This window comes from Segatella copri DSM 18205 (assembly GCF_025151535.1).
In the GTDB taxonomy this organism is placed as follows: domain Bacteria; phylum Bacteroidota; class Bacteroidia; order Bacteroidales; family Bacteroidaceae; genus Prevotella; species Prevotella copri.
The window spans coordinates 1,913,872-2,112,500 of the sequence record NZ_CP102288.1; the positions used below are offsets into that span (position 1 = coordinate 1,913,872).

Sequence of the window (198,629 nt, forward strand, 5' to 3'; positions counted from 1 at the left end):
TGGAGTGGTAAAACAAATGTTCTGATACGGCTTCTATGTGCTTATTTACAATATTTCTGCTTATGCTATGAGATTTACTCTCGTTTACACCAATCGTCTCTGAATTACTTTCTCCATGGGTATTGGTGATGGTGGTAGAGTCTGATACACCAGAAGTTTTAGTTGGCGTGATATTTGTGATAATATTTCCAATAGAAGACAATCCTATCATACTCAAAGCACCTGGCAAGATTGCTCCTGCTGCATTTGCCACACCATCGACAACGGCTCCTGCTGCAGGGAAAACACTTGCAGCAAGTCCAAGTCCTGTTGCACACAATGCGGTTTTTCCTAAACGGGAAAAATCTTTCTTCGAGACTGATTCAGAAATAGTATGGCTCACCCCTTCACTCACAGAAGAAGAAGTTCCATGAGTAAGTGATGATGATGTTCCCTGTGAAATTCCTTCTGTGATGTTAATTGACTTCAATGACTCTGCCTGCCCATTCATATCTCGGCACTGGTAAATCATAGCTTCGACATCACAAGTTTCCACAGGATCGGCTACTACAAAATAAGCATACCGCTTGCTTCGATTCATTCCAGCAATGAGATTATCCAAAGTTGCAGGATATACAGACTTGTACTGGCTTTCCATTGATGGAATTCCTGTCAATGCATAGATGTAATTGATATTTTCTGCGGCAATATCTTTTTTTATTCCCGCCAATCCGTCATCCGATTCATCCACCAATTCTGTTTGTAAGCCAGGCCACGCTCCTTTGATAAATTCGTTTAGCCCCTTGACATAACTTCTTGCCTTGACAGATTCGGAAACAGAACGAAGTCCAACATACATTCTACTTTCTTTACCATCACCCTCCACCAAAAAAAGTAGTTGAATGGTGTTTGGCAAGAAGCATGAATAAAGTATCTTCTGAATAGCTGTAAAACAGTCCTCTGCAGAATCACGTAACGGCTTTCCTACCTGTTTGATACGTAGCCAATACGCCTCATCTTTGAGTGTACTATCTATAGCTTCCAAATGAAAAGGATTAGCAGACGAAGACAAACTTATTCCTTCAAGATACTTTCTCTCCATGCAGAACGAAAGAGTCTGCGATAAAGCCGTTGCAGCCAAAGCTTTGGCTGCAGGCTCTATGGGATTACTAAAATTACTCATAGTATTCAAAAATTAGTCAATTAGGATTCTAGCATCTTCCAAACTCTTCTTGTATTCACCCAACAATTGTGATGTCATACTCTGAATTTTCGATTTCAACTTGTTGTCTCTTAGAGATTTGTCCACAGCATCATGGATAACTTGAGTAATTTCATCACCTTTTTCTACAATCGAATTGTATACGTTTACTCTTTCTTCATGACTAAGAGGCTTTTGCATCGCAGCAGCTTGTTTTTCCTCATCACTACGTTTATCCCCACCAAGCCATTTACCAAGAGCAAATCCTACACTAGCACCAATGAGGCCGAAAATTAATCCGGCTCCTGCTAATCCATACTGAAGCCAGTTTGTTGATGACACATCTATAGTACTTGAGATTTCTTTTATAACACCATCCAAGTTTATCCCTTTAATATCTATATTTTGGAAGTTTATAGTCGGAAGGGTTATTTTTGTTCCCTTATTAGTATAATTTACTACTATAGTATTAATTTTCTTACGTATGTCTACCGTTGCTTTTTCAAAGGCTTCCTTGAAATATTTATCACTTTCATCCTTGATTTCATCAACTCCAGCCTCAACAACTTGTTTTATTGTATCTTTCAGATTTTCCAAAGAAAAGTCTTCTTCTACATAGCCGTCGTAGCTAACCTCACCAATAAACCAATTTAGGCTAAAATTAATAGAATCAACTACATCCCCTTTCAATACATCTCCAAAACCTTCTGCAAAGTATTTATACACGATATTTTGCTTGATAACATTGTCTATTTCCTCAGCAAGACCAGTGTCCATTCCTTCGGTACGCAAGTCAATACGTGCAACCTCTGCAACTCCTTGTGAAATAGTCAATGATGGGTCTTGATCTCTATAGATGCTATCCTCAGACACTTTCCACACTTTGGCTATAAGTGGCTTGATGATATCCATACGAGAAGCACCTCCTGTGAGGAACACACCATAAATAGGAGCACCATTAATATAATTATTTTTGAAATCAATCATGGCATCCTCTACCTCCTTGATATATCCTGCACTCTCTAATATATTGTTCAACTCTCCTGGAACAAAAGCCAATTTGAAGCGCTCATCTTCAAAATCATCATCATCATCAATAAGCTCTTCGAAATTGACAAATTTCTTCACCTTTGCAGTAGGATCGAAATAAACCTGTTCCTTTACAGTTCTCGCCTCAAATTGCAAGCGATCTTTGAGTTTTGGGTATTTTTTCTCAAAAGCTCTTACCACCTCGGAAGTTTCCTCCAGATTGTGCAAAATGATTTTCTCTATAGCAGAAGCACCACAGTTGTAACCGTTATCAATCAGCTCGGAACCTTGAGACTGGTTAAGATATGTAAAATCAAGCGTACTTGAGCCCATATCAAAAACGATAGCACCCTTGCTGATATTGCGTCCTAAACCAGATGTTACATCAGCCTGTGCTCTTACAAAAGCCGCTCTTGACTCTTTTGTTACACCAGCAATTGGCAATCCGGCTTTAGATGCCATTTGTAAATATAGTTCTTGCTCCTTCGTATCCCAACCTGAAGGTGTGGCGATATACACCTTATGATTGCCATCATGCAATGTTGCAGAGTTATTCTCAATGATGGTACGATAGACCTCTTTCATGAATCGTATCATCAATTTTTCCTTTTCTCCATTAATATCTTTTGGAGCTTGTTTAAAGCATACATTAACAGATGCTTTTTTCAGAATATCAGAACGGAATGCACGGTCCCCAATGTAAGCATCGCCATTTTCAAGAATGGTAATGGCCGAAGGAAGAACTTTCTTGTTACCTCCCATATCAAGGTCTTTTGCCGGTGTAAGTTGCTCTATAGGCTTATCCCATTCTGTAGGACACAATGCTGCGGATGTCTCACCATGTCCTAGGTCTATTCCTATTATATATTCTATATTTTTATTATGTTCCATAGCTCATTTTTATCTTTCTAAAATTATCTTCTATTAGCAATTATGTTTTTAATCCTTCATCAAGTTTCTGGGACAAAAACTTTTCCTTTCAAAACAGCATTTTCTCCTTTAACAACAGCAGGAACTACCATTTGGGGGTGTTGTACATTAGGGGATATGTTTTCTTCAAACAAATTCATATTATCACCATTGTATTCTATAATTTCAAGGTCATAATTATCCAACAGTTCTGTCAAATCTTCTATGCGTTGTTGAAGTTTTATAACATATTTTTCCTCCGTAGCTTCATGAGTGCGTTTATAGCCAATAAGAGACTGAATTCCCTCCAATAATGACTTAAAGTTTGTCTCCAACGTCGCTTTCGGTTGCTGTTCATATTTTGAAACCACACGGTTAACCTGTGCTCTAAACGTTTCTATCAGATTGTCTATGCTATCACATACCCCAGCAACTATTCGTATAAATTTTTCCACATCAAGATTTTGACTTGGCTGAGATGCAGACTGCTGAACTGCCTGTATTTTCGATTTGGAAGTATACTTCTCTTTACTTGCAACATAGTAAAGAGCGATAGCTGTTCCAGCTATGGAACCAAATACAGCCCCCCAAGTTCCAATAACAACTCCGCCGATGACACCGCCTGCAGCACTTGCACCGATAGAATAAGGTATTGCCTCCTTGCTTATCCCTTCAGATTGTATAGCATTTTTCTTGTCTTTTATTTTAGGCTGCATTGACTGCTCTTTAGCTTTGGAAAGTTCTACAAGAATTGCTTGCTGCGCATTCAACAACGACATAGCTGACTGAAGAATATAGTCTTCAGATTGAGTCAGTTGCATTCTGAATTCCCCATTCTCATCAAATAAGTTGTTAAGATATTCGCTAACTATACGCTCAATCTTTGGAGCATCTTTAGGTAACTCAAGATTCCTCAGACAATCACGCAGGTTGTCTTGTTTACTCTCAAAAAGATTTTTCAATGATTCTTTTGCCATTTTTCAAGTGTATTTAAATTTGATTTAACTCATTTCTTTAAAATCTTGGTTAAAAACTTAAGCCCTGATGCCACATCATTCATTACATGTGTATAACAAATATTTGTAGTACCACAACTTGGACACACAGAAACTTACGACATCGTACTATAAATACGATGGCATTTTTTACATGTTGTCATTTTAGGCGTTCTCATCTATTTATATTTTTAGTCCAACTTTTTAAATTCAAAATCATTCGGATTGCAGCATGCTTTCTTATAATCGAAAGCATAGATGCGCATGTAGGCTTCTTGCACCTCCTTGGCTCCATTGTAAAAAGGGGTGGCGGTGTGCTGCATGGTTGTTACTGTCACTACCATATCGGGAGTGAGAACTGTACCGTTAGAGCGTTTAAGGCGCTTAGGCTTTACTTGAAATACCTTGCTCATAAGCATTCTGTTTTTAAGTTCATTATATATAACTGCTCCTGCTTTTCTGCCGAAACAGCTAGTTGTTTACTTTCAAGGGGCAAAGATTATGCAAACGAGCGCAATGAAAGCTTTCTTTCAAATTGCCGAGTGCAGCTAATCTTCTGCAAAGATTATGCAAACCGAAAGCAGAATCATCAAGCTTGCTTGAATGTTATGCTGAGGTGCAGCTAATCTTCTGCAAAGTTAAGAAAAATCTGCGAACTAAACAAGTCCATAATGGTTCATAAGTGAAAAAAGATGGTGCGAACCCTACTTTCCCTCGTTCTTTCTACGTTTCAATTTACCAGATTTCAACCTACAGAACTGAATAGTTTGCTCGTGTCCACAAGATTATCTTGTTTCTCTGCATCATAGCGACTTCAAGCAAGGACTTTCACCTGCCCTGTCACTAATACAATGGCAAATTTAGTAAAAATCTGATGAACCACCAAACTTTTAACAAGAAATCTTATGGATTCCTCTTATATTTTATTTTCAGGGACTCCTAACCCCTCTTCTTTCTGCATTCATACCTTATTATATAGAGTTATTGTCAATTCTGCTGCAAAACTACAATCCGGTGGCGATAAAAAAACTGACATAGGGAGAAGAAAAATGAAGAGGGAAGATTAAATTGCAGATGAAATACAATATGCATACTGCCCGGAAAGGTTACCGTTGCATTCCAATTCAATTGCGCACACAGTGTATTCGCATTTTGAGCCACCAAAAATCCTTAATGACCGAAAATGACCGTGACCTTAATGACCGGAATTCTCGGTAGAACGAAAAAGACCGCTCTCCTCGTATTGAGGTGAGCGGTCGATTTATTTATGGATGAGTCTGCTTATTATAATAAGGTAGACTCCATGTTCTTTATCCCATGCAGCTCGTTACTCCGAGCGTAGTAGCGATAGCGGTCAGTATGCTGATGGCTATCTGCAGAATTGTTTTCCAAGTGTTCGCTTTCATTTTCTTTGAATGTTGAATGTTGAGTGTTGAATGTTGAATTTTTTGTGGGGCGGATAGGCTTGGCTAGGGGCTAGCACCCTAGCCAGTCTATCCTTGGGCTATTCAAGGCCGTCGCCAGTATCGTCCTTGCCGGTAGTACCGCCGCTTGATTCAGAGCCTTGGCCGTCGCTGCCGGTCTGACCGGTGTTTGAACCGCCTGGGGTAGAACCGCCAGGCGTATTATCCGGAGTAGTTGGGGCGTTGAGGTCAACGTTGGTCTTACCCTCCTTAATCGCCTTGATAACGGCTGCCTGAGCGCTGCGGCTGGCTACGAGGTTGAACTCGGCGTCATCGCGAAGGTTCTTAAACTCCTGACCAGGCTCCCACTGAACCTTCACACCGGTGATGTTCTGAGCGGTGAACTTGTCTGCATCCTCGGCCCCCTTCGAGGTGAGAAGGAGAGAGAAATCACCGAGATCGCCCAGACGGATTTTCTTGCCCTCAAGCAACATCTCACGCATGCAGTCTACGGCGATGTAGAGGATGGCGCTGATGTCAGCTCTCGAATAAACACTGCCATGAGAGGTAATGTGCTTGGCAAACTTCTCGATGGTCATGATGTCGGTGTACTGCGAGATGGCGAAAGCATTCTGCTTCTCGGTCTTCACAAGTTCCAGGTCCTTTGGGTCAGGGGTCTTGCCCTCCTTCTTAGCCTGGTTGATGCGTGACTTCGCCTGGTTGATTTCCAGAAGATTTGCGTTCACGCTACGCATTACGATGCTGTAATTAATCATACTATGTTATGCTTTAAAGAGTTTATTAAATCACAATTTCCCAGATGCTTTTTCTTGTCCTTTTCAGAGTCTTCATTGATGACCGGCGCCTGTCATCTTTTGCTCCCTGTCTCGGTCTTCATAGATGACCGCCTTTAGGTACAAAATAGCTTTCTTTCGATTGCTGGTGCAAAGGTACGAAAAAGCGCTGTAGGAAGCAATACTTTTCCGGCAACTTGAATTCAGTTTTCCGGAATCTTGTGAAATGGAGCCTTTCGAGAGTAGGTGAAGAGATTCATGGCAACGGGCTGCATCCGGTCATTAGTGACCGGTCATTATCGGTCATTAAGAAAAATCACTTCCGGTCATTTAGCCCCTATAATATATATTAAATATTTTAATATTATATTATAGCTCTTTTTTCGCCCCCCGAAAACCTTAATGACCGAAAATGACCGGGCATTAATGACCGGATTCTGAGGCTTTAATTAATACTCTTTTATGCTAGTATTGTACTTGTAATTTGTTTTGTATTAATGATTTATAATAAGACATTTATTTTTTTTGTCTGTATATAAATGTATGGGAATAAACTACATATGTCAGCGTCCTTTCCTACAATATCGTTGCTTCTTTGCCCCACTTTTTCGCCTTCCCTTCGCTCTCATTTCAGCCATAAATGCCCTTTCTTTGGAGCATGAATTGATGTGAGGAAGAGCATTTTTGCGTTTTTCCCTTTGGAAATCTATAAAACCACTTTGATATCAGTTCTTTTGCTTCTTTATATAGAAGAGTAAAAATATCGAACACAGCTATCCTAAGTATGTTTTATATCATTATCCTTTGCATAGTTTCTTCCTTTAATATTGCTCTGTTTGGGGCGGTAAGCATTATTTACATAATCAGCTTTTATACTCATTTCCTTGTATAAAAGGTAAAATCCCTAGGTAAGTCTTTTTCTACATTTTTGTGTTAATATTTATAATAAAATGTAGATGTTTCGCAATTATTTTGTACCTTTGAAGGCAATTCTGCTATAAAAAGCAGGCTATAAATATAAAATTTAATATATAAGGAAATGACAGAACAGCAAAAACAAGCAATTATAGAAAGTGGAAAGCAATATTTCCGTTCTATTATCATTCCTAATCATTTGAAGAATCTGAATAAGCTTCATCTGAGTAGCTTTGATATAAATCCGTTTCTAATCAACTATCTTGCAGCATTCTTATGTGGCAATACTCAACCAACTAGTTTGGCAAAGGCTCTAGTTTATCCACATATATTTGATAAGGTTATTGATGCAAGTAGCGAACAAGATGTTCAGTCATTAGTTTCCCTGCTTCAGGAAGTTACCGGAGGAGCATCCAATTTTGATGGTATTGATTTCGAATTTGTTGATGCTGTTGACGGTCGCCGTAAATTCTGTCAGTTCAAGGCTGGAGTCAAAACGATAAACAAGGATGATATTGCCTCTGTTCTCTGTCATTTCAAACCTCTTATAAGCCAGCCAAGTTCAGACTTACAGTTTGAGGATCTCGTAGTTGGAGTTTTATATGGTGAGAAAGATAATCTTTCTGATTATTATAAGGCGATAGCTACACATTATCCAGTGTTGTGCGGTTCAGATTTTTGGCAGCATTTTACGGGAGACAAGAACTTTTATGCTCGTCTGCTCAAGGCAATGGGAGAAGTTCTTGATGAAGGAGATTTTGATGGGAGCGAACTCATACAGAAATCAGTAGAGGAGATAGCAGAAGAAATCAGGCAGATATGTGCAAGGGGAATCTGATCATTCCGTTGAATAATGTGATAAAATTACCCACTTTCTCTTTTTTTGTGTTAACATATATAATAAAATGTAGTTATTTCGTTTTTATTTTGTAACTTTGGGACAATTTTGCATTTAATGTGCAAATAAAATAATAAAAATATGATAGAACAGATTAAAAATAATCAAAAATATGCTTCAAAAGCATCGTGTGGTTTTGAAGAAATGAAATGTGTAGATCCTGATAGTCTCAGATTTGCGCAAAAGGAATCTGATGGAGTTTGGCAATTCTGTCAGATTACCAATATTTTGATAAATAGCATATTTGAGGGGAATCCTGAAGGGTTGATAGCTGCTTGTAAGCATAATAAAATAGTTAATGGTGTTGATGTTTTAGTAGAACTGAATAAGTCTTATTCGATGATTTCGTCTACAGTAAATCTTGCGGATGAAGACAAAAGCACCTTAGAAGAATATAAAAAGGAATTTGGAAGTGCATCAAAAGAAGACTTGGAATATCTATGTTGTGAGCATATTTTTTTAGAGGATTCTGAAGAAAGTTTTGCTGAGAATTTATTTGAGCAGAATTTTATGTAATAACTTAAGAATAAATAATTATGGATACAATTATAATAGGACAAGGATATAATCTTGAAGATAATTCATCTGTTGGAGAAGAACTGATAGGATTGTTTAAGTCTCGTAGATTTTCTACGTTTACATGTCTTGTTGCATTTGCAAGTTATAGAGGTGTTAGTGCTTTGAGTGGAGAAATTCTCAAAGCTAAAGCTAGTGGTGTCAATATTAAAGTAATTCTTGGTGTTGATCAAAAAGGTACGTCTAAGGAGGCTTTAGAAGAGGTTCTTTCTTGGGGGGTAGATTCAAAAATCTATCACACTAATGATTCTAATATTTTTCATCCTAAAGTATATTTGTTCGAAAATGAAGATATTTTTGCACTGATAGTTGGATCAAATAATCTTACGATACCAGGATTAGTGCAGAATGTAGAATGTTCATTAATGATAAAGGACATTAAAAGTAATCCGGTTTTGGCTAAATTTTATGACTACTGGGGTGGAATCTTAAATGGGACAGAAGTTAATCTTTATCCTATTTCACAAGAATTGATAGATGCTCTTTATAATGATAAAATAATCACTCTTGAGTCCGAACGTGAAGCACGATATGATAAAGGAGAAGATGAGTCTCCTAACGATGGAGTTGAAAAGAAAATCACGTTTCTAAAAAAGGGTGTTCAGCAGTTACCGAAGGGATTAACTCCTAAACGTAAACAAAGAAAAATCAAAGTAAAGGTTAGGCATGAAACATCAAGTTCTTATAAGCAAACACAGGAGGAACGCAATATCGGAGAACAGGTACTTATTGCTGAGATTGGAGGTGGTCCCCGTTGGAAACAGGTGAATTTTCCTATAAAAATATTTGAGGAATTCTTCGGGGCAGAACGTGGTAATAATAGTTACAAAATTGAACTTATGAATATAGAACAAGACGGTACCTTGGGTAGTGTTGAAATAAGGCAGGCCGTAACTGTAAGGAGTAATAATTTCCGGTTTGAGATAAAATGCAAAGAAACTGATAGGAAATATCCAAAAAATGGCAAACGTCCTATAGGCTTGTTTATAAAGCTTGGCGATGCTGAATTTTTGTACCAGGTTCTGATGCCAGATTATCCTGCTTATGTCAAAATTAGGAATTATCTGACGCTTGAAGCGAAATCTAAGCGCGCAAATGAATTAAAACGTGTTATTGTTGATGTAGAGGCTATACATGCACTCTACCCTGAACTTATTATATAAATATGGAATACAATTTTAGAACGTTAAATTATTTAGGTAGTAAGTTCCGCCTTCTTGATTTCATTGAGGAAAATATTCTCAATGTGACAAAGGAAGGCGAGGGAGTCTGTGATTTATTTGCAGGCTCTGGCTGTGTTTCATATAAGCTATCAAATCATTTTTCTGTATTATCTTGTGATATTCAGAAGTATTCTCAAATCATAAGCAATGCTATATTAAAGAAATATTCGATAACGGAAGAAGAAATTGATATTTTTATTTCTCTTGTATGTAATGATAGTAAACTGCTCGATAGTTTTTCTCCACTTATTAAGATTGAAGAGCAAGCAATTGAGTTGAAAAATCTGGAAATGCTTACAGAGATTTTGGAAAATGGCTCTGTTGAAGTTTATCATATAGAGGAGAGAAGAACTTCATTGTGTATTCCTCTTCAAGAGGTTTATTCTAATCTTGAGAGAAATGGATTGTTGAATGAGAAGTCTTTGATAAGTCGTTATTATGGAGGGGTCTATTTTTCATATCGTCAAGCAGTGTGGATTGATATGATACTTGAAGTTATAAATGAACATGTTGCCCAAGATAAACGTGACTTGTATCTAGCAGCGTTACTAAGTACTGCAAGTGATATAGTAGATACTGTAGGTAAGCATTTTGCCCAACCAATAAAAGCTAGGGATTCAAAAGGTAATATCAAAAAGACAGTGTACAATAAAGCTGTAAAAGACAAGACCATAGGTGTGTTGGATTTATATAAAGAATGGTTTTTTCGTTATTTGACCTTACCTAGATCCGAACATGATTATTGTGCGATGCAAGGAGATTATCTTGAATGTTTACGAAGATTGCCCAATACTGTAAAAACTGTATATGCAGATCCTCCTTATACGCGAGATCATTATAGCAGATTCTATCATGTGTTGGAAACTATCACGCTTAGAGATTCGCCAGAGTTATCTACTACAAATATTCATGGTGAGACGCATATTAGTAATGGTATTTATCGAAAGGATAGACATCAATCACCGTTTTGTATAAAGAGTAAGGCTCCAGAAGCATTCCGTAGTATGTTTGAGATAATATCAAAAGGAGAAAGAAATCTCTTACTTTCGTATTCACCATATGATGAAACGAAAAAAACACACCCACGGGTGGTTACAATGCAGGAACTTATAACATGGGCTAAGGAATATTTCTTACATGTTCATGTGGTTTCTGCTGGTGTGTTTAAGCATAACAAGTTAAATTCGTCAGAGCATTTTCTAGATGCTTCTGATGAGGCTGAAGTTCTCATAGTTTGTACAAATAAATAAAATGAAGCCAAATATCAAATTTATATATGAAGCAAATTCCTCAATGGGTACATCCGATAGTAAAAATATACTCATTAAGGGAAATAATAAGGATATCTTGCCAGAACTCGTAGGAGAGTTTGGCGGAAAGGTGAAGTGTGTCTATATAGACCCTCCTTATAACAATGGAGATTCGTATCATTACTATAATGATAATATCTCTGAGACAAGCTGGCTCAAAGATATTAGTTATGTTTTAATGTATCTTAAGATGCTGCTTACAAAAGATGGCAGTATATGGATTTCGATTGACGATAGCGAAATGGCATACTTGAAGGTTGCGGCAGATAAGGTATTGGGGCGAGAAAATTTTGCTGGAACTATTGTATGGCAGCAGCGCAAGACAAGAGAAAATAGAGCCGTTTTTTCTTGTAATCATGAGTATATATTGGTGTATGCAAAAGATATAAAGAAATTTAAGAAATCTAGAAACTTACTACCCGTTGGAGAAGACTTTATTAATAGCAAATATAAAAACCCCGATAATGACCCCCGCGGACCATGGCAATCTATAAGTGCTAGCGTCCAAGCGGGACATGCTGTTCCTAGTCAGTTCTATACAATAGTTTCGCCTGCAGGAATTGAGTTTAATCCTCCTAAAGGGAGATGTTGGGCATATAACGAAGAACGTATGAAAAAAGAAATTGCTAATGGAAACATCTGGTTCGGGTTAGAGGGATTGAATGCTCCACGAATAAAAAAATTTCTTTCTACAGCTAAAATAGGTTTAACTCCGCAAACATTATGGGCTGGTGATGATTTTGGGACAACTGATAGTGCCAAAAAGCATTTATTGTCATTGTTTCCACATCAGGAAAAAGTTTTTGATACTCCTAAACCTGAGGAGTTGATTAGGCAAATTCTCGAAATAGCAACCAATGAAGGTGATTTGGTATTAGATAGTTATCTTGGCTCAGGAACGACACTGGCAGTAGCTCACAAACTCAAAAGAAACTATATCGGTATAGAGATTGGCGAACAAATGACGGAATTGGTTGTTAATCGTTTAAAAAGTGTAATAATGGGAGAAAAGGGTGGAATATCAGATATCTCTAATTGGCAAGGTGGAGGTGATTTTGCATACTTTATCTTTGATAAGACGCAGGAAAAGAAGTTGACACAAGTTCCTGTTAGATTAAAAAAGAAGGTTGAGTATCATCAATTAGATTTTTTCTCATTGTTTGAAAAATACGGTGATGAACCTATTACTGACAATAGTATGGTGCACGATGATATTAATTGGGAGAAATATGGTGGAAAGCCGCAGCAGGCAGCTATGGTGGATGAAACCAAGAATGTACTCATTTCGCTGGTAAAGAAAGACAACGAGAAGATGTTTCTTGACGGCTCTGCCACCATCTACTACACAGGCAAGAAGTTCCCTACATCGGTGGCTCTCAACAAGCTTTTCTACTTTATGCCTTATATAAAAGGTAAGGGTGTACGTGACCTCTTCCTTATCAGAATAGCACGACTCGGCTATCGCAAGGAGGGAACACCGGAAGAAGATAAAAACGATCTCCGACTGGTATTTGAGGTGCAGTTCGTAAATCAGCTCTTTGATGACTACAAGCCTGTGGAATTGAAGATCTGGCGAACTTTTACGGATACTACCATAGGTAAACTTATCAAGCAGGCTTATGCTTAGCGCAGTTTTACTTCTATATATAATAATGGATTATACTCTAAAAGCGGATTAGGCTTATAAAGAGTTTGGCACAAGAAAGAGTCAAGAGAATTATAATTTTAGTTTAGTAAAAGTTATATTCTCTTGACTATTTAATACTTATTGAAGCAATCTTATAATGATTACTTCAAAACTCAGACTAAAATAAGAAAAATATGGATGATTATGAACTGCTATTATGTCAAAACGAAAACAAGAGGTTGCGTGGCATAATAGAAAGACTTGAAGATAAAGTGCGTGACTCTTCAATAAGATTTGCAACATATTGTGCTGATTATGAAGCTAAAATAGCTCAACTGAAGGGCAGGTATATTATTAAAGAGTTAGATAACTATAAAAGTGCTTACCACTATATAAATGATCAGTATAGAACTTTGATTAAAACACAAGAAGAACTGACAAAATATATAGAATCATCTCTTAGATTGTTAGAAATAGAACAGTCTAAATATAAGGATTATATTGCCGCATCTAAAAGAGGATTGTTACAGCCTGTATTTCTTATCGAAGCATCTAAAGCAATAGACTTTTTGAACCTATTAAATGCTAAATTAAATGCATTTAAAGAATATCCTATAGCAGAAGAACTTGATAAGATGTTGAAAAAAAATGCAGAAGAAAAAGATGCAGGAGTTACGGGCTTCCGTAGCCTAATAAATCCACGATACAAGGCAGAGGAATTTCTAAAAGAACTACACAAGCTTATTGATGGACATAAGTGTAAGGAACATGTTCCTTATATTCTTATCTTATTGGAAGAAAAAGCTCTTAGTAGAAAACCAACATGGAAGGAGATGCGGGAAGAATTTAAAGATATAGGAGCATCATCTAATTCCAATTACTGTAAGTTTATGAAATTCAAACTCACACCTGTAAAAACAGGCGAATGCTTTGATGAAGAAGAGGTTTTGAGCAAGCGTTCTATCATAGAAGATATTCTTGAAAAGTATAATACTCATTTCATATCTGATTTCCCGTTTTAACGGACTCTAGCGGACAACTTTTCTGTCCGTCCGTTTTCTTTGGTATTCCCAATACCTTATTGTATTTTTGCACTCGACAAAAGATGTCGGGTGCTTTTTTTTTGCACTTAAGTTAATAACCTGAGCGGAGGCGAGGAACCTCACAATGTGATTGAAGATGGCCATCGGTGATCCACGACTTCTCTCGCAAACCGATCAGGAATCATGGCAGATAATAAGAAGCATGAGAAAACGGCGCTGGGCATTGCTTATGCGACCGTAGTGGAACTGGGCTATACGCATAGCCAGCTGGTAAAGCTCAATGAGGGCGTAAACTTTCCTACTCTGAGAAGTATCAGAGACGGGAAGGAACTGAAGAAAGCAACGGAACGATTCTATCTGAAACTTTTCTTTGATTTGATGAATGAGGAATATGAGCAACGAATGGCCTGTGGTGGAGTAGGAGCCTGCAGCCTGCTCATCGTGATGAAAAACATTCTTGAAGCTGAGTTGAAATAGGCTGGAATGAAAGGCTGAAAACAATCAGAAAACAGTCAGGAAATAGGCTCGAAAAGAAAAGTGGTGAAAAGATGAGGGGGCATTCTTTCACCAAGTATTCCGGTGCATGGAAAGACTTGCTATCTTTGCACCAGCTTTCAGCAAGATCGGAGTTGGAACTAATGAGCCTTGAAAGGAAGGCGAGGTCTTGCAGTTAATAGATTATGAACATACTAACGAGAGTGGTGCAGCAGGGTGAGGCATTCGCTGTACAGAGTCAGAAAAGTGAGAACGGACAGATGATGAAATGCAACATCGTTCTCCAAGAGATGGGCGGCAAGTATGAGAACCAGTATGCTGCTGCAATGCTGGGCAACATTGCCCAGTGTAAGTTTGCTCCGGGAACATTGGTAGCGGTTACGCTCCGCTTCACGACCCGTGAGTATAATGGTCAGGTTTATCAGGATATCCTGGTTACGGACATTGAGAAACTTGGCAAGTAATTAATCTTGAATTGAAATAGGTGGCGTGAGAATTGTCCCGGGATAATTTGCGCAAACTGAAACTTACGACACTTCTTTCGTTCATCTTCAATTTTAATTTAAGATTTATGAAAACAGCAAATAAGAAGCAGGTTAATAACCAGCAGGTGAATAATAACGGCTGCCAGCATGTGCAGCTCGGTGGTGTGGCTTACTATGATGATAAGCAGTATTTCCTCTTCAGTCCTGATTCTGTAAATCAGGGGGTTGTAGAAGCTTTTCGCCGTCATGGTGTGGCTCAGCAAATGCAAGACGGAACATTTGATTTCGTAGCAGTTTCTAAGCCGAAAAGCCAGTCGGAACTGATTAAGAAACTGGCGCATGGTCGGTTGAGCAAGACCAAGGACGGGGCTATTCAGCTCACGCTGAAGGTGTTCTGCCATGAAGGACTCAACATCGCCCAAACGCTGACTGTTGAGTCAGCAGAAGGGGCTGATGCTTTAGTGGATTATCAATTAAAACGATAAGTAATAAGATAGATGAGTTGTTATTTAATTAAGGTGGAGAATGGGCACAAGGTTGCCCGCTCCATCACTTCGGAAGAGGAGTATAAGCAGCTGCGTGGAAGCAATGAGCAGAAGGCGAATCTTCGCCTGGCTCGTGCCGGAAACGATGCTGCGAAACGGAGACTGGTGCAGTTTAATTATTCCGGCCATTATCCGCAAGGGGTAGTGAAGGGAATGAAACTGCCAAGCGGTGCTTTCGGATTTGATATGGATGAGCCGGAGGCTTTCGCCAAGGCTGCCAAGCTGCTGCTGAAAGAACCGGACAAGTATGGATTGCTGATGCTGGAACGTAGTGCAAGACAAGGCGGTCATGCGGTGTTTGAACGCGAAAAGGGCAAGACGGTTCTGGAGAATCAGGTGAGGATTGCTACGATGCTCAAGTGCGAAATGGATACTTCGGCTCACGACATTAACAGGGTTTATTTCACTACTACATCGGATGACGAAGATTTGCTCTTCCTTTCGCCACGGCTCTTCAAGGATGAATACGATGAGGCTGCCGTGGCAGCTGAAGGGAAAGTCCTGGAAGAGCGTGAAAGATACGGAAACGAGGAACTGCCGGAAGGAGCGCACAAGGCAAACAAGCATTATGAGCCCTGGAAGGAAGAATTCAAGAAGGATTCTCAAGGGGGTTTTAAGGGTCAGGAATTTAAGAATTCGAGAATTTCTACTTCTGCTACTTCAGCCTCTGCTGCGTCAACTTCTGCTGCTGCGTCAACTTCTGCTACTTCAACTACTTCTGCTGCTCAGGACAATTATCTCGGGATTCCTTATGGGGAAATCATTAAGAAGTGGTGGCAGATGTATAATGATGGGCAGGAGCCGATGCGCTCCAACCGCAATACGTTGACCTTTGAACTGGCTGTGAACCTGCGCCACATCTGTGGTTTTGACCGCAATCTGCTGGCTCAGATTATTCCCTGCTACGATGGGTTTCCCGAGCAGGAAAAAATGGCTTGCATCAACTCGGCATTGAACGAGAAAATCACGCAAATGCCTAAGCGACTGAAGGATGTGCTGGCTGCGCTGAGGCAGGAGAAACTGAAACTGGGGGCTTCAAACGGGAATGCAGATGAAGACAGCGAGGCGCTGGTGAATGCCTTGGACGAAGCTAACGCCAAGGATGATCTGTTCTATTACGATGCTTTACCCAAGATGCCACAAGGCGTGCGTGATTCCATCAGTGCTGTTGGGCCGGCTCTGGCAATGCCAGTGATTACAGCCATCTGTCCTGCAATCGGAATGCTTGCTACTGGCGTGAAGGTTTCCGTTCACGGCAAGATGAACTCGCTGAACCTTATCTCCTACATCGCCGGTGATTTCGCCTCGGGTAAAGGAAGTATTGACCCCGTGGTTGATACCTGGACTTCGGAAGTGAAACAGATGGACAAAATGTATCAGCAGCAGGAGGATGAATGGAGAGCCAAGAAGCGTGCGGCTAAGAATAAGAAGGAGCAGCCGGAAGAACCAAAGCTGCCTGTAAGATGTCTTACTTTAAATAATACGGTGGCGAATCTTGCAGAACGACTGGCTAATACTGAAGGCAAGCACGCCTTCTCGTTCACTCCGGAAGCTGACACTGTAGCACAGAAGTGGAAATCGGCGATGAGCGACTTTTCAGTTATGTTGAGACAGGCTTACGACGGAACAAGCTATGAGCGCGAGGCAAGAAGTGCAGATGCGGTGAATGTTCATATCGAACATCTTTTGTGGAACGTTGTGATGTGCGGAACGCCTGATGCACTCTATCGAGTAGTGAACAATTATACGGATGGTTTCCAAAGCCGTATTGTCGTGGCGCGAACGCCGGACAACACGTTCACTCCGCTTACAGACAATCTCTTTGTGCTGACCGAAACTCAACGTGAGCACATACGGCAGATAGCTCATCTCTTGCCCCTGATGGAGGGCGAGGTGGTTCTGCCTAAGTTGGAGAATAAGGGCAGGGAGTGGCTGGAACAGATACGATTGGAGACCATGAAAAATGACGACAAGGTGAAAGCCCGCCAGCGTTTCCGTATCTGTCCTACCACGATGAGAATGATGACCTGCATCATGCTCTGTAAGGTGGCCGAGACGCTGATTCAGAAACATGGTTTCCAGGGTGCCGAGAAGCAGCTGAAACAGAATCCGCTGTTATGGAAGGAAATGATCGTAAAGACGCAGACACCAACCATGCTCGAAGCCTTCAATATCCTGGCAGATTATCAGTTGGACAATGCACTCTACTTCTTCCGTAGTCGCATAGAGGATGCATTCTCATCCAAGAGTTATTGCGGTCAGACAACTTATGATCGTTCCCGACGCGGCAAAAATGATTCCATCTTCGAGCGGCTTGACGTTACTTTCTCCTTCGAGCAGGCATTGCAGCAAAGTATTGCAGTAAAGGGGGCAAACGTAACTCGTGAGGTTGTTAGACAGATGTTGAAAAACTGGAAGCGGCAGGGATTGATAGGTGTGCTGCCCGATATGCGTTATCAGAAGGTTCAACCTACTGTATAATAGAGGTTCAAAATAAGTGACTATTAATACATCCGGTCATTAACGGTCACGGTCATTTTCGGTCATTAAGGATTTTCAGTAACGAAATCCTTGATGACCCTATCAATAAATCAATTTTATTTTTCAATATTTATGGAAATAATCATTTATCGCCGTCGCTTTACCCGATGGGGAGTAGATGGCACATTAGTAATAAAGGGTACGAAAGTTTGTAATACCATAGAACATCCTGAGCGTTATTTGCCTGCAGGAGACTATGAGATAGCTTTTGTTTCTATAGCTAAAAAGAGTAGGAAAATGCCTGTTATCCTGAGGAAGGGACAGGCTGTTTGGGAAGTGGGCATCAATTCTCCTTGTCTCAAACCCGGAAATGGTCCGATGACGCTGAAATATGGATGCATCATTCTGGGTAAGGCTGTAGCCTCTGGGCTGGTGATTCATTCTCAGGAATACTTCGACCGACTTTGTGAACGATTAAGGAAGGCTTCTAAAAAGATGGAGTGTATCAAGTTGCGTATCATAGATTGGGGTAGTGATGATATCTCGATAGCATTTTAGGATTTCCACCCTAACATTCATTAATTTAAAATAGCAATATCATGCGTAAGATAAAGGAAATCATCATTCATTGCAGTGCGACCAAGGAAGGTCGCAACTTCACCGTAGCGGATATTGACCGCTGGCACCGCGAGCGCGGAATGCGCTGCATAGGTTATCATTTCGTGATTTATCGTGACGGCAGCATTCATGTAGGCCGTGCGATAGAGGAGGTTGGCGCCCATTGCAAGGGCCATAATTCCATCAGTATAGGCGTCTGCTACATCGGCGGCTTATCGAAGAAAGGCAAGCCGAAGGATACAAGAACCCGAAACCAGAAAGCGGCAATGCGCTCGCTCATCGAGCAGCTGAAGGAGGAATATCCATTAGCCACGATTCATGGTCATAATGAATTTGCCAACAAAGCCTGCCCCTGCTTTGATGTGAAGAAGGAGTGGGGCTAACAGATAGGGAACGCGCTGCGTTCCCTATTTATACTTATTTGCCTGATGCGCCATACGTAGAACATTACATCAGGTCACACTTCTCCCCAGTGTTCTTCTCAACCTTCTCGCCATCTTTCAGGATGCGAGCCTTATAGCCATCACGCTGCTGAAGGTTACCGATACCATTCAAGTCATTGTTGTCTTTAGAACCTGCCACATTGAGACGGAACAAGAAGCACGCAAACAAATAAAAAAACTTAAATTAGCAAACAAACAGGCTGATATTCAGGCATTTTTATTACCTTTGCATTCGAAACCGCCATTTCCGAAACAGCGGTTTCGAAAAATAACATCAAAAAGAAACTGTAAAATTATAGAAGAAACTATTGTCTTACAAAGACATAAAATAAGAGAGAAACTATTTTATAAGGATAATATTGACTCATCAAAACAAATGAAAAAAGGACTATTTGCACTCGCGCTGGGTACCTTTACCTTGGGCATCGCTGAATTCATCATCGAGGGCATCATCACAGACATCGCCAACAACATGAACGTTTCCATCCCGGAAGCAGGACATCTCATCTCCATCTATGCACTCGGCGTCTGCGCCGGAGCCTTCTCACTGATACTCATGCATAAATACAGACCCAAGAATATCCTGATGTTCCTGACTTCGCTCATCACCTTCGGAGCTGTCATCGCCTCAGTAGCACCTAACTACTGGCTCTTGCTCTGCGCCCGCTTTATAGAAGGTCTGCCTCATGGCGCCTACTTCGGAACGGGTACCATCGTAGCGGTGAAGATTGCCAAAGAGGGTAAGGGAACCAATGCCGTGGCGATGATGTGCGCAGGTATGCCGGTGGCCAATCTGCTGGGTGTGCCGGTGGGAACCTTCCTAAGTCACATGTTCAGCTGGCGAGTACCTTTTGTCAGCTGTATCGTGCTCGGACTCATCACCTTATATATGATTCACAGATGGGTTCCGGATGTAGAAGCACTGCCAAACAACGGTATGAAGGCACAGTTCCATTTCCTCCGCAACAAGGCTCCGTGGCTCATCATCGCCGCCACCTTTCTGGGCAATGGCGGCATCCTCTGCTGGTTCAGTTATATCTCGCCGCTGCTTCAGATGGAAGGCGGATTCAGCGCAGCCAGCATCTCTCTGCTGATGATTCTTGCAGGCGGCGGAATGGTAGTAGGCAATCAGGTGAGTGCCTTGCTTGCCGACCGCATCAAGCCGGGCCGCTTTACCTGTTATCTCCAGTTTCTGGCGGCAGCGGCACTTCTGCTCACCTTCTTCCTCGCCCCTTTCGGCTGGGTATCTGTAGTACTGATGTTCATCTGCTGCGCCTGTCTTTTCGGAATCGGATCGCCTGAGCAATTCCTCATCGTGAAGCATGCCAAGGGTGGCGAAATGCTGGGCGGCTGCTGCATTCAGGGCGCCTTCAATCTGGGTAACGCCATGGGAGCCTTCCTCGGTGGAATTCCTGTTGCGATGGGATTGGGATACAACTTCCCTGCCCTTATCGGTGTGCCGATGGCATTGGCAGGAGCCATCTGTCTGCTGATTTTCCATAAGAAATATGAATAAAAATGCGATAATCCGAAATAAATGATTATCTTTGCAGAAGAATTTCAAATAAACAAAGAAACATAATGAAACTTAACAAGACTTTCCTTACCCTGGGCTTGGCCGCAACACTCCTGCAGATGCCAGCCTCATCGTTCGCACAGACTGCGGGCGGTAACCGTCAGAATCCTCTTTTAACAAAGAGCAGTCTTCCATTCGGTGCTCCTGACTTCAGCAAGATTCAGGAAAGCGACTACCTGCCAGCCATCGAAGCGGCTATCAGGGAGCAGCGTGCCAACATCCAGAAGATTGTAAACAACAAGAAGAAGCCTAACTTCCAGAACACCATCCTCGCCTATGAGGAGAGCGGTACGCTGCTCGAAAAGGTGACTAACATCTTCTTCGGTCTCACCAGCGCCCACAAAACTCCGGGCATCGCCGAAACCGAAAAGAAGGCTACCCCATTGCTGACCGAACTCGATAATGAGATTTCGTTCAACAAGAAACTCTTCGAGCGCATCAAGTATGTTTACGATAATGAATATAAGAAACTCAAGGGCGAAGACAAGCGCCTTACTGAGGTTATCTATAAGAGTTTTGTACGTTCAGGCGCCCTCCTTTCTGCCGAGAAGATGGAGCGCATGAAGCAGATCAACTCCCGCATCTCTGAGTTGCAGCAGGAATGGGGCAACCTTCTTCCTGCCGCTACCAACAACGCCGTGGTTTGGGTGAACAGCAAGGAAGAACTCGCCGGATTGAGCGATGCAGACATTGCACAATGCAAGAAAGATGCTGAGAGCCGCGGAGGCAAGGCACCTTACTGCATCGTCATCATCAACACCACCCAGCAGCCTATCCTCACCAATCTCCAGAACCGCGAACTGCGCAAGAAGGTGTATATGGCAAGCATCCACCGTGCCGACGGAACCAATCCTGATTTCAACACCTTCCCTATCGTAACCGAGATTGCCAAGTTGCGTGCCGAGAAGGGCAAGCTGATGGGATATGACAACTATGCCGACTATTCGCTCGAAAAGACGATGGCTAAGAACAGCAAGAATGTGGATGTTTTTCTGAAGCAGCTCATCAAGGAATATGCTCCTAAGGCTGATGCTGAAACCAAGGCGATAGAAGCGTATGCCCAGAAGACGGAGGGCAAGGACTTCAAGCTGCAGCCATACGACCGATTCTATTATTCTGCGAAGATGAAGAAGGAGATGCTCAACATTACCGATGATGAGATCAAGCCATACTTCAACATCGACAGCGTACAGGTGAACGGTGTGTTCTATGCCGCCCATCGTGTATACGGACTGAACTTCAAGCAGCGCAAGGATATTCCAACCTATCACCCAGACATGAAGGTATTCGAGGTAAGCGACAAGAACGGCAAGCCAATCGCCCTCTTCTACAGCGATTACTTCCGCCGTCCTACCAAGCGTGGCGGTGCATGGATGAGCGCCTTTGCCAAGCAGAGTAAGCAGCGCGGCCAGTTGCCTATCATATATAATGTATGCAACAACGCCAAGGCACCGGAGGGTCAGCCATCTCTCATCACATGGGATGAGGTTACTACCCTGTTCCATGAGTTCGGTCATGCACTTCACGGAATCCTTTCCGACTGCAAGTACAATACCCTGTCAGGAACAGCTGTTGCCCGCGATTTCGTAGAGATGCCATCCCAGTTTAACGAATCGTTTGCTTCTATTCCGGAGATATTCGACCATTACGCCCGTCATACCGAGAACGGTGCTGCGATGCCAGCCGATCTGAAAGAGCGCATGCTGAAGAGCATCAGCTTCCAGACCGCTTATTCACTGGGCGAGAATCTGGCTGCAACCTGTCTTGACCTTGCCTGGCACAAGATTAGCGAAGAAGAGGTGCCTTCACCTTATATGGCAGGCGCCTTCGAGAAGGAAGAGCTTCACAACATCGGTTTGCTCAACACCCAGATTCCTCCTCGCTACAGCACATCATACTTCAACCACGTATGGGGCGGCGGTTATGCTGCAGGCTATTACAGCTATCTCTGGACAGAGGTGCTGGCTGTGAACATCGCCGACTACTTTGCAAAGCATGGTGCCTTAGATCCAGCCGTTGGTCAGGCATTCCGCGATAAGATTCTGAGCCGTGGCAACACCAAGGACCAGATGGAAATGTTTACCGACTTTACAGGTATGGAGAAGCCAGATGCTTCCGGATTCCTGAAAGCAAGAGGTTTGTAACGCATAAAATTACGATATGAAACAGGTAGAGGGTGTGTCATAAGTTAATGACACACCCTCTTTCTTTATCCTTTAATAGCCTGAGGTGTCCAGCTCTTCAGGAATCTGAGCACCTTTTCTTCGTTATATCCCTTACCTTCTTCCAGGAAACTGGAATCCTGGATATGGAGAACCTTTCCGGCTTCATCGAGCACCACAAAGACCGGGAATCCGAAACGCTGAGGATTGCTCAGTCGCTTCATCAGCTGCTCAGCCTTCTTCACCGCCGCATCACCGGCAGTTTTTCTGCGATTGTAGTTCACATGAATATATTCGAAATGATCATTCACCATCTTGTTGACCGCAGCATTCTTCTCTACAAAATCGGCAAACTTCAAGCACCATGGGCACCAGTTACCACCTACCTGACAGATAACAAACTTGCCATTCTTCTTGGCTTTAGCCAAAGCCTCATCAATCTGAGCTATCGGATCGATGCTTTCATTATACACCTTCTTGAGAGCAGTCTGCATCTGAGCAGGTTTCAATGCTCCTATCTGGTCGAGCGAATCCAGTTTCTTCATCATCTCCTCCGCCTTCACGGTAGAGAATGCAACCTTACCTTCCGGATTGATCAGATAAGAGGTTGGAATCCATGAGATGTGATAATCCTTGGAAATCTTTGTTTCCTTCCATTTCTTAAACTCACAGTATTGCAACCAGCTATACTGATTATCGCCCAGATATTTCTTCATCTTCGCCTCATCGGTATCAAAAGAAACACCCACTACCTGGATCTTGGTATTGTATTTGTCATAGATAGCCTTCACCATCGGCATGTCTCTTCTGCAGTCAGGACACCAGGAAGCCCAGAAATCGAGCACGGTCCAGACACCCGGAACCGTCTTTCCGTCTTTATCCTTCTGAGTCTTCTTATCTGAAAGCTGGAAGATTTTCTTACCCGTCTTACTGTCAGTAATCGTGAAGTCGGGAGCCTCGGTGCCTACAGGCAGCAAGTCAAGCGATGTCTGTGCTCTACCGACGACAGCCGTCATCAGGAGCAAAAAGAATAATAGTTTCTTCATACAATTTTACTGTTTATGTCTGTTACTTCAAATATATATATTAATATTAACCATCGAAACTAGAACTGATAATAAATGAACGGCTGTACACTCTCCTGGGAAACCTCCACCACCATCTGCAGACAGATGATGAAGAGCAGCAGTTTAGCCACCCAAGGCAGAAGGATGAACCGCGCCTGAAGACGGTGATACTGGCGCTCGGTAAAGAGATAGCTCAGCATGACACCGATGATGCAAAGCGTCCAGGCAGGACGGGCATGGAAGAAAGGCACCAGATAATCGATACTGAAATCATTTGCCACCTTATCATACATCTTCCCCAACACACCCAAATCCTTGGCACGGAAAAACGACCACGCAAAGCATATATATAAATAGGTGATGAGCCAGCTGAGGGAATTGCCAGCCAGCGTACGGGGAATGCTTATGCCCAACTGACGGCTGAAGAACTTATGCACCACAAGTCCGAAACCATGAAGAGCACCCCAGATGACGAACATCCAGGAAGAGCCATGCCACAAACCTGCCACCAGCATGGTGAGGAAGTTGTTGAAATACATGCGCACCTTTCCCTTCCGGTTTCCACCCAGCGGAATATACACATAATCGCGGAACCAGAAGGAAAGCGAGATGTGCCAGCGACGCCAGAACTCGGTAACCGAGAGTGAGCGGTAAGGGAAATAGAAGTTGTCGGGCAGATAGAAACCCAGGATGGCTGCCACACCGATACTCATATCGCTGTATCCCGAGAAATCGAGGAAAATCTGGACAGGGTAGCCGAAGAGCGCTGCCAGATTCTCGAAACCCGAGAAGGTTTGCGGCGCATCAAACACCCAGTTGTTGAACTGTGCGATATAATCGCTCAGCATATTCTTCTTGACCAGTCCCAGCATGATGAGAAAGAGTCCCGTCCAAAGCATTCTGCTGGAAGCCTGTTCGTTTCGTTTCAGTCTGGGTATCAGATTGGCGGCACGGGTGATAGGACCCGCCATCAGCAGCGGAAAGAAGGTGAGATAGAAGCAATACTCCAGGAGCGTTACCTCCATATCAAACTTGCGCTTATAGGTATCTACCGCATAGCTGATAGCCTGGAAGGTATAGAACGAGATACCTACAGGCAGAGCGATAGACTGCAGCGAGAAGTTGGTACTGAACATCTCGTTGACTACATCGCCAATGATGAAATTGGTATATTTGAAATAGCACAGCAGAGCCAGGTCTACAAGCACCACGAAGGTGAGCAGCGCCTTGCGCGCCTTCCCCTCATGCAGTCTCATTTCCTGGGTTACGGCATAATTGATGCAAGCCGTAAGCGGCAGCATCCACATCACCATTCCGTTCACCTTATAGGCAAAGAAAAGGCTGAAGCAGATGACATACATCATCATGGCTGTGCGCGAATAGCTCTTGAGCAGGGTATAAATGGCAAGGAAGAAGATGAAGAGCAGCGCAAACGGAATGCTGCCCATCATCAGCGGAGAATCTGCCTGATAAACAAACAGCCGCTCTATCCAATGCCACAAGGCACTTATTTCGAATGTTGAATAATTCATTTGTCTGTTCTGAAGATATTATTTATTGAACTCTTTCTTATATGGAGTCTTTATGGTTTACATGCTTTACCGCTGGAACCGTCTTGTCAGCAGCAGCCGGAGCCGTTTTTCCTGCAGTTTCAGGTACCTTGGTTGCAGCAGGACTTTCTGTGGTTTCAGGCACAGTTCCCTCAACAGGCATAGAAAGAGAATCCTTCTTCATAGCCGTGTTGTCTGCCCTATGTTTGGTTCCAGGAGGCAAGATGGTAATCTGTCTGTATCTGCGGTCACGCTTATCCGGCTTTTCCAATCGGAACGGATGCACACAATGACCGCTATTCATCCACTCTACAATCTTATCCATCCACATGGCAGATGAAGCCATAGTCGGATGCCGGCCGTCTTTCTGGCGTTCGAAGGCAAGTTTGTAGCTAGGATAATAGCCTCGTGGTCCCATCACCTCACGGAGGAGTTTGTTATATCCATTATCCTCACACCAGTTTGGCGGACCGATCCATATCGTCGGAATATTACCAATCTTGCTCAGGATGGCACGGATGCGTTTTTCACATCCCTTCATATCAGACGTATACAGTTCGTTGCTGCCCAGACATACAAAGACATGGGTAGGTTTTATACGTTGGATATAATGCTGCAGGGTATCGGTAGCAGCCCAGTTTCTGGTGCCCGAACTCACCCAGGTAATACAGGTGAGTTTATGACCGTTCTTGTTGGCATAATCAGCCAGTCGCAGACCTAGATATTCCGACATCGAGTCGCCGAAGATCAGTACTCGCTGCGCCGCCGTATCCACGGGTTCCTTTATCATGCTGTCAGCCTTTTCCTCTTCAGTAAGCTCTGCCTCGCTTTTACCGGTGAGCGCATCCATTCCAATCTGTTTCAGCGGAATGTTTTCAGCCACTTGCTCTGGAAGAAAGGCATAAGCCAGCAGTCCTCCAATGGCTATTGCCAGCAGGGCTATCATTTTCCAGGTTTCTTTCATTTTATATCTTTAATGAGTTTTGGTTATTCTTTTTCTTATACATTCATCTGGCATTACAGCTGAAAGGGAGTGAGCACATTGAGCAACTTTCCGAAATCGGCCTTCGAGATGCGCCTTCCTCTCAAGCTGCGCACCTGCGGATAGTCTTCGAAATAGTTCTCCATCGTTGTATACCACTGATGAGAAACCACTTCCCTGACCGTCTTCAGCTGATTTTCGATGCGACGGGCAAAACTCGGATTCACTCTCGAGAGATAATGTCTTCCATCATTCATTTCGATGGCAAGCATCAGATAGATTTGCGGTCCCTTCTTCTCTTTCCTGCTTCTTACGGTTTCGCTTACCTTCCAGCCCTTGGTGGATGTCGATACTCTGATATCCCAGCCATACTGGCTGTTGAGCTTATCCATCAGCCCCTTGAACACAACCCCGTGAGCCGAGGTATCTTTCAGTCCCGTATAACCGATGATGTAATGTATCATCTCGTGGAGCAAGACACTCTTTGCCTGCTTGTCGGTCATATCATAATAAGTAGACATGGAGAGTTTGAAATCGTAGAGTTTGGTGCGTCCCCATCTGGAGGCCCGCTTATAGGCAAGTTGCCCCAAGCGAGTCTTGGCATGAGTAAGTCCGAGTTCAGGAACAGGCAGCTTTCCCCCGAAATATTCCTGGTCGAAACGCCTGAACCACTCCTCCATCCATTCTATTGTAACAATCATGTATGTATATTTATTCAATAATTATTCAGTTCTGTATATCAGATACTACAAAACGTTTGCAAAGATACAACTTTTTCTTTGTTTCTTTCAATATTTATCGAAAAATGCGTAACTTAGCACGCAAATTTCAACAAAAATGAACAAGACAGCACAACATATGCTACTCTACTCCTCTATCTTCATCATTATCATCGGTATCTCGCTCTTCCTGCTAGCCGTAGTCCTTGCCCTCACGGTATTCGTTGCCATCAAGAAATATGAGCATTACAAGCACAGAAGGCTGTCGAGGAAACACCGCAGAAGACATGTGGTAAAGGTAAAAAGGTAAAAAAGTAAAAGGGGGAAGAGAGGGGAAAAACCTATTTTATAGGGGAAAATGAACATTTTTTGAAGGAAAAGAGAAAAAAATACCGAAAAAATTTGGTAATATCAAATAAAAGCATTACCTTTGCACTCGCTTTTGAGATATAAAGCTTTTGGGTAGTTACCAGAGTGGCCAAATGGGGCAGACTGTAAATCTGCTGGCTATGCCTTCGGTGGTTCGAATCCATCACTACCCACTTTTCCCAAAAAATAACTCAAAAATTTAAGAGTCCGACTTTCGAAAGAGAGGCGGACTTTTTTTATACAATCGATTAGGAGGTAAACACTAATCGTAGGCGTTTATCTCCTATTTTCGCATTTACCGACCTCTCACACCACCGTACATGCGGTTCCGCATACGGCGGTGCCTATTGGGTGCTTGAAGAACTAAAAAGCTAAAACAGGAGGCAAAGACTCTCACTTTATCATTGCCTCCTGATTCTCTATTTATTATACCTTATAAACAATTTGTTCAAATCATCTTGGCTCATCAAATGCTTAATATCATTACGAACCGAGGAAGAAGCTGCATTGAGCGATTGCACTTTCTTACCTGTCGCTATATCCACAATGCGCATCATCTCATTACGCTTAATAGCAGAACAACGCTCTGAATATGCTGCCATTCCCTTCAATTTGGGAACAGAGTCTGCATAGCCAGTATAATGAGGTTCAAGCAATACAAACTCAAACTGCTCATCCACACGACGCACAACGATAAAATCAGGGAAATGCGGTCTTAATTCGTCGCCATTAAGATATTGAATACATAGAAAACCATTCTTATTAGGAACATTTCTCACCCAGCAAACGAAACCTTCTTTTTTCTGTTCCACATCAAGTACAGCTTGCTCCCACTCATTCAACTTAAATACAGCCTTCCCCTCTCCATCCACATATAAATGATCAGTAAATGCTGTTCCTTCAGGATGCTTGCTCGTAACCATCAAGTCTGGCAAGGTTAAATCGAATGGCAAAGTAGATACGTGAGCCTTTACAATCTTCTCATATTCACGCTTCACTTCCTCCCCAAAATCCTCTAACTTTTGACGATACTTATCGTAATATTCATAGAATGCCTCTTTGCAATACTTATCCAGACGTTCCATACACGACTGATTATTGGCGTAGAGGATAAATTGCAAACGCAGTTCAGTATTGTCATACTCATCCAGGCGAGCCTTGCGATAAGCATTCAGCACGCCGTCTTTTCCAAAACGTGTTTCCACATTCTCGCTCCAAGTATCTATATCCGACTCTGAAAGAATGAGTTTGCCATCCTCGCCCTCTTTTGCGCTTTTGCCCAAGGCATCAAAAGCTAACACCACATCGTTCATGGTGCGGATTTTCTCCATCGTCTGCTGGTAAGTCCCAGCATCCTGCAAATCCTTGACGAAATCAGTTATCTGACCGACGATATCATTCTTCAGCTTATTGACGGCATCTCTGCACAATCGAGTGCGAACCAGCAAATGGCAAAGTTTGAAAAGAGCTTTTCGATAATCCGTAACGCTTTTTTGCGGTATCGCATAATTATCTATCTGAGCGGCATTGATAGCCTCGAACACTTCCTGTCGTGAAAGTCCACAAGGCAAGTTGCCCCTAAGTTTCAATTCCTGCTTAGGCGAAGGATTGGTTTCCACATGAGTAGGAATCGTACCTTCCAATTCTCGCTTCACCCGTTCTACGGTAACCGCATCAAAATTAGGAAGGAAAAGCTGTACTTCATTCAAAGTATCATCAGTCTCTATTCGTTTCTGCAAAGGAGTGCGCACCATTCTTCCTAGCAGTTGGGCGATGTTGGTGTAACCTGATGCCACCTTGAACGACATCATCGTCTCAGCCCTTGGACAATCCCAACCTGTGGAAAGATTATCCTTGAAGAAGATGACTTTTACGTCCTTGGACTCCGATATTCGTGAAGGGTCGAGATAAGGCACTTCAAGCCCACTGACAGTTATGGATTCCTTGATGTCGAAAGTATGTACCACTTCACCACTTCTCAATGAAATCCCGGCATGAGCCTCAATGATGCGCAAGCACTCGTCGAGGTTGGTCTCAGACAACTTATCATCCTTTTTGTTCTTTACCTGAACCACCAAGGCTGGTCTCACTTCTACATCCTCATGTTGACGATACGCCTCCCAATGCTGGCATTTACTTTTCCAGTCCTTTGCGGCTTCCGCCAGATAGGTCATCTCGGCGAAAGCCTCTCCTGTCTGAGGATGGTGTATTTTGATCTCATCCTTCAACAAGCCTGACGCACGCACCTCATCGGGAGTAACCTCCACCTTAGGCAACAGCGTAGAATCAGCAGATTTCACCAATTCATTGAATCGTTCCAAGGTGGCACTCATGCCGATTATCAATGGCATGGACGGCATATTGTCTGTCTCCGAACCGAGAACAAACTTCTGCATGATACTCATCTGCGTACCAATCTCATTGGGCTTGGCACCACGATGAGCCTCATCAATGATAACCACAAGTTTGTCACCATACTCCTCTATCGTGTTGCGCATGAAGTCCCAACCTGTATAGTTACGGCTATCGCTATACTTCACAAGATTGCTGTTTACCCCAAATTTCTGGGTATTCACATAATAAATGGTACCCAACTGAAGTTTGTCGGCCTTGAAGTTCTGCTCATCAATAGTCACAACTTGGCGATTTCTCAACTTGTCTGCCACTTTGTAGAGTTTGTCCTTACTCTGCTCGTTCAGTTCAGGTGCATCGCTTATCCATAGCACGATGGCATCATTCTGAGTCCCTTGATAGGTGTCGCCAGTATAGAGAGCCTCGATGAATGCAGACATGATGATGGTCTTGCCAGCACCCGTAGGGGCTGTAAAAGGTATGATGCTCTTCTCACCATCTTGCTTATAGCGACGCTGTGCCTTCACCTGTCGCTCTCGCAGACTGCCAAGTGCTTTATTCTGAAATTCAAATAAATCTACTAACATACGTGCCTTATTGTTTTCTTTCTATATTAATCTTAAAGTTGTCGAGATAGTCACGGTAAAGCTGATAAGTCTGCTTAACATTCAGACTTGCAGCCAACGTGCGATAATTCTCCTCACTATCTTCAATGATGTAAACGGTCTCCACCTCTGGCTTGTCCCGCAATGCCTCTTTCAGCTCGTCTATGGCAAACTCATCGTTCAAGACAGCCATCTTGTTCTCGGGAAATACCATAAACTCACCATCCACATGAGTAGGACACACACCATGGGCACCTGCTTTCATCCACAAGATAGGCAGCAGTTCGTTCAACTGGGCGCCAAGCGAAACCTTATCTTTATCAAGGAAAGTCAACTTATAGTAAGCCGCATTTGCGACAAAGCCTTCAGCCATCGGAATCGTAACAGGTACAGTCTTGGTCTTTTCGGGCAATTCATCCAGTTCCTTTTTGGTTACGGTGAATGCCTTATTATTAGAAGTAACCACGTAGATGGTATCAATACTCTCATGAATATCCTCCATAAACCCGTCTATCTTGGTAACATCGAAGAGGATTGCATTATTAGCATCCTCTGGCACAAGATATGGGCATTCAGCCTTAACCGCATTTTGTGGCATCTTCTTGTCGCCAATCAAGCCAACGATTTGTTTCTTCAATTTTGTTCCCAAGGAATCATCACGAAGGTCAAGGCTAATTTGCTTGATACTTCTTTTTACCACCTTCTCTTCCGTATTGGAAGTAATGTAATCTCCCTGAATTGGGTTTCCATTCACATCCACACCAAGAATGGAGCATTTTGTACGTGGCCAGTTCACATAGCGAGCGATGCCAAACTTCTCCCATTCCTCATCACCCTTGTGCAAACCATTGGCTCGGAATGCCTTTTCCTCCTCGGCACTCACCTCATTGTTGGTCACCATGATGCAACGGCGATGTCCGCCATCCTCCTTATTCAAGAGATTAACAGCATGAAGGGTTGTACCACTGCCCGAGAAGAAATCGAGGATGAGAGCGTTTGGGTTGTTGGCTACGAAGAAACGGATGGCATCGTGGACGGCGTAAAGGGACTTGGGGAAATCAAAACGCTTTTCTCCAAGAAACTTCTTTATCAACAATGTTCCATAAGAACTGGCATTATGTAATTTATCTACCCAAACTCTTCTTGGACGTAAAGTATCATCATCAGTATTGAGATAATGCCCCGATATCACAGCGCCATATTCATCCCTACTATCGACTACTATTACCCCATTATCAATGTCTTTCACCATACCTTCTGCCAAATACTTTACAGACCCTGTTTTGGTATCTTTATTCCAATTTATAACTTTCAAATATCCTTTAGAAAGCAAAGCTTCAGCCGATTCTGGAACAAGACTCCAAATTCTTTCAGAACCACTAGGGTCTAACGGCCACAACGCAGAACATCCTTGTGGTATAACAACGTCCCCTCGATTAATATCTGGAGTAAGAGCCTCTCCTATCTTTACAATATGTCCATCCTCATTATCCACAATAACTGGATAAAATTGATGAGGTCTCGAAGTTCTAAAATTACCTTTATTTCTTCTTCTAAAACCGAGAAAATCAATAGCATTCTTTTTGGTAGGACTTTCTTCTTGAAGAACACTTAGCATATTCTTATCCAATTGAAGAACTGGCATATTTCCAAGACTTACAAAAAAAACGTATTCTTCTACTCTCGAAAATTGCCCATCTCTGGAAACACCCTTTCCACTAATAACAGAAGTCACCATCTGAATATTTGCCTCTGGAAACATTTCCTCCAACAAACATCCAAGATGCAAATACTCTTTCTCATCAATAGTGACAATCATCACCGAGTTCTTCGGATTCAGCAACTTCTTAGCAAGCAACAAGCGACTTTCCATCATAGCCAACCATTTACTATGACGGTAACTATCATTTCCATCCACATAATTATTGTTGTATTTCCAATCGGTAGCACCACTATTGTAAGGAGGGTCTATATAGATACAATCCACCTGTTGCGGATAAAGATAAGCCAAGAGCTGGAGAGCATGAAAATTGTCCGCCTCTATCAACGTGTGCCAAAGGTCGCTATCGGGAGCATTCTTTACAGAGTCCACATATTTGAGGCAAGGGTAAATAGGCTCACCATTCTTTGCCACACAAATGAGGTCTTGGCAAGAAACTTGCAGTTCCTCACCTGATATAGAATGGTGGCAAGTAGCCATCCCACGGCACACACTCATCACCTCCCAAAGAATATCCTCTGTGAGCCTTTTGTCATCATCCACCTTGCGAATCACCTTGCATCCACGGCTGATAGGATAGTCATAGAGCAAAGTCATCTCTGGCACATGATTCTCAAACACAAGTCCAAACTTTTTATGCTTGGTCAGCTCTTTCACCTCCTTTGCCACATGAAGGCGAAGTTCCGGATCTTGTATTCGAGCAATTAAATCATTAATCGCTGCCATCTTATAATTATTTTAAGTCGCATCCAACTATCAAGACGGCTTGCTGCAAGGAGAGAGCATCATGGATGGAAAAAAGGAAAAGGTGCGGACCCCTTTCCTTTCGCGTTCACGGGAAGCCTGAGAATGAAAACCCGACGTTCACATAGGATAGGACGTCCACACCATATAGGTATGAACATCAACTTATCAATGTGAACGTACGAGCAAACCTCCTCTTATCATACATTACACTGGGTAATGCACAAAGAGGCCTCCACTGCAAACAGCATTCCGATTACTCTTTCTGCGGAAAGATAGCACCAACCGAAAGCAATAAAGCTTGCTTTAATTGCTGAGGCGCAGCCTATCTTATGCAAAGAAATCAGTTTCTCAGGCTTTTTCTTTGTGAACGCGAAATAATAGTCAATGCTTTGTTTTTACTAAAATGTCTTGGAAATGGCCAAAACCAAATCCAAGTGCAAAGATACAAATATTATTTGAAAATCAACAATATTTTATGAAAAAGAATTTATAAAGAGACAAATAATGCATTTTTCCCGTAATCTTATCAAAGGAGTTCATTCGCCCAAATCCACCAAACAACAAACTTGGCACTATAACTATAACAAAAACGACCCGCCGATTTAAGCTTCATCGAGAGGCTTGGCGGGTTCTTGTTTCTGGCTGCAAATTTACAACATAAAATCTGAATCTCCAAACATTTTGGAGAAATAATTGCATTAATTCTGAAAATAATTTTTCCAAAACAAAAGTGCAATAATCTACAAGTCAACAACTTAACTTTATTTAACTATAAAAAAGTTTACCATTTCTTGCTACATTTGTATTATTTTCGTAACTTTGTACTTGTCAAGGAGTAATAAGCCCCGAACACCCCTATATGTGCGAGATTGTTACTGCCGAGAGAAGTTGAATATTTAAAAAGTAATTACATGCAGTATACAACCGTACTCGATGCCTCTGACAAAAGTTTTGAGAGCATCATTCAAAATGCAATGGCCTTTGAAGACAGCAAAATACTTGCTGCCATTCAAAGTCGTGACTACGAGGAAAACGATGTCTATCTTTTCTGTACCGACCTCAAAATTAGCACCGCAAGATTGGAGAAAGAATACTTGGCGCTCAAAGAATTTGCCAAGGTTTTCAATAAACTCTACGCCACAAACTACAACCAGTGTTTCAATACAGCCCTTACTTTGAGTCGTAAACTGAGAAGCACTATTTCTAGCACCAAGAAAATATTCAGAAAAATGTGCCCTGTAGTCAGAAAAAACACAGCCTATACCAAGGAACAAAACATCAAACTATCTGTATTCGACCATTCATTTTTGACAGGACTTCCCTATAGCGAGGATATGTTTGGGTTAGAAAATTACCCTGAATGTGTAAAAGATCTTTGCTTGTCAGCAAGAAACTTTTTCCTCAAATTGACGGGCATCATGTTGCTTTGTCGTGAAATCATCCAAAAAGAAAGATATATTAGAACTCATCCTGACTTATGCAACAAGATTTACCAAGAAAACTATCAAGAAGTCGCAAAAAAATCGCACGACACGATTAACGCCTTCAAAAGTTTAGGAACAACGCTCCCCATAGATGCTATGTCTAAAAGAATACATGGCCCTAAATCTCTACAACAGGCTATCTGCGATTGCTTCCATGTATTCAATCCGAGCCAATTCCAGTTATTTGTCATTTTCGACACGATTGAGAAAGGGAAGAAAGCTGGACTCACTTGTGAAGAGTCTATCCTATGGCCTAACAACCATGACCTTGCAAAACAAGTAAGACTAGTAATAGAACACTTCGATGAACTCGACATAGAAGGGAGATATAATAAGAAACTAAATAAACATCACATCAAGGCGAAAGTTATTGTCATGGTGATGGAATGGGCTGGTATCATCGGAAGCGGCAAAGAAGCTAAATTTATCAAGTATTTCCAAAACACATATCATGGTAAATACCTGGTTCCAGCAGGCAACTCAGGTTCCAATGGCAGCAAAAATAAGTTTACAGAAGAAGAATACGCTCAGTTTGTAGAAAAAATCAAACCCATTATCAATAGTAAAAAAGAGAAGGCTGTTGCGATTCCGATTCATGTCACTGCATAAAATTATCTAGATATTTTGTCTTTATCGCTTCAAGATATGGATTGTTCGAGTAACGAGCAATCCATTATTTTTTTTACACATTACCACTACCTTCATCCCAATCTCTCATTATCTGTATCCAAATTACTATTTATCTGTATAATTCACCTACTTCACCATACACATCTCCAGAACCTATCCATTTATCGGACTTTCTAAAATACAGATATTTCCTTATCTCTTAGACAGATAGCCTAACTTACGAGACATAACGTAATTTGAGCAAATACAGTCGCGTATTTTTATTTTGAATACTTTTGCATTACTTTTGCACCCAGAAACCTTTATGGGATGCATACCATATTCTTTATGAGCACTGCGGAACAGAAGTCTCACGCCGTGTTGGTTTCATGCAGATGATGCCTAGGGTGACTTCGGGAAAAACACATCTGCCAAAACATTATGGAGAAGAAATATCTCTCGATGCAGCCTTTGCAAAGTTTGCAAGGTTTGCAAAACGTGCAAAGTGTGCAGTCTACACAAGCCGTGCAAGCTCCTACCCTCACCCCACTCGACCAGTGGCACGACAACTATGAGGTGATGGAGATGTTTCACATCAGTCAGCGTACCTTGCAAACGCTCCGTTCCAACGGCAAGCTGCCCTTCGCCAAGATGGGCGGAAGATGCTACTACAAGGAAAGCGACCTGCAACAACTCATGGAGGAATCCTACAGAGACAGCAGAGTGAAGCCTATGCCAAAAGACAAGGTTATGCCAAAGGTCGAGCAACCAGCAAAGGAAGGAGGCACACCATGCCAATGACCATTGACCAACTCCACGAGCATCGGATGCAATATTACCGACATCCCATCTCTAACGTGTTGAGCCACAACCGTGTGAGCATCTACCATCTTTGGACTTACATCACCAATCCTCTGCTCTACAAGCAAGCCACGGACACGCTCCGTGGCATTGCCGACGAGAAAGAGCGCAAGGCTTTCAAGGCAAAGGAATTTGACTACATCCTGGCAAGCGGCACCTTCAGCAGTCGCAACGACCAAGGTCTCATCCAGCACTCCAGTCTGCTCTGCATCGACATCGACCACATCGGTTACGAACAGGTGGAAGACCTCAAGCAGCAATTCATACACGATGAGGTGATGAAGGAAAACTTCGAACTGGAACTGGCCTTCCGCAGTCCTTCGGGTGATGGACTGAAGCTCATCGTAGCAATAGACTTGCAAGAGGCTGACCATGCCACTTGGTTTCTTGCTCTGCAAAACTACATTCGATTGAATTATGGAGTGGACATTGACCCTGCTTGCAAAAACGTGAGCCGAGCCTGTTTCCTACCCTACGACCGACATTGTTACGTGAACCCACTCGTATGCCCTTTTTAAGTGAAGAACGAAGAGTGAAGAAACAGCGTTCGGCGGCCGAAGGGAAAGCCAATTCAAATGCCTTTCAAATGGCATCATAACGTTATTAAAAACATCAAAAGTATAAGGAGATAACAATTATGACAACTAAGAAATCATTCAGCCCAAAGCAATGGGCTAACATCAATACTGCGGAACAAATCCGCACAGTGACCAGTCGTATCGTGGAGATGGGTATCGACATCACCGCAGGCTATAACCGTTGGCGCAACATCGCCTTTGGCATCTCGCTCGAAATGGGCGAGGAAGGCAGAAGCTTCTTCCACGACATCAGTCGATTCAATGCCGATTACAACCACAAGGAATGCGACAAACTCTATGACGACTGTATCAAGCGACTCAATTCCAACAGCAACCATTCTGGCATCAGCATTGCTTCTTTCTTCGGTTATGCCAAGGAAGCAGGGGTTAACATTACTATGGGAGTTGCTAACAGCACAAAAAACGCAATCTCTACAAACATTGCAAATGATGCAAACCTTGCAAACTCTGCAAATGATGCAAACACAGAAGAACCCATCCCTCTGCCAACCTTCAGCGACAAAGTAGCCACCAACTTGCCCCCAATCTTCAAGGACATCACAACCTTGGGCAAGACACCTACCGAGAAAGACATGCTCTTGCTTGCCTCCATCACCATTCTGAGCGGAGCCTTCCCAGAGGTCTTCGCCATCTATGATGACATGCGAGTATATCCTAACCTCTTCACCTTCATCGTGGCAAACGCTGCCAGCGGCAAAGGACGTACCTCTGCTTGCCTCAAGCTGGTGAGTCCTATAGAGCAAGAAATACGTGAGGCCAATAAACAGGAGGTGGACGATTACCAACAGCAACTCGCCGACCTGCATGCCTTGGGCAACAAGAAGTCCGCTGCCATGCCTATGCCCAAGGAACCGCCTTATCGCTCAATGTTGATACCAGCCAACTGTTCCTCTACTGCTATCTACCAAGCCCTCCACGACAACCACGACCAAGGCATCACCTTCGAGACTGAGGCTGATTCGCTCGCCAACACCCTCAAGAGCGACTATGGCAATTTCTCCGATGGTCTGCGCAAGGGGTTCCACCATGAGGACATCACCTATCGACGTCGCAAGGAGAACGAGCACGTGGAGATTCACAACCCTAAATGGACGGTCTATCTCACAGGTACACCAGGACAGGTGAACAACCTCATCCCTTCACCTGAGAACGGACTTTTCTCCCGCTTTCTTTTCATGAAGGTGGATATTCCTGCCAAATGGCACAACGTGTTCAGCAAGGCTAAGCGCACCATCGATGAGGAAATGGAAGCCATCGGCAAGCGTGTCTTCCGCATCCATCAGCATTTGGTTGCTAGCAAAAGCATGAAGCCAAAGACTGGTCAGTCCTACTCGAATGACATTCTGTTTGAACTGACTGATGCACAAGGTGAGCAATTCAACAAATACTTCGACAGCCTAGTGGAGGAATACAAGAACATGTTGGGCAGAGACTTTGTGGCAAGCATCTACCGACTGGGACTGAGCACCTTCCGCATCGCCATGGTTTTGAGTATCGCAAGATTGGAGGAAACGCTTTCCGAAAGTCCCACAACCTCCATCTCTGAGAATGCAACAACCTCCATTATTTGCCGAGACGAAGACTTGGACAATGCCATAACCATCGCTGACACACTGATGCAGCACGCCGCAAAAATCTTTGCCACGCTTATGCCAAACAAGGAGGAAGACGGAACATTGGGAATCAAACTAAGCCCTAAGAGCGAAAGACTCTTCGAGAACCTTCCCGACAAGTTCAATCGCCAAACGGTTCTTTCTATCGGAAAAAAGCTTGGCATTCCTCAGCGCACAGCCGAGAAATATGTAGGCGAATATGTCAACAAGCACGGTCTATGCAAACGAACAGGAAACGGCGAATATGAGAAGGTTAAGCAACAAAACGCAGACGAGCGCAGCCTCCTACCGATGCTTGGAAAGTGCTGAAAAAAGTAGTATCTTTGCAATGTGGTTAGGAAACGAGGGCTACGGACCATGATTTAGCTCAACGGCGACAAGACTTGCTCCGTACCCTCTCCGTACCTGCTCCGTACCAAGTCTATACATGCTCCGAGAAACTTAGTTTTGAGGGGATAAAGATAGAATTCATTTAGTGTTTAACAATTTAATATTAAAGAAAGGAACAAGATTATGGGAAAAATTAAACAAGGTATCCTTGGTGGATTCAATGGAACCGTAGGAACAGTAGTTGGTGGTAGTTGGAAGGGCATGGCTTACATGCGTGGCAAGGCCCAGAGTATCAAGAACCCTCGTACCGAGAAACAGATGTCACAGCGCATCAAGTTTGGTATGGCACAGAAGTTTGTCAAGGTGATGACAGCCTATTTGAAAGTGGGTTTCCGCAACTACACCCAGCATCAGACAGCCACCAACGCGGCCATGAGCCACACCGTGCGCAACTGCATGGCAGGCAAGTATCCCGCCTTTGGTATCGACCCTAGCAAGGTATTGGTGAGTAGCGGTTCCTTGATGCCTGGCCGTTTCTGCACGGTGAAAGTGGCAAGCAACGTGGCGACCTTTTCCTGGGAGGACAACTCTGACGAGAGCCACGCCAGCATCGACGATTTCGCCATGCCTCTCGTCTACAATTTCACAAAGGGCGAGGCAGTATTCACCACCGAAGATGCGAGTCGTATAGATTGCAAAACTGTGTTGAAACTCCCTGCCGATTGGTCTGACGACCTTCTCTCCTGCTACATCGCCTTTGCCTCTGTGCAAAACTCAAGCGTGAGCAACTCTGTGTATGTAGGCGACGTGAAGAGCGATGGCAGTGTGGAGCAAGGTGCCAACGGCATCCTCTACAACGACGGTGTCATCGACAAGAACAAGCCAAACGAGGGTTCTAACAAGGGTGACAATGGCGACAGCAGCACTACCACCCCAACAAATCCTAGCGAAGGAAGCGGTGGCGAAGGTCTAGAGTAACCTCATTTCTAAACAAAAGGCAGACTAAAAAGTCTGCCTTTTTTGTTATCTTCATCCTTCTATCTGCGTATTTGGCCAATTCACCAGATATAGCATCTCTGTGGCTCGTGTAAATGCAGTATAGAGCCAGTGGATATAATCGGGAGTAAGCATTTCATCCGTCATATAGCCCTGGTCTACATAGACATGCGACCACTGTCCACCCTGCGCTTTATGACAGGTAACGGCATAGGCAAACTTCACTTGCAGAGCATTGAAATACGGGTCTTGCCGGATTGCCTTCATACGGTCTGCCTTCAGGGGTATGTCCTGATAATCCTCCTCTATCTTATGGAAAAGCTGCTCTTGCTGATCATGGGTCAAAGCAGGAGCCTCACTCGTCAAGGTATCCAGCAATACCGTAGCCTCCAGTTCATAATTATCATAATCGGGAAATTTCAACAGAAGGGTGGCAAAATGAAAGCCGTAGAGGTCGATGCGACGGCTCACCTTCATCACCTTCGCTCTATCACCATTCGCAAGAAAAGCAGGAATCTCATGACTTGGAACTTCGTTACTTTGAACTGTAGGATTAGCTAAAGTATTAAATTTTTCACTCTTCACTTTTCGTTCTTCACTTAATTGCCTTTCCTTTATCTTCTTCCTCTCCTCCTCCATCCAATAATAATTGTTCTTCACAATCATCAGCATGTCGCCACTCTCCAGTTCCTCTTCCCTATCAAGCACCATGTTGCGAATGCCCTGGTTGAAGATGTTGGCGCGCTTGTTGCTACGAGTCACCACAATGGTATCGTCAAGTCCTACATGATGATAACTGTCGCCAAGCGCCTCGATGAGTTCTGCGCCCGGCATTTCCCTGATATCCGAGAAACCGGAGAAACGGATTTTAGGCAGCTGGGTAATGTCATCGTGGGTAATCATCTGACGGATGCGGGTAGCATTAAAGAGAATACCCGACTGCTGACTCTGACGGACTACTTCGTTCAAATCGCACTCATAAACCGACAGTCCATATCCCTGGAGCATCGCAGCAGAAAGGGCTGGTGATTCTTCCTCACCAACAGGAGGCAACTGTGCCTTATCGCCAATCAGCAAAAGTCGGTCATTACGTCCCTGATACACAAAATGAATCAGATCATCTAGCAGACAACCGCTGCCAAAGGTGGTTCCGCCCAATCCCAGATTGGCAATCATCGAAGCCTCATCCACCATGAAAAGCGTATCAGTATAGAGATTATCATTGAGATTGAACTGTCCATCCACTCCGGCAAACGCCTTTTCGCGATAGATGCGGCGATGAATGGTATAGGCAGGCATCCCGCTGTTCAGAGAGAAAACCTTAGCCGCCCTACCCGTAGGAGCAAGGAGCATCACCTTCTGGCGAACAGCACGGAGCGTACGGACGATAGCACCCGAAAGCGATGTCTTACCGGTACCCGCACTACCCCGGAGAATCATCACAGCATGAGGATTACTATCCGTCATAAACTGCACGAAAACATCGAGTGCTTGAGCCTGTTCTGGGGTTGGCGGAAAGCCAAATTGCTGTAATATCTGATATTTTAACTCTTCAATGTTCATATTTCGAAAACTTTTAGTATCTTTGCAGAAAATTTACTGCACCAATTTGCTGTGCAAAAGTAATAATACTTTTTGAAATGAGAAAAAGAATAAAGAATAATTATATTTTGGGAGCATGCGTCATCATCATGATGCTACTCTGTATTCTGAGTGTAAGCCAGCCCCTCCGCTTCCAGAAAGCCATGGCTAGCAGAGAAGCAGAGGTGAAGGAGAAACTGATGCTGATACGTCAGGCTGAAGAGAAATACAAGGCGAAACATGGCGTATATACAGGCGATTTTCCGACACTGGTAAAAGGCAAGTTCTTACAGGAAGATGCCCAATACATTCCCTATGCAGACGGTAAGAAGTTTACACTTGCTGCCACGGTTATCGTAGGGAAAAGCGGTAAGCAGATTCCAGTGATGGAATGTGGGGCCGGTTATGAGACCTTCCTCGACGGACTCGATGAAGGTTCCATCCAGCAGAAGATAGAGGAGGCCAACTATGCCGGCAACTATCCCGGACTCAAGATAGGCGATTTAACGACAGATAATAACAACGCAGGTAATTGGTAACAGATATGCAAATAAAAGGTAACAACATTCAGCAAGCACGACTCACCATCCGCGTGAGCAGAAACACCCTCAGTTTTTCGGTAGTTGACCGTGAAGCTGAGCATCAGCTCATCTATGAACCTTACACAGTAAAGAGTGGTGTTTCGATGGCAGCCAACTTGCGTCAGGCTTTCAAGGAGAGTACTCTCCTGCAGCGGGGATACCAGAAGGTACGCGTATATCTCGATTCGCCTATCCTGCTGGTTCCTATCGAAGAATTTCATGAAGAGGATATCGATGTGCTCTATCAGCATGCCTTCAACAGTCATAACAGCGATGCCATTCTCTACAGAGTGCAGCCGGAACTGAATGCGGTAGCGGTATTCCCTATCAACAAGGATTTGAAGATGGTGGTAGAAGACAACTTCAAGGATGTCCGCTTCACACCTATCATGCAACCCATGTGGCACTATCTGCATCATCGCAGTTTCACCGGCATTCACCGCAAGCTCTATGTTTATTTCCACGACAAGAAGCTGGACGTTTTCGGTTTCGAGAAGAACCGTTTCAAATTCTTCAACTCGTTCAATGCCGAGCATGCCAAGGATGCCCTCTATTTCATTCTCTATGTATGGAAGCAGTTAGGATTCAACCAGATGCAGGATGAGTTGCATGTATCAGGCAATGTTCCTGATAAGGATTGGTTCCTCTACAACACGAAACTCTATATCAAGAAGACCTTCATTCTGAATCCTGCCGCCGAATTCAACCGTGCGCCCATCACAGAGATTAAAGGTCTGCCATTCGATTTGATGGCGCTGTACCTAAGTAAGTAAGACAAGAGTTGATAGTTAAAAGTTGACAGTTAAGAATTCAACAGAATAGCTTATCATAAAGTGCAATGTTCAACATTCAAAGTTCAAAGTAAATATGAGAATCATAACAGGACAATATAAGGGACGCCATTTCGACATTCCACGTTCGTTTAAGGCGCGTCCGACAACAGATTTTGCAAAGGAGAACATCTTTAATGTTCTGCAGGGATATATTGATTTCGAAGATACCTCTGCCCTCGACCTTTTTGCCGGTACGGGCAGCATTTCGCTCGAACTGGTATCACGAGGCTGCAGCCGGGTAATCAGCGTAGAGGCCGACCGCGATCATGCCAACTTCATACGCCAATGTTTTCAGAAGTTGGGCGAAGACAAAGATATTCTGATTCGTGGTGATGTATTCCGTTTTCTGAAGACCTGCAAGCAGAAGTTTGACTTTATCTTTGCCGATCCTCCATACGCCCTGAAGGAGTTGCCGCAGATTCCTGACCTCGTTCTGAATGGAGACTATCTCAACGAAGGAGGCATCTTCGTCTTTGAACATGGCAAAGACTATGATTTTTCCGAGCATCCACGATTTCTGGAGCACAGAAGTTACGGAAGCGTAAACTTCTCAATATTCAGATAAAAAAAGGGAGTGAGAGGGAAGTTAAGGGAAGTGAGAGGGAAGTTAAGGGACAAATGCTCTACGTTTTACACCAGAAAACTGTTGTCCTTTAACTTCCCCTTCACTTCCCTTCACTTCTCTTCACTCCCCCTCCTTTACAGCAGCGGCGAGAGTAATCTTACCGTACTCTCGAAAAGACGTTGCCGGAACGGACGTTTTACGAAATAAGATACATCATCTACCAGGATACTCTTCGCCTCATCCCGCAGATAGACAGCCTTCACGCGCTGCGCCATCCCCTCATCAAAGAAGAACGCATTCGCTTCGAAATTATTCTCAAAACTTCGGAAGTCAATATTCGTACTGCCTATCGTACAGAGATTATCATCACTCACCAGCAATTTACTATGATTAAAGCCTGCCGTATAGAGATAAACCTTTACGCCAGCCTCTATCACCTCCATCACATACGAACGCGATGCCCACTCTACCAGTTTGGCATCAGCATGATGGGGCAACATCAGACGGATATCCACACCCGCCAAAGCTGCTGTTCTCATGGCAAACAATACAGGTTCGGTTGGCAAGAAATAAGGCGTTTCCATATACACATACTTCTGGGCCTGAAGCAGGATGCGGACATAGCCCTGCATGATATCAGGCCAAGGACTGATAGGACTGCTCGTAACTATCTGTACGAGACAATTGTTGTGGATATGCGTACTGACCGGCGGATAATACTGGCGACTGGTAACCAACGTACGGTCTACGAAATACCAGTCTACCAGAAAGGCTCTCTGAATGGCGTAAACGCCACCGCCCTCTATACGGAGATGCGTATCGCGCCAAGCCTGTTTCTTATCACCCTTCACATAGCGTAGAGCTATATTCATGCCGCCGATAAAGCCCACCTTACCATCTATGACACAGAGTTTGCGGTGGTTACGATAGTTTACCTTACTCGTAAAAGCCGGAAAGCGGACTGGCATGAACGAATGTACATCAATGCCTGCATCACGCATACGTTCAAAGAATTCATCCTTCACCTTCCAGCAGCCTACATCATCATAAATCAGTCGCACCTCTACTCCCTGCTCCGCCTTATCAATCAAGGCATCAGCTATCAGATATCCCAAGGCATCGGCTTCGAAGATATAGGTATCGAGATGAATATGATGCTTTGCCTGTCCTATATTATATAATAAGGTAAGGAAGAAATCATAGCCATCAGTATAAATATCCACCTGATTATCTTTAAAAGGCAGCGCCCAACTCTGGTTGGCAAAGAGATTCATCAGCGGTTTATTGCTGTCTGGCAGGTGAAGATTCTCCTGCTCTACGAACTCGAGCATGGAGCGCTTGGTGAGCTGGTCCATGCTGCGGTCGCTGATAAGCCGTTCCTTGCGGGTATTCTGTCCGAAGAAAAAATAGAAGATGATACCCACAAAGGGGATGAAGAAGAAGACCAATATCCATGCCATCGTCTTGGCGGGCTGACGATTGTCCATCAAGACGGTAATGATAGCCGGAACGGTTATCACGACATAAAGCAACAGATATATCCAGTGAAAATAAATCATATAGCATTTCTCCTTTTAAATCTCTAATACTTCATTACAGAGTTCCTCCCCACAGGACAGGAGTTCCGGTTAATTGAAGATATTGTTTGCCTGACTCGCCAGAAGCGTGTTCATCTGCTTGAGTTTCATAAACTCCTGCAGCAGTTCACGATTGGTCGGATTCCTGGCAAACTCCTGCTGTACCTCAATAATACGCTGAGCAATATAATGAGTACGGAAGCTCAAGATGTCTTTAAAGACAAACTGACGGAGCTTATCGGCACTCATCTTCATCTGCAGACTAGCCGTAGATACCTCCTGGTCACCTGTAGGCAAACCTGCCAACCTGCTGATTTCCGGATTCGGATGATTGGCAAAATAAGTTTCGGCGACAAAATCATCTTCTTTTTCGAGATGCTCCACAGCCTCCTGCATAATCTGATTATATAAATCATTATGAAACTTAAAGCCATCTCCACCCAAATCAAGACTGATATACTGGGCCACAGCTACCTCCACATCATTTCCGTCTACATCCTGTACCGTGATGAGCTGGTCGCCATGATGAATAATCAACTGTACCAGAAGTCCTTCTACTTCCAGAAGTTTATCCAGTGGGGTAACCGCTCTCATCACCGATTGCGCCTGCTGCGCTGCCGCTACAGTCGAATCTTTCAATCCCGCAGCACGTCGCTCGGCCTTTACCTGCTCACTCATACCGTTGCGCACAAAATTATTCAAGGCATTCACGATAATTGCCTCGTTCACGCCCAAACGGTGAGAACAGTCGGTGATATAAGAAGCGCGCGTTATCTGATTCTTGATTTTCGAGATGCTCTCTACAATCGAATTGATAGCCTGGCTTCGCTTTACAGGGTCTGTCACGCCGCGTAGCAGAATATCGGTCTTAAACTGTATGAAGTCGGTCTGATTCTCCTGAATATATCTTCTGAATTCCTCTGCCGAATGACTGCGGGCGAAACTGTCAGGGTCATTACCATCAGGGAGGAAGAGCACCTTTACGTTCATCTCTTCTTCGAGCAACATATCGGTACCTCGCAGCGCAGCATGAATACCCGCATTATCGCCGTCATAGAGAAGAACGATATTACTGGTAAAACGGTGCAGCAATCTAATCTGATGCACGCTCAGCGCTGTACCCGAGTTAGCCACCACATTTTCGATGCCACACTGATGCATCGAGATAACATCGGTATATCCTTCCACCATGAAGACACAATCCTCCTTGGCTATCGCCTTCTTGGCCTGATAGAGTCCATAGAGTTCGCGCTCCTTATGATAAATAACACTATCAGGCGAGTTGACATATTTCTGGCTGACGCCCTTGGTTCTGCTGTCGAGAACTCGTCCGCCAAAAGCTACCACCTTGCCGCTCACGCTGAACCAGGGGAAGATGGCTCTGCCCGAGAAACGGTCAAGAATCTTATCCTCACCCGACTTATTGCCGGCTTCGTCCTTATCCACCTTGAAGCAGAGTCCCGTATCAACCAGATATTTCGGATTATAGCCAGCCGCCTTAGCCGCTTCAGCAAGAGCAGTACGCTTAGGGAGCGCAAAACCCAACTGAAATTTTCTGATGATATCATCCCTGAAACCTCTTCCTCGGAAATAAGCCATACCGATAGCGATACCATCCACATCATGCAAGAGAATATCCTGAAAATATTTCGCCGCCCAATCGTTGACGATAAACATGGATTCTCTTTCGCTCTCGCGCTGTTTTTCTTCATTGGTCAGTTCCCGTTCCTGAATCTCTATTTTATATTTCTTGGCGAGCCAGCGAAGAGCATCGGGATAGGTCATCTGTTCCAGTTCCATCAGAAAGTTGATTGCATTACCTCCCTTTCCGCAGGTAAAACAATGACAGATACCTCTTGTTGGAGATACAGAGAAAGATGGATTGGAATCGTTATGAAAAGGACACAAGCCGACATAATTGATGCCACGCTTCTTGAGCGTAACAAATTCAGATACCACCTCTTCTATCTTGGTGGCATCCATAATTTTTGCTATCGTCGGTCTGTCTATCATTATATATATTCTTTTTTCTGTTTTTACTATGCAAAATTACTATTTTTCTTTGAAAACACAAAGAGAAACGGACAGAAAAGTAAAAATGAAACATATTAAAAACTAAAGATTACATAAAATAAAGTATATCCGGATAGTTTTGGCTACCTTTGCAACCGGCAAAAACACATTGCTGACAATCAGATAAAATAACAACAAGATAAATAAACATGAAACTAAACAACATCAAGCAAACATTCCTGGCTGGCGCTGCCCTGCTCTCAACAATCAGCATGAGCGCCGCCGACAGATTTGTAGATTTCAAGCAAGGAGACTTGCTGCTGAATGCCAATAACCGGGTAGAAATCTACATGGACACCAACGACTGCAAAGGAGTGAGCTATGCTGCTCATGCCCTGCTGCAAGATATCAAAAGTGTGAGTGGAGCAACAGCCACCCTCACCTCGGATGCCGGTTTTCTGAAAAAAGCCGACACAGCCCGACCAGCTATCCTCGTAGGCACCATCGGCCATTCAGCAGCCATCGACCAACTGGTGAAACAGAAGCGCATCAACGGAAACCTACTGAAGGGCAAACGTGAAAAGTTTATCATCACGCTCATAGATGGTCAGCTCGTCATTGCTGGCAGCGACCGCCGAGGCACCATCTACGGCATCTACGAACTCTCGCAGCAGATGGGCGTATCGCCTTGGTATGACTGGGCAGACGTGCCTGTAGAGCACCACGATTCTATTTTCGTAAACAAGGGTATCTATACAGATGGCGAACCAGCCGTACGTTATCGCGGCATCTTCCTCAACGATGAGGCACCTTGCCTAACGTCATGGGTAAAGAACACCTACGGCACCGGATATGGCGACCACCGTTTCTATCAGCGCGTCTTCGAACTGGTATTGCGACTGAGAGGTAACATGATGTGGCCTGCCATGTGGGGTTGGGCTTTCTACGCCGATGACCCGGAGAACGAGAAGACGGCAGATGAAATGGGCGTAGTGATGAGTACTTCCCATCATGAGCCGATGGCCCGCAACCACCAGGAATACGCCCGCAACCGAAAGGGATGGGGACCATGGAACTATCAGAAGAACAAGACAAACCTGCAGAAGTTCTTCCGTGAAGGCATTGAGCGAATGAAGGGAACTGAACAGATTGTAACCATCGGAATGCGCGGCGACGGCGATGAAGCGATGAGCGAAGAGGCAGATACGAAACTGATGACCAACATCATCAACGACCAGCGTAAGATTATCGCTGACGTAACCGGCAGAAAGGCTAGCGAAACCCCACAGGTTTGGGCACTATATAAAGAGGTATTGGATTACTACGACAAGGGCATGAAGGTGCCTGATGACGTAACCCTCCTGCTCTGCGATGACAACTGGGGTAACGTGCGCCGTGTGCCGAATGCCAAGGAACGCAAGCACAAAGGCGGTTGGGGCTTATACTATCACGTAGATTACGTAGGTGCTCCAAGAAACTCAAAGATGCTCAACGTTACTCCTGTGCAGAATCCTTGGGAGCAGTTGACGCTTGCTTACGAGAATGGCATCGACCGTCTCTGGATTCTCAATGTGGGCGACCTCAAGCCGATGGAATATCCTATCAGCCAGTTTATGGACATGGCTTGGAATCCACGTAAATACGATGTAAACAACATCACCCGCCATACCCGCGACTGGTGCGCACAGCAGTTTGGTGAATCGCAGGCCGATGAAGCTGCCCGCATTCTGAACCTCATCTGCAAGTACAACGGCCGCTGCACCCCAGAGATGCTCAACAAGAACACCTACAGTCTGGAAAACGGTGAATGGCAGGAGGTGGTAAACCAGTATCTCCAGCTCGAAGCCGATGCGCTGCGCCAGTACAACAGTCTGCCGGCATCCTATCAAGACGCCTATCGTCAGATCATCCTCTTCCCTATCGAGCTGATGAGCAATCTGCATCAGATGTACTTTGCCCAGGCACAGAACCACGCCCTCTACAAGCAGGGCAATCCGAAGGCGAATGTATGGGCAGATGAATGCGAGCGCCTCTTCAAGCGCGATTCACTCATCTGCGACTATTACAACCATAAGATGGCTGGCGGCAAGTGGAACGGAATGATGACCCAGAAGCATATCGGCTATAAGAGTTGGAATGATGATTTCGAGAAAGATACCTGTCCGGAGCTTCTCCGTATTCCATCTTCCGAAGCTCCAGTCATTGCCGAACACAACGGCGTGGTAGAAATCGAAGCTCCTTACTATAGCAGCAAAACGGATGCTGCCGAGGCTAAATGGACAGAGATTCCATTCATGGGCAAAAGCGTATCGGGAATGACTCTGATGCCGTATACCAAGAGTGTAAAGGGAGCTAGCATCACTTACAAGTTTAAGATGCAAGTTAGCAAAACTTCGGATGGCAAGGCATTTAACGGCAAGCAGAAGGTTCGCATTCATGTGATTACCAAATCAACCTTGGATTATCTCAACAAGGGCGGCTTAACCTATGGTATAAGTTTAGATGGCGCTTCTCCTGTAGAGGTTAACTTCAACAAAGATTTGAACGAGAAGCCGGAGAACATCTACAATATCTATTATCCAACGATAGCCACTCGCATCGTGGACAAGGTGATAGAGCTAGAGCTGTCAGCCTCATCCGATGGCATCCACAGCCTCACCCTCACTCCTAACGACCCAGCCATCGTCTTCGAGAAAATCGTGATTGATGGAAGAGAAGGAAAAAAGAGAGTCAAGGTGATTTAGGCTGGCTGCATACAAACCTGCCAGCTTACATACGTTGAATAACTATTTATCCGGAATTTACAGTGATGTAAGATCAGAAATCCCCAGCCTTTTTTCTCAAGCAGGCTGGGGATTAGACTCTCCTGTCAGATGAACATTTTTATACATAACTTTCGCATGTGGGAAAGTTAAGGGAAGTAAGAGAAATGATATTCTTGTATGACTTATGCTTAGACATTATTATATTTGAATTTGTCAGACGCTGTCTAGAATATTTAATTAGTCTTTATTCATCTTGTACTCTTTTATTAAACATTTCTTCGCACCAATCAATATGTTTATCGTAGATTTTTTCTTGTTGATATTCTCAAACAGCGAACTTCTGTTATAGTCTCTCACGTCTGTATGAACAAAAGAAGCACATGCCTTAACGACATCAGCAGGATTGCCAACATTTATGACTCCGAAATAAGAAGAATTGCCCATACGAGAACTTCTTTGTATCAGTAGTATCAATGTCATCTATCACAAGAATCTCATTCTTGATATAAAAGTCCATTTCTCTTAAAAGGAAGCCTTTCAAATCCTTATGAATGAAATAGTCACAACGATTTTTCTCCGTATAAGTTGTAAGATGGCGCAGCAGCAATGTAGTGTGATTTTTCTCATCCACCTCCTTGGTCAACTCTTTGTATTCCACAGGGAGTTGTTCCAAAATATATGTATTTATATTGATTTTTCACTCCATCACATCCTCATTCTTAAGAAATTGGAACAGCCCCATAAAGACATAACCATTAGCATCCATATATGTGGCAATGTCATCGCCCACAATGATTATCTTGCGGAAAGAATCATCTATCTTCTTCAGCGAGGCAAGCTCTTGCTCACGCTTCTCTTCCGTTGGCAAAGAATATGCCGACTGGATGTAGTACTTGTTGAGACCATTCGTGGCAATGAAGTCTATCTCATACTGTTGGTAGGTACTCTTGCCATCACGCATCACCCGACTCTCCACCACACCGACATCCACCACATAGCCACGGATACGCAACTCATTGTAGATGACATTCTCCATGATGTGGGTAACCTCCTGTTGCCGGAAATTCAGTCGGGCATTACGCAAGCCGACATCCACCACATAATATTTCTTGATACTCTCATAATACTTCCTGCCTTTTACATTATAGCGGCGAGCACCCTCGAAGAGGAAAGCATTCTCCAAGCATTGCATATAGGAAGACACAGTATCCGCATCAAGCTTTACATGCTGCACACTCTCCAAAGTATTACGTATCTTGCTCGGATTGGTCAGCGATCCAATGGAAGAACATAAGGAATCCACCAAGCACTCCAAAGCCACACGATTCTTGATACCATTTCGCTCTACCACATCATCAAAGTATGTCTTTTGCCATAACCTTTGAAGATAACTCACCTTCTGCTCAGGAGTAGGATGATTACGAAGAGCAGGCATTCCTCCGTATGTATAATATTCCTTCCAAAGTTCGTTAATAGAATCAGACCTATCTGTGCAGAACTCCTTAAAGGAGAAAGGATAAACTCTCACCTCATCACCACGACCTCGAAAAATCGTATTGATGTCACTTGAAAGAAACTTGGAGTTACTGCCTGTGATATAGACATCAACATTGTCATGAGCATTCAAGCCATTCACAATACGCTCAAATCCCTCTACCATTTGTATCTCATCAAGAAATACATAATAGCTGGCATCTTCATCTATTATTTTGGAATAGAGATAGCGTTTCAGAACCATCGGATTGGTCAAATCCTCCCCAGTAATATCCTCATCCACATCAAAAGACACCATGATTATGTTTTTCTTAGGTACACCTTGACTAACCAAATAGTCATGATAAACCTTTTTCAGAAGCCACGACTTACCACATCGACGAGTCCCCGTTATGATTTTCACCTCACCATTGTCTCGCCGATGAATCAGCTTTTGCAGATAAATCTGTCTATTTACATACGTTGCCATAATCATTTATTCCGATTTTACTGCAAATTTACAATAAATTCCGAATAGGACAATCTTTTTGATAAGACAAAGTTATTTTTATAATATTTATTAACTAAACAAGCACTGAAAATCAGATAAATAAGGTATCTTTCCATCTTTTACCATAAAAGAAAGATCTACCCATAAGAGCTTATTCCATTCCGAATTTACTGTAAATTTGCAGTAAATTCGGAATGGGCAACCAACAAGTCATGCTTCCTTTATATAAAAGGATCGAGCAATGCCATCAAGTCAGCCTTCGACATCGCACCACTCTCCCGATACAGCACCTCGCCATTGCGGAAGAGCATCAAGGTTGGCACTGAGCGAATGCCATACTGTGCCGCCACATCATTGTGAGCATCTACATCTACCTTGATGATGCGAAGCTTGTCGCCCACCGTCTTCTTCAAGTCTTCCAACACAGGGTGCATCATCTTGCAAGGTTGGCACCATGTAGCAAAGAAATCAACCAATACCAGTTGATTGCCAGATATTACATCATTGAATGTTTCCATAAATTACCTTTTTTATAATATTTCACTTCTCTCTCAACATCCATTCCCACGTAGGAAGAACATGAACCTGCTTGCCATCTATCTCAAGTTCTTCCTTCTCCTCCATCGTAAGAATATATCCCTCAGCCAAGCCATAAGCATTCATGGCTTCCATCAGCCCCTCGATTTCTGGCTTGCGAGTTTTCTCATCATTCATGGCTATCGTTACCTGATAAGCCTTCATGATTCTCATGCCCTCCCTCACCACAAAGTCGCACTCCTTCTTATCTGCATGATAAAAAACATCATATCCGCGGCGTTTCAACTCGATGAACACGATGTTTTCCAACTTCACTCCCATATTGTCGGTGGCATTCAATCATTTATTTGCTTGCAAAAATACGATTTTTTAAGTAAACAACCAAACAAATCTTCATTTTTGTTCATTCAGAATGAGTAATTTCTATCATTTTTACTCATTCAGAATGAGTAATTCTGAGCAAAAATAGATAGTCTCATCCTCATCACATACCTCCCACTGCGAATTGCCAAGGGTGAGATGGATGATAACAATGTTGTGACTTATATGATGCAAGGAAGCAATTATGACGATACAAGGAAGCAATTATGACGATGCAAGGAAGCAATTATGACGATGCAAGGAAGCAATTATGACGATGCAAGAAAGCTATTATAAAGATTGCGTGACATTTGTCATGTGATTATACGACACTTATCATACGGTCGGATGACAAATGCCGTATACTCACATGACATATACCAATGTTTAAATAAACCTAATAGTTTACACCAAAAGATACAAGTTATCACATTATTATATATATTTGCATCATCTTTCATAGAAGACAAAGAATATAGAAAACAACGAACCATCAAACAACAAGAAATATGGAACTGAAATACGATATTTACACTCTCAACAATGCCCAGGGCACAGGAGAAAAGCGCCAATACGTTCGTATCGTGCAGCATGAACCTATGACCGAGAAGCAACTGCAAGAGAAAATCCAGAACCGCTGCTCACTCACCAAGGGAGATGTGGCTGCGGTGTTGGCAGAGCTTCACGACCTTATGGTGGAAGAATTCTCCATGGGACGCCGCTTTTATATCCCAGAGATAGGCTACTTCTCCATGTCGGCTAGCCTAGAGATGCCAGAGGAGAATCCAGACAAGAAGATTACGGGCAAGGAAGTACGCATCACCGGCATCAACTTCCGACCAGAAGGTAAGCTAATGGAGGAAGTACAGCGCAACGTCCATTTCGTCCGCTCCCGCTATTCCAACCAATCTACAAAATACTCTGAGGAAAAGCTATTGGCGAAAATCAAGGAGTATCTCCAAGAGAACCGCTATATCACCACTCGCATCCTGCGCATCCTCTTTGGCTTGACTCCTTACATGGCTCAGAAGTGGCTCAACCATTTCTGCGAGAAAGGCATCATGGAGAAGGAAGGCACCCAGCATGCTCCTATCTATTTCTTGAAGTGAAGGGCGGAAGAAATTCTATATTTCAATTTAATCATCATTATCATGACAAAGGAAGAGCTGATAGACAGAATCAACGACATCGAATGGGAGGACTTCGAGGCTAAGGAGGCCAAGAGCGAACTCCCTAAGAATATATGGGAAACCGTAAGTGCATTCGCCAACACTTCCGGCGGATGGATAGTGCTTGGAGTGAAGCAGAATGGCAAGAAGTTTGAAATATCAGGAGTTGACAATGCAGAGAAGTTGGAACAAGAGTTCTTGGGCACCTTGCGTTCCCAAAAGTTCAATGAGCCAGTCGATGCCAAGAGCATGCTCTATCATATAGATGGACATAAGGTTTTGGCATTTCATATCGCCTCATCACCCCACAAGCCTATCTACTATAACAATCCACAGAATACATTCATCCGATTTGGCAGTGGAGACCAGCGAGCAACCAATGGTGAGATAACCGCCATGTTTCATAACCAATCATTCGGCATCAAGTCTGAGCAGATACTCTTAGACTCCAATCTCTCCATGCTCAACGAGGATACCATTCGCGACTATCGCAATTACTTCAAGCTATACAGTCCTCGACCTAATCTGATAGGCAATGACATCGCCGACTTCTGCAAGCGCATCGGCATCGCCGATGATGAGGGACATCTGAATTATGGCGGCTTGATATGCTTTGGCAAAGAAGAATGGGTTCGCCGCTATGTCCCTACGTTTTGGATGGACTTGGTGGAGATTCCTGGCAGAAGCGTGAGAGAAGCACGAACTCGCTATACCTATCGCATCCCAGAGCAAGAGAACCTTTGGGAGTATTTTCAGATTATGATTAGGAGACTGCGCCTCATCGTGGATACTCCATTCATGATGAACGACGAGGGATTCAATGTGGAAGACCGCTCGCAATTCAAGATTCTGAGAGAGGCATTGGTCAATATGCTCTCCCACTTCGACCCTTTCAGCACCATTCACTCCTGCATCCATATCTACACCGACAGAGTCGAGTTCTTCAATGCAGGTGGCTATCCTGTGCCTATATCCCAACTGGGCAACCATCTCTATTCTAATCCTCGCAACCCGATTATCGCCAAGATATTCAGACTGGTTAATCTATCAGAGACTATCGGCTATGGTTTCGATATGATGAACGAGTGGAAAGAAATCACAGGCAATAACGTAACTTTCGAGAGTGATATTTGTACCAGCACTGTCACTTTTTGGCTGGATAGTGACAAAGCTAGTGACAGAGCTACTAACAGAGCTACTAACAGAGCTACTAACAGAGCTACTAACAGAGCTACTAACAGAGCTGAAGGTGATAATACATATACAGATGCAACAGACAAAGTTGTATCCATTCTTAAGTTCTGCAAAGAACCAAAATACAGAAAGGAAATATACGATTTAATTGGTGTTACGTATCAACAATGGAACTTCAAGGCATTCATCGAACCTTTGCTACTTCATGATTATCTGGAACTTACGGTACCAGACAAGCCGACAAGTCCTAAGCAACAATACAGAACAACCAAAAAGGGACTTTTGTTCTTGGAGACTGTATAAACAGTAACAGATCTAGTAACAGAGCTAGTAACAAAGCTAGTAACAGAGCTAGTAACAGAGCAATAGTAACTATGTCGGTAACCATGTTGGTAACTATGTCACAAAAAATATAATATACAATGAGCAACTTAACATTATCAATAACAACCATCGGTGATTTACTTCTTCGCCAGAAGATAACGAATGGTGATAAGCCCATAGAAGATGTTAGCCTCAACATCCCTATCTATCAGCGACCATATAAATGGACAGCACGCAATGCCATCCAATTGCTTGATGACATCATCGAAGCGATGAATAGCAACAAAGAAAAGTATAGAGTAGGCACTCTCATCTTGCACCAGCAAAAAGGAGACCGTTATGACATTGTAGATGGGCAGCAACGTACCATCACATTCTCTCTGTTATTAACTGCATTAGGCGAAAAGAATATCAGTTTCTTACAGCAGTCAGTTTACAACAATGAGCATAACTGTCGTAATATTCCAAACAATTATCAGGCTTTGTGTCGCCGCATAGGTAAGAAGTCTGAAGATAAAAATGATGAGCACGAGAAGGAAAAAGAAAGATTGAAAGGGTATATTGAAAATAATTGCGAACTGATTGTTGTAATTACAAAAGATATATCAGAAGCTTTCCAATTCTTCGATTCTCAAAATGCTCGTGGCAAGGCTCTCTATCCTCACGACTTGTTGAAGGCATATCATCTACGAGAGATGGCAGGTGTAAGCGAAGAAGAAACAGAAAAAATTGTCAAAGGATGGGAACAAGTCTCCCAAAGCAACTTGGCTAATCTTTTTGGCAACTATCTCTATCGCATCAAGGAATGGGTAAATGGTAACAAAGCTAATGTACTCAATGAACATAACATTCAAATGTTCAAGGGCATTACTCGTTATGCCAAAACTCCTTATGCCCAGTTCTTCAAGGCAGCATATTGCTATGCCGACATGGTAAATTCATCTGCAATGCCATTTGTATCAGGCATACGTAACATCAACGCTTTCCAATTGAATACACCAATCATTGCAGGTAAGCCTTTTTTCGAATATACCAAACATTACTATAACATCTTGAAAGATATTCAAGACAATAGTAAGTACGAAGGTTTTTACATCAACGACAATGAGATTGTAAAGACTCTCGATAAATATTTCAAGCGAGGAACGGGGAATGGCATAGCACGTTTGCTGTTTGACACATCAGTCTTGCTTTACGTAGATCGGTTCTGCCCTAAAACTTACCCATCCAAGGAAGATTTGGCACAATTTGAGCAATTCGTAGTCTATGCCTTCATTTGGGCTTACTCTCTGAGAGCACAGTATAGAAATTTGGGCTGGTTGTCTGCGCAGAATTACATTATGGGCGAAAGCAACAAATTTGGTATCATCAATGGCTTTAACATGTACCAATTAATTGCTCGACAAGATTCCCCAACATCCCTTCTCAGTGCCCTTGCCGACAAATTATGTTCTCTATCAATCGGAGACATATATGACGGTAGAGTACTTGAAAGCAGCAGTACTAGCAAAAATATAGATGCCAAAGATGAGAATGAAATTTCTTGCAATTACCTCTATTTCTTCAAGGAAAATGGATTTTATAAATAATGACAAGCATGAAAGATTTATCACATATTCTGAAAGAATGTTCTGTAAAAGACATCTATTATGTCAATAGTGGAACAGTTACCTACTACAAAATTCCCATCTATCAGCGTAATTACGCCTGGGAACGAGATGAGATTTCTGCATTAATAAAGGATATCTATGACTCCATGGTCATAGACAAGCCTATATACTATATCGGAACACTTGTAACCTTTAAACGTGACGAGAATGTATTCGAGGTTATAGACGGACAACAACGTCTTACTACAATATACATTATCCTCACTGCTATGGGAGAGAAGGTTACCAACAAACTTGCATATTCCTCACGCAAAGCTTCTACTCAAACCATAGAAGTCATGTCTAAGTTTGAGAAAAATAAGGAAGTAAAAGATTCTGATTTTGGGGAGGAATATGACCTTGGCATAAAGAATGGCTATAACTTTGCCAAAGAAGCACTAAAGGAAATAGTAGGTGAAAATCAAGTTGATATGGACAAATTCAAGGAGTATTTTTTGAACCATGTGCATATCATACATTATCGTGTGCCTAAGGATGTTGAGTTGAATCATTATTTTGAAGTAATGAACTCTCGTGGCGAGCAACTTGAAAAGCATGAAATTGTAAAAGCCAAATTGAGTGATCAACTGAAGAATGACAATAAAGCGATGGAAAAGTTCTGCAAAATTTGGGAGGCTTGTAGCGATATGAGTTTCTATATCCAACAAAAGTTACCTAACATGACTGAGATATTCGGTAAAGATATGAGCAACTTCAAGTTGGAGAGATTTGACGATTTTCCTATTGCGCCACAACAATTAGACAACTCCTTTGGGATGAAGACAATAGAAAAACTACTCGATATTCCTGTAAAAAAGGAAAAGGAGGTGAGCGAAATTGACTATAACGATTCGTTCCAACCAATCATTGATTTTCCAAATTTTCTGTTGATTGTTCTCAAAATTACAAGAATGCAAGAGAAAGATTTTAATCCATCAGACTTCACACTCGATGACAAGGAACTTATCAATGAGTTTGACAAAGTCAAGCTCACTCCAGAATTTGTCAAGCAGTTTGCCTATAACCTGCTATTGGCAAAATATTATCTCGACAACTACATGGTGCACCACATAAATGGTGAAGATAAAGCCATTGAGAATCCTTGGAAACTACAATATTACTGCAAGAAGGGCAAGTCTGCCTACATGGCAGATTTGATTGACAATGACAAGTCTAAACAAAGAGAGTTGGTTCATCTTTTATCTATGTTTGAGGTGGCATTTACAGCCAAGCAACGCAAGAACTATCTCTTCTACTGCTTGTTGCACCTATTCCAGGACTGGAATGAAGATAACTATTTGAAGTTCGTGAGAAATTTAGCAGACAAGTACTTCTTCGATGTATATTTGGATGCAAACAAACTGAATGAAAGAAACCAGCCAAAGCCAAATAGTTTCGATGAAACCATCATTCGAAATGGCAAACAGAGTGTTGAATTGGAAAATGTGGATCGTCCCTTCGATGATGTCTATCCCAAAGGTTCAAGCAATATACCTCTCTTTGTATTCAACTATACCGACTATAGATTGTGGAAGAAATACGCAGAAGAATTGCGAGGAAACAGAGCCAAGAAAGGTTCAAAAGCTAGAATTGAATTCTTTACCGCCTTGGGATGCAGCGACTTTGGCCTTGATACATTTGACAATTTCTATTTCTCTCGAACTCGCAAAAGCCTTGAGCATTACTATCCTCAGGCAAAAGCTGGAGAAGATAAGCCTATCACATCAGAAGAGATAAACTGCTTTGGCAATTTTGCCATGATTGGTTCCGATGCCAATAGTTCTGGCTCCAACTGGAATCCTATAGATAAGAAGAATCGTTATCTTGATTCCAAATCAAATCAAGTAAGCGTGGCTTCCTTGAAATTTAGAATCATGCTACAGATGTGTCAAGACAATTATGATGAAGGCATAAAAAATGGTATCAAGCGTGAATTTGGATACGAGTGGAATGCTGAAGATATGCAAAAGCATCAGGAAAAGATGCTATGCATCATCATGCAACCAACGCACTAGAATTACGCAATTTAAATAGGAAGGAAATATGAAACATTCATTAAATAGAGAAGAACTTATTGAGCAGCTAAAGGAATTGGCTGCTCAAGAACTGCCAACGTATCTTGCAAATAATGGAATCATGAAATAAAAGGGGAAAGTGCCAAATCACTTTCCCTCTTTCTCCTCCATCCATTCTTCCAACACCTTGCAATATTCATCGTTTTGCTCGACAAATGGCATGTGGCGGGCTCCTACGAAGAGATGCCACTTGGAATCGGAGATACCATCATAGAGGGTCTTTGCCACCAAAGGAGTGCAGAGGTCGTTGGTGCCACTCATCACCAAGCATGGCACTTGTATCTCGCCAAGGCGGTCGGTGTAATCATAATCACGGAGCGTACCAGTAGGAGTGTATTCATTTGGTCCCCAACCATGGAGATAAGCCTCAGCACCAGCACGCTTCTTCCGGCGAAGACACTCAGGACTATCCTCCGTCACCTCACCGGCACAATGCAGGAGCATGAAGTGTTCATTCGCCTTGGCATACGCCTCGCTCGAAAAGTCATCCTTCGCCTCAGCCTCAGCGATGGCACGCTGGTCTTCCTCCGACATAAACTTAATCATGCGATGTTGCTCACTTGCCCAAAGCTTGCTGCTCGAAAGAGTGCTGCTGAGGATGGCTGACTTCACGCCCTTTGCTTGCTTCTCTATCAGATAGATGATGGCGAGCATGCCACCCCACGACTGTCCCAAGAGATGAAAATGGTCGATGTGGAGATAGTCGATGAGCGCACAGAGTTCGTTGAGCCAAATCTCAGGAGTCCAGAGTTCGGGATGTCCCTCCACAAATGAGTTGCCACAGCCCAACTGGTCGTACATGATGACAGCTCTACCTGATTCCGCTACCCTATCCAATAGCTCGAAATAGTTGTGGGTACTGCCTGGTCCACCATGCAAGAGGATGATAGGGCTCTTGCCCTCCTCTGTTTTACCTACGATACGATAATATGTTTGATAGCCCATGAAGGGCATATATCCTTCCTTGATTTCCATTGTCTTCAAATGTTTTTATTGTTACCTAAACTGTGTTATCTAATTTTGCTGCTCCTATACCTTTTATATAGTCTTCATTATTCTTCATATTCGGTGGAGTTTTGAAAAGACATGTATATCACATTTATCATGTGCATATATTATGATGTGCAAAAATATAAAAAATATGGCAATTAAACAAATATATCTTGCTTATTTTATCAAAAGAACTTAAATAATTTGGCTGTTTCTAGCTAATGCAATATCTTTGCATTCTAAATAATAATGAAATCAAATAAAAATAGAATATATGTTTAGTGGAATCGTAGAAGAAATGGCTACCGTCGTAGCTATCAGACATGATAAGGAGAACATCGACTTCACATTGAGATGCTCTTTTGTTGATGAACTCGGCATCGACCAGAGCGTGGCCCATAATGGTGTGTGCCTCACCGTAGTGGAAATAAAAGATGGCACGTATACCGTTACCGCCATGAAGGAAACCCTGGACCGCAGTAATCTGGGACTGCTCAAGGTAGGCGACAAGGTGAACGTAGAGCGTTCTATGGTGATGAACGGCCGTCTGGATGGTCATATCGTACAGGGACACGTGGACGAGACTGCCAAATGTATCGCAATGAAAGACGCTGATGGCTCTACTTATTTTACTTTCGAATATGAGCTCAATAAGGAAATGGCAAGAAAAGGCTATTTCACGGTGGACAAGGGCAGCGTTACCGTTAACGGCGTTTCGCTCACCGTCTGTGATCCTACAGACAACACATTTACCGTCGCTATCATCCCTTATACCAGAGAGAATACCAACTTCTGCGACATCGAATTGGGAACGGTAGTGAATATAGAATTCGACATTCTGGGCAAATATATCGCTCGACTAAAGAGCTTTGAATAAGCCAGCAAAGTGAAGTACGGACGTTCTAAAAAACTTGCACATTTCTTGCGTTTTGCGCACAAAGCAAGACTAAATGGGCATTTTTTTTATAAAATATTTGCGTAAGCCATAAAAAAGTGTTACTTTTGCCCCGTGTTTTGTCCCAAATTGAACATTGGACAGTAACTTATTGGACGATAGCAAGTCTGACAATCGCACTAGACGACGTACAACTTGAGTACTGAGCACTAACAAACTTAGGAATTATAACAATAACCATTTTTAAAAATATGAGTTTAAAAATCGTAGTACTTGCCAAGCAAGTACCTGACACAAGAAATGTGGGTAAGGATGCGATGACCGCCGAAGGCACCGTAAATCGTGCTGCCCTTCCTGCAATCTTCAATCCTGAAGATTTGAACGCATTGGAGCAGGCTCTCCGATTGAAAGAGCAGAATCCAGGTTCTACAGTTGGAATTTTGACCATGGGTCCTCCACGTGCTGGAGAAATCATCCGCCAGGGTCTTTATCGTGGTGCTGATACGGGTTGGTTGCTTACCGACCGTCTCTTTGCCGGTGCTGACACATTGGCTACTTCCTATGCCCTTGCTACTGGTATCCAGAAGATTGGTGACGTTGACATCGTGATCGGTGGTCGCCAGGCTATCGATGGTGATACAGCCCAGGTAGGCCCGCAGGTGGCTCAGAAGTTGGGATTGAACCAGGTAACCTACGCAGAGGAAATCCTCAAGGTAGAGGATGGCAAGGCTACTATACGCCGCCTCATTGATGGTGGTGTGGAGACTGTTGAGGCTCCATTGCCATTGGTTATCACCGTAAACGGAAGTGCTGCTCCATGTCGCCCATGCAACGTGAAGCTCGTAATGAAATATAAATACGCTACCTGCCCTATGGAGCGCAAGGGTGATGAGCCTTGGGCCAACCTCTATGAAGAGCGCCCTTACCTCACTCTGAACCAGTGGAGTGTTGCCGATGTTGACGGCGACCCTGCACAGTGCGGTTTGAGCGGTTCACCTACCAAGGTGAAGGCCGTGAAGAACATCGTGTTCCAGGCTAAGGAAAGCAAGACCTTGACCAGCAGCGATGAAGACATCGACGGACTGATGAAGGAATTGTTGAACGAAAGTATTATCGGATAATTTTGAAAAGACAATGAACAACGTATTTGTATATTGCGAGGTAGAAGGCACAACCGTTGCCGAAGTATCTCAGGAATTGCTCACCAAGGGTCGTAAGCTCGCTAACCAGCAGGGCGTGGAGCTCCATGCCATCGTAGCTGGTACCGGCATCAAGGGGCAGGTAGAGGATCAGATTCTCCCTTATGGTGTAGATAAATTATTTGTTTTCGATGCTGAGGGATTGTTCCCATATACTTCAGCTCCTCATACAGACATTCTCGTCAACCTCTTCAAGGAGGAGAAGCCTCAGATAGCATTGATGGGTGCTACCGTTATCGGTCGCGACCTCGGTCCTCGTGTTTCTTCTTCATTGACCAGCGGTCTTACCGCCGACTGTACAGAACTTGAAATCGGTGATTACGACGACAAGAAGAGCGGCAAGCACTACGAGGGTCTGCTCTATCAGATTCGTCCTGCCTTCGGTGGTAACATCGTGGCTACCATCGTAAACCCAGACCACCGTCCACAGATGGCTACAGTCCGCTCTGGCGTGATGCAGAAGAGCATCTACGAGGGTGAGTGCAAGAAGGAAGTAGTTTACCCTGAGGTAAGCAAGTATGTTCCTGCTGAGGACTTCGTAGTAAAGGTACTCGACCACCACGTAGAGGCTGCCAAGCACAACCTGAAGGGTTCTGCCATCGTCGTAGCCGGCGGTTATGGCGTAGGAAGCAAGGAAGGCTTCGACCAGCTCTTCGAATTGGCTCATCTCCTCCATGGTGAGGTAGGTGCTTCCCGTGCTGCAGTAGATGCAGGTTGGGTAGATCACGACCGTCAGATTGGTCAGACTGGTGTTACCGTTCATCCTAAGGTATATATCGCTTGCGGAATCTCTGGTCAGATTCAGCACATCGCCGGTATGCAGGATTCAGGCATCATCATCTCTGTAAACAACGATCCTGATGCTCCAATCAACAAGATTGCCGACTACGTTATCAACGGCAATGTTGAGGATGTGGTTCCTAAGCTCATCAAGTACTACAAGCAGAATTCAAAGTAAATAATATACAAGGAGTTAAGAAGTTAAGGAGTTAAAGTAGTTAAGACAATAGTATTTGTATGTTTAGATTCGAAGATATTTATGCTTGGCAGAAGGCTCATGCTTTTGTATTACTCGTTTATCGGGTAACAGGACATTTTCCTGAAGTGGAGCAATTTGGATTGATTTCCCAGTTCAGAAGAGCAGCAGTGTCTATCGAAGCAAACATTGCAGAAGGCTATAAGAAGCTTAGCAAAGCTGACAAACTCCGTTTCTTCAATATTTCGCAAGGAAGCCTTGAGGAATGTAGAGATTACATTATCTTATCAAGAGATTTAAATTTCTTGCAGAAAGGTGAATTTGAGGCATTATGCATGAGTATTGAAGAAGCTAGTAAACTTCTAAATGCATATTGCAAAGGTGTTATAAACAATAGTGCTATCAGCTAGCATTTTAGGAGATAAAGGTGTTGTCTTAACTCCTTTAACTCCTTAACTCCTTTAACTCCTTCCAAAAATAAAAAAATATGGCTAATTATTATACAGACCATCCTGAGATAGAGTTCCACTTGAATCATCCGCTTATGAAGCGTGTTGTGGACTTGAAGGAAAGAAATTATGTAGAAAAAGACCAGTTTGAAGATGCTCCTGTCAACTACGAGGATGCCATCGAGAACTACAAGCGATTGCTGGATATTACCGGCGATGTAGCTGCTAACATCATCGAACCAAACTCTGAGGATGTTGACCTCGAAGGTCCACACTTGGAGAACGGCCGCATGATCTATGCCAGCAAGACATTCGAGAACCTCGATGCTACCCGCAAGGCTGGCCTCTGGGGCTTGTCAATGCCTCGTCGTTACGGCGGTTTGAACTTGCCTAACGCCATCTTCTCTATGGCTTCAGAGATCATCGCTGCAGCCGATGCCGGTTTCCAGAACATCTGGTCGCTCCAGAGCTGTATCGATACTCTTTATGAGTTCGGTTCTGAGGAGCAGCGCCAGAAGTACATCCCTCGCATCTGCGCTGGCGAGACCATGAGTATGGACTTGACTGAGCCTGATGCAGGTTCTGACTTGCAGCGCGTGATGCTGAAGGCTACACAGGATGAGGACGGCACATGGCGTCTGAATGGTGTGAAGCGTTTCATCACCAATGGTGACTCAGACATCCACCTGGTTCTGGCCCGTTCAGAGGAAGGCACCAAGGATGGTCGTGGTCTTTCTATGTTCATCTACGACAAGCGTGATGGTGGCGTAACCGTTCGTCACATCGAGCACAAGTTGGGTATTCACGGTTCTCCTACCTGCGAGTTGGTTTACAAGAATTCCAAGGCAGAGCTTTGCGGTAACACCCGTCTCGGTTTGATTAAGTACGTGATGGCTTTGATGAACGGTGCCCGTCTGGGTATCGCTGCTCAGAGTGTAGGTGTTGAGCAGGAGGCTTACAACGAGGGCCTGGCTTATGCCAAGGAGCGTGCTCAGTTTGGTGAGAAGATCATCAACTTCCCAGCTGTATACGACATGCTTTCAAGAATGAAGGCTAAGTTGGATGCAGGCCGTTCACTCCTCTACTGCTGCGCTCGCTACGTAGATATCTACAAGGCTTTGGAAGACATCGCCCGCGACACTAAGCTCACTCCAGAGGAGCGTCAGGAGATGAAGAAATACACCCGCTTGGCTGATGCATTCACACCATTGGCTAAGGGTATGAACTCAGAGTATGCTAACCAGAATGCATACGATGCCATCAGCATTCACGGTGGTTCTGGTTTCATCATGGAGTACAAGTGCCAGCGCCTGTTCCGTGATGCCCGCATCTTCTCTATCTACGAGGGTACCACCCAGCTTCAGGTTGTTGCAGCTATCCGCTACATCACCAACGGCACTTATCTCAGCATCATCAAGGAGATGCTGGAGAGCGAGGTTTCAGAGGATTTGAAGCCATTGAAGGAGCGTGTTGCCAAGCTCGTAGATCTTTACGAGGCAGCCATCAACAAGGTGAAGGAAGCTAACGATCAGGCAATTCACGACTTCCTGGCTCGCCGTCTCTACAATATGACTGGCGACATCGTAATGTCTCTCCTCATCCTCGACGATGCTACTAAGGCACCAGAGATGTTTGCCAAGAGTGCCAACGTATATGTTCGCATGGCAGAGGAGGAAGTTCTCGGCCATTCTGCATACATCCAGAACTTCAAGGCAGAAGACTTGGAAAACTTCAAGGCGTAAGATATTGACAGGAATTAGATAATTAAAAAAGTCCGTGGGCTATGAATGCTGACGGACTTTTTGTATTTTATATCAATATAGTTTAGCAATCTCTAGAATACAACAAATTACGGGGGAACAGAACATTTTTACTTAAAAAAATCGGGGGAACGGAATATTTTTGCTTAAAAAATTTCTGGGAATTGAACTTTTTTCATATATCCATCTCATTTTCAGTTATTTTTCGTATCTTTGCAGCAAAATAAAAGAAAGGAATATGGAACAAAGAATATTTAAACGTAAAATATACGATAAGATTCTCAAATGGAAAGAAGAGAATCATGGTAAGACTGCCCTTTTGATAGAAGGTGCTCGTCGTGTGGGAAAATCGACGATCGTAGAAGAATTTGCCCACAAGGAATACCAGTCATGCATCATCATCGACTTCAATAAAGCAAGAAAAGAAGTGAAAGAGCTTTTTGAAGACTTGATGGACATGGACTTGCTATTTCTGAAATTACAGCAAATGTATCACGTAGAATTGATTGACAGAAAATCTGTCATCGTTTTCGACGAGGTACAGCAATGTCCCTTTGCCCGCCAAGCCATCAAATATCTTGTGCAAGATGGTCGCTACGACTATATTGAAACTGGATCGCTAATTAGCGTAAAAAAGAATACACAAGGCATTACCATTCCAAGTGAAGAAGACAGAATAGAAATGTATCCCCTGGATTACGAGGAATTCAGATGGGCTGTCGGCGACCCTACATCCATGAGTATTCTTGCTAAGTTTTGGGAGAAAAAGACACCTTTGGGTGCAGCACATCGGGAAGCTATCAGAAACTTGCGTCTCTATATGCTAGTAGGTGGTATGCCACAAGCCATCAACATCTATCTTGACACCAATAACTTGAGCAAGGTCGATGAGAAGAAACGTAAAATTATCAAACTCTACGAGGATGATTTGCTAAAGATAGACCCATCTGGGCGAGCATCCAAAATGTTTCTATCCATACCAGCTGCGCTCTCTCGCAACGCTTCACGTTATGTTCCTTCTTCTGTAATCGGCAAAACAAACGAAGGAAAAATGATAGAACTGCTCAAGACATTGGAGGACAGTAAGATTATAAACATGGCGTACCACGTAGACGATCCAAATGTTGGGATGCCGTTGAGCACAAACTTTGATAAGTTCAAAATGTTTGTAGCTGATACTGGTTTGTTTGTAACTCTTGCATTCTGGGACAAGTCATTTACAGAGAACATTATCTACACCAAACTTCTAAACGACAAGTTGGCAGCCAACTTAGGGTACGTATATGAGAATCTTGCCGCTCAAATGCTTGCTGCTTCTGGAAACAGGCTCTTTTACCATACATGGAAAATGGACGAAAAGCATTACTTTGAGATAGATTTCCTCATTTCACATGGCAATAAGCTATGTCCAATCGAAGTAAAGTCCTCTGGTTACAAGACTCATGCCTCGCTCGATAATTTCTGCGAGAAATATTCGAAGGTCATAGCACAACGCTATTTGGTCTACAATAAGGATTTACAAAAAGATGGCAACACATTGTTGATACCTTTTTATATGGTACCATTCATCTAAGGAAAGTCCGTGAACAATTTTTTGTCACGGACTTTTTATATTCATTTTACAAGCAAAGTTCAAACAACCGTTAAAAAACAAGCCTAAAAGAAAAATTTCTTTGCAAAAATGATGCTATTAGCAAAGAAATGACTATATTTGCAATGTCTAGCTCGGCTAAAAGCCCTTAATGGGCAAAGGTTGGGCAGACATACATATCGGTAAAAGGCGTTTTTGGACGCTTTGGTTTTGATGGTGTGAGAATCTCGCAAGTTCATCGACAAGTCAAGAACAAAGCAACGGGAACGCCCCAAGGGATGTATTATATACAGCCCTCATTGTCTTCGGATGCCAAAACATTCGTTGGTAGGGAGGGTATACTATATACTTACATCGGCGTAGGGGCTTTCAGCGTTGTTCGTTTCAGACTTGTCGGGCAATGCGAGAGCCTTCACATCATGATGCGAGCAACAGAATGGCTCTACGCTTTTTTCGTATGTATCAACCAAAGAAACAATGACTAAAAGAAAGCAACGGAGCCTTTGCTTAATGATTTTCCTATGGATAATACTTTACTAGAAAAACTCAAAAATGAAATCTCTACATTTTTTGAGAATTCCATCTCTATGCAGGGTTGGAAGAAAACGGTTCTCTCTGCATTATTTGTTCTGTTTGCAGGTATTTCTAGCTTTGCTCAAAGTTCCACCATTTTAGATGGTCAGGACCTTTTGCAACAGATTTCTGGTTGGGAATGGGTAGCTTGCGAAAAAAAGGAGAATCTTACGACTACTTATCCTGTAGCTCTAGAATATTCGTCTTACTCATCCCATCTACAGTACAAGGTAATAAAAAATAGGGCTGTCTATGCTGAAGACGGAAATCTGAAAGGCATCATATATTGTTTAAGATATGTACAATATTTTGAAGATCCTAGCCGTATATCAGAAAGAATAGATAGGGAAGTGGCCTCTGAGCACGAAAAACAACAAGAAGAGTATGAAAGTAAGGAGTTCGACGAGTGGGTGAAAGGTATCACCAATAAAATACATAATTCCACATCATTTCCTGAGGGATGTTTCATTATGAATTTGTACTCGCAAGGCAGTGAAGAACTTGGCCCTTCTCAATTCAATATTACAAAGCAGTGGACTATTGAGGATATTAAGCGTTATAACGGCGGGCAACCTCTCCCTCTTTTTGCTGTTTTCAGGATAGTTAAGAAAAATGCAAAATTAATGGGCGATATCCCTAGCTATCTAAAGTCTATAAGGTTGAAAGAAAAGGACTTGAAGGCTCTTAATGAATATATCGACTTACTTAACGCCGATAGCAAAAACTGCACTTTTTCTATAGAAGAGAGTGAAAATGGTGATTATGCTGTAGTAGGAAAACGTACAAATGTTGTTGACAAGTTGCAATTTGATGATAGCCAACTAAAGAAAGACATGTGGAAAGAACATTTAAACGGTATAGTTGGTCCAACCAGTACTGAACTACAAGAGGTAAAGGAAGCGACCGATTCGCTCAAAATCGCATTGGCTATTGCCGATTATAAAAATAATAAATATAACATTAATAAAGAATCGCAAGCTGTTCGTGTCGAAATAGAAAAGCAATTGGGAATAAGAAAACCTGAAATAAAGTCATCAGGAGATACTGAGGCTAAAAAGAAATGGGGTGAGACCCAGGCTATCAAGATAATGTGCAGACACTTAGGGGTGGCATACGCAACTGGAATGACCAAAGAAAAATTGGCTGCCGCGGTAAAAAGGAAATATCAGAATCTTGACGAGATGGCACTTGCTGCCAAGTTGCAAAAAGCTATTTTTGCTGCACAAGTTGAACTTGCAAGTAATGCTTCCGCATTGATTAACAGTATGCCTGCTGTTGATAATGCTAATGTGTCAACTGCCAATCGCTATATACAGCAACTAAACCATGATAATTCAAAATGGACAAGCTACATAAAGAGTATAACTAGAATAGATGACACATCTTTTAAGCTTACCTATGGAGAAGGTAATGACAATAAATATGTAACGATAAAGTATGAAACAGATATGCCGTTCTGTTATAAATATGAAATAATTGTCGACTAATTCTGAGGCTGTAAAAGAGTGTGTTACCCTGTTTTTATCGACCTTGTTCGATGAAAGCAGGGTAGACATATACATATTGGTAAAAGGCGTTTTTGGACGCTTTAGTTTTGATGATTAGAGATTCTTGCAAGAATCTTTCTATCGTGGAACAAGCAACAAAATGGCTCTGCGCTTTTTTCGTATGTATCAACCTTATAAGCAAAAACTTAAATGAAGACAATGGAGCCTTTGTCATCAACGACACTTATATTATGGATCAAAATATCACTTTCAATCCTGTATATACAGCTACTCCTCCATGTGAAGAACAAGTTTTGTTTACATTGAAACCATCCATTCTAGGCTATTGGCCTCTCGTGCTAGCAATTCCTGCAGCAGGATTATTTTCTCTTTGTGCACTAGGACTGGTTGGCGCTATGTATAACGAATGGTACTCTAAGCCTCAATGGGCTAGGGATATTGCATGGCAATTTGCGTCGGAAGCTAAGAGGTCAGAGATGAGGCAAGAAATGTTCTTAGGCGTATTTTTGTTATTGTTCTTTTCAGTTCTTGCTTATTTCCCAATTAAGTATATCGTTAAGTCTGTCAGACAATTAACAGGAAAGAGAGTCATAATAACGAACTCTCAAATATATTATATTAATAAAGGTAAGACCAAGGCATATTCTATAGGGCAAATTGTGGCCTATGCAGGAGATAAAAGTGGTTTCTTCAAGGATATTAGTTACTCCCTAAATACAAATGAAGTTATCTCAGTTGAGAATGTCAAGGCATCAGATGTTGATGCTGCAAACAACTATATAAGCAATTCAGTAAACTCTAAATAGAAATGAAGTACATTATATTAATGATAACTTTTATGTTGTCTTACGGCTATTCTCTTGCTCAATCTAAAGTCTATGGTGATTTTGATGGCGACGGTAAGAAAGAGTATGCTTACTTGGTTTATCCGAAGACTTATATAAATAAGGATGGAGACTTTGTTTATGAAGGAATGCCAAAGCCTGCATATACTTATATCAAGTTTTCCAAAAAGTCAATACCTGCCATAAAGATAAAGGACTGTTTGGGTGGGAAACTTCAAAACTTGGGTGACTTGAATGGTGACAAGCGAGATGATATTGGACTGTGGTATGACTGGTTATCTTCTGATTGGAATCCTTATGGTGCTTGGATGCTAAGAGGAAAAACATGGCGCATGGTAGCCAAACCATTAGAAATTCATGGTATGATGTGGGATAAGAAAGGGAACAATTTCAAGCCTATACAAAAGGCTGGATTGGGCAAGGTTAAGGTATACTATAATAGTTGGAGTAAAGATTACGAACAAATTCTCATCAAACAAAAGGTTGTTAGTATCTACCCTTAACATGATTTTCTGCTATTACTTCTCGCCATCGAAGGGGCAGCAACATACTTTTGAAGAGGATGATTTGTCATCTTCGGTATCCAATAGAAGAGCTTGTTTACTAATCTCAATGGTGAGCTCATAAACCAACCAAACGCCTCAACAACGTCATTTCAAAATTCCCCTTGGATTGCCTTTGGCAGTCCAAGGGGGATTGATATTATTTTTTCTTGCTATTACTTCTCGCCATAGAAGAATTTGCCACATACTTTTGCAGTGGATGATTAATCATCTCCGGAATCCAATAGAAAAGCTTATATAAATACAAGTATTAGCTTCTGCACTTTTTACTTACCATTTTTTTTGTATATTTAGCTCCTATTTTTTACTACTTCCATCTTTTTATGCAAAAAATGCCATTTTGTTTTGTCGATTTAACAAAATAATCGTATTTTTGCAAAACAAATTAAACAATATCGGAAATATGATACAAAAAGAAGTTATCAGAGAAATACTAATATAGAAGTAGATTTTTATATACCAGATGCAGCAATGGCTATACAAGTAAGCTACAATCCCAAAAAATCTACAGAAACTTGGGAAAGAGAATCTACAGCCCTTATCAAACTTTCCAAGGTATTGGATTGCAAGCGTCTCATAATCCTAACTTACGAGTTGGAAGAAGAGATTGTTGTAAAAGACAAGAAAATAGAAGTGATACCTGTATGGAAATGGTTACTTGATTTATAGCTATTATCCAGAACGTCAAGGCGTAAAGATTGTATCTTTTCTCCCAATGTACCATGCTGAGGTGGTATCTTTTCGTCTAATATACCATGCTGAGGTAGTAACCTTTCGTCCTAAGGTCGTAACCTTTCTCCTAAGGATACCACCTTGGAGGTTCTTATATAATAAGTGCTACGACCTTGCCCTTTCTTCTCGATAAATCCAAGATCGCAGAGCTTATGAATCTCCAAGCGTGCACGGGCATGAGTAATCGAAGAATCCAGCTGGCGATAAGTAGCATTATCTATCACACCCACTTCTCTCACGAAGACTAGAGCCAGCTTCTGCTCATTCACCAAGCCAAACTCGGCATATTGAGCCAACCACTCCATATTCTCCTTGCTGAGGAAATGATGGAGCAGAAGTCTTGCCGTAAACTTATTCGCTTCATGGTTCGACCCTAAAGTTGGTATACAGTTGTACAGCTAAAAAGTGTATAGTCGTACAACTAAAAGGTGTATAGTTGTACAACAAAAAGGTATATAGTCGTACAACTAAAGGGTATATAGTCGTACAACTAAAGGGTATATAGTCGTACAACTAAAAGGTGTATAGTCGTACAACTAAAGGGTGTATAGCCGTACAACTAAAGGGTGTATAGTCGTACAACTAAAGAGGGTTGTCACTAGGCTCAGCAGACCATCCGACTGCAGTCAGCAGACCTGCTGACTAGGCTCAGCAGAGCTGCTGACTGCAGTCGGAATCTTCTAGAAACAGGCTTCGTATACTTAATATATTAGTTCATTGAATCTGATTAAACGCCTTTCGTTACTTACCCAGTCGTCTCGGTGCGTTTATTCAGTCATATTAGGCTTTAGCAGTAAATGATAATCTCTTTTTATAATCACAGCCATTCCCGAAAAGTGAACCAAATAACAAAAATCAGGAATAGGGATTTTCCCTTCTACTTTAGGGAATCCTTCTCTTTTTATTTCAAAAGAAAGCTGTACTTTTGCAACCATAAAACAATATAATAACTTATAAAAACTGTATCGCTTATGAAAAAAAATGAAGTGATGGCACTCATCGCCACAACCATATTGATGTTTTCCGTATGCCTCTCGGCTTCGGCTAAAGGAAAAAGAAACGTAGAGCGCGGAATGACCAAACAGGAAGTGATTGCCATCTTGGGAGAGCCTAAGCTCACCAGTTTCGACATGTTTGGGGACAAATGGGAATATGCCAAATATAATAATCTGTTTGGAGATTCCAAGTACATCACGGTCTTCTTCGACAGAAACGGAAAGGTTGTGCAGTACGATACAAGAATCATAGAACCCAACAGCCAGACGTCGAATGTACAGCAGCCACAACATCCTACTCCACCCATCTACGATGGAAGATGTGATCCAGATAGCAGAATGGATTACGGCTATTGTCTCGATGATGCTTCCTTCACCAAACTATATAATAAGGTGAAGAAGGCAAGCTTTGATGACAACAAGTTCGACCTGATAGAAATGGCTAGCCTCGGCTGTTATTATTCCTGTGCCCAAACCGTCAGTATGATGAATATATTCACTTTTGGCGACAGCAAGATGAAAGCCCTCAGACTGATGGCTCCCCATATCATAGATTTGCAGAATGCCACTATCATCTATCAGCAATTCAGTTTTGAAAGCGAAAAGCAAAAGGTAGGAGAAATATTAAGAAGCAGCAGAATATCTCCTCAAAACTTGCATATTCAATGAAAAAGCATTAATTTTGCACTCAAAAATTGCAAAATAAATGAATACAAAGATATTATCAAAAGACAAAGACCCGATGGGTGCCGCTATCCTTGATTATCAGAAATCGGGAAGAGCAGAAAGATTACGTGTGCTCTCTTCTATGTTCGAAGAGGACGAAATGCCGGTGAAACATCTCTTCAGAAAAGTTGAAGAGATGCCGATGCTGGAGCAGAAGGCCTTGCAACTCACAAAAGGACGTGTACTGGATATCGGAGCCGGCAGCGGCTGCCATACGCTCGCCTTGCAGGAGAAAGGCTTGGAGGTAAAAGCCATTGATATTTCTCCTCTGAGCTGCGAAGCGATGGAACTGAGAGGAGTAAAGAATGCGGAATGCATCAATCTTTTCGATGAACATCTGGAAACAGGGTTCGATACCATCCTCCTCCTGATGAACGGAACGGGTATCGCCGGAAAGATAGAACATCTCCCTACCCTCTTCAACCGTCTCAAGGCTTTGCTCAACAAGGGCGGACAGATTCTTATCGATTCCTCCGACCTCAAATATATTTACGAGAATGAAGACGGAAGTTTCGACATCAATCTGAATGGTGCCTACTATGGTGAAGTGGATTATCAGATGATTTACAAAGACATTAAGGGAGACTGTTTCGACTGGCTCTACGTAGATTTCCCATTGCTCAAATCCATCGCCGAAACCTGCGGCCTGCATGGCGAACTCGTGGCAGAAGGCGAACATTACGACTATCTGGCAAGAATTTGCTAAGCATATAAAGATAAAAGGAGTTAAGATGATGGTCTTAACTCCTTTTTATCTTTTCTTTCTATTTAATCGTCGAAATCGTGACGTCCGAGAAATCATTCATATAATCCAGAATCTCCAGCGTATGGAACCCCCGTTTGGCTTTTATTTCAATGCTCGCCTCCACAAATTCTTCCTTAGAAAATCTCCGTTCTTTCAGTTCGTAAGAATGAACTTCCATGCCTTTCTGTTTGATTTTACTGATGAATTCCTTCACGCTGTCCCTTGATGGAGCAGAGAAATTCAGTTCGATGGTAGAGGTTCCCAACTGCGGTATCAGATAATTCAGCACCTCCAGTCCCATCAACACCATCATCGTAGTAATAGCTGCAGCCACATACATTCCCGTACCGCACGCCAAACCGATGGCTGCCGTCACCCACAGGCCAGCAGCCGTAGTCAAGCCCCTGACCACATTCTTCTGGAAGATGATTGTACCGGCGCCCAGGAATCCGATACCCGAAACCACTTGGGCAGCAACGCGCGAGGAATCCTTCAGATCAAAGCCAAATCCATACTGGGAAACTACACAGAAAAGGGCACTACCCAGGGCTACAAGGAAGTGAGTGCGGAAGCCCGCTTCCTTGGCACGGTATTCTCTTTCGATGCCTATCGCTCCTCCTAAAATGAGAGCTAGAGACAGGCGAAGAGTCAGGTCTATATAGGTTGCATCCATATTATTCCTTTCTTTTTAAAAGATGAAAGAAGCATCACAAAATGCCTCTATTTGATGTTATCGTTGCAAATATACAACTTTTCTTTGAAAGAAAGGCGAGAATTTCAAAAAAATAATGTATCTTTGCAACTGTTAGTGCCAAACTCGGCAATTTATTCACAAATACACATTTATTTATATACATGGCAACAGTTGACGACAAGAAGATCATCTTCTCAATGGTGGGCGTATCTAAGATTATCCCACAAAACCAGAAACAGATTCTGAAGAACATCTACCTATCGTTCTTCTACGGAGCAAAAATCGGTATCATCGGTTTGAACGGGGCCGGTAAATCTACGTTGATGAAAATCATCGCAGGACTTGAGCAACCTACCCAGGGTGAGGTGGTTTGGAGCCCAGGCTACTCTGTGGGCTACTTGCCTCAGGATCCTCCGCTCGACGAGAACAAGACCGTGAAGGAAAACGTGATGGAGGGTGTGCAGAAAATCTATGATGCACTGGCAGAATACGAGGACATCAACAATAAGTTCGGTCTCGAAGAATATTACGGAGACCCTGATAAGATGGACAAGCTGATGCAGCGTCAGGCTGAGGTGCAGGATATCATTGATGCTACCGATGCCTGGAACATCGACTCCAAGCTGGAACGTGCGATGGCTGCCCTGCACTGTCCTCCTGGCGATTGGCCTGTTACCAATCTCTCGGGTGGTGAGCGCCGCCGTGTGGCTCTCTGCCGCCTGCTCCTGCAGAAGCCGGATGTACTCCTGCTCGATGAGCCTACCAACCACCTGGATGCTGAGAGCATCGACTGGCTGGAGCAGCACCTGCAGCAGTATGAGGGTACCGTCATCGCCGTAACCCACGACCGTTACTTCCTCGACGACGTGAGCGAGTGGATTCTGGAGTTGGACCGTGGCGAGGGTATTCCATGGAAGGGCAACTACTCTTCATGGCTCGACCAGAAGACCAAGCGAATGATTCAGGAGGAGAAGACTGCCTCTAAGCGCCGCAAGACATTGGAGCGCGAGTTGGAATGGGTTCGCATGGCGCCTAAGGCCCGTCAGGCTAAGGGTAAGGCTCGTCTGAACTCTTACGAGCAGATGCTCAACCAGGAGCAGAAGGAGCGCGAGGAGAAGCTGGAGATCTTCATCCCTAACGGTCCTCGTCTGGGTAACAAGGTGATTGAGGCGCAGCATGTAAAGAAGGCGTTCGGCGAGAAGGTTCTCTTCAACGACCTCAACTTCATGCTTCCTCCTAACGGCATCGTAGGTGTAATCGGTCCTAACGGAGCCGGCAAGACTACCCTCTTCCGTCTCATCATGGGCTTGGATCAGGCAGATGGCGGCACATTCGAGGTGGGTGAGACCGTGAAGCTGGCTTATGTTGACCAGCAGCACAAGGACATCGACCCTCAGAAGACTGTTTACGAGGTGATTTCCCAGGGCAATGAGACCTTGCGTCTGGGTGGCAGAGATGTGAATGCACGTGCTTACATCAGCCGTTTCAACTTCTCAGGCACCGACCAGAGCAAGCTCTGCAGCGTTCTCTCGGGTGGTGAGCGCAACCGTCTGCAGTTGGCCTTGGCATTGAAGCAGGAGGGTAATGTTTTGCTCCTCGATGAGCCAACCAACGATATCGACGTGAACACGCTGCGTGCCTTGGAGGAAGGTTTGGAAGCATTTGCCGGCTGTGCAGTGGTTATCAGCCACGACCGCTGGTTCCTCGACCGTATCTGTACTCACATTCTTGCCTTCGAGGGCAATGGTGAGGTCTTCTTCTTCGAGGGCAGCTATTCTGAGTACGAAATCAACAAGGCGCGCCGCCTGGGCGATACAGAGATCAAGAAGGGTCGCTATCGCAAGTTGATGGAGGAATAAAGATTCGAAAAAGAAAAAGAAGAACTCGGTTTTGAAACAATAAAAAACAAAAGAAAAGGTGTGTCTTTGCTTAAGACACACCTTTTTTGTTTCTATGCAGCCGTTTTCAAAAGAAACTATCGCTATATCAGATTTACTTATAGATTTCTACGTCATCTACAGCTATATAAGCAGGCGCATTATAACCATACTGCCCCTTCATATCTTCTGAAGCCTCATAGTTTACCTTCAAGCTGCTAATCTCGCCAAGAGAAGAGAGATCAACATACTGCCAGCTCTTCAAAGAGTTTGTACCATTCTGAACTGTGTACTTAACTGTACCTGTAGATGTAGTACCATCAGCCTTGAAGCCTTCGAACACGACAGAGATTTGGGTAGAACTTTTAGCCTTTGCACAGAAGCCATTGCCATTAGCCATCACATTGAGGAAGTAGGTACCATTGGTAATCCAAAGGCCTTTCATGGTGTGAACCTTACTATCCTTAAAGTCAAGAACAGGAGCATTATATCCATCTATTGAACCAAAAATCATCAAGAAGTTGCTGCCAGAGTGAGCTGCAAGATCTACAGGAATAGAAAGCTGTGTATTAGATGTACCTTCAGCAATGGTACTATGATAGTTAGAAACAGCAGCACCACCATTCCAATAAGCCCATGAGCCATAGCCATTATTTATCTTTGAATGCAAAGAAGTTGTAGCATCAGTCCACTCATACACACCATTATCCTCTGTAAAGCCGCTACCACTCTCTCCATAGAGCATCTTTCCACCATACTGAGGATTATCTATCAATGCATTCCAGTTACTACCCTCGAAAGTGATGGTCTCATACTTAGGAGTGTTGTCATCGTCGTCGTCACTACATGCTGTGAAGAAACTAGTGGCACACACAAGTGCCAACAAATAAAAATACTTTTTCATCATTGTTGTTTTGTTTATTACTAAAATTATCTTATTATTTATTATCTCTTTTTCTACTCTTGGCACTGATTGACTTTTGAAGATGCAGGTCCTCAGCCCCACTCACCTCGGTAGAAGTCTCACCTAGCCAACCACACATTTGATTCTGTGCACTATACACTCTCACGAAGTCGATGTGATCGAGCGCCACAGGCTTACGATTCTTATCAACTGCCCACGAAATATCGAAGCTACAGCCATCGATGTCACTATTGCTCACATTGTCAACATATCCATATCGGAAGGCATCACAAACCCAATGGGTTCCATTGCCGCTGGTATCATGGCCATTAAGCGGCAAAAGGGTACCCTCGAAGCGTAATGGACTTGACAACCACAAAGGGAAATATTCCTGGGCATGAAAAGTGTTGCGATTAACAACTCCACTCCTTCCCTGATTGTCTGTCCATGGAATATCTTGCATGGCATCTTTGGTATAGGTTATCTCATAGCCATATACCACCTTGCCCACACTGTCAACATCAGCACTGCCGGAAAGTTCATACCAAGGATCGTCGGGCAAATCATTGCCATTCACATCCTGAGATACCATCACGATGCCAGGCTCGCTATTGTCCTTGAAAGCATTGCCCTTGATGTAAAGGTCTTTCTCACCTTTCACATTCGCTATAGAATGATCGAAATGAAAGGTGATGTAACCACCATAGGCACCCAGACTCACCAAACCGCCCTTGTCTCCACCGATGGCTTCTGTACATTTTCTTGCCATCTCCTTAGCATCGTCACCCTCCTCATATTGAGGCATCGTATTGACGAATTGTCCTGGAGCCGGCACATACTCATCTACCGCCAAGATATACTTGCTATACTTCTCGGCTGGTTGGCTCGGCTCAGATGGCAACTGAGGTTTGCGATAAACAAATGCTGCCTCTGCCGGAATATCACCTGTCCATACTCGCCAGTCGAAGGTGCCATCCGCCTTGAAGTGAAACAACTCACCACTTGACACGTAATTTTTAGCATCCATCAGATAGAAATCTTTCTTCTGAGGATTGACGATGATGCCGTATGGCATCTCGATGGATTGTATCTCCGGAGCACTAGACAAGGAATGAGCAATTACCTTGTGTTGGCTGACATTCACGATACCATACTCTATCGAATTTTTCTTTGAAGTCTCATTCCACTGCACACCTATATAATATAGTGAATCACCCACGATACACATGTTGGAGACCGGCACTTCCAGTTCACCTCCCTTTTCCATCTGCCCTGCAGCATTAGGCTTGAGCCAATACAATCGTGAAGTCACCTCCTTGTAGTCGCCTCGGGAACTCACCCATAGCTGCCCATACTTATCGGCACGACAGCGATGCAAGTTGATTGCCACATCAATCTTCCGCTCCTCCTTAAAGGTCTTGAGGTCGATGACGCTCACCGTACGATCGTAGTTGGGATTGCGATAACCGCCACTGTTGGCAACATACAGTTTGCCATGCACAACAGCCAATTCATCGGGCTGATAGCCCACCGTCACCTTGTCCACTACCTTCATGGTCAGCGTGTCCACCTTATAAACAGCTCCCACTTCGGCATCCTGGCGCATATTCACAGGAGCCACATAGGCACTCACATAGGCAAATCCCCCATCAAAGGCAAGGTATCGACAGTTGGGAATGTCTATCTTCGCTACTTTTTTGCAAGTATAGGCATCTGCCACCTCCACCTTGTTGGAGCAGTTGATGACCATCCACAGTTTGGAGCCATATATCTTGATATCATTGCCCACATCACCCAGTTCCTTAATCTCGTTAGGATTGCGTTCAGAGTAGATGTTGCGATGATAAATGACGTTTTCACTGTTATCACCCGACAAGTCCAGATAGTCGAGGGTAGCCTTGTTGCTGCCCATATTGCCCTGGTTGAGCAAGTAGAGTCCCATGACATCGCCCTTCTCTGCCTTACTGCCTGTATCCTCAGGCTCAGATGAGATGACGGTGTCGCTATCCCGACACGACTGCATACATAGAGCCAGAAAACAAAGCAAGGCTAAGAACCAAGACTTCGCCAGATTGGGTTGATGATATATCTTATCCTTCATTTTTTTCAAAAGTTATATTCCAATGTCAGCATATAATTGCGCTTCGGCATCGGATAGTTGAGTATCACGTCATAATCCTGACTGAAGATGTTGTTGACATCCAGTCTTGCCGACCATCTCCTGGCATGATAAACCACGCTCATGTCGTGCGTATACCAGGGCTGGAGATGGTTGTAGAGGATGTTCTCTTGCTGCGAATAACGTTCACCGGAATAGATGAAGCTATACGCCAAGTCCAACTCCCGCCATGACAGGCCCAAGATAGCAGACCCACTGTGCCATGGGATATAAGGTATCTGGTCCTTATAATAAGAGGTATTGGGATCGGTCACGTCGCGAGCATCCTGATAAGTGTACTGCAAGCGGGCCGTAACTTTCCAATCCTTGGCTGGTTCCAGTCCCACTTCAGCCATGGCATCGACGCCCTTGATGTGTACCTTGCCCAAGTTGAGCATCGTCCAACGGAATTGCTGCCCCTTAGGATAAGCCACAATTTTGTCGTGCACCGTATTGTAATAGCCATCCACCTGTAAGCGGAAATGGTCGAAGATGCCTTGCTTCCAATCCTTGTTCAGCACAAATCCCAGGTCATATTGCAACGCCGACTCTGGATTCAACTTACTGTTACCCATGTCGGCATAGTAGAGGTCGTTGAAGGTCGGCATGCGGAAGCTTTTCTTAGCGAAGGCCCTCACTGCCAGCAACTTGGATTCGAACGGATAGACATTTACAAAGAATGCTGGCGTCAGTGTGCTGCGAGATGACGAAGACGCCCCATACTTCACATGGTCCTTGACCACCTGCTCCACCAACGAGGCTTGTGCCTGGATGCGTGACAGCGTCAATGCCGTGGCTAACGACACAAAGTTGGAGTAACGATGAGGGAAAGCAAAATCCACCATATTGGCATTCAACTTGTTCCACTTGAAGTCATAGCTCATTGAGACACTCCACTTTGACAATATCTCATAAACATTCGAAGTGGAGAAATACATCTCCTGCTGACGATAGGTATTGTCTACATGTATCTGCGTCTCATCATTATTGACATAGCGCGTCACATAATAGGCATACTTAGCCAATGCCTTGGTAGAGAATTTGTCACCAAATGACTTTTGGAATACAGCCTGTCCGAAGGTATTGTGGTCCCACTGGCGTTCGCCTCGTCGCCACACATTGTTGACGATGGCACCAGGTATTCCCTTTTCCGAATGGTAGGTATATGCCTTCACGTTCCAATATCCATCGGCAATGCCTCCCCTCACGTTTTCCTCGATACGGAAAGCCCAAATGTCACCATTGTGGCGCACGGCGGTGGTATCATAAGCCACCGTATTGTCTTCGGTCACTCGCCTATAACGGAACTTATAGCGTCCGCTCGACGTCAGCACACCTGTACTTAACGAGGAAGATATATGATCGGAGAGTTTCTGCTCCCAAAGCGATGAAAACCGGAAGGTATCGCTCGACCCATACTTAGCCCTCACCAACAAGTTGTATCGCCTGCCCATCATGAAGCGGGGAGCCTTGGTACGGATATAGACGGAGCCAGCATTACCAAAGTCGCTCGCTGGTTGGAAGATGGCACTACGCTGACCGTTGTAGAGCGAAATCTCCTCCACATTGTCGAGCGAGAACTGCCCCAAGTCTATCTGCCCATTCTGTGCATTACCCAGTTCGATGCCGTCATAGAAGATACCCAAGTGATTGGTACCCATACTGCGAATGTTGACTGTCTTGATGCCACCCACGCCTCCATAATCCTTGAGCTGCAGGCCCGAGAAATAACGCAAGGCATCGGCCACCGACAAGGAATTCAACTTTTTGAGTTCCTCACCTCCCAATGTCTGTGATGGAATAGTTTCCCTGGATATCAATCGTGAGGTAACCACAACCTCTTGGATGTGATGCACTCGTACAGAGTCCTGCGTTTCGCCATTGGCAAAGGCAGACCCTGCAACAACACCCAGCATGGCTATTGCAAACAATCTTTTCATCTACTATTATGTTTTTATCTTCATTCAAAAGCCTAACCCACGAGGCTCAATGATTTCATCCTCCATCACTTCCTGATGGTAGAGATGGCAACGGCAGGTCTTCTGACTTGCGTCCTCAAACTCATGGCAAGCGGTCTTCCCGAAAAATTGTCAGTGACCATGATGCTTGCCGCAATAAGACGCTTACAGCAGCGGGACTGTCCGGGCTTCTCACCCGATTCCCTTTTAATCACTACGCACAAACCATGCCTGCGGCGGCAGGAAGTGGCAGCAAACCAATTGCGGGTGCAAAGGTACTATAAAAAAATGAATAAAAGATTATTTTACCTGCTTTTTTATTCTACAAGCGATAAAATAATCTTTTATTCATTTCCTGTTTTATTCTTTTACTTCTTGATTTTATCTTTTTACTCCTTGAGCATTTTATGTTTTCAGAAACATTTATTCTTTTACGATTTCCAAGAGTTCTGCGAAATCATCGATGATCCATTCGGCAGAGGCGAGCTGCTCACGGGTTCCGTTGCCATAAGTCACGGCACAGGCCTTGCAGCCGGCATGATGCGCCATATCTACATCGAAGTTCATATCGCCTACCACGAGGGTTTCATCTGCCGTTCCCTTCATCTCCTTCAATGCTTTGAAGACCATATCGGGTGCCGGCTTCGCATGCTCCACATCATCGCCTGCAACAATGGAAGAGAATATATCCTCCAGCTGCATCTGATGCACGTATCCATCCAGCGAGCAATGGTTTCGACTGCTGGCCATACCCAGAACATAGCCCTGACGGTGCAACGCTCTCAGGGTTTCTATTACGTGAGGGAAGGGCTGCACGATCATTGTCTTCTTGTTATCCAGGAAAATCTCGCGATAGGTTGCCGCGCATTCCATTCCCTCCTCATCGCTCATTCCGAAGAGCGAGACGAAAGCCTCATCCAGTCTTAAACCGATGGTCTTGGCACAAGCCTCCTCCGATTTCACCTCCAGTTTTCTTGCACGCATCGTATCCTGCAAGGTCTTCACAATCAAACTCTGCGAATCTCCGATGGTTCCATCAAAATCAAAAATTATATACTTCATTATTTCTTATTCTTTTTACCCTGTTTTGATAATCGGGCGCAAAGATACGGATAATAACTGAAACTACAAAGCAAATTGGGGTCACCAGTAAAAGTGTGTGGATTAGGCATAGATCTTCATTAGTCTGAAGAGAAAGAACTTACGGTCAATAATACCTCTGAGTTGTGCTCTGAAATGCTTGATCTTTGCATTGAGGGATTCTGCTGATGCATTGGTAGAGCGATTGACAAAATAGTTAAGGATCTCATCCTCACGGTCGTACATGGCGGCAGCAATATCATTGAACGATTTGTTGCCGAAATCACCGACCTTCGAGTACCATGAATGCAGGCTGACAGCACCTTGCTCCTTAGTACACCTCTGCGAGAAAATCATTCGAAGAGAGTGGGTAAGCGAGAAAGCCGTCTTTATGTCCGGAAACTCACGGAACAGTATTTCTGCACGTTCCTTCTGTGTGTCTGTCCATTTCTCGGGTGACATCATAAGTAGCCCCTTACTGCGTGCAAGGAGTTCTGCACGAGTCTCTCCGTTCTCAAGTCTTTCGGGATAGTACCTTGCATTGCGCCTTATGGCATTGCCCTCCTCATCCACAAATGGACCATCGTTCTCCTGCAGCTGGCGCATCATCAGACGGTGCTCTTCCCTAGCATTGGCATCAAGTGTCATCTGCTCACGCCTATACTCTCTGCGTACCTCTTGCAAGGCTTCAAGACAAAACTGCTGATGATGGAACCGGTCGAGCGTACGCATAGCCTTCGGAAAGCATGTCTCTACTATGTTGTGCATACTCTCAGAGAAGTCGAGAGTAACCTCTTCCACGCTCATTCTCAACGCTTCTGGTATCTTCATCAATGCCTTTATGACATCCTTTGCCTTAGTGCCCTTGACTACAGCAATAAGGCATCCCTTGCGACCATGTGCATCCTTGTTCGAGGCTATTGTGTATACCTCTCCCGTGGACAAGCATGTCTCATCTATGCTGACGTGAGGACTTATGTTCTCTGGGAAGATGAGCCACTCGTCAGCATGGCCTAGTTCAGACCATTCACGATAGCCGCTTAGGTGGTCCTTGTAGGCTCTGCCATACTCATCACCGTCTATGTGATAGTCATCCTCAAACGAACGGGCCGTTATAGGGCGCGTCTCCAAACGCTTCTTTTAAAAAATCCGCCAACTCGGTTGAGCAGCGGGTGGACTCCTGAATGAGATTGCATTCGGTCATCACGTTGTGACCATCTGCATCAAGCCATCTGCGACGGCGCACGTGAAGCAGTACTTCCTGACCTCTAATCGGAAAGTCGTGAAACACACTTTCGCGTGTAAATCCATTGGGGCGCAGGTCTTCTCCGTCGTCAGGTTTCTGCTCGTTCTCATCGAGATAAAGGTGAATCACCTGTGTGTCACCTTTCTTCTCGACACGTACAGTCTTCAAGTCAAACCAGTCAAGCATGCGGGCTGGCAATAGGCATTCCGCTAAGAGTCTATACTGTTCCATTTTCTTCTAACGTTTACTCTATAAACGTACACCTGCTTGCTTTTATTGTGCTATGCTATCCACACGCTTTTGCAAGTGACCCGCAAATTGCCTACGAATCACCTTGATGATATTGTTACGGGCCACATCCGGCTTCATCGCTTCTTCTAAAGGCATAGAATCAGGAGTAATCTGAATCACTCTATCAAAACCTGCATCCAGCATCACCTGCCTGTCGCTTACGCCACCCGAGACGAGCCAGATTTTCTGATTGGCACCATGCTCAAGAATTCTTTGCGGCAGCTTCCCCATCAGGGTCTGACGGTCGCTATGACCTTCGCCCGTAATCACGAGATCAGCATTCTGAATGAGCACATCAACCTCTATTTTCTCAAAAAGCAGTTCAGCCCCTGGACGAGCCTCTGCATTGAAATATTGCAGGAATGCATAACCCAGTCCTCCGGCCGCACCAGCCCCAGGAACCTCACTCCTATCATATCCAAAATGCTTGGCGCTTACCTCGGCAAACTTACTCGCTCTATCATCCAACATCTGCACCATCTTAGCATCAGCTCCCTTCTGAGGCGCAAAGACGTGAGCCGCCCCGTTTTCACCACAGAGCGGATTGGTAACGTCCGAAGCCAGCACAAAACTGCATTCCTGTCGGATTTTCTTCCAGTCGTCGCCCATCGCCTTGAGCATTCCTATGCCGCAATCAGATGTGGCACTTCCGCCCAAGCCCACGATGAAATGGCGCACGCCCCGGCGATAAGCATTCATTATCATCTCGCCCACGCCCCAGGAAGTAGCCTTCATCGGGTTGCGCTGTTCAGGCTCAATCAGAGCCAGTCCGGCAGTCTGCGCAATCTCGATAATCGCCGTATCATCCACGATTCCGTATTCCGCCTCAATCCATCTCATCAGCGCATCATGGGCATGAATCTTCACTCGCTCTCCCTTCATCGCCGAAAGAAAAGCATCGAGCATTCCCTCTCCCCCATCACTCATTTCCAGGGTAATAATTTCGGGAGAAGCAGCATCCGCATTCCATTCCTTTACTCCCGAAGCAATCGCCTCGTTCACCTCTCTGCTCGAAAGGCAACCCTTATAAGAGTCGCAAGCAATTATTATCTTCTTATATCCAGCCCCATCCATCAGTCTGAGGCCATCATTTTTCCTATCCATATCCTATTTATATTATATCATTCCAAGAATCATCGCCTATCAAGCGATTCCCCTTTCAGCCCGCAAAATTAGCCATTATTCCTGAAACCACAAACCTTTTTGGGAAAAACTTTCAAAAACAGATGCTTCAGATATGAGCTGATAGAAAAAAGAGGTTAAAACATTTGGCTATTAAAAAGATTCCTCGTATTTTTGCAGTAGATTTTTCAAAGGTTTTCTAAAGGTTAAAGGCTTATGTGCAAATATGAAGAAATAGAAGGTTGGCGACTCTCGAATGGCAAGACGATTCGGGAAATCAACAATGCCGTACACGATGAGGTGGAACGAATCTATCTGGAAGCGTGGGCGAAAGGTATTTCCGTGCCGTATTTTGAAAACGGAAAAACCTATCTTGCTAATCCTGATGGAAGCGATGTAGAAGCAACTCTTGATTTTGCGACACGCGAATATACTATCATAAAACAAGTTGCAGCTCCAGGAAAGGGGAAAATGAGTTACTTACTCCATTAATTACTTCATAACACCTCTTTTTCTATTAAGATTATGAAAAGAAGACCTGAATTTACAATTATAGCCGGTCCAAATGGAGCTAGCAAAAGTAGGCTTGGAATATTTTATTCTACAGTAAAAGCTTTTGACGGAGACCTTCTAGCAATGTCTCTTCGAAACGAACATCCTGATTGGATAGAGCGATGGATAGATGGAACTGTTATCTCTTCATTGATGAAAGAAAAAGAAGAAGCCATTTCACAAAACAAGAATTTTGCTTTCGAAACGAACTTCTCTACAGATTTGCCAGTCAATCTTGTTCAGGATTTTAAAGATGCAGGTTATAAAATCAGCCTCATCTTTTTCGGCTTATCCTCGAAAGAAGATTCTCTATCTCGTGTTATCCAAAGATACACAATGGGCGGTCATAATGTAAACCAAGACGTGATAGAATATAACTTCACGGAAGGCATCAAACGAGTAAGAGCCTCTCTACCACTTTTTGAAAACATTCTTTTCATTGATGGCACTTCCGATTTTGGCGACATTGTTGCCATTCACATCGAGAAATCAGGCAAGCATCAGATAACAGATCACCCAGCCGAGTGGTTCGACAAATACTTCAAAGAGGCATTCGATGCGCTTGTTGATGGATAGGAAGAATAGTTCTTTTACAAGATTCTAGCAAATCATTTTATACCCAATTCCCCTCACATTGATGATTCTGATATTTTCATCGGCAGATAACTTGTGGCGGAGCTTGGTGATGAAAACATGGAGACTGCGGGAATTGAAGAAGCTGTCATCGCCCCAGAGTTGCAGGAGAATATCCTTGCTCTCTACCACATTGTTCTTGCTCTCCACAAGCATGCGAAGGATTTCTGATTCACGATGTGACAGTTCTGTATCTTTACCATCCAACTGCAGAATCTGACTGGTAACATTCAGGCGATAACGACCGATGGAGAGCCATTGATCAGCAGCATCCGGATTATCAGGAGAAACATTCCCCCCTTCCTGTTCTTCAGAAGAAATATTTCCTGCAGAAGCCCGATGACAAAGCGACTTAATACGGACGATGAGCTCCTGGATGGCAAACGGCTTCTTCAGATAATCATTGCCACCCAATTCAAATCCCTCTACCACATCATTCACCGCCGAACGAGCCGTGAGGAAAAGCACAGGGGTACGGGAATCCGTCTTGCGGATACGGCGCACCATCTCGAAACCATCCATTTTGGGCATCATCACATCCGCTACCAGCACATCAGGCTTCTGTTCATCAAACATACGAAGCCCCTCTTCGCCATCACGCGCCGTGCGCATCTCGAAGCCCTGTGCCTCCAAGATGTCGCTCAGAATCATCGCCAAGGATGTTTCATCTTCTACCAGTAATACATTTATCTTATTCATTGTTTCTTTTTTACTTTTTACTTTTTTACCCTTTTACCTTTAAGAAAATGCAGGGTAAAGCAGCTTCCTTTTCCCGGCTCGCTTTCTACGGAAACAGAACCGCCCATTTTATCCATCAGGCTCTTGACATAGAAAAGGCCGAGACCATAGCCCTTGACCGTATATTTATTGCCATCCGTCACCCGATAGAACTTGTCGAAAATATAAGGCAATTTATCGTGGTCAATACCGATTCCATTATCTGATACGGAAACCAGCACTTCATCCTCGGCTTTTTGGAAAGCCTTGATTTCTATCTTCACGCTATCTTCAGAATACTTGATAGCATTGTCTATGAGATTGCTCACGATGTTTGAGAAATGCATCCGGTCGGCATGAACCATCAGATTTTCAGGTTCTACAGACAACGAAACATTCACTTTTTTATCCGTTCTTACTCCTGAATTCACTTTCAGCTGATGCTGGGAGATTAATGGTTCAATCACCTCCTTCATTGGAACTTCCACAATATTGAGAAGCATCGATTTCCGTCGTTCCATACTCATCGACAGAATCTGTTCCACCAATCCGCTGAGCGTCTGCAACTGCTCCTGGGCGATGGTAAGATACTTGTGCGCCTTATCAGGATGCTGGAGCATTCCGTAGTTCAGCAGGGAGTCGGTGGCAGCATAGGCTACGGCTATCGGAGTCTTCAATTCGTGCGTGATATTATTGGTGAAATCACTCTTCATCTCATCAAGCGTCTTCTGCTTGAGCATCGTATGAATCAGGAACCAGAAGACGAAAGCCAGGATGAGCATGATGAAGAGCGATGTGGCAAGGATGCCTGCCATCTGGCTGAGCACAGTCATCGTAAGCGGCTCTAGGGTGAGGACATATTTCTCCTCATTCGCCTCCCCCTCATTACAAGCCACATATTGGTATTGCTTGGCATTGGCGGAAGGCACATACCCCTTCGTCGTCACTTTCGCCAAAACCTTCTTTCCTGCAAAAAGCTGAATCTGATGCGGAAGCGGATGAATATCGTCGCCTACCAACAAACTGTCTGAAAGCATCTTGGCAACCCATGCACTGTCATAGTCATTGATGTCAGGTTTGGCAATTTCATTCAATTTGCCAAACAGCGCTTGTTGTACCATAGTTGCCAGCTTGCCCGACATCATCATCATCAATTCCTGGTCCTTGTCATCTTCACGACGCTTCTCGTGCTTGGTAAAAGTTGTTTGAACAGACTGAACGATTTTTCCTCCACGAACCTTTTTAACCTTTACCTTTTGATCAATATCATCGTCTTCATCCATAGAAAAAGCAACAGAACCCGTCAGTTGTCTATGAGGCCCTTTATCATCATTGCGCAATCGTTCGATTCGCTTCTTCATCTCCATGAAGTGAGCGAACTCCATTCCACCCTTGATTTTCGCTTCAACCTCCTTTTTCTGAGACTGATAAAGCCCCACGAGCCAATAGGTCTGATATGCGAAGATGCAAACCAGAGCCGCGATGACGAGCGTAACTATGTATTTAAGATGTAATTTCATTCTTTCCTTTATTAAAGATTTTTCCAGATGAATTCAATACTCATTTTCTGAAAATCGGATAAACCTCCGTGGTATTCTTCCATCCCCATTTACCATTCTTTTGTGGCGCAAACTCTCGTCCCATCTTGGCTCCTATCCCCCAATGTTGATTGAACATCACTTCCATGAAGCCACCATAGCTGCTCTTGGGATTGAAAGGAGACATGATGACGCTTCGAGGGTCAGAGGTTTTCGTTGGAACATATTGTCCATAGAATCCCACTGTGAGCCAGTCGTTTACTTGATAAGCCATTCGTCCACCAAAAGAAGCTTTGGTGAGATTACCAAATCCATATACTCCCGTGTTTATCTTTTCTATCCCGACATAAGGAGAAAAAACAAAACGCCCGAAATTTTGTTGATAAACAACCCCTGCAGTCTGCCTATTCATCAGTCCTGGGACTTCAATACCCGAAGAATATACCGCCATCGTACCCAAATTCGGGGAAAGAAGAGAAATATGAGGTATTGCATTCGGCGCAATCTCCAAAGGTTTTCCTTCTTCCGACATCCAAGGTGCATTCGATTCAGAGTAATAAGATTTGCCTTGAAGTACAGGAAATCCACCGAGCGAAGGACGAGAATATTCCAACGACATACCTTCCTTAGGTAAAGATGCCTTCGGAATGGAATCCAAGGAAACACTCTTCACTTCCTGTGCTTGCATTACCAATGTACAAAAGCAAGCCATAACTGTCAATATGAATATTCTTCGTTTCTCTTTCATGCTTGCAAAAGTAATAAAAAAGAAGATAAGTAAGATACTTTTCAGGGAATTATTTCTGATTTGATAAGACTAAATAACACTTCTGATAAGACTTGATAATCAAAATTCCTTGCTGACACGAGATATTTGCAGTACTTTTGCAACCGAAATCGGGAGTTTTTTTCCGAAAGAACGATAAAAAGATAAGAAGAATATGAAAAGATTGGTTATATTAAGCGCTTGCCTGGCCATTAGTCTTGCCGGCTGGGCACAAGGAAACAGAAATGATTCCCTGAGAATGGACAGCATCATCCATTCCCTCCCCGATGTGATGGTAAAAGGCAACCGACCTATCGTAAAGGTGAAAGGAGCAGCATTGACCTATGACCTGCCTCAACTCATCAAAAACCATCCGGTGGATAATGCCTATGAAGCCATCAAGCAACTGCCTGGCGTGAGCGAACAAGATGAAGCCTTGACCCTCAACGCCCAATCCGTAACCGTGATGATAGACGGCAAGGCTACCACCATGACGAGCGAGCAGCTCTATTCGCTTCTGAAAACGATTCCTACCAGCCGCATCGCCAACGCCGAAGTTGTCTATTCAGCCCCAGCCCGCTATCAGGTAAAGGGACAGGTCATCAACCTCCTGCTGAAGCACAACACAGGCTTTCACTCCCTGCAAGGCGAGCTCTTCGGCGGCTACACCCACCAGAACCGCAACAGTTACACAGAGCGCGCCTCCTTGCTCTTCACCAACAAGAAATGGGAAATAGACATGCTCTATTCCTTCGGTCATGGCAAGAGATATTATTACTATGAAAATGAGTTTGCCCACACCTTGACTGATGGCACTTCCTATGCCTTCTCTACACATAGCGACAATATCAAACGCCATCTCAACCACAACATCCGACTGGGCATCAACTATCATCTGGCGAAAAATCATCAGCTCAGCTTTGCCTACACCTCACAACTCAATAACACGAGAGGAACGTCAGAGGATGATGGCGATTTCACATCCCTTCTCAGAATCCATGCCAAGAGTCAGTTTCACAATTTCCGCCTGGATTACTCCACACCATTCGGCTTCTCGGCAGGAGCAGAATACACCTATTATAATTCACCGGATGAACAATGGCTGAAAAGCAGTCTCTACGATGAGATTTACGACATCACAAGCCAGCAACGAATCGACAAATGGTACGCTTACCTCAAGCAGGAGCACGACTTAGGAAAAGACTGGGGCTTGAACTACGGCATCAATTACACCACATCAAGAGACAAGAGTTCGCAGGAAAACAACAACAAGTCTTCTGATGGCAACACCATTCAAACCGAAGACCAAATGTGTTTCTATATCGGAGCCAGCAAGTCGTTCGGCCAAAAACTCACGATGGAAGCATCGCTCATGGAAGAATATTACCACACCCCAATCTGGGATGAGTGGAACCTCTTCCCTACACTCTCCATCACCTATCTTCCAAAGGCAGGACACATCATCCAATTCGACTTTGATTGCGACAGAGACTACCCTACCTATTGGTCGGTGAAGAACTTCACCACCTATAATGCGGGCGGATATGGAAAGATTGTAGGAAACCCGACGTTGAAGCCATCACGAGACCTCAGCCTCTCGCTTACCTATATTCTGCACAGCAGATACGTGGCAAGTCTCTTCTTCAACAACTCGAAAGATGAATTTCGTCAGCTTCCTTACCAGAGCGACAAGAAGAAGGAGATGGAATACAAGTATGTCAACTTCGACCATGTAAACCAGGTAGGCTTGATGCTCACAGCCCCAATCAACATAGGCAACTGGTGGCAGAATCGCCTTACCTTCACTGGCGTTTATCAGAACGATAAGAATTCCCACTTCTATGATCTTCCATTCGACCGCAGCAAATGGTTCTGTCAAGCCCAGTGGAACGGCACTTTTCTCTTTGGTAAGCATGTGCTTCTCAACCTCGATGCTTCCGTTCATACCGACGCCATCCAGGGAATCATCGACATCCCAGCCTCAGGCTATCTCAACGCTGCCCTCACCTGGAAGCCTCTCAAGGATGACAAGTTCCAGCTGAAAGCCTACTGCAACGACATCTTCGAGACAGGCGACAACCATCTGCACGACACCTATCGAGGTCAGCACGTCATCAACAAAATGTACTTTGGCAGAATCATAGGCCTCTCCCTCACCTATCGATTCGGCGGCTACAAGGCCAAGCAGCATGAAGAAGTAGATACTTCCAGATTCGGGAAATAGAACGAGAAAAGCTCACCAAGACCATCAAAGTCCTGGCGAGCTTTTCTCATATACTCTATTCAAGTTTCTTTACTTCAAAATATTGACATATCCCTTATTCTGTACCAATTCAGAATTTAAATCGATGCATTTCTGAGGAATCGGGAAGACGGTGGTGTAGCCGGAGGATTCACCCTGAAGAGGCGTACGGAGATCGTAGGCACCGGTGAATTTGCCGAAACGGATGAGATCCTGACGACGCCATCCTTCCCATACCAACTCCAGCAACCGCTCTTCCAGAATGTTATCGAGCGTAGCCTTACGGTAAGGCATTCCCACACGGGCACGAATTCTATTCAACTCCTCATCACCATTCTCTCCGTTTCGGACCTTTGCCTCTGCCTTCATCAATAAAGCATCTGCATATCGGAAAAGAACGATGTCGTTACTTTGCAACTTGCCGTCCATATAAGAGGTTCTATCCACCTCATACTTCGCCATCCTCGCTCCAGCCGTCTTGACAAACTTACTGTTGGTCAGGTTTTGAGCCACTTCAAAAGGCTGATACTCCAACGGCTTTCCATTATCCATCAGCAGTTCATGACCATCTACCTTTACCACTCCCGCCACAAAGTTCATCTTGCAACGGGCATCTTCACCAGCCTCGCCATAATGATTGGCTTTCATCGTAGAAATCGTGGCACAGGTACCATTCTCACTTCCCCAGCCCAAGGCACCGCCATGCGTATAATGGTAAGAGCGGAAGAGATAATGGAACTGGTTGGTATAGATATTCTTATCCATCGGAATCGTGAAGATATTCTCCTTCGATGTCTCATTATGCGTAGAGAAATTGAATGAATCATCCGACTCCAGGACATAGCCTTCTTCTGCCAGTTTATCACAATAATAAATGCAGGTTTCCCAGGCATTCAACTTTCTGAAGTCCACCTGATCGCCATTACGCAAAGAGGCATCAGAAGCCGGCACAGAGAAATGAATGTCACTTCCCTTCGGACGGCTCGCATAACCCTGGGTCCAGTCATCATACATATAGATTTCTGCATTCAATGCCAACTTTGCCAACAGAAAGTTGACTACCGGCTGGGTGATGCGACCATAATAATTGCCTTCCTTATTGCTGTGCTGGTCGGGAAGTGAAGGCAATACCTGCTGCAACTCCTGAAAGACAAACTGGAAGATAGAACTGCGATCTGTCTGACCTTGGAACAGGCTGGAATGGAGCTGTTCTGAACTGGAAAGGACCAATGGAACCCGACCGAACATGTCCATAGCATAATAATAGAACATAGCCCGGATGGCTCTTATCTCAGCCCGATATTCCTCCTGCTGTGCGGCAGAAAGCAGGGCCGACTTGTTGCTGATAATATCCAAAGACTTATTAGCCAGCACGATTACCTTATAAAGGTACTTCCACGTATCATAAAGAGACTGGTCATCGGCACTCCACCGATGCTGGTACATGGCATTCCAGAGGCCACCATCATACCAGTCGCCGCCTCGAATCGGAATCATCGCCTCATCTGTGGTCAGCGTATTATAATCGTAAATGCCACGGCAGGTGCCCTGGATGCTCTCACTCTCGTTAGCTCCACCTATATAATTATAGAGAGAAGCCACGGCATTGATATAAATATCAGATGCAGAGCCATAGATGGCATCCTCGTCCAACTGATCCTTAGGATGTTCGTCCAGGCAGGATGTCATAGACAATGCCGCCAGCAGCAGAAATAAAAATCTATATCGTTTCATAACTTTCTGATTTTAGAATTGAATACTTAAACCCAATGAGAAGGTTCTGTAAACAGGATAAGTCCGCTTATCATCAATACCCATCGTACTGTTCACCACGTAGCTGTTAATCATCGGAGTCAAGCCGCTGTAACTGCTGATAGTGGCAAGATTATTGACACTCGCCGAAACTCTGAGCGACTGCACCACGCCCTTTCGGATAGGGATATCATAGCCCAGCGTGAGATTCTCAAAGTTGAGATAATCGCCCTTCTCCAGCCAATAATCAGAAACATTCTGGTCAACGATATTCTTCTCAGGAGCTCCCTTCAGCACATTATAATCCGGGAAACTCGACATATTGGTGTAGGCTAAGCCCGTACCATTGAATATCTTATGTCCGAAGGCTCCGTTCATCTGCAATGAAAGATACCAGTCGCGATAACGGAAACTAATATTGGAACCCAACGTTACTTTAGGAGTAGCCTGACCGGCAATATATCTGTCACCGCCATCACTCAAATCTACGGTTCCGTTCTTGTCCAAATCTTCGATATCATAGCGGTAATACCCATTTCCATCTTCTATAATTCCCTTGCAATGAGGAAGATAGAATACCCCCAAAGGCTGACCAACTATCTGATAGACCACATTGTTGTAACCACCATGCTGACCGGCACCCGACAAGGCACCCATCGCAGTAATATCGACTGCCGACATCTGCATTCCGTCATATTCACCACTCAGCGAGAGGAGTTTGTTCTTCTGCCAGGAGAGATTCATATTGATATTCAGTTCCATGTCCTTCTTCTGGATAGGAGTGAAGGAAATGCCGACCTCCAAACCCTGGTTGCTCATAGAACCCAGGTTTGCCAACAATTTATCATAGGCAAAAGGCGGAACCGGCACATCATAGGCATAGAGCATGTCGGTGGTCTTGGAATAGTAATATTCTGCCGTCAGAACCAGCCGGTTGTTCCACAATCCCAAATCAGCTCCGATATTCCAGGTAGCGCGGGTTTCCCACTTCAGATCAGGATTGTTATTGCTAATCATTCCCATCGTAACCGTAGGAGAACTGTTCACCGAAACAATACCATTCTGCCGTACCGTATTCAAAGTGGTATAAGAAGATATTCCGCCAAGATTACCTGAGCGTCCATAGCCCGTACGCAGTTTCAGCATGGTAATTTTCTGGAGAGAACGGAGCCATTTCTCCTGCTTCATATCCCAGGAAAGAGAGACGGATGGGAAGAAACCCCAGGTATGGTCATTGCCCACCATCGAAGAACCATCGCCACGCATGGAAACCGAAAGACTATACTTATTATATAAGGTGTAGTCGACATTGCCCATCACAGAAGCCAGAGTCGGATCTTCGTAATTACTGTCTGTCCCACCGAAAGGCCGTGATGCAGCAGCACCTATGTTATGGTAATACATGTCGTTGTTGGTGATTCCCTTCGCAGAAGTCCAGAATCCCGTTCGGATATCCTTCTGATATTCTGCACCCACCATTGCCTTCAGATTGTGGATTCCCCACGAATGCTGATAGTTAAACGATACATTGGCAAGCCAGTTCTCGCTCTTGAACTCCCCACGATAAAGATTGCCCTGCGCCCAAACCCAGGTAGGACAGAACTGGTTGTTCTCGTTGGAAGCATAACTGTATGCTCCGAAGGCAGAAACACTCAGAGAATTTGTCATATCATAGTTCAACTTCAGATGAGCATTGAAGTTCATGTTCTTCGTATCATTACGCTCCTTGAGCAAGGCACCGGGAGGATTCACCTGAGATGCAGCCCCATTCTTCACCCAACTGCCGTTCAGCTTATCATAAGGATAAGTAGGATTCATGGCATCGGCAGAATAGAAAAGCATCTGACTGTCGAAGATATCATTGTTCTTGAAAGACGAACCGAACACGCCGAAATCTCCCGTCAGTTTATCGCCAAACGCCTTCTGGGTGACATCAATCTTAGCCACCAGATTACGATAGCCCTTGCTCCGAATAATCGTGTTATGGTCAATATAGCCAAAAGAAGCGCGGTAATTGCTCTGCGGAGTGCCACCGCTGAAGGCCAGATAATGGTTCTGGATATTTCCGGTTCGGGTAATCGCCTTGCGGAAATTGGTATCATATCCCTTATTGTTATACTCCAGCCCATACTTCTGTGCAGCAGCTATGTATTCGGCGGCATTGAGCATCTCCATACTTTTGTACATCGCCTCTATACCATAGTTTCCCTCGTAAGAAATCTGAAATCCCTTACCCGTACCCTTCTTGGTGTTTACCTGGATAACACCCGAAGCACCACGGGAACCATAGAGTGCCGTTTCGCTGGCATTCTTCAGTACTGTAAAGCTCTCGATATCGGCGGGATAGATTGTAGCAAGCGTCGCCACATCAGAAGTAACACCATCAATAATCACCAGAGGATCATTGCCGCCCATGATAGAAGTTGTACCGCGAACCCGGACGGAGTTCAACATAGCGATACGGTCAAGACCATTGGTAGTGACGTTAACACCTGCCGTCTGTCCGATCAAGGCATCCAGGGCATTATTGAGCACACCCTTCTTCAGAAGTTCAGGCTCCACTACACTCACCGAACCTGATAAGCGCAAGGAGTCTAGGCCTTCGATGTTCACAGACTGAGCACAGAGGGTTTGGGGTGCAAGAATCATCGCACCCATCGCATAAAATATGTTTTTTAAGTTCTGTTCCATAACTATTTCATCGTTTAGTCAAGGTTCAAATCGATTTTCGATTGCAAATATAATAAACCTTAATTCCGCAACACTTTGATTTAACTTTATTTATAAGTTCCTGAGCAACAATAAGTTGCCTAGGATTTTGCCGTGTCAGATTTTTCACTTATCTTAGTGTTGCAATTAGAAAACAAGCGAAAATCGTAACAAGGCGCTGCAAAGGTACAAATAAAATCCGAAAAACTCACACCTTTTGGAGGAATTTTTTCAATCATGGAGAAATTTGACTCCATGCTTTCACCCGTTATCGACTCAACACTGGGTCAGAGATGCCGCAGTATCATCGGATATCAGTTCAGCGAGATAGTCCGTTCGCTGATGAGCGATTATTTCTGTGGCGGCTCATGCGTGGAAGATGTAACGTCACAACTGATGCGCCATCTCTCGTATCATCCGACCTTGCGCACATGCAGCTCTGATACCATCCTCAGAGCCATCAAGGAACTGACACAGGAAAACATCTCCTATACTTCCGACCAAGGCAAGACCTATGATTTCAATACTGCAGACAAACTCAACACATTGCTTATAAACGCTTTGGTTTCTACAGGCGAGTTGAAGGAAATTGAGGAATACGATGTTGACTTTGACCATCAGTTCCTTGAAACGGAGAAGTATGATGCAAAACCGACCTACAAAAAGTTCCTCGGCTACAGGCCTGGCGTATATGTTATCGGTGACAAGATAGTCTATATCGAGAACAGCGATGGCAACACGAATGTGCGTTTTCATCAGGCAGACACCCATAAGAGATTCTTCGCTCTTCTGGAATCCCAGAACATCCGTGTAAATCGCTTCAGGGCAGACTGCGGTTCCTGCTCGGAGGAAATCGTCAGTGAGATAGAGAAGCATTGCAAACATTTCTACATCCGTGCCAACCGATGCAGTTCGCTCTACAATGACATCTTTGCTCTGAGAGGATGGAAGACGGAGGAGATTAACGGCATCCAGTTCGAACTCAATTCCATTCTCGTTGAGAAATGGGAAGACAAGTGCTATCGTCTTGTCATCCAGAGACAAAGACGCAACAGTGGCGACCTTGACCTGTGGGAAGGCGAATACACTTACCGTTGTATTCTGACCAACGATTACAAGTCATCGACAAGGGACATTGTTGAATTCTACAATCTGCGTGGCGGCAAGGAACGTATCTTTGACGACATGAACAACGGATTCGGTTGGAGCAGGCTCCCCAAGTCATTCATGGCGGAGAATACTGTCTTTCTTCTGCTTACTGCATTGATACACAATTTCTACAAGACCATCATGAGCAGGCTTGACACCAAGGCTTTTGGGCTCAAGAAAACGAGTCGCATAAAGGCTTTTGTCTTCAGATTCATCTCCGTACCTGCCAAGTGGATCATGACTGCAAGGCAATACGTGCTGAATATCTACACAGAGAACCGAGCTTATGCAAAACCCTTCAAAACAGAATTCGGATAAGAATCCTTTCTTTCCGGTTTGAATCTGCGTATTACCTCAAGTCGCATCGTGGGGTAAGGGGATGGTGGCTACATATTGATGTTGTGCTGTTGCTTTTTACTGAAAGCTGCTACTAACGACTCATAAATCTACCCTTAATCGTGTATTGGATGATAGTTGCGGATTTTAGGATAAAAAAGAGTGATTCAAAGTCCATTTCCTTGAAAAAACTTCAAAAAACCGCAGGCTTAAGAGTTAAGACAGAAGAAAAGCTCGCCAAGACGTTCAAAATCTTAGCGAGCTTTCTCTTTTAATATTTGCCGGGAACCACACGCATGGTATTGGTCTGGGAATCCCAACCCTCGAAACTCTGGCGAGGCAGACTGATGGTTTGTCTTAAATGTTATAATCTTTGTTCTTGTGATTGTTTTCAATCTCGGTGACAAAGTTACATTTTTATTTTTGAAACCGCCTCCCATTTTGGCAGCAAAGTTTAAATCAATTATACTTTGCTGCCAATATTGTCATCAATCCGACACTGGCACGCAAGTTGCTCAACATAAGAGTGAAAGCTGAAGCTAAAGACGAAGGAGTTCGAAAGAACAACGGAGTTTCGAGGCGAAGGCAATCAAAAGAACAGATAAATAAATAACAAACAGAAATCCCGACGGAGCCGTAAGGAACCGAGAGGACGAGTAAAATAAAATGTGGAGGTTTTAATTATGTTGTTAGCACGTAGAAATAATGATTCAGATTGGTTGAGTAACTTCTTTGATGATACTTTATTCAATACCGAAGTAATGTCACGTATGAATGCTACTGCTCCTGCCATTAACATCAAGGAGACAGATAAGAATTATACCATGGAGGTTGCTGCTCCTGGCTTGAAGAAAGAGTGGGTTCGTGTAAACATCGATAACGATGGTAATCTGAACATCGCCATTGAGAACAAGATGGAACACAAGGATGAAGACAAGCACGAGCACTATCTGCGCCGCGAATTCTCTTACAGCAACTACCAGCAGTGTTATACGCTGCCTGAGGATGCTGATCGTGAGAAGATTTCAGCAAAGGTAGCTGATGGTATACTCGAGGTCGAGATTCCAAAGCTTACTCCTAAGGAGGCTAAGACTACAAAGAACATCGAAGTCAAATAATCATCTCCCATAAATGATGGAGGCAGATTCCAAAGCAATTTGGAACCTGCCTTTTTTTGTGTCCTTACCTGAACCATCGCATTTTTCATCTACCTTATTATCATGATTTTCATGGAGCAGCCAAAAGTTTTTCACCATAAATCTTTTTTCTTCCATAATTAATATGTAATTTTGCAGGCAGAAAAGCAGATATGAAAGCTTCTGCTTATAGAATTCAGAACATTTATATAAGAAACAGATGAAGAAAACAATTCCAGTAATAGGCATGGCTTGCAGCGTATGCTCTGCCAATGTAGAAAAGAAGCTGCAGTCGCTAGAAGGCATCAACTCCGCCTCGGTATCCCTGGCGAGCCGAACTGCCCTGGTAGATTATAACCCCGATATCATCTCTCTGGAAGATATGAAACGGGAAATCAGCAATGCCGGCTACGACCTCGTTATCGAAAACGACAGAAGCGTGGAGGAAATCAACCGCCGTGAGTTCACCCTCCTGCGCCGCCGAACCCTCGTTTCCTGGCTCTTCGCCATTCTGACCATGTGTTTCTCCATGGGCTGGATTTCCCTGGGCATGGAGCAGAATATGATTTCAGATGGCGCTGCCTCGGCTCATCACTCGAGTTCCTTCGCCAACCAGATCTGTCTGCTCCTGGCACTCGCCAACCTGCTCTACTGCGGCAAACAGTTTTATGTTTCCGCCTGGAAGCAGCTTTTGCATCATACGGCAAACATGGATTCGCTCGTAGCACTCAGCACCCTCATCGCCTTCCTCTTCAGCACCTTCAACACCTTCTTCGGAGAAATGGTATGGGGAGCGAGAGGCATAGAATGGCACACTTATTTTGATGCTTCCGTGATGATAATCACCTTCGTGCTGACCGGCAGATGCCTGGAAGAAAAGGCAAAGGACAGTACGGCGAACAGCATTCGCCAGTTGATGGGAATGCAGCCGAAAACCGCCCGACTGGTGACTTACGAGAAGATAGAAGGCACTAACGACTACAAGATGGAGGAAGTTCCGATTTCCACCATTCAGATAGGCGACATGATAGAAGTTAGAGCCGGAGAGAAAATTCCGGTGGATGGCGTGGTTACCCAGGCAGAGAGTTTCATGACTCCCGATGCAGCCTATGTAGATGAAGCGATGATTAGCGGCGAACCGACTCCGGCGATGAAAAAGGCAGGCGACAACGTGCTGGCTGGCACCATTCCGAGTCAGGGAAAGCTCCGCATGAGAGCCAAGCAGATTGGCGAGAACACCGCCCTGGCACACATCATCCGCATGGTTCAGGAGGCGCAGGGCAGTAAGGCGCCCGTGCAGCGCATCGTGGATAAGGCGGCTCTGATTTTCGTTCCAGCCGTGGCAGCCATTGCCCTCATCACCTTTTTAATATGGTGGCTGATAGGCGGCAACGCAGCTCTTCCACAGGCCATCCTTTCAGCCGTAGCCGTATTGGTCATCGCCTGTCCATGTGCCATGGGCTTAGCTACTCCTACCGCCCTGATGGTGGGCATCGGCAAGGCGGCGCAGAAGCAGATTCTTATCAAGGACGCGTCGGCACTGGAGAATCTCCACAAGATCAACGCCCTCGTCATCGACAAGACCGGCACTCTCACCATTCCTAACCAGAACATCGATTTCACCAAACAGGAGGATTTGGATCTGGAGACGAGAGAGACCCTCAAGCCTCATGCCCAAGAAGCAATGAAGCAGTTGCAGGAAAGGGGAATAGAGGTCTATATGATGAGTGGCGACAAGGAGGAAGCGGCTCACTACTGGGCTGAGAAAGCCGGCATCAAGCATTACCAGAGCAAGGTGCTGCCTGGTGACAAGCAGGCTTTGGTAAAGAAACTTCAGGACGAAGGCAAGCAGGTAGCGATGGTGGGCGACGGAATCAACGACACCCAGGCTTTGGCCCTTGCCAACGTGAGCATGGCGATAGGAAAGGGAACGGATGTGGCGATGGATGTGGCACAGATTACGCTGATGAGCGACGACCTGCTGGCGCTTCCGGAAGCCGTAAAACTGAGCCAGAAGACGGTTCACATGATTTGGCAGAATCTCTTCTGGGCGTTCATCTACAATATCATCTGCATCCCGTTGGCAGCCGGCGCCCTTCATATCTTCGGCATTGATTTCCAGATAACCCCAATGTGGGCAAGTGCCCTGATGGCCTTCTCAAGTGTAAGCGTAGTGCTTAATTCGCTGAGGCTGAGATTGGCGTAAAATGATAGAAAATGGGAAAAGTCTGAGACTTTCAAAATATATAAAAGCGACTTCTTGGCATTAAAACCAAGAAGTCGCTTTTATATATTTTTACTTAAGTTCTTTCTCTTTTCTCAATTCATCAAGTACCTTACCTTTATAGGAAAAGTACTTAGCTCCTTGATATGCGCCAGAAGGAGTTTGTTTCTCTATCGGCAAGAAAGTTCCTACAAAAGGAGAGAGTTTGTATGACAGTATCGGCGAATCGGTACCACTGTAGCGCATGAATCGGTACCATCATAGCACTGCATTCGGTACCATCGTATCACTTGAATCGGTACCATCATAGCGCACCAATCGGTATCAAAAAGATGTAAAGTTCTGCTCATGTATAATAATCACCGCCTATCTTTGCAGAAGAATTTTAAAATCTGTATAGATATGGCACAAAGTAATGTAAACATGAGCAAATTAAAACGTTCATTTCAAATGCTAGCGGCAAAAATACCGCAACGCACCATTTGCGAGCAACTACACATGGGACGTGGCGTACTGAATCGTTACAAGACCCTGGCGGATTCCCAAGGTTTGTCCTATGGCGTGATAGGCCGCATGAGTGACGGGGAAATAGAATCTTTCCTCCAGTTGTCCAAACCCACAGCAGCCCCATCCTCCCAACGTCAGGTGCTGGACGGGCTGTTGCCTGAATATGTGTCAGACTTGTCGCATAACCGCTACCTCACCATTCAAGCCCTGCACGAGTCATACAAGAAGGAGCATCCCGACGGATATGGATACACCCAGTTCAAGAAGTCAATCCGTGAGTATCAGTACTCACACAACCTCAGCTTCCATAACACCTATATTCCTGGGGAAGAGATGCAGATTGACTTCGCCGGCGATGCCCTGTGGCTTACCGACCCGAAGACAGGTGAGCTAACCAAGGTTGTCGTCCTGGTCTGTATCCTGCCATACAGCGGTTTGGGATTTGCCAAGGCTATGTACAACGCTTCCATGGAGAACTTCTTCGGCGGTATATCCGATGCCTTCTCTTACTTCGGCGGAACAACTCGCATAGCCAAGAGTGACAACATGAAGCAGTGGGTGAAGAAATACGACCGCTACGAGCCAGCGTTCAATGATGCAGCCGTGGAATGGGCCGCCTACTACGATACAACCCTCCAAACCTGCAGGGTTCGCACTCCCAGGGACAAAGGTCCAGTCGAGGGACTCGTCCAAAAGACATACAATGCCGTCTACGCTCTGCTACATGACGAGGTGTTTTACAATCTACCGAGTATGAATGCCCGTATCTATGAGTTGATGGACGGCTTCAATGAAAAGCCGTCCAGAACGACAGGGAGAAGCAGACGTGACATCTTCGAGGCGGAAGAGCAACCAACGTTGGGTAAACTGCCCATGGCTCCATACCGCTTCAGATATCGCAAGGAGGTGAAACTGTCCGGTACCTATCACGTCATGGTTGACAAGCACAACTATAGCGTGCCATACCAGTATGTCGGGCAAAAGGTGAGCGTACTGTGGGACTTGGATACCGTGGAGGTTTACTCCGGGAGTTCTCGCATAGCCATCCATCAGCGTCGCCAAGGATCTGGATACAGCACGCTTGACGAGCATATGCCAGACAAACATCTTGCCTACAAGCACGGACAGGGATATAATGCCGCCTATTTCCTGGAGGAGGCGGCATTGGTCGGCAGCAACACCACTGCCGCAGTCCAATCCATCCTCAATCGCACGAAGCATGTCGAGCAGTCGTACAAGTCCTGCCAAGGAGTCCTGTCTCTCAAGCGCAAGTATGGCAAGGAGCGCCTGGAGAAGGCCTGCAAGCGTCTGGCAGGTTGTTCATCCATCACCTACACGACCATCCGCAATGTGTTGGAGAAGAACCTTGACCAAGTTGACGGGGAAGAAACAGTCTCAAATGTGCCACAGAACGACTATGTGAGAGGCGCGGAGGCATTTATGAACATTTAAACATATATAGTAACATGAACTTACAAGAAACCATCATACAACTCAACGAGTTGAAGCTCAGAGGTATGTCATCCTCCTTCGAGGCCATGACCAGCCTTCCTGTACAGAACCGCCCATCCCTGGAAGTCGCCATCTCCAAGATGGTGGATGCAGAGGTGCAGGACAGACGAGATCGAAAGACCGCCATGTATCTAAAAATCAGCAAGCTTAGATATACGGCACTCTTAGAGGATGTCATCTGTGGAACAGACCGCAACTTCACCAAGGATGACCTTGCCGCCATTGCCGACTGTGCCTTTATACGCAGGCATGAGAACTTGCTCATACAAGGAAAGTGCGGCTGCGGAAAATCCTTCCTTGCCTGTGCCCTTGGAAGACAGGCTTGCATGCTAGGCTACAGAACTCTCTATCTCAATATGAACAGCTTTGTGGAGAAAGTTGCACTCAGCAAGCTGGATGGGTCGTACCTGAGGATGATAACCAATCTGGAAAAGTATGACTTGCTCATATGGGATGACTTCGGGTTGCAGCCAATGGATGACAAGACCAGACTCGCAATGCTCCAAATCCTAGAAGAGAGATACGAGAGAAAGTCCGTCATTATCGCCTCACAGCTTCCCATTGCCAAATGGTATGATTACATAGGTGATCCTACCTTGGCAGATGCCATTATGGACCGTTTGGTGGCAAATGCAAGTAAAATAGAGTTAAAAGGCGAATCTATGCGCCAGAAATTGAAAAAATAAATTACCTTTGCAAATTGAAAAGCAGAACTGAAATCTTGGTACCGCTTGCAGCGATACAAGCGGTACCGATTGCAGTGATAGCATGGTACCGATTACACCGCTACGCGTGGTACCGATACAGCGCTATCGTCATTTGTAGATTCTGTTCTGATACTCCACCGTATCATCACTTGCCACTCTAACCTCAATACCAGTTGGAATAAAAGTAACTATCTCACCTATTTTAATACCAACCATGCTAAACTTAAAACGTGGACGTTTATGAGTTTTCTCCACATCCTTCTGCACTTTCGGCTCATTAGAAACCTTTGGCTTATTATCCTCATACTCCGTAACCACCGCATCATCTATGGTTTGAGCAATATCTTTGAAGATATCCAGAGCTATTTGTGGGGCGACATTGAAGAACTCTCGGTTCTGTCGGATACGCAAATCCGTCAAACGATCTATCGTTTTATGCACCAACTTCTCCACCTCGTTATACTTTGCAGTCTTCATGGTTGCAAAGATTTCGAAAGGCAGAGGCACAGCCGTATTATCAAGTTCCTTCGATCGGACATCCACCGGACGGGAACTCTTACCTATCTTCACCCAATCCTCGCGAAAGCTCGGATTGGTGAGGATATAAACGTAACCGATATTATCTTTGTTCATTGTTTCGTTACTTTAAATATTTGTCCAAGATGGCTTGCTTGGCAGAGGAAGCATTGGCAACGTACTGCTTAGCCTTTGAGATTTCTTCATCTATCTTGCTCAACTTTTCGACGACTTCTTTTTGGACTTCTATTGATGGAACCTGAATTATCAAAGAACGTATTCGTTCTGTCGAAGCTCTGTTAGCACGAGAAAATCGTTGCTTTTCGCCTTCTTTTTGTAGCGGATATACAAGATAACGAGATAAAACTTCGTTCTCATTCAATACTCGAATTACGCCACAATGATCTGTAGGACAGAATAACTGATCTTTACCAATAAAGTTCACCATCCAATCACCATCTATACCCCATAAAACAGAAGGTTGAGAGAAATCATTTAAAACAGAATGCTCAGACTTTCCAAAAGACTCAAAAACATTGGCACTATAAATGTCAAAACGTCCCGTATCTACAACTTCTTTCTTCAACACTCTTCGTCCAATAGATATATTAAAAACAGCAGAATCCAATCTCAAAGCCCTATTAGCTTTTGATTGTGCATCTTCAAACAAATGTAACTTTCGTTCTTCATTATATTGAATTTGCTGCAAGAGCTCAACCATTCTGTTATTAACCTTCTCACATTCCTCCACGATTTTCTTTTGAATATCCATTGGAGGAAGTGGAATCTCAAATGAACAATACTGTTGAGAGTTGATATTTTGTCTTGCAGTTCCACCCTTTGTCTTTTCTACCCAATCATTGTATTCTTTAGAACACAACAAATTATATACAAATAATGGAATTACTTTACTTTCATCAAATCTAAACCTAATGAGATAACCTGCATATAAAGCCTTTCCATATTCATTTTTATAATAGAAAGCTTTACCGGCAGTCGCACCAGATCTTGCAAAAAGCACATCTCCTTCCTTTAATATATATTGCTTTTCTACTTCTGCAACAGTTTTCCAATCATCATTTAATGTACCATCCTCATTAATATCTGTGATTCGTATATAACGATAATCCATAAGAGGATTTCCTTCTACAGCCTTTTGGTTTGCGCCATACTGAGGCGTACCATTTATGAGACTCCCAAGCTTTACCAAAGGAAACTTACTATCAAACTTTTCAACGGAAGAAACACTTGTCTTAAACTCTTTATTAAATGCTGTACGAGAGAAATCAATCATATCCACCAATTTTGCCTTACTTACATATTCAGCTAAATCGCTAGGAATCATTATATTTTCTCCCATAAAGTTTTTGCGAATCAATGTATTAATCTTATCATCATCAGCAAGATTAGAAGGATTAAACAAAGGAGTTTGAATTCCACCAATACCACGAATCTGATTCATTGTATCGTCTTCTTCCTCATCCTCACTATCTTCATCCGTCTTACTTTTGCCAACATTGAGATATTGTATTCCCTCATTACCTTTACTGCCACTCCATCCATAGCCTAAGAATGTCTTGATTCCTGCAGTTGTTGTAGGAGTCTTTATCAGTAATACCGGTTGTGATACAGTATAAGCCAAGACATAATAATAGACTTTTTCTTTCTCAATAGCAGTTACAAAATCCAAGAATGCCTGCTCCTTGATTTTATTCTGCTCCAACAAAGGTAAAGCCTTATAAGCTTTTGTATTTGCACGTGAAAGATATTTATTTCTGATAGTCTTCGCTTCATCGCTAACATCTTTCATCGCATTTCTCTGATTGCCAAAGAATGAGACATAATAAGCCTGCACAGTCTCTGTATTCAAGAAACTATCATTTATCGAGCCACCAATAAAAGCCTTGTAATCTTCCAATTTGTAATCACAATGTTTGCAATAGCAATCCAACAGATACTCATCTTTATAGACTGCATTGGTTTCGTTTCTCTGTGCAAACCAGCTATCTACTCTATACTTATAATGCTCATAATCAGGAGTATTAGTCTCCTTACGACGTAAGAACATAGTTACTGTATTCGTACCCGTTTGCCCAAAAGTACCACTTCCAAATTCCGCCAAAGCAACAATATCGAAGTTTTTTAAAATAATTTCACGAGCATGAGCATGCATACCATTTCTATTAAGCATAGACACAGGCAAGATGATACCAGCCACACCTCCCGTCTTCATCAATTGCGCAGCTCTTTCTATAAAGAATGCCTCAATGACATTATTCTTATCAGTATTAACATTCGCATTATACAAAGAATAATGCTTGCGCTGCTCATCCGTAAGTGTATCCAAGAAACCAGAAACGGCATAAGGAGGATTAGCTACCAATACTTCGTATTTTCCATCATGCACATCAGGATGCTTTACCAAAGCATCTGCATAAACGATATTTATGTCATCCTGTCCATACATGAAAGCTGAAACTTTTGATACTTTTGAAAGACGATACTCCTTTTCAATACCTGTGATTCGAGCATAATACTCCTCCAAAGGAATATCCTTACGATATTTTTCTACAAACTCCTTTATTCTAACAGCATACTCTGTAAGGAAATGGCCTGCTCCACAAGCATAATCAATAGCCCATGGAATATCTTCATTGTCTCTAATGATATGTTCCAAAGGCAAAGAAGAAACAATAAAACGAACAATAGGCATCGGAGTGAAGAATTGTCCCTCACTCTGCTTAATACCTCTATTCAAAAAACCTTCAAACAGATCTCCCAAAAACTGATTTTGCTTTGTACCATCTGTTTTCAAACGAATATCCTGGAGCATCTTCACCATTTTTCTAAGCACAACTGCATTTTGGCGGAAGAGTTTCTCATTATGCACGCTAATGAAAGAAAAATCATTATCTGAGAAGAATTTCAATGCACGGAAATACTCCTTAATAGTCTTCTTTGTTGCATCGGGATCATTCTTAAATCGTCTGAAAGCAAGATCTATCTGCTTATTTTCGATGTAAGTTACCTCTTCTTTCAAGAAACGCATCATACCATCGCGATAAAGTCGCTGCAAACGATCCTGAAGCTGGAAATCATCATCGTATGCAGTACCTTTCCAGTAGAAATGCAAATCTTCTGGATTATTGGTTTCGTCAACAACTTTTGCCAAAAAGAGATTGACCAGCTTATCAAAAGCATTCTCACGTCCACTCACATTATGCTGACGTAAAATTAAAGCAAACTCATGATACTTCTTCTGGATTTCATTATTATCAACCTCTGTCAAATCTTTGAGTGTATATTTATTTTTACCTATTTCGTATGGCAAGATATCACTTTCAAACAAGCCTCTTGTTGCATGCTCACAACTATAGGTATCTCTCCATACACGATAACGTTGCTTGTCATTTTTATCTTGATAACTTTGGGCAGACTGGTCTGACTCCAACAAATCTTTGTTGTCTTGAACATTTATCAATTTATACTCAGACTTTATCTTTCCATCTACTATATCAGAAGTATAAAGACACAAAAACTTAGTCTGAGGCTCCTGCTGAAAATAAGAGAATAGCTGCGCACCATCGTCTAAAGTATCATTCCAAGCGTCAGTAAATTGTGCACCAGCAGTCTTGCACTCTATGATAAGCAATGACTGTTTATCCACTTCACTACCAATTATCACATCATCAGAATATGTACGCACCCAAATGTCTGCAAAGCCACCTTTTTGACTATGTCCCAATTTCCATTGAGGTTCCAGCTCTATATGATTTGCACTATACCCCATAGACAACAATCTGTCCACACACTCTAAGACAACCAGATTTTCCGGATCACTCAGATTGGAAGTTGTCTCACGAGTTACAGTAATACCACTATTCTCATAATAAATACGTCCTCTCTCCACATCAACCTGTAAGGGATGCAGAGTAGTATCATACTTCTTTATATATTTATTACCTTCCAGTTTAAAGCCGAGAAGGTTTAACAATTCTCCTATTTGTTCTTTTACCATTTTAAGCAGAGCTTAGTTATTCCAAATTTGTTGCAAAGATAGCAAAAATAATTAAGAAAGAACCCGATTTTAGATTATTTTCGCTTCATAAAATCAAAGTTTCTTCCTCTACAACTCTTATCATCTACTACTTCACCATTAAGTTTGCCTTATATTCCTAACACATTTTGGAGATTTGAATCACAAGCAGCACTTCATATTCGGGCAATTTCTCCTCTATACATTATATAATAGTGAGGTGTTCACAGATTTGAGACCAACTTATTTTTCTAGACACCATCTGGAAAATTTGAAGAGTCATCTTCTTTACTTTATCCATAAAACTATTTCTTTATATTTATACAAAATTGAGCCCACTTTAAAAAGGGGCTCAGTTCTTCACCATTTTTTCTCCCCATACCTTTTCCTTACCCTCTTTTAGAAAGAAAATCCTAGAATTTCTTGGCAGATTCAATAAAAAAGTGTATCTTCGCAGCAGATTTACAGAATCTAAATTGATAATTTATGGGTAGATACATCAACCCCTTTACCGATTGGGGCTTCAAGCGTCTCTTCGGTCAAGAGTTCAGCAAGGACTTGCTGATTAATTTTTTGAACGACTTGTTTGAAGGTGAGTTTCAAATCAAGGACGTAACATTCAAGGATAAGGAACAGCTTGGAGATACTAATGATCTCCGTGGCTGCATCTTTGACATCTATTGTGTTACCGACGATGATAAGCATTTCATCGTTGAGATGCAGAACAGATGGGTACCTTTCTTTGTGAACCGTTCCATCTATTATGCTAGTAAGGCTTTTGTTGCCCAACGCAAGAAGTTTGATGAAGCAGGTAACCGCACTGCTGTTTTATACCAGTTTGTACCGGTGTATGTGGTTTGCATCATGAATTTTATGCCAAGGGAGCATGAGGTGACAAAGTTTAGGACAGACGTTGCTTTGAGGGAGAAGTCTAGTGACTCGATGTTTTCTGACAAGCTTCGTTTCATCTATCTTTCTCTTCCTTTCTTTGATAAGAGTGAGGAAGAATGCGAGACAGGTTTTGAAAAATGGATTTATGTTTTAAAGTATATGGAAGTATTGGAAAGATTGCCTTTTACGGCACAGAAAAAGATATTCGATCATCTTGCTAAATTGGCGGATGTTCGTTGCTTGAGTAGTGAGGAGCAGGAAAAATACGATGAAAGTATTAAGGCTGTTGATGATTACTACTCCGGCCTTTATGGCTCGTATGTTGAAGGCGAGGAAAAGGGTAGAGCGGAAGGTGAACTGTCTAAAGGTTTGGAAGTAGCCCGCAACTTGTTGGCAATGGGTATTTCTTGGTCTCAAATCATGCAGGCAACTGGATTGACAGAAGAACAATTGAAGCAACTTCAGTCGTAGTATTAGATTTCTGCCTGGTGCTTTGCCGGATTAATCCGACAAAGCACCAGACAGAAATCTCCTTCAGCTCTATACACATTATATAATAAATAGGCAGATAAGTAATGCCCAAAGAAATCCAAAATACACTTTTCCGATAAAACCAATAGTCGAAAACTACACTTTTCCTATGAAAATAGGGGGTTGGAAACCACACTTTTCCGAAAAAAGCGGTATTTTACCCTTATAAAACATGGATTTTAACCCATAAACTACCCTTTTTAGTAAAGGAGTTTTTCATGGCATATTGTAAAGTACTTTTAAGGGATTAGAAAACCTTAATGACCGATAATGACCTTGACCTTAATGACCTTATCCCCTAAATAGCCAGACTCCATTGTCAACAGAAAATCACATTACCCAAGCAAAAAATGACAAGAAAGACAGAATTGTTTTTTTCAGAGAAAGAAGGAGAAAAATGCTCTTAGGAGCAAGAAAAAGTGGTTCCGATGGCACTTTTCACCCCTTCAGAAAGCTAAAATAAGAGGGGTAAAAGGTAGGATGAAAGGGGAAAAACGAGGAATTTCTTGATATATTTTGTCAAGATTCTCGTAAAACAGCAAGAAAAGCTTGGGTAGAGCGAAGGCGATTCCGTGTGTTTTAATAGCATTAAACGAGGGAACCAGAACAGTTCTACAAGCTACTATCAAATTGATTATCAACACGATACATTCAATACCACATTCTTCCAGAATAGCTTTCAGAAGCTCTATCGTGTCATTAAGGGTCAGGGTCATTAAGGGTCATTAAGAAAAAGCAAATGTCATTTAGAGCCATAGTATAATATAAATATATATTTATTATTATACTATAGAGACATTTGCGCCCCCGAAAACCTTAATGACCCTTAATGACACTGACCCTTAATGACACCACCCCACATTTCCCCGCTTTTCAATCATCAAAAGCAATCCAAGGTTACTTTTGCAATCAGATGCACAAATCAAAAACACTTATACCTCTACACATCAGCTACTTACGCACTATTTTTCAACATTCTACCGGAAAAAGCTTGCTTTCTGCTTAGAATTTTTGTATCTTTGCACCGGCAATCGAAAGAACAGCCTTCTTGCCAAAAGTCGGTCATCTATGACGACCGAGGCTGGTCTTAATAGATGGCAGGCGCCGGTCATCAATGAAGACCACAAAAATGGGCAGGAAACGGCTTTCTGGGGAATTGTGATTCAAGGAACTCTTAAACGCAGACTGAGCATGATCAACTTTAAGAACTTTCAAAACTTCAAGAAAGACTCCAGCATTACAAACAAGTGGGGAGAGTTATTCCTCCCCCTCTACCTTGCAGCAGTCGAACCCCATCTCCTTGGCTTTGTCAGGACCGAAGGTGAAGTAGATGGCTTCGCCCTCATCACAAACCTCGCCTTTAGAGTTCTCCAGAGTCAAGTGGATGGTGACGATATTGCGGCGCTGACTGGCGATGTGACCACGCACCGTAATCTGCGAATCGGTGGTCATCACAGGTTTCTTGTACTTCACGTTGAGCTGCATCGTCACACCCGTGGTCTGCAGTTTGCGGTTGATAACCCAGCCTGCCACTTCATCCATCAGCATACTGATGATTCCGCCATGCAGGGTATTGATCCAGCCCTGGTAATTCTCGCCGGGATTCCAGATGGTAAGTACATCCTCACCCTCTTCCCAAAACTCAAGATGCAATCCTACAGGATTGTTGGGGGCACAGCAAACGCAGTTGTAGCCCTCCTTGTTCAAATATGGATTTAATATCTTCTTCATTTTCTAACTTTTTTAAACAATGCAAAGGTACGAATAATATCTGATAAGACAAAGTTTTTAAAAAATATTATTGTTGGTAGCCGTTTAATACCTAAAAATAAGGACAGAACCTTCCATCCATATAAGAGAACCACAATACCTAGAAATGAGGATAACAAAGAGCACTTGTCTATTTAGACTAAATAAAAATGCTAATTATTAAGTATTGCAGGATTTTGAAATACCCAGTACCTTTGCAGCCTGAATTAGAACGATGCTCGCAGACGGCGGGCAAGTGAACAAGAAATTATACAAAACATTAAGAAATGAAGAGAATTATTTTTATTATTTTAGGCTGTATCCATATCTGCCTTGCTCATGCACAGAACTTTAACGGACAATATATTTCTGAATGGCAATGGGACCTGAACAAGAATACCAATCTGACTAACCAGCTGAGACTGGAACTGAGTGTTCCGATAGGAAAAGGAAAGGACTCGTTCGAGGCGGCAACGCTGCATGTGGCAAAGACCAACGATGGCATTATTGACGACTGGCAGGGCTTTTCGAACATAGATGCGGATAATAATTTCGCCATGCTTGCCGTGCTGGGCTACATGCACGAGTGGAATTCGGGCCATCTGTTTGTGGGTGTGAGAAACGTGAACGAGGATTTCTTTACCTCTGATGTTACGGCACTATTCCAGAACAGTTCTGAGGGAATTTTTCCTACGGTTGCTTCAAGCTATCCGATAGCCAACTATCCGTATTCGGGCTTGACCCTTTACTTTGATGTAACCAAGGGAGGATGGACTTTCAGAAACAGTCTGTATAATGGTGCGGGATATAATGGCTGGAAAGCCCACGACAATCCTTTCCTGGTTCGCCCGAAGAAGGATGGAATCTTCAATATGTCGCAGTTGGTGTATGAACATAAAGGTGGAAAATATTTTGCGGGTGCTGCCGTCCATACCCGTCAATATCCGATCAACGAGGATGGCGAAATGGTTTCTGCCGATGAATCCAAGGGCAAGACCACCTGTGCCTGGTGGATTTACGGAGAGCAGAGCGTTTGGAAGTCAGGTGACAAGAACATTTCGTGCATGGTGCAATATTCCGAGAACACCAGTCATCAGAATGCCTGCTACCGATGCGCAGAGTTGGACGGTGCCTATCAGGACGAGAAGAACGAGTGCGGCTTGTCGGGCCAGTACGCCCGCTTCCAGCAGGGTTCAGAATATTCGCTGGAAGTAACGTGGAAAAGACAGCTGACGGAATCCATTTCCCTTCAGCCATCGTTCCAATACATCAAAAACGACAATGGAGATTTCACGTCGCTCAGTGCCCGACTCTATGTCAGTTTCTAGCAATCCATTTCGGTAAGACCAGGGTGCCCATCACCAGGAAAGGGTAATAGAAGATGGCACGCCAGAGCATGGCGGCAAGGATGGCTACTGAGGCATCGGGCAGGAAATCGGCATAATAAAGGCGGAACATCAACTCTGCCACGCCACTTCCGCCAGGCGTAGGACTCAGAATGGAAATCATCCACATCACCCATTGGCGGCACCAAGCCACCAGCATGTTGCCCTGACAATGAAAGGCAATGAGAATAGCTATCACGATGGCGAATCTCGACAGCCACGCCAGGGAAGTATAACCCATCAGCTGCAGCCAGAATCTTCCGCCCTCCAGCTTTGCCTCCTCCGAAGCCATCGTCATCTCCTCGGAAAACTTCTCTACCTTGGGCAGGAATCTGCGAAGGAAAGGAATCTTGCAGCATCCCTTCAATACCCAGCCCAGAATCTGAGGACGATGCAACAACAAGAGGTAGAGGATGGCCGTCCAGACAGCCACGATAAGGGTGCTGACTATGAAGATAACCTGCACTCCGCCCTTAATCCATTCGTTCGTAGCATCCGCAGAAATCCCCACTCCATCAGCCAAGCTGAACAAGAGATGCGATGGAACACAGAAATAGAGCAGCACGCAACTGATGGCAAGAAAAGCCTCATCAGCCAGCAGGGCTGCAAACATGGTGAAGATACTTCTGCCCATAGAAACTCCCTCGCGATTGAGATAGACAAAAGCCAAACCACTTCCCCCCACCGCCGAAGGAGTGACAGCAGAAGTAAACTCGCAGAGCACATTGATGCGGAACGCCTCGGCTACGGATAACTTATGCTGGCAGAGATGACGGAAACGGAGGGTGAGCATCAGATTCTGGACCGCAAAGAGCAACACGCCCATTACTACCCCCAGAAAGAACCTAGGAGACAAATCTATCCTGCTCAGAACTTCCACATCAAACTCCCGAATCATCATTCCAACAATGACCACCAGTCCGATGGAAGCCGCCAACCATAAATGCCATTTTTTCATATTATTCTCAAAATAAAACTATACCTTATTATATATAGTAATATAACGATTAAATGGCTAATCTATTTTGTTGTCTGTCAATTAAATGCTGATATCTGTCCAAAACTTCTACAGCAATGTCCTCCCAAGAGCACACCAGAGTCTCCGCGGCTACCGTATAGTTCATCTGCACCCAACTGCTCGCCGTCTATCGCCGCCTTTGCCAAATCAATCGTCAGCGAATTGCCGAAAGGAGTTTTGCGGATAATGCTGTAATACTTTATACCGCTGCAAAGATATTTAAAGGATGTTACTTTCGTGTTACAAAGAAATGAAAGAAGAGTGAAAGCATTGCCTTTTTACAAAAAGATTTAAAAAATGGGACTGAATAAGACAAGGTAACGATATTTTGATTATATTTGCAGTATTATTGCAAAACTAACAGATTTAAGATATGAAAAAACTACTCTTATCCATCGCCTTTCTGCTCTCTGGTATGGGAATAATGGCGCAGACTCAGGTTACGACTGCCGAAGGTATCCTCGAAGGAAAAGACCTCTCAGGCATCACAGTATTCAAGGGTATTCCGTTCGCTGCCCCTCCTGTAGGAAATCTCCGCTGGAAGGCTCCGCAGCCTGTACAGAAATGGCAGGGCGTACGCGAGGCTAAGGAGTTCGGACCGAACCCGATGCAGGAACCCATCTTCGGTGATATGAACTTCGGTACGAAGAAATACAGCGAAGATTGTCTGTACCTTAATATATGGACTCCCGCAAAGACCATGAAGGAGCATCTGCCGATACTCATTTATTTCAACGGCGGAGGATTGATGGCAGGTAGCGGAAGCGAACCTAGATATGCGGGCGATGCGATGGCGCGCAAGGGCATCATCTCCATCACAGCCAACTATCGCGAGGGCATCTTCGGATTCTTCGCCCACCCACAGCTCTCTAAGGAAACATCCTACAAGGGTTCCGGCAACTATGGATTCATGGACCAGGTGGCTGCCATCCAGTGGGTAAAGGATAACATCGAGGCTTTCGGCGGCGACCCTAACCGCATCACCATCGTAGGCGAATCGGCAGGTTCCATGTCGGTCAGCGCCCTGATGGCTTCCCCTCTCTGTCAGGGACTCTTTGCTCAGGCAATGGGTTCCAGTGGTTCGGTGATGGGATTCAAGAAGGTGGCTACACAGAAGGAAGCCGAGGAGAAAGGCGTGCAGCTTGCCCAGAAAATAGCCGAGAAGATGGGTAAGGAAACCGGAAAGAAGGTGAAAAAGAACGTAGGAATGAAGAATCTCAACGACCTTCGTGCCCTTCCTGCCGAGGAATTGATGAAGCTGGCGGGCGTAAGAGCGGTTCCGGTCTATAACATCGACGGATATTTCATGAAAGAACAGCCTGTAGAGGTATTTGCCAAAGGCGAGCAGACCAAGGTGCCTCTGCTTATCGGCGGCAACAACCAGGAGATGACTCCATTGGCGGTATTGATGGGCAAGCAGCCAACCGTTGAGAATCTGAAAGCTGGCGCCAAGGCTACTTTCGGAGAAGAGAACATCGATGAACTCTTCCGCCTCTACGGCATCAATAGCGATAAGGATGTATTGGAACAGCTGGGCGTGAATCTGGCTTCGGATATCTTCCTCGATTATTCTACATGGAAGTGGGGCAACATGCACAAGCTGACCGGCGGACAGCCTGTTTACCGCTACCGCTATTGCCATCCTCGTCCTGCTATGGCCATCAAGGGCAAGGTGGCTGCATTGGCTGGCGGCGTGGTAGATGCCAAGGAAGATGCGGCTCCTGCGCCACAAGACAAGGGAGCCGTTCATTCTGCCGACATCGAGTATGCAATGGGTACATTGCCAACCAACCGCGTGTTCAACTGGCAGCCGGAGGATTATATGATCAGCGACATCTTCAGCCAGTATTACGCCAATTTCGTAAAGACCGGCAATCCGAATGGTCTGGGTCTGCCTGAGTGGCCATCCACCAACGGCAAGGCAGTAGCCCCTGTGCTTCAGATAAACGTGAATACCGTCGTAAAAACTGATGCACAGATGGAGAAGCGCTATGATTTCATAGACAAACTGTTTTGGGAGAAGAAATAATTCTCTCATTACATTGAATCAATCGGAATACAGATTTCATTGAATAAACCAGAAATAGAGATGTTTCAGAAATTCATTATCAACAGAGACGGAGTACTGAAGTTCGGGCGTGTCTACCTGCACCGTGACATGCTGTTACCCGGCGAGCAATGCACCTACGGGGGCGGTTTGTGGAAGATAGATGAAGGCAGAGGCGCCATCGTGCTCTACGGCAGAAGTTTCGACTTCGGTCCTCCCGATTTCGACTTTGTGAAACAGATAGACTGGACGGGCTTGGGCGGCACCCCTCGCCCGCTCTTCTATCTGCCTCATTGGCCTAGCGAAGAAGAGATTGTGCCAGTCATCATCAATTAAGAAAATAGTATAATATTCTATAATTTTCTGTGTAAAACTTGCGGATAACAGAATAAAACACTATTTTTGCGAAGAGAAATCCTTCTCGGGGAAAGTGCTCTCTAAGAGAAGAGATTCCGTAATAAGTAACAATTAAAAAGCAGTATAGTATGAAAAAGAAATTAGTTTTGACAGCAGCCGTCATCGCTGCATTGTCAGTTGTCTCCTGCAATGGCAAGAAGACAAATAGCCAGGGGGCTGACCAGGATAGCCTCAGTTATGCTGAAAATGATTCGCTCAATTCCAACGATGTCATTCTCGATTCCATCGCCGGCACCTACGAGGGAACTCTCCCTGCTGCCGACTGTCCGGGCATCAAGACCGTTTTGACGCTCAACGCCGACAGCACCTACCAGTACTCAGCCGACTATCTGGAGCGCAAGGATGGTCACGACGAAGCGAGCGGTATCTTCAAGGTATTGGCTAACAACGTGGTAGAAATCACTCGTCCATCGAGCGGCGAGACATCTTACTACAAGGTAAAGGATGCCAACAGCCTCATCATGACCGATTCGCTGGGCAATGAGCCTGAAGGTGCCATGGCTAAGCACTATGTGCTGACTAAGAAAAGGTAAAACGCCTTTTTTGCCGGTTCTCACAGCGCCATTATTACAAACCTGTTACATTCCTGCCTTTCAAGTTAAAATCAATTAAGTTTTGCACCGGAACCTTCGCTATTCCAGATATTTTTCCTAATTTTGCGCCCACGTTTCTAACAGATGAAATGATTTTAAGATTCAATGGTATATACTAAATAGATTAAGGATAAAGAAAAATGGAACATGTTTTTACTGAATCGATGTTTTTGGTAGGATTCGTGATTTTCATCGCAGCCATACTCGTATTAGACATGCTGGTCATCGACCGAAAGGCACATGTGGTGTCTATCAAGGAAGCCGGTTCATGGACGGCTGTATGGATTATTCTCGCGCTCGCCTTCGCAGTATTCATCTATTTTCATGGAGACATGGTGCACGGCATCGAGAACTTCGACGACCTGAAGCTGATAGCCTCGCGCTATGCTTCGCATCTCAAACTGGACCCGAACGACTATGAGGGGAGTCTGCAGCAATACCGGCACTATATGACCATCTCCTACATCTCGGGTTATCTGATAGAGAAAACACTCTCGGTAGATAATCTCTTCGTGATGATGATGATTTTCACCTCGTTCGGAGTAGACAAGAAAGATTACCAGCACGTACTGAACTGGGGTATCCTGGGAGCCATCGTGCTGCGCTTCGTCTTCATCTTTGCGGGTGCTGCGCTTATCAGCCGGTTCGCCTGGATATTACTCGTATTCGGAGGATTTCTGGTTTACAGCGGTGCCAAGATGTTCCTCAACAGGAACAAGAAGGAGGAAATCAATGCCCTGGAGCATCCGGTAGTGAAGTTCATGCAGAAGCGCCTGCATCTGGGTCCGCTGGTGATGACGGTGGTGTTCATCGAGTTCTGCGACCTGATTTTCGCCTTCGACAGCATCCCAGCCGTATTCTCGGTATCGCTCGACCCGTTCGTGGTGTTCTTCTCGAATATCTTCGCCATCCTGGGCTTGCGTGCCCTCTTCTTCCTGCTGGCAGCGATAGCAGACAAGTTCCGCTATCTGAAGGTGGGTGTGAGTGTGCTGCTGGTGTTCATCGGTGTGAAGATGCTCATCCACGATTTCTTCGAGATTGATGCAGTCAGTTCGCTGGTATTTATCATCCTCGTACTGCTCGTCAGCATCGGGGCTTCGGTGGTGATTCCGCAGAAACAGGAAGCGTTGGAAAATACGAAATAAGCAAACCATTCGTAAAGGAGATTATCATCAGGTAATCTCCTTCCAGGAAAACATAAAAAGGGCGATTGCTATTCCCCACGCAAGGGATAAGCAATCGCCCTTATCTTTTATGAACTCAGTTTAGAAAGAAGAGCAAATGAATTGGCTTTCCCTTCGGCCGCCGAACTTTGTTTCTTCACTCTTCCCTCTTCACTCAATTTACTTCCAAGGATTCTCTGTTGGGTAAGGCAGGCTAGCTGGCTGGTTGTAAGCGATATCCTTGATGCCAAGATACTTGAATACCTCGAACAAGGTCTTACCTACGTGAGAGAATGCTACGGCTCCGTGGTGTGGATAACCCTTCTGAATCAATACGTGACGATAGAAGCGGCCCATCTCGTTGATGGCGAAGATACCGATACCACCGAATGAACGGGTAGGAACATCGAGAACCTCACCCTCTGCGATGTAGCTGCGGAGGTTGCCCTGAGAATCGCACTGCAGACGGTAGAATGTGATATCAGAAGCTGCGATATCACCCTCCAAAGTACCACGGGTGAAGTCTGGTTTACAACCATTCTCCAACAAACGGTTCTGGATGAGCTGATACTTAATCTTACGGTTTGAGCACATCTTGCACTGTGGAGTGTTACCGCAGTGGAAGCCCATGAAGGTATCAGTCAACTTATAATCGTACTTGCCCTTGATGTCCTCATCATAGATATACTGAGGAACAGAGTTGTTGATATCGAGCAATGTAACGGTATCGTCAGAAGCACACATACCGATGTACTCAGACAATGCACCATAGACATCAACCTCGCAAGCTACAGGAATACCGCGGCTAACGAGACGGCTGTTTACATAGCAAGGCTCGAAACCGAACTGGCTTGGGAATGCAGGCCAGCACTTGTCAGCGAATGCTACATACTGGCGAGAACCCTTGTGAGCCTCTGCCCAGTCGAGCAATGTCAACTCAAACTGTGCCATTCTGCGGCTGAGATCAGGATAGTAGCAGCCTTCGCCCATCTCCTTGGCCATATCAGCGCAAACCTCGTCGATACGTGGATCGTTCGCATGCTCCTTATAAGCTACAAGGAGGTCGAGCTCTGAGTTCTCCTCAATCTCTACACCCAGTTCGTACAAGCCCTTGATTGGAGCGTTGCAAGCGAAGAAGTCCTGAGGACGTGGACCGAATGTGATAATCTTCAAGCCCTTCAAACCGAGGATGACGCGAGCTACTGGTACGAAGTCTGCAATCATCTTAGCTACTTCCTCTGCTGTACCAACAGGGTACTCAGGGATGTAACCCTTCAAATGACGCATACCGAGGTTGTAAGAGCAGTTGAGCATACCGCAGTATGCATCACCACGACCATTGATCATATCGCCGTCACCTTCAGCAGCTGCTACGAACATAACAGGACCGTCGAAGTTCTTTGCAATCAAAGTTTCAGGGGTCTCAGGACCGAAGTTACCAAGGAATACAACCAAGGCGTTGCAGCCCTGCTCCTTTACTTCGGCCACAGCCTTGAGCATATCTTTCTCGTTCTCAACTGTAGTCTGACAGTTGAAAATTTCACCCTTGTACTCTTTTACGATGTTCTCACGGCGCTGAGTAGAAAGCGCGATTGGAAAACAGTCACGGCTAACGGCAATAATACCGAGCTTTACTTGTGGAATGTTGTTGCTTACCATAATTTTAGTTTATTACTTAAGTTTTTGTATAAATTGCTTATATTTATTGATTCTTTTCTAATTTGTTTGGCTGACAATTATTCATTGTTCCGAGCACAAAGGTACAAATATATTTTGTATCACCAAGCGTTTTAAGGAATTTTTTATTCAAAAAAATGGCGCAAAACCGAAATTCTGCGCCAAATGTAACATATGATAAAGTTCTTGATACATTTTATACGTATCTCTTTTATCATCTGATACCCTTTTTCTGTCTTTCTCTGCTTTAATATCTTCTTTAATATCTTCGCAGCGGGCGGTACCGGATAGTGTAAATCTGATTGAAGTACTCCTTCCAGCTGTTCGGCTCCTTGTCGTCATCACGCACGATGCGGATGCCGTAGAATCGGGTACCCGTCTCCTTGTATTCCCTGAATCGGGACAGCAGCTGCTGTGGCGGATCTGGAATCAGGAAGTCGGTAATCCAAAGCACATCGGCATTCACGTAATGGAGTCCGTCGTTGTCGAGAAGGTCGAACATCTGGGTCATCATCTTCTTTGCCGATGTTCCGCCTCCGATAAATGGAAGGTGGGTTGTGGTAGGCTGCCGCCGGATGCCTCGCCCGGTATGCGCCTGTCCATCTCCGTCGGACGGAGATGCATCTGCTTCGGCTGATTCCATCATAGTGATTCCAATTCTCTTCAGGCGCTCTGCCTTGCGCTTCGCCATTAGGTCGATGGCACGGGTACTGACGGAGAAATCTATCAGGAAGCAGTCTCGCTCCAGATCTTCTGCCGTTTCTTCCAGCAGAGAGATGAGTGTAGAGGATATCCTTTCGGGCGTGCCATACATACTGGCTGAGGTGTCCAAACAGACGATCATCGGACCCTTGCGGGAGGCATGGGTAAAGCCCAGTTTGCGGGATGGTTTCGACATTTCGCTCTTATAACGGAAGGTCTGGAGTCTTCGCGTGCGATACTTATAGATAAAGAGGCCCTCCATATCTTCATCGCTGTACTGTGCCAGTTCGAGCGGGAGAAGGGAGTTGAGATCATCGCCCACGGTAATGCCCTCGATATCGCTACCCGCAGAATGCTCCATCTTCATCTCTACGCCCGATGCGATGGTGAGCCGGTCTTTGCCGTTGGCATCGGCTACTCGTCCCATCTTTGCCACAATTTCCTTGATTTCGGGATATTTGTCCTGAATCTTCACCTGGTTCAGACGGCGTTCAAACTCCGTTTCAGTCCATCCGTTCGTCATCAGTTCCCAGGCTTGTACGGCTCGCTGCTCCGAAACGCCCTTCGTCTTCATGTTGCGGGTTATCTGGTCCATCATGCGCACCAGTCCTGTTTCGAAGTTGTTCTGACGGAGCGAGATGAAGTCCTTCAGCTTGTTCAATATCTGATGGTCGATGCAGACCTTCCAGTCTCTTACCAGCCTTTCCCAGTTTTCGGGTTTCGAAGCCCCGTCTCCAGTCATCAGCTTGAGGAAGAAAGGCTTATCAAACCCATCTTCAGCATGTTCCTGTTCCAGCTGGTCGAGCAAGGGGAGCCACACCTGTTCATCCCTTCTCTTAAAGGGAGCCCAATCGAGCACATCATCTGCCCGATGACTCTCGGTCCAGGCACGCTGGCGCTGGAACCGCATGTGATGGACGCATTCCACGATGAATTTTCCTACGCTATCATAGAACACCTTGCTCTTAATCTTGCTGTTCACCACCTGTCGCACGAATTTCTGCACCTCTTCGCCAGTTTCTTCTATGGTTACTTTCAGGGTAAAGAGATGAATAAGATAATCCTTCAGCGGGTCTTCCTTCAAATTCCAAGGCATGGCGGTGCCTGTCGGATCAGGAATCTTCACCTGTCCCGACTTGCAGAAGTCATCCAGCATCTTCAAGTAATACTGTGCCTCCGCCAAGTCCTTGTTATTCTGGTATTTCATAGGAGTAAATCCTTATTTTTTCTCCATCAGATATTCTGCGAAGATTCTTGCAGCACTCTCTACTTTGGCTGCGCAAGGGCGAGACTTGTAATATTCTGCCGTTCTTGCCGAAGCCACATAGCTGGACTGCGCTTTCTCGTGGCCCTTCAAGCCGAGGATTTCGGCACAGATGATACTGCCGTTCTGCTCCTTCGATTTGGCGAGCAAATCCTGCACCACCTTATAGCATGCCGACTTGCCCTCGCGGTCATCCCCCTCGGTCTGTCCGCAATCCAAGCCAACGAGCACCACGATGCCCGAAACGGCACCGCACATCATTCTCATTCTGCCTACTCCACCACCGAAGCCGGCACCAATGCGCTTCGCCATCTCATCATCAAGACCATATAAATCGGCAAAGGCAGCCACTACCGACTGGCAGCAGCCATAGCCCTGCATAAAGTTATCCACAGCCTGGTGAACACGCGCCTCCAACTCTGGAGTCAATATTTTCTGTTCATTCATCATGTTTAGATTCTTCTATATATAATAATGTAATAGGAGGCGATTAAACCTCATAGAGTTTCATCGTATCCTGACGGGTAAATGCCAACTCCTTATAGAAATCGCGGAGATAAGCCGATATTTCCGCCTTATCATCAGCAGATGCGAAGAGATTCTCGCCCAACTGCCTTTCCAGCGAGCTCAAGCCATCCGAAAGGTTTTCTATCTCTCCCTCGTAATCCCTTCCATCCTCCGGATTCCTGCGTACACGATGATATTTGATGTCCTCAGCAAGCGCATTCTTCATCTCCACGAGTTTATCTGCAAAAGGAGAAAAGAGGGCACGGATCACGATGTTTCGGATAGCATCCCGCTCTTCCGGTTCCTGCCACAGACAATGGTAGATAGGCAGCAAATCGCAGATATCCACCTCTTCCCTATCCTGCATAAAGGCTGAAGTGCGAAGCAGGCGGACGATATTCTTCCATCTTCGGTCACTCACATAAATGTTTCTGCGCTCGGCAGCCTCATCCACATTCACGGCTCTCAGAGATTTACGAATGGCAGAAATTGCATCAAGCACCTCCTCCTTCACGCCAATCTTACAGATTTTCTCCGCCCATTCAGCATACTCCTCAGCAGTAATCTTCAAATCAGAAAAATCTGCGTTATCTGCGAAATCTGCGTGACCTAAAACCCCTGTAGAACCAGAGAAATCTGCGTGAGATTCCAGCAGCATCGCCCGGAAATTCTTCTCCAGCTTAATCGGTCGGCTTTCTATTCTGATAACGAATCGGTCCCAGAGCGCCTCCAGTCCTTCTCCCTTAGCCGGCAACTCATTGCTTGCAGCCACGAGAAGTTTCAGAGGAAGATGCATTTCCCGATTGCCGTTTCTGAAGATTTTCTCGTTAATCACCGTAAGGAGCGTGTTCTGGATAGCAGGTCCCGCCTTCCAGATTTCATCCAGGAAAACCACATCGGCAGTAGGCAGATAACCCTCCACCGCACGTTCGTAAGTATCCGAAGTCTTCAGTTTCTGAATGCTCACCGGACCGAAAATTTCATCGGGAGTAGAGAATCGCGACATCAGATACTCAAAGCTCTGAGCCTCCCTGAATGCCGTCTTCAACTGTCTGGCCACCATACTCTTTGCCACACCCGGAGGTCCCAGCAGGATGATACTCTCACCTGCCAGAGCAGCCAGGAGCGAGAGCGATATCTCCGTCTCCTTCTCATAAATGCCCCGGTTCATCTCACCGAGTAATTGTTTGAATCTTTCAAGCATATTCTTACTTTTCTATTCAGAATCGTATAAAGACGAAAAGAAGTTAAGAGATAAAATTCATTATCCCTTAACTTCCTCATATTCTTTTATATAAATAAGGTATGGCTTACTTTACGTTGCCCACCTTAATCAAGTACTCAGCAATCTGAACAGCGTTCAGGGCAGCACCCTTACGAATCTGGTCGCCAGTCAACCACAATGTGTTACCATTGTCATCAGCCAGATCCTTGCGGATACGACCTACATATACATCGTCCTTACCGGCGCTCTCCAATGGCATTGGATAAACGTAGTTCTGGGCATCATCCTTTACAGTTACGCCTGGAGCAGCCTCCAAAGCCTTGCGGATGTCCTCTACTGCCAATGGCTTCTCAGTCTCGAACCAAACACTCTCTGAGTGAGAACGGAGTGAAGAAACGCGAACGCAGGTAGCACTGGTGCGAACATCAGAGTGCATAATCTTGCGGGTCTCGTTATACATCTTCATCTCCTCCTTGGTATAATCGTTAGGAGTCATCTTGTCAATCTGTGGGATGACATTATATGCCAACTGATGAGGGAACTTATTGATATGCTCAGTCTTACCAGTCTCGATGATATCCTTATACTGCTGCTCAAGTTCAGCCATGGCAGCAGCACCAGCACCTGAAGCACTCTGGTAAGAAGAGATATGAATCTTCTTGATATGGCTCAAGTTATCGATAGGCTTCAACACTACAACCATCATGATGGTGGTACAGTTAGGGTTGGCGATGATGTTGCGAGGGCGGTTCAGGGCATCCTCAGCATTTACCTCAGGCACAACCAGAGGCACGTCGTCGCACATACGGAATGCGCTAGAGTTATCAATCATCACGGCACCATACTTGGTGATAGTCTCGGCAAACTCCTCTGAAGTGCCGCCACCAGCAGATGTGAAAGCAATATCGACATCTTTAAAGTCATCGTTATGCTGCAAAAGTTTGACCTCATAGTCCTTTCCCTTGAAGTTGTATTTTCGTCCGGCAGAACGCTCAGAACCAAACAACACCAAATCATCCATAGGGAAATTTCTCTCAGCAAGGATACGCAGGAATTCCTGTCCAACTGCGCCACTTGCACCAACAATTGCTACTTTCATAATCGAATCTTTTAATTTATAAAGTTGTTATAAGTGTAAACTGTGGAAGAGAAAGCCAGCCTCCTTATCATCTTCATGATTCCTCATTTTCTGATAGCTTCATGATTTCTCATCTTCTGATAGCCGGAAACTGCTTATTTTCTCAAATCCGCTGCAAAGTTAAGACTTTTTCTACAATATCAAGCATAAATTCCCAAAAATTATTGCTTTTTGCTGCAAATTTATCATTTCTGCTTACTTTTCTGCAAGAATATGCAGAAAATTGGAGAAAAATAGTTGCTTATCGTATTCATCAATCAATACGACAGCCCTCATTTCTGTCTTCTGATAAGCTTTCCCCAACACTGCCTTAAAGCGACTACCTAAAGTCTCGGCCAACTCCTCACGTCCATAGATACGTTCTACTCTTGTATTCCTATAGGATATTTCATATTGCTGCCGTTTTTAAAATCTTTCGACAAAGTTACAAAAAATAATGATACAAGCAAAGGAATAGCCCGAAAAAATAGTGAGATAGTAGAATCTATTACATTTTTATGAGAGACTTTTTCCAGACCACACATACATTTTTATTAGGATACACAAATGGGGAAACTAAATATTTTTAATGTTTTTCGAAGTTTTTAACTAAAACGTTTGGCGATTACAGATTTTTTATCTACCTTTGCAGCGATTCTTAAATACTCTTGTAAAAGAGAGTTGAAGTTCGCGCCGATTGTAAAGGACAAGATTATCTGTCGTAACGATGACGATTGGTTTGGGGACTAAAGGATCAAGACATAAGGGAAAGGCGTTTACTTACGCTTTGTTTTGGCTCTTCGAAACTTCGCAACTTTCAAAGTCAAATCAAAAACGAAAGCAACAGTAGATGTCCAAGTGGGTAGATTGTACACCTTAACATCCTATTTTTTGATAGGATGCAGGGATTGTTATATACTATCGGCGTGGGCTTCTGCGTTGCTCGTTCAGACTTGATGAGCAGTGCGAAGGCCTCGAAGAGCGGGATGAGTGACGAGTACAGACTCCCGCGCTTTTTTTATGTCCTACTTTCAAATGTTATATCACAAGCTTTGGAGAGTCGGCTTGTATATATAATAATGTATATGAGCACTAGAAAATTAAATGCTTTGCTATTACTTTTAGGTCTCTCATTGCCTGCTATGGCTCAATCTGTAGACTACTCTATTGTTGCCGTTGGCGAAGAAAGCGGACTTGATTTCAAGAAAATCACTTCAGACAACGATTGCTTGTGCATGCCGGAAGTTAAAAGAAGAGGCAAGAAAATAACATGGTGGTCTGGCAGAGTTATCGCCATGTCACCTACTGAAGAAAAATTAGCTTTCTTATCCTATAAGACCAACAATTCAAACATCTATCTGAAAAATCTGACAGGTGCTGGAACTACGCAGCAGCGCACCAATCGCCAGCAAGTAATAGATTTTTCTTATTCGCCTGACGGACAGAAAATCTGTTTCACCGAAAAGAATGGTTCTTCCAATCGCATTTTCATCACAGACGCAAACAAAGGATATGGTTGCCGACAGGTAACAGCAAACGAGTTTGACTTTTCTCCATCTTACAATGCCGACATGAGTCAAATCTTATTTTGCCGTAAAGAAAACTCTGGCAGCTTTGGCATTTGGAATTATCAATTCAACGACAACTCTTTCTCCAACTTTACGTCTGGATTCAATGCCATACCAGTTCCTAACACCACAGACATTCTCTGTGTAAGATCTTCAGGCATTGGAAACAATGAGATATGGAGAATCAATACAGAAACAGGAGTTGAAGAATGCATCGTATCAGAAGGGAACCGCAGCTTCACCTCTCCTACTATTTCGCCTGACGGAAAATGGATTTTGATGGTAGGCAGCAGTATGAAAGTTGTTGATGTAGCGGGACAGAATAACCCAAATAAGGTATACCCTAATACAGACATCTTCGTTTGCCATATAGACGGAAGTAATCTAACCCAGATTACCTACCATGCTGCAGATGATTTGAGCCCTGTATGGAGTAAAGACGGCAAATACATCTATTTTGTATCACAACGTGGCAGCAGCACTCAAACAGCCAATGTTTGGAGGATTCCATTTATGATAAAGAACTAAAGTAATTGTTTCATTTTTAAATAACAAACATCATGAAAATTAAATTTTTAGCATTAGTAGCAGCGATGATGATCAGTACCACATCGTTTGCACAGTTTTCACAGAGCAAAAGCTCTTCTAACAGCAGTAACGAAATCTCCAAGGGTTGGAACAGCCTGTATGTGCAGTACAACAGTATTGGCACCAGCTACAGTCTTTCATCATTCGACTATGGAGATGAAGATCAGAAAGCGATAGACAATAGCGGTTTGAGCGACAAACTCAATGCATTCTCTATCGGTTACAACCGCGCTATCAATGTGGCACCTTCCATTCCTCTGTATGTTGAGTTTGGTGCAGCCCTTCAGTATGCATTCTATTCAGATGAAGCATCAAATGAAGATAAAGGCAGCTATTATACTGATAAATATACCGTAAAATATACGGGCCATATACTTACAGCCAAAGTTCCTGTAAGTTTGCTTTACCACATTGCAATTCCAAATTCAGATTTTGCCTTTGAGCCTTTCGCTGGCGTGGACTTCAAATACAACATCTCTGGTTCTGGCAAACAGAAAGAGACTGAGGAGTATTCCTATAGAGGAGATGATCCTGAAATCGATGAAGAGACTACTAAGATAGACAATTTCTTCGATAAGAAGAAGTGCGATGGTCATCCAGCTAACAGATTCCAGGCAGGTTGGCACGTAGGTGCAAACTTTGTTTACAAGAAGGCATTTATCGGTATCTCATACGGTCAGGACTTCTCTAAGTTCCATGACGACATCGACTTGAAGTTCAATACATTGTCAGCAACATTAGGTTGCAGATTCTAATTTATATTTTACTCGTAGCATTCTCCAAACTTATTTTAGGAGGATGCTACGAACTTTTACGCTCTATGAGAAGATATACACTCCTTCTATTGTTTTCCTTTATGACTTTAGGGATAATGAATGCACAGAACCTAAAGGATAGTACTTACGAGAAAAGCCAGTCATTGAACGATGTCAACATCACCGCCAAGAAAATTTCTTCTTTCTTGAAAAGACAAGATGCGACTACCAAACTCGATATTACTTTCATCAATACCCTGCCTAAGATATTAGGCAATACAGACCCTATACATTACCTGCAGACCATGCCCGGCATCTCGACCAACAACGAATATGATGCGGGCATACATATCATGGGATGCAGCACAGGACACAACCTGGTGGGTATCAACGGCATACCTGTTTACAACGCTGGACACCTTCTTGGACTGTTCTCAACATTCAATCCTTCTCATTTCCAATCCCTCACAGTTGCCACATCGCCAACCAGTGCTGATTTCACAGAGAGAATCGGTGGTATGGTTTCTTTAAACTCCATTGATACAATTAGCCATAAGATACATGGCAATATAGCAGTAGGACCAATGTCATCGCAAGGCACATTACATTTGCCATTATCCACAAACAGCACCCTTATCCTGTCAGCCCGTATGGCATACCTCAACTTATTATATAGCAAATGGCTTACATTCGACGGAGACAAATTCAAATATGACTTTAACGACGTGAATCTAACCTATCTTTGGCAACCTAACACAAAAGACAAGGTTTCTATCGACTTTTATACAGGAGGCGACCATGTGAACCTCAATATGCCTTACTATCCAGCTGAACTGAAACTCGGCTGGAACAACCTCCTGTTATCTGCCCAATACGAACGGACGTACAATGCCAACGCTAAGACCAGACAGCAGATATACATCACCTCATATAGCAATGACACTAAGTTTGTACGTGGAAATGAACAGCTTCTTTTGCCAAGCAAGATAACAACAATAGGAGTTGTCAACCATAGCCAACTGCATCATTGGGGGCTTGGCTATGAACTGAGATATCATGACATTGAACCCCAATCACCTGCCGTTAGCAATTACTATACCAGCAGGAGCACCAATACGACAGAAAATGCAGCAGAACTATCTGCATACGCAGACTACAAGATAGGAAATGAAAGTCTTTATGCCATCATTGGTGGCAGAGAATGTATATACTGGGCATCAAGACAGAAAGCTGACTTTCATTTTTCACCCAACGTTTCCTTCCACTTTCAGGGAGTTTCTTCCAAAGTAGTGATGAACCTATATAGACGCTGGCAAAATCTACACCAAACAGGAATATCACAGATAGGATTGCCTTTTGAGTTTTGGGTAAGCTCAGATGATTTTATCAAACCAGAATACGCAGACGGTATAAACATCCTGGGAGAAAAAGCCATCGGCAAAAGTGGTTATACCATCAATCTGGAACTGTTTTACAAAAAGCTGTATAATCAAGTGGAATATACCGGCGACCTGCTAGATTTCAGCAAGTCAACTTATGACTTAAAAAATTATGTAAGACAAGGCAAAGGTTGCAATTATGGTTTTGGAATCATGATTAACAAGCGATTTGGAAGCATAAATGGGTGGATAGGCTATACTTACACTCATGCATCCCGTACAATAGAAGGATCAACAGGAAAAGAGACATTCCCGGCATCCAACGAACGTCCGCATGAGTTAAATATGGTCTTATCCTACAAGACCAGTAAGCACTTAGTACTCAGCAGCACATTCGTATATGCATCAGGCACACCATTCACAGCCTCAAAGTCATTTTATGCCATAGACGGCAACATTATATCCCAATACAACGGATACAACCAGAATCGACTTCCTGCATATTCCCGTCTAGACCTATCAGCAGATTATACATTTTGCAAAAAGAATCATTCGGAGTATGGAGTAAACTTTTCTTTATACAACGCCCTCAACCATAGAAATCCAATCTACTACAGGTTGCATTTCCATGAAGTTGACAAAGAAAAGACTTACAGTTACAAACCGCTGAGCTTTGCGGTCAAAGTTCTTCCATCCATCAATTTCTATTGCAAATTTTAAACAGACAAGTTATGAAAAAAATATTTGAAGTTCTAATTATAACACTTCTTTTTATGGTTAGCTGCACATCAGATACAATCCCAGACTACCAGCCTCAAATCGTAGTAGAAGGTTGGATAGAAAACGGACATGCCCCTGTAGTCCGCCTTTATTGTACAGTACCCGTAAACAACAACGAGAACAAACAGGAGGACCTATACAATAATACCATCGATGATGCCAACGTAGCCATAACTTGCGATGACCAAACATACGTATTGCATCATGAGATAAATAACAGCTATGAGTCTTCAAGTATTTATACCAGCAACGAACTTACAGGCATTGCAGGAAGAAGTTACAAACTCACCATTGAGACCAAGGACGGGAAAAAACTAGAAGCAACAACATCCATTCCTTATCCACCCGAGATTTTAGAGAAAGGTATCAGCCAAGATCTCGGCAAGGGAAAATATAATCTCTATGCCAAGATAGAAGACGATTTAGCTCAACACAGATTCTATAAGGTATTTGTCAATTTAGATAAGACACATCAAGAAGAGTTTCACAGCTCTTTCTTGGGAGAAAGCGACAATGAGCTTTTCGACAAGCCAAATCCTAAATTACCGATATATGGCTTTTCCAGAAACAAAAAGGAGAACAGCCACGTTTCCTTTCTGACAAACGAGCAAGTTTCCGTTAAATTATGCAGAGTGGATAATTTTGCTTACAACTATTGGAGCGAATATGCAAAGATGTTAGAACTATCAAGAAACCCAATATTCACCTACCAACATAACCTCCCCACAAACATAAAAGGAGGAATTGGTTACTGGCTGGGATATGGAGCTTCACGATTTTCAATCACCATTCCTTAGTTCATTTGATAGAGATTCTTTCAAACATACGTTTGTCTTTTTCGAAATGCAAAATTGCAAAAATATCACCATGATTGTAGGATAAGGGCAGAAAAGCTGACACCATATACATGATTCCCAGACCAATACCTGCCAAAACGACCAGGCTGCCTAAGGAAACCAAAGTATATTTTTAATCTTTTCTTCATTACATTTTATCTTTTAGTTGTTTTCAGGGGGACAAAGATAATGAATTTATCCGAAACAGCATAGAAAGTTGGGGGATAAATGTATGAAATGCCATTCTGTATGTACCAAATGACAAAGAGGAGGCGTCATAAGTCTAAATTACAGTTGGCGCATAACAGTTGACCTACGCATGCACATCACCTGTTGTGCAAGCGCATATCAGCTGCTATGCAAGCGCACAACAGCTGTTGTGCGACCGGAGATACTAACTAACTCAAAAACATATACTATCTTTTCTAACAACTTATACTATGTTTTCCAACAACATATCAGTAACATTCCAACAAACAAAAAAGGGTGAATCATTTACTTATGACACACCCTCTTTGCTAAATCAGACACACAACTGATCTTATCTTATAATATTATACTCAAACTCATAATCCCCATTCTTCAGCCATTAGGGAACATCTTCTCTATTTTTCACAAGGCCTTCAATATGAAACTCCAGACTTTCCTTTGCTTCTTTTTGCAAAGCTTCAAAGGTTGGTGCTGTAAAAACCACCGCTCCTGGTACATTACTACCAAGAGAACCGCCATAATTTCTGTCGCACCACGCAACGTCAACAATAATCTTTTCCATCATGTACTACTTTAGATTTTCCAAATCTCCCCCACAATACATCATAGCTAGACCCGCTCCGTACCAACTCCGTACCCTCTCCGTACCAACTCTTAGTCTCTGCATAGTTTGCAAGGTTTGCTGCAAACTTTGCAAAGAATTGGCATTAATCGTGTCTAGAGACAATGTTTCGACTACCATACTTCTATCCCAATAGGTTCTTTGCCTGTACGTTCAAGACAACTATTCCTTACCAAGGTTTCTAGCTTTTCAACCATCTTACGTTTGGTTTCCTTAGAAGCATTCCAACGACGCAACGCTTCTTCTCTTGTTAACTTTGTTGTATTCATTCTTTATTCCTCCTTTTTTTAGTTCAAATTACAATTGCAAAAATACCTCCCGTCAATATTTATAACCAAAATTCATATACCTACAAGTTGGGAATCTAGCGATAAAAACAAGAGGATTGAGAGGCCGGAATTCTCTGTTTTCTGCTCTATATTAAGAACAAGACCTATAGTTGTACGACTATAAAGTTACAGTTGTACGACTATACATGCTATGGTTGTACAACTATAGAGTTATGGTTGTACAACTATAGGGGTTATAGTCGTACAACTATAGATTTTCCTCAACGGCATCATCTTGTCAAGAAATCGCAAATACCTGATTATCAATAAGTTCTTATTTCTCTTCATATTTTCGATATTCTCAAAGAAACAATAAGCGTCTGAAAATACGAGAATCTCAGGCAAGCTAATGTAAAAAAGTTTCATTCTTAACAACACCACATCACTACATCTTCGGGATATTCTTACGGATTACTTACTTCATTTTCCACCCATCAATGGTTCCCGTCTTCGATGAGAAGTTGCAGCCTATCTGATAAATCTTTCTGCCATCTGCTGCATATTCCCTGGCATAGCCCATATTCTCTATCTGCTTCAGGGCTTCCTCTGCCGAACCATCACGCTTGAACTCGAAGATGTAGATATAGTTCTGGGTCTCTACCACACAATCTACCCTACCTTCGCTTTGCTGTTTTTCAATGAACACCGTGAAACAGCTGATCATTCTCAATACGAGATAGAAGGTGTATTGGAAGTAACGCTCCTTCTCGCGTTCATCGTCCTTACGACGCTGGTTATAAGGAATGCTGGCAAAGAAGGAAGTCATCAGATTCTCCAACTGATGGCAATCGCCCTTCGACATCACATCTATTACCTGAATGACCCAGGCATCCGTTGACTTCGATGGCTTCAGATAACTAGAAGCTACCAGCGTCAGGAACCCGCTTCGCACTTCATCATTCGGGAAATCCAGGAGATAGGAATCGGTATCCATATTCCAGTCCTTAATGGTAAGATAACCGCTCTGATAAATCATAGGCAACGGTGCTTCCACATCTGCCTTGTAGTCGATAAAACTACTCGTAGGATAAAACCTGTTCACCATCTCGTTGATGTTCTCATCAAAATGAGACAATAGGCGAACAAGATAGGTTGGCGAACCGGTGCGGAACCAATAATCTGCCAGAATCTTCTTGCTCAAAGCATTCAAGATACTGAAAGGATTATAGATATCAAGCATATTAGGACTGAAATGATAACCATCAAACTTCCTCTTCAGCTTGTATTTCATCCCATCCTCCGTCGTCTTGTATCTCACGGCCATCGCCTTGATTTGTTCATCAAAGGTAGAATACAATTCATCTTCCGTAATTCCACAAAGTGCCTCGTAATGCTCATCCATACTGATGTCGTTAGGCTGATTGAAACCACTGAACACGCTTACTTGTGAGAACTTGGTGACACCCGTGAGCAAGACAAACTGCAGGTCATCATCAGCTTCCTTAAACACAGAATATACGCCTTTGAGCAGATTGCGATTATAATCCTCCAAAGTCATCTTTCCATATTCATTCTGCACAGAAATATCCATATCCATCACATCAAGCAAAGGCTTGTCATATTCATCAATGAGTACGACAGCTCTCATTCCTGTTTTCTTATGAGCATTCCCTAACACAGCCTTAAAGCGACTCCCTAAAGTCTCAGCCAACTCCTCACGCCCATAGATACGTTCTGCCATGGCAACAAACTCCTCCAACACTTTGTCTAACGCATAAGGCTCTACAAAGTTTTGACCACCAAAAGAAAGATGAAACACAGGATATTGCTTCCATTCCTTCTCCAGCTTGTCGATGGCAAGCCCTTTAAAAAGTTCCTTCTTACCCTCGAAATAGCATTTCAAGGTAGATACGAGCAACGACTTTCCAAATCGTCGAGGACGACTCAGAAAGTATATTTTACCATTAGTCACTAAGTCATAGACCAATGCCGTCTTATCGAGATAAACATAATCATCTTCTATGATTTGTTCGAAACTCTGTATGCCGATAGGATATTTCATATTGCTGCCTTTTTAAATTCTTTCGGCAAAGTTACAAAAAATAATGATACAAGCAAAAGAATAGCCCGAAAAAAAATAACGAGATTGCAAAATACCATATTTGTGGGATTGTTGACAAGGAAAAAAAATAATACCTTTGCCTTTTGAAAATAATAGTTTAAAATCATGGTAGAAACAATGAATAATATTGGAAATAGACAGCCGGATAACAATGCTGGCTGCAGTAAGCAAAAAGGAGTGAAGAATAAGCAAACCCAGCAGCTGGTACTATGGATTGGCGCTTTGATAGTAGGCGCAGTCTTAGGTATATTCGGCATCAGCTGGCTGGATGGTCTGATGAACTTCATAGCCACGGTCTATACCCGCTTATTCCAGCTTCTGGCAGTACCAACCATAGCCTTGGCAGTTATCACAACCCTGGCATCCTTGGGCAACCAGGCAGATACCGGTAAGATATTCCGCCACGCCATCACCTACACCCTGCTCACGACGATAGCAGCTGCAGCAGTGGGACTGGTGCTCTACAACATCGTTTCTCCAGGCAATTTACCTACCGCCTTGGTACAGAGCGGTATGGCGGATGTTCCCCAAAAGCTGGGAGAAACCAGCTATTATGACCATATTCTTGGGGTAATACCCAACAACATCATCAAGCCGTTTGCCGAAGGAAATGTACTCTCTATATTGATTTTGGCGGCAGCAGCAGGTATTGCTTTAGCCAAGATGCCATCAAGCGATAAGAAAGAAGTCGTGATGAAGGGATTGTTTGGATTACAGGATCTGCTCTTCATGCTGATTCATGGATTAATCTGGGCTCTGCCTCTGGGTATCGTTGCCTTTGCAGCACAACTCTCAGCCCAATTCTCTGCGGGTATCGTGATGGCTTCTCTAGGAAAGTACGTAGCTGTTATCCTGGGAGGTAATGTCATTCAATTCTTCATCATCCTTCCGCTCTTCCTCTTGGCAAGAGGCTTGAATCCAGTGCGCACTTTGGGTAAGATGATGCCGGCAGTATTAATGGCTCTGTTTACAAAGAGTTCTGCTGCTACGTTGCCGGTGACGATGCAGACAGCAGAAGACAGACTGGGAGTTTCCAATCAGGTTTCCCGCTTCGTATTGCCTATCTGTACTACCATCAACATGAATGGTTGCGCTGCGTTTATCCTCGTAACCTCCTTATTCCTGATGCAGAATGGAGGAATGCCTTTACCTTGGACTACGATGATTCTCTGGCTCTTCATTTCAGTTATCTCAGCAGTGGGTAATGCAGGAGTACCGATGGGATGTTATTTTCTTACCCTATCTCTGATGTCCGGCATCAATGCTCCTATCGGCATCATGGGCATCATCCTGCCAATCTATACCATCATCGACATGATTGAAACGGCAGAAAACGTATGGTCTGATTCCTGTGTCTGTGCCATGGTGGATAGGGATTTGAAAAGACAGAAACAATAGTGAGCATGCAAAAATATCACCATGATTGTAGGATAAGGGCAGAAAAACTTTGTGCTTTCAAGATTTATTCGTACTTTTGCAGTCAAAAACAGAAAGGGAGGGATGAATGCTGATGCAGAAATCCCTCTTTAAGTATAACAAAAAAGAAGAAAGCCTATGTTCCATATCGCTCAATACTTCCCTATCACAGACCCTACGTTGATATTCTTCGTAGTGCTCCTCATCATCCTCTTTGCCCCTATCATCATGGGTAAACTCCGTATCCCGCACATCATCGGTATGGTGCTGGCAGGTGTGCTCATAGGCAAATACGGACTGAATATCCTAGAGCGCGACTCTTCGTTTGAACTCTTCGGAAAGGTGGGACTCTATTACATCATGTTCCTCGCTGCACTGGAGATGGATATGGAAGGCATGAAAAAGAACAAGTCGCGACTGCTTATCTATGGCCTGCTCACCTGTTTTATACCGTTCTTCCTCACATACGGCATGAGTATCTGGCTGCTCCACTACTCTGCCAAGGCTTCCTTCCTGCTGAGCTGCATCATGGCATCCAATACGCTGATTGCCTATCCTATCGTTTCGAGATACGGACTGCAACAGAAACCGAGCGTTACGCTGAGTGTGGGATCGAGCATGATTTCGCTGCTCATAGCCCTGATTATGCTTGCCGGACTGGTAGCATCGTTCAGCAAGCATGACGGCGTACTGTTCTGGGTATTCTTCACCCTCAAGTTTGCTGTCTATTGTGGCGTGATGATCATGCTGATTCCCCGACTTACAAGATGGTTTTTGCGAAGATACAGCGATGCGGTGATGCAGTTTATCTTCGTACTTTCGATGCTCTTTATGAGTGCGGCACTTTCGCAGATAGTGGGCATTGAGGGCGTTTTCGGTGCTTTCTTCGCCGGTCTGATATTAAACAGATATATTCCGCATGTTTCGCCACTGATGAACCGCCTCGAGTTTATCGGCAATGCCCTCTTCATTCCTTATTTCCTGATAGGTGTGGGCATGCTGATCAATATCAATCTGCTGTTTCAGGGCAGTCATATTCTGTGGGTAGTATTCTGCATCGCCTTCTTCGGAACCCTGGGCAAAGCCATCGCAGCCTATATCGCCTGTCTGGGTTTCCGATTACCACTTTCTTCGGGTCACATGATGTTCGGACTCACTTCGGCTCATGCTGCAGGAAGTATCGCCATGGTGATGGTGGGTATGCATCTGCTCGTAGCACCGGGCACTTATCTCGTAAACGATGATATGCTCAATGGTGTGGTTATGATGATTCTGATTACCTGCATCATCTCATCCATCCTTACCGACCGGTCTTCGCAGAAGATTATCCTGAGAGACAAGGAACTGCCTGATGCGGAAGACGACAAGAAGGTGAGCGATGAGAAGATTCTGGTTCCGGTGAAATATCCTGAATATGCCGACAACCTGATGAATCTGGCGTTTCTGGTGAGAAACCAGAAACTGAACAGGGGACTCATCTGCCTGAATGTGGTATATGAAGACAAGGATATGCGATACAACCAGGAACAGGGAAGACGGATTCTGGAACATTGCAGTCAGCTGGCTGCAGCTACCGATGTGATGACGCAGACCCAGGTTCGTATTGCCGCCAACATCGCCAACGGCATCAAGCATGCCTTCAACGAGTTCCAATGTTCTGAGATTATCATCGGAATGCACATGCATCCTGAGGTTTCGCCGAAGTTCTGGGGAGAATTCCACCAGAGTCTCTTCAACGGATTGAGCCGACAGATTATCATGGCACGCATCAGACAGCCGTTGAATACATTGAGAAGAATACAGGTAGCCGTACCTTCGAGAGCAGAGTTTGAGCCGGGTTTCTACCGCTGGCTGGAACGACTAGCCCGACTTGCCGGCAACCTAGACTGCCGCATCCAGTTTCATGGCAGAGAAGAGAGTCTGGCGCTCATCAATGAATATATCAAGAACCGGCATCCGGAAGTGCGTGCCGATTATACCCAGATGATTCACTGGAACGAGTTGCCGCAGCTGGCTTCGCAGATATCTCCAGACCACCTGTTCGTGATAGTAACCGCCCGTAAGGGAACCGTATCTTACAAGACAGCACTGGAGCGTCTGCCGGAGGAAATCACGAAATACTTCTCAGGTACCAACCTGATGATTATCTTCCCCGACCAGCATGGTGATTCCTACGGTGACCAGCTTACCTTCGCTGAGCCTCAGCATCAGGAAGAGATCAGTGCTTACGAATCATTCCTGCAATGGTTTAAGAAGAAATGCAACTTTAAAAAAATGTAAAGACAGCTTCGTTTCTTAAAATATGTTTAAGAGAAACCGAAAACACCCTTCACCTTTAATAAATTGATCTACAGAATGTTAAATAAAAAGGTGAAGGGTGAAGGTTTGAAAACTCTATTTATATATGTACGCGTGGGTAAAGGAAAAAAGGGTAAAATCAAAAAGTACCCTAGGGTCAAAAATCGAAAAAGCCCTAAAAAGAATATAATATAAAGATTTAAAATATACCCTTCACCCTTCACCTCGTCACCCAACACAGCTTCCAAGTCTTCTTTATCGAAGATATTTTCTTATCCTTCGGAGATATTCTGCTATCTTTCGGAGATAATTTCTTATCTATCGGAGTTATCTTTTTATCCTTCGGAGATATTTTCAGAATGATTTCATGGTATTTTCTGTACTTTATTTCCCGAATCCACGCAAATCGCACAAATCGCATAGGTAGGAAACGGAAATGTTGTATCTTTGCAACGTCAATCAGAAGTAATGCTGGATTCCTGAAAAAAACGACATAAAAATTTGGAAGTTAGAATTATCCAGCGTAATTTTGCAGATGAAAATCATAAAACAGAAACAATATGCAAACAAGTAAATACCTATTAGCAACAAAAAGAGATGCCGAATGGGGACTCACCATCAGCACCGTGGGACGAGAAGAAATCGCCCCAGGAGAAGCCTATCCAACAAAAGGACATGCTGACGGATATTACTTCGATCTTCAGAAGGGAAGAATACTCGACGAATACCAACTGCTTTACCAGCCAGAAGGTGAAGGAGTGTTCTGTTCTGCCCATCTCCCGGAAACAAAGATCAAGGCTGGAGACATCTTCCTGCTCTTTCCCGGTGAATGGCATAGCTATCATCCATCAGGCACCAAGGGTTGGAAAAGCTATTGGATCGGCTTCAAGGGCAAGAACATCGACGACCGCGTGAAAGCAGGGTTTCTTTCTCCTGAAAAGCCAATCTACCATGTAGGTTACAGTAACGAGATTATCGCTCTCTACGAAGAGGCTTACAAAACCGCACAGGAAGAGGTTGCTTTTGCACAACAGACTATGGCGGGTATCGTAAACCATCTGATAGGCAAAATGTATTCTCTGGAGAGAAATATCGTGTTGAGCAAGGATACCAAGCATGTTGACATGATCAATAAAGCCCGTTTGCGTATCCGAGAATCGCTTGAAGATACGCTCACCATCCAGGAGATTGCGCAGGAACTGGGCATCAGCTACTCTTCTTTCCGCAAGCTCTTCAAGGAGCATACCGGATTCGCTCCCGCCCTCTATCAGCAGAATCTGAAACTGCAGAGAGCCAAAGAACTGCTGTCTACCACCGACGAGAGCATCAAGGAGATTGCATACCGGCTCAATTTCGAATCGCCTGACTATTTCTCTGCCAAATTCAAAATTCAGACGGGCATGAAGCCATCAGATTTCAGAAATATGACGAGATAGTCAAAAAATAAGGCTCTAAAATCAATTTCTCTTGTTCCATATCCCTTTTTTGGTCTACCTTTGCAAACGTGAACAAATAACAGCAACTTAAAGACAAAATTCATAATGGAACAAAAGAAATACTTCTTCGCGGTAGACTTAGGTGCTACCAGCGGAAGAACCATAGTAGGAAGCTTGTCAGACGGCAAGTTTGACTTAGAGGAGCTGACCCGTTTCGACAACAACCTGATCGAAACAGGCGGTCACTTCTATTGGGATATCTACGCCCTCTACTTTGAGATTATCAAAGGATTGAAACTCGTAGCACAGCGTGGCATCCACATCCAGAGCATCGGTATTGATACCTGGGGATGCGACTTTGTATATGTAGACAAGAACGGAGATATCCTACGCAACCCGATGGCGTATCGCGACCCTCATACCATGGGCATCATGGAGAAATACTTTGATGAGAAAATCAGCAAGGAGAAGGTTTACGAAAAGACCGGCATCCAGTTTATGAATTTCAACTCATTGTTCCAGATGTATGCCATGCGCAAGGCAGGAAACGTGGCTCTGGAGAATGCCGACAAGATTCTCTTCATCCCTGATGCACTGAGCTATATGCTCACCGGCAACGCCATCTGCGAATATACCGTAGCATCTACTTCTCAGATTCTGAATCCGATGACCGGCGATTTCGACATCGACCTCGTGGAAAGTATCGGATTGAAGAGAGAACAGTTTGGCAAGATGACCCATCCTGCTACCATCATCGGCACACTGACCGAAGAGGTACAGAAGATAACAGGACTGAATGCCGTTCCCGTCATCGCAGTAGCAGGTCATGATACAGCCAGTGCCGTAGCAGCCGTTCCTGCCAAGAACGAGGAGTTTGCCTATTTGAGTTCAGGAACCTGGAGCCTGATGGGCATCGAGACCAAGAACGCCATCATCAACGAGAAGAGCTATGAGCTCAACTTCACCAACGAGGGCGGCATTGAGGGCACTACCCGATTCCTGAAGAACATCTGCGGCATGTGGATTTACGAGCGTTGCCGCAAGGAATGGAAAGACGAGGCTGCTGCCAACCAGAAAGATATGACTTGCCTGGGTCATGCAGAACTTATAGCTGAAGCCATGAAGCAGCCAGCCTTCCAAAGCATCATCAACCCGGATGATACCTGTTTTGCCAACCCATCGAGCATGGTAGAAGCCATCAAGCAGTATTGCGAAAAGACCGGTCAGCATGTTCCTCAGAGCTATGGCGAATTCTGCCGCTGCATCTTCGAGAGTCTTGCCCTCCGCTATCGCCAGGTATTCACATGGTTCAAGGATTTCGCCGACATCGACCTCAATGTGCTCCACATCATCGGTGGAGGTTCGCTCAACCAATATCTCAACCAGTTTACTGCCAACAGTTGTGGTGTAACCGTATTGGCAGGTCCTCAGGAAGGCACCGCCATCGGCAACATCATGCTCCAGGCAAAGGCATCGGGCTTGGTAAAGGATATTTGGGAAATGCGCCAGATTATCGCCAACTCGCTGGAGCTTAAGACATTCGAGCCACAGAACAAGGAAGCATGGGATGCGGCTTACGAGAAGTTTTTAAAGGTAAAAAAGTAAAAGGGTAAAAAGGTAAAAATAAACAATAATAACAAAATACATAAAAACAATGAAAGCAGATTTGATTTTAAAGAATTACGAGATTGCAAAGGAGCGCTATGCTGCTCTGGGTGTAGATACAGACAAGGCTATTGAGACTTTGGAGAAAACTCCTATCTCTCTGCACTGCTGGCAGGCTGACGATGTAGTTGGCTTCGAGCGCGGCGAGGCTGCTTCTGGTGGTATCCAGAGCACTGGTAACTATCCTGGCAAGGCTCGCAACATCGACGAACTCCGTCAGGACATCGAGAAGGTGAACTCTCTCCTGGCTGGTACTTTCCGTCTCAACCTTCATGAGATTTACGGTGAGTTCGGTGGCAAGCAGATTGACCGTAACGAGGTAACCGTAGACCAGTTTACAGGCTGGATGCAGTGGGCTAAGGAGCAGAACATGAAGCTCGACTTCAACTCTACTTCTTTCTCTCACCCTAAGAGTGGCAGCCTCTCATTGTCAAATCCTGCCCCAGCTATCCGCGAGTTCTGGATTGAGCACACCAAGCGTTGCCGCCGCATTGCAGACGCTATGGGTAAGTTCCAGAACGACCCATGTATCATGAACATCTGGGTACACGATGGTTCTAAGGACATCACTGTAGAGAAGGGACGCTATCGTGAGATTTTGAAGAACTCTCTCGATGAGATCTTAGCAGAGGAGTTGCCTAACATGAAGTCTTGTCTCGAAGCTAAGCTCTTCGGTATTGGCTTGGAGGCTTACACCGTAGGTTCTCACGACTTCTACGCTGGCTACTGCGCTAAGAACAACGTGATGTACACTCTCGATACAGGTCACTATGAGCCAACAGAGAACGTATCTGATGCAGTTTCTGCACTCCTGCTCTTCGTTCCTGAGCTGATGCTCCACGTATCTCGCCCAATGCACTGGGATTCAGACCACGTAACCCTCTTCGATGACAACACACGCAACCTCTTCTCAGAGTTGGTTCGTGCCAACGCACTCGACCGTGCTCACATCGGTCTCGACTACTTCGACGGTTCTATCAACCGCATCGGTGCTTACATCATCGGTGTTCGTGCTGCCCAGAAGTCATTGTTGCAGGCATTCCTTGAGCCACTTGATACCCTCCGCAAGTACGAGGACGAGGGCAAGCTCTTCCAGCGCCTGGCTCTCCTCGAAGAAGAGAAGACATTGCCATTCGGTGCAGTATATGATTACTTCAACTTGAAGAACAACATCCCTGTTGGCGAAGAGTACATCGCAGACATCGAGAAGTACGAGGCTGAGGTACTCGCAAAGCGAGTTTAAGAACGATTTAACTGAAGAGTGAAGAACGAAGAACGAAGAATTCAATAGTCTTATGGCTAAAAAAACACATGAATTCTTCACTCTTCGTTCTTCACTCAAAATCGCTCTTCACTTAATTACTAAACAATATGGAAATATTAATAGGACTTTTAATCATAGCCATCGGCGCATTCTGCCAGTCCAGCTGTTACGTTCCAATCAACAAGATTAAGGATTGGAGTTGGGAATCCTACTGGGTAGTTCAGGGTGTGTTCGCATGGCTTATTTTGCCTTTCTTAGGCGCAATGCTCGCTGTTCCAAGCGGCCATTCCTTCTTTGAATTATTCGACGGTTATGGCTTCAACGTAGCAATGACCATGCTCTTCGGTGTACTCTGGGGCATAGGTGGACTGACCTTCGGTCTTTCCATGCGCTATCTGGGAGTAGCATTGGGACAGAGCATCGCCTTGGGAACCTGTGCAGGTCTCGGCACCATCATGGGACCTGTATTGCTCAACATCTTCTTCCCGGAGATGGACGCCCTCTCATCGCTTACTTTCAGCGTAATTCTCGGCGTGGTAGTCACTCTTCTCGGTATCGCCATCATCGGTGTGGCAGGTAGTATGAAGGCGGCATCGCTCTCAGAAGAAGAGAAGAAGGCGGCAGTAAAGGACTTCAACTTCCCTAAGGGACTTGCCATCGCCTTGCTGGCTGGTTTCATGAGCGGCTGCTTCAATGTGGGTCTCGCCTTCGGTTCCGATATCCATTTCGGCAGTTTCACTCCTGATATGTACAAGACCTTGCCAGCCACCTTCCTGGTTACCCTAGGTGGTTTCATCACCAATGCCATCTACTGTTTCTATCAGAACACCAAGAATCATACTTGGAGCGATTACAAGAACCAGGAGGTTTGGAGCAATAACATTCTCTATTGTGCCTTGGCTGGTGCCTTGTGGTACAGCCAGTTCTTCGGACTGTCACTGGGCAAGGGGTTCCTCACCGAATCTCCTACCCTCATGACCCTATCGTTCTGCATTCTGATGGCGCTCAACGTAGTATTCTCGAATGTATGGGGCATCATCCTAAAGGAATGGAAAGGCTGCTCAAAGAAGACCATCTCCGTATTAATTGTCGGCATCATCGTCTTGATTATCTCAAGCTTCTTGCCACAACTTATATAACAAAAAAGGAACCCCGAGTATTTCACAATGCTCGGGGTCTTTTTACTAAACTTAATTATCTAAACCAAAAATTCTTATAGAAAACAATCTTTAAAACTTATTTCTTTATCTAAAGCCTATATTATCTTGGCAAATTAAATGCCTTGGTCATCTCAGCCATTTCCTCCTGGCTCATACCATCAGGCTCGAATCCCATGCACTTGGAATCGATGTAAATCTTGGCGCTCTTAGAGAGTACGTCAATCTGGTCGAAGGCATCCATCACGTCCAAGCCCTTGGCAAAGACACCATGCTTCTCCCACATCACTACATCATAATCCTCCAACTCCTTCAAGGTCTCCTCAGCAAGCTTCAAACTGCCTGGCAACTGATAAGGAACGATACCCAAACCGAGTGGACAGAAAGCCTTGGTCTCTGGAATCATGCTCCAGAGCAGGTTGCTCAACACATCCCTGCCCATGAACTTCTTGTTGTGGCTCATGGCGATAAGCTCGATAGGGTGAGTATGAACAGTAGCCTTATAGTTGGAACCCTTCTCGATGAGACGGGCATGAACGCTCAAGTGACTAGGCAACTCAGATGTTGGCATTACAGGATTATTTGCGATGATAACATAGCTGGCGCAATCGTCGAGGATGCGGATGATAGAACCGTTCTCCATAGGCCAGCGAGCCAAGTCGCGCATACGCTTACCTGTACCCTTGCAGAAGAAATAGCAACCTTTTAAGGCTGGCAATGCTGTACCAATCTGCTTTACTTCGCTGATGGCAGGCAAAGCCTTGATTTCGTCATCAACCAAGTCGGTAACGTTTACAGTGATGTTACCACCATTACGCTCAGCCCAACCATTCTGCCAGAGGTATCCAGCAACTTCAGCTATCTTCTCGACCTCCTTTTTCAAGGCAGGACGACCTTCTAAAACACTATTCATATTAATCTTGTTATTAGCTTATTTAAAATTTCTGCTGCAAAAGTAATCATTTCCGCCCATATCCAACCTATTCTTTTGATATTTGGGCTATGACATTTGGCATAACCCTCAAAATCGTGAAAAATGCAGAAAGCGGCTTCTTGCATCACGCAAGAAAACCGCCCTTTTCATTCTACATGTCAATAGAGAATACATACCCTATCGCTGAGATGAGATTTATGCTCTTTTTCATTGAGTTGAGATATATGCTCTTATTATAACCTGAGATTGATATTCTACTTTACTTCTTTTTCCCTGGGGTTGCATCTTTCCAAAGAGAGAATTTTACAGGGACCATATATCTTACACTTACAGGTTTACCATTCTGTGTACCCGGAGTCCACTTAGGCATTCCCTTCACGACTCTCAATGCCTCAGCATCAAGTTCCGGATCTATAGATTTGGCTATCTTGGCATGCGTAACGCTGCCATCCTTCTAGACGATAAAGGTTACGATCACACGACCCTGCTTTTTGGCCTTGACTGCGGAAGCAGGATATTTGATGTTATCAGCCAGATACTTCATCAACATTAACTGACCACCAGGAAAAAACGGCATCGTCTCTGGTATATCATACACTACGCTCTTAGTCGTATCGGCAGGAGCTGTCGCATCAGAAGTCTTTGCTTCCGCCTTCAGTTCAGCTTCCGCCTTTGCCAATTCTGCAGCCTCGGCAGCTTTCATTTCAGCCGTCTCTGATGGGTTCATCATCTCGACAGCATCCTTTGCCATCGGATTCGCCACAGCCACATCAGCATTCAGAGCCTGCTCAGTCTTCTGCTGAACCTCAGCTACTACTGGAATCTGCTCGCCAATCTCACGAGCCACACTCTCGATGTTGCTCACCATGAGCAACACTCCTGCCAAAGGTGCGAAAAGGAGGTACTTCGCCTTGCCTATTTCACTTGTTCTACGTTTGTTCATCATTTTAATTCTTTTTTTAAGAGGTAATAAATTAAAATTATTGGCAATCTTGGTCGATTCATTCGGCTGTCGATATGCCAAACCTAGAAGGTGATACTGATAGGATTTGCGCGCGTTGCCATCAGATAAAACACTTTCATCGGCTAAATATTCCAAATTCATTCTTACTTCCTGCTTCATCAGCCAGGCAAACGGATTAAACCAGCAGGCGATGGAGAAAAGCTCAGAGAAGAGGGTATCCAGGGAATGGAGAACCGAAACATGGGTGCATTCATGAACCATCACTTCATGCAACTGCCTACCCTCCAGGGTAGATGGATACAAAAACACCCAGCGGAAGAAGGAGAACGGACTCCCCTCGCCCTTGAGCAGATGTACCGTGATGCCTTCCACCTCTTGTTTCCGGGAAATAACCACAAGGCGGATGATGCTGAAGAGCTGCCATACCAACCGCAATGAGAGGACGGCTACTCCTACCCAATAGATGCCCAGCAGCATATCCATCCAGGTTATGCCGGAAGCCTGAGCCTTTACAACCACCACGGGATAAAACGTGTCGGCATATACATTCGCCATACTCACCATCGTAGGGGTATCGCGTACCCAATATTCCAGATTGAGCGCCGGAACCATCAGGGCGACGGCATAGATGAGCCAGAGGGTAAGGCGGCGAAGACCGAAGAAGGTATCGCGGCTCACCGTGAGGCGATAAAACCCATAAAGGAGCATCAGGGCTACATTGATTTTTATAAGATATATTGCCATACAGTTTCGATTTTTGTTTGAAATGAACTTAATAATTATTCTTCCGAAAGCTTGATTTATTCAGCAAAGTTCTCGAGTTATTCTTCCGAATTCTCGATTTCACGGATGATATCCTTGAGGTCCTCAGGACTGATTTTCTCGTCCTTGGCAAAGAAGGAAACCATTTCCTTGAAGGAATTCTTGAAGTAATTGTTCACGAAACCCGACAGGAACTTCCGCTTGTAATCGCTCTCGGCTATGAGTGGAGAATAGACATAACCCTTACCATCCCGCTCCGCCTTGACATATTCCTTGCGCTTCAGATTGTTCACAATAGAAGCCACTGTAGTATAAGGTGGACGAGGTTCTGGCAACAGTTCCATAATCTGTTTCACGGCACATCGTCCCAATTGCCATATCCGAAGCATAATATCTTCTTCCTGATTCGTCAGCTTTTCCATATTTCTATCTTTATTCTTTTAAATTCAACATTCTTGTTTCTAAATCACGCTGCAAATCTACGAACTTTTCGTATAAGTAAAAAACAACCTACGTTAAAAAACATAAATTCAACTACATTTTAACGTTTTACGAGCTTTTCGTAATACTAAAACATAGAAAATTACGAGTTTATCGTAGATTACATATAAAAAGAACCAATATATAATAATACACGATCAGTGCCAGTGCAACAACATCTCCATCAAGAACATCCAGATGGATTGCGACAACTTCTTCGATGTGGGTAAGAGCGATAAATACCGCCTAGTAGATTTCACCTTCCAGGATATCACCTGCACCGACAAGAAGATGGCATTCGATGCCAACCTTATCGAGAACACCATAGCGAAGAAAGTGAATATCACTCCTCGCGAAAAGAGCAACGGATTGAAGACCACCGGCGATGCCGACGGGTTGAAATAACACATACATTTTATAGAAAGTAATACAGAATTGAGTACTGAAACGAGCTTAATTTGCAAGAATAAGGCGCGTTTTGTTTTTTTATATCCCTCCTTATTTCTTTTTATCTCTTAAAATTAGGCATTTCCAAATATTTTGCTTAATTTTGCCTGCAAAATAATTTTGAGTAAGAAAATGATAGATATAAAAGGTATAACCAAGAGCTTCGGCTCCCTGCAGGTGCTTAAGGGCATCGACCTGCATATTGACAAGGGCGAGGTGGTAAGTATCGTCGGACCTAGTGGTGCCGGGAAGACTACACTTCTCCAGATTATCGGTACCCTCGACAAGCCTGATAGTGGCAGCATCATGGTTGATGGCATCGATGTAAGAAGCCTCAGCATCAAGAAACTGAGCGATTTCCGCAACCAGCATCTCGGTTTCGTATTCCAGTTCCACCAACTTCTCCCTGAGTTCACCGCCTTGGAGAACATCATGATTCCTGCCTTCATTGCAGGCAAGAGCCGAAAAGAAGCCAAGGAGCGTGCCGAGGAGTTACTGGCGTTCATGGGCTTGAGCGATAGAGCCAGTCACAAGCCTGCCGAGTTATCTGGTGGTGAGAAACAGCGTGTAGCCGTGGCGAGAGCTTTGGTCAATAATCCTGCCGTCATCCTTGCCGATGAGCCATCAGGAAGTCTCGACACCAAGAACAAGGCTGAGCTTCACCAGCTCTTCTTCGACCTCAGAGACAAGTTCGGCCAGACTTTCGTCATCGTAACTCATGATGAGGGCCTTGCTGCCATCACCGACCGCACCATCCATCTCAAGGATGGAATGATTGAGAAGACGGTGGAAGCAGGAGCTGCTGATAGCCAGGAAGAAACTGCAGAAGTTGCAGAAGCCCCAACAACAGAAGAAAAAACTGAAGATAATATTATATGGCAAAAAAGATAAAACTCGGCGATTACAATCGCCTTCGCATCGTAAAGAAAGTTGATTTCGGTCTGTATCTCGATGGTGGCGACGAGGGAGAAATCCTCCTTCCATCCCGCTACGTACCTGAAGACGCAGGCATCGGCGACGAGTTGGATGTCTTCATCTATCTCGATCAGGAAGAGCGCCTCATAGCAACCACCGAAACTCCTTTGGCAAAGGTGGGCGATTTCGCCTATCTCGAAGTGAAATGGGTCAACGAATACGGAGCCTTCCTGGGCTGGGGGCTGATGAAGGACATCTTCTGCCCATTCCGCGAGCAGAAGAAACGTATGTTGCTCGGCAACTCCTACATCGTGCATATCCACATCGATGAGGAGAGCTACCGCATCGTTGCCTCTGCCAAGATTGAGCGTTATCTCAACGAAGACCATCCTCACTACAAGCATGGTGACGAGGTGGATCTCCTCATCTGGCAGAAGACCGACCTGGGCTTCAAGGTTATCATCGACAACCAGTATCCGGGTCTGCTCTATCAGGACCAGATTTTCCAGTACATCCATACGGGTGACAAGATGAAGGGCTACATCGGAAGAGTTCGTCCTGACGGAAAGATAGACGTCACCCTGCAGAAAACCGGCATCCAGCAGACTGCCGATTTCGCCGAAACCCTCTACCAGTATCTCCTGGACAACGATGGCGAGTGTAACCTTGGCGACAAGAGCGAGGCCGACGACATCTACGAGCGTTTCCACGTGAGCAAGAAGGTTTACAAGCGTGCCGTGGGCGACCTCTACAAGAAGCGCCTCATCACCGTAAGCCCGATGAGCATCCGATTGGCAGAATAAAGCAGATTAGAAGTATATATAATTAAGGTGGACAATGCTTTTTAAAAATAGCAATGTCCACCTTAATTATATAGAAAGCAATAAGCTAATTGAATTATTCATACGCTTATGTTACAAATCAGTGAGAAAGATACGACTTTTTAGTATTACTTTATAGACAGATATGTTAAAACAAGCAGAACATAAAAAATAGTTTATGTAATGTTTGGTTATTAAAAGAGTTTTATGTACCTTTGCATCGTGATCAGCTAACATGATATACTACAATTAAAAATTCAACAAATGAATGAAGAAGAGTTAGAAAAGCAGATTAGAATAAAGAAAAAACTGCTTAGTGATTACATCAGATTGAGAGATGCATACAACATTGATGACGAAACTTATTGGAAGTTTACAGACAGCGTTTTAGACCAGCTTTCAGATCTGATTAAGAAAAGAAAAAAGAATTAAGAAATCCCATCCTTCGGGATTTGGGAGAGGATTAAAAAACAAGATAAGATATGAATAATAACACAGATTTACTTAAAGAATACGCTTCTCTTGCAGGTAAGGAAGACGAAAAGAGCGAAACTCGAAAAACTGAGATTTTAAACTACATCAAATTACATGCTGATGATAGTGACAGAGAGGAGGCTAAGGCTTTCATAAACCAAAAGATGGAACAGCTTCAGAGTGAAGTTCTAACATTGCGTGACCAACTTGCAGAGGATGATTACAAGTTGCTGCCACTTAGATACATCGCACAAAAATACTTCGGCAAAAGTGCTGCATGGCTCTCTCAGCGTCTCAACGGCTCAGAGGTTCGTGGTCATGTTTACACGCTCAATGCAGAGCAGAAAAGCATTTTCAATCGTGCCGTTCAGGAAATAGGACAACGCATCAGCTCTTTGCAGTTGGCATAGGGTTAACTTTATCACACAAACGTCTCCGACACGATTCCGTGCTGGGGACTTCTTATGCTTTTTGTCTTGCTTCCAAGCCTCCAGTTTACTGATGATATTTCGTCTAAACATACGCATTTGTTTCAAATCAGGGGCAAAGATACTACTTTTTTGTCGTAAATCAGCGGCAATAGCGTTAAAGTTTGTTGTAAATCAGGGGCAACTAGGCATATCATTTAAAAAGGTGGCGCATCAAATGAGATGCGTCACCTTTATTTTCTTATACGGTTTACCACCCAAACCAAGGGCAGCCATCGTATGATCCTTGATAATCAACTCGCCTTTCTGCAAACCAGCTATCGCCGACTTGATTTCCTGGAAGTCTTTACCCGACACACCAAAGAGATCCTTGATGATACTGTCAGAAATCGTCTGCTGCTTCATAATGAGCGGATACTGTGCATTGGCATAGAAATCGAAAAACTTACTCTTGTAACTATCCATGTTTTGAGTGGCAAAGATGATGCTCAATCCCTTGTTTCTACCCACTGCTATCAGATTGCGAAGCGGCTGATTATCGAAGTCCAGCATATAGTGAGCCTCATCGATAATCGTGAAGTGGCGAATCTGTACATAATCCTCATTAACCGCCTGCTTCGGCAACAGCTCATAGATATTATTGAGCTTAGAAATGATGAAATACACGATAGCCCTGGCTATCGGACCATCTTTCGGGAAAGCATCCATCTTCACGACAAAACACTCATCTATCAGATTCGCCTTATCTTCCGATGCAAACAGATGATTGCGAATCAACTGCTTCAAAACCGAAGTGATGCTGTCATCCTTATCCGGATTCTGCATTCTTTGCTGATACTTCATCAGCATCAGCTCAAAAGTGATAGGCTTGCCTGCCGTCTGCTTATAAGCCTCAACAATAGCTTCACTCAGTCGATTACTCATGGATGCGCTCACCGTTGCACGATCTACAGCGCAGAGTGCACCAGCCATCTCCGTGGAATAGAGATTGATTTCGTTGATGGTCCTGCCCGTAAAATCCTTGAACGGCGTGAAAGGCAATGGCGCAACCACAGGATCGAGAATGCAACTCCTATCTACATCGAAGTGAACAAGCCAACTAGCATTCGACGGGTCTGAGAATTCACCCTTATAATCGAACAAAAGGAAGTTGACGGGATAAGGCGTTTCCGTGGAGAGATTACGAAACTGCTGAATCAACACAGCCAGAAGATTGGTCTTACCTGAACCCGTGGTACCAGCCACCAGAATCTGTGCATTCGATACCGAACGCCCGTTGATATTCAGTTTCGCTTCCATATCCTCTGCATACTCGCCTATCAGCAACTCCAGGGCAGGAATGCCACTTCCGCCATGTCGCCTGTCGCTGGCAGCAAAGAGGAAAGCATTCAGATTCTCATCTTCCGAAAGATAAGCGATACCCCGATAGATTTCCTTCGCCACGATGCGACCCACGATACTGGCATTCTGCCAATCCACCTCACAATCTCTATATCTCAACTTCAACAAAGCCGAAAAAAGCGACTTCTTATTGTCCTTGGTAAAGAAACTAGGCATGATGCGCTGAGAAGATTTCGACAATACGATTTCTCCCAAACCATCCACACTTCTCTTCTCCGTTAAGCTCAAACTGGCTATCAGGCAGATTCGCATCACCTTATTCAGGGTTAGCATGGCATCCCTCTCCCCTTCCACTTGCCGCGAAAGGTTCAAACGCTTCTCCAGTTTCTCCTTCAAAGGCATGATGGCTTCTACCATACCTTCTGCCTGTCGTATATTCTCTAATGCTACTTCCATATTTATATTGCTCCGTCAATATGAAACATTATTCATTACACATTACTCCAAAGTATCCTTCCTCCACGTGGGTGCTCTGACTTTCCACATCTCTTACCAGTGTATAAGAACGGGAAAGGAATGGTTCCAGCTTCATGTAATCCTTATCCTTTCTGATTTCCGAAGTGGTGCAGAGCAGGATGGTTTGCTCGGCAAGTCCCGGGAAGTATTCTTCCATCAGCACATCACGGCTCTCCTCATCCAATACGCCCATCACCGTGTCTATCATCACAGGTGGATTATAGTCGCCCAGATTTCGAAGCACCTTCAGCAACACCTGGATAAAGATTTGCTTGGATGCCGCATTCAATTGGTTGAGCGAGATTTCATTTCCTGCCTTGTGATAGAGACGGATGGTGAAATTCTCCATACTGTCTGATAGCTCCACCTTGGCGATGCAGCCCTTGTAGGAAATGAGGAGTTTGTTGAGTTGCTCCTTCATATCCTCCTCAATCTTTTCCTTCTTGCGCTTGAGCAGAGTGTCGGCAACATCCTCAAAGAAAGGCTTAAGTTTCACCAACATGTCATATTTTACATCTGGTTCCTGCTGTATCTGCACATCAAACTGGTGAATCTTCCGCTCCAGTTTCTCAATGCTCATCTTTCTGTCATCCGCCTCCTTCTTCAAGATTTCAAGTTCACGGCTAGCCTCCTCGTATGCCTTGATGATTTCGGTATTGCCGCTTACCATGCTACGACGGAGCAGAGCTATCTGACTCTGCTGATTATCATAGTTCTCCAACCGCTTTTCCAAATCATAACGACTGTCATTAAGGGCGATAAACTCATTCACAGCATTGGCACCCAGCAGATTCTTGAGCGCATCAAACTCGCTTTCATCCAGAAAAGCATAGTCATCCTTGCGCTGCAAAGCTTCCTGCTGACTCTTCAGGTAAGCCACCACATCGTCATCCTCCACGGAATCCGGACAGAGGCACTTTGATTTCAGATAACCAAGAATCTTGGTAGTTACCTCACGCATCTGCTCCAGGGAGAGCACCCCTTCACGTTCCTGCTTCAAGGCTTCTTTCTGTCGGATGATGTCATTCACCTCGTTTGTGATTCCCTGTGCAAGTTTCGGAAAGAACACGTTGATTTCCAAGGTCTCCACCACCTGCTTCAATTGGGCATTATATCGCTTTGACAACTCCTGCGTATCTTTCACGCTGGCCTCCAGATCCTGAATCTTTCGTGCAGTCTCGGCAGAATCCTTAGCACCTTCCTTGGCAGCATCATATTCAGCCTGAATGGAAACCAGATATTTGTACTTATCATCCTGGTGCTTGGTATTCTCCTCCTGCAAAGCCACCAGTTGGTTGCGCTGCTCGCAAAGACCATTATATTCCTCAGCCTCCTTTTGTGCCTCCAGTCTCCTTGCCGCCCATTCCTGCTGCTGATGCTCGGCAGCATTTTTCAATTGCAGATACTTGTTGAATCCCATCACATTCTGGATATTATCCTTGATGATTTGGGCAAAAACATTCTCCTTCAAGAGCTCGCTCGACTGCATAGCATCGAATAGGAAATACTTACTGAGTTCCTGTGGCAGGTTTGCCTTGATGATTTTATTCACCTGCTGCTCGTTGATGGCACGCTGCTGCGGAGGCGTAGCCGTACCATAGGAGAAAAGCGTGCCATCCATATTGAGCAGCACATTCTCCACAGGCTTGTTGGCAGGATTAAGCTTATAAGTGCGACGCAGCAGATACTGCTGCTTGCGTCCGAGCACCATACCTTCGAAAGAGAGTTCAAGCACGATGGTAGGCTCCACCTTTCCCAAGGCACCATTGTTCAGGAGTTCCTGAAAATGCGCCTTGTTCTGAATTTTGAGTCCATATAGAGCCCCACAGATAGCCTCGAACAGCGTGGTCTTACCACCACCATTCATACCACCTATCAGGATGATGGGCTGATCGGGGTTCACCGACAAATCCAAGTCAAGACTCAGATAAGTCTTATAGTTCTTGATTTTGATTCTTTTGATAATCATAATCTATTCTTCACTCTTCGTTCTTCATTCTTGGTTCTTTACTTGATCTGAGAAATCGCCTCGGCGATAATCTTCTCAGTATCCTCGTCATTCATTTCTATCTTATCCACCTTGGCTGCATGATATTTGCGCAGGATTTCCTCGCTCATCCAGTCGAAGTCAATCTCATGCTTCTCGCATAGCGTCCTGATCAGGTCGAGGTCTTCCTTTCGGATGCCATAGTGCAAGAATTTTCCATCTAGTCCCTTTGCCATCGTTATTACACCTTATTATAAATGTAGCGTTTATGACTTATTTATATTCTTTCGGATAGAAGCTATCCCACTCCACAATGTCTGTAGTGTTTTCTATCTTCAGCGGACAATACTTCCAGTTGTTATTTCTCTCGATAATGATGCCACCTTTCAGATGCTTGTCCTTGTTCTCTTCGCTCGCCATATAGTCGATGAGGGCATTATGCTTTTCTACGGCATCCACATCACTTCCAGCACTCTTGGTATCGAAGAGGAAGATCTGACCATTCTTCATACGAATCACGAAATCTACATAGAATAGGGCTTTGTGCCCCTCCTTGTTCTCGTAACTGATGGCATAATGTTGCCTGCCGGCATCACCATTTTTATACCACCAGTCAATATACTCCCTGTTGGCTTCCAGGAAAGCTTCGAAACGCTCTTCAGGCTTAGAGGCATTCTTCAATTCTACGAATGGCAAAAGAGCATGATCTCGTACCTCATCCTTGATGTGATGGCTTTCTTCCTTATAGAGTCGTTCCACTGGAACCTCCCAGTCATAAGTTTTATAAAACTTTGCATTCTGCAGATTCTGCCGCTCCTCAAGTATTTTCTGATAACGATTCAAGGCACGGTCTATCAAATCTGCAAATACCTCCTTATTACCATGATAAAGAATCACCTTCACGGCATCCGTCTCAAAGAGTTCAAACAAGTCTTCCATCAGTTCCTTCAAGGCAAAAGCCAATGTCGTGACACTCACCTTCTCAAACTTCGAACCAATACACTTGGCACAGAAAGCATTGAATGAATTGTTCAATTCCTGCATCGTGCGGACATATCTTGCCTTCTTATCCACATGAGTCTCACCAGTCTCGCCCGTGATACTGACATCCTCTATCAAATCGATTCCAATGCTTCTTACCTTAAAGGTAATCTTATCCTCACATGCCTTTCTGTTTTTGGCATAAATGCTCTCTGCAGCCTCAACATCTTCGGAATCTTCTTCATCCACATTGCCCTCCAAGTCATCTATCGTGAAAAGAGATAACTGGCGGTTCTTAACCAGAAGAATATCTTCAAAGACTTTTGCAAGTACCTTCTTGAAATCTGGTCCCAGTCGCTTACGTGCAATGGCAGGACGCTCACAATATTCAGAACGCAGCACCACATTGCATAGATTCTCTCGACGAACAGCATGAATATTCGACATATAGTCCATATCATCTTGCACAATCTTGATGATGTCTTTGCTGAGATTGGTATATACATAGCCCCAATTCAGTCGGTCGTCCTCATAGAAATGCTGCTCAGGCATACGAAGAATGCGTCCCACGGTCTGAGCGGTGAAAGTAAAACTCTCTATCTTTCGGAAGATGAGGAGCACAGCGGCACGAGGGCAGTCCCATCCCAGAGCGATGGCCTGCTTGAAGAGTAACACCTCGGTCAGATTATCCGGTTTCTCTATACCATCCAGATTCTCCTTTTCGTTGCTGAGCCATATCGCCAACTTGCCATTGTCAACATTGATATTCTTGATGGTGTCCAGATATTGCATCACCTCTTCCTTGATACTTTCATCATCCTTATCCATCTTATCTTTATCATTAGGCAACTGAATAAGCAGCAGAGGATTGATATGAACACCTATCTTGCGATAAGCCTCAGCCAACTCTTCCCGCTTCTTGAACGCAAGGCTCACCAGATGCTGGTTCAAAGAGCCATTCGGATCCGTAAAGTTCAAGGCAGGATTCAATACCACACCCTGTTTAATCATACCTTCTCTAACAACAGCCTCTCTAGGTATTTTCACATCCAAATCGCCTTTTGTCTCAGGGGTTGCCGAGATACGGAGCTCAACTTTTGGATTGATGTTCTTCAACACCTTCTCTGTCTTGTTGGCGAGTTTGCTGGCAAACATGTGCTCTTCGTCGATGATAACGACGATAGGAATATTCTGTTCTTCCTGGGTTCTGCGAGTAAGATCATAGAGCGAAGCACTCTGCTCCGTATCACGTATCATCACGGCATTATCCTTATTGATACTCTCCCAATTGACGAAAAGGATTTCTCCCGGATGAATGTAGCCTTCGGCAGAATGGTCGAGGTCGTCATAGATGACCGGATGCAACTCCTGTCCTTCCGTAAAGAAGGATTTCATCTTAAAGTAGCTCTGCTCATGAAGCTTGTTGGGAGCAATCCAAATATACGCCAACTCTTTATAAGGTACATCCGTACGGTCTCTCAACTCTGCATTCAGTCGGAGCAACATTTCTGATGCCATCACCGTCTTGCCGGCACCTGTTGGAGCCTTAAATACGAGTGTATGGCGCATACCTGAATAGGTAAGCAAATCAATGGTCTTATCTACCAATTCCTTGACTGCTTTCTGCTGATATTGTATCTGTTTCATTCGTCGCCTCCTTCCCTGTTATCTTTGATTTCACTTGCTGCCATCGTATATGTTTGATTTTGAAATAAATCCGATTCTTCGACTGTTCTCGCTTCTGAATCCGTTTCTTCTGCAACATCATCCAGGAGTTGCGCTTGACGCTTCTTTGGCAAAACCCTGCGATAAGCATTCAATACGGCATCAGGCATGGCACAAAGCGAGACACAATCTGCCACATCCTCAAACTCATCATCATAAGCATAGCCGTTTGGCGAGAAGACATAGACCATGAGTTTGCCGTTCTCCTTACTTTCGGCATTCTTGAATTCCTCCTTCATCAACTCTACCAGGGCTTGAATAGCCTCAGCGCGATAAATCACCAACATTCGTTTAGTTCCATCATTGCTCTCGAAATAGCGAGCAATCTTGTTGTTGATGTTCTTGCCAGCAAATGGCTTCTCGATATATGTATCGTTGTGGATGCAAAGCATATCTGTAGAGAGTGCCATCAAATTACGCAGATTCTTCGGACTCTTATCACGAGGCACAAACTTCGTCTTGTAATAACGAAGGTTGTTGCGGGTTAAGCCAGGAACCTGAGTATGTCCCTTAATAGTTGTATAACCATTAATAACTTTATAGATGCGTGGATGAGCAACTTCTTCACAAATGTTATTCTCATTATTAGTAGCAAGAATACCTTTTCGATGTCCTCCATCACCATCATTCATTTTCATAATAGCGTCTAATGTTGTGGCACTACCTGCAAAGAAATCTAGCACAGTAATATCAGATGGCTTCTCTGTTATAGCAATCAAATATGCTATCAATTCCCATGGCTTACTAAATGGGAAATCAATTCCCATATTATTTAAATATGTAGTGGCAGAAGAGTTTAAATAATCATAGATTACATCATCTGGTAGGTTATAATCAATATCACCATCAGTTTCTTCATCCTCATATTTTTTCTCATAAACGTTCCAATCCGTATGATTTCCATATGAATCAATCAAAGGAGATTTTTTTGATTCAGAGAACATTATGCGATCTTTCTTTGCAAGATAAGATTGATAAGACCAACGCCAAACTTTATCTGCTCTTGTCGCAGGAGCTATATGAGCAGCATCTTCATTTTCTAAAGGCATAGTATGACCAGGAGGCAATATTAATGTGCCATCAGGAGCCTCTATATAATAACGTTGATTCTTACAACCTCTCAAAGGATCTAAAGAAGCTTGAAATAAAGAATGTGCTTTACGAAAGTTTCTTCCATTTTCATCAACTAAAGGATATTCTTTCACTTGAAATTCCTTTGTATGAAATCCTTTTACCATTTCTGTATTTTTGCAATACACCAAGATATAATCTTTTGTAGGTCTAAAATAAGTACCTTGCTTTGAGCCAGATTTAGCAATTCGTGGTAAAAAGCCTAAGCATTGACGTGAAAATATTTCATCACAAAGAATTTTCAATTGTGATACCTCATCATCTCCAATAGAGATAAAGATAACACCATCTTCTTTCAATAAAGATTTAGCTATCTTCAATCGCTTATTCATAAATGACAGCCACTTACTATTATAATAGGCATCTTCTTTATCTACATAAGCATCATTATATTTAAAATCCTTATTGCCAGTATTATAAGGTGGATCGATATAAATGACATCAATCTTTCCTGCATGGGTATAGCTAAGGGCTGTAAGGGCTTCGAGGTTATCACCTTCAATAAGAATATGGTTTGGAGCCTCAGCGTCATCGCTGAGGATGGCACGTTCAGGTACTTCAACAAGCACAGGCTGGTCATCAAGCATTCTTTGCTCTATATCCTCAGGTTTGTCTTCCCAAACCAAACCATACTTTTTCTTCGAACGAAGAAGCTGAAACAACTCCGATTTCTCATCATTTGTAAGACCTTCCAGCTCATTTATCTTCTTTGCGAGTTCGTATTTGTTCATAAAGATAGCTACATTATTTTGTATGCTCACCCCTATTAGCAAATACATAATAATTTTATTCTGTTTTCATTTCTCTGCAAACCTACAATCTTCCCATAAGCCGACAGAAACTATCTTAAAAGAAATTGGCGCAGGGGTGTCATTACTCCTTTAACGTTCTTGCAAAACTGGAGGTTTAGGAGACCCGTGACTTAACAAGAACAAGAAGCAAGAGGACACACCTACGCCAACATGGTATATATGTATGTAGCACAAGGCACACCCTTCCTATACGAAAGGGCGCACTTGTGCCGTGTATATATACACGTTATGTAGGCGTCCACTGCCATCTCTCTCCGATAAGTCACTTGAAGTTCCTAATTTCCAGTTTATCAGAAGCGAAACGTAGTAAACGTCTAATTCTAAAAGATATAGCCAATCCCCAGACTTTTCAGCCAGCATCCCTTTGCCAGCCATCTCGGAAATGACGCTACAAAATTAACGAAAAGAATTGGAAATGCCAAAGAAAAGAACGACTTTCTTTAGTTTAAGATACAAAAAAGCCTTTCAGCATCTGAAATACTAAAAGGCAAATTTTATTCTAAGACAGTTTGAAGTTCTAATATTATAGCACTGTCAGAACTATTCCTCCTCTTCTCTAAGTCTTTTCAAAAATTCATCAGCATCCATCGGCTTAGTCCCATTCTTCTTATGAGCTTCCAGTTCATCAAGAGCACGGTTGAGGCTTTCTGCCACATAGGCTTCCTGCTCTGCCTGGCTCATATAAGTTTCCTGGTAACTGTTTCCTGATTTGGAGATAGAACTGGCTAATTTATCAGCATAGTCTTTGAGCTTGGCGACAAATTCGTCAAGCGTATATTGACCTGTAGAAGGTACTTGAAACTGAATATTAATCGTTTCCATCTTATTCCTTTCTTTTAAATTAACGCCACAAAATTAACGAAAAGATTTGGAAATGCCAAAGAAAAGAACGACTTTCTTTAGTTTAAGATACGAAAAACATTCAACAACAGATTTTGAATGTAGCAAGCTACATGATACAAATAAAATATGTAATCTGCAAGATGCATCATTTTTTCCTTTTCAACCCAGCCTAATAAAACAAGGGAACGAACTGCATCGCAACGCAGCCCGCTCCCTTATCTATACAGATGATTGAATTTAATCAACCTTTTCGATAATCTTCATTCCCTCTTCCACTGCCTGCATGTTCAGCGGAATCAAACCATGATGGCGCTCTGGCAATGACTTGTAAAGCGCCTTGTTCAAACCATCGGTGCTCACAACAGGACAAACCTTCAGCAGACCGCCCAAAACAATCATATTGAACACCTTGGAGTTTTTCATCTCGGCAGCCTTGTCCATCGCATCAATGCGATAAATGGTGATGTCCTTGCGCTGTGGAGGATTCATCACACCATAGCCATCATAAATCAGGATGCCGCCTGGCTTAATCTTCGGCTCAAACTTGTCGAGCGACGGCTGGTTGAGCACGATGGCTACATCATAATGGCTCAGGATAGGCGAAGAGATGCGACTGTCGCTCACAATGACCGTTACATTAGCTGTACCGCCACGCTGCTCTGGTCCGTAAGCAGGCATCCAGGTTACCTCCTTATCCTCCATCAGTCCTGAATAAGCCAGAATCTTTCCCATAGAGAGAACACCCTGACCGCCAAAACCGGATATAATGATTTCTGTCTTCATTGTTCTAATCTTTTGTAAATGCCAAATTCAACATTCAACATTCAACATTCAACATTACATGTTCGTTGTATCCTTCAGGTCACCCTTAGGATACTGCTTAAACATGTTCTCTTCCATCCACTTGTTAGCCTCAACAGGTGAGAGTTTCCAACCGCTGTTGCAGGTAGAAACAATCTCTACCAGGCTGGAGCCCTTGCCCTGCATGCTTGCCTCGAACGCCTTGCGGATAGCCTTCTTTGCCTTCTTGATGCTTGCCACGGTCTCCACACTCTGGCGGGTTACATAACAAGTACCCTGCAGATGGCTTGCCAACTCGGTAATATTGAGTGGATAACCATGAAGATCAGCCTCTCTACCATAAGGACAGGTAGCAGTCTTCTGACCCAAAAGCGTGGTTGGAGCCATCTGACCGCCGGTCATACCATAGATGGCATTATTGATGAAGATGATGGCGATATGCTCACCACGGTTCAGGGCGTGGATAGTTTCGCAGGTACCGATGCACGCCAAATCGCCATCGCCCTGATAAGTGAAGACAAGACGATCAGGCCACAAGCGCTTGATACCCGTAGCTACAGCAGGTGCACGACCATGAGCAGCCTCCTGCCAGTCAATATCCAAATAGCGATAAGCAAAGACAGCGCAGCCCACCGGACATACGCCTACCGTCTTATCCTCCATGCCCATCTCCTCGATAACCTCGGCAACGAGCTTATGAACTACGCCATGCGAACACCCCGGGCAATAGTGCATCGGGGTATCGTTCATCAGCGTAGGCTTCTTATATACCAGATTCTCTGGTGAAATAATATCATTCATTTTATTTAATTTATAGTTAATAGTTTACAGTTTATAGGAGGCTATACCCTATCAACTGTTAACTATTAACTGTTAACTGTTTTAATGCTTCAACGATTTCCTCCGGCTCCGGTACGATACCGCCCAGACGACCAAAGTGCTCCACAGGAGTCTGACCATTCACAGCCAGTCGCACATCCTGAACCATCTGACCGGCATTGATTTCTACAACCAGAATGCCCTTCTTGGTCTTGGCGAGTTCATGAATCTCCTTTTCAGGGAAAGGCCAGAGGGTGATAGGACGGAACAATCCTACCTTGATGCCCTGCTCACGCGCACTCTCGATGCTCTTCTCGGCAATACGTGCCGCACTACCGAAGGCTACAATAACATAGTCGGCATCATCCATCTGCTCGGTTTCATAACGAACCTCGGTTTCACGGATTTTTCTGTATTTCTCCTGAAGAGCAATATTGCGCTCCTCCATCACCTCAGGCTTGAGTTCCAGAGAGGTCATGATGTTGACTGGACGATTCTTCGGACGGCCGATGGTAGCCCAAGGACATTCCTTCGCAATCTCCTCCTCGGTACGTCGAGGCTTGACAGGAGGCAGAACCACCTTCTCCATCATCTGACCAATGACACCATCGCTCAGAATCATCGCAGGATTGCGATACTTAAAGGCAAGCGTAAAGGCGAGATCAACGAAATCAGCCATCTCCTGAACAGATGCAGGAGCCAGCACAATCACATTATAGTCGCCATTACCACCACCGCGGGTAGCCTGGAAATAATCACTCTGGGATGGCTGGATGGTACCCAGACCCGGACCGCCACGCTGCACATTGACGATAACGCCCGGAATCTCAGCACCTGCCATGTAAGAGATACCCTCTTGCATCAAAGCCACACCCGGACTTGAAGAAGTGGTAATGACACGCTTACCGGCACCGGCGCCACCATAAACCATGTTGATAGCCGCCACCTCACTTTCAGCCTGCAGAACCACCATACCTGATGTTTCCCATGGCTTGAGCAGAGCCAGCGTCTCTATAATCTCACTTTGAGGTGTGATAGGATAGCCGAAGAAACCATCCACACCACATCTGATACAGGCATGGGCTATCGCCTCATTGCCTTTCATTAATGTAACTTCCTGATTTGCCATTATTTAGTCCTCCTTCTTACGATAAACAGTGATACAGCCGTCCGGACACACGATGGCGCACGAAGTGCAACCAACACACGCATCAGGTACAGCTGCCTCTACATAACGGTAACCATGCACATTGACTTTTTTCTCTGCCAATGCGATGACATGCTGAGGACAAGCCTCCACACAGAGCGAGCATCCCTTGCAACGCCCGGTGTCGACTACAATAGCCCCTTTAATCTTACTCATATTCTAATTTCTTACTAATTATCTTTACCATTGGAGTAAACAAAGCTCCTGCTGTCCACATGTCGGTTGTTATGGATTGTAGTAGTCTTTGCAATAAAAGCTCATGATATCATCCAGCATCTCCTTGGCTGCTACGGCAGGGCTCTCCGGATCGAGGGCAATGGCCTCCATATAGCAGTCGAGGGCACGCTTAAAGTCACCCTGCTTGCGCCAGGCGTTACCTTGCTGATAATATTCTTCTGCTGTCATTTACTCTTTTCTTTTTAAGTTTTGCTCTGCGAAATTACTAATTTTCGGCTAAGAAAAAGAATATAAGCCTAAGATTTAAACTATATTAATGTAGTTTTTCACAAAAATGCGCACACTAGAATTCAGTGTGCAATTTTTATGAAAGATGTACATTATTTCTACTAAAATATTCTATAAAAACACAATTTGCCATTTACCGCAGTTTTTTACGATAAATGACAAGCAGTACGATTCCCCTCAACAGAAGGTAGAGAATGAAGGCCAACCACAGGGCATGATTGCCCAGAAAAGGATGCAAGCCAAAGAACAGACCGAAGAACGAAGCCGAGGCTACGGCGGTAGAACAGAGCATCGACTTAGACTGAGTGATGCCTACAAAGATGCCATCGAAGACGAATGCTGACATGCCAGACAGCGGAATCAGCACAGCCCACCAGAAATATTCGCCCGATGCAGCTATCACCTGCTTATCGCTCGTGAGCAAAGAGAGGAAATTCTCGCCACCCACTATATATAATAAGGTGAAACCTACAGCCACGACAGCTCCAAAACCCATCGTTCTTCTAACCACCTCGCGAAATGCCCCCATGTTGCGGGCTCCATAATACTTGCCGCTCAACGCCTCTGCCGCATAGGCAAAACCATCCATAAAATAAGAGAAGATGGTAAAGAGCGTCATCAGCAGCGTATTCACAGCCAGCACGATGGTACTCTCCCTGGAACCTGCCGCCGTAAAGAAGAGGTTGACCGCCACCAGACAGAGGGTGCGGAGAAAGATATCCTTATTGAGCGAGAAAAACTGCTTCAGCGGTTCGGCAGCAAAGAGATGCCGGCGATAGTCATACTTGCTTAACCGGCGATAACAGATGCGATAGAACAGACATGCCATCAGGAATCCCCACCATTGGGCTATGACTGTTCCGAGCGCCACACCTTCTACCGTCATACCGCCGACAAAGACCAGCAGCAGAGAGGCTATGATGTTCACCACATTCTGCGTCAGCGATACCATCATCGGAATGCGCGTGTTCTGCATACCGATAAACCAGCCCGTAAATCCGTAGAGTCCGAGCACTGCCGGGGCTCCCCAGATACATACATAACAGTATCTTCGTGCCAGTTCCACGACATCCGCTTCCGGCGACATCGCCCACAGTCCGCAGCCTATCAGCCATTTCTGGAGAACGAAGAACAGCACTCCTATCCCCACACCGATACTGAGAGAGCGCACCAGGAGCCTCAGCACCTCAGCCAAATCTCTCCTTCCCAAAGCCTGCGAAGTCATTCCGCTGGTTCCCATTCTCAGGAATCCGAAAAGCCAGTAGATGACATTGAACAGCATCGACCCCACGGCAATGGCTCCGATGTAAGCCGCATCGCCGATATGCCCGACGATAGCGACATCAACCAAACCCAAAAGCGGTACCGTGATATTGGATATTATCGACGGCACCGCTAATTGTAATATTCGTTTATTCAACATTAAATTTTATATTTCGCAGCCTGCTCCTCAATATAGGCAGCATCGCTGAAATAGTCGATACGCATAGCCTTGCGAACCTCATCCATGGTCTGGGCTGCAAACTCGCGGGCATCCTCGCTACCCTTCTTCAGGATATTGAATACCTCAGGAATATCCTGCTCAAACTCATGACGGCGGGCACGGATTGGGTCGAGCATCTTGTTGATGACGCTGTTCAGGAACTTCTTGCAGGTGCCGTCACCGATACCACCCTTCACATACTGCTCCTTCAACTCATCCAAAGTCTTGAACTCAGGCCAGAATTCAGCGAAGTCCTCAGGAGTAGAGAATGCCTCGAGATAGGTGAACACGGCATTGCCCTCCAGATGTCCCGGCTCTTCCATGCTCATACGTGGCTCACCATTAGACATCTTCTTCACCTTCTTCCAAACGGTCTTCTCGTCATCGCTCATATAGATGCAGTTGCCGAGACTCTTACTCATCTTCTCCTTACCGTCAGTTCCAGGAAGACGACGGCAGCAGGCAATCTCTGGAAGCAGAATCTCCGGCTCTACCAAAACAGGTGCATAAGTCTGGTTGAAGCGGCGAACCAACTCGCGGGTTACCTCCAGCATAGGCTCCTGGTCCTCACCGGCAGGCACGGTTGTAGCCTTGAAAGCGGTGATGTCGGCAGCCTGACTCACAGGATAGCAGAAGAAACCGAGCGGAATGTTTGCTTCGAAGTTACGCATCTTGATCTCAGTCTTCACGGTTGGGTTACGCTGAACACGAGATACGCTGATGAGGTTCATCAGATAGGTAGTCAACTCAGCCAACTCTGGAATCATACTCTGGATATAGAGTGTACACTTCTGTGGGTCAAGGCCCGCAGAGAGATAGTCAAGAGCCACCTCTGTAATGTTCTGGCGAATTTTCTCAGGATTGTCGGCATTATCAGTCAAAGCCTGAACATCTGCCATGAAAACGAACATTCTGTCGAAGTCGCCAGCGTTCTGAAGTTGTACTCGGCGCTGCAGAGAGCCGATGTAATGACCCAGGTGAAGTTTACCTGTAGGACGGTCGCCCGTCAATATAATCTTTCCCATTTTCTTGCAATTTATTATTATTTTTGTGCAAAGGTACAACAAAATATTGAGAAACTGCAAGAAATGGTAAAAAAATAACAAAATGAGCGGGAGAAGGAAGGGATATCAGAACGAAAAACGGGGCACCCCTTTGGATGCCCCGCCACCAATTAAAATAATTGATTGTCGCATTATAAACTTACCGTACTACTTAGCGATCATGATCGTTACACGGTTCTCTGCGTTTTCTGCAAAAGGCTGCACACGTGCACCCTTAGATTCTTCTGTAATGCGCTCTGAAGGTATATTATATTTCTTTGTCAGCATCCAAACCACAGCTGCAGCTCGCTTTGCAGCGATGCGGTCGTTGATGACGTCATTGCCTGTACCCTTGTCTGCATAGCCGGTTACTACAACCTTTGCCTCTGGGTTCTTGTTCAGGAAGTCAACCACCCCACGGATCTTAGCATCCTCAGCAGGAGCAATCTTGTAAGAATTGATGGTGAAGAAGATGTCACGGCGAATCTCCTCTACCTTCTTCTCTACAGGAGCTGGCTTAGGCTCTGGCTTAGGAGCTACATATTCCTGCTTAGGAGCTGGTGCCGGAGCAGGTTCCTCTACCGGCTTAGCCTTCTTGGTATAGCTCTTGCCCAGGTTGATGCGTACACCTGCCAGTGCATTGAAGTACCAGTCAGGGTTATCTGCCTTCTTAGAGTTGTACTTGTCTGAAATCATGTTGGCATTGCCTTCGAGCATGATGCTCACAGCCTTGCTTACCTTGAATTCCAGATCGATACCGGCTCTGCCGTATGGGCGAACCTTCTTTCCCTGCCAGAGATATTCCAGCAGATAGTTGCTCTGATTCTTGATGTTGGCAGCCAGGTCGTTTACCTCCTGGTTAGCTCCTGCCCAGTTGATACCACCACCAACGAAGGCAGTAGCGCTAAACACGCGGTTCGGGTTCCAACCACAGAAGAGGTTAGAGAGGTTGAACATGAAGTCCAAACCCGGAGCTACATATTTCCATTTGTAGCTGGCGGTATACGGAGTACCGTCCTTGGTAGCCTTGTATCCGTTCCATCCGCCCTTGCTCCAGATACCGTTAATCTGACCACGGAGTCCGAAAACAGGAGAGAACTGGTAGCCGATGGCACCCTGGAAGTTAGGAGAAAGCAGGTCTGAGAAGCTTGCCTCACCCACAGTATATTGCCCACCAGCCTGAATATCCAGGAACCAGTGGCGCTTAAACTGATATTCGTTTCCGTCCTTGTCTGTGTAGGATGCTTGCGCCATAGCGGCTGTAGAGCCGATGGCTAACATGGCTGATACCATGAATATCTTGACGGTTTTCATATAGCTTATTGTTTTAGTTTTTTCTCACGCATCTCTTTGTTGAATTCTTGTGTCATGGAGTCTTTCTTGACACCATTGATAATAGTTCTGTCACCACTGTTCGTGTCAACTATGCATAATTTCCAAGAGTCGAAGTATTTGATAGGTTTGAAGTAGAATACAGTTTTTATTTCTGGCACATTGTCATGTGCAGGTTCTATGATAGCTGTACATTTTACCTCATTGTTTTCCGCCTCACTGAACTTTATGTAGTCGATGTTATGACTTCGTATCGGCAAAGAGTTGAGGAGAACTTTCATTTTCTCCATTGCTTTGTTGTCTATCGGTTGTGGTTCTTCACCATCTGCTTCATCGTTATTTTCATAAAGCATTCCTGCAGCTTCCCCAATCTGTCCATTTTCTGCATAATTGAAGAATTGATCTACCAGTCTGATTACTTCCATGGAATCAGTATTGGTCATTTCTTTTTCGAATGCAGTAAATTTCTCAGGTTTTTCTTTAGACTTGCTTTTACAGCCAGAGATGGAAAATGAAATAAACAATAATAGCAAAACTCCTAAGAGTACTTTCTGATTCTTTTTCATGTTATGTTCTACTTTAAGAGAAAAGGCAGGCATGCTTTAAGTCATGCCTGCCTAAACTAATACTGAAAGCTTATTATTTTAAACCAGGCCTTATATTAGTGCTTTCTTGCACCTACAGATGTGGCCTTGATTGTAGCTTCTACCTCTGTCTTGATGGTACCCCACTCGTAAGTGATAGTAACAGGGAACCATGCATGGAAGGTACCTACTGTCAAACCGTTGTTGATGTAAGTGATAGTACCATACTTACCTTCGGTGATATTTTGGCCATTTACGTTTACATCATTATATACGAATTTAACCTCAGATGTGATATCGCTGAGAAGCTTTCTTTCACCATTCAAGTCTGTTTCAACCTTCTTGGTATCAATTTCAATCTTGCTAACCTTATAGTAATCGAAATAGTCAACACCCTTTGTAGCCTTGTCTACATTAAACTTATAACCACGCCAGTCAACAAAGTTCAAATTGAGCTTCTTCACGTTACCATCAGTCTCTGCATCATTGAATGCCTCGATAGAGCCATCCTTAACAGTGATTGGACGGAGGAACTTCACATTGAATGTGTTGTTCTCTACAGGTACGTTGATATTATCACAGAGGGTAGCCTTTACTGCAACTTTGGCAGTCAATGTATTAGCCAAGTCTGTTGGGGCATACTTATTCAAGAGTTCCTTAGCTACAGCTGTAGTGGCTAAAGTAACAACTCCATTCTCGATAGATGCTACCATATTTGTTGCGTTCTGTGAAGCCTTTCCTGCAACTGAATACAACTTATGGGCATCTTCCTCACCAGCATAGAGCTTATAACCATCAACAAATACGATATCTGCCTTAAGGTTGTCATTCAAGTCTTTATAAGCACCTGTCAACTTAGCTACTGCAAGCTTGTTGCCATTGAGACCCTTCTTGATGTCGAATTCATACTTGTCTGTATTGTCAGCAGCTACAAGCTGAACATTGCCATGGATTTCATCATAACCAGAACCTGCCTCTGCGTTATTTGCAGCATACCAGTTACCCTTAATCTTGTTCTCTGTGTTAGAGAAAGATGTCTTTGGATCATTATTGATAGCATCTGGGTTCCATGTGAATGTAATCAAGATGTGCTCATACTTAGCGGTATTATCACTCTTCAAGCTATAACGAATCTTCGTAGTAGCAGACTTGGTCTTGCCATCCTTGAACAGATCGTATGCTTTGTTGGCTGCGATAGTCCAAGAGAGAATCTCAGTCTCTTCGTCAGCACCATCTGTTTTAGTCTGAGAAATCTTTCCGATGTACTTGTCTGCAGGAAGAGCTTCGTCCTTTTCGCCACCATATTGGGTAGCATCGGCTTCACCACCATCAAGCTCATACTTTGCCTCGAAGTCGGCCTTTGACATACCGAGTTTAGCGATAATCTGCTCCTCTACGTCGTGCCACTTAAGCTCCTGGATTGTTTGGTTGCCAGTACACTTGATAGTATAAGTCTCAGTGCTAGGCTTTAAATCGATGCTTAAAGGTGTGTCGATAGTCTCACCTGATGTGATGTTTACCTTAACATAGCCTACAGCAACAATCTTGTTGTTTACAGCATCCTTCAAGGTAACACGAACCAATGGCTTACGACCGATAGTAGCCTCGCTCTGAGTATACTCTTCCTTAACCTGCTTGCCATCCTTTGGCATCTGAGGGCGAAGAACGGTACCATTAATCCATGCGTGAGCACTCTGAGATGTAGAATTTTCACCTTCTTCGTAACCAACCAATTCGAATGAATACTCGAAACCTGCATCTTTCTTCAACTGACCATCGGCAGCATTGCCATCCCAACTAATGCATTTATCATCAGAGTTGATTCTTACAGTATTAATCTTCTCTGCAAGGTTCACAGAAGAGTTCCATGGAACATCAATCTGAGCACCTGCATCGATAGCTGCTTGAGCTGAAGTGTAGAGATGTGTCACACTTGCAACGCTTGAAGCGTGCTCGTGATTGTCAGTTGATACGAGGTTAAGAGCCAAGCCTTTATAGATATTTGCTCTTACAGCAGCGAAGTCTGATGTTACACCATCATTGTTAGTACCTTTGTACTTCAATGCAAGAACTGTAACCTGCTCGTCGTTATTAATATCCTTGATAGCATCGCCATTGTACTTAGCTTTGACAACCAATTCTCCCTCGTTATTAGTTGCACTAGATATAACGAAGTTTCTTGTAGTGTTGGTTTCGTCAGCACGAGTGTACTTCTTGTCATACCATACAAACTCGAAGTTCTCTGTCTTGGTTTCAATCTTAGAGTTCTTAGGATTCAAGAAATATGTAGCAGCCATTTCTGGAGCATAACGGAACACATTATCAGCATTAATAGCCTCAGCCTTGTCGGTACTCATGTCTTTGTCAGCGTCTGCTGCTGCAGGAACCTTAAGAGGAATGTACTCCATTGTCTGAAGCTCCAATGCCTCAATGCCCTGATAGTAGAACTCTGGACTGAATACCAAAGACTTCAAGTCAGTAGTCAGGTTAATTACCACCTGCTCACCAGCTTCATTCTTAACACCATTCAATGTAAGAGCATCCTTAGTCCAAGTTGCGGTAATGATACCAGGAGTCATATAAGTAACACCTGAATCATATGCAGCCTTATCACCATCTCCATAAACGAAGAATGTACCGGTTTGTGGGTTTGGAACATAGTACTTACCATCCTTACCAGGAGTTCCAGCTGTGCCTGCAGCACCATTAGTACCTACAGCCTTCCACTCTTGCTTTGTGTCATTCTTGTACCAATAGCCATCGTCACCGATCTTCCAAACGTCAGCGTCCTTACCTGGAGTACCTGGGGCACCTGCAGCACCAGCTTCACCTTTGGCTCCGTCCTTACCATTTGTGATAGTGTACTCTTTACCATTACTCAAGGTAAGTTTAACACCATTCTCTACAGGGTTAACACCTGTCAGAATTGCACCATTGTCAATTTGACCCTGGATCTTACTTACCATCTCATTCAACTTGTCAATCTGAGACTGCAAGCTGCTGATGTCATCGTCGTAATCTTTACAAGAAGTAAATGTGCTTACCGAGGCAATTGTCAATGCACCCACAAGCAGCGCGCTAAAATACTTTCTTTTCATACGGTAATAATTTATAAAGTTATACGATTTTCCTAGCCTTTCGGCAGGAAGTTATTAATTAATTCTCTATATCGAATCAAGAGTTCCGTTTGATGAAAAGAGTCTGCACTCTTAGAAAAGTTCTTTTTTTCAGTTTCAAAGGTCCTCTTAGAAAAGTTATTTTATCGTTCTTAAATATCGTGGCTTTTATCACCACTTAGTGTTTATCGTTCTTAAATATTGTGGCTTTTTATCGCCACTCAGTTCTTATTGTTTTTATCATATCTCCAGCCGGGAGATTTTTCATGTTGCAAATATAAGTATATTTTTCGAAACTTGCAAGTTTTTGAGCATTTTTTTTCAAAAAAAGGCTATTTTTCTTATGTTTTTTATAAAATAGCCCCCATGTTGGGCTTCTAATCCGTCCATTTTCCCTGTTTTCCTCCATTTTTCCGATATAAAACCTACACCTTATTATATATAGGGGTGATTAACGACCCTACACCTTATTATATATAGGAGCTTCATACAATTCGGAGGTTGGGTGCTAAAGAATAGGAAAGAGATAAAAAACAAAGCGATATTTTTAGAAACTTTTCTCCACTGACAAAACGTGATTCTATGATCAGATTTGGCATTATTAAATATAAATATGTTAAAGAATCCACTTTAGAATGATTTTTCTTGCTAAAAAGTTTGTATTGTCAATGATTATTCGTATCTTTGCAGCAACAGAATCCGCCACGCTTCCCATTAGAACAGCGAACCAGGGCGGGTCTTTTGCTTTTTATGAGTACATTAAGATTATACACTAAGCAGGCTCTTTCTATTTCTGAACAAATAGAACTACTAAAAAGTAGAGGCTTAAATATTGCTGATTCATCCAAGACTGCAAAATTTCTTGGAGAGGTCAGTTATTTTCGTTTTGTTCAATACCTTCGTCCAATGGAGGCAGATAAAACTTCACATCAATTTAAGCCTAATAGTAGATTTGAAGATGCCGTAGCTCTCTACAACTTTGATATGGAGTTGAGAGACTTGATGTTCAAAGCTATCCAACGATTAGAGATAGCTTTGCGCACAAAAATTATACAAGAGTTCTCATTGGAACATGGACCATTTTGGTTCTTTGATACAAGCCTTGCTGATGACGAACATAAGTTTATTGAGAATATGAACTCCATAGACAGAGAGCTTCAACGTAGTAAAGAGGACTTTATCAAGGAGCATAGGCGCAACTATGACAAGCCAATTTTCCCACCAGCATGGAAAACTCTTGAACTGGCATCTTTCGGTACGCTTTCAAAACTCTATTACAATTTCTGTGACAAGAAATTGAAGAAGCGTGTAGCTCGTCAGTTCAATCTTCCTCAGCATGAGGTATTGGAAAGCTGGATGCGTAGCGTAACTGTCTTGAGAAACTGTTGCGCTCACCACTCACGCCTCTGGAACCGTTATCTTTCTACAGCTCCTCAAATGAGCGCTTCTTTACGTGGTGCATGGGTGAACATAGAAGGTGTAGATGCAAACAAAGTATATGCTATAGCCTGTTGTATTGCATATTGGCTTGATTCCATGGGATACGGATTGGACTTCAAGAACAAGCTCAAATCCTTACTCGCTTCTTATTCACAGGTAGATCCGACCGCTATGGGTTTTCCTGAAAATTGGATTTCCGAGCCCCTATGGAGATAACTTTACAGACTCAAAAACAAGTTAGTCTGTCGGCAGTGAACTTTTCACTATCGACTGCTTTTTAATTAACGGCCCTACACCTTATTATATATAGGAGCTTCATACAATTTGGAGGTTGGGTGCTTAAGAATAGGAAAGAAGTATAATATTTCAAAGAGGGTGTGTCATCAGTCCATGACGCACTTTCTTTTACCTTTAATAAAGGCTGGACAGTAAGCCCCGAACGCCTAACAGACTAGCGAATCGTATTATACCAAGCCGTCTCATTCTGATAACTCAAGTGCTTCATTCTGATAACTCAAGTACTTCATTCAGCTAACAGAGCTATTTCGTTCAGCCAACGCAGCCATATTATTCAGCCAACGAAATTGACTCTTCCACCCAACGCAGTCGAATCTTTAACCCAGCGCAGTCGAATCTTCCGCCCAGCGCAGTCGTATCTTTAACCCAACGCAGTCATATCTATCGACTCAATGAAACGTATAAACTTGTTAAATGACGTACATGATTTCATCTACTTACTTAAACTGGCTGCACATTACACCTTATCATATATACTGTCATTGATGTGAATATCGGAAAAGTATCTATGACGATGTGATAGACAGATACAACGATATGCTTATCGAAGCTATCAGTATATGAGAGGGAGGTAGAGTTTTTCCGCCAACGATGCAGGAGAAATTACGTCGTGACGCAGTTTCAGGAGCATCCTACCCATTATCAAGTAAGGCTCTTTTGAAGTTCGAAAGAGCCTTTTTGGGATTTCAAATAAGCCTTTTTTGAATCTAAAGTAAGCCTCACTTCCATTTTTGGTGATAAAAAGACGAAAAAAGGGGCTATATTGAACGCAAAAACCCTTGTTTTGTTCAGTCGTTGCACCAAGCGTTCCAATGAATAGAAAAACAAAAAGTAAGCAAGAAGCACCTGAATATCAGCCAATTACGCCGGTTTTTGTACACCTAGGGTGTGGCAATAGGTGACAATAAGGTGACAATAGAAATAGGGCATATTGCCACTATTAAACCATTGTATGCCAGTAAGTTAATATGCGTGTGGCAAATGTGGCAATAAAATCGAGAAAAAACTTTTTCTCATGCAGATATTCAACCTCTATAACCTCTTTTGTGGCTGGAACCCGAACCGTTTAATTGGTGGCGGGGCACCCAAAGGGGTGCCCTGTTTTTCGCTCACCATATATCCATAAGCTGACGCAAGTACTTGCGAAGAGCAATGAAGCCTGTTTCGAAGGACATCGAAACAGGCTTCATTTTTTTATTCTAGAATTCTGCGTTCTTGGGTGTACGTGGGAATGGAATCACGTCGCGGATATTCTGCATACCGGTTACGAAGAGAATCAGACGCTCGAAACCGAGACCGAAACCTGCGTGTGGGCATGAACCATACTTACGGGTATCGAGATACCAGTTCATATCCTTCATAGGGATGTTGCGAGCCTCTATCTCACCCATCAGCTTGTCATAGCTCTCCTCACGGACAGAACCACCGATAATCTCACCAATCTGTGGGAACAGTACGTCGGTACCCTGAACGGTCTGACCGCTCTTGCCACCGAAACCACTCTCCTCCTCGTCTATCTTCATATAGAATGCCTTGATAGCCTTAGGATAGTTGGTCATGATAACCGGGCGCTTGAAGTGCTCCTCTACGAGGAAACGCTCATGCTCTGAAGCCAGGTCATCACCCCACTCGCATGGGAACTCAAACTTCTTACCGTTGGCAATAGCCTCCTGAAGGATACGGATACCCTCGGTATATGGAAGATGAACGAAGTCGGAATTCAATACGCCTTCCAGACGGGCAATCAGACCCTTGTCAATCATCTTGTTCAAGAAAGCAAGATCGTCCTTGCAATGCTCCAGTGCCCAACGGATACAATACTTGATGAAGTCTTCCTCCAACTCCATCAAACCGTCCATATCCAGGAAAGCAACCTCAGGCTCTACCATCCAGAACTCAGCCAGGTGGCGAGGAGTATTACTGTTCTCTGCACGGAAGGTTGGACCGAAGGTATAGATGGCGCCGAGTGCTGTAGCACCGAGCTCACCCTCCAACTGACCGGAAACGGTCAATGAAGTCTGCTTGCCGAAGAAATCATCAGAATAGTCAATCTTGCCATCCTCGGTCTTCTTCAGGTTGTAGAGGTTCTTGGTTGTAACCTGGAACATCTGACCAGCACCCTCGCAGTCGCTGGCTGTGATGAGCGGAGTATTGAAATAGAAATATCCATGCTCATGGAAGTAGGTGTGGATAGCCATCGCCATGTTGTGGCGGATACGCATTACGGCACCAAAGGTATTGGTACGGAGACGGAGGTGAGCATACTGACGCATGTACTCGAAGCTCTGTCCCTTCTTCTGCATAGGATAGTCGCTGCCGCAGAGACCGTAAATCTCGATGCTCTCGCACTGGATCTCAACACTCTGTCCGGCACCCTGGCTTTCTACCAGCGTACCTACGGCGCTGATACAAGCACCAGTAGTAACCTGACGGAGCTGATTCTCATCGACCTTTGATGGGTCGACTACTATCTGAATATTATTAATAGTAGAACCATCGTTAAGAGCGATAAAATCGACTGCTTTGCTACTACGATGGGTACGAACCCATCCCTTGACATTCACGATTGAGCCGTAGGCTGTACTCTTGAGCAAGTCTACAACTTTAGTTCTTTTTACTTTTTCCATTGTTAATATTAATGCTTCAAGGAGTTAAAGAAATTAAGGAGTTAAGGAGTTAAGACAATTGTTACAAACCAAGAATCCTTACCATATAAAAACTCCCAGCTAATAAAGCACTTGTCTTAACTCCTTTCAACTCCTTAACTCCATATTATTGTTTTTTATTCAAAAGCACCCATGCGGAGCATGTCTACCTCCTTCTCAGTAAGGAAGCGCCAGTCACCGCGACGGAGATTTTTCTTAGTCAAACCTGCGAACTGTACACGGTCGAGCTTGGTAACACGATAGCCGAGGCTCTCGAAGATACGGCGCACGATACGGTTCTTGCCACTATGAATCTCGATGCCAACCTGTGCCTTGTCGCGATCATCAGCATACTCTACAGCATCTGCCTTGATCTCACCATCTTCCAAGGTGATACCCTCACGGATCTGATCCATATCGTGAGCTGTCAGGTTCTTATCGAGGTGAACGTGATAAACCTTCTTCTTCAAGAACTTAGGGTGAGTAAGCTTAGAAGCCAGGTCACCATCGTTGGTCAAGAGAAGTACACCTGTTGTATTACGGTCGAGACGGCCTACAGGATAGATACGTTCAGGACAAACATCCTTTACGAGGTCCATCACAGTCTTGCGCTGCTGAGGATCATCGCTGGTTGTAACATAATCCTTTGGCTTGTTGAGCAATACGTATACCTTCTTCTCCAAAGTTACAGGAGCGTCGTGGAACTTCACCTCATCGGTACGAAGGATCTTGGTACCCAACTCGGTAACTACCTCACCATTGACAGTTACCAGACCAGCCTGGATGAACTCATCAGCCTCACGGCGAGAGCATACACCAGCATTGGCGAGGAACTTGTTCAAGCGCAATGGCTCTGTTGGGTCGATGTTCTCCTCCTTATATTCGATACGCTTCTTCATGCTATACTTAGCATTTGGATCGTAACCAGGAGTGTGCTGACGGAAACCGCCACCACGGTTGTTGCCATAGCCACCACCCTGTGGACGGCCATAACCGCCACGGTTGTTGCCATAACCACCCTGCTGAGGACGACCATAGCCGCCACCACGGTTGTTGCCATAGCCGCCACCCTGTGGACGACCATAACCACCACGGTTGTTATTACCATAACCACCCTGCTGAGAACGAGACTGGTAGCCGCCCTGCTGGCGTGGCTGATAGCCACCCTGCTGACGAGGCTGATAACCACCCTGCTCATCATTATTGTTGTAACGAGGACGATAGCCACCCTGCTGAGGACGAGACTGATAGCCTCCCTGCTGACGTGGCTGGTAGCCACCACGGTTGCTGTTACCATAACCACCACGGCTCTGATAGCTGCTGCGCTGTGGACGCTCGCTGCTGCCTGTACTCTGCAAGACAGCACCGAAACCTTCAGGACGGAAACCGCCTTCGCTGTTACTGCTACTTCTGTCGCTGCTGTATGCGCGATGTGAATTGATACGAGGACGCTGTGTGCGACCTACTGGTCGATAACTCTTCTGATAACCACCTGCTGGGTTGTAGCCCTCACGGGTTCTCTCATTCTCAGAAGACTGACCTTGAGGTTTGTTTTCAAATTCTGAATCCATTTTCTTAAAATACTTAATAGCCTCACGGCTGGGTTAATAAATCTAATTTTTACTTATATATATGTACTAAAACTACAAAATTCCTTTGTGTATATTAGATACCTGTATAATTGCTTGGTGTGATTGCCATCAGTTCAGCCTTAACACTATCACTCACATTCAATCCCTGGATAAACTCATGAATAGTTTCCTCAGTCATGTGCTGGTTGGTACGTGTCAACGCCTTCAATGCCTCGTAAGGATGTGGATATGCCTCACGGCGAAGGATAGTCTGGATAGCCTCAGCTACAACTGCCCATGTATTATTCAAATCTTCCTGCAGTTTCTCCTCGTGAAGAATCAGTTTACGCAAGCCCTTCAATGTACTCTGGATAGCAATGACGCTATGACCGAGAGGCACACCGATGTTACGGAGTACGGTACTGTCAGTAAGGTCGCGCTGCAAGCGGCTAACCGGAAGTTTCTGTGCCAAGAACTGAAGAATGGCATTGGCTATGCCCAGGTTACCTTCACTGTTCTCATAATCGATAGGGTTCACCTTGTGAGGCATCGCACTTGAGCCTACCTCACCTGCCTTGATCTTCTGCTTGAAGTAATCCATAGAGATATACATCCAGAAGTCACGGTCTAAGTCGATGATAATGGTGTTGATACGACGGATGGCGTCAAAGATAGCGCCAAGGTAGTCATAGTTACTGATCTGTGTGGTATACTGCTCGCGTTCCAAACCGAGTTTTTCGCTGACAAACTTGTTACCGAATGCTTTCCAGTCATACTGTGGATAAGCTACATGGTGAGCATTGTAGTTACCGGTAGCACCACCGAACTTAGCTGTAATCTTGCAAGCCTTGAGAGAATTGAGCTGCTCGGTAAGACGGTAAACATAAACCATGATTTCCTTGCCCAGGCGGGTAGGTGAAGCAGGCTGTCCGTGAGTCTTAGCCAACATAGGCACATCCTTCCACTCATCAGCATAAGTCTGGAGCTGTGCTATCAGCTCTTCAACCTGCGGATTGAAGCACTCTTCCAAAGCCTCTTTTACAGAGAGAGGCACACTTGTGTTGTTGATATCCTGAGATGTCAAACCAAAATGGATAAACTCCTTGTAAGCATCCAAGCCTCCGATCTTATCGAGTTCTTCCTTGATAAAATACTCAACAGCCTTTACATCGTGATTGGTAATCTTCTCGATGTCTTTTACGCGCTGTGCTTCATTTTCGTCAAAATTACGATAAATGTCACGCAGACGTTCGAACAGCGACTTGTCGAAAGAAGCAAGCTGTGGCAAAGGTAACTCGCATAGAGTAATGAAGTATTCAATCTCTACGCGTACACGATAACGAATGAGAGCATACTCTGAGAAGTAGTTAGCGAGCTGCTCTGTTTTTCCCCTATAACGACCATCAATTGGTGATATGGCAGTCAATAAATCTAAATTCATAACAATACGTATTATATATAGGGTGCAAAATTAATAAATTATCGTGAGAAAACAGAGAAAATAGTGATAAAATAATTTAAAAGCAAAAAAAAGGTCTCTCAACGTTTGTTGAAAGACCTTCACCATTGTGGGCGTTGACGGATTCGAACCGCCGACCCTCTGCTTGTAAGGCAGATGCTCTAAACCAGCTGAGCTAAACGCCCTCTAAAAAAAGTCCCTGCAACCACAAAAGTGAATCACAGGGAACACCCCCGTGGGCGCTGACGGATTCGAACCGCCGACCCTCTGCTTGTAAGGCAGATGCTCTAAACCAGCTGAGCTAAGCGCCCTTACTTTTCGTAAGCGGTTGCAAAGGTACGACTTTTTTTTGGTTCCACCAAATTTTTCAGAAACTTTTTTCGTTTTTTCTTCAAAAAAGTGCATTTTCTGGTGTTTTTCCTCAATATTCAGGGTAAAAACGGTCAGTTTTTGCATTTCAATTGCCAAAAACAGCCAACCAAGAGAAAGTACCTACGATGGGACAGCAAAACCTCTTTCAACTCCAAAAGGTACTTATTGAGAAAGAAAAGTTCTTTTAAGAAATTCAAAGAAACAAAAAAGGCATTCTTCACGAGGAAGAATGCCCTATTCTATTTTTATACCTTATATTATATATACTGTATAATTACTCACCAACCTGAACAGTTGCACGACGGTTGTAAGAAGCAGGAGTCAAATCCTTAACACCACCGTTAGCCTTAACTACGATGTTCTCCTTAGCAACACCCAACTTAACGAGCTCTTCAGCTACCTTCTCAGCACGAGCCTTAGAAATCTTCTGGTTAACAGCTGCAGAACCAGTAGCGCTGTCAGCATAACCGTTAACTACCAACTTAGCGTTGTTGTCCTTAGCATACTGAGCGAGAGCCTGTACGTTTACGAGATCCTTCTTAGAAGCAACCTTAGACTTGCCGATGTTGAAGAATACAGAAACTGGAGTAGCAACATACTCCTTAACTGCCTTTTCCTCTACAGGCTTCTGGTTGTTCAAGAGATTCTTCAAACGGTCGTTCTCTGCATTAGCATCGTTCAACTTAGCATTGAGAGCGTCGAGTTCTGACTGATGAAGAGCGTTGATAGCATCAACATCTGGAACCTTGTTCCAAGTAGCCTTACCCAAGTTGTATGTAACACCGACCTCAACATTCAAAGAACGGTCGTGACTTGCAATCACATTGTCGATAGAGCGAGATGTGCTAGGCTTAGCACCTGCCAATACACCTGTGTAACCATCATAGTCGTTAGCACCTACTGCATAGTTTACATCAAGGTTGACAGCCCACTTGTTATTGATCTTGAACTCGTTCAAGATACCAACACCAACTACAGGAGCATAGCAGTTAGCGCTCATGTTACGGTTAATACCAAAACCTGCGTAAGGGATGCAATCCCAAACACGAGCCTCGTTGTAACCACACAACATATTGCTAACATTGAACAAAACCTGCTCATTCAAAGTCCAATACTTATTTGCATTTGTTGACTTATTCTCAGAAACTACTGTACGGCCCCAAACGCCATTGAACTTGGTACGGAGACCGAGACCTGGTGTGAACCACTTACCTACAGCAACAGAGAAACCGAGATTGTTTCTGAAGCCCTTGAGTGGGCTCTTAGAGAAACCATTGCCCTCTTCCTGGTTGCCCCAGAATGCAGAACCAGCAACGTTTGCCTGAACAAACCAATTGCTCCAGAAAGAATTTGTTGCAACGCTATACTTCTCAGTAGTTGCTGCATCCTGAGCCATACAGCCCATTGTTACGCTAGCCAATGCTAGCACTGCTAATAACTTTTTCATAACTTTACAATTTAAAAATCAATTTATATATATATATACCTTCTGAATGATGGAGCAAAGATAATACTATTTTTTGAAATAACCTTCATTTTCTAAAAAAAATAGCAATTTTCGTTAACTTTTTTAAGTAAAACGGGATTTTTCCCTGCTTTTAACCTAAAAGATGCTCTATTTCCTGCTGACGGAGGATACAAAGTACCGACTTTCCGTCGGGCGTATAATTGACATTCTGGCAGGCAAAAAGATCATTCACCAGCCCCTCCATCTCTTCATTACTCAATATCTGCCCCTGAGGTATTGCAGCCTGGCGAGCCAGACTCAAAGCCAAAGTCTGATTGATTTCATCAATGGCTGATACGCCCTTTTCTACTGCAGAAGAAACCATGTCCTGTACCAGTTTAAGAGGATTCAATCCTTCAAGTCCGCCAGGAACTGAATTTACGGCATAGCTTCCGCCTCCAAGATCTTCCAGTTCAAAGCCCATCGATTCCATTTCAGGCAGGATCTTTTCAAAGATTACCTTCTCAGACATCGGGAACTGCACAACCTCAGGAAAGAGGACTTTCTGTGAATGAAAGGTCCGGTCAGCCAACTGGCGCAAATACTGTTCGAACAAGACACGCACATGGGCACGATGCTGGTCGATAATCATCAATCCCGATTTTACCGCAGTCATGATATACTTACCTTTATACTGATAATGGGCTGGCGATTTCTCTGCAATGATACTGTCTGGCGTATTATCCCGACTAGAATCATCGGAAAACACCATGGTCTGTTCCATCCCCTGCACATCATCCTGATTTTTGAGTCCTTCATAAAGCTGTTCCCATTTTTCATCCACCTGCGGTTTCGACTTAGGAACAGAGAAGCCTGATCCCATAGGGACTGCTCCCGTGGAAGAGGAAGACTTGAACGGATTATAACCAGGATTCAAACTGATCTTCGGTGCAGCAGCCGTACTCATCTCAGGATTGTAAACAGGGATGTCCGGTTTATCCTCGGTATCGAAATCAATGGTAGGTACATCATTGAACATACCGATGGACTCCTTGACTGAAGCCGAGAGGATTTGCCAGATAGCCTGCTCATTCTCGAATTTGATTTCAGTCTTCGTAGGATGGATATTCACATCAATATCCTTCGGATCTACATCAAAATACAGAAAGTAAGGCACCTGTTCACCCTGAGGAACCAGACGGTCATAAGCAGCCATCACAGCCTTATTGAAATAAGGATGTTTCATGTATCTCCCGTTGACAAAGAAGAACTGATGCACACCTTTCTTTCTGGCAGATTCAGGTTTGCCCACAAATCCAGACACCTTACACATAGTGGTTTCTACATTTACCGGCAGGAGTTCCTGATTGAAACGCTTGCCGAAGACATCGAGAATGCGCTGACGCAAATTAGCGGCACGCAAATTGAATACTTCGGTACCATTGCTATGTAAAGTAAAGGTGATTTGAGGATTTACCAATGCAATCCGCTCGAAAGCCGTCAGAATATTGTTCAACTCTGTAGAATTGGACTTCAGGAACTTCCTTCGCGCGGGTACATTATAAAAGATATTGCTGACAGAGAAGAGGCTTCCCACAGCACAGGAGCATGGCTCCTGTTTCTCATATCGGGAACCAGAAATCCGTATCAGGGTTCCTATCTCGTCGGTAGCCTGTCTTGACTTCAGTTCTACCTGAGCCACAGCAGCTATAGACGCCAAAGCTTCGCCACGGAAGCCCATGGTGCGAAGTGCAAACAAATCATCAGCCTTACGGATTTTGGAAGTAGAATGACGTTCGAAAGCCAAACGAGCATCTGTTTCAGACATACCTTTTCCATCATCTATCACCTGGATGTTGGTACGGCCAGCATCGGTAACTGTGACATGGATATTCCTGGCACCCGCATCGACTGCATTTTCGACCAGCTCCTTGATAACTGAAGCCGGACGCTGTATAACCTCACCTGCTGCTATCTGATTGGCAACAGAATCGGGTAAAAGTTGAATAATATCACTCATCTCTAAATATTTATCATATAAGAAAATGATGCTTCATTATAATCAGTCAGTCAGTTTCTGAAGTGGAGCTTCATGACGCTTAATGTTCTTGAGTTCGGAGCCCTTGGATTTACCACGCCATACAAAGATATCATTCTTATCTTTAGGACGCAAGTCCTCGAACCAGGCAAAATTGTTAAGTTTATATTTTGCCGGCGGAATCTGCGTCATAGGATACATGGTAGACGTAAACTTATTGGTCCAGATTTTCTCCATCTTCCTGCCAGGTGCCATATACATGCGCATGGTATCGGTCTCCAGATAATTCAAGCCAATGAGCGAACTGTCCTTATCATCCGTCATGTAATAGATGGTCTGCACATTACCGATAGACTCTCCTTGTTTAATCTCACCTTTTTCAAAGTAAGATTTCATCTCAGAAGAACTGATCTGATTGAAATGAACACTATCCGGCATCTGCTCTACAGACAGCGCCTGTCCGATGACATGGGCAAAACGAACGGTAGAGTCGTTCATGAAGACCAGAATCTTCTCGCCCAGCAACTGACGGTTACCATTCCAGACGATAGGATCCTTATACATGGTCATACAGGAATCCTGAGAATTGAAAACCAGGGAATCGCAGATGGCCTGCATATCCAGGCGATAGGCACGGACCTTAGGATAAGCATGCACCTTACGGTATACCGAATCGGTATTGATATGGAAGGTATTGATACGCATGGTATCAGAATGAACCCAAAGGGTATCTTTCTGCGAATAGTCGATCGCTACAGGATTGCGGGTGGCAAAGCCATTACCGGTTTTCTCGTTGTAACGCAGATAATTGCAAGTAAGGGAATTCTTGTTCTTCTTATCTACATAAACCACATTACCATATCCGGTACTCTCTCCATCCTTTACATAATAGAGCGTATCACCCGTAAGCGTCTTGTCTTTATCCATAACCGTAGAGCGTCCGTAAAGCTGTGCTCTATCGGTCTTAGTATCATAATATCCGTCTTCGGTCTTGACAACACTTGCACCGGAAACAATCTTAGAAGGTCCTACCATGTGAGCCTTTGACTTACGGACATCGTAATACAAAGTATCGGTGGTAACAACATCCTTGCCGCTGCGCAACTTGACATTATAGACAAACTTAGCCTCGCGCGTTTCGGTATGATACTCACCCCAATCGGCAACCAGCTTATCCTTACCATCAATCAGCGTTCCGCCGTCAAAGAAGTTTGCCATATTATACAAGCGGTCGAAATCCAAGCTATCAGTACGCAAAGTCTGCCGACGATGATGCAAGACCACATTCTTGCGTGCTCTCATCATCTGCATCTGCCCATCATACTCTGCTCTATTACAAGTGAGTGACAAGGTGTCTCCCTGCCGGTAATGAACATGTCCGAAAGCTTTCACGGAATTAGAAGCCTGATAGAAATACGCGCTGTCACAGGTAAGATGACTGCCCTGATGCAAGAAAGAGACCTTACCTTTCAATATCTGGGCATCAGGATTATTTCCGAACATATCATAGTACAATTCATCTGCATGCAAAAGATATACGCGGTCACCATGAGGGCGTTTTCTGGCATGCTTCTTTGGAGCCTGCATGGCTTGCATCAGACAAAACCCAAACAGGCATAGAACCATAACCGATATGATTCTATGCCCTCTGATATGATTATTTAATCTTTTATTTATCATTTAATCCAACCTTGATATTCAAACTTACAATCCTTATAGCGATCGTTCATACGAACATAAGTCTGCTTGATTTTATTGACTACCCAATCGTGCAAGGTCTGGGCACGCTCCTTAGCCAACACTACATCCTTCATCACCTGAAAATCTTCGGTAATAGTAGCTCTATGTCCGTCAACACGGCTTACCAGTTTTACCAAAGCACAAGTGGTTTTACCCTTGGAATTCACCATCGTGAAAGGTGCAGAAACCTCACCTACCTTCATTGTATCTACCGTACGGGCAACCTCGGTAGGCAGATCCTTCATCTGGAAGCGGGAAGTTCTTGACTGGTCAGGAGTAACATTGGCCATCAAACCCTTGTTGTTGCGGGTATCCTTATCATCAGACAATGCTTCAACAGCCTGCTCAAAGGTAAACTTAGCGGCACGGATATCATTACCGATAGAATCCAGACGGCCGATAGACTTATCAATAGCATCTTGAGAAACCTGAGGCTTGAGCAGGATATGGCGACACTTAATCTTATCACCACGCTTATCAATCAACTGGATGATATGATAACCAAACTCAGACTCAACAATCTTTGAGATTTTCTTAGGGTCGGTAAGATTGAATGCTACATTTGCAAACGCAGGATCCAACATACCTCTACCGATATAATCCATCTCGCCACCCATACGGGCTGAACCCGGATCCTCAGAATAAAGACGAGCCAAAGTAGCAAAAGAAGTCTCACCCTTATTCACACGGTCAGTAAACTCACGCAACTGATTTTTCACACGGTTAATCTCCTCAAGAGGAATACGTGGCTGCATGGTAAGAATCTCAACCTCTACCTCTGTAGGAACAAAAGGGATACTGTCGGCAGGTAAATCCTTAAAGTATTTACGTACCTGAGCTGGAGACACCTTGATATCCTTCACCAGTTCCTGCTTCATCTTCTGAATCAGCTGTTGGTTTTTGAAATCATCATGCATCTGCTGGCGCATCTGGGTGATACTTTGCTTGCGATACTCCTCCAGTTTTTCACGAGAACCAATCATGGAAACCCAACTGTTGATCTGTTCGTCGATACCATTCATGACTTCTGACTCAGATACTTCGATACTATCGATAGCTGCCTGATGGAGAAACAGTTTCTGAACGGCAATCTGCTCAGGAATAGAACAGTCTGGGTCACCAGTATATTTAATACCTTCAGCCTCAGCCTGCAAACGGGTTACCTCGACGTCTGACTTCAAGATAGCCTCATCGCCGACAACCCAAATTACCTCATCAACCACACTACCCTCATTGATTTTCTGAGAATCGGCAGCAGCTTGTTGCTTGATATTTGCAGAATCAGCCTCATGAGCCAAAGCACTACGGCTTGCTCTAGTTGCACTAGCACTTATTCCTACTATCATCAGCAGGGCTATAAATGCCATTGTCATTTTATATCCAGTATTCATGTATTGTTTCTATAATATATTAATGTATATTGAGAGTGGTCAACATGCTATGGAAAACCACCACCTTATATTTCTTCTTCAATTGTGCGACCCATTGTTTCTCTAACGAGTCTTGATAGTCAGCAAGTACCACATCCGAGTATTCGCCATTCCGGGGCAGATTAACCTTCATCTTCTTCAGGCGCTTCATTTCCCATTTGTATTTTTTCTTATTCTTGGCATAGAAGGCAGCCAGACCTTTTTTATCAGCAGCAGCCTTATCCCAAATATTACGCTGGCAGATTTCATTCAGCAAAAGGTTTTCTACTTCCTCCTGCTGCTGGTAGGTTCCCCGCCAATTTTCTACCTTAGCATCAGCAACATATTTTTTCTGATTACCATCATCATGTTTATCCAGCAACTTGACGATATGATAACCAAACTCAGACATAAACGGTCTACTAATCTCACCCTTTCGCAGAGAGAAAGCTACTTTTTCAAAAGCCTGCACAGTCTGACCTTTTGTAAACCATGCCAAAGTTCCCCCATTGACCGCAGACCCTTTATCATCAGAACACTTTTTTGCCAGGTCTGCAAAATCTGCACCTTTACAAAGAGCCTGATAAATAGAATCGATTCTTCTTTCCACCACCTCCTGTTCCCGGTAAGATGCTTTCTGTCCCAATCTCAAGAGGATATGTGCAACATGAACACTGCCTTTATCGGGCATCAACTCGCATGGCTCGACATCATCATATCGTTTCAACACACGTCTGATATTAGGCAAAGTATCGAGATGAGCATCCTTAGCAGCTTGCACTTTCAGCTTATAATCAACAAAGCCATCGGTAAACACCTTGACACTTTTAGAATCAACCGTATTTCCCAAATGATTTTTCTGATAAAAGTACTCAAATTCCGACTTCTTGACAGATTGACCATCAATAATCATAACAATTGGGTCGGTATGAGCAAAAGCAATGCTCCCCGAAAGGAGCATTGCCGCTATAAGTGCATAAAACTTCATATTTCCTAATTATATTATTCAGGACGGCTATAGTTAGGAGCCTCACTAGTGATAGTGATATCATGTGGATGACTCTCCAACACACCTGCATTTGTGATACGAGCGAACTTGGCATTGTGCAAGTTCTCGATGGTAGCAGCACCACAATATCCCATACCAGAACGCAAACCACCAATCAGCTGGTAGATGACCTCCTGGACAGTTCCCTTGTAAGGCACACGACCAGCGATACCCTCTGGAACCAATTTCTTGACATCCTTGGTATCACCCTGGAAGTAACGGTCCTTAGAACCATTCTTCTGTTCCATAGCCTCCAAAGAACCCATACCACGATAGCTCTTAAACTTACGGCCATTGAAGATAATGGTATCACCAGGGCTCTCCTCGGTACCAGCAACCAAAGAACCGATCATGACGCAGCTACCACCGGCAGCCAAAGCCTTCACAACATCACCTGAGTAACGAAGACCGCCATCAGCTATCAAAGGTACACCTGTGCCCTTCAGAGCAGAATATACATCATAAACAGCACTCAACTGTGGAACGCCAACACCGGCAACCACACGAGTAGTACAGATAGAACCAGGACCGATACCTACCTTAACACCATCAGCACCATTCTCTACCAAATACTTGGCAGCCTCACCAGTAGCCACATTACCTACCACAACATCTACCTGTGGGAAGGCAGCCTTAACTTGCTTGAGCTTCTCAACTACACCCTTAGAGTGACCATGAGCAGTATCGATAACGATAGCATCAGCACCTGCCTCAACCAAAGCCTTGGCACGATCCAATGTATCTACAGTAACACCCACACCGGCAGCCACACGAAGACGTCCCTTGGCATCCTTGCAAGCCATAGGTTTGTCCTTAGCCTTTGTGATGTCCTTGTAAGTAATCAAACCTACCAGGTGATTCTCGCTGTCAACTACAGGGAGTTTCTCAATCTTATTCTCCTGCAGGATGGCAGCAGCAGCAACCAAGTCGGTCTGGATGTGAGTGGTAACCAAATTCTCGCTAGTCATTACCTCATCAATCTTCTTGTCCATGTGGCGCTCAAAACGAAGATCACGGTTGGTAACAATACCTACAAGATGATTTTCATCATCTACCACAGGAATACCACCGATATGATAATCATGCATCATATCAAGAGCATCCTTCACTGTACTGCCACGACGGATGGTGACAGGGTCATAAATCATACCATTCTCAGCACGCTTCACAATAGCAACCTGACGAGCTTGCTCCTCAATGGTCATGTTCTTGTGAATTACACCGATACCACCTTCACGAGCGATAGCTATCGCCATTGAAGCCTCGGTAACGGTGTCCATCGCTGCTGTAACGAATGGAACGTTCAACTCGATGTTACGAGAGAACTTGGTTTTCAACTCTACCTGTTTTGGTAGTACCTCTGAATACGCAGGGATAAGAAGGACGTCGTCGTAAGTGAGACCGTCCATTACAATTTTATCTGCAACAAATGATGACATATTGTAACCTTTAAAAATTTATTGCGTGCAAATTTAGCAATAATTTCTCAGATAGAGTTCGCTTTTCACGAAAATCTTACCTTATTAATGCTATTTAACGTGATTAGTTGGCTTGTTCGGACAAAAACTTGATTCTGACGAGTCGAATTTCGTCTTCATTGTAGTCTTCACCCAATTCATCTTGAGCCGCATTCAAATCATCAGTATCGCTCTCCATGAAGTAATCGTAGATGTCATCTACATGGTCATCATCCACAACTTCCTCTATGAAATAATCGATATTCAGCTTGGTACCGCTGTAAACGATAGCCTCTATTTCGTCAAGCAATTCTGAGAAATCCAAACCTTTTGCTTCTGCCAAATCATCAAGATCTATCTGGCGGTCTATGCTCTGAATGATGCTTACCTTCAAGACTGATTTCTTGGCAACTGTCCTGACACGTAATTCCTCAGGACGCTCTATCAGATTCTCTTCACAATACTGATTGATCAATTTACAGAACTCCTTACCATACCTCTTTGCCTTACCGGCTCCAACTCCCTGTATGTTCTGCAATTCCTGCATATCTACAGGATACATCGTTGCCATCTGTTCCAGAGAAATATCCTGGAAAATAACATAAGGCGGCAATTTATGCTTCTTTGCTACTGTCTTACGCAAGTCTTTCAACATGGAGAAAAGTGTCTGATCCAAAGCACCTGTATTATGCTCGCTCAGAGGCGCTCCATCAAAATCATCAGAGAATTCCTTATCCGCAACGATCATGAATGATTCAGGATTCTTAATGAAACGCTTACCCGCAGCTGTCAACTTCAAAAGGCCATAGTTCTCTACATCTTTCTTGAGATAACCGGCTATCAACGCCTGACGGATAACAGGATTCCAAACTTTGGCATCCATATCTTCTCCTGCTCCAAACTCCTCCAGTTCATCATGCCTGTGAGAAACGATATCATCAGTAGCACGTCCCTTTACAAAATCGATGATATATTCCTGGCGGAAATTCTCCTTCACCGCAGCAACAGACTCCAAAACAACGAGCAGCGCATCCTTAGCCTCGAATTTTTCTGTAGGATGCAGGCAGTTGTCGCAGTTATGGCAGTTTTCTTCATGATATTCCTCACCAAAATAATGAAGCAACATTTTTCTGCGACAGACAGACGATTCTGCATAGGCAGCCGTTTCCTGCAACAACTGTCTGCCGATATCCTGTTCTGCTACAGGTTTGTTCTCCATAAACTTTTCCAGTTTTCTGAGGTCTTTACGGGCATAGAAGGCGATACATATACCCTCGCCTCCATCACGTCCGGCTCTACCTGTTTCCTGATAATAACCTTCCAAGCTCTTGGGTATATCATAATGAATAACAAAACGGACATCAGGTTTATCGATACCCATTCCGAAGGCGATAGTAGCAACAATGACATCAATACGCTCCATCAGAAAATCATCCTGGGTTTGAGAACGGGTAGCCGAATCAAGACCGGCATGATAAGGAGCCGCTTTGATTTCATTGGCTTTCAATACCTCTGCCAATTCCTCTACTTTCTTACGGGAGAGACAATAGATAATACCACTCTTTCCTTTGTGTTGACGAATAAACATGATGATCTGACGATCGATATCCTTGTTCTTCGGGCGCACCTCATAATACAAGTTAGGACGGTTAAAAGAACTCTTGAATTCTTTGGCATCCATGATGCCTAAGTTTTTCTTGATATCAGTACGTACCTTATCTGTTGCAGTAGCTGTAAGCGCTATCACAGGTGCAACACCTATTTCGTTAATAATAGGGCGAATACGACGATACTCCGGTCTGAAATCGTGTCCCCACTCAGAGATACAGTGAGCCTCATCAATGGCATAGAACGAAATCTTTACTGTTTTAAGGAACTCAACATTATCTTCTTTCGTCAAAGATTCAGGTGCAACATACAGGAGTTTGGTCGTACCATTGAGAATATCATTCTTCACCTTCTCAATAGCCGACTTATTCAATGATGAATTGAGATAATGAGCCACGCCATCACTTTCACTCAAACTATTAATAACATCTACCTGGTTCTTCATCAAAGCAATCAGAGGAGAAATCACAATAGCTGTGCCCTCCATAATGAGCGAAGGCAACTGGTAACACAAACTCTTACCGCCACCTGTAGGCATCAATACAAAAGTATCATTGCCACTCATCAAATTTCTGATGATTGCCTCTTGATCACCCTTAAACGAATCGAAGCCGAAATAATGCTTCAACTGTCCTGTAAGATTAACCTGTTCTGTCATATCCACCTATTATTATATTATATATGTCTATATATACGATTAAATAGCATTCAATTGGGCGAAAAGCCCAACTGATTTATGCTGTTTCCAACTGTCCGAGATGAGATTTATCCAACTGCTGCTTGGCATACTCCAGCGTAACAGTGAATGATTTAACCTTCTCTGATGGAATCTCAAACATAGCATCCATCATCACAGCTTCAACAATAGAACGAAGTCCGCGAGCACCCAATTTATACTCTACCGCCTTATCTACGATATAATCGAGTGCTTCCTCATCAAACTTCAACTTGATGCCATCCATCTCAAACAATTTCTGATACTGCTTGACAATTGAATTCTTAGGTTCAACCAAGATTTTGCGCAAAGCCTCCCTATCCAACGGATTGAGATAAGTAAGCACAGGCAAACGACCGATAATTTCAGGTATCAAGCCAAAAGACTTCAAATCCTGTGGAAGGATATACTGCATCAAATCCTTCTTATCTATCTTAGCTACATTCTGAACCGAATTATAGCCTACTACGTGCGTATTCATACGCTGAGCTATTTTACGCTCAATACCGTCAAAAGCACCACCACAGATAAACAGGATATTCTTGGTATCTACATGGATATAATCCTGATCAGGATGCTTGCGTCCACCCTTAGGCGGAACATTAACCATGGTACCTTCCAAGAGTTTCAACAATCCCTGCTGTACACCTTCGCCACTCACATCACGCGTGATAGAAGGATTATCGCTCTTGCGGGCTATCTTATCAATCTCATCAATGAACACAATTCCCCTTTCTGCTGCAGCCACATCGTAATCAGCAACCTGCAACAGACGCGACAAGATGCTTTCAACGTCTTCACCCACATAACCTGCTTCAGTAAATACAGTGGCATCAACAATGGTGAAAGGAACATCCAACATCTTAGCTATTGTACGCGCCAACAAGGTTTTACCTGTACCGGTACTACCAACCATGATGATATTACTCTTTTCGATTTCTACACCATCTTCATCCTTTGGCTGCTGCAAACGCTTGTAGTGGTTATATACAGCGACAGCCAAATTGCGCTTAGCCTGATCCTGACCGATGATATATTCATCCAGGTATTTTTTGATCTCTACAGGCTTTGGCACCTCTTTGAGAACAAACTTACCCTCCCCAGCTTTAGGAGCTAAGACCCCTGTAGACTGTATAATTTCATAAGCCTGCTTAGCACAATCTTCGCAAATGAAGCCATTGATACCCGTAATGAGTAATCTGACTTCATTTTCTGATCTTCCACAGAAGCTACATACTTTCTTTGGCATATTATAATTATTATCTCTTCTTGCGCACCTTATTATATATACGCATATTTACTTAAAACAATTCGTTATTTACGAACCAACACATTATCTATCATTCCATATTCCTTGGCTTCTTCAGCTGTCATCCAATAGTTACGGTCGCTATCAGCATAAACCTTATCATAAGGAGTATGAGAATGGTCTGAAATGATAGTATACAATTCCTTCTTCATCTTCAAGATTTCGCGAGCCTCAATCTCAATATCAGAAGCCTGACCCTGAACGCCTCCTAATGGCTGGTGAATCATGACACGGCTATGAGGCAAAGCAGAACGCTTACCCTCCTGACCAGAAACGAGCAGCACGGCAGCCATAGAAGCAGCCATACCTGTACAGATAGTAGCAACATCGCTAGAGATAAACTGCATGGTATCATAAATACCCAAACCGGCAGTAACGCTACCACCAGGACTATTCAAATAGATAGAAATATCCTTGCCACTATCTACAGAATCCAGATACAGCAATTGCGCCTGCAATGTATTTGCGGTGTAGTCATCAATCTGTGTACCCAGGAAGATGATACGGTCCATCATTAAGCGAGAGAATACATCCATCTGAGTAACGTTCAGCTGACGCTCCTCCAAGATGTAAGGGTTCATATACTGAGCCTGTGCCTTAATAACATCATCAAGCACCATACCATTCATACCAAGATGCTTGGTTGCATATTTTCTAAAATCGTTCATATCTATATAGTATTTTACGTTTTAAACCATACGAAAAAAGAGGTTATCGACCCTTATTTCTCGTTCGGTGGAACAAAGATAATAAAAAAAGTCGATAACCTCGTATTTATTTGAAGTTTTTTTTCAAAAAAATGTTATTCCTGCATCATCTTGTTGAAATCTTCTACAGAAATCTCCTTTTCGTTGAGTTTTACAGCTGTTTTCAGAGCTGCAGCCAACTTACGATCGATAGAGCGATCTACAAGTGCATCTGTAGCGTCACCCTTCTTGAGGATTTCCTTAGCATAGTTCTCAATGTACTCCTCAGGAATGTTGTTCATACCATACTGAGCGAACTGAGCACGAGCTGCCTCCTTAGCTGTCTCCATCAGGTCATTGTCATCAACCTTGATATCCTGAGCCTTGATAAGCTGCTCCTTGATAAGATGCCATGTCAACTCCTTGATGCTCTCAGCATAGTTCTTCTCGACGAACTCCTCGCCCTTATCCTTGTTGTTAGCCAACATGATACGCTTCAAGAGTGCATCTGGGAACTGCAATTCACCTACCTTCTTCTCGCAGTGCTCGCGAACGTCGAGAATGAACTTATAATCTGAGTCGTTAACGAGCTGTGCCTGCAAGCCCTCTGCAATCTTTGCACGGAAAGCAGCCTCGTCCTTCACGTCAGTATCCTCACCGAGAACCTGCTTAAAGAGTTCTTCATTGATCTCATGCTTCTTGAAACGCTGGATTTCTGTAATCTGGAAGCTGAACTCTGACTCCAAGTCCTTAACAGCTTCACGCTCAATCTTCAGGAGTGAAGAAACCTCAGTATCGTTCTCTGGATAAGCCTTCTTAGGGTTGAATGTGATTACATCACCGAGCTTAGCATCGTTGAAGAGATTCTTCTGCTCGTCAACCTTGATGTAGCTAGGCATCAGGATAGCACCCTCTACAGTGATACCACCTTCCTTGGTATTGCCATTTTCATCAAGCTCACGCAAGTCACCCTTCAAAAGGTCATTCTCCTCGTACTTCTCAGCCTTCTCGTAGCTACCTGCACGCTGAGCGTACATATCAATCTGCTGATCGAGAATCTTATCATCAACTGTGATGTTATAATAATCAACCTTGTCGCGACCATTGAGAGTTACCTTGAACTCTGGAGCAACAGCGATATCAAACATAAATGTGAAAGAAGTACCATTCTCCAAGTCAGCTGGCTCCTGCTTCTCTGATGGGAGAGGCTCACCGAGCATCTGGATATTGTTGTCCTGTACATACTTGTAAATCTGCTGACCAACGAGCTTGTTGATAGCTTCCATTTTTACAGATGGACCGAACTGACGCTTAATCATACCCATAGGAGCCTGACCAGGACGGAAACCTGGAACATTAGCCTTCTTACGATAATCTTTCAATGTCTTCTCGACATCATTCTTGTAATCTTCCTCTTCGACAACGAGGGTCAAAAGACCATTAATCTTGTCAGGATTTTCAAATGAAATTTTCATCTTGATATTTGTTATTTTATTATTGTTAATATTTTCTTTAATTCTACAGTTTTCGTGTATAACCGCAATTGGCTTGCAAAATTACACATTTTTAATGGATATACCTAATATATAAGAGAAAAAAATGATTTTTTAACCATCAGACGCTGTTTCTTTGGCTCTTTTTTGCTCATCTATGAGCTGAAAGTCCTTCTTTCTGAGCACAAAACTGTTACTCAGATACTTTTCGCGCACAATCTTATTCTCTGCCAATTCCTCTGGTTTGCCCTGAAAAAGAATCTTACCTTCGAACAGCAGATAGGCTCTGTCTGTAATGGTCAGAGTCTCCTGTACATTATGGTCGGTAATCAAAATACCGATATTGCGATACTTCAACTGCCATACAATATGCTGAATATCTTCTACCGCAATAGGGTCAACACCAGCAAATGGCTCATCGAGCATGATAAACTTTGGGTCAATAGCCAGGCAACGGGCAATCTCTGTACGGCGGCGCTCACCTCCGGAAAGCTGGTCACCCTTATTCTTACGAACCTTATTGAGACGAAACTCGCTAATAAGACTCTCTAATTTCTGCAACTGATAACTACGTGGTTTTCCTGTCATTTCCAAGACTGAAAGTATATTGTCCTCAACACTCATCTTGCGGAAAACACTGGCCTCCTGAGGCAGGTATCCGATTCCCGCACGGGCACGTTTGTATACAGGGAAATCAGTAATTTCCTGATCTCCCAGAAAGACATGTCCCTCATTAGGCACAACAAGTCCAGTTGTCATATAGAAAGAAGTTGTCTTACCAGCACCATTAGGTCCCAGTAATCCCACAATTTCTCCTTGCTTCACATTGATAGAAACCCCATTGGCAACCGTTCGTTTACCATAGCGCTTCACCAATCCCTCTGTTCGCAAAACCAGAGAATTCTGATTTTGCTGTTCGTTATTGTTAATTTCGTCCATAATTAGCTAATTTGGCTGCAAAAATACTAAAAATAAAGGAAATATCGCTTATAAAATCAAAAACTATTCATAATATTGCAGTTTTTTAGAGGATTTTGGTTAATTTTGCAGCAAAATTCAGTTTTATAATAGCATGTTAATAGAAAAATGGCTTACCACCTTCGGTAAATATCTTATATTGATGGGACGTTCTTTTTCCCGTCCTGAGCGCATGCGCATGTTCTTGAAACAATACATCAAGGAGATGTCGCAATTGGGTATTGACTCTATTGGTATCGTTTTACTGATATCCTTCTTCATTGGAGCAGTTATCTGCATCCAGATGAAATTGAACATTCAGAGTCCATGGATGCCACGATGGGTTTCAGGTTACACCACCCGAGAAATCATGCTTCTGGAGTTCTCATCAAGTATCATGTGTCTGATTCTCGCAGGCAAAGTGGGCTCTAATATCGCTTCGGAGTTGGGAACAATGCGTGTCACCCAACAGATTGATGCCCTTGATATCATGGGAGTGAACTCTGCATGTTACCTCATTCTGCCTAAAATTCTCGGTTTGGTTACCATCATGCCATTCCTGGTTATCTTCAGTTCTGGCATGGGTATTATCGGTGCCTACGGAACAGCGTATATTGGGCATATCCTACCACCAGATGATCTGACACTCGGCTTGCAACATTCATTTAACCAATGGTTTGTATGGATGAGCATTATCAAGAGCCTTTTCTTTGCATTCATCATTTCCAGCGTATCTTCTTATTTCGGTTATACCGTAGAAGGTGGATCTGTTGAGGTTGGAAAATCGTCAACCGATGCTGTTGTCTGTTCTAGTGTTTTGATTCTGTTTTCAGATGTTTTCCTCACTCAAATTCTCTCGTAAACTATGATAGAAGTTAGAAATCTCACCAAGTCGTTTGGCGACAAGGTTGTATTAGACAATATAAACGTCACCTTTGAAACAGGAAAGACTAATTTGATAATCGGACAGAGCGGTTCCGGAAAGACCGTACTCATGAAGAATCTCGTAGGATTACTTCAGCCTACAAGTGGTGAAGTTCTCTACGATGACCGTGACTTCACCCGGATGTCGAAAAAAGAAAAAGTTCTGATGCGCCGCGAGATGGGAATGATTTTCCAAAGCGCAGCCCTGTTCGACTCTTTGAATGTACTTGAGAATGTCATGTTCCCTCTTGATATGTTCTCTACCTTGAATTACAGGGAACGCGTAAAACGGGCTCAGGAATGTCTTGACCGCGTCAATCTGATAGAAGCTCAGCAGAAATATCCTGGAGAAATCTCGGGTGGTATGCAGAAACGAGTAGCTATTGCACGTGCCATCGTAATGAATCCGAAATACTTGTTCTGCGATGAACCAAACTCAGGTTTGGATCCAAAGACCTCACTTGTGATAGACGAACTTCTTTCAGGCATCACCAAAGACTATAATATGACTACCATCATCAACACCCACGACATGAATTCGGTGATGGGCATTGGTGAAAACATCTGCTTTATCTACCAAGGTCATAAAGAATGGCAAGGCAACAAAGATGAAGTGATGACCTCAACAAACGAGAAACTCAACGATTTAGTCTTTGCTTCCGATCTCTTCCGCAAAGTAAAGGAGGTGGAGCTGGAAGAAGCTAAAAACAAATAAAACAGTATCGTTCAAAAAAAGCCATCAGACCAGAAACTGGCTGATGGCTTTTTTATTACAAAATAAATACTATCTCATTTTCCAGGCATCCTTGACCTCTACCATAGGTACCACAATCTGTTCTTTAGTACTGTCACCATACACCACTTGCAAAAAAACATCAGCAACATGATGCGCTGTATCAGCCTTTGCACTCAGTACAATCACCTTAACCATACCTTTATGTTCATCTTGCTGCTGCTCAACAAACATTTTGGCATTCATCAGCAATTGATCCTGATAGCCCTTTGGCAACCGATAAGGTTGATTGTAACCATCTACAAACTCCTTATACTTACCCTCTAAAAGCAAATCATAATATCCCTTGGCAGCAATACCTGCAAGATAGCCAGGATCAGGTTTCTCCTCCTTACAGGAAGAAAATACCAATCCCATCATGAATATCATAAAAATCAAAAGTTTCTTCATTTTTATACACTTTGATTCTGCATTCTTCGCTTCATTTATTTACTTCTGACGAATGAAGACGTTGATAGGACAGCCATGTAATGACCAGTTCTCACGAATCTTATTCTCCAGGAAACGGCGATAGTTCTCCTTGACATACTGAGGCAAGTTTGCATAGAACACAAACGAAGGAATCGTTGTATTAGGCAACTGGGTGCAATACTTAATTTTGATATACTTACCCTTTACGCTCTGTGGAGGATATGCCTCAATAATAGGCAACATCACCTCATTCAACTTAGAAGTTCCAATATGAGCCTTACGGTTCTGGTAAACATCCTTGGCAGTTTCCAATACTCGGAAAATACGCTGCTTAGTCAAGGCCGAAGCAAAGATGATAGGAAAGTCTACGAATGGAGCCATACGCTTGCGGATTGCATTTTCAAAAGTATCAATTACCTTCTGATTCTTCTCCTCAACCAAATCCCATTTGTTTACTACAACCACCAGACTCTTGTTGTTCTTCTGAATCAACTGAAAGATGTTCATATCCTGGGTTTCGATACCACGGGTAGCATCAAGCATCAGGATGCAGACATCACTATTCTCGATGGCACGGATAGAACGCATCACAGAATAGAATTCCAAGTCTTCGCTTACCTTATTCTTACGACGGATACCAGCTGTATCAACCAGGTAAAAATCGAAACCAAACTTATCGTATCTGGTATAGATACTATCACGTGTAGTACCAGCAATTTCTGTCACGATATTACGATCCTCACCGATAAAAGCATTGATAATGCTACTCTTACCAGCATTCGGACGACCTACTACCGCAAAACGAGGAATATCTTCTTCGATTGCCTCCTCAGGATTGTCCTGAAGTTTGTCCAAAATCATATCAAGCAAATCACCAGTACCACCACCTGTAGCAGCACTGATACACTGAGGATCACCCAAGCCCAACTTGTAGAACTCAGCAGCCTGATAATACTCAGCACTGTTATCAACCTTGTTAGCAACAAGGATAACAGGCAATTTGGCACGACGCAAAATAAGCGCCACGTCCTCATCCCAATCAGTAAGGCCCGTGTTAACGTCTACCAGGAAGAGAACCAGGTCAGCCTCTTCGGTAGCAACAAGTACCTGCTTGCGGATAGCATCTTCAAAAATATCATCAGATTTTACAACCCAACCACCGGTATCAACAACCGAAAATTCTCTACCATTCCAACTGCATTTACCATACTGGCGGTCACGAGTAGTACCGGCAGTATCACTAACGATAGCGCGACGTGATTGAGTCAAACGATTAAATAAAGTAGACTTACCCACATTAGGGCGTCCTACAATAGCTACTAAATTTGCCATAAACAGTCATTATCCTCCTTCCTTTTAGGAGGTATTCAAGGATGTGGTCTCTGCATCCAAGTTAATAATTTGCCGAAGCTGACCTTGCTCCGGCCCTCGCTCTTTTGGCGAGAGTCACTCCCTCGATTACATTCAGGGAGGAGTTATTTTAGTTGATAGTTTATAGTTATTAAGGGCGTCTTTAAACTATTAACTCTTAACTATCAATTATTCCGGATTATATCCAAAGGCATCAAGTTCTCGCTGAGAGCTGCGCCAATCCTTATCAACTTTTACGAAAGTCTCCAAGAAGATTTTCTTGTCGAAGAACTTTTCCAAAGCCTTACGACTCTCGGTATTCACCTTTTTCAATGCGATACCCTGGTGCCCGATGATGATACCCTTTTGGGAATCACGTTCAACATAAATCACCGCATTAATGTGGATACGTTTTTCATCTTCCTTAAATCGCTCCACTCTTACCTCTACAGAATAAGGTATCTCCTTATCATAATAGAGCAAAATCTTTTCTCGGATAATCTCTGAAACGAAGAAACGGGCAGGCTTGTCTGTCAGCTGATCCTTATCAAAGAAAGCAGGAGATTCCGGCAAGAGTTCCTTAATGCGCTTCAAGAGCATATCCGTTCCGAATTTATTCTTCGCTGAGATAGGAAGAATCTCTGCATTAGGCAACAAAGAGTGCCATTTTTCAACAATATCACCCAACTTTTTCGGATCACTCTGATCAATCTTGTTGATGAGCAAGAGTACAGGAATCTGCATTTTCTTAACCTTTTCCAAGAATTCCATGTTCTTTTCAGGATTTTCTATCACATCAGTCACATAAAGCAGCACATCAGCATCCGCCAATGCACTCTCAGAGAAGGCAAGCATCATCTCCTGCATCTTGTAATTAGGCTTCAAAACACCAGGAGTATCAGAAAATACAATCTGCATATCATCAGTATTCACAATACCCATGATACGATGACGGGTTGTCTGAGCCTTAAAAGTTGCAATACTAATACGTTCACCCACCAATTGATTCATCAAGGTACTTTTTCCCACATTAGGGTTACCTACTATATTTACGAAACCAGCTTTATGCATAAAAAATTGAATTTAGCAAAATTTACTATCAAGAAGTTAAGCTCTATTGTTTTAAAGCTAAAGAAACGCATCCTTACTTATTTATAGAGAAATAAGAAAGATGCGTTTCCTTATATAGATAATTATTCTATCCTATTTTTATAGATTACTTTCCGTAAGCAGCGCCATCATACGCCCACTTATAGAAAGAAGCGCCATGTACAAATCCTGCACCAAATGCTGTGAAGATGACGTTATCGCCCTTCTTCAATTGGCTTTCAGCATCCCAGAGTGCCAATGGAATTGTTGCTGCACTAGTATTTCCATAATGATCGATGTTTACAACCACCTTATCAAGTGGAATTCCAGCACGCTTGGTTACTGCCTCAATAATACGGAGATTAGCCTCGTGAGGAATTACCCAGTTCACATCATCAGCCTTCAGATTGTTCATTTCCATGATCTTCATCACGTCGTTGCTCATATCTGTTACTGCGTAACGGAATACAGTACGACCTTCCTGATAAAGATAGTGCAGGCGATGATCAACTGTAAAATGTGATGGAGGGCAAACAGAACCACCAGCCTTCATGTGAAGGAAAGGCAAACCTTGTCCATCTGTACGAAGGTATGAGTTCTGAACACCAACGTTCTCCTCTTCAGTTGCCTCCACCAAAACCGCACCTGCTCCATCTCCGAAGAGAACACAAGTAGCACGGTCTGTGTAATCTACCAATGAAGACATCTTGTCAGCACCAATCACAATAATCTTCTTGTATCTACCACTCTGAATCATGCTTGCAGCAACATCAAGGGTATACAAGAATCCACAGCAAGCTGCAGAGAAGTCAAATGCGAAAGCATTCTTCAAGCCCAGCTTACCGAGGACGATAGATGCTGTAGAAGGGAACTTGTAGTCAGGTGTCGTGGTTGTTACAATCAGTGCATCGATTGTATCTGGATCAACGCCAGTCTTCTGAATCAACTGCTTGGCAGCTTTACGCGCCAGATAGCTGGTTCCGAGACCTTCCTCTGTAAGGATGCGGCGCTCTTTGATACCCACACGGGTGGTAATCCACTCATCTGTAGTATCTACCATGCGAGACAATTCCTCATTGTTGAGGATATAGTCTGGCACGTAGCCACCGACACCTGTAATTACAGCATTAATTTTACCCATTATTCAGCTGCTTCCTTAACGATTGCAACCTTACCACGATAGTAACCGCAAGTAGGGCAAACAGTGTGGTATACATAGTATGCACCACAGTTAGGGCAAACTGCCAATGTAGGAGCTACTGCCTTATCATGAGTTCTTCTCTTAAGTGTACGTGTCTTTGACTGTCTTCTTTTAGGATGTGCCATAATTTTTAAATGTTTAAAATTTTAATTTTGATTTTTTCAATTTCAATAGAGCTTCCCAGCGTGGATCTACAGTTTCCTCTTCTTCCTCACCGCTTCGGGCGGCAGAATGCTCATTGAGCTTTTCAATCATAGCAGAGTTGCATTTTCCAGGTGCATGCACATGCTTGATGGGAATATTGAGAACTATAAATTCATAGATAAACCAGGCGACATCGAGTATTCCTTCGTTCTCGGCCACAGTCACCAGATCATCATCCTCTGAGTACTCTTCTCCGAATTTTACGACTAGCCTGTCATTAGTCTCAATGGTTTGAACCATATCGTCCAGACAGATGTCGCATGGTATGTGAACCACTCCCTCAGTATGGAAATTGAGTTCGAAGAAGTCGTCCGTCCTATTGACAGACAGACTACTTGACAACTCGCCTCTCTGAACATCAGGAGCATCGATTGCCTCAAAATATTCATTGGTAAGCTTAAATTCCTTTTCGGTTATCCCTTGAGGTAAAGCTTTCAAATCAATCTTAAAAGAATCTATGTTACACATATTCAATATA

The 198,629-nt window shown here is 43.9% G+C and carries 160 protein-coding genes, 3 tRNA genes, 2 pseudogenes and 1 riboswitch (1 of these 166 running past the window's edge); of the genes and pseudogenes, 74 read left to right on the forward strand and 91 right to left on the reverse strand.

Going from position 1 to position 198,629, the window contains the following annotated elements; genetic code table 11:
- From NQ544_RS08155 to NQ544_RS08180, 6 genes are all read right to left on the reverse strand, one after another.
- Positions 1–1,162: the 5' end (the start) of an ATP-binding protein gene (locus NQ544_RS08155; protein WP_040552850.1), read on the reverse strand. The gene continues 1,601 nt to the left of window position 1, outside the view; 1,162 of the gene's 2,763 nt are visible here — the first part of the coding sequence; its start codon is at positions 1,160–1,162; its stop codon lies beyond the left edge, outside the window.
- A gap of 12 nt (positions 1,163–1,174) precedes the next feature.
- Positions 1,175–3,100, reverse strand: coding sequence for an Hsp70 family protein (locus tag NQ544_RS08160; protein WP_006847119.1), 1,926 nt, complete (start codon positions 3,098–3,100; stop codon positions 1,175–1,177).
- A 59-nt stretch (positions 3,101–3,159) separates the two neighbouring features.
- The gene (locus tag NQ544_RS08165) at positions 3,160–4,095 is read right to left on the reverse strand and encodes a hypothetical protein (RefSeq protein ID WP_006847118.1); all 936 of its coding nucleotides are present in this window, start codon (positions 4,093–4,095) and stop codon (positions 3,160–3,162) included.
- A 209-nt stretch (positions 4,096–4,304) separates the two neighbouring features.
- On the reverse strand, positions 4,305–4,526 hold the full coding sequence (locus NQ544_RS08170; protein WP_040552952.1) for a DUF6140 family protein: 222 nt from the start codon (positions 4,524–4,526) through the stop codon (positions 4,305–4,307).
- 897 nt (positions 4,527–5,423) lie between these two features.
- Complete coding sequence (locus NQ544_RS08175; protein WP_153072405.1) at positions 5,424–5,519, reverse strand: smalltalk protein; 96 nt, start codon at positions 5,517–5,519, stop codon at positions 5,424–5,426.
- 98 nt (positions 5,520–5,617) lie between these two features.
- Entirely contained in the window at positions 5,618–6,292 is a 675-nt protein-coding gene (locus NQ544_RS08180) for an HU family DNA-binding protein (RefSeq protein ID WP_006847114.1), read from the reverse strand.
- Positions 6,293–7,349: 1,057 nt separating this feature from the next.
- On the opposite strand from NQ544_RS08180, the gene NQ544_RS08185 reads away from it, so the two are divergent.
- From NQ544_RS08185 to NQ544_RS08240, 12 genes are all read left to right on the forward strand, one after another.
- Positions 7,350–8,063: a PmeII family type II restriction endonuclease gene (locus NQ544_RS08185; RefSeq protein ID WP_006847111.1), complete on the forward strand. Its 714-nt coding sequence runs from the start codon at positions 7,350–7,352 to the stop codon at positions 8,061–8,063.
- 141 nt (positions 8,064–8,204) lie between these two features.
- Positions 8,205–8,639, forward strand: a complete 435-nt coding sequence (locus tag NQ544_RS08190) for a hypothetical protein (RefSeq protein ID WP_006847110.1) — start codon at positions 8,205–8,207, stop codon at positions 8,637–8,639.
- A 20-nt stretch (positions 8,640–8,659) separates the two neighbouring features.
- Entirely contained in the window at positions 8,660–9,862 is a 1,203-nt protein-coding gene (locus tag NQ544_RS08195; RefSeq protein ID WP_006847109.1) for a phospholipase D family protein, read from the forward strand.
- A gap of 2 nt (positions 9,863–9,864) precedes the next feature.
- Entirely contained in the window at positions 9,865–11,172 is a 1,308-nt protein-coding gene (locus tag NQ544_RS08200) for a DNA adenine methylase (protein WP_006847108.1), read from the forward strand.
- A 1-nt stretch (position 11,173) separates the two neighbouring features.
- Positions 11,174–12,859, forward strand: a complete 1,686-nt coding sequence (locus NQ544_RS08205; RefSeq protein WP_006847107.1) for a site-specific DNA-methyltransferase — start codon at positions 11,174–11,176, stop codon at positions 12,857–12,859.
- A gap of 194 nt (positions 12,860–13,053) precedes the next feature.
- Complete coding sequence (locus NQ544_RS08210) at positions 13,054–13,881, forward strand: hypothetical protein (RefSeq protein WP_006847106.1); 828 nt, start codon at positions 13,054–13,056, stop codon at positions 13,879–13,881.
- A 204-nt stretch (positions 13,882–14,085) separates the two neighbouring features.
- Positions 14,086–14,379 (forward strand): hypothetical protein, encoded by a 294-nt coding sequence (locus tag NQ544_RS08215; protein WP_006847105.1) that lies wholly within the window; start codon positions 14,086–14,088, stop codon positions 14,377–14,379.
- Between the two features lie 203 nt (positions 14,380–14,582).
- Positions 14,583–14,861, forward strand: coding sequence for a DUF3127 domain-containing protein (locus tag NQ544_RS08220; RefSeq protein WP_006847104.1), 279 nt, complete (start codon positions 14,583–14,585; stop codon positions 14,859–14,861).
- A gap of 107 nt (positions 14,862–14,968) precedes the next feature.
- On the forward strand, positions 14,969–15,367 hold the full coding sequence (locus tag NQ544_RS08225; protein WP_006847103.1) for a hypothetical protein: 399 nt from the start codon (positions 14,969–14,971) through the stop codon (positions 15,365–15,367).
- Between the two features lie 12 nt (positions 15,368–15,379).
- A complete protein-coding gene (locus NQ544_RS08230) occupies positions 15,380–17,908 on the forward strand; it encodes a DUF3987 domain-containing protein (protein WP_006847102.1) in 2,529 nt (842 codons plus the stop codon).
- A 132-nt stretch (positions 17,909–18,040) separates the two neighbouring features.
- The gene (locus tag NQ544_RS08235) at positions 18,041–18,466 is read left to right on the forward strand and encodes a DUF5675 family protein (RefSeq protein WP_040552849.1); all 426 of its coding nucleotides are present in this window, start codon (positions 18,041–18,043) and stop codon (positions 18,464–18,466) included.
- A 41-nt stretch (positions 18,467–18,507) separates the two neighbouring features.
- Entirely contained in the window at positions 18,508–18,909 is a 402-nt protein-coding gene (locus tag NQ544_RS08240; RefSeq protein ID WP_006847100.1) for an N-acetylmuramoyl-L-alanine amidase, read from the forward strand.
- A gap of 64 nt (positions 18,910–18,973) precedes the next feature.
- Here the strand turns inward: NQ544_RS08240 and NQ544_RS08245 are convergent, their stop codons facing one another.
- Positions 18,974–19,108, reverse strand: a complete 135-nt coding sequence (locus tag NQ544_RS08245) for a hypothetical protein (protein ID WP_006847099.1) — start codon at positions 19,106–19,108, stop codon at positions 18,974–18,976.
- 237 nt (positions 19,109–19,345) lie between these two features.
- Here NQ544_RS08245 and NQ544_RS08250 point away from each other — a divergent pair, with 237 nt between their 5' ends.
- Both NQ544_RS08250 and NQ544_RS08255 read left to right on the forward strand, forming a co-directional pair.
- Positions 19,346–20,485, forward strand: coding sequence for an MFS transporter (locus NQ544_RS08250; protein WP_040552847.1), 1,140 nt, complete (start codon positions 19,346–19,348; stop codon positions 20,483–20,485).
- Between the two features lie 65 nt (positions 20,486–20,550).
- Positions 20,551–22,689, forward strand: coding sequence for a M3 family metallopeptidase (locus NQ544_RS08255; RefSeq protein WP_006847097.1), 2,139 nt, complete (start codon positions 20,551–20,553; stop codon positions 22,687–22,689).
- Between the two features lie 65 nt (positions 22,690–22,754).
- Here the strand turns inward: NQ544_RS08255 and NQ544_RS08260 are convergent, their stop codons facing one another.
- From NQ544_RS08260 to NQ544_RS08275, 4 genes are read right to left on the reverse strand one after another with little or no spacing between them, the layout of a single operon-like run.
- Entirely contained in the window at positions 22,755–23,753 is a 999-nt protein-coding gene (locus tag NQ544_RS08260) for a thioredoxin-like domain-containing protein (RefSeq protein WP_006847096.1), read from the reverse strand.
- A 59-nt stretch (positions 23,754–23,812) separates the two neighbouring features.
- Positions 23,813–25,306, reverse strand: coding sequence for an MBOAT family O-acyltransferase (locus NQ544_RS08265; protein WP_006847095.1), 1,494 nt, complete (start codon positions 25,304–25,306; stop codon positions 23,813–23,815).
- A gap of 37 nt (positions 25,307–25,343) precedes the next feature.
- A complete protein-coding gene (locus NQ544_RS08270; protein WP_006847094.1) occupies positions 25,344–26,288 on the reverse strand; it encodes an SGNH/GDSL hydrolase family protein in 945 nt (314 codons plus the stop codon).
- Positions 26,289–26,341: 53 nt separating this feature from the next.
- Entirely contained in the window at positions 26,342–27,007 is a 666-nt protein-coding gene (locus NQ544_RS08275; RefSeq protein WP_006847093.1) for a SprT-like domain-containing protein, read from the reverse strand.
- A 136-nt stretch (positions 27,008–27,143) separates the two neighbouring features.
- Between NQ544_RS08275 and NQ544_RS08280 the strand changes: the two genes are divergently transcribed.
- Positions 27,144–27,335, forward strand: a complete 192-nt coding sequence (locus NQ544_RS08280) for a hypothetical protein (protein ID WP_006847091.1) — start codon at positions 27,144–27,146, stop codon at positions 27,333–27,335.
- 150 nt (positions 27,336–27,485) lie between these two features.
- Positions 27,486–27,567: transfer RNA gene (locus NQ544_RS08285), tRNA-Tyr, on the forward strand.
- 246 nt (positions 27,568–27,813) lie between these two features.
- Here NQ544_RS08285 and NQ544_RS08290 read toward each other — a convergent pair.
- A complete protein-coding gene (locus NQ544_RS08290; RefSeq protein WP_006847090.1) occupies positions 27,814–30,333 on the reverse strand; it encodes a DEAD/DEAH box helicase in 2,520 nt (839 codons plus the stop codon).
- A gap of 7 nt (positions 30,334–30,340) precedes the next feature.
- Entirely contained in the window at positions 30,341–32,797 is a 2,457-nt protein-coding gene (locus NQ544_RS08295; RefSeq protein WP_006847089.1) for a site-specific DNA-methyltransferase, read from the reverse strand.
- Between the two features lie 932 nt (positions 32,798–33,729).
- Here NQ544_RS08295 and NQ544_RS08300 point away from each other — a divergent pair.
- The 5 genes from NQ544_RS08300 (at position 33,730) to NQ544_RS08320 (ending at position 39,292) form a co-directional block, all read left to right on the forward strand.
- Positions 33,730–34,911: a hypothetical protein gene (locus tag NQ544_RS08300; protein ID WP_006847088.1), complete on the forward strand. Its 1,182-nt coding sequence runs from the start codon at positions 33,730–33,732 to the stop codon at positions 34,909–34,911.
- A gap of 441 nt (positions 34,912–35,352) precedes the next feature.
- A complete protein-coding gene (locus tag NQ544_RS08305; RefSeq protein ID WP_006847087.1) occupies positions 35,353–35,712 on the forward strand; it encodes a helix-turn-helix domain-containing protein in 360 nt (119 codons plus the stop codon).
- On the forward strand, positions 35,703–36,290 hold the full coding sequence (locus tag NQ544_RS08310) for a BT4734/BF3469 family protein (RefSeq protein ID WP_167529920.1): 588 nt from the start codon (positions 35,703–35,705) through the stop codon (positions 36,288–36,290). Before NQ544_RS08305 ends, NQ544_RS08310 begins: the two co-directional genes overlap by 10 nt.
- A gap of 119 nt (positions 36,291–36,409) precedes the next feature.
- The gene (locus NQ544_RS08315) at positions 36,410–38,293 is read left to right on the forward strand and encodes a DUF3987 domain-containing protein (RefSeq protein ID WP_006847085.1); all 1,884 of its coding nucleotides are present in this window, start codon (positions 36,410–36,412) and stop codon (positions 38,291–38,293) included.
- Between the two features lie 204 nt (positions 38,294–38,497).
- Positions 38,498–39,292 (forward strand): DUF6266 family protein, encoded by a 795-nt coding sequence (locus NQ544_RS08320; RefSeq protein WP_006847084.1) that lies wholly within the window; start codon positions 38,498–38,500, stop codon positions 39,290–39,292.
- Between the two features lie 51 nt (positions 39,293–39,343).
- Here NQ544_RS08320 and NQ544_RS08325 read toward each other — a convergent pair whose 3' ends face one another.
- Complete coding sequence (locus NQ544_RS08325; RefSeq protein ID WP_006847083.1) at positions 39,344–40,873, reverse strand: ATP-dependent DNA helicase; 1,530 nt, start codon at positions 40,871–40,873, stop codon at positions 39,344–39,346.
- Positions 40,874–40,950: 77 nt separating this feature from the next.
- Between NQ544_RS08325 and NQ544_RS08330 the strand changes: the two genes are divergently transcribed.
- The 3 genes from NQ544_RS08330 (at position 40,951) to NQ544_RS08340 (ending at position 42,870) form a co-directional block, all read left to right on the forward strand.
- Positions 40,951–41,430, forward strand: coding sequence for a hypothetical protein (locus tag NQ544_RS08330; RefSeq protein ID WP_006847082.1), 480 nt, complete (start codon positions 40,951–40,953; stop codon positions 41,428–41,430).
- A 5-nt stretch (positions 41,431–41,435) separates the two neighbouring features.
- Positions 41,436–42,245: a DUF3822 family protein gene (locus NQ544_RS08335; protein ID WP_006847081.1), complete on the forward strand. Its 810-nt coding sequence runs from the start codon at positions 41,436–41,438 to the stop codon at positions 42,243–42,245.
- A 94-nt stretch (positions 42,246–42,339) separates the two neighbouring features.
- Positions 42,340–42,870 carry an RsmD family RNA methyltransferase gene (locus tag NQ544_RS08340; protein ID WP_006847080.1) on the forward strand — a complete coding sequence of 177 codons (531 nt, stop codon included), beginning with the start codon at positions 42,340–42,342 and terminating at the stop codon, positions 42,868–42,870.
- A gap of 134 nt (positions 42,871–43,004) precedes the next feature.
- Here NQ544_RS08340 and cls read toward each other — a convergent pair whose 3' ends face one another.
- Entirely contained in the window at positions 43,005–44,429 is a 1,425-nt protein-coding gene (gene cls, locus NQ544_RS08345) for a cardiolipin synthase (protein WP_006847079.1), read from the reverse strand.
- A 69-nt stretch (positions 44,430–44,498) separates the two neighbouring features.
- Complete coding sequence (dnaG, locus tag NQ544_RS08350) at positions 44,499–46,460, reverse strand: DNA primase (protein WP_006847078.1); 1,962 nt, start codon at positions 46,458–46,460, stop codon at positions 44,499–44,501.
- Between the two features lie 209 nt (positions 46,461–46,669).
- Between dnaG and NQ544_RS08355 the strand changes: the two genes are divergently transcribed.
- Positions 46,670–49,204, forward strand: a complete 2,535-nt coding sequence (locus tag NQ544_RS08355; RefSeq protein WP_006847077.1) for a glycosyl hydrolase 115 family protein — start codon at positions 46,670–46,672, stop codon at positions 49,202–49,204.
- Positions 49,205–49,922: 718 nt separating this feature from the next.
- Here NQ544_RS08355 and NQ544_RS08360 read toward each other — a convergent pair.
- The 3 genes from NQ544_RS08360 to NQ544_RS08370 form a co-directional block, all read right to left on the reverse strand.
- On the reverse strand, positions 49,923–51,188 hold the full coding sequence (locus tag NQ544_RS08360) for an ATP-binding protein (protein WP_040552944.1): 1,266 nt from the start codon (positions 51,186–51,188) through the stop codon (positions 49,923–49,925).
- A gap of 242 nt (positions 51,189–51,430) precedes the next feature.
- Entirely contained in the window at positions 51,431–51,727 is a 297-nt protein-coding gene (gene trxA / locus NQ544_RS08365; protein WP_006847073.1) for a thioredoxin, read from the reverse strand.
- 22 nt (positions 51,728–51,749) lie between these two features.
- A complete protein-coding gene (locus NQ544_RS08370; RefSeq protein ID WP_006847072.1) occupies positions 51,750–52,067 on the reverse strand; it encodes an ATP-binding protein in 318 nt (105 codons plus the stop codon).
- A gap of 548 nt (positions 52,068–52,615) precedes the next feature.
- Between NQ544_RS08370 and NQ544_RS08375 the strand changes: the two genes are divergently transcribed.
- The 4 genes from NQ544_RS08375 to NQ544_RS08390 all read left to right on the forward strand — a co-directional run bounded on the left by NQ544_RS08375 (position 52,616) and on the right by NQ544_RS08390 (position 58,457).
- Entirely contained in the window at positions 52,616–53,215 is a 600-nt protein-coding gene (locus NQ544_RS08375) for an HU family DNA-binding protein (protein ID WP_006847069.1), read from the forward strand.
- Positions 53,216–53,257: 42 nt separating this feature from the next.
- Positions 53,258–54,772, forward strand: a complete 1,515-nt coding sequence (locus NQ544_RS08380) for an RNA/DNA-binding domain-containing protein (protein WP_006847068.1) — start codon at positions 53,258–53,260, stop codon at positions 54,770–54,772.
- Positions 54,773–54,891: 119 nt separating this feature from the next.
- A complete protein-coding gene (locus NQ544_RS08385; RefSeq protein ID WP_006847067.1) occupies positions 54,892–56,382 on the forward strand; it encodes a DUF262 domain-containing protein in 1,491 nt (496 codons plus the stop codon).
- Positions 56,383–56,390: 8 nt separating this feature from the next.
- A complete protein-coding gene (locus NQ544_RS08390) occupies positions 56,391–58,457 on the forward strand; it encodes a GmrSD restriction endonuclease domain-containing protein (RefSeq protein ID WP_050758599.1) in 2,067 nt (688 codons plus the stop codon).
- Positions 58,458–58,604: 147 nt separating this feature from the next.
- On the opposite strand, the gene pepI is transcribed toward NQ544_RS08390, so the two are convergent.
- Positions 58,605–59,492 (reverse strand): proline iminopeptidase, encoded by an 888-nt coding sequence (gene pepI, locus NQ544_RS08395; RefSeq protein WP_006847065.1) that lies wholly within the window; start codon positions 59,490–59,492, stop codon positions 58,605–58,607.
- A 289-nt stretch (positions 59,493–59,781) separates the two neighbouring features.
- Here pepI and NQ544_RS08400 point away from each other — a divergent pair, with 289 nt between their 5' ends.
- From NQ544_RS08400 to NQ544_RS08445, 10 genes are all read left to right on the forward strand, one after another.
- Positions 59,782–60,384, forward strand: coding sequence for a riboflavin synthase (locus tag NQ544_RS08400; protein ID WP_006847064.1), 603 nt, complete (start codon positions 59,782–59,784; stop codon positions 60,382–60,384).
- A gap of 269 nt (positions 60,385–60,653) precedes the next feature.
- Positions 60,654–61,523, forward strand: a complete 870-nt coding sequence (locus NQ544_RS08405) for an electron transfer flavoprotein subunit beta/FixA family protein (protein ID WP_006847063.1) — start codon at positions 60,654–60,656, stop codon at positions 61,521–61,523.
- A gap of 13 nt (positions 61,524–61,536) precedes the next feature.
- Positions 61,537–62,559, forward strand: coding sequence for an electron transfer flavoprotein subunit alpha/FixB family protein (locus NQ544_RS08410; RefSeq protein ID WP_006847062.1), 1,023 nt, complete (start codon positions 61,537–61,539; stop codon positions 62,557–62,559).
- Positions 62,560–62,618: 59 nt separating this feature from the next.
- Positions 62,619–62,987 carry a four helix bundle protein gene (locus NQ544_RS08415; protein WP_006847061.1) on the forward strand — a complete coding sequence of 123 codons (369 nt, stop codon included), beginning with the start codon at positions 62,619–62,621 and terminating at the stop codon, positions 62,985–62,987.
- 77 nt (positions 62,988–63,064) lie between these two features.
- Positions 63,065–64,768, forward strand: a complete 1,704-nt coding sequence (locus tag NQ544_RS08420) for an acyl-CoA dehydrogenase family protein (protein WP_006847060.1) — start codon at positions 63,065–63,067, stop codon at positions 64,766–64,768.
- 256 nt (positions 64,769–65,024) lie between these two features.
- Positions 65,025–66,359, forward strand: a complete 1,335-nt coding sequence (locus NQ544_RS08425) for an ATP-binding protein (protein ID WP_006847059.1) — start codon at positions 65,025–65,027, stop codon at positions 66,357–66,359.
- A gap of 539 nt (positions 66,360–66,898) precedes the next feature.
- Positions 66,899–68,437: a hypothetical protein gene (locus NQ544_RS08430; RefSeq protein WP_006847057.1), complete on the forward strand. Its 1,539-nt coding sequence runs from the start codon at positions 66,899–66,901 to the stop codon at positions 68,435–68,437.
- A 92-nt stretch (positions 68,438–68,529) separates the two neighbouring features.
- Entirely contained in the window at positions 68,530–69,264 is a 735-nt protein-coding gene (locus tag NQ544_RS08435; RefSeq protein ID WP_167529919.1) for a hypothetical protein, read from the forward strand.
- 2 nt (positions 69,265–69,266) lie between these two features.
- Complete coding sequence (locus NQ544_RS08440; protein WP_006847055.1) at positions 69,267–69,806, forward strand: hypothetical protein; 540 nt, start codon at positions 69,267–69,269, stop codon at positions 69,804–69,806.
- 531 nt (positions 69,807–70,337) lie between these two features.
- A complete protein-coding gene (locus tag NQ544_RS08445) occupies positions 70,338–70,535 on the forward strand; it encodes a hypothetical protein (RefSeq protein WP_006847054.1) in 198 nt (65 codons plus the stop codon).
- A gap of 110 nt (positions 70,536–70,645) precedes the next feature.
- On the opposite strand, the gene NQ544_RS08450 is transcribed toward NQ544_RS08445, so the two are convergent.
- Positions 70,646–70,903 carry a Fic family protein gene (locus NQ544_RS08450; RefSeq protein WP_006847053.1) on the reverse strand — a complete coding sequence of 86 codons (258 nt, stop codon included), beginning with the start codon at positions 70,901–70,903 and terminating at the stop codon, positions 70,646–70,648.
- A gap of 462 nt (positions 70,904–71,365) precedes the next feature.
- The gene (locus NQ544_RS08455; protein ID WP_006847052.1) at positions 71,366–71,533 is read right to left on the reverse strand and encodes a hypothetical protein; all 168 of its coding nucleotides are present in this window, start codon (positions 71,531–71,533) and stop codon (positions 71,366–71,368) included.
- A gap of 36 nt (positions 71,534–71,569) precedes the next feature.
- Here NQ544_RS08455 and NQ544_RS08460 point away from each other — a divergent pair, with 36 nt between their 5' ends.
- Both NQ544_RS08460 and NQ544_RS08465 read left to right on the forward strand, forming a co-directional pair.
- On the forward strand, positions 71,570–72,262 hold the full coding sequence (locus NQ544_RS08460) for a DUF4476 domain-containing protein (RefSeq protein ID WP_006847051.1): 693 nt from the start codon (positions 71,570–71,572) through the stop codon (positions 72,260–72,262).
- A 37-nt stretch (positions 72,263–72,299) separates the two neighbouring features.
- On the forward strand, positions 72,300–73,025 hold the full coding sequence (locus NQ544_RS08465) for a class I SAM-dependent methyltransferase (protein ID WP_006847050.1): 726 nt from the start codon (positions 72,300–72,302) through the stop codon (positions 73,023–73,025).
- Positions 73,026–73,083: 58 nt separating this feature from the next.
- Here the strand turns inward: NQ544_RS08465 and NQ544_RS08470 are convergent, their stop codons facing one another.
- Positions 73,084–73,737, reverse strand: coding sequence for an MgtC/SapB family protein (locus tag NQ544_RS08470; RefSeq protein ID WP_006847049.1), 654 nt, complete (start codon positions 73,735–73,737; stop codon positions 73,084–73,086).
- 182 nt (positions 73,738–73,919) lie between these two features.
- On the opposite strand from NQ544_RS08470, the gene ettA reads away from it, so the two are divergent.
- On the forward strand, positions 73,920–75,617 hold the full coding sequence (gene ettA, locus NQ544_RS08475; RefSeq protein WP_006847047.1) for an energy-dependent translational throttle protein EttA: 1,698 nt from the start codon (positions 73,920–73,922) through the stop codon (positions 75,615–75,617).
- 133 nt (positions 75,618–75,750) lie between these two features.
- Here the strand turns inward: ettA and NQ544_RS08480 are convergent, their stop codons facing one another.
- The 7 genes from NQ544_RS08480 to NQ544_RS08510 all read right to left on the reverse strand — a co-directional run bounded on the left by NQ544_RS08480 (position 75,751) and on the right by NQ544_RS08510 (position 84,376).
- The gene (locus NQ544_RS08480; protein ID WP_040552843.1) at positions 75,751–76,542 is read right to left on the reverse strand and encodes a DUF4465 domain-containing protein; all 792 of its coding nucleotides are present in this window, start codon (positions 76,540–76,542) and stop codon (positions 75,751–75,753) included.
- Between the two features lie 31 nt (positions 76,543–76,573).
- Positions 76,574–78,640 carry a YncE family protein gene (locus tag NQ544_RS08485; protein ID WP_006847045.1) on the reverse strand — a complete coding sequence of 689 codons (2,067 nt, stop codon included), beginning with the start codon at positions 78,638–78,640 and terminating at the stop codon, positions 76,574–76,576.
- 5 nt (positions 78,641–78,645) lie between these two features.
- Positions 78,646–80,637, reverse strand: a complete 1,992-nt coding sequence (locus NQ544_RS08490; protein ID WP_006847044.1) for a TonB-dependent receptor — start codon at positions 80,635–80,637, stop codon at positions 78,646–78,648.
- 74 nt (positions 80,638–80,711) lie between these two features.
- A riboswitch (cobalamin riboswitch) is annotated at positions 80,712–80,900 on the reverse strand.
- Positions 80,901–81,078: 178 nt separating this feature from the next.
- Positions 81,079–81,717, reverse strand: a complete 639-nt coding sequence (locus tag NQ544_RS08495; protein WP_006847043.1) for an HAD family hydrolase — start codon at positions 81,715–81,717, stop codon at positions 81,079–81,081.
- A gap of 102 nt (positions 81,718–81,819) precedes the next feature.
- Positions 81,820–82,866 (reverse strand): ISAon1 family transposase, encoded by a 1,047-nt coding sequence (locus NQ544_RS08500; RefSeq protein ID WP_006848989.1) that lies wholly within the window; start codon positions 82,864–82,866, stop codon positions 81,820–81,822.
- Positions 82,832–83,212, reverse strand: a complete 381-nt coding sequence (locus tag NQ544_RS08505; RefSeq protein ID WP_006847878.1) for an ISAon1 family transposase N-terminal region protein — start codon at positions 83,210–83,212, stop codon at positions 82,832–82,834. Before NQ544_RS08505 ends, NQ544_RS08500 begins: the two co-directional genes overlap by 35 nt.
- Before the next feature lie 42 nt (positions 83,213–83,254).
- Positions 83,255–84,376, reverse strand: coding sequence for a glycerate kinase family protein (locus tag NQ544_RS08510; RefSeq protein ID WP_006846407.1), 1,122 nt, complete (start codon positions 84,374–84,376; stop codon positions 83,255–83,257).
- A 234-nt stretch (positions 84,377–84,610) separates the two neighbouring features.
- Here NQ544_RS08510 and NQ544_RS08515 point away from each other — a divergent pair, with 234 nt between their 5' ends.
- Both NQ544_RS08515 and NQ544_RS08520 read left to right on the forward strand, forming a co-directional pair.
- The gene (locus NQ544_RS08515) at positions 84,611–84,886 is read left to right on the forward strand and encodes a hypothetical protein (RefSeq protein WP_006846406.1); all 276 of its coding nucleotides are present in this window, start codon (positions 84,611–84,613) and stop codon (positions 84,884–84,886) included.
- 33 nt (positions 84,887–84,919) lie between these two features.
- Entirely contained in the window at positions 84,920–85,522 is a 603-nt protein-coding gene (locus NQ544_RS08520) for a hypothetical protein (protein ID WP_006846405.1), read from the forward strand.
- Positions 85,523–85,546: 24 nt separating this feature from the next.
- Here NQ544_RS08520 and NQ544_RS08525 read toward each other — a convergent pair whose 3' ends face one another.
- Genes NQ544_RS08525 through NQ544_RS08535 form a run of 3 tightly spaced genes read right to left on the reverse strand, consistent with a single transcriptional unit; the run spans position 85,547 to position 88,582 of the window.
- Positions 85,547–86,278, reverse strand: coding sequence for a response regulator transcription factor (locus NQ544_RS08525; protein WP_006846404.1), 732 nt, complete (start codon positions 86,276–86,278; stop codon positions 85,547–85,549).
- A 17-nt stretch (positions 86,279–86,295) separates the two neighbouring features.
- Positions 86,296–87,816, reverse strand: coding sequence for a sensor histidine kinase (locus NQ544_RS08530; RefSeq protein ID WP_006846403.1), 1,521 nt, complete (start codon positions 87,814–87,816; stop codon positions 86,296–86,298).
- A 40-nt stretch (positions 87,817–87,856) separates the two neighbouring features.
- Positions 87,857–88,582, reverse strand: a complete 726-nt coding sequence (locus NQ544_RS08535) for a porin family protein (protein ID WP_006846402.1) — start codon at positions 88,580–88,582, stop codon at positions 87,857–87,859.
- A 193-nt stretch (positions 88,583–88,775) separates the two neighbouring features.
- On the opposite strand from NQ544_RS08535, the gene NQ544_RS08540 reads away from it, so the two are divergent.
- Positions 88,776–90,824: an outer membrane beta-barrel protein gene (locus NQ544_RS08540; protein ID WP_006846400.1), complete on the forward strand. Its 2,049-nt coding sequence runs from the start codon at positions 88,776–88,778 to the stop codon at positions 90,822–90,824.
- Between the two features lie 69 nt (positions 90,825–90,893).
- Here the strand turns inward: NQ544_RS08540 and NQ544_RS08545 are convergent, their stop codons facing one another.
- Both NQ544_RS08545 and NQ544_RS08550 read right to left on the reverse strand, forming a co-directional pair.
- The gene (locus NQ544_RS08545; protein ID WP_006846399.1) at positions 90,894–92,576 is read right to left on the reverse strand and encodes a RagB/SusD family nutrient uptake outer membrane protein; all 1,683 of its coding nucleotides are present in this window, start codon (positions 92,574–92,576) and stop codon (positions 90,894–90,896) included.
- A 12-nt stretch (positions 92,577–92,588) separates the two neighbouring features.
- Entirely contained in the window at positions 92,589–95,243 is a 2,655-nt protein-coding gene (locus NQ544_RS08550) for a SusC/RagA family TonB-linked outer membrane protein (RefSeq protein ID WP_228023719.1), read from the reverse strand.
- Between the two features lie 297 nt (positions 95,244–95,540).
- Here NQ544_RS08550 and NQ544_RS08555 point away from each other — a divergent pair, with 297 nt between their 5' ends.
- Complete coding sequence (locus tag NQ544_RS08555) at positions 95,541–96,770, forward strand: IS1380-like element IS612 family transposase (RefSeq protein WP_006846397.1); 1,230 nt, start codon at positions 95,541–95,543, stop codon at positions 96,768–96,770.
- A 701-nt stretch (positions 96,771–97,471) separates the two neighbouring features.
- Entirely contained in the window at positions 97,472–97,906 is a 435-nt protein-coding gene (locus NQ544_RS08560) for an Hsp20/alpha crystallin family protein (protein WP_006849558.1), read from the forward strand.
- On the opposite strand, the gene NQ544_RS08565 is transcribed toward NQ544_RS08560, so the two are convergent.
- Complete coding sequence (locus tag NQ544_RS08565; RefSeq protein WP_153134030.1) at positions 97,907–98,062, reverse strand: hypothetical protein; 156 nt, start codon at positions 98,060–98,062, stop codon at positions 97,907–97,909.
- An 82-nt stretch (positions 98,063–98,144) separates the two neighbouring features.
- On the opposite strand from NQ544_RS08565, the gene NQ544_RS08570 reads away from it, so the two are divergent.
- The 3 genes from NQ544_RS08570 to istB all read left to right on the forward strand — a co-directional run bounded on the left by NQ544_RS08570 (position 98,145) and on the right by istB (position 102,853).
- Complete coding sequence (locus NQ544_RS08570) at positions 98,145–100,130, forward strand: heavy metal translocating P-type ATPase (RefSeq protein ID WP_040553987.1); 1,986 nt, start codon at positions 98,145–98,147, stop codon at positions 100,128–100,130.
- A gap of 420 nt (positions 100,131–100,550) precedes the next feature.
- A complete protein-coding gene (gene istA / locus NQ544_RS08575) occupies positions 100,551–102,107 on the forward strand; it encodes an IS21 family transposase (RefSeq protein WP_040553263.1) in 1,557 nt (518 codons plus the stop codon).
- Positions 102,108–102,121: 14 nt separating this feature from the next.
- Positions 102,122–102,853, forward strand: coding sequence for an IS21-like element helper ATPase IstB (istB, locus tag NQ544_RS08580; protein ID WP_006847955.1), 732 nt, complete (start codon positions 102,122–102,124; stop codon positions 102,851–102,853).
- Positions 102,854–103,162: 309 nt separating this feature from the next.
- On the opposite strand, the pseudogene NQ544_RS08585 reads toward istB, so the two are convergent.
- Together NQ544_RS08585 and NQ544_RS08590 are read right to left on the reverse strand one after the other, a co-directional pair.
- Positions 103,163–103,507: pseudogene (locus NQ544_RS08585) on the reverse strand (GIY-YIG nuclease family protein); the annotation flags it as partial.
- A 7-nt stretch (positions 103,508–103,514) separates the two neighbouring features.
- Positions 103,515–107,408, reverse strand: a complete 3,894-nt coding sequence (locus NQ544_RS08590; RefSeq protein WP_006848873.1) for a restriction endonuclease subunit S — start codon at positions 107,406–107,408, stop codon at positions 103,515–103,517.
- Between the two features lie 504 nt (positions 107,409–107,912).
- On the opposite strand from NQ544_RS08590, the gene NQ544_RS08595 reads away from it, so the two are divergent.
- On the forward strand, positions 107,913–108,788 hold the full coding sequence (locus NQ544_RS08595) for an Rpn family recombination-promoting nuclease/putative transposase (RefSeq protein WP_153134125.1): 876 nt from the start codon (positions 107,913–107,915) through the stop codon (positions 108,786–108,788).
- A gap of 1,317 nt (positions 108,789–110,105) precedes the next feature.
- Here the strand turns inward: NQ544_RS08595 and NQ544_RS08600 are convergent.
- A complete protein-coding gene (locus NQ544_RS08600) occupies positions 110,106–110,579 on the reverse strand; it encodes a PaaI family thioesterase (RefSeq protein ID WP_006848268.1) in 474 nt (157 codons plus the stop codon).
- Between the two features lie 305 nt (positions 110,580–110,884).
- Here NQ544_RS08600 and NQ544_RS08605 point away from each other — a divergent pair, with 305 nt between their 5' ends.
- Positions 110,885–111,925 (forward strand): carbohydrate porin, encoded by a 1,041-nt coding sequence (locus NQ544_RS08605; RefSeq protein WP_006848269.1) that lies wholly within the window; start codon positions 110,885–110,887, stop codon positions 111,923–111,925.
- On the opposite strand, the gene NQ544_RS08610 is transcribed toward NQ544_RS08605, so the two are convergent.
- Positions 111,915–112,940 carry a lysylphosphatidylglycerol synthase transmembrane domain-containing protein gene (locus NQ544_RS08610; RefSeq protein WP_006848270.1) on the reverse strand — a complete coding sequence of 342 codons (1,026 nt, stop codon included), beginning with the start codon at positions 112,938–112,940 and terminating at the stop codon, positions 111,915–111,917. The two genes, NQ544_RS08605 and NQ544_RS08610, sit on opposite strands and share 11 nt — an antisense overlap.
- Positions 112,941–113,373: 433 nt before the next feature.
- On the opposite strand from NQ544_RS08610, the gene NQ544_RS08615 reads away from it, so the two are divergent.
- From NQ544_RS08615 to NQ544_RS08630, 4 genes are all read left to right on the forward strand, one after another.
- Complete coding sequence (locus tag NQ544_RS08615) at positions 113,374–115,029, forward strand: carboxylesterase/lipase family protein (protein WP_006848272.1); 1,656 nt, start codon at positions 113,374–113,376, stop codon at positions 115,027–115,029.
- 60 nt (positions 115,030–115,089) lie between these two features.
- Positions 115,090–115,383 carry a hypothetical protein gene (locus NQ544_RS08620; protein WP_006848273.1) on the forward strand — a complete coding sequence of 98 codons (294 nt, stop codon included), beginning with the start codon at positions 115,090–115,092 and terminating at the stop codon, positions 115,381–115,383.
- A 149-nt stretch (positions 115,384–115,532) separates the two neighbouring features.
- Positions 115,533–115,997: a copper resistance protein NlpE gene (locus NQ544_RS08625; protein ID WP_006848274.1), complete on the forward strand. Its 465-nt coding sequence runs from the start codon at positions 115,533–115,535 to the stop codon at positions 115,995–115,997.
- Positions 115,998–116,197: 200 nt separating this feature from the next.
- Positions 116,198–117,202, forward strand: a complete 1,005-nt coding sequence (locus tag NQ544_RS08630) for a TerC family protein (protein WP_006848275.1) — start codon at positions 116,198–116,200, stop codon at positions 117,200–117,202.
- Between the two features lie 198 nt (positions 117,203–117,400).
- On the opposite strand, the gene NQ544_RS08635 is transcribed toward NQ544_RS08630, so the two are convergent.
- The 6 genes and pseudogenes from NQ544_RS08635 to NQ544_RS08660 form a co-directional block, all read right to left on the reverse strand.
- Positions 117,401–118,879 carry an L-fucose/L-arabinose isomerase family protein gene (locus NQ544_RS08635; RefSeq protein WP_006848276.1) on the reverse strand — a complete coding sequence of 493 codons (1,479 nt, stop codon included), beginning with the start codon at positions 118,877–118,879 and terminating at the stop codon, positions 117,401–117,403.
- 277 nt (positions 118,880–119,156) lie between these two features.
- Entirely contained in the window at positions 119,157–120,806 is a 1,650-nt protein-coding gene (locus NQ544_RS08640; protein WP_006848277.1) for a vWA domain-containing protein, read from the reverse strand.
- Between the two features lie 12 nt (positions 120,807–120,818).
- On the reverse strand, positions 120,819–121,313 hold the full coding sequence (locus NQ544_RS08645) for a C-GCAxxG-C-C family protein (RefSeq protein WP_006848278.1): 495 nt from the start codon (positions 121,311–121,313) through the stop codon (positions 120,819–120,821).
- A gap of 217 nt (positions 121,314–121,530) precedes the next feature.
- Positions 121,531–122,574: pseudogene (locus tag NQ544_RS08650) on the reverse strand (AAA family ATPase); the annotation flags it as partial.
- A 106-nt stretch (positions 122,575–122,680) separates the two neighbouring features.
- Positions 122,681–123,694 (reverse strand): aspartate-semialdehyde dehydrogenase, encoded by a 1,014-nt coding sequence (locus tag NQ544_RS08655; protein WP_006848280.1) that lies wholly within the window; start codon positions 123,692–123,694, stop codon positions 122,681–122,683.
- Between the two features lie 234 nt (positions 123,695–123,928).
- Entirely contained in the window at positions 123,929–124,072 is a 144-nt protein-coding gene (locus tag NQ544_RS08660) for an AAA family ATPase (protein ID WP_006848281.1), read from the reverse strand.
- A gap of 749 nt (positions 124,073–124,821) precedes the next feature.
- On the opposite strand from NQ544_RS08660, the gene NQ544_RS08665 reads away from it, so the two are divergent.
- The 4 genes from NQ544_RS08665 (at position 124,822) to NQ544_RS08680 (ending at position 129,579) form a co-directional block, all read left to right on the forward strand.
- The gene (locus NQ544_RS08665; RefSeq protein ID WP_040553427.1) at positions 124,822–125,808 is read left to right on the forward strand and encodes a PD40 domain-containing protein; all 987 of its coding nucleotides are present in this window, start codon (positions 124,822–124,824) and stop codon (positions 125,806–125,808) included.
- A 32-nt stretch (positions 125,809–125,840) separates the two neighbouring features.
- Positions 125,841–126,623, forward strand: a complete 783-nt coding sequence (locus NQ544_RS08670) for a hypothetical protein (protein WP_006848283.1) — start codon at positions 125,841–125,843, stop codon at positions 126,621–126,623.
- A 116-nt stretch (positions 126,624–126,739) separates the two neighbouring features.
- A complete protein-coding gene (locus NQ544_RS08675; protein WP_167529940.1) occupies positions 126,740–128,722 on the forward strand; it encodes a TonB-dependent receptor plug domain-containing protein in 1,983 nt (660 codons plus the stop codon).
- Positions 128,723–128,733: 11 nt separating this feature from the next.
- On the forward strand, positions 128,734–129,579 hold the full coding sequence (locus tag NQ544_RS08680; protein WP_006848285.1) for a DUF4249 family protein: 846 nt from the start codon (positions 128,734–128,736) through the stop codon (positions 129,577–129,579).
- Positions 129,580–130,207: 628 nt separating this feature from the next.
- Here NQ544_RS08680 and NQ544_RS08685 read toward each other — a convergent pair.
- From NQ544_RS08685 to NQ544_RS08695, 3 genes are all read right to left on the reverse strand, one after another.
- The gene (locus NQ544_RS08685; protein ID WP_006848287.1) at positions 130,208–130,393 is read right to left on the reverse strand and encodes a type II toxin-antitoxin system HicB family antitoxin; all 186 of its coding nucleotides are present in this window, start codon (positions 130,391–130,393) and stop codon (positions 130,208–130,210) included.
- Positions 130,394–130,563: 170 nt separating this feature from the next.
- The gene (locus NQ544_RS08690) at positions 130,564–130,719 is read right to left on the reverse strand and encodes a hypothetical protein (protein ID WP_006848289.1); all 156 of its coding nucleotides are present in this window, start codon (positions 130,717–130,719) and stop codon (positions 130,564–130,566) included.
- Positions 130,720–131,194: 475 nt separating this feature from the next.
- Complete coding sequence (locus tag NQ544_RS08695) at positions 131,195–132,781, reverse strand: ATP-binding protein (RefSeq protein ID WP_006848291.1); 1,587 nt, start codon at positions 132,779–132,781, stop codon at positions 131,195–131,197.
- A 177-nt stretch (positions 132,782–132,958) separates the two neighbouring features.
- Here NQ544_RS08695 and NQ544_RS08700 point away from each other — a divergent pair, with 177 nt between their 5' ends.
- The 6 genes from NQ544_RS08700 to NQ544_RS08725 all read left to right on the forward strand — a co-directional run bounded on the left by NQ544_RS08700 (position 132,959) and on the right by NQ544_RS08725 (position 142,059).
- Entirely contained in the window at positions 132,959–134,239 is a 1,281-nt protein-coding gene (locus NQ544_RS08700; RefSeq protein WP_050758632.1) for a dicarboxylate/amino acid:cation symporter, read from the forward strand.
- A 156-nt stretch (positions 134,240–134,395) separates the two neighbouring features.
- Entirely contained in the window at positions 134,396–136,537 is a 2,142-nt protein-coding gene (locus NQ544_RS08705; protein ID WP_006848294.1) for a cation:proton antiporter, read from the forward strand.
- A gap of 578 nt (positions 136,538–137,115) precedes the next feature.
- A complete protein-coding gene (locus tag NQ544_RS08710) occupies positions 137,116–137,991 on the forward strand; it encodes an AraC family transcriptional regulator (protein WP_006848297.1) in 876 nt (291 codons plus the stop codon).
- A gap of 105 nt (positions 137,992–138,096) precedes the next feature.
- Positions 138,097–139,596 carry a rhamnulokinase gene (gene rhaB, locus NQ544_RS08715; RefSeq protein WP_006848298.1) on the forward strand — a complete coding sequence of 500 codons (1,500 nt, stop codon included), beginning with the start codon at positions 138,097–138,099 and terminating at the stop codon, positions 139,594–139,596.
- Positions 139,597–139,645: 49 nt separating this feature from the next.
- A complete protein-coding gene (locus tag NQ544_RS08720; protein WP_006848299.1) occupies positions 139,646–140,899 on the forward strand; it encodes an L-rhamnose isomerase in 1,254 nt (417 codons plus the stop codon).
- A gap of 128 nt (positions 140,900–141,027) precedes the next feature.
- Positions 141,028–142,059, forward strand: coding sequence for an L-rhamnose/proton symporter RhaT (locus NQ544_RS08725; protein ID WP_006848300.1), 1,032 nt, complete (start codon positions 141,028–141,030; stop codon positions 142,057–142,059).
- Between the two features lie 121 nt (positions 142,060–142,180).
- On the opposite strand, the gene rhaD is transcribed toward NQ544_RS08725, so the two are convergent.
- The 4 genes from rhaD to NQ544_RS08745 all read right to left on the reverse strand — a co-directional run bounded on the left by rhaD (position 142,181) and on the right by NQ544_RS08745 (position 145,159).
- Complete coding sequence (gene rhaD / locus NQ544_RS08730) at positions 142,181–142,990, reverse strand: rhamnulose-1-phosphate aldolase (protein WP_006848301.1); 810 nt, start codon at positions 142,988–142,990, stop codon at positions 142,181–142,183.
- 280 nt (positions 142,991–143,270) lie between these two features.
- Complete coding sequence (locus tag NQ544_RS08735) at positions 143,271–143,438, reverse strand: energy transducer TonB (protein ID WP_228023717.1); 168 nt, start codon at positions 143,436–143,438, stop codon at positions 143,271–143,273.
- A 27-nt stretch (positions 143,439–143,465) separates the two neighbouring features.
- Complete coding sequence (locus NQ544_RS08740) at positions 143,466–144,719, reverse strand: M56 family metallopeptidase (protein WP_006848304.1); 1,254 nt, start codon at positions 144,717–144,719, stop codon at positions 143,466–143,468.
- Between the two features lie 77 nt (positions 144,720–144,796).
- The gene (locus NQ544_RS08745) at positions 144,797–145,159 is read right to left on the reverse strand and encodes a BlaI/MecI/CopY family transcriptional regulator (protein WP_006848305.1); all 363 of its coding nucleotides are present in this window, start codon (positions 145,157–145,159) and stop codon (positions 144,797–144,799) included.
- A gap of 256 nt (positions 145,160–145,415) precedes the next feature.
- Between NQ544_RS08745 and NQ544_RS08750 the strand changes: the two genes are divergently transcribed.
- The 5 genes from NQ544_RS08750 (at position 145,416) to NQ544_RS08770 (ending at position 148,284) form a co-directional block, all read left to right on the forward strand.
- Positions 145,416–145,622, forward strand: coding sequence for a hypothetical protein (locus NQ544_RS08750; protein ID WP_006848306.1), 207 nt, complete (start codon positions 145,416–145,418; stop codon positions 145,620–145,622).
- Between the two features lie 174 nt (positions 145,623–145,796).
- Positions 145,797–146,555, forward strand: a complete 759-nt coding sequence (locus NQ544_RS08755) for an ABC transporter ATP-binding protein (protein ID WP_006848307.1) — start codon at positions 145,797–145,799, stop codon at positions 146,553–146,555.
- Complete coding sequence (locus tag NQ544_RS08760) at positions 146,540–147,382, forward strand: CvfB family protein (protein ID WP_006848308.1); 843 nt, start codon at positions 146,540–146,542, stop codon at positions 147,380–147,382. The genes NQ544_RS08755 and NQ544_RS08760 overlap by 16 nt, the downstream gene beginning before the upstream one ends.
- A gap of 282 nt (positions 147,383–147,664) precedes the next feature.
- Positions 147,665–147,832, forward strand: coding sequence for a hypothetical protein (locus tag NQ544_RS08765; protein WP_006848309.1), 168 nt, complete (start codon positions 147,665–147,667; stop codon positions 147,830–147,832).
- Between the two features lie 50 nt (positions 147,833–147,882).
- Positions 147,883–148,284, forward strand: coding sequence for a DUF5053 domain-containing protein (locus NQ544_RS08770; protein WP_006848310.1), 402 nt, complete (start codon positions 147,883–147,885; stop codon positions 148,282–148,284).
- Positions 148,285–148,515: 231 nt separating this feature from the next.
- On the opposite strand, the gene NQ544_RS08775 is transcribed toward NQ544_RS08770, so the two are convergent.
- The 16 genes from NQ544_RS08775 to NQ544_RS08850 all read right to left on the reverse strand — a co-directional run bounded on the left by NQ544_RS08775 (position 148,516) and on the right by NQ544_RS08850 (position 168,470).
- Positions 148,516–150,099, reverse strand: coding sequence for an ATP-binding protein (locus NQ544_RS08775; protein ID WP_006848311.1), 1,584 nt, complete (start codon positions 150,097–150,099; stop codon positions 148,516–148,518).
- A 28-nt stretch (positions 150,100–150,127) separates the two neighbouring features.
- Positions 150,128–152,128, reverse strand: coding sequence for an AAA family ATPase (locus tag NQ544_RS08780; RefSeq protein ID WP_006848312.1), 2,001 nt, complete (start codon positions 152,126–152,128; stop codon positions 150,128–150,130).
- Between the two features lie 38 nt (positions 152,129–152,166).
- On the reverse strand, positions 152,167–152,382 hold the full coding sequence (locus NQ544_RS08785; protein WP_006848313.1) for a DNA modification system-associated small protein: 216 nt from the start codon (positions 152,380–152,382) through the stop codon (positions 152,167–152,169).
- Between the two features lie 37 nt (positions 152,383–152,419).
- Entirely contained in the window at positions 152,420–154,774 is a 2,355-nt protein-coding gene (locus tag NQ544_RS08790; protein ID WP_006848314.1) for a DEAD/DEAH box helicase, read from the reverse strand.
- Complete coding sequence (locus NQ544_RS08795) at positions 154,771–156,714, reverse strand: site-specific DNA-methyltransferase (protein ID WP_082231253.1); 1,944 nt, start codon at positions 156,712–156,714, stop codon at positions 154,771–154,773. The genes NQ544_RS08790 and NQ544_RS08795 overlap by 4 nt, the downstream gene beginning before the upstream one ends.
- 621 nt (positions 156,715–157,335) lie before the next feature.
- On the reverse strand, positions 157,336–157,617 hold the full coding sequence (locus tag NQ544_RS08800; RefSeq protein ID WP_006848317.1) for a hypothetical protein: 282 nt from the start codon (positions 157,615–157,617) through the stop codon (positions 157,336–157,338).
- Positions 157,618–157,875: 258 nt separating this feature from the next.
- Positions 157,876–158,421 carry a 2-oxoacid:ferredoxin oxidoreductase subunit gamma family protein gene (locus NQ544_RS08805; protein WP_006848319.1) on the reverse strand — a complete coding sequence of 182 codons (546 nt, stop codon included), beginning with the start codon at positions 158,419–158,421 and terminating at the stop codon, positions 157,876–157,878.
- A 54-nt stretch (positions 158,422–158,475) separates the two neighbouring features.
- The gene (locus tag NQ544_RS08810; RefSeq protein WP_006848320.1) at positions 158,476–159,240 is read right to left on the reverse strand and encodes a thiamine pyrophosphate-dependent enzyme; all 765 of its coding nucleotides are present in this window, start codon (positions 159,238–159,240) and stop codon (positions 158,476–158,478) included.
- A 58-nt stretch (positions 159,241–159,298) separates the two neighbouring features.
- Positions 159,299–160,387, reverse strand: a complete 1,089-nt coding sequence (locus NQ544_RS08815; RefSeq protein ID WP_006848321.1) for a 3-methyl-2-oxobutanoate dehydrogenase subunit VorB — start codon at positions 160,385–160,387, stop codon at positions 159,299–159,301.
- Between the two features lie 3 nt (positions 160,388–160,390).
- Positions 160,391–160,621, reverse strand: a complete 231-nt coding sequence (locus tag NQ544_RS08820; RefSeq protein ID WP_006848322.1) for a 4Fe-4S binding protein — start codon at positions 160,619–160,621, stop codon at positions 160,391–160,393.
- A gap of 69 nt (positions 160,622–160,690) precedes the next feature.
- On the reverse strand, positions 160,691–160,870 hold the full coding sequence (locus NQ544_RS08825) for a tetratricopeptide repeat protein (RefSeq protein WP_006848323.1): 180 nt from the start codon (positions 160,868–160,870) through the stop codon (positions 160,691–160,693).
- Between the two features lie 193 nt (positions 160,871–161,063).
- Positions 161,064–162,353 (reverse strand): MATE family efflux transporter, encoded by a 1,290-nt coding sequence (locus NQ544_RS08830; RefSeq protein WP_006848324.1) that lies wholly within the window; start codon positions 162,351–162,353, stop codon positions 161,064–161,066.
- Positions 162,353–163,438: a tryptophan--tRNA ligase gene (gene trpS / locus NQ544_RS08835; protein WP_006848325.1), complete on the reverse strand. Its 1,086-nt coding sequence runs from the start codon at positions 163,436–163,438 to the stop codon at positions 162,353–162,355. The genes NQ544_RS08830 and trpS overlap by 1 nt, the downstream gene beginning before the upstream one ends.
- 186 nt (positions 163,439–163,624) lie before the next feature.
- Positions 163,625–164,770 (reverse strand): OmpA family protein, encoded by a 1,146-nt coding sequence (locus NQ544_RS08840; protein WP_006848326.1) that lies wholly within the window; start codon positions 164,768–164,770, stop codon positions 163,625–163,627.
- A 5-nt stretch (positions 164,771–164,775) separates the two neighbouring features.
- A complete protein-coding gene (locus NQ544_RS08845; protein WP_153134124.1) occupies positions 164,776–165,354 on the reverse strand; it encodes a hypothetical protein in 579 nt (192 codons plus the stop codon).
- Between the two features lie 95 nt (positions 165,355–165,449).
- The gene (locus tag NQ544_RS08850) at positions 165,450–168,470 is read right to left on the reverse strand and encodes a PL29 family lyase N-terminal domain-containing protein (protein WP_006848328.1); all 3,021 of its coding nucleotides are present in this window, start codon (positions 168,468–168,470) and stop codon (positions 165,450–165,452) included.
- A 924-nt stretch (positions 168,471–169,394) separates the two neighbouring features.
- Between NQ544_RS08850 and NQ544_RS08855 the strand changes: the two genes are divergently transcribed.
- The gene (locus NQ544_RS08855) at positions 169,395–170,144 is read left to right on the forward strand and encodes an Abi family protein (RefSeq protein WP_244263576.1); all 750 of its coding nucleotides are present in this window, start codon (positions 169,395–169,397) and stop codon (positions 170,142–170,144) included.
- Between the two features lie 1,280 nt (positions 170,145–171,424).
- Here the strand turns inward: NQ544_RS08855 and asnS are convergent.
- The 16 genes from asnS to lptB form a co-directional block, all read right to left on the reverse strand.
- Positions 171,425–172,852 carry an asparagine--tRNA ligase gene (gene asnS, locus NQ544_RS08860; RefSeq protein ID WP_006848333.1) on the reverse strand — a complete coding sequence of 476 codons (1,428 nt, stop codon included), beginning with the start codon at positions 172,850–172,852 and terminating at the stop codon, positions 171,425–171,427.
- 155 nt (positions 172,853–173,007) lie between these two features.
- The gene (locus NQ544_RS08865; RefSeq protein WP_040553403.1) at positions 173,008–174,441 is read right to left on the reverse strand and encodes a pseudouridine synthase; all 1,434 of its coding nucleotides are present in this window, start codon (positions 174,439–174,441) and stop codon (positions 173,008–173,010) included.
- Between the two features lie 94 nt (positions 174,442–174,535).
- Entirely contained in the window at positions 174,536–175,882 is a 1,347-nt protein-coding gene (gene purB / locus NQ544_RS08870; RefSeq protein WP_006848336.1) for an adenylosuccinate lyase, read from the reverse strand.
- Positions 175,883–176,010: 128 nt separating this feature from the next.
- Positions 176,011–176,085 (reverse strand) — tRNA-Val (locus tag NQ544_RS08875).
- 51 nt (positions 176,086–176,136) lie between these two features.
- Positions 176,137–176,211 (reverse strand) — tRNA-Val (locus NQ544_RS08880).
- Positions 176,212–176,546: 335 nt separating this feature from the next.
- A complete protein-coding gene (locus tag NQ544_RS08885; RefSeq protein ID WP_006848338.1) occupies positions 176,547–177,719 on the reverse strand; it encodes an OmpA family protein in 1,173 nt (390 codons plus the stop codon).
- A 151-nt stretch (positions 177,720–177,870) separates the two neighbouring features.
- Positions 177,871–179,739 carry a DNA mismatch repair endonuclease MutL gene (gene mutL / locus NQ544_RS08890; protein WP_006848339.1) on the reverse strand — a complete coding sequence of 623 codons (1,869 nt, stop codon included), beginning with the start codon at positions 179,737–179,739 and terminating at the stop codon, positions 177,871–177,873.
- Between the two features lie 42 nt (positions 179,740–179,781).
- Positions 179,782–181,383 carry an OstA-like protein gene (locus tag NQ544_RS08895; RefSeq protein WP_228023683.1) on the reverse strand — a complete coding sequence of 534 codons (1,602 nt, stop codon included), beginning with the start codon at positions 181,381–181,383 and terminating at the stop codon, positions 179,782–179,784.
- A 50-nt stretch (positions 181,384–181,433) separates the two neighbouring features.
- Positions 181,434–182,888, reverse strand: a complete 1,455-nt coding sequence (locus NQ544_RS08900; protein WP_006848341.1) for a peptidylprolyl isomerase — start codon at positions 182,886–182,888, stop codon at positions 181,434–181,436.
- 19 nt (positions 182,889–182,907) lie between these two features.
- On the reverse strand, positions 182,908–183,894 hold the full coding sequence (locus tag NQ544_RS08905; RefSeq protein ID WP_006848342.1) for a peptidylprolyl isomerase: 987 nt from the start codon (positions 183,892–183,894) through the stop codon (positions 182,908–182,910).
- Between the two features lie 14 nt (positions 183,895–183,908).
- Entirely contained in the window at positions 183,909–185,393 is a 1,485-nt protein-coding gene (gene guaB / locus NQ544_RS08910; RefSeq protein ID WP_006848343.1) for an IMP dehydrogenase, read from the reverse strand.
- Between the two features lie 103 nt (positions 185,394–185,496).
- Entirely contained in the window at positions 185,497–187,677 is a 2,181-nt protein-coding gene (gene recQ, locus NQ544_RS08915; RefSeq protein WP_006848344.1) for a DNA helicase RecQ, read from the reverse strand.
- Between the two features lie 76 nt (positions 187,678–187,753).
- Positions 187,754–188,983 carry an ATP-dependent Clp protease ATP-binding subunit ClpX gene (gene clpX / locus NQ544_RS08920; protein WP_006848345.1) on the reverse strand — a complete coding sequence of 410 codons (1,230 nt, stop codon included), beginning with the start codon at positions 188,981–188,983 and terminating at the stop codon, positions 187,754–187,756.
- Positions 188,984–189,048: 65 nt separating this feature from the next.
- Positions 189,049–189,711: an ATP-dependent Clp endopeptidase proteolytic subunit ClpP gene (clpP, locus tag NQ544_RS08925; protein WP_006848346.1), complete on the reverse strand. Its 663-nt coding sequence runs from the start codon at positions 189,709–189,711 to the stop codon at positions 189,049–189,051.
- A gap of 134 nt (positions 189,712–189,845) precedes the next feature.
- Positions 189,846–191,204, reverse strand: a complete 1,359-nt coding sequence (gene tig, locus NQ544_RS08930) for a trigger factor (protein WP_006848348.1) — start codon at positions 191,202–191,204, stop codon at positions 189,846–189,848.
- Positions 191,205–191,336: 132 nt separating this feature from the next.
- Positions 191,337–192,161, reverse strand: coding sequence for an LPS export ABC transporter ATP-binding protein (gene lptB, locus NQ544_RS08935; RefSeq protein WP_006848349.1), 825 nt, complete (start codon positions 192,159–192,161; stop codon positions 191,337–191,339).
- Between the two features lie 133 nt (positions 192,162–192,294).
- On the opposite strand from lptB, the gene NQ544_RS08940 reads away from it, so the two are divergent.
- The gene (locus NQ544_RS08940; protein ID WP_006848350.1) at positions 192,295–193,041 is read left to right on the forward strand and encodes an MlaE family ABC transporter permease; all 747 of its coding nucleotides are present in this window, start codon (positions 192,295–192,297) and stop codon (positions 193,039–193,041) included.
- Positions 193,042–193,044: 3 nt separating this feature from the next.
- Complete coding sequence (locus NQ544_RS08945) at positions 193,045–193,818, forward strand: ABC transporter ATP-binding protein (RefSeq protein WP_006848351.1); 774 nt, start codon at positions 193,045–193,047, stop codon at positions 193,816–193,818.
- Between the two features lie 69 nt (positions 193,819–193,887).
- On the opposite strand, the gene NQ544_RS08950 is transcribed toward NQ544_RS08945, so the two are convergent.
- The 6 genes from NQ544_RS08950 to NQ544_RS08975 form a co-directional block, all read right to left on the reverse strand.
- Positions 193,888–194,286: a hypothetical protein gene (locus tag NQ544_RS08950; RefSeq protein ID WP_006848352.1), complete on the reverse strand. Its 399-nt coding sequence runs from the start codon at positions 194,284–194,286 to the stop codon at positions 193,888–193,890.
- A 39-nt stretch (positions 194,287–194,325) separates the two neighbouring features.
- Positions 194,326–195,639: a ribosome biogenesis GTPase Der gene (gene der / locus NQ544_RS08955; RefSeq protein ID WP_006848353.1), complete on the reverse strand. Its 1,314-nt coding sequence runs from the start codon at positions 195,637–195,639 to the stop codon at positions 194,326–194,328.
- A 207-nt stretch (positions 195,640–195,846) separates the two neighbouring features.
- The gene (gene era / locus NQ544_RS08960) at positions 195,847–196,728 is read right to left on the reverse strand and encodes a GTPase Era (RefSeq protein WP_006848354.1); all 882 of its coding nucleotides are present in this window, start codon (positions 196,726–196,728) and stop codon (positions 195,847–195,849) included.
- Between the two features lie 145 nt (positions 196,729–196,873).
- Positions 196,874–197,887, reverse strand: coding sequence for a beta-ketoacyl-ACP synthase III (locus tag NQ544_RS08965; RefSeq protein WP_006848355.1), 1,014 nt, complete (start codon positions 197,885–197,887; stop codon positions 196,874–196,876).
- Entirely contained in the window at positions 197,887–198,072 is a 186-nt protein-coding gene (gene rpmF / locus NQ544_RS08970) for a 50S ribosomal protein L32 (RefSeq protein WP_006848356.1), read from the reverse strand. Before rpmF ends, NQ544_RS08965 begins: the two co-directional genes overlap by 1 nt.
- Before the next feature lie 13 nt (positions 198,073–198,085).
- Positions 198,086–198,619 (reverse strand): YceD family protein, encoded by a 534-nt coding sequence (locus tag NQ544_RS08975; RefSeq protein WP_006848357.1) that lies wholly within the window; start codon positions 198,617–198,619, stop codon positions 198,086–198,088.
- Positions 198,620–198,629: the final 10 nt, after the last annotated feature.

Coding starts and splice junctions, on each gene's coding strand:
- NQ544_RS08160 (WP_006847119.1), bottom strand. CDS start 3,100: ATGGAACATAATAAAAATATAGAATATATAATAGGAATAGACCTAGGA.
- NQ544_RS08165 (WP_006847118.1), bottom strand. CDS start 4,095: ATGGCAAAAGAATCATTGAAAAATCTTTTTGAGAGTAAACAAGACAAC.
- NQ544_RS08170 (WP_040552952.1), bottom strand. CDS start 4,526: ATGAGCAAGGTATTTCAAGTAAAGCCTAAGCGCCTTAAACGCTCTAAC.
- NQ544_RS08175 (WP_153072405.1), bottom strand. CDS start 5,519: ATGAAAGCGAACACTTGGAAAACAATTCTGCAGATAGCCATCAGCATA.
- NQ544_RS08180 (WP_006847114.1), bottom strand. CDS start 6,292: ATGATTAATTACAGCATCGTAATGCGTAGCGTGAACGCAAATCTTCTG.
- NQ544_RS08185 (WP_006847111.1), top strand. CDS start 7,350: ATGACAGAACAGCAAAAACAAGCAATTATAGAAAGTGGAAAGCAATAT.
- NQ544_RS08190 (WP_006847110.1), top strand. CDS start 8,205: ATGATAGAACAGATTAAAAATAATCAAAAATATGCTTCAAAAGCATCG.
- NQ544_RS08195 (WP_006847109.1), top strand. CDS start 8,660: ATGGATACAATTATAATAGGACAAGGATATAATCTTGAAGATAATTCA.
- NQ544_RS08200 (WP_006847108.1), top strand. CDS start 9,865: ATGGAATACAATTTTAGAACGTTAAATTATTTAGGTAGTAAGTTCCGC.
- NQ544_RS08205 (WP_006847107.1), top strand. CDS start 11,174: ATGAAGCCAAATATCAAATTTATATATGAAGCAAATTCCTCAATGGGT.
- NQ544_RS08210 (WP_006847106.1), top strand. CDS start 13,054: ATGGATGATTATGAACTGCTATTATGTCAAAACGAAAACAAGAGGTTG.
- NQ544_RS08215 (WP_006847105.1), top strand. CDS start 14,086: ATGGCAGATAATAAGAAGCATGAGAAAACGGCGCTGGGCATTGCTTAT.
- NQ544_RS08220 (WP_006847104.1), top strand. CDS start 14,583: ATGAACATACTAACGAGAGTGGTGCAGCAGGGTGAGGCATTCGCTGTA.
- NQ544_RS08225 (WP_006847103.1), top strand. CDS start 14,969: ATGAAAACAGCAAATAAGAAGCAGGTTAATAACCAGCAGGTGAATAAT.
- NQ544_RS08230 (WP_006847102.1), top strand. CDS start 15,380: ATGAGTTGTTATTTAATTAAGGTGGAGAATGGGCACAAGGTTGCCCGC.
- NQ544_RS08235 (WP_040552849.1), top strand. CDS start 18,041: ATGGAAATAATCATTTATCGCCGTCGCTTTACCCGATGGGGAGTAGAT.
- NQ544_RS08240 (WP_006847100.1), top strand. CDS start 18,508: ATGCGTAAGATAAAGGAAATCATCATTCATTGCAGTGCGACCAAGGAA.
- NQ544_RS08250 (WP_040552847.1), top strand. CDS start 19,346: ATGAAAAAAGGACTATTTGCACTCGCGCTGGGTACCTTTACCTTGGGC.
- NQ544_RS08255 (WP_006847097.1), top strand. CDS start 20,551: ATGAAACTTAACAAGACTTTCCTTACCCTGGGCTTGGCCGCAACACTC.
- NQ544_RS08260 (WP_006847096.1), bottom strand. CDS start 23,753: ATGAAGAAACTATTATTCTTTTTGCTCCTGATGACGGCTGTCGTCGGT.
- NQ544_RS08265 (WP_006847095.1), bottom strand. CDS start 25,306: ATGAATTATTCAACATTCGAAATAAGTGCCTTGTGGCATTGGATAGAG.
- NQ544_RS08270 (WP_006847094.1), bottom strand. CDS start 26,288: ATGAAAGAAACCTGGAAAATGATAGCCCTGCTGGCAATAGCCATTGGA.
- NQ544_RS08275 (WP_006847093.1), bottom strand. CDS start 27,007: ATGATTGTTACAATAGAATGGATGGAGGAGTGGTTCAGGCGTTTCGAC.
- NQ544_RS08280 (WP_006847091.1), top strand. CDS start 27,144: ATGAACAAGACAGCACAACATATGCTACTCTACTCCTCTATCTTCATC.
- NQ544_RS08290 (WP_006847090.1), bottom strand. CDS start 30,333: ATGTTAGTAGATTTATTTGAATTTCAGAATAAAGCACTTGGCAGTCTG.
- NQ544_RS08295 (WP_006847089.1), bottom strand. CDS start 32,797: ATGGCAGCGATTAATGATTTAATTGCTCGAATACAAGATCCGGAACTT.
- NQ544_RS08300 (WP_006847088.1), top strand. CDS start 33,730: ATGCAGTATACAACCGTACTCGATGCCTCTGACAAAAGTTTTGAGAGC.
- NQ544_RS08305 (WP_006847087.1), top strand. CDS start 35,353: ATGGAGAAGAAATATCTCTCGATGCAGCCTTTGCAAAGTTTGCAAGGT.
- NQ544_RS08310 (WP_167529920.1), top strand. CDS start 35,703: ATGCCAATGACCATTGACCAACTCCACGAGCATCGGATGCAATATTAC.
- NQ544_RS08315 (WP_006847085.1), top strand. CDS start 36,410: ATGACAACTAAGAAATCATTCAGCCCAAAGCAATGGGCTAACATCAAT.
- NQ544_RS08320 (WP_006847084.1), top strand. CDS start 38,498: ATGGGAAAAATTAAACAAGGTATCCTTGGTGGATTCAATGGAACCGTA.
- NQ544_RS08325 (WP_006847083.1), bottom strand. CDS start 40,873: ATGAACATTGAAGAGTTAAAATATCAGATATTACAGCAATTTGGCTTT.
- NQ544_RS08330 (WP_006847082.1), top strand. CDS start 40,951: ATGAGAAAAAGAATAAAGAATAATTATATTTTGGGAGCATGCGTCATC.
- NQ544_RS08335 (WP_006847081.1), top strand. CDS start 41,436: ATGCAAATAAAAGGTAACAACATTCAGCAAGCACGACTCACCATCCGC.
- NQ544_RS08340 (WP_006847080.1), top strand. CDS start 42,340: ATGAGAATCATAACAGGACAATATAAGGGACGCCATTTCGACATTCCA.
- cls (WP_006847079.1), bottom strand. CDS start 44,429: ATGATTTATTTTCACTGGATATATCTGTTGCTTTATGTCGTGATAACC.
- dnaG (WP_006847078.1), bottom strand. CDS start 46,460: ATGATAGACAGACCGACGATAGCAAAAATTATGGATGCCACCAAGATA.
- NQ544_RS08355 (WP_006847077.1), top strand. CDS start 46,670: ATGAAACTAAACAACATCAAGCAAACATTCCTGGCTGGCGCTGCCCTG.
- NQ544_RS08360 (WP_040552944.1), bottom strand. CDS start 51,188: ATGGCAACGTATGTAAATAGACAGATTTATCTGCAAAAGCTGATTCAT.
- trxA (WP_006847073.1), bottom strand. CDS start 51,727: ATGGAAACATTCAATGATGTAATATCTGGCAATCAACTGGTATTGGTT.
- NQ544_RS08370 (WP_006847072.1), bottom strand. CDS start 52,067: ATGGGAGTGAAGTTGGAAAACATCGTGTTCATCGAGTTGAAACGCCGC.
- NQ544_RS08375 (WP_006847069.1), top strand. CDS start 52,616: ATGGAACTGAAATACGATATTTACACTCTCAACAATGCCCAGGGCACA.
- NQ544_RS08380 (WP_006847068.1), top strand. CDS start 53,258: ATGACAAAGGAAGAGCTGATAGACAGAATCAACGACATCGAATGGGAG.
- NQ544_RS08385 (WP_006847067.1), top strand. CDS start 54,892: ATGAGCAACTTAACATTATCAATAACAACCATCGGTGATTTACTTCTT.
- NQ544_RS08390 (WP_050758599.1), top strand. CDS start 56,391: ATGAAAGATTTATCACATATTCTGAAAGAATGTTCTGTAAAAGACATC.
- pepI (WP_006847065.1), bottom strand. CDS start 59,492: ATGGAAATCAAGGAAGGATATATGCCCTTCATGGGCTATCAAACATAT.
- NQ544_RS08400 (WP_006847064.1), top strand. CDS start 59,782: ATGTTTAGTGGAATCGTAGAAGAAATGGCTACCGTCGTAGCTATCAGA.
- NQ544_RS08405 (WP_006847063.1), top strand. CDS start 60,654: ATGAGTTTAAAAATCGTAGTACTTGCCAAGCAAGTACCTGACACAAGA.
- NQ544_RS08410 (WP_006847062.1), top strand. CDS start 61,537: ATGAACAACGTATTTGTATATTGCGAGGTAGAAGGCACAACCGTTGCC.
- NQ544_RS08415 (WP_006847061.1), top strand. CDS start 62,619: ATGTTTAGATTCGAAGATATTTATGCTTGGCAGAAGGCTCATGCTTTT.
- NQ544_RS08420 (WP_006847060.1), top strand. CDS start 63,065: ATGGCTAATTATTATACAGACCATCCTGAGATAGAGTTCCACTTGAAT.
- NQ544_RS08425 (WP_006847059.1), top strand. CDS start 65,025: ATGGAACAAAGAATATTTAAACGTAAAATATACGATAAGATTCTCAAA.
- NQ544_RS08430 (WP_006847057.1), top strand. CDS start 66,899: ATGGATAATACTTTACTAGAAAAACTCAAAAATGAAATCTCTACATTT.
- NQ544_RS08440 (WP_006847055.1), top strand. CDS start 69,267: ATGAAGTACATTATATTAATGATAACTTTTATGTTGTCTTACGGCTAT.
- NQ544_RS08445 (WP_006847054.1), top strand. CDS start 70,338: ATGGCTATACAAGTAAGCTACAATCCCAAAAAATCTACAGAAACTTGG.
- NQ544_RS08450 (WP_006847053.1), bottom strand. CDS start 70,903: ATGGAGTGGTTGGCTCAATATGCCGAGTTTGGCTTGGTGAATGAGCAG.
- NQ544_RS08455 (WP_006847052.1), bottom strand. CDS start 71,533: ATGGTTGCAAAAGTACAGCTTTCTTTTGAAATAAAAAGAGAAGGATTC.
- NQ544_RS08460 (WP_006847051.1), top strand. CDS start 71,570: ATGAAAAAAAATGAAGTGATGGCACTCATCGCCACAACCATATTGATG.
- NQ544_RS08465 (WP_006847050.1), top strand. CDS start 72,300: ATGAATACAAAGATATTATCAAAAGACAAAGACCCGATGGGTGCCGCT.
- NQ544_RS08470 (WP_006847049.1), bottom strand. CDS start 73,737: ATGGATGCAACCTATATAGACCTGACTCTTCGCCTGTCTCTAGCTCTC.
- ettA (WP_006847047.1), top strand. CDS start 73,920: ATGGCAACAGTTGACGACAAGAAGATCATCTTCTCAATGGTGGGCGTA.
- NQ544_RS08480 (WP_040552843.1), bottom strand. CDS start 76,542: ATGATGAAAAAGTATTTTTATTTGTTGGCACTTGTGTGTGCCACTAGT.
- NQ544_RS08485 (WP_006847045.1), bottom strand. CDS start 78,640: ATGAAGGATAAGATATATCATCAACCCAATCTGGCGAAGTCTTGGTTC.
- NQ544_RS08490 (WP_006847044.1), bottom strand. CDS start 80,637: ATGAAAAGATTGTTTGCAATAGCCATGCTGGGTGTTGTTGCAGGGTCT.
- NQ544_RS08495 (WP_006847043.1), bottom strand. CDS start 81,717: ATGAAGTATATAATTTTTGATTTTGATGGAACCATCGGAGATTCGCAG.
- NQ544_RS08505 (WP_006847878.1), bottom strand. CDS start 83,212: ATGGAACAGTATAGACTCTTAGCGGAATGCCTATTGCCAGCCCGCATG.
- NQ544_RS08510 (WP_006846407.1), bottom strand. CDS start 84,376: ATGGATAGGAAAAATGATGGCCTCAGACTGATGGATGGGGCTGGATAT.
- NQ544_RS08515 (WP_006846406.1), top strand. CDS start 84,611: ATGTGCAAATATGAAGAAATAGAAGGTTGGCGACTCTCGAATGGCAAG.
- NQ544_RS08520 (WP_006846405.1), top strand. CDS start 84,920: ATGAAAAGAAGACCTGAATTTACAATTATAGCCGGTCCAAATGGAGCT.
- NQ544_RS08525 (WP_006846404.1), bottom strand. CDS start 86,278: ATGAATAAGATAAATGTATTACTGGTAGAAGATGAAACATCCTTGGCG.
- NQ544_RS08530 (WP_006846403.1), bottom strand. CDS start 87,816: ATGAAATTACATCTTAAATACATAGTTACGCTCGTCATCGCGGCTCTG.
- NQ544_RS08535 (WP_006846402.1), bottom strand. CDS start 88,582: ATGAAAGAGAAACGAAGAATATTCATATTGACAGTTATGGCTTGCTTT.
- NQ544_RS08540 (WP_006846400.1), top strand. CDS start 88,776: ATGAAAAGATTGGTTATATTAAGCGCTTGCCTGGCCATTAGTCTTGCC.
- NQ544_RS08545 (WP_006846399.1), bottom strand. CDS start 92,576: ATGAAACGATATAGATTTTTATTTCTGCTGCTGGCGGCATTGTCTATG.
- NQ544_RS08550 (WP_228023719.1), bottom strand. CDS start 95,243: ATGATTCTTGCACCCCAAACCCTCTGTGCTCAGTCTGTGAACATCGAA.
- NQ544_RS08555 (WP_006846397.1), top strand. CDS start 95,541: ATGGAGAAATTTGACTCCATGCTTTCACCCGTTATCGACTCAACACTG.
- NQ544_RS08560 (WP_006849558.1), top strand. CDS start 97,472: ATGTTGTTAGCACGTAGAAATAATGATTCAGATTGGTTGAGTAACTTC.
- NQ544_RS08565 (WP_153134030.1), bottom strand. CDS start 98,062: ATGGAAGAAAAAAGATTTATGGTGAAAAACTTTTGGCTGCTCCATGAA.
- NQ544_RS08570 (WP_040553987.1), top strand. CDS start 98,145: ATGAAGAAAACAATTCCAGTAATAGGCATGGCTTGCAGCGTATGCTCT.
- istA (WP_040553263.1), top strand. CDS start 100,551: ATGGCACAAAGTAATGTAAACATGAGCAAATTAAAACGTTCATTTCAA.
- istB (WP_006847955.1), top strand. CDS start 102,122: ATGAACTTACAAGAAACCATCATACAACTCAACGAGTTGAAGCTCAGA.
- NQ544_RS08590 (WP_006848873.1), bottom strand. CDS start 107,408: ATGGTAAAAGAACAAATAGGAGAATTGTTAAACCTTCTCGGCTTTAAA.
- NQ544_RS08595 (WP_153134125.1), top strand. CDS start 107,913: ATGGGTAGATACATCAACCCCTTTACCGATTGGGGCTTCAAGCGTCTC.
- NQ544_RS08600 (WP_006848268.1), bottom strand. CDS start 110,579: ATGAAGAAGATATTAAATCCATATTTGAACAAGGAGGGCTACAACTGC.
- NQ544_RS08605 (WP_006848269.1), top strand. CDS start 110,885: ATGAAGAGAATTATTTTTATTATTTTAGGCTGTATCCATATCTGCCTT.
- NQ544_RS08610 (WP_006848270.1), bottom strand. CDS start 112,940: ATGAAAAAATGGCATTTATGGTTGGCGGCTTCCATCGGACTGGTGGTC.
- NQ544_RS08615 (WP_006848272.1), top strand. CDS start 113,374: ATGAAAAAACTACTCTTATCCATCGCCTTTCTGCTCTCTGGTATGGGA.
- NQ544_RS08620 (WP_006848273.1), top strand. CDS start 115,090: ATGTTTCAGAAATTCATTATCAACAGAGACGGAGTACTGAAGTTCGGG.
- NQ544_RS08625 (WP_006848274.1), top strand. CDS start 115,533: ATGAAAAAGAAATTAGTTTTGACAGCAGCCGTCATCGCTGCATTGTCA.
- NQ544_RS08630 (WP_006848275.1), top strand. CDS start 116,198: ATGGAACATGTTTTTACTGAATCGATGTTTTTGGTAGGATTCGTGATT.
- NQ544_RS08635 (WP_006848276.1), bottom strand. CDS start 118,879: ATGGTAAGCAACAACATTCCACAAGTAAAGCTCGGTATTATTGCCGTT.
- NQ544_RS08640 (WP_006848277.1), bottom strand. CDS start 120,806: ATGAAATACCAGAATAACAAGGACTTGGCGGAGGCACAGTATTACTTG.
- NQ544_RS08645 (WP_006848278.1), bottom strand. CDS start 121,313: ATGATGAATGAACAGAAAATATTGACTCCAGAGTTGGAGGCGCGTGTT.
- NQ544_RS08655 (WP_006848280.1), bottom strand. CDS start 123,694: ATGAAAGTAGCAATTGTTGGTGCAAGTGGCGCAGTTGGACAGGAATTC.
- NQ544_RS08670 (WP_006848283.1), top strand. CDS start 125,841: ATGAAAATTAAATTTTTAGCATTAGTAGCAGCGATGATGATCAGTACC.
- NQ544_RS08675 (WP_167529940.1), top strand. CDS start 126,740: ATGAATGCACAGAACCTAAAGGATAGTACTTACGAGAAAAGCCAGTCA.
- NQ544_RS08680 (WP_006848285.1), top strand. CDS start 128,734: ATGAAAAAAATATTTGAAGTTCTAATTATAACACTTCTTTTTATGGTT.
- NQ544_RS08685 (WP_006848287.1), bottom strand. CDS start 130,393: ATGATGGAAAAGATTATTGTTGACGTTGCGTGGTGCGACAGAAATTAT.
- NQ544_RS08690 (WP_006848289.1), bottom strand. CDS start 130,719: ATGAATACAACAAAGTTAACAAGAGAAGAAGCGTTGCGTCGTTGGAAT.
- NQ544_RS08695 (WP_006848291.1), bottom strand. CDS start 132,781: ATGAAATATCCTATCGGCATACAGAGTTTCGAACAAATCATAGAAGAT.
- NQ544_RS08700 (WP_050758632.1), top strand. CDS start 132,959: ATGAATAATATTGGAAATAGACAGCCGGATAACAATGCTGGCTGCAGT.
- NQ544_RS08705 (WP_006848294.1), top strand. CDS start 134,396: ATGTTCCATATCGCTCAATACTTCCCTATCACAGACCCTACGTTGATA.
- NQ544_RS08710 (WP_006848297.1), top strand. CDS start 137,116: ATGCAAACAAGTAAATACCTATTAGCAACAAAAAGAGATGCCGAATGG.
- rhaB (WP_006848298.1), top strand. CDS start 138,097: ATGGAACAAAAGAAATACTTCTTCGCGGTAGACTTAGGTGCTACCAGC.
- NQ544_RS08720 (WP_006848299.1), top strand. CDS start 139,646: ATGAAAGCAGATTTGATTTTAAAGAATTACGAGATTGCAAAGGAGCGC.
- NQ544_RS08725 (WP_006848300.1), top strand. CDS start 141,028: ATGGAAATATTAATAGGACTTTTAATCATAGCCATCGGCGCATTCTGC.
- rhaD (WP_006848301.1), bottom strand. CDS start 142,990: ATGAATAGTGTTTTAGAAGGTCGTCCTGCCTTGAAAAAGGAGGTCGAG.
- NQ544_RS08740 (WP_006848304.1), bottom strand. CDS start 144,719: ATGGCAATATATCTTATAAAAATCAATGTAGCCCTGATGCTCCTTTAT.
- NQ544_RS08745 (WP_006848305.1), bottom strand. CDS start 145,159: ATGGAAAAGCTGACGAATCAGGAAGAAGATATTATGCTTCGGATATGG.
- NQ544_RS08750 (WP_006848306.1), top strand. CDS start 145,416: ATGGATTGCGACAACTTCTTCGATGTGGGTAAGAGCGATAAATACCGC.
- NQ544_RS08755 (WP_006848307.1), top strand. CDS start 145,797: ATGATAGATATAAAAGGTATAACCAAGAGCTTCGGCTCCCTGCAGGTG.
- NQ544_RS08760 (WP_006848308.1), top strand. CDS start 146,540: ATGGCAAAAAAGATAAAACTCGGCGATTACAATCGCCTTCGCATCGTA.
- NQ544_RS08765 (WP_006848309.1), top strand. CDS start 147,665: ATGAATGAAGAAGAGTTAGAAAAGCAGATTAGAATAAAGAAAAAACTG.
- NQ544_RS08770 (WP_006848310.1), top strand. CDS start 147,883: ATGAATAATAACACAGATTTACTTAAAGAATACGCTTCTCTTGCAGGT.
- NQ544_RS08775 (WP_006848311.1), bottom strand. CDS start 150,099: ATGGAAGTAGCATTAGAGAATATACGACAGGCAGAAGGTATGGTAGAA.
- NQ544_RS08780 (WP_006848312.1), bottom strand. CDS start 152,128: ATGATTATCAAAAGAATCAAAATCAAGAACTATAAGACTTATCTGAGT.
- NQ544_RS08785 (WP_006848313.1), bottom strand. CDS start 152,382: ATGGCAAAGGGACTAGATGGAAAATTCTTGCACTATGGCATCCGAAAG.
- NQ544_RS08790 (WP_006848314.1), bottom strand. CDS start 154,774: ATGAAACAGATACAATATCAGCAGAAAGCAGTCAAGGAATTGGTAGAT.
- NQ544_RS08795 (WP_082231253.1), bottom strand. CDS start 156,714: ATGAACAAATACGAACTCGCAAAGAAGATAAATGAGCTGGAAGGTCTT.
- NQ544_RS08800 (WP_006848317.1), bottom strand. CDS start 157,617: ATGGAAACGATTAATATTCAGTTTCAAGTACCTTCTACAGGTCAATAT.
- NQ544_RS08805 (WP_006848319.1), bottom strand. CDS start 158,421: ATGAAGACAGAAATCATTATATCCGGTTTTGGCGGTCAGGGTGTTCTC.
- NQ544_RS08810 (WP_006848320.1), bottom strand. CDS start 159,240: ATGAATGATATTATTTCACCAGAGAATCTGGTATATAAGAAGCCTACG.
- NQ544_RS08815 (WP_006848321.1), bottom strand. CDS start 160,387: ATGGCAAATCAGGAAGTTACATTAATGAAAGGCAATGAGGCGATAGCC.
- NQ544_RS08820 (WP_006848322.1), bottom strand. CDS start 160,621: ATGAGTAAGATTAAAGGGGCTATTGTAGTCGACACCGGGCGTTGCAAG.
- NQ544_RS08825 (WP_006848323.1), bottom strand. CDS start 160,870: ATGACAGCAGAAGAATATTATCAGCAAGGTAACGCCTGGCGCAAGCAG.
- NQ544_RS08830 (WP_006848324.1), bottom strand. CDS start 162,353: ATGTTGAATAAACGAATATTACAATTAGCGGTGCCGTCGATAATATCC.
- trpS (WP_006848325.1), bottom strand. CDS start 163,438: ATGGGAAAGATTATATTGACGGGCGACCGTCCTACAGGTAAACTTCAC.
- NQ544_RS08840 (WP_006848326.1), bottom strand. CDS start 164,770: ATGAAAACCGTCAAGATATTCATGGTATCAGCCATGTTAGCCATCGGC.
- NQ544_RS08845 (WP_153134124.1), bottom strand. CDS start 165,354: ATGAAAAAGAATCAGAAAGTACTCTTAGGAGTTTTGCTATTATTGTTT.
- NQ544_RS08850 (WP_006848328.1), bottom strand. CDS start 168,470: ATGAAAAGAAAGTATTTTAGCGCGCTGCTTGTGGGTGCATTGACAATT.
- NQ544_RS08855 (WP_244263576.1), top strand. CDS start 169,395: ATGGAGGCAGATAAAACTTCACATCAATTTAAGCCTAATAGTAGATTT.
- asnS (WP_006848333.1), bottom strand. CDS start 172,852: ATGGAAAAAGTAAAAAGAACTAAAGTTGTAGACTTGCTCAAGAGTACA.
- NQ544_RS08865 (WP_040553403.1), bottom strand. CDS start 174,441: ATGGATTCAGAATTTGAAAACAAACCTCAAGGTCAGTCTTCTGAGAAT.
- purB (WP_006848336.1), bottom strand. CDS start 175,882: ATGAATTTAGATTTATTGACTGCCATATCACCAATTGATGGTCGTTAT.
- NQ544_RS08885 (WP_006848338.1), bottom strand. CDS start 177,719: ATGAAAAAGTTATTAGCAGTGCTAGCATTGGCTAGCGTAACAATGGGC.
- mutL (WP_006848339.1), bottom strand. CDS start 179,739: ATGAGTGATATTATTCAACTTTTACCCGATTCTGTTGCCAATCAGATA.
- NQ544_RS08895 (WP_228023683.1), bottom strand. CDS start 181,383: ATGGTTCTATGCCTGTTTGGGTTTTGTCTGATGCAAGCCATGCAGGCT.
- NQ544_RS08900 (WP_006848341.1), bottom strand. CDS start 182,888: ATGAATACTGGATATAAAATGACAATGGCATTTATAGCCCTGCTGATG.
- NQ544_RS08905 (WP_006848342.1), bottom strand. CDS start 183,894: ATGAAGTTTTATGCACTTATAGCGGCAATGCTCCTTTCGGGGAGCATT.
- guaB (WP_006848343.1), bottom strand. CDS start 185,393: ATGTCATCATTTGTTGCAGATAAAATTGTAATGGACGGTCTCACTTAC.
- recQ (WP_006848344.1), bottom strand. CDS start 187,677: ATGACAGAACAGGTTAATCTTACAGGACAGTTGAAGCATTATTTCGGC.
- clpX (WP_006848345.1), bottom strand. CDS start 188,983: ATGCCAAAGAAAGTATGTAGCTTCTGTGGAAGATCAGAAAATGAAGTC.
- clpP (WP_006848346.1), bottom strand. CDS start 189,711: ATGAACGATTTTAGAAAATATGCAACCAAGCATCTTGGTATGAATGGT.
- tig (WP_006848348.1), bottom strand. CDS start 191,204: ATGAAAATTTCATTTGAAAATCCTGACAAGATTAATGGTCTTTTGACC.
- lptB (WP_006848349.1), bottom strand. CDS start 192,161: ATGGACGAAATTAACAATAACGAACAGCAAAATCAGAATTCTCTGGTT.
- NQ544_RS08940 (WP_006848350.1), top strand. CDS start 192,295: ATGTTAATAGAAAAATGGCTTACCACCTTCGGTAAATATCTTATATTG.
- NQ544_RS08945 (WP_006848351.1), top strand. CDS start 193,045: ATGATAGAAGTTAGAAATCTCACCAAGTCGTTTGGCGACAAGGTTGTA.
- NQ544_RS08950 (WP_006848352.1), bottom strand. CDS start 194,286: ATGAAGAAACTTTTGATTTTTATGATATTCATGATGGGATTGGTATTT.
- der (WP_006848353.1), bottom strand. CDS start 195,639: ATGGCAAATTTAGTAGCTATTGTAGGACGCCCTAATGTGGGTAAGTCT.
- era (WP_006848354.1), bottom strand. CDS start 196,728: ATGCATAAAGCTGGTTTCGTAAATATAGTAGGTAACCCTAATGTGGGA.
- NQ544_RS08965 (WP_006848355.1), bottom strand. CDS start 197,887: ATGGGTAAAATTAATGCTGTAATTACAGGTGTCGGTGGCTACGTGCCA.
- rpmF (WP_006848356.1), bottom strand. CDS start 198,072: ATGGCACATCCTAAAAGAAGACAGTCAAAGACACGTACACTTAAGAGA.
- NQ544_RS08975 (WP_006848357.1), bottom strand. CDS start 198,619: ATGTGTAACATAGATTCTTTTAAGATTGATTTGAAAGCTTTACCTCAA.